This is a genomic window from Streptomyces sp. NPDC004284 (assembly GCF_042874035.1).
Taxonomy (GTDB): Bacteria; Actinomycetota; Actinomycetes; order Streptomycetales; family Streptomycetaceae; genus Streptomyces.
The window spans coordinates 156,325-387,010 of record NZ_JBIAMJ010000002.1 but is presented as its reverse complement, the minus strand read 5'-3'; the positions used below and the strand labels follow the sequence as shown (position 1 = coordinate 387,010).

The 230,686-nt window shown below is 72.9% G+C and carries 186 protein-coding genes, 3 tRNA genes, 3 pseudogenes and 1 riboswitch (2 of these 193 running past the window's edge); of the genes and pseudogenes, 90 read left to right on the top strand and 102 right to left on the bottom strand.

Annotated elements, in window-relative coordinates:
* The 3 genes in view from ACFYUS_RS06820 to meaB are tightly spaced (each overlapping or abutting the next) and all read left to right on the top strand, a layout consistent with a single transcriptional unit that may run on beyond the window.
* A protein-coding gene (locus ACFYUS_RS06820; RefSeq protein ID WP_388846669.1) for a methylmalonyl-CoA mutase family protein crosses the window boundary here: on the top strand, positions 1-1,063 show its 3' portion. The gene continues 749 nt to the left of window position 1, outside the view; only the last 1,063 of its 1,812 coding nucleotides appear in the window; its start codon lies beyond the left edge, outside the window; the stop codon is at positions 1,061-1,063.
* On the top strand, positions 1,063-3,237 hold the full coding sequence (scpA, locus tag ACFYUS_RS06815) for a methylmalonyl-CoA mutase (protein WP_388846667.1): 2,175 nt from the start codon (positions 1,063-1,065) through the stop codon (positions 3,235-3,237). The genes ACFYUS_RS06820 and scpA overlap by 1 nt, the downstream gene beginning before the upstream one ends.
* Entirely contained in the window at positions 3,234-4,217 is a 984-nt protein-coding gene (meaB, locus tag ACFYUS_RS06810) for a methylmalonyl Co-A mutase-associated GTPase MeaB (protein WP_388846665.1), read from the top strand. Before scpA ends, meaB begins: the two co-directional genes overlap by 4 nt.
* Positions 4,218-4,268: 51 nt before the next feature.
* Here meaB and ACFYUS_RS06805 read toward each other — a convergent pair whose 3' ends face one another.
* Entirely contained in the window at positions 4,269-4,709 is a 441-nt protein-coding gene (locus tag ACFYUS_RS06805) for a MarR family winged helix-turn-helix transcriptional regulator (protein WP_388846663.1), read from the bottom strand.
* 156 nt (positions 4,710-4,865) lie between these two features.
* On the opposite strand from ACFYUS_RS06805, the gene ACFYUS_RS06800 reads away from it, so the two are divergent.
* Positions 4,866-6,359 (top strand): MFS transporter, encoded by a 1,494-nt coding sequence (locus ACFYUS_RS06800; protein WP_388847738.1) that lies wholly within the window; start codon positions 4,866-4,868, stop codon positions 6,357-6,359.
* A gap of 57 nt (positions 6,360-6,416) precedes the next feature.
* Here ACFYUS_RS06800 and ACFYUS_RS06795 read toward each other — a convergent pair whose 3' ends face one another.
* The 5 genes from ACFYUS_RS06795 to ACFYUS_RS06775 form a co-directional block, all read right to left on the bottom strand.
* Positions 6,417-7,301, bottom strand: a complete 885-nt coding sequence (locus ACFYUS_RS06795; RefSeq protein WP_388846661.1) for a geranyl diphosphate 2-C-methyltransferase — start codon at positions 7,299-7,301, stop codon at positions 6,417-6,419.
* A gap of 15 nt (positions 7,302-7,316) precedes the next feature.
* Positions 7,317-8,855: a family 2 encapsulin nanocompartment cargo protein terpene cyclase gene (locus tag ACFYUS_RS06790; RefSeq protein ID WP_388846659.1), complete on the bottom strand. Its 1,539-nt coding sequence runs from the start codon at positions 8,853-8,855 to the stop codon at positions 7,317-7,319.
* A 95-nt stretch (positions 8,856-8,950) separates the two neighbouring features.
* On the bottom strand, positions 8,951-10,363 hold the full coding sequence (locus ACFYUS_RS06785; protein WP_388846657.1) for a family 2B encapsulin nanocompartment shell protein: 1,413 nt from the start codon (positions 10,361-10,363) through the stop codon (positions 8,951-8,953).
* A 376-nt stretch (positions 10,364-10,739) separates the two neighbouring features.
* On the bottom strand, positions 10,740-11,084 hold the full coding sequence (locus tag ACFYUS_RS06780; RefSeq protein WP_388846655.1) for a GNAT family N-acetyltransferase: 345 nt from the start codon (positions 11,082-11,084) through the stop codon (positions 10,740-10,742).
* A gap of 56 nt (positions 11,085-11,140) precedes the next feature.
* Positions 11,141-12,082: a pirin family protein gene (locus ACFYUS_RS06775; protein WP_388846653.1), complete on the bottom strand. Its 942-nt coding sequence runs from the start codon at positions 12,080-12,082 to the stop codon at positions 11,141-11,143.
* Positions 12,083-12,199: 117 nt separating this feature from the next.
* Here ACFYUS_RS06775 and ACFYUS_RS06770 point away from each other — a divergent pair, with 117 nt between their 5' ends.
* On the top strand, positions 12,200-12,679 hold the full coding sequence (locus ACFYUS_RS06770; RefSeq protein ID WP_388846651.1) for a carboxymuconolactone decarboxylase family protein: 480 nt from the start codon (positions 12,200-12,202) through the stop codon (positions 12,677-12,679).
* Positions 12,680-12,741: 62 nt separating this feature from the next.
* Here ACFYUS_RS06770 and ACFYUS_RS06765 read toward each other — a convergent pair whose 3' ends face one another.
* The 4 genes from ACFYUS_RS06765 to ACFYUS_RS06750 form a co-directional block, all read right to left on the bottom strand.
* Positions 12,742-13,047 carry a hypothetical protein gene (locus tag ACFYUS_RS06765; protein ID WP_388846649.1) on the bottom strand — a complete coding sequence of 102 codons (306 nt, stop codon included), beginning with the start codon at positions 13,045-13,047 and terminating at the stop codon, positions 12,742-12,744.
* Positions 13,048-13,223: 176 nt separating this feature from the next.
* Positions 13,224-15,401: a hypothetical protein gene (locus tag ACFYUS_RS06760; protein WP_388846647.1), complete on the bottom strand. Its 2,178-nt coding sequence runs from the start codon at positions 15,399-15,401 to the stop codon at positions 13,224-13,226.
* A gap of 70 nt (positions 15,402-15,471) precedes the next feature.
* Positions 15,472-16,266 (bottom strand): polysaccharide deacetylase family protein, encoded by a 795-nt coding sequence (locus tag ACFYUS_RS06755; protein WP_388846645.1) that lies wholly within the window; start codon positions 16,264-16,266, stop codon positions 15,472-15,474.
* Positions 16,267-16,399: 133 nt separating this feature from the next.
* Positions 16,400-16,990: a DJ-1/PfpI/YhbO family deglycase/protease gene (locus tag ACFYUS_RS06750; RefSeq protein ID WP_388846643.1), complete on the bottom strand. Its 591-nt coding sequence runs from the start codon at positions 16,988-16,990 to the stop codon at positions 16,400-16,402.
* A 200-nt stretch (positions 16,991-17,190) separates the two neighbouring features.
* Between ACFYUS_RS06750 and katG the strand changes: the two genes are divergently transcribed.
* The 5 genes from katG (at position 17,191) to ACFYUS_RS06725 (ending at position 22,582) form a co-directional block, all read left to right on the top strand.
* A complete protein-coding gene (gene katG / locus ACFYUS_RS06745) occupies positions 17,191-19,395 on the top strand; it encodes a catalase/peroxidase HPI (protein WP_388846641.1) in 2,205 nt (734 codons plus the stop codon).
* Positions 19,396-19,519: 124 nt separating this feature from the next.
* Positions 19,520-20,338 carry an SDR family NAD(P)-dependent oxidoreductase gene (locus ACFYUS_RS06740; RefSeq protein WP_388846638.1) on the top strand — a complete coding sequence of 273 codons (819 nt, stop codon included), beginning with the start codon at positions 19,520-19,522 and terminating at the stop codon, positions 20,336-20,338.
* Between the two features lie 104 nt (positions 20,339-20,442).
* On the top strand, positions 20,443-20,952 hold the full coding sequence (locus ACFYUS_RS06735) for an EF-hand domain-containing protein (protein WP_388846636.1): 510 nt from the start codon (positions 20,443-20,445) through the stop codon (positions 20,950-20,952).
* Between the two features lie 99 nt (positions 20,953-21,051).
* Positions 21,052-21,867: an alpha/beta fold hydrolase gene (locus ACFYUS_RS06730; RefSeq protein WP_388846634.1), complete on the top strand. Its 816-nt coding sequence runs from the start codon at positions 21,052-21,054 to the stop codon at positions 21,865-21,867.
* Between the two features lie 19 nt (positions 21,868-21,886).
* Positions 21,887-22,582 (top strand): alpha/beta hydrolase, encoded by a 696-nt coding sequence (locus ACFYUS_RS06725; RefSeq protein ID WP_388846632.1) that lies wholly within the window; start codon positions 21,887-21,889, stop codon positions 22,580-22,582.
* A gap of 43 nt (positions 22,583-22,625) precedes the next feature.
* Here the strand turns inward: ACFYUS_RS06725 and ACFYUS_RS06720 are convergent, their stop codons facing one another.
* Together ACFYUS_RS06720 and ACFYUS_RS06715 are read right to left on the bottom strand one after the other, a co-directional pair.
* Positions 22,626-23,126 (bottom strand): DUF3291 domain-containing protein, encoded by a 501-nt coding sequence (locus tag ACFYUS_RS06720; RefSeq protein ID WP_388846630.1) that lies wholly within the window; start codon positions 23,124-23,126, stop codon positions 22,626-22,628.
* 32 nt (positions 23,127-23,158) lie between these two features.
* Positions 23,159-23,812, bottom strand: a complete 654-nt coding sequence (locus ACFYUS_RS06715; protein ID WP_388846628.1) for a helix-turn-helix transcriptional regulator — start codon at positions 23,810-23,812, stop codon at positions 23,159-23,161.
* A gap of 82 nt (positions 23,813-23,894) precedes the next feature.
* Between ACFYUS_RS06715 and ACFYUS_RS06710 the strand changes: the two genes are divergently transcribed.
* The 9 genes from ACFYUS_RS06710 (at position 23,895) to ACFYUS_RS06670 (ending at position 38,652) form a co-directional block, all read left to right on the top strand.
* Positions 23,895-24,542, top strand: coding sequence for a TetR/AcrR family transcriptional regulator (locus ACFYUS_RS06710; protein WP_388846626.1), 648 nt, complete (start codon positions 23,895-23,897; stop codon positions 24,540-24,542).
* 89 nt (positions 24,543-24,631) lie between these two features.
* A complete protein-coding gene (locus ACFYUS_RS06705; protein WP_388846624.1) occupies positions 24,632-26,005 on the top strand; it encodes a GH1 family beta-glucosidase in 1,374 nt (457 codons plus the stop codon).
* A gap of 14 nt (positions 26,006-26,019) precedes the next feature.
* Positions 26,020-27,285: an MFS transporter gene (locus ACFYUS_RS06700; protein WP_388846622.1), complete on the top strand. Its 1,266-nt coding sequence runs from the start codon at positions 26,020-26,022 to the stop codon at positions 27,283-27,285.
* A 71-nt stretch (positions 27,286-27,356) separates the two neighbouring features.
* A complete protein-coding gene (locus ACFYUS_RS06695) occupies positions 27,357-28,220 on the top strand; it encodes a helix-turn-helix domain-containing protein (RefSeq protein WP_388846620.1) in 864 nt (287 codons plus the stop codon).
* Positions 28,221-28,534: 314 nt separating this feature from the next.
* Positions 28,535-29,134 (top strand): EF-hand domain-containing protein, encoded by a 600-nt coding sequence (locus tag ACFYUS_RS06690; RefSeq protein ID WP_388846618.1) that lies wholly within the window; start codon positions 28,535-28,537, stop codon positions 29,132-29,134.
* Between the two features lie 174 nt (positions 29,135-29,308).
* Complete coding sequence (locus ACFYUS_RS06685; protein WP_388846616.1) at positions 29,309-34,486, top strand: type I polyketide synthase; 5,178 nt, start codon at positions 29,309-29,311, stop codon at positions 34,484-34,486.
* A 15-nt stretch (positions 34,487-34,501) separates the two neighbouring features.
* Entirely contained in the window at positions 34,502-35,914 is a 1,413-nt protein-coding gene (locus tag ACFYUS_RS06680; RefSeq protein WP_388846614.1) for a hypothetical protein, read from the top strand.
* Positions 35,915-35,941: 27 nt separating this feature from the next.
* The gene (locus ACFYUS_RS06675; RefSeq protein ID WP_388846612.1) at positions 35,942-37,423 is read left to right on the top strand and encodes an acyl-CoA reductase; all 1,482 of its coding nucleotides are present in this window, start codon (positions 35,942-35,944) and stop codon (positions 37,421-37,423) included.
* Entirely contained in the window at positions 37,420-38,652 is a 1,233-nt protein-coding gene (locus ACFYUS_RS06670) for a cytochrome P450 (RefSeq protein ID WP_388846610.1), read from the top strand. The genes ACFYUS_RS06675 and ACFYUS_RS06670 overlap by 4 nt, the downstream gene beginning before the upstream one ends.
* Positions 38,653-38,666: 14 nt before the next feature.
* On the opposite strand, the gene ACFYUS_RS06665 is transcribed toward ACFYUS_RS06670, so the two are convergent.
* The 3 genes from ACFYUS_RS06665 to ACFYUS_RS06655 form a co-directional block, all read right to left on the bottom strand.
* Complete coding sequence (locus ACFYUS_RS06665; protein ID WP_388846608.1) at positions 38,667-38,906, bottom strand: ABC transporter permease; 240 nt, start codon at positions 38,904-38,906, stop codon at positions 38,667-38,669.
* Between the two features lie 35 nt (positions 38,907-38,941).
* Positions 38,942-41,371 (bottom strand): WD40/YVTN/BNR-like repeat-containing protein, encoded by a 2,430-nt coding sequence (locus ACFYUS_RS06660; RefSeq protein WP_388846606.1) that lies wholly within the window; start codon positions 41,369-41,371, stop codon positions 38,942-38,944.
* 92 nt (positions 41,372-41,463) lie between these two features.
* Positions 41,464-42,156, bottom strand: a complete 693-nt coding sequence (locus ACFYUS_RS06655) for a PQQ-binding-like beta-propeller repeat protein (RefSeq protein WP_388846604.1) — start codon at positions 42,154-42,156, stop codon at positions 41,464-41,466.
* 580 nt (positions 42,157-42,736) lie between these two features.
* On the opposite strand from ACFYUS_RS06655, the gene ACFYUS_RS06650 reads away from it, so the two are divergent.
* From ACFYUS_RS06650 to ACFYUS_RS06595, 12 genes are all read left to right on the top strand, one after another.
* Positions 42,737-44,041, top strand: coding sequence for a hypothetical protein (locus tag ACFYUS_RS06650; protein WP_388846602.1), 1,305 nt, complete (start codon positions 42,737-42,739; stop codon positions 44,039-44,041).
* 193 nt (positions 44,042-44,234) lie between these two features.
* Positions 44,235-47,228, top strand: coding sequence for an AAA family ATPase (locus tag ACFYUS_RS06645; RefSeq protein WP_388846600.1), 2,994 nt, complete (start codon positions 44,235-44,237; stop codon positions 47,226-47,228).
* Between the two features lie 371 nt (positions 47,229-47,599).
* Entirely contained in the window at positions 47,600-50,437 is a 2,838-nt protein-coding gene (gene lanL / locus ACFYUS_RS06640; protein ID WP_388846598.1) for a class IV lanthionine synthetase LanL, read from the top strand.
* Positions 50,434-52,260, top strand: coding sequence for an alpha/beta fold hydrolase (locus ACFYUS_RS06635; protein ID WP_388846596.1), 1,827 nt, complete (start codon positions 50,434-50,436; stop codon positions 52,258-52,260). Before lanL ends, ACFYUS_RS06635 begins: the two co-directional genes overlap by 4 nt.
* A 15-nt stretch (positions 52,261-52,275) precedes the next feature.
* A complete protein-coding gene (locus ACFYUS_RS06630; protein ID WP_388846594.1) occupies positions 52,276-52,389 on the top strand; it encodes an ALQxL family class IV lanthipeptide in 114 nt (37 codons plus the stop codon).
* A gap of 75 nt (positions 52,390-52,464) precedes the next feature.
* Positions 52,465-52,578, top strand: coding sequence for an ALQxL family class IV lanthipeptide (locus ACFYUS_RS06625; protein ID WP_388846592.1), 114 nt, complete (start codon positions 52,465-52,467; stop codon positions 52,576-52,578).
* A gap of 70 nt (positions 52,579-52,648) precedes the next feature.
* The gene (locus tag ACFYUS_RS06620; protein ID WP_388847736.1) at positions 52,649-52,765 is read left to right on the top strand and encodes an ALQxL family class IV lanthipeptide; all 117 of its coding nucleotides are present in this window, start codon (positions 52,649-52,651) and stop codon (positions 52,763-52,765) included.
* Between the two features lie 86 nt (positions 52,766-52,851).
* Positions 52,852-52,965, top strand: a complete 114-nt coding sequence (locus ACFYUS_RS06615) for an ALQxL family class IV lanthipeptide (RefSeq protein ID WP_376582957.1) — start codon at positions 52,852-52,854, stop codon at positions 52,963-52,965.
* 67 nt (positions 52,966-53,032) lie between these two features.
* Complete coding sequence (locus ACFYUS_RS06610; protein WP_388846589.1) at positions 53,033-53,149, top strand: ALQxL family class IV lanthipeptide; 117 nt, start codon at positions 53,033-53,035, stop codon at positions 53,147-53,149.
* Between the two features lie 143 nt (positions 53,150-53,292).
* Positions 53,293-53,409: an ALQxL family class IV lanthipeptide gene (locus tag ACFYUS_RS06605; RefSeq protein ID WP_388846587.1), complete on the top strand. Its 117-nt coding sequence runs from the start codon at positions 53,293-53,295 to the stop codon at positions 53,407-53,409.
* The gene (locus ACFYUS_RS06600) at positions 53,402-55,198 is read left to right on the top strand and encodes an ABC transporter ATP-binding protein (RefSeq protein WP_388846584.1); all 1,797 of its coding nucleotides are present in this window, start codon (positions 53,402-53,404) and stop codon (positions 55,196-55,198) included. Before ACFYUS_RS06605 ends, ACFYUS_RS06600 begins: the two co-directional genes overlap by 8 nt.
* Positions 55,177-57,054: an ATP-binding cassette domain-containing protein gene (locus tag ACFYUS_RS06595; RefSeq protein ID WP_388846582.1), complete on the top strand. Its 1,878-nt coding sequence runs from the start codon at positions 55,177-55,179 to the stop codon at positions 57,052-57,054. The genes ACFYUS_RS06600 and ACFYUS_RS06595 overlap by 22 nt, the downstream gene beginning before the upstream one ends.
* A 528-nt stretch (positions 57,055-57,582) precedes the next feature.
* Here ACFYUS_RS06595 and ACFYUS_RS06590 read toward each other — a convergent pair.
* The gene (locus ACFYUS_RS06590; RefSeq protein WP_388846580.1) at positions 57,583-58,677 is read right to left on the bottom strand and encodes a zinc-binding dehydrogenase; all 1,095 of its coding nucleotides are present in this window, start codon (positions 58,675-58,677) and stop codon (positions 57,583-57,585) included.
* 189 nt (positions 58,678-58,866) lie between these two features.
* Positions 58,867-59,814: an Lrp/AsnC family transcriptional regulator gene (locus ACFYUS_RS06585; protein WP_388846578.1), complete on the bottom strand. Its 948-nt coding sequence runs from the start codon at positions 59,812-59,814 to the stop codon at positions 58,867-58,869.
* Between the two features lie 171 nt (positions 59,815-59,985).
* Between ACFYUS_RS06585 and ACFYUS_RS06580 the strand changes: the two genes are divergently transcribed.
* The 3 genes from ACFYUS_RS06580 to ACFYUS_RS06570 all read left to right on the top strand — a co-directional run bounded on the left by ACFYUS_RS06580 (position 59,986) and on the right by ACFYUS_RS06570 (position 64,964).
* Complete coding sequence (locus ACFYUS_RS06580) at positions 59,986-61,548, top strand: purine-cytosine permease family protein (protein WP_388846576.1); 1,563 nt, start codon at positions 59,986-59,988, stop codon at positions 61,546-61,548.
* Positions 61,549-61,583: 35 nt separating this feature from the next.
* A complete protein-coding gene (locus tag ACFYUS_RS06575) occupies positions 61,584-63,260 on the top strand; it encodes an amidohydrolase (RefSeq protein ID WP_388846574.1) in 1,677 nt (558 codons plus the stop codon).
* A gap of 369 nt (positions 63,261-63,629) precedes the next feature.
* Positions 63,630-64,964 carry an NAD-dependent succinate-semialdehyde dehydrogenase gene (locus ACFYUS_RS06570; RefSeq protein ID WP_388846572.1) on the top strand — a complete coding sequence of 445 codons (1,335 nt, stop codon included), beginning with the start codon at positions 63,630-63,632 and terminating at the stop codon, positions 64,962-64,964.
* A gap of 941 nt (positions 64,965-65,905) precedes the next feature.
* On the opposite strand, the gene ACFYUS_RS06565 is transcribed toward ACFYUS_RS06570, so the two are convergent.
* From ACFYUS_RS06565 to ACFYUS_RS06550, 4 genes are all read right to left on the bottom strand, one after another.
* A complete protein-coding gene (locus ACFYUS_RS06565) occupies positions 65,906-66,817 on the bottom strand; it encodes a carbohydrate ABC transporter permease (protein WP_388846570.1) in 912 nt (303 codons plus the stop codon).
* Positions 66,814-67,731: a carbohydrate ABC transporter permease gene (locus ACFYUS_RS06560; RefSeq protein ID WP_388846568.1), complete on the bottom strand. Its 918-nt coding sequence runs from the start codon at positions 67,729-67,731 to the stop codon at positions 66,814-66,816. The genes ACFYUS_RS06565 and ACFYUS_RS06560 overlap by 4 nt, the downstream gene beginning before the upstream one ends.
* A gap of 35 nt (positions 67,732-67,766) precedes the next feature.
* Entirely contained in the window at positions 67,767-69,029 is a 1,263-nt protein-coding gene (locus tag ACFYUS_RS06555) for an extracellular solute-binding protein (protein WP_388846566.1), read from the bottom strand.
* A 324-nt stretch (positions 69,030-69,353) separates the two neighbouring features.
* The gene (locus ACFYUS_RS06550) at positions 69,354-70,154 is read right to left on the bottom strand and encodes a DeoR/GlpR family DNA-binding transcription regulator (protein WP_388846564.1); all 801 of its coding nucleotides are present in this window, start codon (positions 70,152-70,154) and stop codon (positions 69,354-69,356) included.
* Positions 70,155-70,520: 366 nt separating this feature from the next.
* Here ACFYUS_RS06550 and ACFYUS_RS06545 point away from each other — a divergent pair, with 366 nt between their 5' ends.
* The 4 genes from ACFYUS_RS06545 (at position 70,521) to ACFYUS_RS06530 (ending at position 74,366) form a co-directional block, all read left to right on the top strand.
* Positions 70,521-71,456: an ROK family protein gene (locus ACFYUS_RS06545; protein ID WP_388846562.1), complete on the top strand. Its 936-nt coding sequence runs from the start codon at positions 70,521-70,523 to the stop codon at positions 71,454-71,456.
* Positions 71,453-72,385 (top strand): 1-phosphofructokinase family hexose kinase, encoded by a 933-nt coding sequence (locus ACFYUS_RS06540; RefSeq protein WP_388846560.1) that lies wholly within the window; start codon positions 71,453-71,455, stop codon positions 72,383-72,385. The genes ACFYUS_RS06545 and ACFYUS_RS06540 overlap by 4 nt, the downstream gene beginning before the upstream one ends.
* A 75-nt stretch (positions 72,386-72,460) precedes the next feature.
* Positions 72,461-73,411 (top strand): SIS domain-containing protein, encoded by a 951-nt coding sequence (locus ACFYUS_RS06535; protein WP_388846558.1) that lies wholly within the window; start codon positions 72,461-72,463, stop codon positions 73,409-73,411.
* Positions 73,412-73,529: 118 nt separating this feature from the next.
* Positions 73,530-74,366 carry a ketose-bisphosphate aldolase gene (locus ACFYUS_RS06530; RefSeq protein WP_388846556.1) on the top strand — a complete coding sequence of 279 codons (837 nt, stop codon included), beginning with the start codon at positions 73,530-73,532 and terminating at the stop codon, positions 74,364-74,366.
* A 167-nt stretch (positions 74,367-74,533) separates the two neighbouring features.
* Here the strand turns inward: ACFYUS_RS06530 and ACFYUS_RS06525 are convergent, their stop codons facing one another.
* The 4 genes from ACFYUS_RS06525 to ACFYUS_RS06510 all read right to left on the bottom strand — a co-directional run bounded on the left by ACFYUS_RS06525 (position 74,534) and on the right by ACFYUS_RS06510 (position 80,852).
* Positions 74,534-75,544: an NEW3 domain-containing protein gene (locus ACFYUS_RS06525; protein WP_388846554.1), complete on the bottom strand. Its 1,011-nt coding sequence runs from the start codon at positions 75,542-75,544 to the stop codon at positions 74,534-74,536.
* Positions 75,545-75,579: 35 nt separating this feature from the next.
* Complete coding sequence (locus ACFYUS_RS06520; protein WP_388846552.1) at positions 75,580-77,016, bottom strand: Gfo/Idh/MocA family oxidoreductase; 1,437 nt, start codon at positions 77,014-77,016, stop codon at positions 75,580-75,582.
* A gap of 1,012 nt (positions 77,017-78,028) precedes the next feature.
* Positions 78,029-78,102 (bottom strand) — tRNA-Pro (locus tag ACFYUS_RS06515).
* A gap of 53 nt (positions 78,103-78,155) precedes the next feature.
* Positions 78,156-80,852: an ATP-binding protein gene (locus tag ACFYUS_RS06510; protein ID WP_388847734.1), complete on the bottom strand. Its 2,697-nt coding sequence runs from the start codon at positions 80,850-80,852 to the stop codon at positions 78,156-78,158.
* 197 nt (positions 80,853-81,049) lie between these two features.
* On the opposite strand from ACFYUS_RS06510, the gene ACFYUS_RS06505 reads away from it, so the two are divergent.
* On the top strand, positions 81,050-81,574 hold the full coding sequence (locus tag ACFYUS_RS06505; protein WP_388846550.1) for a DUF309 domain-containing protein: 525 nt from the start codon (positions 81,050-81,052) through the stop codon (positions 81,572-81,574).
* Here ACFYUS_RS06505 and ACFYUS_RS06500 read toward each other — a convergent pair.
* Together ACFYUS_RS06500 and ACFYUS_RS06495 are read right to left on the bottom strand one after the other, a co-directional pair.
* Positions 81,563-81,928, bottom strand: a complete 366-nt coding sequence (locus tag ACFYUS_RS06500; protein WP_388846548.1) for a DUF488 domain-containing protein — start codon at positions 81,926-81,928, stop codon at positions 81,563-81,565. The genes ACFYUS_RS06505 and ACFYUS_RS06500 overlap by 12 nt on opposite strands.
* A 29-nt stretch (positions 81,929-81,957) precedes the next feature.
* Entirely contained in the window at positions 81,958-82,560 is a 603-nt protein-coding gene (locus ACFYUS_RS06495) for a TetR/AcrR family transcriptional regulator (RefSeq protein WP_388846546.1), read from the bottom strand.
* A gap of 151 nt (positions 82,561-82,711) precedes the next feature.
* On the opposite strand from ACFYUS_RS06495, the gene ACFYUS_RS06490 reads away from it, so the two are divergent.
* The 5 genes from ACFYUS_RS06490 (at position 82,712) to ACFYUS_RS06470 (ending at position 91,375) form a co-directional block, all read left to right on the top strand.
* Positions 82,712-83,632, top strand: coding sequence for a phosphatase PAP2 family protein (locus ACFYUS_RS06490; protein WP_388846543.1), 921 nt, complete (start codon positions 82,712-82,714; stop codon positions 83,630-83,632).
* Positions 83,629-84,843 carry a DMT family transporter gene (locus tag ACFYUS_RS06485; RefSeq protein WP_388846541.1) on the top strand — a complete coding sequence of 405 codons (1,215 nt, stop codon included), beginning with the start codon at positions 83,629-83,631 and terminating at the stop codon, positions 84,841-84,843. The genes ACFYUS_RS06490 and ACFYUS_RS06485 overlap by 4 nt, the downstream gene beginning before the upstream one ends.
* A 137-nt stretch (positions 84,844-84,980) precedes the next feature.
* On the top strand, positions 84,981-85,847 hold the full coding sequence (locus ACFYUS_RS06480) for a GNAT family N-acetyltransferase (RefSeq protein ID WP_388846539.1): 867 nt from the start codon (positions 84,981-84,983) through the stop codon (positions 85,845-85,847).
* 613 nt (positions 85,848-86,460) lie between these two features.
* Positions 86,461-88,158, top strand: a complete 1,698-nt coding sequence (locus tag ACFYUS_RS06475) for a S8 family serine peptidase (protein WP_388847732.1) — start codon at positions 86,461-86,463, stop codon at positions 88,156-88,158.
* Between the two features lie 226 nt (positions 88,159-88,384).
* Positions 88,385-91,375 (top strand): AAA family ATPase, encoded by a 2,991-nt coding sequence (locus ACFYUS_RS06470; protein WP_388846537.1) that lies wholly within the window; start codon positions 88,385-88,387, stop codon positions 91,373-91,375.
* 324 nt (positions 91,376-91,699) lie between these two features.
* Here ACFYUS_RS06470 and rox read toward each other — a convergent pair whose 3' ends face one another.
* Both rox and ACFYUS_RS06460 read right to left on the bottom strand, forming a co-directional pair.
* A complete protein-coding gene (gene rox, locus ACFYUS_RS06465) occupies positions 91,700-93,130 on the bottom strand; it encodes a rifampin monooxygenase (RefSeq protein ID WP_388846535.1) in 1,431 nt (476 codons plus the stop codon).
* 157 nt (positions 93,131-93,287) lie between these two features.
* The gene (locus tag ACFYUS_RS06460) at positions 93,288-94,097 is read right to left on the bottom strand and encodes a caspase domain-containing protein (RefSeq protein ID WP_388846533.1); all 810 of its coding nucleotides are present in this window, start codon (positions 94,095-94,097) and stop codon (positions 93,288-93,290) included.
* Between the two features lie 100 nt (positions 94,098-94,197).
* On the opposite strand from ACFYUS_RS06460, the gene ACFYUS_RS06455 reads away from it, so the two are divergent.
* The 3 genes from ACFYUS_RS06455 to ACFYUS_RS06445 all read left to right on the top strand — a co-directional run bounded on the left by ACFYUS_RS06455 (position 94,198) and on the right by ACFYUS_RS06445 (position 101,618).
* Positions 94,198-95,073: a DNA/RNA non-specific endonuclease gene (locus ACFYUS_RS06455; RefSeq protein WP_388846531.1), complete on the top strand. Its 876-nt coding sequence runs from the start codon at positions 94,198-94,200 to the stop codon at positions 95,071-95,073.
* Between the two features lie 152 nt (positions 95,074-95,225).
* Positions 95,226-100,538 (top strand): trypsin-like peptidase domain-containing protein, encoded by a 5,313-nt coding sequence (locus ACFYUS_RS06450; protein WP_388846529.1) that lies wholly within the window; start codon positions 95,226-95,228, stop codon positions 100,536-100,538.
* A gap of 6 nt (positions 100,539-100,544) precedes the next feature.
* A complete protein-coding gene (locus ACFYUS_RS06445) occupies positions 100,545-101,618 on the top strand; it encodes a trypsin-like serine peptidase (protein ID WP_388846527.1) in 1,074 nt (357 codons plus the stop codon).
* 4 nt (positions 101,619-101,622) lie between these two features.
* Here the strand turns inward: ACFYUS_RS06445 and ACFYUS_RS06440 are convergent, their stop codons facing one another.
* Positions 101,623-102,276, bottom strand: a complete 654-nt coding sequence (locus ACFYUS_RS06440) for a 1,4-alpha-glucan branching protein (protein WP_388846525.1) — start codon at positions 102,274-102,276, stop codon at positions 101,623-101,625.
* 148 nt (positions 102,277-102,424) lie between these two features.
* Between ACFYUS_RS06440 and ACFYUS_RS06435 the strand changes: the two genes are divergently transcribed.
* From ACFYUS_RS06435 to ACFYUS_RS06425, 3 genes are all read left to right on the top strand, one after another.
* Complete coding sequence (locus ACFYUS_RS06435) at positions 102,425-103,669, top strand: serine hydrolase domain-containing protein (RefSeq protein WP_388846523.1); 1,245 nt, start codon at positions 102,425-102,427, stop codon at positions 103,667-103,669.
* Between the two features lie 101 nt (positions 103,670-103,770).
* The gene (locus ACFYUS_RS06430) at positions 103,771-104,235 is read left to right on the top strand and encodes a GreA/GreB family elongation factor (protein WP_388846521.1); all 465 of its coding nucleotides are present in this window, start codon (positions 103,771-103,773) and stop codon (positions 104,233-104,235) included.
* A 4-nt stretch (positions 104,236-104,239) separates the two neighbouring features.
* Positions 104,240-105,061 carry a hypothetical protein gene (locus ACFYUS_RS06425; RefSeq protein ID WP_388846519.1) on the top strand — a complete coding sequence of 274 codons (822 nt, stop codon included), beginning with the start codon at positions 104,240-104,242 and terminating at the stop codon, positions 105,059-105,061.
* 12 nt (positions 105,062-105,073) lie between these two features.
* On the opposite strand, the gene ACFYUS_RS06420 is transcribed toward ACFYUS_RS06425, so the two are convergent.
* From ACFYUS_RS06420 to ACFYUS_RS06410, 3 genes are read right to left on the bottom strand one after another with little or no spacing between them, the layout of a single operon-like run.
* On the bottom strand, positions 105,074-105,712 hold the full coding sequence (locus ACFYUS_RS06420; protein WP_388846517.1) for a DUF1345 domain-containing protein: 639 nt from the start codon (positions 105,710-105,712) through the stop codon (positions 105,074-105,076).
* Positions 105,713-105,715: 3 nt separating this feature from the next.
* A complete protein-coding gene (locus ACFYUS_RS06415) occupies positions 105,716-106,531 on the bottom strand; it encodes a family 1 encapsulin nanocompartment shell protein (protein WP_388846515.1) in 816 nt (271 codons plus the stop codon).
* Positions 106,528-107,517 carry a Dyp-type peroxidase gene (locus tag ACFYUS_RS06410; protein WP_388846513.1) on the bottom strand — a complete coding sequence of 330 codons (990 nt, stop codon included), beginning with the start codon at positions 107,515-107,517 and terminating at the stop codon, positions 106,528-106,530. Before ACFYUS_RS06410 ends, ACFYUS_RS06415 begins: the two co-directional genes overlap by 4 nt.
* 196 nt (positions 107,518-107,713) lie before the next feature.
* Here ACFYUS_RS06410 and ACFYUS_RS06405 point away from each other — a divergent pair, with 196 nt between their 5' ends.
* Positions 107,714-110,038: an FdhF/YdeP family oxidoreductase gene (locus ACFYUS_RS06405; RefSeq protein WP_388846511.1), complete on the top strand. Its 2,325-nt coding sequence runs from the start codon at positions 107,714-107,716 to the stop codon at positions 110,036-110,038.
* Between the two features lie 7 nt (positions 110,039-110,045).
* On the opposite strand, the gene ACFYUS_RS06400 is transcribed toward ACFYUS_RS06405, so the two are convergent.
* Positions 110,046-111,707, bottom strand: a complete 1,662-nt coding sequence (locus ACFYUS_RS06400; protein WP_388847730.1) for an FUSC family protein — start codon at positions 111,705-111,707, stop codon at positions 110,046-110,048.
* Between the two features lie 426 nt (positions 111,708-112,133).
* Complete coding sequence (locus tag ACFYUS_RS06395; RefSeq protein ID WP_388847728.1) at positions 112,134-113,330, bottom strand: molybdopterin molybdotransferase MoeA; 1,197 nt, start codon at positions 113,328-113,330, stop codon at positions 112,134-112,136.
* Between the two features lie 280 nt (positions 113,331-113,610).
* Between ACFYUS_RS06395 and ACFYUS_RS06390 the strand changes: the two genes are divergently transcribed.
* From ACFYUS_RS06390 to ACFYUS_RS06380, 3 genes are read left to right on the top strand one after another with little or no spacing between them, the layout of a single operon-like run.
* Complete coding sequence (locus ACFYUS_RS06390) at positions 113,611-115,905, top strand: FdhF/YdeP family oxidoreductase (protein ID WP_388846509.1); 2,295 nt, start codon at positions 113,611-113,613, stop codon at positions 115,903-115,905.
* Complete coding sequence (fdhD, locus tag ACFYUS_RS06385; protein ID WP_388846507.1) at positions 115,905-116,759, top strand: formate dehydrogenase accessory sulfurtransferase FdhD; 855 nt, start codon at positions 115,905-115,907, stop codon at positions 116,757-116,759. Before ACFYUS_RS06390 ends, fdhD begins: the two co-directional genes overlap by 1 nt.
* Positions 116,760-116,807: 48 nt before the next feature.
* The gene (locus ACFYUS_RS06380; RefSeq protein WP_388846504.1) at positions 116,808-117,737 is read left to right on the top strand and encodes a LysR family transcriptional regulator; all 930 of its coding nucleotides are present in this window, start codon (positions 116,808-116,810) and stop codon (positions 117,735-117,737) included.
* A gap of 27 nt (positions 117,738-117,764) precedes the next feature.
* Here ACFYUS_RS06380 and ACFYUS_RS06375 read toward each other — a convergent pair whose 3' ends face one another.
* Positions 117,765-120,266: an ATP-dependent Clp protease ATP-binding subunit gene (locus ACFYUS_RS06375; RefSeq protein WP_388846502.1), complete on the bottom strand. Its 2,502-nt coding sequence runs from the start codon at positions 120,264-120,266 to the stop codon at positions 117,765-117,767.
* 188 nt (positions 120,267-120,454) lie between these two features.
* Here ACFYUS_RS06375 and ACFYUS_RS06370 point away from each other — a divergent pair, with 188 nt between their 5' ends.
* Positions 120,455-121,747 carry a YhgE/Pip domain-containing protein gene (locus ACFYUS_RS06370; RefSeq protein WP_388846500.1) on the top strand — a complete coding sequence of 431 codons (1,293 nt, stop codon included), beginning with the start codon at positions 120,455-120,457 and terminating at the stop codon, positions 121,745-121,747.
* Between the two features lie 4 nt (positions 121,748-121,751).
* Here the strand turns inward: ACFYUS_RS06370 and ACFYUS_RS06365 are convergent, their stop codons facing one another.
* The 8 genes from ACFYUS_RS06365 to ACFYUS_RS06330 all read right to left on the bottom strand — a co-directional run bounded on the left by ACFYUS_RS06365 (position 121,752) and on the right by ACFYUS_RS06330 (position 130,534).
* Positions 121,752-122,255, bottom strand: a complete 504-nt coding sequence (locus ACFYUS_RS06365; RefSeq protein ID WP_388846498.1) for a hypothetical protein — start codon at positions 122,253-122,255, stop codon at positions 121,752-121,754.
* A 64-nt stretch (positions 122,256-122,319) separates the two neighbouring features.
* The gene (locus ACFYUS_RS06360; protein ID WP_388846496.1) at positions 122,320-123,276 is read right to left on the bottom strand and encodes a hypothetical protein; all 957 of its coding nucleotides are present in this window, start codon (positions 123,274-123,276) and stop codon (positions 122,320-122,322) included.
* 363 nt (positions 123,277-123,639) lie between these two features.
* Positions 123,640-125,763 (bottom strand): DNA helicase RecQ, encoded by a 2,124-nt coding sequence (gene recQ / locus ACFYUS_RS06355; RefSeq protein ID WP_388846494.1) that lies wholly within the window; start codon positions 125,761-125,763, stop codon positions 123,640-123,642.
* A 78-nt stretch (positions 125,764-125,841) separates the two neighbouring features.
* Positions 125,842-127,656, bottom strand: coding sequence for an ABC transporter ATP-binding protein (locus tag ACFYUS_RS06350; RefSeq protein ID WP_388846492.1), 1,815 nt, complete (start codon positions 127,654-127,656; stop codon positions 125,842-125,844).
* A gap of 163 nt (positions 127,657-127,819) precedes the next feature.
* Positions 127,820-127,904 (bottom strand) — tRNA-Leu (locus ACFYUS_RS06345).
* 116 nt (positions 127,905-128,020) lie between these two features.
* Positions 128,021-129,184 (bottom strand): oxygenase MpaB family protein, encoded by a 1,164-nt coding sequence (locus ACFYUS_RS06340; RefSeq protein WP_388846490.1) that lies wholly within the window; start codon positions 129,182-129,184, stop codon positions 128,021-128,023.
* Positions 129,185-129,210: 26 nt separating this feature from the next.
* Positions 129,211-130,266, bottom strand: coding sequence for a polyprenyl synthetase family protein (locus ACFYUS_RS06335; RefSeq protein WP_388846488.1), 1,056 nt, complete (start codon positions 130,264-130,266; stop codon positions 129,211-129,213).
* Positions 130,256-130,534: a polyprenyl synthetase gene (locus ACFYUS_RS06330; protein WP_388846486.1), complete on the bottom strand. Its 279-nt coding sequence runs from the start codon at positions 130,532-130,534 to the stop codon at positions 130,256-130,258. Before ACFYUS_RS06330 ends, ACFYUS_RS06335 begins: the two co-directional genes overlap by 11 nt.
* 235 nt (positions 130,535-130,769) lie before the next feature.
* Between ACFYUS_RS06330 and ACFYUS_RS06325 the strand changes: the two genes are divergently transcribed.
* Both ACFYUS_RS06325 and ACFYUS_RS06320 read left to right on the top strand, forming a co-directional pair.
* Positions 130,770-131,615 carry a serine protease gene (locus ACFYUS_RS06325; RefSeq protein ID WP_388846484.1) on the top strand — a complete coding sequence of 282 codons (846 nt, stop codon included), beginning with the start codon at positions 130,770-130,772 and terminating at the stop codon, positions 131,613-131,615.
* A 128-nt stretch (positions 131,616-131,743) separates the two neighbouring features.
* Positions 131,744-132,037: an SCO0607 family lipoprotein gene (locus ACFYUS_RS06320; protein WP_388846482.1), complete on the top strand. Its 294-nt coding sequence runs from the start codon at positions 131,744-131,746 to the stop codon at positions 132,035-132,037.
* 7 nt (positions 132,038-132,044) lie between these two features.
* Here ACFYUS_RS06320 and ACFYUS_RS06315 read toward each other — a convergent pair whose 3' ends face one another.
* Positions 132,045-133,769 carry an acyl-CoA dehydrogenase family protein gene (locus tag ACFYUS_RS06315; RefSeq protein ID WP_388846480.1) on the bottom strand — a complete coding sequence of 575 codons (1,725 nt, stop codon included), beginning with the start codon at positions 133,767-133,769 and terminating at the stop codon, positions 132,045-132,047.
* Between the two features lie 42 nt (positions 133,770-133,811).
* The gene (locus ACFYUS_RS06310) at positions 133,812-134,369 is read right to left on the bottom strand and encodes a PadR family transcriptional regulator (protein ID WP_388846478.1); all 558 of its coding nucleotides are present in this window, start codon (positions 134,367-134,369) and stop codon (positions 133,812-133,814) included.
* Between the two features lie 132 nt (positions 134,370-134,501).
* On the opposite strand from ACFYUS_RS06310, the gene ACFYUS_RS06305 reads away from it, so the two are divergent.
* The 7 genes and pseudogenes from ACFYUS_RS06305 to ACFYUS_RS06275 all read left to right on the top strand — a co-directional run.
* Positions 134,502-136,742, top strand: a complete 2,241-nt coding sequence (locus tag ACFYUS_RS06305; protein WP_388846476.1) for a macro domain-containing protein — start codon at positions 134,502-134,504, stop codon at positions 136,740-136,742.
* A gap of 120 nt (positions 136,743-136,862) precedes the next feature.
* Positions 136,863-138,290: an amidase gene (locus ACFYUS_RS06300; protein WP_388846474.1), complete on the top strand. Its 1,428-nt coding sequence runs from the start codon at positions 136,863-136,865 to the stop codon at positions 138,288-138,290.
* A gap of 254 nt (positions 138,291-138,544) precedes the next feature.
* Positions 138,545-139,585 carry an NlpC/P60 family protein gene (locus ACFYUS_RS06295; protein ID WP_388846472.1) on the top strand — a complete coding sequence of 347 codons (1,041 nt, stop codon included), beginning with the start codon at positions 138,545-138,547 and terminating at the stop codon, positions 139,583-139,585.
* 133 nt (positions 139,586-139,718) lie between these two features.
* Positions 139,719-140,087 (top strand): BlaI/MecI/CopY family transcriptional regulator, encoded by a 369-nt coding sequence (locus ACFYUS_RS06290; protein WP_388846470.1) that lies wholly within the window; start codon positions 139,719-139,721, stop codon positions 140,085-140,087.
* On the top strand, positions 140,084-141,001 hold the full coding sequence (locus ACFYUS_RS06285; protein WP_388846468.1) for a M56 family metallopeptidase: 918 nt from the start codon (positions 140,084-140,086) through the stop codon (positions 140,999-141,001). Before ACFYUS_RS06290 ends, ACFYUS_RS06285 begins: the two co-directional genes overlap by 4 nt.
* A gap of 112 nt (positions 141,002-141,113) precedes the next feature.
* Positions 141,114-141,449, top strand: coding sequence for a hypothetical protein (locus ACFYUS_RS06280; protein WP_388847790.1), 336 nt, complete (start codon positions 141,114-141,116; stop codon positions 141,447-141,449).
* Positions 141,380-141,571: pseudogene (locus ACFYUS_RS06275) on the top strand (hypothetical protein); the annotation flags it as partial. The gene ACFYUS_RS06280 and the pseudogene ACFYUS_RS06275, both read left to right, overlap by 70 nt.
* Positions 141,572-141,634: 63 nt before the next feature.
* Here the strand turns inward: ACFYUS_RS06275 and ACFYUS_RS06270 are convergent.
* From ACFYUS_RS06270 to ACFYUS_RS06260, 3 genes are all read right to left on the bottom strand, one after another.
* Complete coding sequence (locus tag ACFYUS_RS06270; protein WP_388846466.1) at positions 141,635-143,245, bottom strand: multicopper oxidase family protein; 1,611 nt, start codon at positions 143,243-143,245, stop codon at positions 141,635-141,637.
* A 76-nt stretch (positions 143,246-143,321) separates the two neighbouring features.
* On the bottom strand, positions 143,322-143,738 hold the full coding sequence (locus ACFYUS_RS06265; RefSeq protein WP_388846464.1) for a hypothetical protein: 417 nt from the start codon (positions 143,736-143,738) through the stop codon (positions 143,322-143,324).
* Positions 143,739-143,863: 125 nt separating this feature from the next.
* The gene (locus ACFYUS_RS06260) at positions 143,864-146,416 is read right to left on the bottom strand and encodes a discoidin domain-containing protein (protein WP_388846462.1); all 2,553 of its coding nucleotides are present in this window, start codon (positions 146,414-146,416) and stop codon (positions 143,864-143,866) included.
* Positions 146,417-146,904: 488 nt separating this feature from the next.
* On the opposite strand from ACFYUS_RS06260, the gene ACFYUS_RS06255 reads away from it, so the two are divergent.
* Positions 146,905-147,642 (top strand): ABC transporter ATP-binding protein, encoded by a 738-nt coding sequence (locus tag ACFYUS_RS06255; protein ID WP_388846460.1) that lies wholly within the window; start codon positions 146,905-146,907, stop codon positions 147,640-147,642.
* A 2-nt stretch (positions 147,643-147,644) separates the two neighbouring features.
* A complete protein-coding gene (locus tag ACFYUS_RS06250; protein ID WP_388846458.1) occupies positions 147,645-150,581 on the top strand; it encodes an ABC transporter permease in 2,937 nt (978 codons plus the stop codon).
* 76 nt (positions 150,582-150,657) lie between these two features.
* Here ACFYUS_RS06250 and ACFYUS_RS06245 read toward each other — a convergent pair.
* Positions 150,658-150,731: transfer RNA gene (locus ACFYUS_RS06245), tRNA-Pro, on the bottom strand.
* Positions 150,732-151,314: 583 nt separating this feature from the next.
* Here ACFYUS_RS06245 and ACFYUS_RS06240 point away from each other — a divergent pair.
* Positions 151,315-152,523 (top strand): acyl-CoA dehydrogenase family protein, encoded by a 1,209-nt coding sequence (locus ACFYUS_RS06240; RefSeq protein WP_388846456.1) that lies wholly within the window; start codon positions 151,315-151,317, stop codon positions 152,521-152,523.
* A 79-nt stretch (positions 152,524-152,602) separates the two neighbouring features.
* Here ACFYUS_RS06240 and ACFYUS_RS06235 read toward each other — a convergent pair whose 3' ends face one another.
* From ACFYUS_RS06235 to ACFYUS_RS06205, 7 genes and pseudogenes are all read right to left on the bottom strand, one after another.
* On the bottom strand, positions 152,603-153,172 hold the full coding sequence (locus tag ACFYUS_RS06235) for a GAF domain-containing protein (protein WP_388846455.1): 570 nt from the start codon (positions 153,170-153,172) through the stop codon (positions 152,603-152,605).
* Complete coding sequence (locus ACFYUS_RS06230) at positions 153,169-153,792, bottom strand: ATP/GTP-binding protein (RefSeq protein WP_388846454.1); 624 nt, start codon at positions 153,790-153,792, stop codon at positions 153,169-153,171. The genes ACFYUS_RS06235 and ACFYUS_RS06230 overlap by 4 nt, the downstream gene beginning before the upstream one ends.
* Entirely contained in the window at positions 153,770-154,141 is a 372-nt protein-coding gene (locus ACFYUS_RS06225; protein ID WP_388846453.1) for a DUF742 domain-containing protein, read from the bottom strand. The genes ACFYUS_RS06230 and ACFYUS_RS06225 overlap by 23 nt, the downstream gene beginning before the upstream one ends.
* Positions 154,142-154,143: 2 nt before the next feature.
* Positions 154,144-154,578 carry a roadblock/LC7 domain-containing protein gene (locus ACFYUS_RS06220; RefSeq protein WP_388846452.1) on the bottom strand — a complete coding sequence of 145 codons (435 nt, stop codon included), beginning with the start codon at positions 154,576-154,578 and terminating at the stop codon, positions 154,144-154,146.
* 6 nt (positions 154,579-154,584) lie between these two features.
* Positions 154,585-156,552 (bottom strand): ATP-binding protein, encoded by a 1,968-nt coding sequence (locus tag ACFYUS_RS06215; RefSeq protein ID WP_388846450.1) that lies wholly within the window; start codon positions 156,550-156,552, stop codon positions 154,585-154,587.
* 590 nt (positions 156,553-157,142) lie between these two features.
* Positions 157,143-157,295: pseudogene (locus tag ACFYUS_RS06210) on the bottom strand (dihydroneopterin aldolase); the annotation flags it as partial.
* A 538-nt stretch (positions 157,296-157,833) separates the two neighbouring features.
* Positions 157,834-158,661: a glycoside hydrolase domain-containing protein gene (locus ACFYUS_RS06205; protein ID WP_388846448.1), complete on the bottom strand. Its 828-nt coding sequence runs from the start codon at positions 158,659-158,661 to the stop codon at positions 157,834-157,836.
* Between the two features lie 259 nt (positions 158,662-158,920).
* On the opposite strand from ACFYUS_RS06205, the gene ACFYUS_RS06200 reads away from it, so the two are divergent.
* The gene (locus ACFYUS_RS06200; RefSeq protein WP_388846446.1) at positions 158,921-161,575 is read left to right on the top strand and encodes a BTAD domain-containing putative transcriptional regulator; all 2,655 of its coding nucleotides are present in this window, start codon (positions 158,921-158,923) and stop codon (positions 161,573-161,575) included.
* 112 nt (positions 161,576-161,687) lie between these two features.
* Here ACFYUS_RS06200 and ACFYUS_RS06195 read toward each other — a convergent pair.
* Positions 161,688-161,879: pseudogene (locus ACFYUS_RS06195) on the bottom strand (MBL fold metallo-hydrolase); the annotation flags it as partial.
* A 599-nt stretch (positions 161,880-162,478) separates the two neighbouring features.
* Here ACFYUS_RS06195 and ACFYUS_RS06190 point away from each other — a divergent pair.
* Both ACFYUS_RS06190 and ACFYUS_RS06185 read left to right on the top strand, forming a co-directional pair.
* The gene (locus ACFYUS_RS06190; RefSeq protein ID WP_388846444.1) at positions 162,479-162,928 is read left to right on the top strand and encodes a hypothetical protein; all 450 of its coding nucleotides are present in this window, start codon (positions 162,479-162,481) and stop codon (positions 162,926-162,928) included.
* 33 nt (positions 162,929-162,961) lie between these two features.
* Positions 162,962-166,582 (top strand): tetratricopeptide repeat protein, encoded by a 3,621-nt coding sequence (locus tag ACFYUS_RS06185; protein ID WP_388846442.1) that lies wholly within the window; start codon positions 162,962-162,964, stop codon positions 166,580-166,582.
* Positions 166,583-166,610: 28 nt separating this feature from the next.
* Here ACFYUS_RS06185 and ACFYUS_RS06180 read toward each other — a convergent pair whose 3' ends face one another.
* Positions 166,611-167,249, bottom strand: a complete 639-nt coding sequence (locus tag ACFYUS_RS06180) for a hypothetical protein (RefSeq protein WP_388846440.1) — start codon at positions 167,247-167,249, stop codon at positions 166,611-166,613.
* 414 nt (positions 167,250-167,663) lie between these two features.
* Entirely contained in the window at positions 167,664-168,113 is a 450-nt protein-coding gene (locus ACFYUS_RS06175) for an Lrp/AsnC family transcriptional regulator (protein WP_388846438.1), read from the bottom strand.
* A 93-nt stretch (positions 168,114-168,206) separates the two neighbouring features.
* Between ACFYUS_RS06175 and ACFYUS_RS06170 the strand changes: the two genes are divergently transcribed.
* The 3 genes from ACFYUS_RS06170 to ACFYUS_RS06160 all read left to right on the top strand — a co-directional run bounded on the left by ACFYUS_RS06170 (position 168,207) and on the right by ACFYUS_RS06160 (position 169,835).
* Positions 168,207-169,019: an LLM class flavin-dependent oxidoreductase gene (locus ACFYUS_RS06170; RefSeq protein WP_388846436.1), complete on the top strand. Its 813-nt coding sequence runs from the start codon at positions 168,207-168,209 to the stop codon at positions 169,017-169,019.
* Positions 169,016-169,456 (top strand): nucleoside deaminase, encoded by a 441-nt coding sequence (locus ACFYUS_RS06165; RefSeq protein ID WP_388846434.1) that lies wholly within the window; start codon positions 169,016-169,018, stop codon positions 169,454-169,456. The genes ACFYUS_RS06170 and ACFYUS_RS06165 overlap by 4 nt, the downstream gene beginning before the upstream one ends.
* Positions 169,457-169,595: 139 nt before the next feature.
* Complete coding sequence (locus ACFYUS_RS06160; protein ID WP_388846432.1) at positions 169,596-169,835, top strand: alcohol dehydrogenase catalytic domain-containing protein; 240 nt, start codon at positions 169,596-169,598, stop codon at positions 169,833-169,835.
* Positions 169,836-170,195: 360 nt separating this feature from the next.
* Here ACFYUS_RS06160 and ACFYUS_RS06155 read toward each other — a convergent pair whose 3' ends face one another.
* Positions 170,196-171,395 (bottom strand): MBL fold metallo-hydrolase, encoded by a 1,200-nt coding sequence (locus tag ACFYUS_RS06155; protein ID WP_388846430.1) that lies wholly within the window; start codon positions 171,393-171,395, stop codon positions 170,196-170,198.
* 132 nt (positions 171,396-171,527) lie between these two features.
* Between ACFYUS_RS06155 and ACFYUS_RS06150 the strand changes: the two genes are divergently transcribed.
* Together ACFYUS_RS06150 and ACFYUS_RS06145 are read left to right on the top strand one after the other, a co-directional pair.
* On the top strand, positions 171,528-172,706 hold the full coding sequence (locus ACFYUS_RS06150; protein ID WP_388846428.1) for a Glu/Leu/Phe/Val dehydrogenase dimerization domain-containing protein: 1,179 nt from the start codon (positions 171,528-171,530) through the stop codon (positions 172,704-172,706).
* Positions 172,707-172,770: 64 nt separating this feature from the next.
* On the top strand, positions 172,771-173,487 hold the full coding sequence (locus ACFYUS_RS06145; protein WP_388846426.1) for a TetR/AcrR family transcriptional regulator: 717 nt from the start codon (positions 172,771-172,773) through the stop codon (positions 173,485-173,487).
* Positions 173,488-173,522: 35 nt separating this feature from the next.
* Here ACFYUS_RS06145 and ACFYUS_RS06140 read toward each other — a convergent pair whose 3' ends face one another.
* The 3 genes from ACFYUS_RS06140 to ACFYUS_RS06130 all read right to left on the bottom strand — a co-directional run bounded on the left by ACFYUS_RS06140 (position 173,523) and on the right by ACFYUS_RS06130 (position 176,327).
* Entirely contained in the window at positions 173,523-174,296 is a 774-nt protein-coding gene (locus tag ACFYUS_RS06140; RefSeq protein WP_388846424.1) for an SIMPL domain-containing protein, read from the bottom strand.
* A gap of 151 nt (positions 174,297-174,447) precedes the next feature.
* Entirely contained in the window at positions 174,448-175,242 is a 795-nt protein-coding gene (locus tag ACFYUS_RS06135; protein WP_388846422.1) for an SGNH/GDSL hydrolase family protein, read from the bottom strand.
* Positions 175,243-175,394: 152 nt separating this feature from the next.
* Positions 175,395-176,327 (bottom strand): peptidoglycan DD-metalloendopeptidase family protein, encoded by a 933-nt coding sequence (locus ACFYUS_RS06130; RefSeq protein WP_388846420.1) that lies wholly within the window; start codon positions 176,325-176,327, stop codon positions 175,395-175,397.
* A gap of 4 nt (positions 176,328-176,331) precedes the next feature.
* A riboswitch (cyclic di-AMP (ydaO/yuaA leader) is annotated at positions 176,332-176,519 on the bottom strand.
* Between the two features lie 340 nt (positions 176,520-176,859).
* Here ACFYUS_RS06130 and ACFYUS_RS06125 point away from each other — a divergent pair.
* The gene (locus tag ACFYUS_RS06125; protein WP_388846417.1) at positions 176,860-177,681 is read left to right on the top strand and encodes a tyrosine-protein phosphatase; all 822 of its coding nucleotides are present in this window, start codon (positions 176,860-176,862) and stop codon (positions 177,679-177,681) included.
* 6 nt (positions 177,682-177,687) lie between these two features.
* Here ACFYUS_RS06125 and ACFYUS_RS06120 read toward each other — a convergent pair whose 3' ends face one another.
* The 18 genes from ACFYUS_RS06120 to ACFYUS_RS06035 form a co-directional block, all read right to left on the bottom strand.
* On the bottom strand, positions 177,688-177,843 hold the full coding sequence (locus ACFYUS_RS06120) for a DUF6126 family protein (RefSeq protein WP_388846414.1): 156 nt from the start codon (positions 177,841-177,843) through the stop codon (positions 177,688-177,690).
* A 33-nt stretch (positions 177,844-177,876) separates the two neighbouring features.
* Positions 177,877-178,506, bottom strand: coding sequence for a helix-turn-helix domain-containing protein (locus ACFYUS_RS06115; RefSeq protein ID WP_388846412.1), 630 nt, complete (start codon positions 178,504-178,506; stop codon positions 177,877-177,879).
* Between the two features lie 86 nt (positions 178,507-178,592).
* Positions 178,593-179,978 (bottom strand): aspartate aminotransferase family protein, encoded by a 1,386-nt coding sequence (locus tag ACFYUS_RS06110; RefSeq protein ID WP_388846410.1) that lies wholly within the window; start codon positions 179,976-179,978, stop codon positions 178,593-178,595.
* Positions 179,975-181,000, bottom strand: a complete 1,026-nt coding sequence (gene hpnH, locus ACFYUS_RS06105) for an adenosyl-hopene transferase HpnH (protein WP_388846408.1) — start codon at positions 180,998-181,000, stop codon at positions 179,975-179,977. Before hpnH ends, ACFYUS_RS06110 begins: the two co-directional genes overlap by 4 nt.
* 7 nt (positions 181,001-181,007) lie before the next feature.
* Positions 181,008-181,679, bottom strand: coding sequence for a 1-hydroxy-2-methyl-2-butenyl 4-diphosphate reductase (locus tag ACFYUS_RS06100; RefSeq protein ID WP_388846406.1), 672 nt, complete (start codon positions 181,677-181,679; stop codon positions 181,008-181,010).
* Positions 181,679-183,667, bottom strand: coding sequence for a squalene--hopene cyclase (gene shc, locus ACFYUS_RS06095; protein ID WP_388846404.1), 1,989 nt, complete (start codon positions 183,665-183,667; stop codon positions 181,679-181,681). The genes ACFYUS_RS06100 and shc overlap by 1 nt, the downstream gene beginning before the upstream one ends.
* A 107-nt stretch (positions 183,668-183,774) precedes the next feature.
* Positions 183,775-184,875 (bottom strand): polyprenyl synthetase family protein, encoded by a 1,101-nt coding sequence (locus ACFYUS_RS06090; RefSeq protein WP_388846402.1) that lies wholly within the window; start codon positions 184,873-184,875, stop codon positions 183,775-183,777.
* A complete protein-coding gene (gene hpnE, locus ACFYUS_RS06085; protein WP_388847726.1) occupies positions 184,872-186,269 on the bottom strand; it encodes a hydroxysqualene dehydroxylase HpnE in 1,398 nt (465 codons plus the stop codon). Before hpnE ends, ACFYUS_RS06090 begins: the two co-directional genes overlap by 4 nt.
* Positions 186,270-186,531: 262 nt before the next feature.
* Positions 186,532-187,482: a presqualene diphosphate synthase HpnD gene (gene hpnD, locus ACFYUS_RS06080; protein ID WP_388846400.1), complete on the bottom strand. Its 951-nt coding sequence runs from the start codon at positions 187,480-187,482 to the stop codon at positions 186,532-186,534.
* On the bottom strand, positions 187,479-188,390 hold the full coding sequence (hpnC, locus tag ACFYUS_RS06075) for a squalene synthase HpnC (protein ID WP_388846398.1): 912 nt from the start codon (positions 188,388-188,390) through the stop codon (positions 187,479-187,481). The genes hpnD and hpnC overlap by 4 nt, the downstream gene beginning before the upstream one ends.
* A gap of 303 nt (positions 188,391-188,693) precedes the next feature.
* Positions 188,694-189,341: a TetR/AcrR family transcriptional regulator gene (locus ACFYUS_RS06070; protein WP_388846396.1), complete on the bottom strand. Its 648-nt coding sequence runs from the start codon at positions 189,339-189,341 to the stop codon at positions 188,694-188,696.
* A 120-nt stretch (positions 189,342-189,461) separates the two neighbouring features.
* The gene (locus ACFYUS_RS06065; RefSeq protein WP_388846394.1) at positions 189,462-190,247 is read right to left on the bottom strand and encodes an ABC transporter ATP-binding protein; all 786 of its coding nucleotides are present in this window, start codon (positions 190,245-190,247) and stop codon (positions 189,462-189,464) included.
* Entirely contained in the window at positions 190,240-191,172 is a 933-nt protein-coding gene (locus ACFYUS_RS06060) for an ABC transporter permease (RefSeq protein ID WP_388846392.1), read from the bottom strand. The genes ACFYUS_RS06065 and ACFYUS_RS06060 overlap by 8 nt, the downstream gene beginning before the upstream one ends.
* A gap of 49 nt (positions 191,173-191,221) precedes the next feature.
* Positions 191,222-192,067, bottom strand: a complete 846-nt coding sequence (locus ACFYUS_RS06055) for a glycosyltransferase family 2 protein (protein ID WP_388847724.1) — start codon at positions 192,065-192,067, stop codon at positions 191,222-191,224.
* A 47-nt stretch (positions 192,068-192,114) separates the two neighbouring features.
* Positions 192,115-192,894: a CDP-alcohol phosphatidyltransferase family protein gene (locus tag ACFYUS_RS06050; protein ID WP_388846390.1), complete on the bottom strand. Its 780-nt coding sequence runs from the start codon at positions 192,892-192,894 to the stop codon at positions 192,115-192,117.
* A 10-nt stretch (positions 192,895-192,904) separates the two neighbouring features.
* Positions 192,905-193,966 carry an iron-containing alcohol dehydrogenase family protein gene (locus ACFYUS_RS06045; protein ID WP_388846388.1) on the bottom strand — a complete coding sequence of 354 codons (1,062 nt, stop codon included), beginning with the start codon at positions 193,964-193,966 and terminating at the stop codon, positions 192,905-192,907.
* Positions 193,954-194,691 (bottom strand): sugar phosphate nucleotidyltransferase, encoded by a 738-nt coding sequence (locus ACFYUS_RS06040; RefSeq protein WP_388846386.1) that lies wholly within the window; start codon positions 194,689-194,691, stop codon positions 193,954-193,956. Before ACFYUS_RS06040 ends, ACFYUS_RS06045 begins: the two co-directional genes overlap by 13 nt.
* Positions 194,688-196,502, bottom strand: coding sequence for a DUF5941 domain-containing protein (locus tag ACFYUS_RS06035; protein WP_388847722.1), 1,815 nt, complete (start codon positions 196,500-196,502; stop codon positions 194,688-194,690). Before ACFYUS_RS06035 ends, ACFYUS_RS06040 begins: the two co-directional genes overlap by 4 nt.
* 388 nt (positions 196,503-196,890) lie before the next feature.
* On the opposite strand from ACFYUS_RS06035, the gene ACFYUS_RS06030 reads away from it, so the two are divergent.
* The 3 genes from ACFYUS_RS06030 to idi all read left to right on the top strand — a co-directional run bounded on the left by ACFYUS_RS06030 (position 196,891) and on the right by idi (position 200,048).
* The gene (locus tag ACFYUS_RS06030) at positions 196,891-197,832 is read left to right on the top strand and encodes a cation diffusion facilitator family transporter (RefSeq protein WP_388846384.1); all 942 of its coding nucleotides are present in this window, start codon (positions 196,891-196,893) and stop codon (positions 197,830-197,832) included.
* Positions 197,833-198,030: 198 nt separating this feature from the next.
* Positions 198,031-199,275, top strand: coding sequence for a GNAT family N-acetyltransferase (locus tag ACFYUS_RS06025; protein WP_388846382.1), 1,245 nt, complete (start codon positions 198,031-198,033; stop codon positions 199,273-199,275).
* 152 nt (positions 199,276-199,427) lie between these two features.
* Positions 199,428-200,048, top strand: coding sequence for an isopentenyl-diphosphate Delta-isomerase (gene idi / locus ACFYUS_RS06020; protein ID WP_388846380.1), 621 nt, complete (start codon positions 199,428-199,430; stop codon positions 200,046-200,048).
* Positions 200,049-200,145: 97 nt separating this feature from the next.
* Here the strand turns inward: idi and ACFYUS_RS06015 are convergent, their stop codons facing one another.
* Complete coding sequence (locus ACFYUS_RS06015) at positions 200,146-200,598, bottom strand: ATP-binding protein (RefSeq protein WP_388847720.1); 453 nt, start codon at positions 200,596-200,598, stop codon at positions 200,146-200,148.
* A gap of 201 nt (positions 200,599-200,799) precedes the next feature.
* Here ACFYUS_RS06015 and ACFYUS_RS06010 point away from each other — a divergent pair, with 201 nt between their 5' ends.
* On the top strand, positions 200,800-201,543 hold the full coding sequence (locus tag ACFYUS_RS06010; protein WP_388846378.1) for an enoyl-CoA hydratase/isomerase family protein: 744 nt from the start codon (positions 200,800-200,802) through the stop codon (positions 201,541-201,543).
* Between the two features lie 3 nt (positions 201,544-201,546).
* Here the strand turns inward: ACFYUS_RS06010 and ACFYUS_RS06005 are convergent, their stop codons facing one another.
* Both ACFYUS_RS06005 and ACFYUS_RS06000 read right to left on the bottom strand, forming a co-directional pair.
* Complete coding sequence (locus ACFYUS_RS06005; RefSeq protein ID WP_388846376.1) at positions 201,547-202,185, bottom strand: DJ-1/PfpI family protein; 639 nt, start codon at positions 202,183-202,185, stop codon at positions 201,547-201,549.
* 11 nt (positions 202,186-202,196) lie between these two features.
* Positions 202,197-203,171, bottom strand: coding sequence for a GlxA family transcriptional regulator (locus tag ACFYUS_RS06000; protein ID WP_388846374.1), 975 nt, complete (start codon positions 203,169-203,171; stop codon positions 202,197-202,199).
* A 129-nt stretch (positions 203,172-203,300) separates the two neighbouring features.
* Here ACFYUS_RS06000 and ACFYUS_RS05995 point away from each other — a divergent pair, with 129 nt between their 5' ends.
* The 3 genes from ACFYUS_RS05995 (at position 203,301) to ACFYUS_RS05985 (ending at position 207,376) form a co-directional block, all read left to right on the top strand.
* Positions 203,301-204,167 carry a hypothetical protein gene (locus ACFYUS_RS05995; protein WP_388846372.1) on the top strand — a complete coding sequence of 289 codons (867 nt, stop codon included), beginning with the start codon at positions 203,301-203,303 and terminating at the stop codon, positions 204,165-204,167.
* 109 nt (positions 204,168-204,276) lie between these two features.
* Positions 204,277-206,715: a Tex family protein gene (locus ACFYUS_RS05990; protein ID WP_388846371.1), complete on the top strand. Its 2,439-nt coding sequence runs from the start codon at positions 204,277-204,279 to the stop codon at positions 206,713-206,715.
* Between the two features lie 211 nt (positions 206,716-206,926).
* Complete coding sequence (locus ACFYUS_RS05985; protein ID WP_388846369.1) at positions 206,927-207,376, top strand: DUF2690 domain-containing protein; 450 nt, start codon at positions 206,927-206,929, stop codon at positions 207,374-207,376.
* 74 nt (positions 207,377-207,450) lie between these two features.
* Here ACFYUS_RS05985 and ACFYUS_RS05980 read toward each other — a convergent pair whose 3' ends face one another.
* From ACFYUS_RS05980 to ACFYUS_RS05965, 4 genes are read right to left on the bottom strand one after another with little or no spacing between them, the layout of a single operon-like run.
* Positions 207,451-207,852: a hypothetical protein gene (locus tag ACFYUS_RS05980; RefSeq protein WP_388846367.1), complete on the bottom strand. Its 402-nt coding sequence runs from the start codon at positions 207,850-207,852 to the stop codon at positions 207,451-207,453.
* Positions 207,849-208,583 carry a 2-phosphosulfolactate phosphatase gene (locus tag ACFYUS_RS05975; protein WP_388846365.1) on the bottom strand — a complete coding sequence of 245 codons (735 nt, stop codon included), beginning with the start codon at positions 208,581-208,583 and terminating at the stop codon, positions 207,849-207,851. The genes ACFYUS_RS05980 and ACFYUS_RS05975 overlap by 4 nt, the downstream gene beginning before the upstream one ends.
* 28 nt (positions 208,584-208,611) lie before the next feature.
* Positions 208,612-210,249: an ABC-F family ATP-binding cassette domain-containing protein gene (locus ACFYUS_RS05970; protein WP_388846363.1), complete on the bottom strand. Its 1,638-nt coding sequence runs from the start codon at positions 210,247-210,249 to the stop codon at positions 208,612-208,614.
* 13 nt (positions 210,250-210,262) lie between these two features.
* Positions 210,263-210,712: a hypothetical protein gene (locus ACFYUS_RS05965; RefSeq protein ID WP_388846361.1), complete on the bottom strand. Its 450-nt coding sequence runs from the start codon at positions 210,710-210,712 to the stop codon at positions 210,263-210,265.
* A gap of 90 nt (positions 210,713-210,802) precedes the next feature.
* Between ACFYUS_RS05965 and ACFYUS_RS05960 the strand changes: the two genes are divergently transcribed.
* The gene (locus ACFYUS_RS05960; protein WP_388846359.1) at positions 210,803-211,759 is read left to right on the top strand and encodes an FAD-dependent oxidoreductase; all 957 of its coding nucleotides are present in this window, start codon (positions 210,803-210,805) and stop codon (positions 211,757-211,759) included.
* A gap of 94 nt (positions 211,760-211,853) precedes the next feature.
* On the opposite strand, the gene ACFYUS_RS05955 is transcribed toward ACFYUS_RS05960, so the two are convergent.
* From ACFYUS_RS05955 to ACFYUS_RS05945, 3 genes are all read right to left on the bottom strand, one after another.
* Entirely contained in the window at positions 211,854-212,156 is a 303-nt protein-coding gene (locus tag ACFYUS_RS05955) for a hypothetical protein (protein ID WP_388846357.1), read from the bottom strand.
* Positions 212,157-212,274: 118 nt separating this feature from the next.
* Positions 212,275-213,582, bottom strand: coding sequence for a M14 family metallocarboxypeptidase (locus ACFYUS_RS05950; RefSeq protein ID WP_388846355.1), 1,308 nt, complete (start codon positions 213,580-213,582; stop codon positions 212,275-212,277).
* Positions 213,579-215,603, bottom strand: coding sequence for a Xaa-Pro dipeptidyl-peptidase (locus ACFYUS_RS05945; protein WP_388846353.1), 2,025 nt, complete (start codon positions 215,601-215,603; stop codon positions 213,579-213,581). Before ACFYUS_RS05945 ends, ACFYUS_RS05950 begins: the two co-directional genes overlap by 4 nt.
* 214 nt (positions 215,604-215,817) lie before the next feature.
* On the opposite strand from ACFYUS_RS05945, the gene ACFYUS_RS05940 reads away from it, so the two are divergent.
* On the top strand, positions 215,818-217,368 hold the full coding sequence (locus tag ACFYUS_RS05940) for a M1 family metallopeptidase (protein WP_388846351.1): 1,551 nt from the start codon (positions 215,818-215,820) through the stop codon (positions 217,366-217,368).
* A gap of 47 nt (positions 217,369-217,415) precedes the next feature.
* On the opposite strand, the gene ACFYUS_RS05935 is transcribed toward ACFYUS_RS05940, so the two are convergent.
* Together ACFYUS_RS05935 and ACFYUS_RS05930 are read right to left on the bottom strand one after the other, a co-directional pair.
* Positions 217,416-218,324 carry an oxygenase MpaB family protein gene (locus ACFYUS_RS05935; RefSeq protein WP_388846349.1) on the bottom strand — a complete coding sequence of 303 codons (909 nt, stop codon included), beginning with the start codon at positions 218,322-218,324 and terminating at the stop codon, positions 217,416-217,418.
* Between the two features lie 103 nt (positions 218,325-218,427).
* Positions 218,428-218,913: a hypothetical protein gene (locus ACFYUS_RS05930; RefSeq protein ID WP_388846347.1), complete on the bottom strand. Its 486-nt coding sequence runs from the start codon at positions 218,911-218,913 to the stop codon at positions 218,428-218,430.
* A gap of 158 nt (positions 218,914-219,071) precedes the next feature.
* On the opposite strand from ACFYUS_RS05930, the gene sph reads away from it, so the two are divergent.
* A complete protein-coding gene (gene sph, locus ACFYUS_RS05925) occupies positions 219,072-220,064 on the top strand; it encodes a sphingomyelin phosphodiesterase (protein ID WP_388846345.1) in 993 nt (330 codons plus the stop codon).
* Here sph and ACFYUS_RS05920 read toward each other — a convergent pair.
* Both ACFYUS_RS05920 and ACFYUS_RS05915 read right to left on the bottom strand, forming a co-directional pair.
* Positions 220,061-220,537, bottom strand: a complete 477-nt coding sequence (locus ACFYUS_RS05920) for a hypothetical protein (protein WP_388846343.1) — start codon at positions 220,535-220,537, stop codon at positions 220,061-220,063. The genes sph and ACFYUS_RS05920 overlap by 4 nt on opposite strands.
* Positions 220,538-220,626: 89 nt before the next feature.
* Entirely contained in the window at positions 220,627-221,109 is a 483-nt protein-coding gene (locus tag ACFYUS_RS05915) for a macro domain-containing protein (protein WP_388846341.1), read from the bottom strand.
* A gap of 95 nt (positions 221,110-221,204) precedes the next feature.
* Here ACFYUS_RS05915 and ACFYUS_RS05910 point away from each other — a divergent pair, with 95 nt between their 5' ends.
* From ACFYUS_RS05910 to ACFYUS_RS05900, 3 genes are read left to right on the top strand one after another with little or no spacing between them, the layout of a single operon-like run.
* Positions 221,205-221,414 carry a helix-turn-helix domain-containing protein gene (locus tag ACFYUS_RS05910; RefSeq protein ID WP_116165222.1) on the top strand — a complete coding sequence of 70 codons (210 nt, stop codon included), beginning with the start codon at positions 221,205-221,207 and terminating at the stop codon, positions 221,412-221,414.
* Positions 221,414-221,968, top strand: coding sequence for a Clp protease N-terminal domain-containing protein (locus ACFYUS_RS05905; protein ID WP_388846338.1), 555 nt, complete (start codon positions 221,414-221,416; stop codon positions 221,966-221,968). Before ACFYUS_RS05910 ends, ACFYUS_RS05905 begins: the two co-directional genes overlap by 1 nt.
* A 55-nt stretch (positions 221,969-222,023) precedes the next feature.
* Complete coding sequence (locus tag ACFYUS_RS05900; RefSeq protein WP_388846336.1) at positions 222,024-222,758, top strand: MerR family transcriptional regulator; 735 nt, start codon at positions 222,024-222,026, stop codon at positions 222,756-222,758.
* Here ACFYUS_RS05900 and ACFYUS_RS05895 read toward each other — a convergent pair.
* From ACFYUS_RS05895 to ACFYUS_RS05880, 4 genes are read right to left on the bottom strand one after another with little or no spacing between them, the layout of a single operon-like run.
* Entirely contained in the window at positions 222,745-224,919 is a 2,175-nt protein-coding gene (locus tag ACFYUS_RS05895; protein ID WP_388846334.1) for a 3-hydroxyacyl-CoA dehydrogenase NAD-binding domain-containing protein, read from the bottom strand. The two genes, ACFYUS_RS05900 and ACFYUS_RS05895, sit on opposite strands and share 14 nt — an antisense overlap.
* Before the next feature lie 39 nt (positions 224,920-224,958).
* Complete coding sequence (locus ACFYUS_RS05890) at positions 224,959-226,173, bottom strand: acetyl-CoA C-acetyltransferase (protein ID WP_388846332.1); 1,215 nt, start codon at positions 226,171-226,173, stop codon at positions 224,959-224,961.
* Positions 226,174-226,219: 46 nt separating this feature from the next.
* Positions 226,220-227,371, bottom strand: coding sequence for an acyl-CoA dehydrogenase family protein (locus ACFYUS_RS05885; RefSeq protein ID WP_388846330.1), 1,152 nt, complete (start codon positions 227,369-227,371; stop codon positions 226,220-226,222).
* Positions 227,368-228,513 carry a CaiB/BaiF CoA transferase family protein gene (locus ACFYUS_RS05880; protein ID WP_388846328.1) on the bottom strand — a complete coding sequence of 382 codons (1,146 nt, stop codon included), beginning with the start codon at positions 228,511-228,513 and terminating at the stop codon, positions 227,368-227,370. The genes ACFYUS_RS05885 and ACFYUS_RS05880 overlap by 4 nt, the downstream gene beginning before the upstream one ends.
* Before the next feature lie 203 nt (positions 228,514-228,716).
* Here ACFYUS_RS05880 and ACFYUS_RS05875 point away from each other — a divergent pair, with 203 nt between their 5' ends.
* On the top strand, positions 228,717-229,922 hold the full coding sequence (locus ACFYUS_RS05875; RefSeq protein ID WP_388846326.1) for a saccharopine dehydrogenase family protein: 1,206 nt from the start codon (positions 228,717-228,719) through the stop codon (positions 229,920-229,922).
* On the opposite strand, the gene ACFYUS_RS05870 is transcribed toward ACFYUS_RS05875, so the two are convergent.
* Together ACFYUS_RS05870 and ACFYUS_RS05865 are read right to left on the bottom strand one after the other, a co-directional pair.
* Positions 229,919-230,281, bottom strand: a complete 363-nt coding sequence (locus ACFYUS_RS05870) for a DUF6191 domain-containing protein (RefSeq protein ID WP_388846324.1) — start codon at positions 230,279-230,281, stop codon at positions 229,919-229,921. The two genes, ACFYUS_RS05875 and ACFYUS_RS05870, sit on opposite strands and share 4 nt — an antisense overlap.
* A gap of 53 nt (positions 230,282-230,334) precedes the next feature.
* On the bottom strand, positions 230,335-230,686 hold the 3' portion of the coding sequence (locus tag ACFYUS_RS05865) for a VOC family protein (RefSeq protein ID WP_388846322.1). The gene runs 20 nt beyond the window's last position; 352 of the gene's 372 nt are visible here — the last part of the coding sequence; its start codon lies beyond the right edge, outside the window; the stop codon is at positions 230,335-230,337.

The window sequence follows — 230,686 nt, the reverse complement described above, 5'->3', positions numbered from 1 at the left end:
GGCCGGACTGAGCGTCACCGAGGCCTGCGGACAGCTGGAGTTCCGCTACGCGGCCACCGCCGACCAGTTCCTGACGATCGCCAAGCTCCGCGCCGCGCGCCGCCTCTGGGCCCGCGTCGCCGAGGCCTGCGGCGCCCCGGAGGCGGGCGCGCAGCGCCAGCACGCGGTCACCTCGCCCGTGATGATGACGCGCCGCGACCCCTGGGTGAACATGCTGCGCACCACCATCGCGACGCTCGCCGCCGGCGTGGGCGGCGCGGACGGCGTCACCGTGCTCCCCTTCGACGACGCGCTCGGCCTGCCGGACGCCTTCGCCCGCCGGATCGCCCGCAACACCTCCACCGTCCTCATCGAGGAGTCCCACCTGTCCCGGGTCATCGACCCGGCGGGCGGCTCCTGGTACGTGGAGCGGCTCACCGACGAACTCGCCCACGCCGCCTGGGAGTTCTTCCAGACGATCGAGCGCGCCGGCGGCCAGGAGGCCGCGCTGCGCTCCGGTCTGGTCGGCGAGCGGCTCGCCGAGACCTGGGCCGCGCGCAGCAAGAAGCTCGCCACCCGCCGCGAACCGATCACCGGCGTCAGCGAGTTCCCGCACCTCGCGGAGAAGCCCGTCGACCGCGCCCCCGCGCCCGAGCCGCTCTCCGGGGGTCTCCCCCGCGTCCGGCGCGACGAGGCGTACGAGGCGCTGCGCGCCCGCTCCGACGCCCACCTCGCGGCGACCGGCGCCCGGCCCCGCGTCTACCTGGCCGCGCTCGGCCCGGCGGCCGCGCACTCGGCCCGCCTCACCTTCGCCGCCAACCTCTTCCAGGCGGGCGGCATCGAGGCCGTCACCGAGGGCACGTTCGAGGGGAGCGGCGCCCGCGAGGCCTGCCTCTGCTCCAGCGACGCGCTGTACGAGGAGCAGGCCGAGGTCACCGCCGGGGAGCTGCGCGCGGCCGGGGCCGAGCACGTCCTCCTGGCCGGGCGCCCCGCGTCGTACGCCGGTGTCGACTCGTACGTCTTCGCCGGCTGCGATGCCGTCGCCCTGCTCTCCACGACCCTCGACCGCATGGGAGTGTCCTGATGTCCATCCCCGATTTCTCCGGGATCGAGCTCGGGGCACAGGCCGCTTCCGGCGGCCCCGACGAGTGGCGCTCGGCCGTCAAGAAGGCGGCGGGCGGTGACGACCTGCTGTGGGAGACCCCGGAGGGCATCACCGTCAAGCCGCTGTACACCGGGCAGGACCTGGAGGGCCTGGACTTCCTGGACACCCGCCCGGGCATGGCCCCGTACCTGCGCGGCCCGTACCCGACGATGTACGTCAACCAGCCCTGGACGATCCGTCAGTACGCCGGTTTCTCCACGGCCGAGGAGTCGAACGCCTTCTACCGGCGCAACCTCGCCGCCGGCCAGAAGGGCCTGTCGGTCGCCTTCGACCTGCCGACCCACCGCGGCTACGACAGCGACCACCCGCGCGTCACCGGTGACGTCGGCATGGCCGGTGTCGCCATCGACTCCATCTACGACATGCGGCAGCTGTTCGACGGCATCCCGCTGGACAAGATGACGGTGTCGATGACGATGAACGGCGCCGTGCTGCCGGTCCTCGCGCTGTACATCGTGGCCGCCGAGGAGCAGGGCGTACCGCCCGAGAAGCTGGCCGGGACCATCCAGAACGACATCCTCAAGGAGTTCATGGTCCGCAACACGTACATCTATCCGCCCGGTCCGTCGATGCGGATCATCTCCGACATCTTCGCGTACACCTCGCAGCGGATGCCGCGCTACAACTCCATCTCCATCTCCGGGTACCACATCCAGGAGGCGGGCGCGACGGCCGACCTGGAGCTGGCGTACACGCTCGCGGACGGTGTGGAGTACATCCGCGCCGGGCGCGAAGCGGGCCTGGACGTCGACGCGTTCGCGCCGCGGCTGTCGTTCTTCTGGGCGATCGGCATGAACTTCTTCATGGAGGTCGCCAAGCTGCGCGCCGCCCGGCTGCTCTGGGCGAAGCTGGTGAAGCAGTTCGACCCGCAGAACGCCAAGTCCCTGTCGCTCCGGACCCATTCGCAGACCTCCGGCTGGTCGCTGACCGCACAGGACGTCTTCAACAACGTCACGCGGACCTGCGTGGAGGCGATGGCGGCGACCCAGGGCCACACCCAGTCGCTGCACACCAACGCCCTCGACGAGGCCCTCGCGCTGCCGACCGACTTCTCGGCGCGCATCGCCCGCAACACGCAGCTGCTCCTCCAGCAGGAGTCGGGCACCTGCCGGACGATCGACCCGTGGGGCGGCAGCGCGTACGTCGAGAAGCTGACGTACGACCTGGCCCGCCGCGCCTGGCAGCACATCCAGGAGGTCGAGCAGGCCGGCGGCATGGCCAAGGCCATCGACGCGGGCATCCCCAAGCTGCGCGTGGAGGAGGCCGCGGCCCGCACCCAGGCCCGGATCGACTCCGGACGGCAGCCCGTCATCGGCGTCAACAAGTACCGGGTGGCGTCCGACGAGCAGATCGAGGTCCTCAAGGTCGACAACTCCTCGGTCCGCGCCCAGCAGATCGAGAAGCTGCGGCGGCTGCGCGAGGAGCGCGACGAGACCGCCTGCCGGGACGCCCTCGACGCGCTCACCCGCGCCGCCGGCGGCGACGGCAACCTCCTGGAGCTCGCCGTGCGCGCCGCCCGCGCGAAGGCGACCGTCGGCGAGATCTCGGCGGCTCTGGAGAAGGTGTACGGCCGTCACTCGGCGCAGATCCGTACCATCTCCGGTGTGTACCGCACCGAGACAGGCGAGTCCCCCTCCGTGGAGCGCACCCGGGCCCTGGTCGACGCCTTCGGCGAGGCCGAGGGGCGCCGGCCGCGCATCCTGGTCGCCAAGATGGGCCAGGACGGCCACGACCGCGGCCAGAAGGTGATCGCCACGGCCTTCGCCGACCTGGGCTTCGACGTGGACGTCGGCCCGCTGTTCCAGACCCCGGCCGAGGTGGCGCGTCAGGCCGTCGAGGCGGACGTGCACATCGTCGGGGTCTCGTCGCTGGCCGCGGGGCACCTCACCCTCGTGCCGGCGCTGCGGGAGGAGCTGGCGGCGGAGGGCCGCGAGGACATCATGATCGTGGTCGGCGGCGTCATCCCCCCGCAGGACGTGCCGACGCTCCTGGAGATGGGCGCGGCGGCCGTGTTCCCGCCGGGGACGGTGATCCCGGACGCGGCCCACGACCTGGTGACCCGGCTCGGGGCCGACCTCGGGCACGACCTGTGATCGGTCTCGACACGTACGTGAAGGGCGTGCTCGACGGGAAGCGGGCGGTGATCGCGCGTGCGATCACCCTCGTCGAGTCGACGCGCCCCCAGCACCGGGCGCTGGCGCAGGAGCTCCTCACCGAGCTCCTGCCGCACAGCGGGAAGGCCGTGCGGATCGGGATCAGCGGGGTGCCCGGGGTCGGCAAGTCGACCTTCATCGACGCGTTCGGGACGATGCTGACCGGGCTGGGCCACCGGGTGGCGGTGCTCGCCGTCGACCCGTCGTCGACCCGTACGGGCGGCTCGATCCTCGGCGACAAGACCCGGATGGAGCGGCTCGCCGTCGACCCGGCGGCCTTCGTCCGCCCCTCCCCCAGCGCGGGCACGCTCGGCGGGGTCGCGAAGGCGACCCGCGAGTCGATGGTCGTGATGGAGGCCGCGGGCTACGACGTGGTGCTCGTGGAGACGGTGGGCGTCGGCCAGTCCGAGACCGCCGTGGCGAACATGGTCGACTCGTTCCTGCTGCTCACCCTGGCCCGTACGGGCGATCAGCTCCAGGGCATCAAGAAGGGCGTCCTGGAGCTGGCCGACGTGGTCGCCGTCAACAAGGCGGACGGCCCGCACGAGCGCGACGCCCGTGCCGCCGCGCGGGAGCTGGCGGGCGCGCTGCGCCTGATGCACGGCACCGGCGCTGTCTGGACGCCGCCGGTGCTCAGCTGCAGCGCGCGGGAGTCGGCGGGGCTCGACGAGGTCTGGGACCGGCTGAAGCGGCACCGCGCGCTGCTCGACTCGACCGGCCGCCTGACGGCCAAGCGCCAGGACCAGCAGGTCGACTGGACCTGGTCGATGGTCCGCGACGAGCTGCTGCGACGGCTGAGCGCCGACCCGGCGGTCCAGGACCTGACGCCCGCCCTGGAGCGGCGGGTCAGGGACGGCCAGCTGACGGCGACGCTGGCCGCCGAGGAGATCCTGAAGGCCTTCGGGGAACGCCGGGACTGAGGGACGCCGACACCGGGGGACATGGACGCCGGGCCCGGGGACCCCCTGGGCTCAGGCGTCCTTCTCCATGCCCGGGCGCAGCCGCGCGAGCAGGGCGTACAGGGTGGCGCTGTCCTCCGCGCCGAGCGTGTCGAGGGCGCCGTGGGTCGCCTGCATCTCCTCGCGGACCCGCCGGATGACGTCCCGGCCCTCGTCGGTCGCCACGACGTTCTTGACGCGCCGGTCGGAGGCGCTGGGCTCGCGGCGCACGAGGCCGCGCCCTTCCAGGCGGTCCACGATCCCGGTGACGTTCGACGCGTCGCAGACCAGCAGGGTGGCGAGGGCGCGCATCGGCAGCGGCCCGTTGAGCTGGGCGAGGACCTTGGCCTGCGTGGACGTCAGCCCGTGGTGGGCGGCGGCCGCGGCGAAATCGCGCCACTGGGCCGTGCCGATGGCGGCGAGGAGCTCAAGCAGCTGGAGCTTGGTGGGCGTCTCGGGGGTCGTCGCGCTCATGGTTCGAGCGTACTCAAGATCCTTGACATTATCAATTGTTTACTTAACGACCTCAAGCATTTACTTGACCACCTCAAGCATCGGGACCTACCTTCGTCGTATTACTTGATGACATCAAACATCCGCGACATGAAGCACCGAGAAGGCCTCCCCTACATGAGTCACGAGACCACCCCGCCCGCCGCCGATCCCCGGCGCGAGACGCGCATCGTCTTCGCGCTGAGCCTCGCCGCCATGGTCGTGTCGATGATGCAGACCCTGCCGGTCCCGATCCTCGGCCTCATCCGCGCCGACCTGGGCACCTCGGCCGCGAACGTCAGCTGGGTCACCACCGCCACCCTGCTCTCCGCCGCCGTCTTCACCCCGCTGCTCGGCCGCTTCGGCGACCAGCACGGCAAGAAGCCCACCCTGGTCGCCGTCCTCGGCGTCATGGTCGCCGGCTCCGTCGTCGCGGCCCTGGCGACCTCGCTCCCCCTGCTGATCCTCGGCCGCGTCCTCCAGGGCGCCGCCACCGCGATCTTCCCGCTCGCCCTGTCGGTGCTGCGCGAGGAGGTCCGCCCGCAGAAGCTGCCCGGCGCGATGTCCCTCGTCAGCGGCACCCTCGCCTTCGGCAGCGGCCTCGCGCTCGTCGCCACCGGCCTGCTCACCTCCGGCTCCGACGCCGACTACCGCAGCGCCTTCTGGATGGCCACCGGCTTCGCCGCGATAGCCCTGCTCGCCGTCGTGTTCCTGGTCCCCGCGACCCGCCACAAGACCGGCGGCCGCACCGACTTCCTCGGCGCGCTCACCCTCGGCGCCACCCTGCTGCTGCTCCTGCTGCCCATCTCGCAGGGCCACGAGTGGGGCTGGACCTCCGGCCGCACCCTGGGCAGCTTCGCCGCCGCGGCCGTCATGACCGTCGTCTGGGTGTTCACCGAGCTCAAGGTCCGCGAGCCCCTCGTCGACATGCGGATGTTCGTGCACCGGCCGGTGCTCATGGCCAATCTGGCCGGCGTCCTCGTCGGCTTCGGCATGTTCGCGAACTTCCTGGGCGTCTCGTACCTCGTCCAGATGCCCGAGGCCCTCACCGGCTACGGCTTCGGCGCGTCCATCCTCCGCGCCTCCGTCGAGTTCCTGCTGCCGGGCGCGATCGTCTCCCTGCTCGCCTCGCCGATCGGCGGCCGCCTCGTCCGCCACCGCGGCCCGCGCACCGCGCTGGCCCTGGCCGCCGCGCTCGGCGCCGTGGGCTTCGGCTGGCTCGCCCTCGACCACGGCCACACCGCGTCGGTGATCGGCGCCGGCGTGATCGTCGGCGCGGCCGTCAGCTTCGGTTACGCGGCCATGCCCGCCGTCATCATGGCGAGCGTCCCGCACCACCAGAGCGGCATCGCCAACGGCATCAACTCCATCTCCCGCTCCACCGGCAGCGCGATCGGCAGCGCCGTGGTCACCACGATCCTGGCCTCGAAGACGATCGAGCACCTGCCCGCCGGCGTCCCCGCCCTGCCCGCCGAGTCCGGCTTCACCCTCACCTTCTGGATCGGCGCCGCCGCCTTCGCCCTCGTCGCGGTCATCGCCCGCTTCGGTCTGCGGACCGGCCGGGCGCCCCGCGCCGAGCGGGTGGGCGCGCCGGCCGCCGCGACCTCCGAGAAGGAGACGGCCGCGGCATGACGCGAGGGGCGGGCCCGTCCTCCGGCGGGCCCGCCCCTCGATCGTCGCGCCGGTGCGTCAGACGCGGTCGGCCGCGATCAGGACGTACTGGAAGGAGCCGTCCTTGTACGACTCGATGAACGCCTCCTCGATGCCGGTGACCAGCGAGGACGTGGCCCGCAGCTCCCAGTAGGGCAGGGTGTCCGGCGTCAGGTCGATGACGGCCTGCGGGACGAGGCGGTTGTCGGCCATCGCCTTCAGGTACTCACGGCGCGAGTGGATGTTGCACTCGAAGTGCGCGTTGATCTGGGAGACCCACTTCGAGGGCTGGCCGTACTTCGGGTTCCAGCAGCCGGTGATGGTCACGTAGCGGCCGCCGACCTTCAGGAACCGGGAGTGCTCGGCGAACAGGTCGTCCAGGTCGACGTACATGCTCGACTCGTTGTTCCACGAGGCGGCGATGCTGCCCTTCTCGAAGGGGGTGTCGAGCATGTTGCAGACCTGCGCGCGGACGTGGCTGTCGATCTCCAGCTCCTTCGCGCGCTTGTTGCCGAACTCGGCCTGCGTGGAGGAGAGGGTGACGCCCTCGACCTTGCAGCCGAAGCGCTGGTGGGCCATGACGCTCGAACCGCCGCGGCCGCAGCCGGCGTCGACCAGGGTGTCCTCGGGGGTGATGGCGCCGAGGTGGTCGAGGAGGACCACGGCCTGCGCCGACTCCAGCCGGTGCAGCTCGCCGATCAGCTTCTTCTCGTACTCGCTGTCCTCGACGTCCCCGAGGGCGGCGTGGTCCACGGCACCGATGCCGTAGTGGTGGTGGTACAGCCCGTCGACGTCACCCAGGCGCAGGTTCACGGGCCTGGCCTCGGCGTTCCAGTAACGGGCGATGTCTCCCTGGTACGGCGTCGCCGGGCCGGGGACGAACGCGGAGGTGCCGTTGACGGTGGGGAGCTCGGTGTTGGTCACAGATGGAATCCGTTCTTACCAGAAATCGGGCAGGCTGTAGCGGTACGTATTGGTCTGGTGCCAGTAGTGGTTGCCGTCGACCCACACGGCCACTCCCTTCAGGAAGCGGAGCACGCTCGGGACGGGGCAGGTGGCGGCCAGTTCGGCGGACGCGGCCTCGAAGTCGCGCATGATCTCGTTGTGGACCTCGATCGCCTTGAGGTACGCGTCCTTCTCGGAGAGGTTCTCGCGGTCGGCGATCACCACGGGAAGGTTCAAGTGCCGCCCGGGGCTGGCGAGTTCCTTCGTGTACGAGTACAGGTCGTTCACGATGGTGCTGGCGTTGCCGGCCAGCGCCAGGACCCGCTGCATCGCCGGCCGGGCGTGCAGGTCGGCGGGGAGTTCGTAGCCGCCGACGGTGTCGGTGATGGTGGGGCAGGGGCGGAAGTTGTTGAACTGGCGCATCGTCAGGTACTCCCACACCTCCGGCACGTGGTCCGTCTCCGCCCACGCGGCCTCGGCGAGGTAGCCCAGGTGCAGCCGGGCCATGTCGTGCCGGAACCGGTCGGCCTGGGAGGGGGTCGCCTGCCGGACGAAGTACTCCATGGCCGAGCGGTACGCGCGGCGCGGCGCGTCCGCGTGGAGCGACTCCGCCCACTGCGGCTGGTACTCCGCCGTCGAGTGCAGCGCGTCCAGGGCGGTGTGCGCGAGGAGGAGGCGTCCGCCCAGCCCCTTGGGCGAGCCGCCGTGGTCCTCGCAGTAGATGTCGTCGACCGCGTTCTCGGCGACCATCAGCCGCGTGGCGACCATGAGGTGGTCGACGCTCGGCGCGTCCGGGTGGCAGGCCACCATGTAGCGCCCCACGGAGAAGCCGTCGAACTGGCCCTCCCAGTCCTCGGGGTAGAGCTGGATCTCGTCCACCGCCCAGGACTTGATGCGGAGGCTGACCTCCTCCACCCGCACCGGGTCGGGCTCCTGCACCGGGTGCCAGTACAGGCCCGGGATGATCAGCGCGTCCGCCGGCGCCCGTACGGGCTCCGCCAGGGCCTCCACGCCCGGGACCAGCGACAGCCCCGCCGTACCGAGCCCCCGGGGACCGCCCGGAACCCACCCCGGCCCCGGCTCGGGTCGCGACCGCGGGGCCGCGGCACCGGGGTCGACCGCGGAGGTCCCGGCGGAGAGCGCGTCGGGAGCCGCTCCGGAGCCCCCGGCGGGAGCCCCGAGGGAGATCCCGGCGAGGGACCCCGCGGGGACCCTGGCGGGAGCCCCGGTGGAGGCCCCGGCGGCGACTCCCGCAGGAGCCTCGGCGGAGATCCCGACAGAGGCCTCGGCAGGGGTCGTCCCGGTGGGGATCCCGGCAGGAGCCTCGGTGGAGGCCCCCGCCGGGGCTCCGGGCGTGGTGTCCGGGCGGGCTTCGGCCGCGACGGCCTGGGCTTCCGTCCGGGCCTGGGCTTCGGCAGGACCGTGGGGTACGGCGAAGCCGTGGGCCGCCATGTCGGCGAGGACGCGGGCGGTGAACGAGGCCGCCGCGCCGGGCAGGCTGGACTGCAGAGGGGAAAGCCCGGGATCGGGCATCCGTGACTCCTTGGAGAGGTGGGGGGCCGTCCCGGATTCCGGGCATGCCGGCCCGGCCCGGAAGGGTCCGGGTGGAGGTGGCCTGCGGGGAGGGGCTAGTCGCGCCTGCGCGCGATCTGCACGTTCTCCAGTACGCCGAGCGCGTTCGGGACCAGGACGGCGGCGGAGTAGTACGTCGTCACGAGGTACGACATGATCGCCTGCTCGCTGATGCCCATGAACCGCACGGACAGGCCCGGCTCGTACTCCTCGGGCAGACCGGTCTGGCGCAGACCGATGACGCCCTGGTTGTCCTCGCCGAGACGCATCGCGAGGATGGAGCTGGTGTTCTCCTTGCTGATGGGGATCTTGTTGCAGGGCAGGATCGGGACCCCGCGCCAGGCCGGCACCCGGTGCCCGTCGAGCTCGACGGTGTCGGGGTAGAGCCCGGCACGGTTCCACTCGCGCCCGATCGCCGCGATCGTCTTGGGGTGGGCGAGGAAGAGCTTGGTGCTGCGGCGGCGGCAGAGCAGCTCGTCGAGGTCGTCCGGGGTGGGCGGGCCGGAGTGCGGCTGGATCCGCTGCTTGAAGTCGGCGTTGGGCAGCAGCCCGAACTCCGGGTTGTTGATCAGCTCGTACTCCTGGCGCTCGCGCAGCGCCTCGATGGTGAGCCTGAGCTGCTCCTCCGTCTGGTTCATCGGCCCGTTGTAGAGGTCGGCGACCCGGGTGTGGACCTTGAGGACGGTCTGGGCGACGGAGAGTTCGTACTCGCGCGGCTTGAGCTCGTAGTCGACGAAGGCGCCGGGGATGTCGGCCTCGCCCTTGTGGCCGGCCGACATCGCGATCTCGGCCTCGCCGTACTTGTTCTGCCGCTGGTCGGGCAGCGAGCTGAAGTTCTGGATGTGGGCCTGGAGGCTCGGCGCCGAGGCGAGGATGCCGGCGAAGTCGACGCGGGAGAGGGTGAGCAGGGTGCCGGAGGTCTCGGCGGTCGCGGTGTAGTCCCAGCCGGCGTCGCCGTCGAGGAGGGCGTTCTCGCCGAAGCGGTCGCCGTCCGCGAGCACGGAGACGGCCACTTCGTCGCCGTACTTGCCGACGGAGGTCTGGCTGACGCGGCCGTGGGCGATCATGTGGATCTGCTCGGCGGGCGTCCCGCGCTGGACGAGCACCTCACCGGCGCTGAAGTCGCGCTGGACGCAGCGGTCGGCGAGCGCGTTCAGCACGTCGATGTCCTCGAAGCCGCGCAGCAGGGCGAGTTCGCCGAGCTCGCGGGGGATCACCCGGACGCGGGCGCCGTCCTGGACGAACTCGATGCGCCCGTCGCCGACCGTGTAGCTCAGCCGGCGGTTCACCCGGTAGGCGCCGCCCTTGGTCTCCACCCAGGGGAGCATCCGCAGCAGCCAGCGGGAGCTGATCTCCTGCATCTGCGGGGCGGACTTGGTGGTGGTGGCGAGGTTGCGGGCGGCCGCGGTGCTCAGACTGGACTGCCGGGGCGGCTCCGTCTGTACGTCCGGGCGGTCGTCAACGGTCATCGAGCGAGCTCTCTTTCGCACGGGCGGCGATCGGCGCACGAGTGCGCCGAGAACCGGTGAAAGAAGATGAAAGGGGGGCGAGGATCTGGGAATCCGTCCAGATCTCGGGGAGGACAGTAACGGCCGCCGCGCCCGCCTCGCTCAAAGAGACCGAGAGCATTACCTCCTTGCAGTGATCTTGCTCGAAATCATGTTTAACTCGCTGACCAGCGTGATTCAGGCCAACCGATCGAGAGTCGGCCAACGACGCGCCCGGAGTCGCCGTTCTCGGTCGCCCGTTCGGCCCCCCGGTGCAGGGGGCCGACGGGCCCGATCACGCGCGACTGATCCATACGGAGGAAACGTTCGCCTCCGCGTGCGTCGCGTTGACGAACGGTCAGCGCTTCAGCTGTCCGTCCAGCCATTCGAGGACCTCGGGGGTCACCGGGTCGGTGATGTCGGCGAACTCCTCGTGCTTCTTCAGGAACTTCGCGACGTAGGGGCAGACGGGGACGATCCGCATCCCGGAGGCGCGGACGTCGGTGAGGGCCTGCTCGACGAGGATCCCGGCGAGGCCCTGGCCCGCGTAGGCCTCGTCGACCTCGGTGTGGAAGAAGACGCGCCGGTCGTCACGGTCGCGGTAGGCCGTCAGGCCGGCGCGCTCGTCGCCGACGAGGATCTCGTACCGGTGCCGGGGGTCCACGCGCCGGACGACGGGGGCGGTGGCGGTCTGCTCGGTCATGGGGAATGCCTTTCGCGTGGCTGGGTGAGGGTCGTGGACGGGGAAGCGGTCGCGCGTCAGCCGCGTGCGGGGGCCACGCGGGGCGCGGGGTTCCTGCGGGGCGCGATCCGGGCGTTGGGCAGGGCGGGGGCGGGGAGGCGGTCGCCGGGGTAGCCGTCGACCGTGCCGAAGCGGTCGGAGGCCTTCTCCCACTCCTCGCGGGCCTCGACGATGTCCTCGTGGCTGCGGCCGATGAAGTTCCACCACATGACGATCTCCTCCTCGAACGGCGTTCCGCCGAGGAGGACCGCGCGGGCGGGGACGTCCGACTCGTTGGTCAGGGTCAGGCCGTCGGCCCCGACGCCGGCGTATCCGAGTTCGGCCGGGCGCAGCAGGGTGCCGGCCAGGCGGACGTCCCCGCTGTCGACGAGCAGGCCGTGCTCGAAGGCGGGGTCGGTACGGAGGGTGACGGTCGCGCCCGGGTCGATCAGGAGTTCGGCGCCGAGGAGCGGGGTGAAGGTGCGTACGGGGGAGGACGAGCCGGCGAGCGACCCGAGGAAGACCCGGATGTCCGCCCCGTCGACGCGGACGGTCCCGGGGGCGTAGTGCTGGAAGTCCCGGGCGGTGTTCCGGTGCTCCTCGGGGAGGGCCACCCACAGCTGTACGCCGTGCAGGGTGGTGGTGCGGGCGGTGGAGACCTCGGTGTGGCTGATGCCGTGGCCGCCGGTCATGAGGTTCAGCTCTCCGGGCCGTACGTACGCGTGGCTGCCCAGGCTGTCGCGGTGCTCGATCTCGCCGCTGAACAGCCAGCTCACGGTCTGGAGCCCGATGTGCGGGTGGGGTGCGACGTCCATGCCGCCGGTCGCGGCGACGTCGTCGGGGCCGTAGTGGTCGGCGAAGCACCAGGCGCCGATCAGCGTCCGGGCCCGCTGTGGGAGCGTACGCCGTACGGTCATGGCCCGTGGCCCGCCCAGGGGGACGTCCCGTGCCGTCAGGACCTCGATCTCCGTGGTGCTCATCGCCGACCCCTCCATGGAAGTAGTTCCATTTTCAACAATCATGGACGATGATAGCCCCTGCGACGGTGATACGCACGGTCGCGGACGGGGCCGTCGGGTCCCGGGAAGGAGCACACGGTGAGTGACACGGCAGGAGCCCCGGCGGACGGGCGAGTCTACGTCGACAAGCAGAGCCCCAAGGCGTACCACGCGCTGGTCCAGACGGCCGACGCCGTGCGCACGACGGCCGCCGACGCGGGACTCGACCGCATCCTGGTGGAGCTCGTCAACCTCCGCGTGTCCCAGATCAACGGCTGCGCGTACTGCCTCGACGTCCACACCCGGGCCGCCCTGCGCGCCGGCGAGACGACCCGCCGCCTGGGCGTGCTCGCCGCCTGGCGCGACACCGCGCTCTTCACGGCGCGGGAGCGCGCGGCCCTGGCCCTCGCGGAGGCCGTCACCGCCCCCGCCGACGCCCTCGCGCAGGAGCGCGCCTACGAGGCCGCGCGCGGCTCCCTGACCGACGACGAGATCTCGGCGGTCATCTGGGTGGCGATCACCATCAACGCCTTCAACCGGGTCTCGATCCTGAGCAAGCACCCCGTACGGGAGGCCTGACACGGCGAGGCCCGGTGCCTCCGGGGCACCGGGCCTTCGCGTCGGGTGGTGTGTCGGGTCGGTCAGGTGGAGATCGCGGGGAGCAGGCCGGTGGCCGGCGCGGCCAGGTCGGTCAGCTGGTGCAGCTGCCCCAGCTCGTTCAGCCGGTCGAGGCCGTTCAGCTGTCCGGCGATGCCGGGGAACTGCCCGCGGGACTCCTCGGGGATGCCGGTCGTGGCGAGGGCGTCGAGCTCGCTGATCGGGTTGATCTTGGGACCGAGCGGGCCGGAGGCTTCGGCCGCGCTCGCGGTGGTCGCCGCGGACGCGCCGAGGCACGAGAAGGCGGCGGCGACGGCGAGGATCGAGGAGATGCGTCGTGTTGAGGTCACACCCTCACAACGGGCCGGCCTGCCGGGGGACACGGTCGGCCCCCGCTCTCACGGTTCTCACCGCCCGAACGGGGGTCCCGCCGTCGAGAAGAAGGGGCGAGGAGAGCGAAGAGGCTATTTCAAGGGGTTTTGAGAAGGAAGCCTCCTCATGGCCTCGCCCGGGACGACCGTAGCAGTCAGGCGGGGATCAGGTCGCGCAGATTTTCGGGGGTGAACACGCGCGAGCCCGGCGGCAGGCCCTCGGGCCGCTCCAGACCGACGTACGTGACGGGCCCGTCCGGCGGCGTCGAGCCGTCCCACCGGGTCGTGACGGTGGCGTCGGTGCCCATCAGCCCGACGAGGTGGCGGACCGTCAGCGGGGTGCGGGCGAGCAGGCCCCGGAGCAGGACCGCGACCGACGCCCGGTTCTCCTCGACCCGGTTCGCGGACGGGTTGCCCCGCAGGTACAGGTGCAGCCACCGCGCGCGCCAGCCGCCGTCCTCGCCGCGCTCGAAAGCGAGCGGCAGCGCGACCCGGCCGGGCCCGCGCAGATCGGACTTCATCCGGACCGTACGCGGCTCGAACGGACGGCCCCGCTGCTCGGTCTCGCGCAGCATGAAGCCGAAGAACGACTCCTCGACCTCCTCGAAGTCCTCGCCGGAGTAGAGGTTCACCTGCGGGACGACGTAGCTGCCGCGGACCGCGCCGAGCCGCAGGTCGATGAACTCCGAGGCGCCGTCGGGCGCGTCGGTGATGTCGCCGGAGTGCCGGCCCTCGACGTCGGTGAGCGCCGTGTACGAGAGCCAGGTGACGGTCGCGTAGTCGGCGTCCAGGACCAGGGCCGACAGGTCGTAGTCGGTGGAGCGCGCGGTCTGCTTCCAGTACGTGAAGAAGCGCAGCAGCTCGCCCTCGACGGGCGAGACGGAGCCGCGCGGCAGGACGCCGAGGCCCGCCGCGGTCGCCCGGCCGCTGAGCGGGAGCGCCACGTCCAGGACGGCGGGATCGACGAGGAGGCGTCCCGGGGCGGGGAGCCGGCGCCGCGTCTCGGCGTCGAGGACGGCGCAGAGGCGCTCGCGCACGGCGGGCGGCAGCGGCGGGCGGGTGTCGGCGGTGACCCAGGCGGCCCCGAGCCGGTTGACGAAGATCCGCCGGTCCCCCGCCGTCCCCGCACGGTTCTGGACGTGCTCGCGGAGGGAGAGGACGACGCGGCCGGAGACCTTCGGGACGGCGCGCTCGAACGCGGCGAGGACGGCGTCGAGTTCCTTCGGCCCGTCCGCCGCGCGCAGGAGCCGGTCCAGGGCGCGCAGCAGCCTGCCGGGGGCGGACGTCAGGAGTTCGGCCGCCCCGACGACGTCGCCGAGACCGAGGAGTTCCTCGACGCGGCTGTCGAAGGAGGGTGCCTTCCGCTCGCCCCGGGCGACGGCGAACACCTCGGCGGCACCCGGCCACCGCGGGTACTCGTGCGGGTGCAGCCGCTCCCCGAGGCGCTTCCACGCCTCGCGGTGCCCGGCGACGTCGCCGAGCTTCGCGGGGGCTTCGGCGACGACGGCGTCGAGGCCGCCGAGCAGGGCGCGGCGGACGGGCCGGGACAGCGCGCGGAACCGGGTCGGCTCGCGCAGGGCGACGTCGCCGTCGGAGAGGGCGCAGGCCAGGCGCAGGACGTCGGTGACCGTGTCCAGGAGGAGGGGCGCGCCGGCCTCGAGCCGGGCCCGGTTGACGACGGCGCGGCTCTCCCGGATCGGGATCGCCTCGGGCTGCGGTCCGTCGGCCCGGTGGGCGGCGAGGAGGGCGAGGTCGCGCAGGTGCTCGTCGCCGAGCGGGGTGGTGCTTGCTGCCAGGGACAGGTAGAGGGCGGTGGCCTCGTCGTCGAGGGTGCCGCCGGGGTGCAGGACCGTCACGCGGTCGCCCGCCGCGGCGATGAGTTCGTCGTGCGCGGCGAGCATCCGCTCGTACGTGTGGCGGTGGGTGCCGTACGAGGGGAGGGTGAGGAGGTCGAGCACGCCGGCCCGCAGCTGCTCCAGGATCCCGGGGCGCGCGGTGTCGTCGTCGAGGGCCTCGGCGACGCAGCGCCGCCAGAAGTCGAAGGTGTCGGGCACGTTGGCCGGGAAGTCGATGAAGTACACGTTGTGCCGGACGTGGTCGCCGGCCATCTCGCGGACGGTGTCGAAGGTGCGGGCGGCGACGGCGACGACCGTCTCGCGCGGCAGCCGGGACAGTTCTTCGAGCAGTCCGGCCGACAGCTTGAACCCGACCGCCATCAGGGCGGTGTCGAACTGCCGGGCCGCGACGTCGCCGTCTCCGCCTCCGGCGGGTGCCGCGGGGAGGGGGAGGCGGCGGGTGTGCCGGACGACCAGACGTTCGAGGGTGTGGACCATTCGGGCATGCTGCCAGCCCCGCACGGCCCGGTGCATGCGGATTTCGGGCCGTGGGGGGAGCGGAGGGGGCTCAGGGCGTGGTGCGGACCGGGAAGCTGAAGGTGTGTCCGTTCTGCTTGAGCCAGGGCAGCACCTGCCGGAGGGCCGCGACGGTCTGGCCGCGGTCGCCGCCGCCGTCGTGGAAGAGGATCGTGGGCCCGTTGGACAGCTCGGTCTTGACGGTGTTGACGATCGAGGCCGTGCCCGGCTGCTCGAAGTCCTTCGTGTCCACGTTCCAGCCGAGCGGCCGCATCCCCGCGGCGGCGGCCATCTTGCGGCTGTCCGGGGTGAACGCGCCGCCGGGCGCGCGGTAGTAGTCGATCCGGGCTCCCCCGGCCGCGTCCTCGATCATCTTCTTCGCGTCGAAGATCTCGCTCTTCTGGTACGCGACGGGCTTCTTGTCCATCGTCGTGTCGTGGGACATGGTGTGGTCGCAGAGCCGGTGGCCCTCCGCGACGACCCTCTTGACGAGGTCGGGGTGCTGCTGGGCCATCGGGCCGACCATGCAGAACACGGCCTTGACGCCGTTCTGCTTGAGGATGTCGAGCATCTGGGGCGTCCAGCGCGGGTCGGGCCCGTCGTCGATGGTGATGTTCACGGCCGTGCCCCCGGCCTCGGCGGCGTGCGCGATGCTCACGGGCACCTGCTGCGGCCGCACCTGGGCCGGCGTCCTGGGCGCCCCGGCCGGTGTCTGCGAGGCCGGTGTCCGCCCCATCCCCGCGGCGGCCTCGTTGTCCATCAGCGCCGCGGCGCCCCACACCGCCAGGCTCAGCCCGAGCGCCGACGCCACCACGGCTATGTGCGTGGTGTACTTGCCCTGCCCCATGAAATCCCCACTCCCCCGGTTCGTCCGTCTCCCTGCTGAGAGGACGGTACGAGGAGCCGCGCGGTTTCACCGAATCCCGACCATCTGCCGGGACGGGCGGGCGCCGGGGCGGGGCGGGCGCGCTGACCGCCGTTCAGTTTCCGGGTGGCTCCGCGTCACCGCCGGCGTCGAGGAGGCGGACGAGCGCGGCGGCGAAGGCGTCGACGTCGCGCGGCCGGCGGGAGGTGACGAGGGGATGGGCTCCGGAGGTGTCGACGACGACCTCCCGGTCCCGCCAGGTGCCGCCCGCGTTCTCCAGATCGGGGCGGATCGAGGGGTACGAGGTCAGCTCGCGGTCCCTGGCCAGTCCGCTGTCGACGAGGAGCCACGGTCCGTGGCAGATGGCGGCCACCGGTCTGCCGGCGGCGGCGAAGGCGGAGACGAGGCGTCGCGCGTCGGCGTCGGTCCGCAGCCGGTCGGCGTTCACGGTGCCGCCCGGCACGAGGACGGCGTCGTACCCGGCGGCCGTCGCCTTCGCGAGCGTCGTGTCCGGCTGGACGAGGGCGCCGGGCCGGCGGTCGGAGACGAGGGTCAGGACCGCCTCGTCCTTCTGCGCGGCGATGGTGACCCGGGCGCCGTTCTCCCGCAGGACGGCCACCGGCTTTCGCAGCTCGCGCTCTTCCGTCCCGTAGTTCGTCGTGAGGACGAGGACGCTCTTTCCGGCGAGCCTTCGGCGGGGCGACATGGCGCGCCTCCTCTCCCGCGTCGCGGTGGACGTACGGAGCGCGCTTCCGGATCCACTTCGGAGTCTACTCGCGGGGTCGCGCGGCCTGCGGTCGGAAAGTCCCTCCTTCCGATCATTTCCGTCGGTTGGCGGGGCTCTGCGTGTTCTGACGGATCCGCGGTCCGCCGTAGGCGAGCATGACGGACGCCGAAACCGTCACGATGAGCGGAAGAAGGACCCACGTGCCCGGCAGCGACAGCGAGAACCCGGCGATCGCCTCCCCCACCCCCACCGAGACCCGGCCCAAGACCAACACGGACTGGTGGCCGAACCAGCTGGACCTCCAGGTCCTGCACCAGCACTCGCCCCTGTCCGATCCGATGGGCGAGGAGTACGACTACGCGAAGGAGTTCGCCGGCCTCGACGTCGAGGCGCTGAAGCGGGACGTCTTCGCGGTGATGACGGACTCCCAGGAGTGGTGGCCCGCCGACTACGGCCACTACGGGCCCCTGTTCATCCGGATGAGCTGGCACGCGGCGGGCACGTACCGCATCGCCGACGGCCGGGGCGGCGGCGGGCGCGGCGCCCAGCGCTTCGCGCCGCTCAACAGCTGGCCGGACAACGCGAGCCTCGACAAGGCGCGCCGGCTCCTGTGGCCGGTCAAGCAGAAGTACGGGCGGAGGATCTCCTGGGCCGATCTGCTGGTCTTCGCCGGGAACTGCGCCATGGAGTCCATGGGGTTCAAGACCTTCGGCTTCGGCTTCGGCCGCCCGGACGTCTGGGAGCCCGAGGAGATCTACTGGGGCCCCGAGGACACCTGGCTCGGCGACGAGCGCTACAGCGGCGACAGGCAGCTCACCGGCCCCTTCGGCGCCGTGCAGATGGGCCTGATCTACGTCAACCCGGAGGGCCCCAACGGCAATCCGGATCCGGTCGCCGCCGCCCGGGACATCCGGGAGACGTTCGGGCGCATGGCGATGAACGACGAGGAGACGGTCGCGCTCATCATCGGCGGCCACACGTTCGGCAAGTGCCACGGCGCGGTCGACCCGCAGTACATCGGCCCGGAGCCCGAGGCCGCCCCCATGGAGCAGCAGGCCCTCGGCTGGCGGAACTCGTACGGCAGCGGCAAGGGCGTCGACACGCTCACCAGCGGGCTCGAAGGGGCCTGGACCAACGAGCCGACCAAGTGGGACAACGGCTACCTGGACAACCTGTTCCGGTACGAGTGGGAGCTGACGACCAGCCCCGCCGGCGCCCACCAGTGGACCCCGAAGGACCCGTCGGCGAAGGACACGGTGCCCGACGCGCACGATCCTTCGAAGCGGCACGCCCCGATGATGCTGACGACGGACCTCTCGCTGCGGCTCGACCCGGTCTACGCGCCGATCGCGAAGCGCTTCCACGAGAACCCGGACCAGCTCGCGGACGCCTTCGCCAGGGCCTGGTACAAGCTGCTCCACCGCGACATGGGCCCCCTCTCCCGCTACCTCGGACCGTGGATCCCCGAGCCGCAGCTCTGGCAGGACCCCGTCCCCGCGGTCGACCACCCGCTGGTCGGCGAGGCGGACGTCGCCGTCCTCAAGGCCAGGATCCTCGACTCGGGGCTCTCCCCCTCCCAGCTGGTCACCACCGCCTGGGCGTCGGCCGCGAGCTTCCGCGGCACCGACAAGCGCGGCGGCGCGAACGGGGCGCGGATCCGGCTCGCCCCGCAGAAGGACTGGGAGGTCAACGACCTGCCGGAGGTGACCCGGACGATCGAGGTCCTCGACGGGATCCGCGCGGACTTCGAGGGCTCCGGCGGGGCGAGGATCTCGCTCGCCGACCTGATCGTCCTCGGCGGGTGCGCGGCGGTCGAGCGGGCCGCGAAGAACGCCGGGTACGACATCACCGTCCCGTTCGCGCCGGGGCGCACGGACGCCTCGCAGGAGCAGACCGACGTGGAGTCGTTCGCGGTGCTCGAACCGCGGGCGGACGGCTTCCGCAACTACCTCCGGGCCGGGGAGAAGCTGTCGCCGGAGACCCTTCTCCTCGACCGCGCCAACCTGCTGACGCTGACCGCGCCCGAGATGACGGTCCTCGTCGGCGGCATGCGGGTCCTCGGCACCGGGTTCGGCGGATCGCCGCACGGCGCCTTCACCGACCGGCCGGAGTCGCTGACCAACGACTTCTTCGTCCAGCTCCTCGACATGGGCACGGAGTGGAAGGCGTCGACGGACGACGAGAACGTCTTCGAGGGCCGCGACCGCGCCACGGGCGAGGTGCGGTGGACCGCCACCCCCGTCGACCTCGTCTTCGGTTCGCACTCGCAGCTGCGGGCCCTCGCGGAGGTGTACGCGTCCGCGGACGCGGGTGAGAAGTTCGCCCGCGACTTCGTGGCCGCGTGGGACAAGGTGATGAACCTCGACCGGTTCGACCTGCGCTGAGCACGGGCCGCGTACGGCGAGGGGCCGGCCGGCCCCTCGCCGACGTGCCGTCAGCCTGGTGGTGTCGACACCAGGTGTGACACACACTGCCGTCGGGCCGCCGATCGGTGCCAGCGTGGTCGCCATGACCCAGCGCACCACTCTGATCACCGGCGTCACCCAGGGCATGGGGCACGCGCTCGCACTCGACCTGGCGCCCCTCGGCGACACCCTCCTCCTGCACGGCCGGAACGCCGAACGTCTTGAGGCCGTGGCCGCCGAGGCCCGGGCCGCCGGTCCCGGCACCACGGTCCGTACGTATCTCGCCGACCTCTCCGACCTGGACCAGGTACGGGCGATGGCCGCCCGGATCCGGGCGGCGGAGCCGCACCTCGACGGCCTGATCCACAACGCGGTGGCCGGGGGCGGCGCGCGGCCGCTCGTCCGGGAGCTGAGCGGCCAGGGCCATGAACTCCGCTTCGCGGTCAATCACCTGGCCCCGTACGCGCTCACCCGCGCCCTGCTGCCGCTGCTCACCGCCTCCGCTCCGGCGCGGGTCGTCAACGTCGCCTCGATCGGGCAGGAGGCGATCGACTTCGACGACGTGATGCTGGAGCGGGACTACGAGGGACTGCGCGCCTACTGCCGGAGCAAGCTGGCCATGATCATGGCGACCTTCGAGCTGGCCGGCGAGCTGGCGGGCACCGGCGTGACGGTGAACGCCCTGCACCCGGCCCATCTGATGGACACGGAGGGCGTCCGCGCGTACGGGCTCGCTCCCGTCACCACCACGGAGGAGGGGGTCCGGCCGACCGCACGGCTCCTCCTGGACCCGGAGCTCGCCACCGTCACGGGCCGGTACTTCGACCGGTTCACCGAGACACGGGCCCACGAGCAGGCGTACGACACGGGGGCGCGCGAGCGCCTGATGAAGCTGACGCGCGATCTGGTGGGAGCGGCCTGATCGACCACTCGTCCGGGGGCCGGCTGGCGGGTCGTCCGCGCGCGAAGGGTTCTGCCGCCGATCATGGGCAGCGGTACGTCCCCATGAGCGAAGGAAGATCCGTCATGCCGATCCCTCAGGCCCTCGTGACCCCGAAGGCCCGCATCTACGCGATGCTGGACACCGACGGGGACGGAGTCGCCTCGAAGCACGACTACTTCGTCCGCATCGAACGGGCCCAGCGGGCGACCGGGCGCGGCGACGACGACCCCCTGGTCGTCGCCGCACGCACCACGGGCGAACGCGCCTGGGCGGCGATGGACGCCAACGGCGACGGCGTGATGACGTACGAGGAGTACATCGCCTGGGTGGACGCGGAGAAGTTCGACAACATCTGCCAGTACGCCCTGGGCGCCCTGTTCGACCTCGCCGACGCCGACCAGGACGGCGCCCTGGACCGCACGCAGTTCACGCTGCTGCGCCAGGCGCTGGGCAACCGGGCCGACAACGCCGACGCGGCCTTCGACGCGCTGGACGGCGACGGGGACGGCCGCGTCGGCCGCGCCGAGTACCTGGCGTCGATCCGCGCGTACGTCACGGGTGAGGAGTCCCCCATGGGAGCCGCCCTGTACTGACCGGGTGCCACCCGTCACCCCCTTGGACCGCGCACCGCGCCGCGCCGGACGCGGGGCAGCAGACTCACTCCCGGTGACGCCCCCACGCAAGGAGCCTGCATGTCCCCGCTCGCCTCGTCCCGGCGCGCCGCCGGCGCGCTCGCCCTCCTCATCGCCGCGGCGGCCGTGACCGCCCCCTCCGCGGCCGCCGCCGGGAGCAGCCACGGCGCCAGGCCGACCGTCGTCCTGGTGCACGGCGCCTTCGCGGACGCCTCCGGCTGGAACGCGGTCGCCGAGCACCTCCGGCACCAGGGCTACGAGGTCGTCGCGCCCGCCAACCCGCTGCGCGGCCTGAGCAACGACTCCACCTACACCGCGAGCGTCCTCAAGAGCATCGAGGGCCCGGTCGTCCTGGTCGGCCACTCCTACGGCGGCGCCGTCATCAGCAGCGCCGCGGCGGGCAACCCGAACGTCAAGGCGCTCGTCTACGTCGCCGCGTTCATGCCCGACAAGGGCGAGTCACCCGCCGAGCTCTCCGTCAAGTTCCCGGGCAGCGAGCTCGGAACGGCCGTGCGCCCCGTCCCGTACACCGACAGCGCGGGCAGCGGCACCGATCTGTACATCCAGAACGACAGGTTCCACAGCGTCTTCGCCGCTGATCTGCCCGAGCGGCAGACCCGGCTCATGGCGGTCGAGCAGCGCCCGATCACGGCCGCCGGCTTCGCCGAGAAGGCCCAGGCGGCCGCGTGGAAGACGATCCCGTCCTGGTTCCTCGTCGCCCGGCAGGACAAGGCGATCGCCCCGGACCTGGAGCGTTTCGAGGCCCGGCGGGCGGGCTCCCGCACCGTGGAGATCGACTCCTCCCACGTCGCCATGATGTCCCACCCCGAGACCGTCGTCGGCCTCATCGACGAGGCCGCCGAAGCCACCTGCTGACGCCGGAGGAAGAAACGCCATGAGTGACAAGCCCACCATCGTCCTCGTCCACGGCTTCTGGGGCGGAGCCGCCCACTGGGCCAAGGTCATCGTCGAACTGAACAAGCGCGGTTACGACAGGATCCGCGCCGTCGAGAACCCGCTCACCTCGCTCGCCGACGACGCCGAACGCACCCGCAAGATGGTCAGGCAGGTCGACGGCCCGGTCGTCCTCGTCGGCCACTCGTACGGCGGCGCCGTCATCACCGAGGCGGGCGACCTGCCGAACGTCACCGCCCTCGTGTACATCGCCGCCTTCGCGCCCGACGCCGGCGAGAGCCCGGGCGGAATCACCCAGGAGATGCCGCCGGCAGGAGTCGCCGGCATCGTCCCGGACTCCGACGGATACCTGTGGATCAAGCAGGACGAGTTCCACCAGACCTTCTGTCAGGACCTCACCCCCGACGAGGCCCTGGTCATGGCCGTCACCCAGAAGGCGCCGGTCGGTTCCACCTTCGGCGACACCATCACCGCGCCCGCCTGGCGCAGCAAGCCGAGCTGGTACCAGGTCTCCACCCAGGACCACGCGATCCACCCCGACAACGAGCGCCGGATGGCCGCGCGCATCAACCCGCGCAAGACCGTCGAACTCGACGCGAGTCACGCCTCCCTGGCGTCCCAGCCCCAGGCCGTCGTCGACCTGATCGAGGACGCCGTGAACGGGACCGCCGGCTGACCCGGTCCCCGCGCGTACGCGGCCGGCGCCGGGGACCGCTTCCTCAGACCGCCGCCGAGTCCCCGTCCGGCGCGTGCTCGGCGGCCTCGGCGGCGGTGTACGCGGAGGTGAAGGTGAACGCCCGGGGGGACGGCCCGTGTTCCCGCAGGTCCGCGAGCCGCTCCAGGGCCTCGGCGACGGTGGGGACGTGGCCGGCGGGGACCCACCAGAGCACCATGTGCGCCTCGGCGTGCCGGTGGAACCACTCACGTCGTCTCCGCATCACCTCCAGGTGCCCGCTGCGGTACGCGTAGTCCCACAGGGCCTCCTGGTTCTCCCAGACCGACAGGTTGACGATGACGTCCTCGCCCAGCGGGCGCATGCCGGTGGCGTCGGCCTCCCCGTCCTCCACGAGCCGCCAGACGAAGCCGGGGGCGGCGTCGGCCGCGGCGTTGACCGGGTCGAGCATCTCGACGAAGTACGCCGCGCGCGGGTCGTCGAGGGGGAAGCGGAGCCTGGCGACGTTGAGCTGGGCGAGGTGGAGGGCGTGCGGGGATGCGGTCATGGCCTCATCCCAGCACGGGCCGCTTTTCTATGTCAATCATCGTTGTTTTTAGAAGCTTCGACCACCACGCAGCACTCCCCCGGGCGGGCGTCCATGCGCGCGCGTACGGGACCCTCCACGCCGAGCAGCCCTTCGAGGAGTGCGAGGTTCATGCCGCAGACGAGCGGCGGGAAGCTCTCGGCGACGGCGTGGAAGGGGCAGTTGCGCATCCGGACGGCCCCGTCCGCCGCGTACGGCTCGTAGCCGCGGGCCGCCAGCGTCTCCATGGCCTCCTCGAGGCCGCCGCAGGGTCCCGCCGAGCCGCGCAGGGCCTCGCCCCGGCGGCGCGCCGCCGCGCAGAGCCCGGCGTCGAGCCCGGCCTGCTCGGCGGCCTCGGCGAGGAGCTCGGCGGCGGTGCGGTAGTCACGGGCGGGCAGCGACACCGAGCGCTCGCCACGCGCCCGCGTGTAGACCTTGGCGGGGCGCCCGGCCCCCGGCCCCGAGCGGCCGGACAGACGGCGGCTGCCGCTCTCCAGGAGCCCCGCCCCGGTCAGCCTGTCCAGATGGTGCGCGGCGAGCGTGCGCGCCACCCCGGCCGCCTCGGCGGCCTCGTTGCGGCCGACCTCCCGGCCCTGCGCCACGACGTACTCGTACAGGCGGCGCCGTACAGGATCCTGCAGCACCGCGATCGCTTCGATGTCCTCCACGGGCCCATTCTAGGAACAATGCGGATTGGCGATAGAAGGTACGCTTCCCCGCACTGGACCGCCGGACGACCGGGAGCATGTGATGACGGAAGCGACGGAGCCGGAGCCGCGGCTGCGCAGACAGCCCCGGCAGGCGCGCAGCCGGGCCCGGGTCGAGGCCATCCTCGGGGCGGCCGACCGGCTCCTGTCCCAGGAGGGGTACGAGGCGCTGACGATGCGGCGGATCGCCGAGGAGGCGGGCGTCCCGGTGGGCAGCATCTACCAGTTCCATCCCGACAAGGGCGCCGTCGTGGACGCGCTCGGCCGGCGCTATCTGGAGGGCTTCAAGACCGCCATCGACGGGCTCGTCGAGCGGGCCGTCGCGGGTGAGCTGACCGACCTGGTGGGCACGGTGGTCGAGGTCTACAGCGAGCTGTTCCGGTCCCAGCCGGGCGGCATGGCGCTGTGGGCCGGGCGGCACCTCAGTCCCGAGCTCGCCCGGGCCGACGAGGCGAGCAACGCGCTGGTCTCCGAGGGTCTGCTGCGCATCGTGGAGCACCTGACCGGCGGGCCCGGCGGCGAGCGGGCGCGGCGGGCGACGCGGATGGTGGTGTGGGCCGCCAACGCCGTGCTGCACGAGGCGTTCAAGGGCGGCGGCGAGCCGGACCTGGAGACCGTGGAGGAGCTCAGGCGGATGCTGGACCGCTACTGGGAGGACCTGAGGGACCGGCTGACGGCCGCGCACGGGTGAATCCGGCCCCGCTCCAGCCATAGAACATGAACGCGCGTTCATGTTACGGTGCGGCCCACCTCGGACGGCGAGCGCAGCAGCGAAGGCAGGTGCCCGTGACAACCAGCCCCACCGACCCCACCCGACTCCCCCGACTTCCGGGCGACTTCGTCTGGGGCGCGTCGACCGCCGCGTACCAGATCGAGGGCGCGGCCGACGAGGACGGCAAGGGCGCCTCGATCTGGGACACCTTCGTACGGCGCCCCGGGGCCGTCCGCGACGGCCACACCGGCGACGTCGCCTGCGACCACTACCACCGGCTCGACGAGGACGTCGCGCTGATGCGCCGGCTCGGGCTCGACGCGTACCGCTTCTCGGTGTCCTGGCCGCGCGTCCTGCCGGCCGGCACGGGCAAGGTGGAGCCGCGCGGCCTCGACTTCTACGACCGGCTGGTCGACGCGCTGCTCGACGCCGGGATCGAGCCCACCCCCACCCTCTTCCACTGGGACCTGCCGCAGGCCCTGGAGGACGAGGGCGGCTGGCTGAACCGCGACACCGCGCACCGGTTCGCGGAGTACGCGGCGGTGACGGCCGACCGGCTCGGCGACCGGGTCAAGCGGTGGATCACCCTGAACGAGCCCTTCATCCACATGTCCTTCGGCTACGGCTTCGGCGTCCACGCCCCGGGCCGCGCCCTGCTGCTGGACGCGCTGCCCGTCGCGCACCACCAGCTGCTCGGCCACGGTCTCGCGACCGCGGCGCTGCGGGCCGCCGTTCCCGACGGCCAGGTGCTGATCGCCAACAACTGCACGCCCGTGCGCCTGCGCCCGGACACCCGGCGGGACGTGGACGCGGCGGCGGCCTCGGCGTACGACACCCTGCACAATCTGATGTTCAACGACCCGGTCCTCCTGGGGAGTTACCCCGACCTCTCGGCGTACGGCATGACCGATCCGAGCTGGGGAGGGGTGGTGCGCGACGGAGACCTCGCCACCATCGCCGCGCCGCTGGACGGCCTCGGCATCAACTACTACAACCCGACCTGGGTGACCGCCCCGGCCGATCCCGCCGCGGGCCTGCCCTTCGATCTGACTGAGCCTCAGGAGACGTACGAGCGGACCTCGTTCGGCTGGCCGGTCGTCCCCGACGGGCTCACGGAGCTGCTCACCGGCCTCAAGGACCGCTACGGCGACGCCCTTCCGCCGGTATGGATCACCGAGAGCGGCTGCTCGCAGCCGGCCGGGCAGCACGACCAGGCGCGCATCGACTACCTCGCCGGACACATCGCCGCGGTCGCGGACGCCCTGGCCCGAGGGGTGGACGTGCGCGGCTACTTCACCTGGTCGCTGCTCGACAACTTCGAGTGGGCCGAGGGCTACCACCAGCGCTTCGGCCTGATCGAGGTCGACTTCGCCACCGGGCTGCGCACGCCCCGGGCGAGCTTCGACTGGTACCGCGGCCTCATCGCCTCCCACCGGCCCTGAGCGGCGGAGTCATCATGACCCACGCCCCGGAAGCGGCCGCCGAGGACGACCCCGCCGTCTTCGCCGAGCCCACCGTCCCGGTCACGGCCGGCTGGACGGCGGGCCTCTCGCTGGCCACCCTCGCCGTCTTCATGGCGTTCATGACGCCCATCCAGATCCTGCTGCCGCTCCAGCTGGAGCACATCGACCCGCAGGACAAGAACACCGCCCTGTCGCTCGTCACCGGCCTCGGCGCGCTCGTCGCGGTGCTCGCCAACCCGCTCGCCGGCGCGTGGTCGGACCGGACGACGAGCCGGTTCGGCCGCCGCCGTCCCTGGATCCTCGGCGGGGCGCTCGCCGGGGCGGCGGGCCTCGCGGCCACCGCCACCCAGCACACCGTGGCGGGGGTCGCCGTCGGCTGGTGCCTCGCGCAGGCGGGCCTCAACGCGATGCTGGCCGGGGTCACCACCCCGATCGCCGACCGCGTGCCGCTCGGCCAGCGCGCGGTGGTCTCCGGCTGGACCGGCCTCATGCAGTCCATCGGCCTGGTCCTCGGCGCGCTGATCACCACGCTGATGGTGACCGGCGTCGGGTCCGGCTACGTCACGCTCGCCGTGCTCACCGTCGTCCTCGCCCTCCCCTTCGCCCTGCGCCAGACCGAACCGGCCCTGCCCCGGGAGCTGCGCCCCGCCTTCGACGCCCGCGCCTTCGCCCGCTCGTTCTGGGTGAGCCCCCGGCTCCACCCCGACTTCGCCTGGGCCTGGCTCACCCGGTTCCTGATCAACCTCGGCAACGCCCTCGGCACCCTCTACCTGTTCTACTTCCTCGCCGACGCCGTCCACTACGGCGACCCCGGCACCGGCGTACTGATCCTCACGGTCGTCTACACCCTCTGCGCCGCGCTCACGGCCATCCCCGTGGGGGTGCTGTCCGACCGCGCCGGACGCCGCAAGGGCTTCGTCGTCCTCTGCTCGCTGGTCATGGCCGCCGCCGCGCTGCTGCTCGCCCTCATCCACACCTGGCCGTCCGCCCTCGCCGCCGCGGCCGTCCTCGGCGCGGGGTACGGCATCTACCTCGCCGTCGACCAGGCCCTCGTCACCCAGGTCCTGCCCGAGGCCGCCGACCGCGCCAAGGACCTGGGCGTCATCAACATCGCCAACTCCGGCCCCCAGGTCCTCGCCCCCGCGCTCGCCTCACCGGTCATCGCCCACCTCGGCGGCTACACCGGCCTGTACGCGACCGCGGCCCTGGTCATCCTCGCCGGCGGCCTCCTCGTCGGCCGCATCCGCGGCGTGGCCTGACGCCGCCGTCGCGGGTACACGCCGACGGACCGGACGAACGCTCCCTCCTGACCGGCTCGTAGCATGGCGGGATGGAGACCTTCGCGCGCGGAGCGGCCCTGTGGGAGGTCGAGTGCCCGCGGCTGCCCGGCCGGGTGGCGGGTGTCACCATGGCCGGGTTCCGCATCCGTGACCTGGAGGCGCTGCGGATCGTCCCGCACCCGGCCGTGACGCTGCTCGTGGAGTTCGGCGCCGGTCCGCCCGTCGTCGAGGGCGGCGCGGGGCGGCGGCACCGGGGAAGTCTCGCCGCCGGGCCCGGGCTCGGTTCCGGCGGCGCGGTCCGGGCACGCGGGGAGAACGTCGAGTGCGTGCAGGTGCGCCTGTCCCCGGTGATCGCGCGCGCGATCCTGGGCGCCTCCCCGGCCGAGCTCGACGGCGCCGTCGTACCGCTGGACGAACTGTGGGGCCGGGAGGCGGCGCGGATCCGCGAGCGCCTCGCCGAAGCGCCGTCGTGGCAGGACCGCTTCGCCCTGACGGACGCGCTGCTCGCCCGCCGGTACGAGGCGGGGCCGCCGGTGGACCCCGAGGTGGCCTGGGCCTGGCACCGGATCACCGCCGGCCGCGGCCCGGTCCGGGTCGACGGGCTCGCGGACGAGGTCGGATGGAGCCGCAAGCGGCTGTGGTCCCGGTTCCGCTCGCAGCTCGGCGTGCCGCCCAAGCGCGCCGTGAAGCTGGTCCGCTTCGACCACGCCGCGCACCGCCTGGTGGCGGGGGAGCGCGCGGCCCGCGTCGCGGCCGAGTCCGGCTATGCCGACCAGTCCCATCTGCACCGGGACGTCATGGAGTTCACCGGGGCGACCCCGGCGACCGTGGCCGGGGAACCGTTCCTCGCCGTCGACGGCCTCGCGTGGCCCGCCCGTGGAACAGCCGCCACGCCTCAGCCCCATTATTTTTAATACTTACATACGTGAATACAAAAATTTCGTAGCGAAAAGACTGGAAAACATCGACGTCGGCAGGTTTCCCGACCGGTTCCGCTTTCTCCTTGATCACTCACGATCTCCTGGATATGCACAGCGACCGGTCGACACCTCTCTTCGCCCACTGCGAAAGCCGGTGCCACCGGCCAGAGATGTATTGAAGCCAAACCACGGAGCACGCCCCTTTAATTGCCTTCTTCCCCTCCTGTGTCGCCTATTTTCTTAAGGGCGCATCCGGGTCCGCTTTCCGACCCGGAATACCCTTCGCCTCGACACAGGAAGGTCCATAGATGAGTCCGCACGAGGTTGACCAGCTCCTCGACCGCAAGCTCGACGTGTGCTTCGGACACGGCGACCAGAACGGCGACGGCGTCCTCGAAAGCGCCGACGCCCTGGCCCTGGCGGCCCGGATCGTGGCGTACATCGGCGAGCCGTTCGGCTCCGACAAGGCGCAGGACCTCTTCAAGGCGTTCGGGCTGTTCTGGCAGCACGTCAGCGCGGCCACCGACCTGAACAAGGACGGCCAGGTCACTCCCGAGGAATGGCGGACGGGACTGCGCCGCGCGTTCGCGGAGGACGAGGCCGGCTTCACCGCGGGCTTCCGGCCGCTGGCCGAGGCGCTGTGGGCGATCTGCGACCAGGACAACGACGGCAGCGTGGACGCCCCGGAGTTCGCCAACTTCCAGAAGGCGTTCGGAACCTCCGAGGAGAACAGCCGCATCGCCTTCCAGAAGCTCGACCGCGACGGTGACGGGAGCCTGTCCGTCGACGAGCTGCTGATCGCCTGGAAGGAGTACTACACCAGCCCGGACCCGGACGCCCCGGGCAACTGGCTGTTCGGCGACATCTGGCAGCACGAGATCTGGGACGGCACGCGCGTCAAGCTCTGACGCCCCCCGTCCAGCCACTGGCCGGTCGCACCACCGTCGGTGCGACCGGCCAGTCCGCCGCGTGCCCTGAGCCGCGCCCAAGGGGTCCCGAAGCAGGCCCGCCCATGCGACCCGAGGAGGAATCGCACCGAAATGCCCAGTATCCCGGCAAGCCCCGAACGTGAACCCATCGCGGTGATCGGCATCGCTTGCCGCCTTCCGGGCGGCATCGACTCTCCGGAGGAGTTGTGGGGGCGGCTCTCGGACGGTGAACCCGTCGTGGGGGACCTGCCCGCCGACCGGTGGGCCGAGGCGGTCGCACGGGGCGGAGCCGCCGCCCGGCGTGTCCTGGCCGGCACGCCCTCCCGCGGCGCGTACCGGGACGACATCGCCGGCTTCGACGCCGGCTTCTTCGGCATCCCCGCCGACGAGGCCGCGATGATGGACCCGCAGCACCGCATGGCGCTCGAGGTGGCCTGGGAGGCGCTGGAGCACGCGGGCGTCCCGGCCCGCGGCCTGGCCGGGTCGGACACCGGCGTCTACGTGGGCATCGGGGCCGACGACTACGGCCGCCGGGTCCTCGAGGACCTGCCCGGCATCCAGGCCTGGAGCGGGATCGGCGCCTCGCCGTGCGGCGCGGCCAACCGCATCTCGCACGCACTGGACCTGCGCGGCCCCAGTGCCGTCATCGACACCGCCTGCTCCTCCTCCCTCGTGGCCGTGCACACCGCCTGCCAGGCGCTGCGCGCCCGCGAGTGCCGGATCGCGCTGGCCGGGGGCGTGATGCTGATGGCCGGCCCCGGCCTCGCCGTCGCCCTGGCCCGGGCCGGGGCGACCTCCCCCGACGGTCGCAGCAAGCCCTTCGACGCGGCGGCGGACGGGTACGGGCGCGGTGAGGGCTGCGTCGTCGCCGTGCTCAAGACGCTCTCCGACGCCCGTCGCGACGGCGACCGCGTGCTCGCCGTGATCCGCGGCAGCGCCGTCGGCCAGGACGGCCGCACTCCCGGCATCATGGCTCCGAGCGCCCCCGCGCAGGAGGCGGTGCTGCGGGCCGCGTGCCGCGCGGCCGGGATCGCGCCCGGCGACCTCGACTACGTCGAGGCGCACGGCACCGGTACCCGCGCGGGTGACCCGGTGGAGGCCGCAGCACTGGCCGCGGCCTACGGCGTGGAGCGTGAGGCCGACGATCCGCTGCTCATCGGGTCGGTGAAGGGACTCATCGGCCACCTGGAAGCGGCCTCCGGCGCCGCCGGCCTGCTCAGCTGCGTCCTGGCCCTGGGCCATGGGCGGCTGCCCGCGACGCCCGGCGTCGCCGGCCCGAACCCGGCGGTGCCGTGGGCCGCCTCGGGGCTGCGCCTGGTCACCGAGGAACGCCCCTGGCCGACCCGCGGCCCCCGGCGACTGGCCGGCGTGTCCAGTTACGGCTACGGCGGCACGCTCGCCCACCTGATCCTGGAGCAGCCTCCCGCCCCTTCCGGTCGGGCGCCCGACCGGCCCGCCCGCGGCCTGTTCCCGCTCTCCGGCGCGTCGGCGGGCCACCTGCGCGCCAACGCCGAACGGCTGGCCGGGCACACGGCCGCCCACCCGGAACTCGCCCTGGCGGATGTCGGCCGCACACTCGCCGTGCACCGCTCGCCCCTCGCGCACCGGGCCGCCCTGACCGCCGACACCGCCGAAGAGCTGTCCGCCGCCCTGCGGGACCTGGCCCGGCAGGAGGAGCAGGAGTTGCCCGCGGCCCAGCCGCTCGGGGACGCGGTCTGGGTCTTCTCCGGGCACGGCGCGCAATGGCCCGGCATGGGACGGACCCTGCTCGCGGAAGAGCCCGCCTTCGCCTCCGCGCTGGACCGGATCGACGGCGTCTTCCGTACCGAGGCCGGGTTCTCGGCGCGCGAGGCCCTCGACGCTGCCGACCTCGGCGACACGGGGCGCGTCCAGGCCCTCACCGTCGCGGTGCAGCTCGGTCTCGCGGCCGTGTGGCGCTCCTACGGGTTCCGGCCGGCGGCGGTGATCGGCCACTCCGTCGGCGAGATCGCCGCCGCGGCCGTGGCGGGGGTGCTCGACGAGGCGGACGCCGCCCGACTGGCCTGCAGGCGCGCCACCCTGGTGCGGCGTGCCGCCGGAGACGGCGCCATGGCCCTCGTACCCCTGTCCTTCCAGGACGCCGAGCGGCGCCTCGCGTCCGAGGGGGTGACGGACGTGTGGGCGGCGATCGACTCCTCGCCCACCAGTTGCGTGCTGTCGGGCCGGGCCGACGCGCTGGCCCGGCTGACCGCCGCCTGGGCCGGGCAGGGGATATCCACCCGACCGGTGGCCAGCGACACGGCCTTCCACACCCCCCTGCTCGACCCGCTGACCACGCCGCTCGAAGCCGCCTGCGCGGACCTGACCATCCGTCCGCCACGGCTGCCGCTGTACACCACCGCGCTCGCGCGGCCGCGCGACGACGCCCCCCGCGACGGCGCCTACTGGGCCGCCAACCTGCGGGCCCCCGTACGGCTGCGGGCCGCGGTGGAAGCGGCGTGGCAGGACGGTCACCACGCCTTCGTCGAGGTGTCCACCCACCCGGTGGTCGCGCACTCGGTCGCCGAGACCCTGTCGGGCGCGCACACCCCCGGCCGCCCGAGCCCGGTCGTCGCACACACCCTGCGCCGCGACAGCCGCGAGCGGGCCACGCTCCTCGCCAACGCGGCGGCGCTGTACGGCGCGGGCGTCGAGCTCGACTGGACGGCGCACCACGGGGAAGGCGGCCTCACGGACCTGCCTGCCACCGCCTGGCGGCAGACGCGGCACTGGGCGGCGCCCTCGGAGACGGGCGGCTCGTCCGGCGGCGGCCACGACCCGGCCGGTCACACCCTGCTCGGCGAGCACACCGCCGGGCCCGGCCCCGATCCGCTGCACCTGTGGCGGACCCGTCTGGACACCGCGGGCCGCCCCTATCCCGGCGACCATCCCGTGGCGGGGACCGAGGTGGTGCCGGCCGCCGTACTGGTGCACACCCTCGCGCACGCCACCGCACTGGTCGGCGGAGGCCCGGACCTGGGCTGCCTGACCCGGGTGCGTCTCGCCGTCCCGGTCGCCGTGGGAGGTCCCCGTGACGTCCAGGTGACGCTGCGGTCCGACGCCCTGCGACTGTCCTCGCGCCTCGCCACGCGGAAGAACGGTGCCGAGACCGGCGCCTGGCTCACCCACACCACCGCCCGCACCGCCCCGTGCGCCCATGACGCGCTGCCGCCGCTCACCGGCCCCGGCCCCGAGGCGGTCGTGGAGGATCCGTCGCTGGTGACCGCCCGGCTCGCGGACCTGGGCGTGCCGTCGATGGGATTCGTCTGGACGGTCAAGGAACTGGTGCGCACGGAGGAATCGGCGTACGCCGTGGTCATCGCGCCGACCGGACGTCCCCGCACCTGGGCCGCGCTGCTGGACGCGGCCTTCTCCACCGCCTCGGTGTGTCTGCCGGGTCCGCCCCGTCTGCGGATGCCGGCCGCGCTGGCGACGGTCTGCCTGGCGGACTGCGGCGAGGCGCCCGAGGAAGCCGTGCTGGTGATCCGGCTGCGGTCCGACGCGGACGACACCGTGGACCTCGACCTCGTGGGCCCCGACGGGCGGACCCGCGTCCGCATGCGCGGGCTGCGCTACGCCTCCCCGGCACCCGACCCCGCCACGACCGGCGGCACCGTGTTCGTCACCGCCCGCCGCCCCCTGCCGCCCCAGCCGGACGCCCGGCCGCCGCGGCGCGTCGTGGTGGTCGGGTCCGAGCCCGGCTTCGCGCGGGCCCTGGGCGCCGAGCACCTGCGCGGTCCCGACGGACTGCGCACCGGACCCGGCGACGTGGTCCTGGTCGCCCCGCCGCACGGCGACGGCGGCCTCGGCCCCGACCGGGCCGCCCTCGATCACGTACGGCTCCTGGCGCGCACCGCCGGGGCGCTCGCCGGGAACGGCGCCCCGGCGGCCCTGTGGGTGGTCACCCGGGGGGCGGGGACGGCCGACGACGTGCGCGCGGTGGCACAGGGAGCCCTGTGGGGCCTGGGCCGCGCCCTGGCCGGCGAACTCCCCCACCTGTACCGCGGGGTGATCGACCTGCCCGCCCGCCCCGGCCCGGACGACCTGGCGGCACTCACCGGGCTCCTGGGCCGGACCGGCACCGAGGACGTCGTCTCCGTCGAGTCGGGCACCGCCTGGGCCGGCCGCCTGGTCCCGGCCCCACCCGTCCAGGACGGCGGGCCGCGGTGCCGCCCGGACGGCACCTACCTCGTCACCGGCGGGCTCGGCGCGCTGGGCCTGCGCACCGCCGCCTGGCTCGCCGGGCGCGGCGCGCGCCGATTGGTCCTCCTCGGCCGTACGGGACTGCCTCCGCGCCGGGACTGGGACGATCTGCCGCCGGGAGCGGATGCCGAACGCGTCGCCGCCGTAAGGTCGTTGGAGCGCACGGGCGCCACGGTACGGGTGGTGGCCGCCGACGTGTGCGACGAGGAGGCCCTGCGCCGGGCGCTGGACCCCGACGCGCTCGGACTGCCACCCGTCCGCGGGGTCGTGCACGCTGCGGGCGTCACCGCCGGCGGCTTCCTGCCGGACGCCGACGCGCCCGTGTGGGAGCACGTGCTGCGTGCCAAGACGAGCGGCGCACTCGCTCTGCACCGCCTCTTCCCGCCGGGCTGCGTCGACTTCTTCGTCCTGTACTCGTCCGCCGGCCAACTGCTGCACCTGCCGGGCCAGGGCCCGTACGCCGCGGCCAACGCCTTCCTCGACGGGCTCGCCAGGCACCGCCGGGCCGGCGGGCACCACGACACGCTGTCGCTGGCGTGGACGAGTTGGCGCGGGCTCGGCATGGCCGCCGACGCCGACACCGTGACCGCCGAGCTGAGGGCCCGGGGCACGGACGCCCTGGACGCCGAGGAGGCCCTGGAGGCGTGGGGCGGCGCCGACGCCGGCCGGCACGGCGAGCTGGCCGTGTTCCGCCTGGCCGATCCGGGCCTCGGTGGGGACGCGATCCCGCTGGTGGCGCCCCCGCTGCTGCGCGAGCTGCGGGCACGGACCGAACAGGCGGCGGGCCCTGCCCGTGAAGCCGCCCCCGGCCCGGTGTGGCGGAAGCTGCCCGCTCAGCGCCGGTACGACGTCCTGCTCCAGGAGGTCCGGAGTGCGGCCGCCCGCGTCCTGGGCGGCGAGCCCGCCGGGGTCGCCGCCCACCACGCCCTGTCCGATCTGGGTCTGGACTCCCTGCGCACCGTCGCCTTCCGCACCGACCTCGAACGCCGTCTGGCGGTCCCGTTGCCGCCCACGCTGCTGTGGAACCGTCCCGCCGCCGCCGACATCGCGACGTACCTGACGGAGCTGGCGGAGCAGACGGAGCCGGCCGCCACGACCCCGCTCGCGTAAAGGAGTGATCCACCGATGACCACCACCCCCGTACACCCACGCGCCCTTCACCACCCCGACGACGTGCGGCGGTTCGCCGACGATCCGCTGCGCTGGTTCGGCGGCGACCGCGAGTCCATGCACCGGCTGCCGGCGCCCGACCTGGCCGCGCTCCAACTCGCGGCGCTGCGCCTGCGCTTCACCGAACTCGTGGACCGGCTGCCGGTGGTCGGCGCGCTCGCCCGCGAGCAGAACCTGGACGGCATCGGCGCGCTCGACGACGCGGCCCCGCTCCTCCTGCCCCACACCGTCTACAAGTCCTACCCTCCGTCGCTGCTGTCCCAGGGCCGGTTCGACCAGCTCACCCGCTGGGTCTCCCGGCTCACCACCGTCGACCTCGGCGGCCTCGACACCGCCGGCTGCGACAGCGTCGACGCCTGGCTGGCCCTGATCGACGACCGCACCCGACTGCGCCTGGCCCATTCCTCGGGCACCTCGGGCACCATGTCCTTCGTGCCGCACACGGCGGAGCAGTACAGCCTGCTGTACGAGATCGTGCGGCACGACACCGTGCCGGCGGGCACCCCCGCGGACGAGCCGGTGCACGTCGTGTGGCCGTCCTACCGCAGCGGGCGCAGCGGCATCGCCCGGCACGCCACCGCGATGTTCGAGCAGCTCTCCCGCCACAGCCCCGACCACTTCCACACCCTCGACCCCGGCCACCTCAGCGCCGACCTGATGCTGCTCGCCGCACGGGTCAAGGCGGCCGGCGGTCGCCCGGGGCAGGTGGAGATCCCCGCGGCCCTGCGGGAACAGCGCGACCGCTACCTGGCCGCCCGCCGCTCGGCGCCCGAGGCCATGCGCCGCTTCACCGCCGACCTCGCCGAACGGCTGCGGGGCGAACGCGTCGTCTCGCTCAGCCTGTGGGAGACCTACCACCAGTGGGCCCGCGCGGGCCTGGACCAGGGGCTCGACGGCGTCTTCACCCCCGACTCCGTCCTCATGCCCGGTGGGGGCACCAAGGGTTCGGTGCTGCCGGACGACTGGGCGGCCCAGGTGGCCCGGTTCGCCGGTGTGCCGTCCGTACGGCTGGTCTACGCCATGGTGGAACTGATCATGCTGAGCCTGGTCTGTCCGGCGGGCGCCTATCACGTCGAACCCTGGATCGTTCCCTACGTGCTGGACCCGGAGACCGGCCGGCCGCTCCCGCGGCAGGGCACCGTGCGCGGCAGGGCTGCCTTCTTCGACCTCACGGCGGACGTCTACTGGGGCGGTTTCGTCACCGGCGACCGGGTCGCGGTGTCCTACGACGCCTGTTCCTGCGGGCGCACCACACCGCGGGTGGAGCCCGGCATCTCCCGGTTCGAGGACGACGACAAGATCACGTGCGCGGCCACTCCGGAGGCTCTGGACGACGCGCTGGAGTACCTCGCCGACGCCGCCCTGTGACCCTGTCGACCCCTGAGGAATCACCCCATGACCGCGCCCACACTTCCGCCCGACACCGCCGCGGGGTCGCTGACCGTACCGGCGTACGTGCGGGGAACCACCGTCACCGACCGGCTCGTCCCCTTCGGAGGCCGCCCCGGTCGCCCCGCTTTCCACGCCCCCGACCCGGCCGCCCTCCTGCCCCGTCTGCCCTTGCGCGACCCGGGCGGCCTGCGGGAACTGCACGCCCTGAGCACCGCCGGGATCATCGACCTGCTCGCCGCGCTCGGCCCGCGCCTGACCCTGGAGGCCAATCCCCTGCTGCGCGAGGCGCTGCGCACCGCGGCCGCCTGGTCCGACATGACCGAACCGGTCCTGCGCGCCGCCTACGAGGGCCTGCCGGAGCTGTTCACCCGTCAGGCGCTGCACGACGTGGCGGAGCACACCATCGGCACGCGGTTCCTCGACGGCTGGGTCCCCGTGCCCGGCCGCGGCGGACGCGGTGCCGCGGTCCGCGCCGTCGGGGCACGGACGGTGCACGTGATCGCGGGCAACCACCCGATGATCGCCGCGCTCACCGTCATCCGGAACGCGCTCACCCGTTCCGACGCCATCGTCAAGACACCGTCCAACGACCCGCTCACTGCGGTCGCCATCGCCCGCACACTGGCCGACGCGGCACCCGACCACCCCCTGACCCGGCACCTCGCGGTGGCCTATTGGAAGGGCGGTGACGAAACGGTCGAGAAGCCCCTCTACCAGCCCCGCAACCTGGACAAGATCATCGCCTGGGGCGGCATGGCCGCGATGCGGCACATCACCCGCTACATCCGTCCCGGCCTCGAGATCGTCGCCCTCGACCCCAAGGCCAGCGGCACGGTGATCGGCCCGGAGGGCTTCACCGACGCCGCGGCCATGGCCCGCAGTGCCAGGCTGGCCGCCGCCGACGTCGGCGAGCTGAACCAACTGGCCTGCTTCAACGCCCGCGTCGTGCACGTGGTGACGGGAACGGACGCGGCAGGACTCGCGCGGGCCGAGGAATGGGCGGAACTGCTGCACGCCGAGATCCAGGCGCTGCCGGCCCACCGCAGCACTACGGCCCGGCACTTCGACCCGGCCCTGCGCGAGCATCTGCGGGCCCTGCGGGCCACCGGCGGCGACTGGTACCGGGTGATCGGCGGCAGGGCCGACGAAGGCGCCGTGGTCCTCTCCCGTACTCCGGACCCCGTCTCCTTCCACACCGCGCTGTCCGGGCGGGTCGCCAACGTGATCCCGGTGGACGACGCCGAGCAGGCGCTCTCCACGATGGACGCCTCCACGCAGACCCTCGGGGTCTACCCGGACGCCCTCAAGGAGCGGTTGCGCGATCTGGCGCCCTTCCACGGCGTCCAGCGCCTGGTGCCGCTCGGCCGGGCGACCGACTACCGCCCTGACCTTCCGCAGGACGCGACCGAGCCGCTGCGGCGCATGGTCCGCTGGATCACCGACGAGAGCCATGACCCCACCGCGGCGTCCGGAGGGCGACGATGACACAGACGGCACCGACCACCCATGACGCCTCCTCCTCCCTGCCCGGCCCCCGCTGCCCCCATCTGGCCCGCCTCACGGCCGACTTCGACGCCCACGACCCGCATCTGACCCCCGACCTCGCCGTGGAGGTGCACCGGGCGATCCGCACCGCCACACCGGTCGCCCGCTCCCGCGCCCATGGCGGCACCTGGATCGTCTCCCGTTACCAGGACGTACGGGCCGCGCTGGCCGACCACGAGACCTTCAGCTCCGCCTCGGGCGTCTTCTTCCCCCGCGCCGCGGGCACGCCCCGGTTCGCCCCGCTGGAGTACGACCCGCCGGAGCAGAACCGATTCCGTACCGCGATGAAGCCGCCGTTCCAGCTGTCCCGCGTCCGCGAGCTGCACGGTGCGCTGGCGGAGCTGATCCGGGCCCACGTCACCCCGATCGCCGAACGCGGCCACGGAGACCTGGTCGCCGAGCTGGCCGTGCCGCTGCCGCTGGCCGTGGTGGGGCTCGCCGTCGGCTTCACCGAGCACGCCCAGCACAGCATCCGGGAGCTGACGAGCAACACCTGGGCCCGTATGCCCAAGGACGACGGGCCCCGAGGTTTCTGGCCGGCGTTCGCCGCGCTGTTCGACAGCGAGATCCGCCGGGCCCGGGAACAGCCGGGCGACGACTACCTCAGCACCCTCGTGCGCCTGCCGTTCGACGGGCGGCCCGCCACGCGCGAGGAACTGCACGTGATGCTCGTCGCGTACGCCATCGCCGGTCACGAGACCTCGATGAACACCCTGGCCCACCTGCTGTGGCAGCTCGGGCGGCAGCCCGAACTCCAGTCGGCGCTCCGGCGGGACCCCGGCCTGGTCCCGGCCGCCGTGGAGGAGGCGCTACGGCTGTGGACGCCCGTCGACCACGGCACCCGCTTCACCACCCGCCCGGTCGTCCTGAGCGGCACCGAGATCCCGGCCGGCGCCAGGGTGGTGCTGCTGACCGGCGCGGCCAACCGCGACCCGGAGGTCTTCCCCGACCCCGACGCCTTCCGCCTGGACCGCGGCACCAACCGGCACCTCACCTTCGGCCACGGCATCCACTTCTGTCTGGGCGCCCACCTGGCCCGGGCCGAATTCGCCCAGGTGCTGCACGAACTCCTCCGGCACCCGGTGTTCACCCTCGCCGAGGCCCCGACCCGCTACTTCGAGAACGGCCGGCACATCTGCCTCGACCGGCTGCCCGTGCGCTTCGCCTGACCGTGCGGCCCGCCTCAGCTCTCCAGGGCGCGGGCCCGGCGGTACTCGGCACGGGCGAGGAGGGAGAACGCGACCGTGGCGCAGAGCGCGAGGCCGACGATCACCCACTCCAGGGCTCCGCTGTGCTGGTCGGGGTCGACCTCGAAGACCTTCTCGATCCAGTCGGGCCAGATCAGGGTCAGGAGGAACAGCAGTCCGCTGAGGGAGGCCGCGATCGCCTCCATCCAGCCCCGCAGGCGTACGTTGCGCATCATCGTGCTCACCTTCACCGTCGGAGACCTTCGGACCTTCAGACCGTGGACAGGTCGATCCGGAACATGCCGCGCCCGTGGGTCGCGCAGACCAGGGTCTCGTCCATCCAGAACAGGTCGTCGACCGAGCAGTTGGTCGGGCCCTCGTTCGTCGGCGACCAGGTCGTCCCGGCGTCCTCGCTCGCGAACAGGCCGACCTCGGTGCCGCAGTACAGGAACGCGTGGCGCCGCGGATGCACGGCGAGCGCCCGTACGGGAGCGGCGGGGAGGGTGGGCGAGAGGTCGGTCCACCGCGCGCCGCCGTCCGTCGTCACCCACAGGTTGCCGGGCTCGAACCCGCCGAAGGCGACGTACGCGGTCTTCGCGTCCGCCGGATGGGCGGTGATGCTCGTGCAGTACCGCTGGGGCCGCAGCGGATTCGGGCCGATCACTCCGACCCGGTCCCAGTTCGGTGTCGCCGCCGTGCCGTCGGCGGTGTGGAAGAGCATGCCGTTGCGGTGGCCCACCCAGACCACGTCGGAGTCGGCCGGAGCCACGGCGAGCGCGCTGATCAGGGATCCCGCGCTGGGTTTGATCGACTGCCAACTAGGTCCAGAGGTTGGCGTGTTCGGCGCCTTCGCGTCGTTCGTCCGCCACAGCGAGAGCCCTCCGGCGAGGAGCCGTTGCGGGGCGTTCGGGTCCATGACGAACGGTGCGATGAAGAGCGCCTGCTGGTTCTTGGCGTCGGGGATCCGGAACGGCAGCGGCTTCCAGTCCCAGCCGGGGATCGCCGGGTTCCAGAACTGGCCGCTGATGTAGCGGTCCGGATCTTCGGTGACGCCGCCGTCGTCGTTGCGGTGGATGTTCAGGAAGACGTACTCGCCGTAGAGGACGGCGGGGTCGGTCGGGTCGCAGGCGCACCAGCCGCCGTCACCGCCCTGGAACTTCTTCCATCCCTCGGTGCCGGTCTCGGGGTCGAACACGAGCGTGCCGTTGTCCTGCGCACCGCCGATGATCTTTCCGCTGACGGTGCTGCCGGCGCCGCCGAAGAACTGCGTGACGCCGTAGTTGTTGTCCAGCTCGGTCCAGCCTTCGACGTACGGCGCCTTCGGCTCCGTCCCCACCACCGCGAGGTCCGCCGCCTTGTACACCCCGCCGTCGTTGCCGAAGAACACCGTCCTGTTGTGCACCCCGTCGTAGGAGGGGTGCGAGACGATGGCGTGGTGGTCGGGGTGCGCCGAGGCATCGTCCCACCAGGTGCTGATCTCGGCCAGGTGGTCGCCGCCGTCCGTACTGCGCCACAGGTCGACGCCGCCGGTGACGATCAGGTCCGCGTCCGTCGGGTCCCCGGCCCAGATCGCGTTGCCGTACCAGCCCTGGTCGCCCAGGTAGTCGGCCACCTGGCCGTCCGGGTCCTGGGTCTTCCTGATCCGGTACGTCCTGCCGCCGTCGGTGGACCGCCAGATGCGGCCGGTCTGCGCCTGCACCGAGGCGTACACGACCGTCGGGTCCTTCACCGCGTAGGCGAGTTCGACCCGGCCCGACCACGGGCCGTGCGCCGCGGCCTGCCAGGTGACGCCGCCGTCGGCGCTCACCCAGGCCTCGCCCGCGTTGAGCGCGCCGGCGACCGCCCGGCCGTCGTCGCCCGGGTCGAACACGACCTGGCCGAGCGGGACGTCCAGGACCTGCGTCCACATCGCCCGCGCCGGATCGGAGCTGCGGAACAGTCCGGTGTCGGTGGCCGCGAGGACCACGGCACCCGAGCCGGAGACCGCGATCCGGGTCACGGCGCGGAAGTCCGCGGTCTGCGTCGCCGGAAGGGGCGCCCAGGTGGTGGCGTCGGTGGTGCGGAAGATGCCGTTGCCGCGGAGGGCGTCGACGTTCGAGAAGCCCTCGCCGGTGCCCACGTAGATCGTCGACGGGTCCGAGGGATCCATCGCCAGGCATCCGCACGCGAGGTTGCCGAGGAAGTCGTCCACGGGCGCCCACTTCGCGCCGCCGTTGCGGGTGATCCACACGCCCCCGCCGGCGCTCGCGGCCCACATCTTGTTCGGATGGCCCGGGTCGACCACGATGCCCCGGGTACGGCCGCCGATGTTTCCGGGGCCGAGCCACTCCCACCGGGTGAGCGCCATCCCCGCCGTCGGCGCCGGCCGGTCCGCCCGCGCGCCGGGGTGGTGCCCGGTCGGCACGCCGGCCGTCTGCGGGGCCGGGGAGGTGCTCCGCACCAGGGAGCGCATCCGGGCGCGCGCCGTCCCCTGGGCGTGCGGCGGCACCGTACCGTCGTCGCCGCGCTCCTGTTCGTACCGGAACAGCACCCGCGCGTTGGGCAGGTCGGGGTAGTCGAGGCGGCGCAGTGCCCGGCGCACCGCCGGGACGGAAAGCCCGTCCAGTGTCTCGTTCGTGGCTCCCCGGCTCCGGCGGAGCAGGCGCACCTGCTCGACGCTGATGTCCTTGGCCTGGGCGAGCTGTTCGTCCGAGAGGGTCATGATGCACCTCTGAGATGCGGGGGAATCCTGTTCGTTCGCAGGGTTACGGGCGGAGGGTGAGGGTGACGAGCGGAGGCGTTGCCGGCGGAGGGTCACGGGCGGAGCCTGCGGGGACGGCGCTCGGCCGTCTCGTCGAGCACCGCCTCCCAGACCGTCGAGGCGGTACGCGTGTCCACCGCCCGCAGGACGACGGCGCCCTCGTCGCCGGAGCCGGGGCGCACGGTGAGCTCCAGCCGGAGGTCACCGACCTGCCCGTGGTCCAGTACGTCGGCGGCGAGGGGCGGGTGCGGCGGCGGCGCGACCTCCGCCTCCGTCTCCGCCTCCGCTCCTGTCGCCGTTCCGGGCAGCGGCTCCACCGACGGAGTCGCCACACCGACCCGCAGGGCGCCGTGCGCCTCGCGGTGCTGACTCCCCGCCACATCGGGGCCCGGTGGGGCGCCGCCCCGGTACAGGGCCCGGGCGGTCCACCGGATCACGAGCGGATCCTGCTCCTCCGCGGTGCTCACGGTGAACTCGGGCGAGTCCTGCAGTGTCGGATGAGCCCACTCCGGCAGTGCGAGAGCGGGCGACGTCCAGAGTTCCGTTCCCTCGTCCGCGTCGAGCAGTTCGACCTCGAGCGCGGGGGAGGCACCGACGTGGAGCGCCACCACGTTCCCGGCCACGATCGCGCAGGGGCGGAGTGCGCGGCCACGACGCCACAACACCGCGCCGGTCTCCAGGTCCAGCGCGATGAGTGTGCCCTGGCGGTCGTGGACGACGGCCCGTCCGGCGGACCCGTCGGCCACCCCGCGTGGAATCCTGGGCATCCGGCCCCCGATCACCGAACTCTGGTGTGGTGGGACAGTTGCTGCGGACACGCCCCAGTCGCGATGCGGAGCTCATTCACCATTCTCTCCGGCCTCCGGGGAGGCGGCAACCGGGGGGATCCCCTGGGGTGTCGGCCCCGTACGCCCTCGTACGTCCCCGTACATCTCCGCCTGAAGATCTCGCGATCCGCCTGATGTCGGGGACTTCTCCTTGTCGCAATGCCCCCGCTGGGCCGTCGCGGCACTCGTGCCGGGACCGACCGGGGGGAACGGTGAACGAGCGGGTGATCGGCCTTCTGCCGAGCCGGATGACCGGGCAGACGTCGGTACGGACACAGGTCCGGACGTCGGGCTGGACGTCGGGCTGGACAGGGGTCTGGACGTCGATGCCCTGCTCACGTCGATGCCGCCCCTGGGGGAACGCGAGAAAACCAGGCACGCCCTGCTGTCGCCCGGGGCAGCCCGCCTTCGCGTACGTCAGGGAGCGCGTGGCCGCGGAGGACGTCGCGGCCCTGCGGGTCCTGGACACCCCCTGCACCGGCTGCTGAAACCTCGTGCGGTGGCGGTCCAGTCCCTGCGGGCGCCCGCGGCCATGGTCCTCGCACCGGTCGGCGACGCCGAGCGAAGCGCCGACGAGCCGGCCGTCGGGCTGCTGTGGCTGCGGGGGCTGCTGGGGCTGCTGGGGCTGCTGGGGCTGCTGGGGCTGCTGGGCAGCAACGCCCACCCGGGCCACGAACAGGCCGATCCGCAAGCCCTCCTGACGGAGACCGCCTCCGGTCACGCCACCCGCCTGCGCCGCCTGATGGACCTCGTCCCGCCGGACGGACGGGACCTGGCGCTGCCCGCCCCGACCTGGCTCCTCGCCCTGGACGGCGTGCTGCCGGAGCCCCGGCCGGGCGCCAGGGCGACCGTCCTGTTCGACGACGGGCGGGGCGGCGTGCGGGGCGGCGTCGCCATCCTGCCGAACGGCCCGTCCGCGCTCCTCCCCGACCCCCGCGCCATGCCGGGCTTCCGGGGCGACGCGCGGTTCCGGGAATCGCTGCGCGACGCGTGGAACAGTGGTGGCGGGCGGCCCGCCACCACCGCGCTCTGGTCGCTGACCGACACGGACGGCGTGGTGTCCGTGGTGAAGGACGACTCGCTCGGCTGCGCCTTCGCCGTCCTGCTGGACGAGGCGGAACGGGCCGTGCGCCGCTTACGTCCGTCCGCGCTGCGCGGGATGAACCCGCGGACCGCGCTCGTCGGCGGCCTCGACGCGGCCCGGCCCTCCGCGCTGGTGTCGGTGGGCGGGTACGGGGTCAAACCGAGGGCCGTCGAGGAGGGCGCCAACGTCGTCCTGCCCGCCGCCGACCGGGACGGGCCCGGCGCGCGCTGCCGGGGTGCAACGTCATGTCCCCGGCGCGGACCCGTCTCCTCCTGCCTGCGCGACGGCCGGTGGACCCACCTCGGCAGCGGGATGCTCGGCATCGCGCTCGGCGCCGACGGCAGGGCCGTCACGGACGGCACGCTCCAGGGCTTCCTCGCGGTGCTCCTGCCGTCCGGCTCCTCCGAGGTCGACCTCGACGCCCCCCCGTACCGCTGTGCTCCTGAACCGCGTCCCGGCGGCCGAACCGGAGGCCTCCCTCTCCGCCGACGAGCACGTCCCGCTGTCCCGCTGGCAAAGGAAACGTCAAGGCCGAGGTCCCAGCCGTCGCGCCTACCGCAGGGCCCAGGCGAACCTGAGGGCGGGAACACGGTCGTACGCGGTCGGCGGCGAGGCCTGAGACCCCGGCGCCTGGTGCCGGACCACCGCGCCGCCTTCACGAGCGGCCGGGCCGCGCCCGTGGCCGCCTCGGCCCCTTCCGTGCGGCGCCGTACCGGATGATCGACCCTTTTCGCAGCTGTCTTCTCGACGAAGCCCAGGGAAACCGCAGTTGATCGCCCTCTCGACAGGAAGGTCGGCGGAAGCGATGATCACCCTCAGTTCGGGGGATCTTACGGGCGTGACGTGAAGGTCTGGTGGCGATCGTCCTGGACGGGCGGTCGGCACCGTGCCCGCGGCATCAGGGGAGATGTTGATGTTTCGAACGGTGACGGATGCGGGGACGACGGCGGACGCTGCTGGCGCGCCGTCGGTGCCGCTGGTCGGGCGGAACAGCGAACTCGGCCAGCTCGTACGGCTGTTGACCGACAGTCGTAGAACGAGCAGGGTCGCGGTGGTCGAGGGGACGGCCGGTATCGGCAAGACCCGGCTGCTCGCGGCCGTGGGCGAGCAGGCCGCTTCGGCGGGGCGCGAGGTGCTGCGGGCGGCGGCCACGCCGGCCGACACCGACGTGCCCTACGGGCTGCTGATGCACGCCCTGTACCACACCTCCGCGTTGGACCTGCTGGAGGAGTTCGGCGAGCAGCCGGCCACCGGTGCGTCGCAGCGCCACCGCAGGCACCGCAGGCTGCGGGACGCCCTGTTGGAGAACGCCGACCCCACGCCGGTGGTCCTGGTCCTGGACGACCTCCAGTGGGCCGACGAGGAGTCCCTGCGATTACTCGAGCACCTGCTGCGCGGACCGTCCGACCAGCGCCTCGGCTTCGTGCTCGCCCACCGTTCCGGGGGCTGTCCGCCGTGGCTGGCGCGGACCCTCGGGGACGCCGCCGCGCTACGGATCGCGCTCGGCCCGCTCGCCCCGGCCGATGCCGCCCTGCTGGTGCCCGGGGCCCCGCCCGCCCGGGAGCGCCAACTCGTCGCGGTGGGCCGCGGCAACCCCCGCCAGCTGCGCGCCCTGCACTCCCTGACGGCCGGGCTCACGGCCGACCTGGCCGACGAGCTGGCGGCCGAACTGGCCGCGGGCGAGCCCCGATCGGTGGGCCTCCTCGACGGCTGGCACCCGGACCCCGACCTGCTCGGCGAGTTCGACAGCCTCTCGGCCGACGCCCGGGCGGTGCTGCAGGCCACCGCTGTCGCCGGAGCGGAGTTCGACCCGGCGCTCGTCTCGGAGGTGGCCGTCCTGCCGGAGCGCCGGGTCGGCATCGCCCTGGACGAACTGGCCGACCACGGCTGCGTGGTCGGCAGCGCCGGGTGGTACCGGTTCGGCAGACCGCTCCTCGGATCGGTCGCCTACCGCACCGCGGCCCCGGCCTGGCGGGTCGAGGCGCACCGACGGGCCGCCGCCCACCTCGACCGGCGCGGCGCGGCCCCCGGCGCCTGGGCCTCGCACGTCGAGCACCTGGCCCACACGGCGTCCGGGGACGAGCTGGCCCGGCTGATCGACATCGCCCGGGCGGAGCTGAACGAGGCGCCCGAGACCAGCATCCGGCGGCTGCGCATCGTCCTGCGCGTGCTCGGCGACCGAGGCGACGGTGATCAACTGCGGCGGGCCGCCCTGCTCTTGGGACGAGCGCTCACGGTCACCGGCCGGCTCGACGAAGCCGCCGAGGTCTTACGCCCGCTGCTCACCGCTTCGGCGGGGGGCTCGACGGCCGCGGCGGATCTCCTCGCCCTGGGCGAGGGGCTGCGCGGCCGGGGCGAACGCGCCTACCGGCTGCTGCGCGAGGCCGGCGTCGCCGAGGACGCACCGGCCGACTCCGGGCCGGTCCCGCACCGGCGATCCGGTACGGCGGGCCCCGCGGTCCTCGCGCGGGAGGCGGCGGCCGGGCGGGCGGGCGCGCCGCTGGACACCGAGATCAGCCTGGCCAGAAGGGAGATGATGCTCGGCGGATGGGAGCGATGTCTGGGCCGACTCGACACCCTCGACATCCCGGCGGACCGCCCCGAGCTCGCCGCGGCGGCCGACGCCCTCCGAAGCCTCTGCCTGATCATCCGGGGCGACGTCACGGGCGCCGTCGACGCGCTCGACTCTGCGGAGCGCCTGGCCGACTCCCTCACGGGCAGCGAACGGCTGCGGCTCCTCGGCGGACTGCCCGACCTGTGCTGGGCGGAGATCCTGCTGGAGCGGCCGAACCGCTGCGCGCGCCGGGTCGAGGAGGCCATCGCGCTCGCCGAGACCCACCGGCACCGCTACATGCTCCCGGAACTTCACTCCGTCCGCGCGGCCCTGCTGGCCCAGTCCGGTCCCATGGAGGAGGCGCTGGCCGCCGCGGACGCGGCACTCGAACTGGGCAAGGCGCTCGGCACCACGGAGATGCTGCCGCCGGCGGCGGCCCTGCGGCTGCGGGCCGTCATGTGGGGATCCGGCCCCGAGGCCGCCGCGCCGGCCCTGGCGCTGCTCGAGGGCTACCCGGAGCCGGAGACCTGGATGTGGGCGGGCTTCGTCCGGCACGTCCGGATCGAGGCCGCGCTGGCCCTGGGCACGCTGATTCCGCCGGCGGAGGCGGTCCGGCTCCTCGGCTCCCCGAACGGCGAGCGCACCGACCCGATGTCCGTGAACGGTCACGCCCTCGCGGCTGAGTTCTGGGCCCGTGAGGGGGACGTCGAGGCGGTCGCCGGGCACGTCGCGCAGGCGACCCGCATCCCGGTCCCCGGTCTCGCGATCACCGCCGCCGTGGCGCAGCTCGCCGAGGCCCGGCTGGCGGCCGTCCGCGCCGAGCACGAATGGGCGGTGGAGCTCGCGAGCCGCGCCGGCGACCGGCTGGCGGCGGCCGGGATGCCGGTCAAGGCCGGCCAGGCGTACCTCGTGGCGGCCCGTTCCGCGGGCGCCTTCGGGCATGCGGAGGGGTTCGCCCGGGCGGTCGACGCCGCGGAGGAGCAGTTCGAGCGGGCCGGCGCGCACGGCCTGCGCGCGACGGCGGCGCAGCTGCGCGACTCGCACGCGCTCACGCCCTCCCCGTCCGGTGGCCGCCCGCAGGAGCACGGGCGGGACCGGGCGGGGCGTGCCGAGGAGGAACGGCCGGAGGATCGCGGGCCGTCCGTCCCGCGGGCCGGCGGACCGGCGGACTCCGTCCTGTCCGCCCGGGAACGCGAGATCGCCGGCCTGGTCCTCGAAGGGCTCACCAACCAGAACATCGCCGCCCGGCTGTTCGTCAGCGTCCGCACCGTGGAAACGCATCTGACGCGCGTCTACAACAAGTTGGGCATCGCCCGGCGCGGGGCTCTCGCCCGGGCCCTGGACTCCGTCTGACCCCGAAGCGGTCCTGACAGCGGCTCCGGAGGCTGCCGGGAACGACGTCGAGAACCCCACCGAACGGCCCACGACGGCCCCGGAGCATTCCCGCAGCACCTCGGGAACGCTCCGGGGCCGACGCGTTCCCCGGACTCCCGTACGTACGTGTCGTGGTTTCCCGCAGCCCCGCCGCGATCCGCCCGATACGGGTCCGGCCTGCGGGAATCCACGATCTGCGGTGCGCACCCGCCGCATTAGCGTCCTTCCTGTGACCGGCGGACGCCTGGGAACACGGTCCCCCACACGCTGACGTGCCGGGGCGGGGCATGCCTCGCCGGCCGGCGGGCGCGGTGGCGCGGCCGGGACGGCACACGGACGGGAGGCAGCAGGTGCAGCAGGTCGGAGGGTCGAGCGAGCAGAACGCCACGGCCGGCTCGGCGGACGGCTTCCGTCTGCAGGGCCTGGCGCGGACGGTCCTCGCCGAGCACGGCGCGCACGACTGGACCGTCACCGAGGACGACGTCTGGTGCCGGGTGATGCCGCCCGTGCGGGAGGAGCGGATCCAGGGCTGGAAGCTCCACCTGTCCGCGACCCGCCTGTCGGCGCCCGAGGTGGTGCACCGCGCGGCGACGGTCCTGGTCGCGGCCGGCTGCGGCTTCAAGTTCGCCAAGAGCATCGCGATGGTCGAGGAGATGACCTCGGACCGCTACGACCGCGCCCAGTGCGGCAAGATCGTCACCTGCTACCCGGCGGACGACGAGCAGCTGCGTACGCTGGCCGCCGCCCTGGACGAGGCCACCGCCGGACTGCCCGGCCCGGCCATCCTGTCCGACCGTCGCCTGCGCCCGGGCAGCCTGGTGCACTACCGCTACGGCGTGTACGGCGGGGTGCCGGTGCTGACCAACGACGGCAGCCATCAGCTGCGGGTCCAGGCGCCGGACGGCACCACCATGGAGGACCTCCGCAAGCCGTGGTTCTGCCCGCCGGCCTGGGCCGTGTCGCCCTTCCCGGCGGAGCCGGGAGCGTCCGCGGCTCCGGCACCGGCCGCGCCCAGGAAGCCCGGGCCGGTCCTGCTCGCCGACCGGTACGAGATCCGCGAGGCGATCCGGCACTCGGCCCGGGGCGGCGTCTACCGGGCGCTCGACCACCGGACCGGCGCGGAGGTGGTCGTGAAGCAGGCCCGGGCGCACGTCGGCACCCGGGTGACGGGCGAGGACGCCCGGGACTGCCTGCGTCGCGAGTCCGCCGCGCTGACGGAGCTCGACGGGATCGCCGCCGGGCACGTGGAGCTGTTCGACCTCGACGGTCACACCTTCCTCGTCCAGGAGTCCCTGCCCGGGAGCACCCTCACCCAGTGGGTGCAGAACGAGCTGGACCGCACCGACCGCCTGGCGGGCCTGGAACCGGCCCGGGTGGTGGACACGGCCCGTCGGCTCGCCGCGCTGCTGGCGCAGGTGCAGGCCCGGGGGATGGTCTACCGGGACTTCACCCCGAACAACATCATGGTGGGCCCGGACGGCGGGCTGCGGTTGATCGACCCGGAACTGGCGGTCCGCCCCGGGCAGTGGACGACCCGCGGATTCACCGAGGGGTTCGCCGGTCCCGAGCTGACCCGCGGGCCGCGGTTCGGTCCGGCGCCCGGCCCGGAGTCGGATCTGTACGCCCTCGGCTCGGTCCTCCTCTACCTGGTCGTGGGCACCGCGCCCGCGTTCCCGGAGGACCGCCCGGAGCCGTCCTCCCGGGAGCCGAAGCTCGCCGGCCTGCTCGCCATGAGCGCGGTCCGCAACCGGGCCGCCCGGCTGATGGCACCGGCCGTGCTCGGACTGACCTGCGACGCGCCGGAAGCGCGCTGGACCCTCGCCCGGCTGGGCGGGTTCCTGGACGGGCTCGACGTCGACGGCCCCGCGAACGACCAGCCCGCGGGCGGCGGTTCGGGCGACGGCTCTCCGGACGGGCCGCTGCCCGCCGACCGGCTCGCCCCCCGGCTGCAGCAGCTCCTGATCGACGACGGGCTGGCCCATCTGCTGGCCACCCTCCCGGATCCGGGCGGCAACGCCCGGCGCCTGTGGTCCAGTACGGGATTCGGCAGCACCAGCGACGCCTGCAACGTGCAGCACGGCGCCGCCGGCGTGCTCGGCCTGCTGACCCTCGCCGACGCCCACGCCGGCCCCGCCGGCAGCCGCGACGAGTTGCGCGCCGCCCTCGCCGGGGTGGCCGGCTGGCTCGACCGCCGCCGCGCCGACGTACCCGAACCGCTGCCCGGGCTGTACTTCGGCCGTGCCGGCACCGCCTGGGCGCTGCACGACGCCGCGCGCCGCCTCGACGACCCCGAACTCGCCGAGCACGCGGCCGAGCTGGCCCTCGCCCTGCCCGTCCGCTGGCCCAACCCGGACGTCTGCCACGGCACCGCCGGCAGCGCGCTCACCCAGCTCCACCTGTGGTACGCCACCGGGCGCGAGGAGTTCCGCCGGCGGGCGGCCGAGTCCGCCGACGACCTGCTGGCCGCGGCCGAGTACGACGGCGGCCGGGTGTACTGGCCGGTCCCCAAGGACTTCGACTCGCTCCTCGCGGGCATCCGGCACCTCGGCTTCGCCCACGGTGTCGCCGGTGTCGGTTACACCCTGCTGGCCGCCGCCCGGGCCACCGGCGAGCGGAAGTACCTCGATGCCGCCGTCGCCGCAGGCGACACCCTTGTCGCCGAAGCCGAACGGGGTCCGTGGGGGGCCCGCTGGCGCACCGACCGCGACGACGCGCCCGGCAGCGGGATGCTGTACCACTGGTGCAGCGGGGCGTCCGGCGTCGGTACGTTCCTGGTCCGGCTCTGGCAGGACACCCGGGACCCCGCCCACCTGCTCGCCGCCGAGGAGGCCGCGGTCGCGGTCCGCGGCGTGCGGTGGAACTCGCCCACCGCGGCCTGCCACGGCCTGGCCGGCAACGGCGACTTCCTGCTCGACCTCGCCGACGCCGTCGGCGGACCGTACCGGGACTGGGCGCAGGAGCTGGCGGCGTCGCTGTACGCCCGGCGCACCGTCCGGGACGGCCGCCTCCTCATCGCCGACGAGAGCGGGCTGGACGTCACCGCCGACTGGAACGTCGGTCTGAGCGGTGTCCTCGGCTTCCTGCTCCGGCTGCGGCACGGCGGCCCACGGCCGTGGATGGCCGACGGCCCGGCGGACCCGGCGTCCGCGCAGGGCGAGACGGCCGGCTGTACGGAGGTGCGGCCGTGAGCGTCCACACCTCCGTCCTGCCGCCGGACGACCGTCGAGCCGCGCCGACCGGCGCCGAGGTGACGGCCCGCACCAGCTTCAAGTTCTCCGCCGACGGCCTGCGGGCCGCCTGCGTGGCGACCGACACCGACGGGCACCACCTCGCCGAGGTCTGGCGCCTGGGCCCCTCCGGTCCCCGTCTCGAACTGCGGACCGGCCTGGGCACCGACCCCACCTGGACCCAGCTCCTCCCCCTCGACGGCACCAGCGCCCTGATCTCCTGGTACGGGCAGGGCGGCGCGCAGTCGCTCGCCCGGCTGACCGCCGACGGGCACCGGGAGACCGTCTCCGTGCCCGGCGGGCGGCCGCTGCGGCTGCTCCCGGCACCCGAGGGATCGGAACTCCTGGCGCTCGGGGTGAGCGGCGGCGCGGCACCCGACACGCTCGTCATGGCGGTGCGCGAGGACCGGCCCCGGTTCGAGGAGCTGGCCCGGGTCCCGGGCGCGCTGCTCGGCGGGATCGTGCTCGGCCACCGGGTGGTGTTCACCCGCCTGCTCGACGAGGTCTCGCATCCGGTCGTGCTGGACCTGCGGGACGGCACGCTCCGTGACCTGACCCCGCGGAGCGGTCCGGCCCACGTGCTGGCCGCGGCCGCCGGACAGGTGCTGCTCGCCCGGCTCGCTCCCGAGGGCAACCAGCTCGCCCTGGCGGACCTGGACGGTGACGCGCCCCTGCGCGCGGTCCACGGCGACACCGGCCTCGCCGGCGCCGTCCACCCGCTCGCGCTGGACCCGGACGGCGACCGGCTGGCCCTGCTCACCACCTCCGGGGCCCGGTCGCACCTCACCCTCCTGGACCCGGTCTCCGGCGCCGCCCGGCACATCGACATGCCGCCGGGGAACCTGCTGCCGACCGCGGCGTGGACCGGGCACGGGCTGTGGCTGCCGCATTCCGACCCGGGCCGCCCGCGCACCCTCGGCTGGATGCCGCCCGCCGGCACCGCCCTCGAACTCCCCGAACCGGCCCGGCCCGGCCACCGGCCGGCCCGCCTGGAGACCTTCCCCGGCGCGGACGGTCCCGTGGAGGCCGTGGTGTACGGGCCCGACTGGCGCACCGCCCGGCAGGTCGTACTCGCCCTGCACGGCGGCCCCAACAGCCGCTGGACCCTCGGCTTCGATCCGTTCCTGCAGGCGCTGGCGGCGGCCGGCCCGGCCGTCGTCGCGCTCAACCAGCGCGGCAGCACCGGCTACGGCGCCGCCCACACGCTGGCCATCAAGGGAGCCTGGGGCGGCCCGGACCTGGCCGATGTCACCGCCGTCGGACGCTTCCTGATCCGCGAGCGCGGCACGGGACGCGAACGGCCGGCCCTGTACGGGATCAGCTACGGCGCCTTCCTGGCCCTGATCGCGGCGGCGGCCGAGCCCGACGGCTGGGCGGCCTGTGCGGCCGTGGCTCCGTTCCTGTCCGGTCCGCGGCTGCACGCCGACGGCGGGGCGCAGGTCCGCAGCATGGTCGAGCGTCTCGACGGGCTGACCGCCGTGCGCGACCGGCTCGGGCCGCGTGACGTGGAGCGCCTGGCCCCCGCCCTGGAAGCGCCGTTGCTCCTCGTCCACGGCGCCCGGGACGACTCGACGCCGGTCGCCCACTCGAGGGCGCTGGCCGCCCGGCTCGCGGCCCTGGGCCGCCGCCCCGGCACCGACTTCCACTACCTGGAGCTTCCCGACCGCGGTCACTCCGCGCTCGGGACGGGAACCGCCGATCCGGTCGTCGCATCGGTGGTGCGGTTCCTCACCGGACAGGGCCATCCCGGCCCGCCCGGATCCGTACCGACGACATCCGCCTGAAAGGAGGTGACCCCCATGGATCTCGACCTCGACGCCCTGCAGCAGCTTCCCTCCGAGGAGGAGCAGGCCGGCCCCTGCGGCTGGACCTGCGCCGTCACGTGCCCGTACACCTCGGCCGACGCGTCCTGACGACCGTCGCCCGGCGCGCGGCGGTCCTCCGCCGGAGGACCGCCGCCCCTGACCCGCGCGAAGGAGGTGACCCCCATGGAGCTCGACCTCGACGCCCTGCAGCAGCTTCCCTCCGAGGAGGAGCAGGCCGGCATCTGCAGCTGGACCTGCAGCGTGACGTGCCCGTACACCTCGCCCAACGCGGCGTGACGACCGTTCCCCGACCCGCGGCACGCCTCCGCCGGAACACCGCCGCACCCTTCCCCGAAAGGTGATCACCATGCAGCTCGACCTCGACGCCCTGCAGCAGCTTCCCGCCGAAGAGGAGCAGGCCAGCATGTGCCAGTTCTCCTGTTCGGCCAGCTGCCCCGTCACCTGCCTCGCCACCGGCAACTAGCAGGACTCCGGCGGTTGTCGCGCCCGTACGCCCCGATGGTCCGCGGGCCCGCCGACCGCCGCCGTCCCCCTGGGAGGAGCAGCGTCATGGAGCTCGACCTCGACGCCCTGCAGCAGCTGCCCGCGGAGGAGGAGCAGGCCACCGTCTGTGGCTACACCTGCCCCGGCACCTGCGACAGCACCTGCCTCGTCACCGGCTAGGTCCGGTACGGAAAACCCCGGACAGCCATCCCGCTGACCGTCACCACCCACCGAGAGGAACACCGTCATGAATCTCGACCTCGACGCCCTGCAGCAGCTGCCCGCCGAAGAGGAGCAGGCCACCATCTGCGGCTACACCTGCAAGGTCACCTGCGACAGCACCTGCGTCGTCAGCGGCCAGTAGGTCCGGTGCGAAGGCCGGCCGGGGTGGACCCGTCCACCCCGGCCCGCGGGCCCGGCCGGCCTTCCCCCTCGCAACCCGCCACCGGGCCGCCCCGCACATCGGGGCGGCCCGGTGGGCGTCAAACCCCCGAGAGGACAACCGCCATGGAGATCGACCTCGACGCCCTGCAGCTCCTGCCGGCACCGGAGACACAAGCCGCGCAGTGCTGCTGCACCTGCTGCGTCACGTGTCCGGCGACCTGCGAAGCCAGTGGTGCCTGAGCACCGCCCCGGCGCCGCGGCCGCCGGGCGGGTGACGGCACCCGCCCGGCGGCCCGTCCTCGCCGCCCTGGCCCCCGTACGACCGCACCTGATCGGTCTGGCCGTCCTCATGGCGGTGCGGATCTCGGTCGGCGTCGCCGTGCCGGCGCTCCTCGCCGCCGCGGTCGGCGCCGTGCTCGACGGCACCGACGTCCGCGGCCCGGCCGCCCTCCTGGCGGCCGCGCTGGTCGTCGGCGGGCTCTGCGAGGCGGCCGCGGGACCGCTGGCCTCCTCGGCGAACGCCACCGGAACCCACCGGCTGCGCATGCTGACGGTCCGCCATCTCCTGGCGCTGGGCCCCCGGTCCCCGCACGCCGTCGGCGAGGTGGTCACCCAGGTCGTGCAGTCGGCGCCGATGGCCGCGGGCCTGCCCGCCCGGGCGGCCGAGAGCGCGATCTCGCTCCTGGGTTCGACGGCCGCCCTGGCCGCCCTCTGGTGGACGAACTGGCAGGCCGGACTGACCTTCACCCTGGCCATGCCGCTGACGGTGCTGGTCGCCCGGCGCTTCATGAGCGAGGCGGGCCGGGCCCAGGAGAACTACCTCACGGCCCAGTCCCGGATCGCGGACGGCCTGGTGGCCGCCCTCGCCGGCGTCCGCACCATCCGGGCCGCGGGCACCCTCGCCACGGAGACCGGACGCGTCCTCGAACCGCTGCCCGAACTGTCCGCCGCCGGGCGCGCGATGTGGCGCACCCAGCGCGACGTCGTGTGGCGCCTGGGGCTGCTGCTGCCCCTCACCGACGTGCTGGTCCTGGCGGTGGCGGGCCTGGCCGTCGCACGCGACGACCTCGGCCCCGCGGGTCTGCTGGCCGTCTCCGGATACCTCGCCCTGGCCTCCGGCATCGTCGACCAGATCGACGCCCTGCTCGGCATCGCCCAGGCCCGGGCCGGCGCCCGCCGGCTCTCCGAGATGTTCCGGCACGAACCGCCCGTCGGGGGGACGGGGAGCGCCATGCCCGTGGACGGCGCCGCGCGGCTGCGCGGCATCACCGTCCGCCACGCCGGTGAAACCGTGCTCGACCGGCTCGACCTGGACCTGCCCGCCGGCGCCGCCGTCGCCCTGGTCGGACGTACCGGCGCCGGCAAGAGCGTGCTCGCCGGCCTGCTCGGACGGCTCACCGACCCCGACGAGGGCGAGGTCGCCATCGGCGGGGTCCCGGTGCGCGACCTGCCCCTGGACCGGCTGCGCGGCCTCGTGGTGCACGCCTTCGAACGGCCCGAGCTGTACGGGCGGACGGTCCACGAGGCCATCGCCTTCGGCCGCCCCGGGGTCAGCCGCGAGGACGTGGTCCGGGCCGCCCGCGCCGCGCAGGCCGACCGGTTCGTCCGAAGGCTCCCGGCCGGATACGACACCCCGCTGGACGAGACCCCGATGTCCGGCGGCGAACGCCAACGCCTCGGACTCGCCCGGGCGTTGCTGCGTCCGGCGCTGGTGCACGTCCTGGACGACGCGACCTCGGGCCTGGACACCGCGACCGAGGCCGAGGTCAGCCGCTCCGTCACCGACCTGCTGGCCGGCCGCACCAGGCTCGTGGTGGCCCACCGTGCCGCCACCGCCGCCCGCTGCGACCTCGTCGCCTGGCTGGACGGCGGCCGGATCCGCGCCTTCGGCCCGCACGACCTGCTCTGGGCGGACCCCGACTACCGGGCGGTCTTCGGCCCGGCGGGTGCCACCGGGTCCCTCGCGGGCCCGGATCCCTCGAAGAAGGAGACGAAGGAGGAGGAGCGGTGCCGCGTCGAACACCGATGAGGATCGGCTTCGGGCTCAGCGCCCCCGCGGCGCGGCTGCTCGCCGACGGGCTGCGCGGCAGCGGGGGGCCGCTGCGGCGGATCGCCGGCTGGTCGGTCCTGGAGGCCGCCCCCGCCCTGGCCTCCGGCTGGGTGACCGCGGCCGCCCTCGACCACGGGTTCCTGGCCGGCCGGCCGGGAGTCGGCCTGGCCTGGATCGCCCTGCTGGCCGGGCTGTTCTTCGCCCGGGCCGCCGCCGAGCGCGCCCTGTTCACCCCCCTGGCCGAGGTGGTCGAGGACCTTCGGGACACCTTGGTGCGCCGGGTGGTGGGCGGCGTGCTGGAGCGGGCCACCGCCGACGGGCGCGGCGGCGGATCCGCGGCCGTCGCCCAGCTCAACGGCCAGGTGGACACCGTCCGCAACCTGACCGGGACGCTGCTGCGCACCGCCCGGCCGTTGAGCATGTCGCTGCTGGCCGCCGTCATCGGGCTGGCCGCGCTCGACCCGGTGCTCGCCGGGCTGGTGCTGGCGCCGCTGGTTCCGGCGCTGGCCGTGTTCTTCTGGTCGATGCGCCGGCTGACGGCGCGCCGCCGACTGCTCGTCCTCGCCGAGGAGGAGGTCGCGGGGCGGGCCGGGGCGGCGCTGGGCGCGTCCCGCGACATCACGGCACTGGCGGCCGAGCCGCACGCCGCCTCGATCGTGGAGCAGGAGGTGGCCGGGGCGGCCAAGGCGCAGGTCGCCGTCGGACTGGCAGCCGCCATGCGCGTCCCGGTGGTCCTGCTCGGCGGCCAACTCCCGCTGATACTCCTGCTGCTGGCCGGACCGGGGCTGGTGGCGCACGGCTCGGTCAGCGCCGGTGCCGTGGTCGGCGCCGCCACCTACGTGGCGGCCCATCTCCTGCCGGCCCTGCAGATGCTGGCCGGCGCGGTGTCCGGATACTGGAGTCAGCTGGGCGTGGTGCTCCACCGCCTGGCCGAGGCCGCCACGATGCCGGAACCCCCTTCTCGGCACCCCCGGTCCGACCCGTCGCCCGAGCCGCCTCGACCGTCGGAGCCGACCCGGGTGCCCGGGCCCTCGGCACCCGCACCGGCGCCCCGCGGGCCCGGGGAGGCCCCGGACATCTCGGTGCGGGATCTCGACTTCGCGTACGGTCCGCATGCCGAGCCCGTGCTGCGCCGGCTCAGCCTGGACGTCCCCTTCGGCGACCGCCTCGCCGTCGTCGGCCCGAGCGGCATCGGCAAGTCCACCCTCGCGGCACTGCTCGCCGGGATCATCCCCCCGACCGCCGGCACGGTCAGCCTCGACGGCCGCCCGGTGACGGACCTCGACGAGGCACTGCGCTGCCGGCTGTTCGCCCTCGTCCCGCAGGAGGCGTACGTCTTCCCGGGCACGGTCGCCGCCAACCTGGCCTACCTGGCCCCCGATGCCGAACCGGCCCGACTGGAGCGCTCCGCCGCGGCGGTCGGACTCACCGAGGTGATCGACCGGCTCGGCGGACTCGATGCCCGACTGCGCTCCCCGTCCACCGAACTCTCCAGCGGCGAGCGGCAGTTGTTCGCCCTGGCCCGGGTCCACGCGTCCACCGCCCCCGTGGTGCTCCTCGACGAGGCGACCTGCCATCTGGACCCGGTCGCCGAGCAACGCGCGGAAGCCGCCCTCGCCGAGCGCCCCGGCACCCTCATCGTCATCGCCCACCGCCTCGTCTCCGCCACCCGGGCCCGCCGCGTCCTCCTCCTCGACGGCGACCGGACCGCCCTGGGCACCCACGCCGAACTCCTCGTACGCAGCCCGCACTACGCGGAACTCGTCGGCCACTGGACAGGCACGACGCAAGCCGGCCTCAACACCCGCGAGCAGGAGGTGGCAGGGCACGGGTGAACCGCTCCGGCACCGCTGTCACCTCCGGACCCGCTCAAGGGGGCCGGTCCCGGCCGCCCCGAAAAACGGATCGAGGGGCCGTTTCAGATCTCTCTGAAACGGCCCCTCGATCTACGACTCTTTCGAGTCGGGGACAGGATTCGAACCTGCGACCCCTTGACCCCCAGGAGTAGGGGTCAAGTCCGAGGGCTGCGTGGAAGTACCGCAGCTCCTCAGAGTGACCTTGTCAGCGACACACTCGTCGCGTACGCCACAGCGGGCCGCCCGCTCCTCGGATGGGGGACACTCGACGCAGTCGTCCACCAGGACGCCTCCTGCGCGAGCGGTGCACCACCGCCGAGGGCGATCGGATCGTCGCCTTCCGGACGCACCACGACCTGCTCGTCGCCCACGGCAATCACAGACTCCGCCACCGCGGCACCATCAAGGACGACGCCTGGTGTCACGCCCGGGGCCGGGGCCGCCCGGCCCATCGGCGGACAGCCCCTCGACAAGATCTTCATCGGCCCCAGGCGTTGCCGGAGAGGCTCAGAGCATGACGACGTTGCGCGCGCCCTCCCCGCCGCGCATCCGCTCGAAGGCGGCGTTGACCTCGTCGAGCTTGATCCGCTCGCTGACCAGTCGGTCCAACGGCAGCCGGCCGTCCAGGTACAGCGCCGCGTACCGGGGGAAGTCGCGGGCCGGGACACAGCCGCCGTAGTTGGAGGCGATCAAGGTCTTGCCGCCGTAGCACAGGTCCAGGACGTCGAAGCCGACCTGGGTGCCCTCGGGGGGCATGCCGACGAAGACGCCGGTCCCGGCCGGGGCGAGGTAGGAGGGAACCTGCGCGATCGTGCGGGGATTGCCGATGGCCTCGAAACAGTAGTCGGCGCCGCCGCCGGTCAGTTCGATGACGCGCTCGATGGAGTCGGCACCGGCCAGGACGGTGTGCGTCGCGCCGAGCGCACGCGCCAGGGCGACCTTCTCCTCGGAGACGTCGACAGCGATGATCTTCTCCGCGCCGGCCAGGCGGAGCCCCATCACGACCGAGAGTCCGACGCCGCCGCAGCCGATCACCACGGCCGATTCGCCCACGGCGACCCGTGCGTTGTTCAGGACGGCGCCCACGCCGGTGCTGACCGAGCAGCCGATGAGGGCTCCGACCTCGAAAGGCAGCTCCTCAGGCACCTTGATCGCCGCCGAGGCCGGCACGACCGCGTATTCGCTGAGCGATCCGACCGCGATGTAGGCGAACAGCTCCGTGCCGTCCTGGTGCAGCCGGGTGGTGCCGTCCGGCATCAGGCAGTCGTTGGAGCGCAGGTGACGACACGCCCACGGCCGGCCGGACAGACAGTCGGAGCAGCGTTCACAGCCTTGGTTCCACACCAGGACGACGTGATCGCCGGGGGCCAGATGGGTGACGCCCGGGCCGACCGCTTCGACGACTCCGGCACCCTCGTGACCCATCACCGTGGGTGACGGGACGCTCCACTCGCCGTCCAGGACGTGGCGGTCCGAGCCGCAGATGCCGGATGCGCGCACCCGGACCCGGACCTCCCCGGCGCGCGGGTCGCCGACCTCGATGGTCTCGATGTTGACCGTGGCGCCTCCGCGATGCACCGCGGCGCTGGCACGCAGCGACATGGATCCTCCAGCTGGTTCGGGGTGTCGGAGCGGGAAGTCTAACTACGGGATACAAATCCGACGATCGAATGATGGGCGCCTGATGAATTCAGGATGCTCTTTCGTTCATGACACACCCGACGGGTGTCCGAAAGATCTCCACAGCGCGCCTCCTGCTGCTGATTCGTTCGCGGTTCGTTCCGAAAGAAATCATTGCGCGACGGGCCATTCGTATCGTTCCTTGCGGACGTCGAGGTGGATCCAGGACTCGATCGAGCGGACCCCGGTGGTGCACCGCAGTTCGTCGAAGCGCGCCTGCAGCAGACGCGTCGAGTCGCTGTGGATGGTGCCGACCACGTCGAACCGGCCGAGCGTGGCCACCGCGAAATGAGTGCCGGGCAGCTGGGCGAGTCGGTCGACCATCTCCTCCGGGTCGGCATCACCGAGTCGCAGTCCGACGCCGGCCACGCGGCCGGAACCGTCGGCGGTTCCGGTGATCGCCTCGATACGGATGGCCCCACAGTCGAGCAGCGCCCGTACGCGGGCGCGGACAGCGCCGGCGGACCGCCCCACCTCCTCGGCGAGCTCCCGGTACGAGCGACGGCCGCTGCGGCGCAACAGTTCGATGAGGGTCAGATCGAGCGCGTCGATGGCGGGAGGCGGCCCTTCCAGACGCGGGCGTCGGTAACCGCGCGAGGCGCCGAGGTACAGGAGCGCCTCCACGGCGCGCACCCCCGGCTTCGCGCGGATGCGGCGAACGGTCTCGGCGAGGTGCTCCGGCGAGGGCACCCGGACCTCGACGACGGCGTCGAAGCGGCCGGAGACCGCTGACGCCAGTACCACCTCGGGAGCCGGGCGCAGCGTGTCGAGGAACGGAACCACCGCCACGTCGAGGGCGAGGGAGAGGTGGGCGATGGTGCGCACGCCGAGGATCGCGGGGTCGACGGAGGTGACGATCTGCAGGTCGCCGGAGTCGAGCAGTGTGCGCACCCGGTCGGCGACGCGCGCCCTCGGCACCCCGATGCGTTCTGCGAGACTGGTGTACCCGGCCCTGCCGTCCTCGCGGAGCAGGCCGAAGAGGCGAGTGTCCAGCTCGGCGTCCGACAGCATCGATGCGCCCTTCCGTAGCGGGTCCAGCGGATTTTTCGTTTCAGTCATCGTACGAAAAGTGTGCCAGAACCCTCCCTGACTGCCGAGCCGTTTCACTTCTGCGGCTTGACCATACAAAAGATCTGCACCGGGGATCGATGGCAAATATTTCGGCGTTGTCACGTGCTGTGGCCGGGACTACCGTGAGCGAACTTCACCAGACCAGAAAGGTGTGATGCCATGCTGCAAGAGCACGACGAGCGGACGGCCGGGGTCGTCTCTCCCGAGCCCGTCACCCCCATCACGCTGTCCGTCGAGTCGCGCGGTATCGACACCGTTCCGGACGACGAGCGCTGGTCGAAGCCGAAGGACATCTTCTGGGTCGTCTTCGGAGGCGCGAACAGCATCAGCACCGCCCTGCTCGGCGCGTTTCCCATCATGTTCGGCCTGAGCTTCACGGACGGGCTCCTGGCCGTGTGCATCGGGGTGGTGCTCGGCTCCCTCGTACTCGCGCCGATGGCGCTGTTCGGCCGCCAGACCGGTACGAACAACGCCGTCGCGTCGTCGGCGCACTTCGGTGTCCACGGCCGGATCATCGGATCGTTCCTGGCGCTGCTGACCGCCTTCACCTTCCTGGCGCTGAGCGTCTGGACCGCGGGCGACGCCCTGGCCGGCACCATCTCACGGCTGACCGGCGAGGAGCCGCCGACCTGGCTGACCGTGGTCGCCTATGCGGTACTGACGCTGATGATGGTCGCGATCTGCGTCTTCGGGTACCGCCTGCTGGTGATGCTGAACCGGATCGTCCCCCCGGTCGTCGGGGTGCTGTTCGTCCTGGGTGTCCTGGCCTACGCCCCCCAGTTCGACGGCGGCGTCGCGGGCTCCTTCGGAGCGGGTGCGGATCGCTGGTCGGATCCGTTGTTCCTGAGCGCCTTCATCGGTTCGGCGCTGATCGCGATGTCCTGCCCGATCTCCTTCGGCGCGTTCCTCGGCGACTACTCCCGCTACGTCGCGCAGGGCGTGCCCTCGCGCAGGCTGATGGGCGCCGCGTTCGGCGCGGGCGTGGCTCCCCTCGTGACCTTCGGGTTCGGCCTGTTCACGGCGAGCGTGATCGCCACGCATCAGCCGGACACGATCGCCTCGGGCGATTACGTGGGCGGTCTGATCTCCCTGGCCCCGACCTGGTTCTTCCTGCCGCTGGGAATGATCGCCATCGCGGGTGGCCTGTCCACCGGCACCAGCCTGCTGTACGGCACCGGTCTGGACTTCTCCAGCATCGTCCCCCGGCTCAGCCGGGTCGCGTCGACCCTGGTGATCGCCGCCCTGGCCGCCGTGCTGATCTTCGTGGGCAAGTTCGGCTTCGCCATCGTCGGCACCGTCTCCACCCTCTCCACCCTGGTCGTCATCTGCACCGTGCCCTGGATGGTCATCATGATCGTCGGCTATGTCACACGGGGCGGCTGGTACTCGGTCGACGACCTGCACGTCTTCAACCGTCGGCAGCGGGGCGGCCGCTACTGGTACCAGCACGGCTGGAACCTGCCGACGACGGTCGCCTACCTGATCTGCGCGGTGCTGTCGCTGCTGTTCGTCAGCCTGCCCGGCCAGTTCGTCGGACCGTTCGCCTCCCTCGTCGGCGGCACCGACATCAGCATCGCGGTGGCACTCGGCTCGTCGTTCCTGCTCTCGGTGATCGTCGCGCGGTTCGTCCCGGAGCCGTCCTACGTCGTCGACGGCAGCCAGCCCGGCTGGGCTCCGATCCGCCAGGCCCGGCCGGTCCCCGTCACCTCTTCGCGCGCCTGACAGCGCCCTCCACACGTACACCCTGGACTGAATCCATGCGCAAGCTGAACACGTTCCACCCCGATGTCCGCTCGTTCGAGCCCGTCATCGTCACCGCCGACCGCATCCACACCATGGAGGCCGGACATCCCGTCGTCGAGGCGCTCGCGGTCGTCGGGCCCGACATCGTCGCGGTCGGCACCGTCGAGGAGTGCCGGGCCCGGCTCGCCGAGCTGGGCTTCGGCGGCGAGGCGCGCCGGCAGGAGCTGTCCGGCGTCGTCGTCCCCGGGCTCATCGACGCCCATGCCCATCCGCTGATGCACGGCCAGCTGATGAGCTGGGTCGACTGCGGCCCGGACAAGGCCGCCGACATACCCGAGATGGTGGCGCTGCTCCGTGAAGCGGCGGCCCGCACGCCGCGCGGCCTGCCGGTACGCGGCTTCGGCTACGAGCACCGCAATCTGCGCGAGCGTCGGCACCCCACCCGTTTCGAGCTGGACCAGGTCGCCACCGACCGTGAGGTGTACGTGATGAACGCCTCCGGTCACGGCGGAGTGGTGAACAGCTTCACCTTCGCCGCCCACGGCGCGACCCGGGACACCCCGAACCCCGAGGGCGGGGAGTTCTTCCGGGACGCGGACGGCGAGCTGACCGGGGAGCTCTCGGACGCCGCGTGCAACGTGCTCACCGGAGTGGGCGGGGTGAAGGTCGGCCATCACGGACCGAACTTCCACCTCGCGGACGCGCCCGCCGAGCACATGCGGCAGCTGATCGCCGCACAGGACGACTTCCTTCGCGGAGGCGTCACCGCGATCGGTGACGCCCAGGTGTCGAGCCGTGAGTTCGACAACTACCTGAGGGTGGCCGAGGCCGGGACGCTCAAGCTGCGGGTCAACATGTACCTGCTCTCCCACCTGCTCGGGAGCACTCTGGACCTCGGCCTGCACGGGGCGTTCGGCAACGACCGGCTCGCGGTGACCGGCATCAAGCTGTACGCGGACGGGACCCTGGGCGGCTGGACCGCGTACTTCCCGGAAGGCTACCTCGACGACCCGTGCCGCAAGGGGCAGCTCTACCACTCGCCGGAGGAGTACCGCGAACTGCTGCGCTCGGCGCACGCCGCCGGCCTGCAGACCGCGACCCACGCGCAGTCCCCGACCGCGATCGGCATGGTGCTCGACGCGATCGAGGCCGCACTGGCCGAACGTCCCGACTCCGACGCCCGCCACCGGATCGAGCACTGCGGACTCCCCGACGGCAAGCAGATCGCCCGGATGGCCGAGCTCGGCGTCCTCCCGGTCAACCAGCCGCAGCACCACTACAACTGGGGCGAGGGCGTCACGGCGGCGATCGGCACACCGGGCGAACGGTTCAACCCTCTCGGGGAGTTCGTCGCTGCCGGGGTCCCGGTCACCATCAGCTCCGACGCCCCCGTGGCCGAGCCGCGCCCGCTGGAGGCGATCCAGGCGGCCGTCACCCGCGTCACCCGTCGCGGGGTACGGCTCGGCCCGGACGAGCTGCTGATCGACGTCCACACCGCACTGCGCGCCCACACCCTCAACGCGGCACGGGCGATCGGCCGCGAGGACGACCTCGGTTCCCTGCGAGCCGGCAAGCGTGCCGACTTCGCACTGCTCGCGGCCGACCCGTACACGACGCCGCCGGAGGAGATCGCCGCGATCGAGGTCCGCGAGACCTGGATCGGCGGGCAGCGCGAGTACCGGGCCGGCTGAGTCCGGCACGTCCTCTCGAACAAGGCGTGTGCGGCCGCCGGCGCGACGGGCGGGTTCAACCTCTTCGAACCCTCCGGCCAGGGCACACGCATCATCGGACGCACCTACGAATCCGGCGTCGGCGCGATCGGCACCCCCAGACCGCACCCGCCTCCACCCGGCCGGACGGCTGCTGCTGCTGCTGCTGGACGAGCTGATCGGCGCCGTCCTCCCCTCCGGGAGGCAGCCGTCGCCTTCGAGGACCTCACACCGGACGTCGGGATCCGCACCCCTCTGCAGCCGTCGGGCTCCCGACGCCGGCCCCTCGGCACACGTATGCGAGGAACCCGCCTCCGGCCGCCGCACTCCCCCACACCTCCTGGAGACTTGATGTACGCCGTCACCGACCCGTCCACCGGCACGACCACACAGACCTTTCCGACCGCGACCGATACCGAGGTCACGGCGGCCGTCGACGCCGCCCACGCGGCCACCGCCTGGGGACGGAACAGCTCCGTGGCCGAACGTGCCACGCTCCTGCGTCGGCTCGGGGATCTGCACGCCGAGCACCGTGCCGAACTGGCCCACAGCATCGTGCGGGAGATGGGCAAGCCGCTCGACGAAGCGGAGGGCGAGATCGACTTCTGCGTCGACATCTACCATTACTACGCCGACCGCGCCGAGGAGTTCCTCGCCGACGAGGAACTCGACGTCACCTCCGGCCCCGGCCGCGCCGTCATCCGGCGCAGCCCGGTCGGTGCCCTGCTCGGCATCATGCCGTGGAACTACCCCGCCTACCAGGTCGCGAGGTTCGCCGCCCCGAACCTCGCCCTGGGCAACACCATCGTCCTCAAGCACGCCCCGCAGTGCCCGGCCACCGCGGCGCTGCTGGAGAAGCTCTGCACCGAGGCCGGCTTCCCCGCCGGGGCGTACGTCAACGTCTACGCCACCAACGAGCAGATCGCCCAGGTGATCGCCGACCCACGCGTCCAGGGCGTCTCCCTGACCGGCTCGGAACGGGCCGGCGCCGCCGTGGCCGAGATCGCCGGACGGCACCTGAAGAAGGTCGTCCTCGAACTGGGGGGCTCCGACCCGTTCATCGTGCTCTCCACCGACGACCTCGATGCCGTGGTGGAGGCCGCGGTTTCGGCCCGCCTCGAGAACACCGGCCAAGCCTGCAACGCCGCCAAGCGGTTCATCGTCGTGTCCGACCTCCATGACCCGTTCGTCGAGAAGTTCACCGCCCGGCTCCTCGCCCGTCAGTCCGGCGCACCGCTGTCGTCCGTCGCCGCGGCCGAAGCCCTCGGACGCCAGGTGGACGCCGCCGTCGCCGCAGGCGCGAAGCTGCACACAGAGGGCGAGCGGAACGGCGCCCACTTCCCGGCCGGGGTCCTCACCGGGCTCACCACCGACCACGCCGCGGCACGCCAGGAACTCTTCGGTCCGGTCGCCATGATCTTCCCGGCGATCGACGAGGACGACGCGCTGCGCATCGCCAACGACACCCCCTACGGCCTCGGCTCCTATCTCTTCACCACGGATCCCGCACAGGCCGCGCGCGTCGCCGACCGCATCGAAGCCGGAATGGTCTTCGTCAACGGCGTCGGCGCCGAGGCGGCCGAGCTGCCCTTCGGGGGCGTCAAGCGCTCCGGATTCGGCCGGGAACTGGGCCGACCGGGCATCGAGGAGTTCGTCAACAAGAAGCTCATCCGCACCATCGCCTAGGTCCCGACGGGGGCAGCGCGGCGCCATGCCCAAGAGGTCGGCGTCACCACACGCGGTGTCCTTTCGTTGCTGCGGCGGACGCGCGCAACCGGCGCGCGTCCGGCGTGGGCCGCTACGGCCCCACGTTGATCCGGCGGATCAACGTGGGGCCGTTCCGTCATGAAGCCCCGGACACTGTCCGGTCTTCGGCCACGACACTGACGCCCTGGACTCGGCCGCGGCCCGTGCCCCGCAGTTCGAGCACCACCGCCGGTGACGCCCGCCGCGTCATGGCAAGAAGGACGGCGCCACGCAGGAGCAGGTGCTGCTCGCCCACCGGCCGCGGACCGAGGCTCCGCGGATCCTCATCCCGGCTGCGACGCGGACGTGGACGCACGGGTGCGCTCCTTCCGGGCGGCCCTGCGGCTCGGAGTGGAGCCGCACTTCACCGGTCCCCGTGGCGGCCACATCTCCACAGCCCCCTCCGCGGCGCGCCCCCTGGGACGAGATCGCCGCGAGGCTCGGCTACGGGCACCGTCGACGCCACGGCCTACGGCACACCGGGCCGTCCTGGTTCGCCGACGCGCTCTCCGCCCGACCGACCGCGCTGTGTGCCCCGCGGTCCTTGGCGGTCCTGATCGCGGTCACCACCTGACGCAGTCAAGCGGGTTGGTCCCCGGGCAGTCCCCGAAAACGAGTCAGGGGCCGTTTCAGATCTCTCTGAAACGGCCCGTCGTACACCGCCGCGCAAACCGTGTGATCCCCAAGCGGTCCCCACCCAAGGTCACAGATCTGCTGCCAGACGCTCCGTGAGACGTGTCGACGTCATGACCGGAGCGCCCCGACTCGACGACTCCGAGCGCTGCGCAGAAGTACCGCTCCCCCTCAGAGTGATCTTGTCAGCGACGTACTCGTCGCGTGACACGGTCGTCGGGCGCACGACAGGGAGCGGTCGGCACGGGTCACTTGACGGAGCCGGCGGTGAGGCCGGAGACGACCTTGCGCTCGATGAGCGCGAAAAGGATCACGACGGGCACGATGGCGATGACCGAGCCGGCGAAGAGGAAGTTCCACTGCACGGTGTAGTTGCCGATGAAGCTGTTGATGCCGACCGTGAGGGGCTGGCTCTCGGGAACGGTGGAGAGGGTCAGACCCATGACGAACTCGTTCCACGCGGCGATGAAGGTGAAGATCATCGCGGTGACGACGCCGGGCATCGCCAGCGGCAGGGTGATCCGCAGGAGCGCGCCCGCCCGGCCCAGGCCGTCGATCATCGCCGCTTCTTCGAGCGCCTCGGGGATGGACGAGAAGTAGGCGGTGAGGATCCAGATCGCGAAGGCCAGGTTGAAGGCCGCGTTGCAGAGGATCAGGGTCCAGACGGAGTTGAGCATGCCGAGCTGGTAGAACTCGCGGTAGAGGCCGACCAGCAGCGACGTCGGCTGGAACATCTGGGTGATGAGGACCAGCAGCAGGAAGAGCTTGCGGCCGCGGAACTTCATGCGCGCGGTGTAGTACGCGGCGGGGATGGCGACCAGCAGGACGAGCAGCGTGGATCCGGCGGAGACGAGCAGGGTGACCTGGAGGTTGTCCCCGAGGTGGGACTCCCGCCACACGTCGATGAAGTTCGCCCACTCGAACGTGCTCGGGAGGTAAGTGGCGTCGCGGAGTTCGTGGGCCGGCCGGAGCGCGGTGACGACCATCTCCAGGTACGGCAGCAGGAATACCGCGGCCAGAGGCCAGGCGACGGCCGCGATCAGCAGGGCACGGGGGGTGACGGACCGCGGGCGCCGCTTCCGCGGAGGCGCGGGCGCGGCCTCCGGGGCGGCACCGACGGGGGCCGCGGGGCGGGCGGGAGCGAGGGTGCGCTGGGTCATCGGTTCTCCTCCTGGTTCCAGCGGCTGGCCTTGAGGAAGAGGACGACCATGACCACGACGAGGACGAAGTTGACGACGGACATCGCCGCGGACTCTCCGATGTCGGCGTTCTTGAGCTGGTACATGAAGACCGTGGTGGTGGCGGTGTCACTGTCCGGGCCGCCGTGCGTCATGGACCAGATGATCGGAAACGAGTTGAAGACGTTGATCAGGTTGATCACCATGCCGACGAGCAGCGCAGGGCGCAGCAACGGCAGGGTGATCCGCAGGTACGTCTGCCAGTTGTTCGTGCCGTCCACCTTGGCGGCTTCGTAGACCTCGGTGGGGATGGTCTGGAGGCCGGCGAGCAGGGTGTACGTGGTGAACGGCAGCGAGACGAAGACGGCCACGAACATCATCCACGGCCAGGCGGTGGACGGGTCGCCCAGCCAGTCTCGGGGGCTGTCGATGAGGCCGAGGTCGGTCATCGCGGTGTTGAGGACGCCTGCCGTCTGGTTGAGCATCCACTTGAAGCCGATCGCGGTCATCACGAGCGAGGCGGCCCAGGGTGCGATCAGTGCCCAGCGGGTGACGCGGCGGCCGGGGAACCGCTGGTTGAACAGCTGGGCCAGCGCCAGGGAGATCACCATCGTCACGGTGACCACGACCAGGGTCCAGACCACGGTGGAGACCATGACCGAGGGCAGCGACGGCTCCGCGAACAGCTGCTCGTACTTGTCGAACCCGGCCGAGCCGCGGACGAAACCGCTGCTGCTGATCTTCAGGAACGACGTCCGGACCATCTCGTAGACGGGCCAGAGCACGACCAGGACGATGAGCAGGACCGCGGGGCCGATCCAGGGCAGCGGGCCGAGGCGGGCGAGGCCGCCCCGGCCCTTGCGGCTGGGGCGGGCGGCGGAAGAGGTGGTGGACACGAAGGTGCCTTCCGTGACGGTGCGGAGCGCGGGGCCTACTGGTCGGCGACCGCTGCCTCGGCCTTCTTCTGGAGCTCCCCCAACACCTTCGCGGGGTCGTTCACGGCGGTGCCGCCGCTCTTCTTGATCTCGGCGGAGACGGCGTCCCAGGTGGTGTCGCCCAGCGGGTAGAAGACGGCCTTCGGCAGCAGGGAGAAGAAGGGCTCCAGGTCCTTGTGCTTGCCGTTGGCCGTCATCTCCTTGAGGGTGTCCTCGGTGACCGGCATGAGGTTGTACGTCTCGTCGAACTTCAGCGTGTTCTCCTTGGAGTACGCGAAGTCGAGGAACTTCTTGACCTCTTCCTTGTGGCCGCCGTCCTTGAACGCCATCATCCAGTCGGCGACGCCGAGCGTGGACGTCAGGGCTCCGTCCTTGCCGGGGATGGGCGCGACGCCGTAGTCGACCTTGCCGTCCTTGGACATCTGGATCAGTGAGGGGTGGCCGTTGAGCATGGCGGTCTTGCCGGCAGCGAAGTCGGCGAACGCGGTCTTGCGGTCGGTGGTGGCGGGGTTGGCGTAGGTCAGACCCGGCTCGACGAGGTTCGACTTCAGCCAGGAGAACGCCTCGACGTTGGCCTTGCCGTCGAGCGTGTAGGCGCCCTTCCTGTCCGTGTAGCCGCCGCCGTTGCCGAGCTCCCAGATCAGCGACTCGCCCTGGGCCTCCTCGGGGCCGAGAGGCAGCGCGTACGGCGTGACGCCGGGGACCTTCGCCTTGATCTTCTCCGCGGCGGCCTTGAGGTCGTCCCAGCTCTTCGGGGCCTCGGTGATGCCGGCCTTGGCGAAGGTCTCCTTGTTGTAGAAGAAAGCGCGGGCCGAGGACACGAAGGGTATGCCGTACTGCGTACCGTCGACCTCGCCCGCCTTGGAGAAGCTGTCGATGAGGTTCGCCCGCGTCCTCTCCGAGAGGACTTCGTCCGCCTTGTACAGCAGGTCGTCGGCGACCTTGTCGGCGTATCCACCGGTCTGGAGGACGTCCGGCACGTTGCCGCTCTGGATCATCGTCTTGACCTGGGCGTCGATGTCGTTCCAGTTGATGACCTGGACGTCGACCTTGATCTTCGGGTTGGCGGCGGTGAAGCGCTTCGCCACGTCGTTCCAGTAGGACGTCGAGCTGTTCGACGCCTTGTCCCCGTAGTCCGCGGCGACGAGCTTCAGCGTCACCTCTCCGTTCGCCGAATCGCTGCCGCCCTCGCCGCCACCGCAGGCCGTGAGGGTGAGCACACCGATGGTGCAGGCCGCCACGAACATCCGCTTGTTCATCGTCAGTAACCGCCTTCGTATCTGCCGATCGTCAGGACGATGCGGCCGGTGGGGTGCAGGAACCGCAGCAGCCTCGGAGCTTGCATGAACCTGGATTATCTTCCAGGTTTTCGCTCATTAACGAGCATCTGCCGTGGCCAAAGTAAACACGATGGCGGCCTTCGGTACCAGGGGCTGTGATGCGAACGATGCACAATCAGGCTGGAGTCGGGCGTTTCACGACTCCGGTGCGGGCATCACGTCCGCGGAAAAGGCACCGCCCCCGTACGCCGTCGGGCGTGCGGGGGCGGTGAAGCATGCGGGGCGCCCGTCGGGGCACCCCGCTCAGACGGTGATCACTTCGATGCCGGCCTCAGTGAGCTTGGCGGCCATGTCCGGGGCGATGCCCGCGTCCGTGACGATGGAGTCGATGCGGTCGAGGCCGCAGATCCTCGCGAAGGCGCGCTTGCCCATCTTGGAGGAGTCCGTCGCCAGGATCACCTTGCGGGCGCGCTCCGCGAAGAGCCGGCTGATGCCGGCCTCGTCCTCCTGGTGCGTCATGACCCCCAGCTGCGGATCCACCCCGTCGACACCGAGCACGGCGATGTCGAGCACCACTTCGCTGAGCACTCCTGCCGTCAACGGCCCCACCAGCTCGTAGGTCTGCGGCCTCGCCACGCCCCCGGTGACCACGATCTTGAACTGCGGGCGGACCGCAAGCTCGCCGGCGATGTTCAGGGCGTTGGTCACGACCGTGTACAGGGGGCCGGAATGGCCCTCTCCCGACACACCCGCACCCCCACGCGTCCGCAGGGCCAGCGCGCGCGCCACCTCTGTGGTCGTCGTGCCGCCGTTGAGGCCTACGACGTCCCCCATGCTCAGCAAGTCCGCCACGGCCGCGGCGATCCGCCGCTTCTCGGAGGCCCTGCGGGACGACTTGTACCGCAGGGGGAGCTCGTACGACACGCCGTGCGCGATCGCCCCGCCCCGCGTGCGGACGAGGAGCCGCTGCTCGGCGAGCTCGTCGAGGTCCCGGCGGATGGTGGCGGGTGAGACGTCCACGGCGACCGCGACCTGCTCCACGTCCAGCTTGCCCTCGACTGCCAGCAATTCGAGCAACGTGCTCCACCGCGCCTGCTTGGACATTGCCGCAACCCTTCTGTGCCCCTGAGACGTTCGAACCGCACGCTCGGGTTCTCGGCCGCCTGTGTGCCTGGAGGCGCTTGGAGGCGCCCGAACAGGGACCGCTGGACCGAAGGGAGCCTGCGCGAAGTTGATCGTAGCGCGACAACATCGAGCATCACCCCGGACGGCGTTTCCCGCACGCGAGACGGCCCCGCGCCTGTCCGCCGCCCCATGAACGACCCTTCCAGACCTGTCCAACGATCATCGATCCTGAAAGAATACGCGCGCTTCATGCTTGCAGTGCGCATAATCACTCACCCTGGATGGTCGTCAGTTATGGACGTCAGCACCTCAAGCGCCTCGCCCGCGAGCGGTCTCCCGCCGTGTGTGCTCGCTCTCGACGTCGGCGGGACCGGCATGAAGGGGGCGGCACTGGACCGTGCCATGCGTCCGGTCGTGTCGCTGCGCCGCCCGACGCCGCGCGGCGACGGACCGACCGCCGTGGTCGATGCCATCGCCGAGACCCTGCTCGCGCTGGAACGGCTGGCCGCGGAACGGGGGCTACGGGTCGCACACACGGGTGTCGTCGTGCCCGGCATCGTGGACGAAGGTCTGCGTCGGGCCGTGTGGTCGGCCAACATCGGCTGGCGCGACCTCCCGCTCGCCGCCCTCCTCGAATCGCGGACGGGGCTTCCCGTGGCACTCGGGCACGACGTACGGGCGGGCGGCGCGGCCGAGTGCGCCCTCGGCGCGGCGCGGGGCGCGCGGAACGTGCTCTTCGTCGCGGTGGGGACGGGCATCGCCGCCGCGCTGGTCACCGACGGCAGGCCGGTACGTTCGGACGGATTCGCCGGGGAACTCGGCCACGTGAGGGTGCGCGGGGGCACGGCATGCGCCTGCGGGGGGCACGGCTGCCTGGAGACCTTGGCGTCGGCACGCGCCGTCGCGAACGCCTACACCGCGCATACCGGCCGGCGGGCCGCCGGCGCCGCGGACGTGGCCGCACGCGTGCGGGAGGGCGACCCCGTCGCCCGGGCCGTCTGGGACGACGCCGCGGACGGCCTGGCGGAGGCGCTGGCCATGGCCACCAGCCTGGTCGCCCCCGAACTCGTCGTCCTCGGGGGAGGTCTGGCCGAAGCCGACCGACTCCTGCTCGATCCCGTACGGGACAGGCTGGCGGCGCGGCTCACCTTCCAGCGCGCCCCGGCTCTCGTCCGGGCCGGCCTCGGGGACCGAGCGGGTTGCCTGGGCGCCGGCCTGACCGCCTGGCAGGCGGTCGACCACCACTCCCCCACCCCCTTCACAGGAGCAACCACACCATGATCGTCACCGTCACGCTCAACGCGGCCCTCGACATCACCTGGGAGGTCGCCGAGCTGCGACCCGGGGCCTCGCACCGTGTCCTCGCGGCGCACGAGCGCGCCGGCGGCAAGGGCATCAACGTGGCACGGGTACTCGCGTTCCTGGGACACGCGCCGGTCGCCACCGGACTGGTGGGAGGACCGACGGGCCGAGCGGTGCGCGAGGATCTGCGTGCCGCCGGAATCCGTGACTCCTTCGTCGCCGTGGCGGGCGACTCCCGGCGTACGGTCGCGGTCACCTCGCGCGAGGACGGCGACGCCACCGTATTCAACGGCCTGGGCCCCGAAGTGACCGCCACGGAATGGGCGGCGTTCGTCGCGCACTACACCGCCCTGGTCCAAGGCGCGAGCGTTGTCGTCCTGAGCGGCAGCACTCCCCCGGGGCTGCCCGGGGACGCCTACGCCCGCCTGATCCGGATCGCGGCCGCCGAGGGGGCGTCGACCGTGCTGGACACGTCGGGCCCGGGCCTCCTCTCCGCCCTGGAGGCCGGCCCGGACGTGATCAAGCCCAACGCGGCCGAGATCGCGGAGGTGACCGGCTGCGAAGACCCGGCGAAGGCGGCCTCGGAGCTCCGCGCCCTGGGCGCCCGGACCGTCGTGGCGTCAGCGGGCCCCGACGGCCTGTACGCCATCACGCCGGAGGGGGCGTGGCGGGCCGCTCCGCCGGAAACGCTCTTCGGCAACCCGACGGGCGCGGGAGACGCCTGCGTCGCCGCGATCGCCTCGGGTCTGGCCGACCGCTCGGCCTGGCCGGTCATCCTGTCCGAGGCGGTGGCCCTGTCGGCCGCCGCCGTGCCGTGTGCGGTCGCCGGCGAGATCGATTCCCCGGTCTACTCCCGGTTCCGGCGCGAGATCTCCGTTCAGATGCTTGAAACTGCGCAGAAAAGCTGACTTTCAAGCATGTGTTGACACGTAAACCGCTCGCAACAGAGCATGGTCATCGACCCTACGAACCCAAGGAACCGCGTGACCACCTTCGAGAGTTCCCGCACCTCCGTCGAGATCACCTCCCAGCCGGACACCTGGCGCCGTGCCGCCGAGTCGGTCGCCCACTTCTCGGATGCCCTGCCGCGTCGGGGTGAGCGCGTCGCGGTCGTCGGCTGCGGCACGTCCTGGTTCATGGCCCTCGCCTACGCGGAGCTGCGCGAGGCGGGCGGGCACGGCGAGACCGACGCCTTCGCCGCCTCCGAGTTCCCGCACGGCCGGAGCTACGACCGCGTCCTCGCCATCACACGCTCCGGCACCACCACCGAGGTCCTGGACCTGCTGACCCGGGTCAAGGGCACCGTGGCCACCGGCGCCATCACCGCCGACCCCGCGACCCCCGTCATGGCGGCCGCCGACGCCGTCGCGGTCCTCGACTTCGCAGACGAACAGTCCGTCGTGCAGACCAGGTTCGCCACCACGGTCCTCGCCCTCCTGCGGGCGCACCTCGAAGCCGAGAGCGCCCTGCCGGCCGGTGTTCGCCCGCTGACCCAGGCCGTCCAGGACGCCGAGCGCGCCATCACCGAACCCCTCCCGCCCGCCGTCCGCGACGCCGAGCAGTTCACCTTCCTCGGTTCCGGCTGGACCTACGGCCTCGCCCTCGAAGCCGGACTCAAGATGCGCGAGGCCGCCGGGGCCTGGACGGAGGCGTACCCGGCCATGGAATACCGCCACGGCCCGATCAGCATCACCGGCCCGGGCCGTGTGGCCTGGCTCTTCGGTGACGCGCCGCGTGGACTCGCCGACGACATCGCCCGCGTCGGCGGCGTGTACTCCGCCGCGTCCGGCGACGCGGGCGACGCCCTCGACCCGCTCGCCGACCTCATCCGCGCGCAGCGTCTCGCCGTCCACCTCGCCGAGGCCCGCGGTTACGACCCGGACCGTCCCCGCAACCTCACCCGCTCCGTGATCCTCGAAGGCTCAGAAGCCTGAAGTCCGCCGGCGTCGCCCCGGCCGGCCGGTGATGTGGACGACACCGTCCACATCACCGGCCGTTCCCCATCGCCCCTCCCCTTCCCGCACCTTCGTCACCGCTTCATGGAGAACCCCCATGCCTCTGATCCCCACCGACGACATCGTCGGGCCGGCGCGCGCGGCCAACACCGGTGTCGGCGCTTTCAACGTCGTACAGATCGAGCACGCCGAGGCGATCGTCACCGGGGCCGAGCGCGCCGAGCTGCCCGTCATACTGCAGATCAGCGAGAACACGGTCCGCTACCACGGCTCCCTCGCCCCCATCGCCCTCGCGACGCTCGCGATCGCTCGCGCCGCCGCCGTACCGGTCGCCGTCCACCTCGACCACGCCGAGTCGGCTCCGCTCGTTGTCGAGGCCGTCGAACTCGGCTTCACCTCAGTCATGTTCGACGCGTCCAGACTTCCGTACGCTGCGAACGTCTCCGCCACCCGTCTGATCACCGACCACTGCCACCGGGCCGACGTCTGGGTCGAGGCGGAGCTCGGCGAGGTCGGCGGCAAGGACGGCGCCCACGCCCCCGGCGTCCGTACGGACCCCGACGAGGCCCTCGCCTTCGCGGAGGCGACGGCCGTCGACGCGCTCGCCGTCGCCGTCGGCAGCTCGCACGCCATGCTCACCCGGAACGCCGTGCTCGACCTGGACCTCATCGCTCGGCTGAAGGAGTCCCTGGACATCCCGCTCGTCCTGCACGGCTCTTCCGGCGTCGACGACGCGGACCTCGCGAAGGCCGTCGCCGCCGGAATGACCAAGGTGAACATCTCCACCCATCTCAACAAGCTCTTCACCCGCACGGTCCGCGAACGGCTGGAGGCGACCCCTTCCGTCGCCGACCCGCGGAAGTACCTGGGCCCGGCGCGCGATGCGGTGGCGGCCGAAGTGGCGCGACTGCTGGGTGTCCTCGCCGGCTTCTGACCGCCCCGCTTCGTCGCCGTTTCCCACGCGGAACGCTCGGCCGGGGAGCCCCGGCCGAGCGCCTGCGGAGACTGCTCGCGTTCTGATCGACCGAACCCTCGTTGCAACGACCCCTCGAACGCGTCATCGTCACCCGGGGCCGTGCCCGGTCGTGGTCCTGGCCTGGGTCAGGGCGCGAGGGCCATGTCGAAGATGTGCACGGCGCCGTTGCTGGGCAGGACCACGAACGCGACCTGCTTGGCGGGGTCCAGCGGGACGGCGTGGGCGAACACGCGGTACGCGATACCCGCGTTGCCGTATCCGTCGGGGCGGTTGCGGCCGTCGGACGAGGCGACCAGGGTCGCGCCGTGGTCGTTCGCGGGGGCGAAGGACCAGTTGGGGAAGCCGAACGTGCCCGACGTGGTGGTGCCGTCCTTGTAATGGACGGTTGCGCTGCCGGTCGCGCCGCTGCCCACGCCGGATCCGAGGAAGACGAGCTTGCCGCCCGAGCCGGACAGCGCAATGGCCTGTCCGGCACCGGAGACGTTGTTCTTGGTGCCGGGCGCGACGTCCGGCCAGGTCAGGTGGGCGCCGAGAGCGTTCACGCTGCCGCCCCGGGTGAGGCCGACGGCGGCCAGCTTCTGTGCCGAGAAGCTGTTGCCCTCGCCGTCGTAGTTGCCGGCGGCGGTGGCGTCCTCATCGGTGATGGCGACGTTGTTGTACGCGGCCGCCAGGTTCGCCAGCGGGGTGCCGCTGAGTTCGGATCGCGTGGCCGTGGCAGAGCCGAGAGCGTCCCCGCCACGGTAGGTCGCGGTCGCGCTGAAGGTCCACTCCTTGAATCCCGGGCGGCGCTCCGGCACCTGGATGTGGAAGACGGCCTGTGCCGTGGCTCCGGCGGCGAAGCTCCCGTCGACCTCTTGGACGGAGGGCTGTACGGCCCAGCCCACCGGTCCGGCGAAGGAGATCTTCAGTGACCGCATGCGGTCGGGGCCGGCGTTCTTGACCGTGACCTTCACGGTGGAGATCGCGGGCCCGTCGAGGTCGACCGGGGAAATGCCCACTTCCGTCTTGACGTCGGCGCTCGGGGCGGAGGCCGCGGCGGGTGCCGCCGAGGCCTGCGTGGGGGCGAAGAACAGGCCGACGGCCGCCGCGAGGGCGACGGCTCTGAGGGGGCTCGTCCAGCCGCGTGGCTTTCTCATGTCTTCTCCTGTGGAAGCGAATTCGGGGGAGGGGGTCAGACGACGGGCGGCATGTCGGAGGTGCGGGAGTCGAGGCCGGTCCGGAGGTTGACCCAGTCGCCGCGGGTGAAGTCCGGTATGGCCACGGGCTTTCCGCCGGCGGCCAGGGAGGTGACGCTGAGCGGAACGGGGGCGCACCAGGCGGCCGAGTCGTAGACGTCGATGTCGGGCACCAGGCCCGCCCGCATCAGCTGGACCGTCCGCCACTGCAGCACGTAGTCCATGCCGCCGTGCCCGCCGTTGTTGACCGCGTCGTCGCCGATCTTCTTCCACAGCCAGTGGTCGAACTCCTTGCGGTACGCGCCGAAGTCGACCCAGTTGTCACCGCTGTGGTCCGGCTCCACGTATATGCGTCCGCCGTCGGGCGAGGAGACGCCCGCGTAGTCCTCGAAGAGGCCCCGGCTGCCGACGAGGCTGTTGATGCGGCTGTAGGGGCGGGGCGAGCTGACGTTGTGCTCGGCTCTGATGACGCGGCCCCGTGCCGTGTCGATGAGACAGGTGACGAGGTCGCCGTTGATGTAGGTCTCGTTCCACGACGGGTGCGAGCGGTCGACGAAGCGGGCCCGGTAGTCGGCGAGCCCCTTGGGCTCGGTCGCGGTGGCGCGCAGGGTGGTCATCCGGTCCCCGCGGTTGATGTCCATGGCGGCGGCGATGGGCGCGAGGCCGTGCATGGGGTAGAAGCTGGCGGTGCTGCGGGTGTGCCACAGCCGGCGCCAGGAGTCCGTGTAGTACGTGTCCGAGAACAGCAGTGCGCGCAGGTCGTGCAGATAGCCGCCGTGTCCGTTCGTGATGTCGCCGAACAGACCCTCGTGCCCCATCTTGAGCATGGCCAGCTCGTTGCGGCCGTAGCTGCAGTTCTCCGCGAGCATGAGGTGCCTGCGGGTGCGCTCGGAGGTGTCGACGAGGTCCCACAGTTCGTCGAGCTCGGTGGCGATGGGCAGTTCGACGATGACGTGCTTGCCGGCCATCAGCGCGGCCTTGCCCTGTTCGTAGTGGAACTCCCACGGGGTGGCGATGTAGACGAGGTCGATGTCGTCACGCCTCAGCATCTCCGCGTAGGAGTCGGCGGACCCGCCGTACTCGGCGGGCCGGGGCTTGCCCGCGGCGACGAGCCGGTCGGCGGTCCGCTTGGCCCGGTCGGCACGGATGTCGCAGACCGCGGTGACGGTGCAGCCCGGCACGACGGACCAGCCTGTGGTCATGCCGGAGCCACGGTTGCCCAGCCCGATCACACCGACGCGCACCGTCTGGTGGGCGTCGTAGGCGACGTTGATCATGGTCTTCTGCCCAGATCGACGGCGAGGCGTGACGGCCGGCAGAGCCGAATCCGCGGACGCGGCCGGCGCCGTCGAACCGAGGCCCGCCAGGACCGCTCCGGTGGCGACCGCTCCCCCCATCAGTGAACGGCGGGACAGGGAAGGGAACTTGGGCATGGCGCTCCTTGATGCGAAGACAGGCCGGTGTGCGGCATGACTCTGTCGGGGAGCCAGATGCGATGTCAATACTTGCTCAAGAAAACCAGATTCCAAGTATTCTCAAGCAAACATCCTGCGCGTAGCGTGCATCTTCGGAGAGCGGTCAGGGGTCTGCCACTGATGCGGTGAGCACAGGGCGCATGCACTCGATGCCCCGAAGGCTGGATCGAGAGCGTGGGCATTCCCGGCCGCCCAGAGCTGGAGGTGACAGCACCACTGCCGCACGGCGACGGCGAAGCCGAGGAAGCCGCTGTGGTCGGAGAGCGGCTACCGCGTCGACCGATGTGGCCCGGTGCTCACGGGTTTCCTCAACAGCCTCCGCTGACTACGGACATCCGACCCGAGTGCTCCGCGCGTACAACGTCGCGCTGGTGGTACGTGGAGCAGCAACGGTGTACGACGTCGTACCGCACCCCGGACGGCCAACCGGGAGAACCACGGCTGGCTGCCGTCTGCGGCCAGGATCGTCGCCCGTGGTGGGGTCACCGCCGGGTCTTGAGGGCCGCGTGTTGAAGTTCCGTACCGAGCTGCCTTGGAGAGACCCGCCCGAGCTGTTCGGTCCGTGGCCTGCCGTCCACGGACGGTTCCTGGTCCGCGTCATGGAGCAGGCTCTTCGACACGGCGTCATCAAGGTCAACCCGGCGCGCGTCACGGGCCGGCGGAGGCTCTGCCGAGGCTGGTTGCGAGGTGGTCCGCTTCGCCGCGTGTACGGCCGCGCGCATCGGCGGGGTCTCCGGCTGCCGGGTCGGGGACCTCGGACACCGCCCAACGGATCTGGACCGTCCGGCGCCGGTCCGCCCCGCCATCGGGGAGATCCGCCCCTTCGTCGTCCGGCGCGCCCTGCGGGGCCCCTCGTGGTCGCCCGTTGAAGTGGTCGAGGCGAGTTGGTGTCCCCAACCGGTTCCCAGAAACGAGTCAGGGGCTGTTTCAGATTGCTCTGAAACAGCCCCTGACCCACGACTCTTTCGAGTCGGGACGACAGGATTTGAACCTGCGACCCCTTGACCCCCAGTCAAGTGCGCTACCAAGCTGCGCCACGTCCCGGTGCTCGTCTCCGCGGTGTTTCTCCCGCGTCGCCGTGCAGGGAAAACATTACCTCACTCCGGAGGGTGGGATGACGCACGGGCGGTCACCGCGTCCGAGGTGAGGAGGTCGGCGCCGCAGGTGGCGGCCAGGGCGGTGGCTTCGGCGAGGGCCTCGGGGGAGCCGGTGGCGTGGGCGAGGTCGAGGCGGGCGAGGGCTTCTTCGTAGCGGGAGGGTGAGGCCGCGAGGTGCTCGACGGCCTGTTCGAGGAGTCGGCGGGACTCGGGCGGTTCGGTGAAGAGGGCGAGGCAGCGGAGGGCTTCGCCGAGGGCCGTGTGGGTGCCGAGGCGTTCCGCGTGGGTGTGGGCCTCGCGGGCGATGCGGGCGGCGCGGTCCGGGTCGGTGGGTGCGAGGGCGCGGGCGAGGTCGAGCGGCCAGGGGGCCCAGACGATGTGGTGGCGGCCGCGGACGGTGAGGGCCTCGGCGGCGCCCTCCAGGGTGGCCACGGCCTCCTCGACGCGGCCTTCGGCGAGCAGCAGCCGGCCGAGGGCGCTGGGGCCGTCGGGGAGCACGATCGCGCCGGGCCAGGGCGGGCCGAAGGAGTACCGGTCGGCGACGGCGCGCGCCTCGGCGGTACGGCCCCGGGCGACGAGGGTGTCGACGAGGAGGCAGGCGGTGTCCCAGTGGACGGGCAGGCCGTTGCCGACCTGGTCGGCGAGGCGGAGCCCCTTCTCCAGGTGGTGCTGGGCGCGGGACAGGTTGCCGCGGCGCCGGTGGACCAGGCCCAGGAGGGTGTGGCCGAAGGCGAGGTGGGCGCCGCTCCAGCCGGAGATCTCGAAGGCGCGGACCGCCTCGGTGAAGAGGGCCTCGGCCCGGTCGGGACGGTCGGGACGGTCGGAGAAGGCGTACGCGATGCCGGTGAAGGCGGGGATCTCGAAGCCCCAGACGGGGTCGGTCCAGCCGAGGCCCCGGGCGGGCAGGCCGTCGACGAGGGAGAGGTCGCAGAGGCGTACGACCTCGGCGGCGGGTTCGCCGCGCATGGTCGCGTCGAAGCTGCGGACGGTGATGAGGGCCCGCTCGGAGTTGTCGGCTCCGGTGAGGCCGGCGGTGAGCTCGGCGAGGCGGCGGGAGCGGTCCGGGCCGTCCGCCTCGGAGGCCTGGAACCCCTCGTAGATGAAGTGGGCGGCCTGGAGCCTTCGTCGGCCGGTGCCGGGCGGGGTCCGGGCGTACTCGACGGCGGCGGCCCGCGCGGCCTCCTGGAGCTGGTTGTTGTGGGCGAGGGCCTGGACGAGCCGGTAGGTCGCGTCGATGCGCAGTTCGTCGTCGAGGCCGGGGAGGTCGAGTGCGGAGCGCAGGTGCCGGACGGTGGCGGCGGGCGCGGTGAGCAGGGAGGCGCAGCCGAGTTCGTACAGGACCCTGGCGTACGTGTCGGGGCCGGGCGGTTCGGCGAGGGCCCGCTCCAGGCAGCGGCGGGCCGCGTCGGGGGCTCCGACGGCGAGGTGTTCGACGGCGGCGGCCCGCAGACCGCGCACGACGTCCTGGTCGTCGTCGGGGTGCACTTCGAGGAGGTGGCGGGAGACGGCGGCCGGTCCGTGGCCCGCCTGGGTGAGCGCCCAGGCGGCGCGTCCGTGCATGGCGGTCCGCAGGCCCGAGGGCACGGAGCCGTACACGGCGGTGGCGATGAGCGGGTGGGTGAACTCCAGCGGCGGGACGGGCACGAGGGCGAGTCCGCCCCGGCCGGTGCCGGGCGGGGACGTCACGATCCTGGCGGCCCGGAGGCTTTCGGTGTCCTCGGCGACCTGCTGGGGGCGCATGCCGGTGACGGCGGCGAGGAGTTCGGGGGTGCTGTCGGCGCCGAGGACCGCCGTCGCCCAGGCGACGCGGGTCGGGCCGCTGCCGAGCTCCTCCAGGCGGGCGACGATTCCGCCGCCCCGGGCGGCGGCGCCGAGGTCGCGGAGGAGGCCCGCGGAGCCGGCGACGGGTTCGAGCATCCGGTCGCGGGCCTTGGCGAGCAACTCGACGGTGTCGTAAGGGTTTCCGGAGGTCACCGTCCACAGCTCGTGGCAGAACGGCTCGTCCGCGTGCCTGCCGAGCACGTCCCGGGCGAGTTCGGCGGTGGCCGTGGAGGTGAGGGCGTTCAGGGCGAGGGTGAGGACGGCGCGGTCGGCGAGCGCGGCGAGCGTCGCGGGCCCGCCGGGGCCCTGCGGTTCCCGTACGAACGGGCGGTGGGCGAGGACGAGGAGGACCGGCAGCCGGTGGCCGCGCCGGGTCCGGGCGAAGGTGTCGAGCCAGGCCAGGGATTCGGCGTCGGCCCAGTGGACGTCGTCCACGAGGAGCACCAGGGGCTGGTCCCGCAGCCGCTCCGCGAGACGGTCCAGGAGTCGGGCGAGGCCCAGCAGGACGCCCTGGGGGTCGGCGGGCGTGTCCGAGGACGGCGAGGCGAGGCCGAGCGCCGGGGCGAGGAGGTCGTAGTGGTCGCCGAAGAGGTGCCGCACCTCGTCGGCGGCGAAGCCGTCCAGGGCGGGCTGGAGCAGCTGGCGGGTGAGGTGGAAGGGGACGGAGGTCAGGGTCTCGCCGCCCCGTGCGGTGAGGACGGTGCACCGGTCCCGGGCGGTGCGGTGTATCTCGGCGAGGAGTGCGGTCTTTCCTATGCCCGGCTCGCCCCGGTAGACGAGTATGCCGCCGCGCGCGGGGCCGCCGGCCGCGGCTCCTGCGACGAGTTCGTCGACGGCGTGGGCGGCCGCGGCGAGCTCCGAGCCGCGCTCGAGCAGACCGCTCCGCCCGGCGCCGAGGAAGCCCGGCACGAACGGTGTTGCGGGCGACGACTGTTCGGGATCCGTCGGCACCGGTCACTCACTCCCCACACGTACTGTTGGCATCACGCTTCCGGCACCACCCGCACGGACCGGAACAGCCCCGGACGGACGAGCCTAGCGGTCGTGATCGCCCAGGGGGCGACAATGGACGGGTGAACCGGACAACGGGTGACGACGAGGGCGCGCGGGGCGGCGAGCACGGCAGGGACCGCGACGCGGCGGGGCGTGCCCGCAGCGCCCGGCCGCGCGACGGGCTCGGCCGTCCGCTGCCGTACGGGGCGGAGGGGGTGCCCCGGCAGCCCGAGGGGGTCGTGCGCGGCCCCGAGGAGACCGTGCGCGAGGCGCAGCGGCTGCTCGACGCCGGGATGCCCTTCCACGCGCACGAGGTCTTCGAGGACGCCTGGAAGTCCGGCCCGGAGGCGGAGCGGGACCTGTGGCAGGGGCTCGCCCAGCTGGCCGTCGGCCTGACGCACGCGGCCCGCGGCAATACGGCGGGCGGGGCCCGGCTGCTGCGCCGGGGTGCCGGCCGTCTGGCGGGCGCCCGGCCCGTCCCCGGGGCGTACGGGATCGATGTCGGCGGACTGGTGGCGTGGGCACGGGAGTTGGCCGACCGCACGGAGGGCGGGGGCCCTGGTGCGGTGGACGCCGTCGCGGAGGCGCCCCGGCTACGCGCCTAGGGCGCGCCGCAGGACGGACGTGTGGCTGACGGAGGGGTCCTTCGCGGCCGTGAGGAGGGTGACGGTCCCCCGGGCGGCGAGGTCCCGGAGCCGGTCGAGTGCCGCGGCGGCCTCCGGGGCGTCGAGTTCGGCCTCGTAGCGGCGGCAGAACTCCTCGTACGCGCCGTCGGGGCCGTGGTACCAGCGGCGGAGTTCGGTGGACGGGGTGAGGGCCTTGGGCCACTCGTCGACGCGGGCGTCCGTCTTCTTGAGGCCGCGCGGCCAGAGCCGGTCGACGAGGACGCGGACCCCGTCGTCGGGTGACGGGTCCTCGTAGACGCGGCGGACGCGGACGGCGGGGGTGCTTGCGGCCATGGCTCCAGGGTGCCGGACGGGGCCGGGGCTCACCGCTCGACGCGCAGTGCCGGCAGGAGCACGGCGTCGACGAAGGTGCGCATCGTCGAGACGTCCGCGAACCGCTCCTCGAAGATCCGCTCGATGCGGAGCATGCCCATGAAGCACGGGGCGACGAATCCGATCGCCGGGTTGTCGGCGTCGACCTCGCCGCGCTCGACCGCGCGGGCCACGACGGCGTCGATGGCCGCGACCTCGGGGGCGATGACGGTCTCGCGGAGGGCGGCGCGCAGGTCGGGGTGCTGCACATAGGCCTGGGTGACGGCCTCCATGAGCTCGGCGTCCCGGTCGCGGCGGGAGGCGGCGACGCGGGCGGCCTCGCGCAGGTCGCCGGCGAGGGTGCCGGTGTCGATGCCGGTGAAGACGGTGCAGCGGCGCTGGGCGAGGGCCGCGGTGACGAGCCGGGGCTTGGTGCCCCACTGCCGGTAGAGGGTGGCCTTGCCGCACTTGGTGCGGGCGGCGACGCCCTCCATGGTCACCGCGTCGTAGCCGCCCTCGCGGAGGAGGCAGAGCACCGCGTCGTAGAGCTCCGTCTCGCGCTCCGGCGTGATCTTGCTGCGACGGGCTGCGGCGGTCGCGGCCTGTGTGGACATCGATCCCTCCCGAAACACGTCCGTCCCTGCTCATACGAGGGTAGGGGGTGCACAATCGAGACGCAAACGTATCGAGACGCTTGCGTCTCGATGAAATCGGATCTAGGCTCGCTCCGTTTGCTGCCGATATGACGGATTAGAGGGCCGCGCGATGGCTGTCGGGATACGCGGGATACGCGCACCACGTCCTGCGGGACAGGGGGCGAGCCGTACCCCCGAACCCGCCGGGCGGACCGGGCAGAACGGGACCGGGGACGCGGAGACCGCGCCCGGACCAGAATCCGGTGCCGCACTCGGGTCCGACTCGACTCCGACGGCCCCGTCCGCCCGGCCGCCGCTCCTGCGGGAGCTCCTGCTCGTCACCTCGCTCTTCCTCGTCTACAAATTCGGCCGGCTCTTCGCCAACGGCCACGAGGCCCGCGCCTTCCGGAACGCCGACCGCGTCTGGGACGCCGAGCGCGCGCTCCACCTGCCGGACGAGGGAACGGTCCAGCAGCTGCTCCTGCACGGCGAATCGCTGGTCCGGGCGGCCAACACGTACTACGCGGCCGTGCACTTCCCGGCCACCATCGCCTTCCTCGTCTGGCTGTACTGGCGCCGCCCCGCGCACTACCTGTGGTCGCGCCGGGTCCTCGCCCTCGTCACCGGCGCCGCGCTCGCCCTGCACCTGCTGGTGCCGCTCGCCCCGCCCCGGATGCTCGCCGCCTCCGGACTGGTCGACACGGCCCGCGTCTACGGCCCCTCCGTCTACGGGGCGGTGCCGGAGACCGACTCGATGGCGAACCAGTTCGCGGCCATGCCCTCGCTGCACTTCGGCTGGGCCCTGATGGTCGCGATCGGCCTGATCGCCGCCACCCGGTCCCGCTGGCGGGTGCTCTGGCTGCTGCACCCGCTGCTCACCCTGCTCGTCATCGTCGGCACCGCCAACCACTACTGGTTCGACGCGCTCGCCGCCGCCGTCCTCCTCGGCCTCGCGCTGCTCGCCGTCCGCGCCCCCGGCCACCGGACGGTGCCCCCACCCGTACCCCGCCCGCTCGGTGCGGCACCCCTCCCCGTCGGAGCCCTGCGATGAACCCCGCCGCCGGCACCGCGCTCGCGGTCCTCCTCTCCCTCGTCTCCGCCGCCGGGTACGCGCTCGCCGCCGTGGCCCAGTCCCGGCTCGCCGCCGCCTCCCCCGTCGCCCCCGACGGGCGCGGCGCGCTGCGCGCCCTGCTCGCCCGCGGGCAGTGGTGGTGGGCGGTCGGCCTCAACGCCGCCGGAGCCCTCGCCCACGTGGCCGCCCTGCACTACGGGCCGCTGACGCTCGTGCAGCCGCTCGGCGCGCTGACGCTCGTGGCGGCGCTGCCGATCGGCGCGTACTGCGCACGGCGCCGGGTGACCCGTACCGAATGGCGCGGGGCCCTGTGGACCCTGGGCGGGCTCGTCGGGCTGGTCGCCGTGACCGGGCCCACGGCCCCCGGCGAGGCGCTCAGCCTGCGCGAGTCCCTGATCGTCGCCGCGGCGACCGCGCTCCTCATCGCCGCACTGGCCTCCGGGCGGCTCCACGGGCGCGAACAGCGCGGGACCGGCGCCCCGGCCGCGCGCGGACTCGGACACGCCACGGCCTCCGGGATCGCCTCGGGCGTCGGCTCGGCGCTCACCCAGACACTGACCGCCGCGCTCGCGCTCGACCTGCCCGGCAGCGAGCCGACCTGGTGGCAGACCGCGCTGCTGGCCGTCCTGATATCCGCCTTCGCCAGCGGCGGCCTGCTCCTGTCCCAGGCCGCCTACCGGGGCGGACTCGCCGCCCCGCTGGCCGTCGTCAACCTCTCCAACCCGGCCGCCGCCGCGGTCATCGGCGTGGCCCTGCTCGGCGAGACCTTCCGCGCCGGCGCCTGGGGCTGGCTCGTCGCGGCCGGCGCGTCGCTGGTCGCGGCGCGGGGGGTGGTCCTGCTGACGAAGGGGGGCGCGGAGGTGCCGGTGACGGCGGAAGCGCCGGCGGCAGCGCAGGGGCCGACGGTGACGGAAGCGCCGACGGTGGCGGCGGAAGTGCCGATGGCGGCACAGGCGCTGGCAGCAGCGCAGACGCCGATGGCGGCGCAGACACCAGTGGCGGCTTCGGCTGCTACGGCCTCGGCCACCACTTCGGCTCCGGCTTCAGCCCCGGTCCCGGTCCCGACCCCGGTGGCCGTTCCAGCCCCCGCCCCCCTCCCCGCCCGGGAAGCACGGCAGATACCGACCCCCCGCCGCCCCGACCGCACCGCGCCGGACACCGAGCCGGCGCCCGCGCCGGTCGCGGGCTGAGGGAGCGGAGGGGCCGGTCGGCCGGAAACGATCGGCGGAGAAGTGACAGGAGCCGGCCCGGCGTTATGCTCGGCGCGATTTGCCCGGGTTCCTGCCGCTCGGGCGTCCGCCCGCCACCCGGCCGTCGAAGGATCCCCATGACCTCCGTCTCCTCCGGTTCGCTGTCCGTCTCCTCCGCCACGCCGCAGGAGTGGGCGCTCGTGCGGTCCTGGGCCGCCGAGGAGGGGTGGAATCCCGGGCTCTCCGACGCTCCGGCGTTCTTCGCGCAGGACCCCGCGGGCTTCTTCCTCGGCCGGGTCGACGGGGAGCCGGTCTCGGCCATCTCCGTCGTGAACTACGACGATTCCTACGCCTTTCTCGGCTTCTACCTCGTCCGCCCCGAACTCCGCGGCCTCGGGTACGGCCTCGCCACCTGGCGGGCCGCGCTCGCCCACGCGGGCGGCCGGGCCGTCGGGCTCGACGGGGTGCCGGCGCAGCAGGACAACTACCGGCGCTCCGGCTTCGCGACCGCGTACCGCACCGCCCGGTACGTGGGCGAGGTCCCGGCCCCCGACCGCCCCGCGGCCGGTCTGGTGGCCGCCGAGCGGGTCGGCGCGGCCGCCCTCGCCGCGTACGACGGGGTCTGCCACCACGCCGACCGGCCCCGGTTCCTGGACACCTGGCTGACCACGCCCGGCCATCGGGCGCTCGCCCGCGTCGTCGACGGCCGCATGACCGGGTACGGGGTGGTTCGTCCCGCGCAGGACGAGGCCCGCGTGGGGCCGCTGTTCGCCGACACCCCGGCGGACGCGGCGGCCCTGCTCGACGGGCTCGCCGCCGAGGCGCGGGAGTTCGGCGCGGCCCGCGTCGCGGTCGACATGCCGGAGGCCAATCCGGCGGCCGCCCGTCTGGCCGAGGAGCGCGGTCTGGAGCCGACGTTCGAGACGGCCCGGATGTACACGGGCCCGGTCCGCCCGGTGGCCCGGGAGCGCGTGTTCGGCGTCACCACCCTCGAACTCGGCTGAGGCCGTACCGCGCTCGGACTCGACTGAGGCCGTACCGCGCTCGGACTCGACTGAGGCCGTACCGCGCTCGGACTCGACTGACGCCGCACCACCCTTGAACTCGGCCGACGCCGCACCACCCTCGAACCCGCCCGAGGCCGTACCGCCTCCCCTCGCCTCTCGACCGAGGCCGCACGCCCCTCCCCTCACCGCACCCCCACCACCCCATGAGGGGTGACAAGGGTTTTCCCCGTATCGGGTTCACCCCCCCGTTCCCTACTGTCCTCCGCACCGGCAGATATCATCCCCCGAGCGCACCGTGACAGGTGCATGCGGAGGGTGCTGTCCGCCGGGGACGGCCTTGACCCGGGCCGTCGCGCCGGTGGCGGCGCACGGGCCCCCCAGCCCAGGGAACCACGGAGGCGACCCCACTTCGACTCGTGTGTCCCGCGCCGCCGCCACTGCTCCGCAGTTACGTCGTACTCGAAAGGGCCACACCTTGAACGGTTCCAGGCGGAGAGTCATATCCGTGGTCGCGGGCGCCGCGATCCTCGGTGCCGCTGCCATGACTTCCGGGGCGTTCGCCGCAACCCCGGTCGCTGCCACCCCGAAGCCGGTCCCGGCTTCGCAGGCGATGCGGGCGCTTCCCCACGCCCCCGTCGAGAAGGTGATCGTCACCTACAAGAGCCGGACCCCCGAGGCCGGTTCCAACACCGCCGCGAAGAGCGACACGGCCGAGAAGGCCGCGAAGACGGGCGAGAAGCTCTCCTTCGAGCGCCGCCTCGCCGGCGGTGCCGCCCTCGTCAACCTGGGCGGCAAGGCGACCAAGAAGGACGTGACGGAGGTCATGGACGCGTTCCGCGCCGACCCGTCCGTCGCCTCGGTCGAGCCCGACATCCGCGCCTACGCGATGGCGGTCACCCCGGACGACACCGACTACGCCAAGCAGTGGGACCTCTTCGAGCCCACTGGCGGCATGAACGTTCCTGCGGCCTGGGACAAGGCGACCGGCTCCGGCGTCACCGTCGCCGTGATCGACACCGGCTACGCCGCCCACTCGGACCTGGCGGCCAACGTCATCGCCGGCTACGACTTCATCTCGACCGCCTCCGACGCCCGCGACGGCAACGGCCGCGACGCGGACGCGAAGGACGAGGGCGACTGGAACGCCACCGCCGGCGAGTGCGGCACCGGCTCCACCGCCTCGAACTCCTCCTGGCACGGCACCCACGTGGCCGGCACCATCGCCGCGGTGACCAACAACACCAAGGGCATCGCGGGCATCGCGTACAACGCGAAGATCGAGCCCGTGCGCGTGCTCGGCAAGTGCGGCGGCTCGTCCTCCGACATCGCCGACGCGATCACCTGGGCCTCCGGCGGCACCGTGCCGGGCGTCCCGGCCAACCCGAACCCGGCCAAGGTCATCAACATGAGCCTGGGCGGCGCGAGCTCCACCTGCCCGAGCGTCTACCAGACCGCGATCAACGGCGCCGTCTCGCGCGGCACCACCGTCGTCGTCGCCGCGGGCAACAGCAACGCCAACGCCTCCGGCTTCACCCCCGCGAACTGCACCGGCGTCATCACCGTGGCGTCGACCAACCGCGCCGGCAGCCGGTCGTACTACTCCAACTACGGCACCATCGTGGACGTGGCCGCCCCCGGTGGCGAGACCCGCAACGCCACCGACGCGCCCGGCACCGTCACCACCCCCGAGAACGCGATCTACTCCACGCTGAACTCGGGCCTGACGACCCAGTCGACCGAGACGTACAAGCCCTACCAGGGCACCTCGATGGCGGCGCCGCACATCGCCGGCCTGGCCGCCCTCCTGAAGTCGGCCAAGAGCACGCTCACCCCGGCCGAGATCGAGTCCACGATCAAGGCCAACGCCCGCCCGCTGCCCGGCACCTGCACCGGCGGCTGCGGCACCGGCATCGCCGACGCGGCGAAGTCCGTGGACGCGGTCCTGAACACCACCCCGCCGAGCGGCACCGTCTTCACCAACGGGACGGACGTGCAGATCCCGGACAACACCACCGTGACGTCCTCGATCAACGTCACCGGCCTCACGGGCAACGCCCCCGCCACCCTCAAGGTCGGCGTGGACATCAAGCACACCTGGCGCGGCGACCTGGTCGTCGACCTGGTCGCCCCCGACGGCACGGTCCGCAACCTGAAGGCCTCCTCCTCCTCGGACAGCGCCGACAACGTGAACACCACGTACACGGTCGACGCGTCGAACGAGGTCGCCAACGGCACCTGGAAGCTCCGGGTCCAGGATGTGGCCACGGGTGACACCGGCTACATCGACTCGTGGAGCCTCACCTTCTAAAGCATCACCGCACCACCTCTGAACCACCCCCCACATCAGCATCTTTGCTGGTCAGCGACGCGCCCGTGGTCTACACCACTGGCGCGTCCTGGCGTTGGGGGAGCGTGCGCGCGCCGGGCCCCCTGTCCGCATGCCGGACAGGGGGCCTGGACTGTGCCCGTGGGCTCCGTATCCTCTGCGCACGGGGTTCATGGGCCGGGCCCCGAGGGGCCGGAGGTGGTGGACAGTGACGACAGCTCCGCAGAACCCTGCCCCGGTGGGCCGGGAGGAGCTCCTCGCCCGACTCGAACGGGCCCTGCACACGCGGGGCCGCGCCCTGCTCACCGGACCCGCCGGCGTCGGCAAGACCGAGGTCGCCCTCGCCGAGGCGGCCCGCGCGGAGGCGCGCGGCGAGACCGTGCTGTGGCTCGTGCCCCTGCCGTCCGACCGCGAGATACCCGGGGCGGCCGCCGCCGCGCTCGTGGCCTCGGTGGCGGCGACCGTGACCTGGCCGGGCCTCGGGACCAGCCGCCCCGAGCCGCCCGGCGCGCCCGTCCCCACCGTCCCCGCACCCGAACCGTACGGCGCCGACTCGACCGTGGACGTGCTCAGCCCCGCCGCGCTCGCCTCCGGGATCCTCACCTCCGGCGTGCTCACCTCCGGGATCTTCTCGTCCGGCGTCTTCGACCAGCTGCCCGGCCCCCAGCGCACCGCCGTCGCCATGCTCTGCCGGGAGGCGCCGATCGACGCGGGCGGCTGGGACCCGATCGCGCTGCGCCTCGGCATCGCCCGGATCCTGCGCGCCCTGACCTGCCGCGGCCCCGTCCTGCTCGTCGTCGACGGGGTGCAGCACGTCGACGCGGACAGCGTGGACCTGCTCCGGTTCGCCCTCCATCTGGCCCCGCCCGCGCTGCGGGTGGTGGCGGTGGAGACCCCCGAGCCGTACGCCGAGGCCCACGCGCCGTACCGCGAGAGCCACCGCCACGAGGACCCGCAAGCCGCGCACCTGTGGGTGCCCTCGGAGGCGGACGTGCTGCGCGTCCCGCCGCTGCACGCCGACGAGATCGCCGAACTCCTCATCCACCACCGGCTGCCCTCCCGGATGGCCGGCCGCATCCACCGCGCGAGCGGCGGCAATCCGCGGCTCGCGCTCGCCGTGGGCCGCTCGCTCGCCGACGCGCGCACCCCGGTCCACCACGCGGAGGCGCTGACGCTCTCGGGCCGCGCCCGCGACCTCGCCCGCCAGCTCCTGGGCGCCGCGCCCCCCGCGGTACGCGAGACGCTGCTGCTCGCGGCGCTGGCGCTGCGCCCCTCGGCGACGCTGGTGCGCCGCGCGGGGCGGCCCACCGCGGAGGCGGACCTCGCCGCGGCCGAGCGGGCCGACCTGGTGTCGCTCTCCGAGGACGGCTCGGTGACCTTCACCGCCGGGCTGCTGCCCTCCACCCTGGTGCACGACGCCTGTTGGGCCGAGCGGAGCGCCGGGCACGCGGCGCTCGCGGAGGTCGTGGACGACCCGGTCGAGGCGGTACGGCACCGGGCGCTCGCCACCGAGCGGCCCGACGAGGAGCTCGCCGCCGAGGTCGCGGCCGCCGCCGACCTGGCCCGGCGGCGCGGGAACAGCGCGCTCGCCGCCGAACTGGCCCTGCTCGCCGCCGAGTCGACGCCCGGCAGGCACGGGACGCGGCGGATCACTCGGCTCGTGGACGCCGCCGAGGAGGCCGCCCGCGCCGCCCGCGCCGACCTCGCGATGCGGGCCGCCACCGATCTGCTCGCCCGGGACGCGGGGCCGTCCGACCGGGTCAGGGCGCGGCTCGCCGTGCTCGACACCGCGGGTCAGGGGCTCACCGGGCTCGACGAGATGTACGCCCACGCCATGGAGGACTCCGAGGGCGACACCGCCCTGCGGGCCGCCGTGCAGCTGCGGCTCGCCGTCAAGTACGTGCTCGCGGACGGCGATCCGGAGCGCTCGCGGACGGCGGCGGTCGAATCGGCCGCGCTGGCCGCCTCGATGGGCGATCCCCGGCTCGCGGTGCAGGCCCTGACCGTGCAGGCGCGGATGGAGCGGGCCCTCGGCGCCCCGGACGCCGAGGCCGTGCTCGCGCAGGCCCGCGCCCTGGAGCTGGCCGAGCGGCCCCTCGGGATCCGCAACGCCGCCCAGATCCTGACGATCCGTCACGCCCTCTTCGACGACCGGCTGAACGACGCCCGGGACGAGCTGAACGCGCTGCTTCCGCTGGTCCAGCGGCGCGGCTCTGTGGAGGACACGATCGAGCTGTTCTCCACGCTCGCCGCGATCGAGTCCCGCAGGGGCGCCTGCGCGGCCGCCCTCGCGCACGCGGGGCAGTCCCTCGCGCTCACCCTGGAGGCGGGCCTCTCCCCCGGCCCCGCCTGGTACACCCTGGCGCTCGCCGAGACGGCCGGCGGCAGCTTCGCGCGGGCCGCGAGCTACGCCCGCCGCAGTGTGCAGGCCTCGGAGGAGGAGGGCGACCGCGTCTTCCTCTCCCGCAGCCGGTACGCGCTCGGCCGCGTCCAGCTGATCACCGGCGACGTCGCCACGGCCCTGGAGACGCTGCGGCGGGTGCAGGCCGACGAGCGCGCCCAGTCGACGGTGGACCCCTCGATGCTGCGCTGGCACGAGGAGCTGGCCGAGGCGCTGCTCGGCCAGGACGCGGGCGACGAGGCGCTGGCGCTCCTCGCCGAGGTGCGGCCGGTGGCGGAACGGCTGGGCCGGTCCACGGTGTTGCTCGGCTGCGACCGGGCGTACGCCCTGTGCCTGGCGGCGGAGGGCCGGACCGACGAGGCGGCCGATCTGCTGACCCGCACGGCCGAGAGCTTCGGCCGGGCCGGGTTGCCCCTGGAGCGGGGGCGGGCGCTGATCGCCCTGGCCCGGGTCGAGCGGCGGCGCCGGCGCAGGTCGGCGGCGCAGGGCGCCCTGCACGAGGCGGCCTCGGTCTTCGAGCGGGCCGGTGCGGCGCCGTGGCTGGCGCTGGCGAGCGAGACCCCGGCGGGCGAGGCCGCCGGCCCCGGCGCGGGCGGCGAGGAGTCGGTCCCCGCGCTCTCCTCCCTCACCGAGGCGGAACTGCGCCTGGCCCGGCTCGTGGGCCAGGGCGCGAGCAACCAGGAGGCCGCGGCGAAGCTCTACCTGAGCGTCAAGACGGTCGAGGCCCGTCTGACCCGCATCTACCAGAAGCTCGACGTCCGCTCCCGCGCCCAACTGGCCACGGCCCTGCGCCCCTAGCCTCACGGCGTACGACGCACCCGCCGTCCGGCGGCCCGGCACCCGCACGACCGGCCCCTCGACCGGGGTCCGACCACCCCACCCCCACCCGAGACCCGGCCCACGGCAGGCCCGCGCCGAGGCGCCGGACCACCCCGCGCCCACGGGCGGCCCGCCCCGGAAAGCCCGTGGGCGGCGCCGGAGTGCCCGTGGGCGGCGTACGGAAGACCGGGCCCACGGACCGGCGCCCGCCCGTGGCCCCCCAAGGCGGAGCACAGCGGATCGGCTCCCGCCTGACGGGTGGTCCGGTCGACCGGACCACCCGTCAGGGGACCGCCGCCCCGATCAGGCCGTCGGCGCGCCGAACCACTCGCCCAGGGCGCCGCGCAGCTCCTCCTGGGCGTCGCCGACCCAGACGACGTGGCCGTCGGGGCGCACCAGCACGGCGGGCGCGTCCGGTTCCTCGCCGGTGTCGTCGACGACGTGGTCGACGCGGTCCGCCCAGCCCTCCGTCGACAGCCGGCCGGTCCGGTCGAGCAGGAGGCCGCGGCCGCCGTGCGTCAGCTCGTAGAGGCGCCCCTGCTTCAGGGGCAGGTCCCGCAGGCGCCGGCCGAGGAGGTCGTGGCCCTCGCCGAGGTCGTAGCGGACGTCGACGGCGGTGATCATGCCGGTGACGTACCGGTTGACCTCCTCGAAGTCCATCAGCTTCGAGAACAGCTCGCGCAGCGCGGTCGCCCCCGGGTCGCTGCCGAGCAGCGTCATCTGGGCGCGGGTGTTCCGCACGACGCGGGCGCCGACCGGGTGCCGTTCGGCCTCGTACGTGTCGAGCAGCCCCTCCGGCGCCCAGCCGGCGACCGCGGCGGCCAGCTTCCAGCCGAGGTTGAACGCGTCCTGGATGCCGAGGTTGAGGCCCTGGCCGCCGGTCGGCGGGTGGATGTGCGCGGCGTCGCCGGCCAGGAACACCCGGCCGACCCGGTAGCGCTCGGCCTGCCGGGTGGCGTCGCCGAAGCGGGACAGCCAGCGCGGCGAGTGGACCCCGAAGTCGGTGCCGGCGAAGGCCTTCAGCTGGGTCTTGAAGTCGTCGAGGGTCGGCGGGGTCGCGCGGTCCTCGGCCACGCCGTCGGCGGGCACGATGACGCGGCACGCGCCGTCCCCGAGGGGCTTGAGGCCGAACCGCAGGTGGGTCTTCTGGACCTCCGCGGTGACGGCGGCGATCGTCTCCGGGTCCGCGGTCACCTCCATGTCGCCGAGGAGCGTCTCGACGGTGGCGGGCTCGCCGGGGAAGGCGACGCCCAGCAGCTTGCGCACGGTGCTGCGGCCGCCGTCGCAGGCGGCGAGGTAGCGCGAGCGCAGCTCGGTGCCGTCGGCGAGCTCGACGGTCACCCCGTCCTCGTCCTGACCGATCCCGACCACCTCGCTGCCGCGCCGGATCTCCGTGCCGAGTTCGAGCGCGCGCTCGTTCAGCAGCCGCTCGGTGACCGGCTGTGGTGTCGCGAGGCCGTACGGGTGGGCCGTGTCGAGCCGCTCCGGCCATGCCTTCATCACGCCGCCGAAGAGGCCGCCGACCGAGAACTTCTCGCTGACCGCGGTGAACCGCTCCAGGAGACCCCGCTGGTCCATCATCTCGACGCTGCGCGCGTGCAGGCCCTGTCCGCGGGACTCGCGGGTCGGCTCGGCCAGCTTCTCCAGGACGACCACCCGCACGTCGTGCAGGCGCAGTTCGCTCGCGAGCATCAGACCGGTCGGTCCGCCGCCGACCACGATCACGTCAATCATCAGTACGCCCCGTTTCCGCAGTTCCTTGCTTCGAACGGAGATTCTGCGACAGGAAGGGGGCCTTGCCGCAAGGCCCCCTGTGCGCTATACCTTGAGAGTGGCAAGGAGTGGTCGTCCCTCCTTGCCTTCGTCGTTCTCCGGCCGCCTCCCGGATCGCTCAGACGGTGAACGGCCGCTGGTTCAGGAAGTCCGGGGACGGGTTGCCGGTCAGGTAGAGGTTCGGGCTCTGGGTCGGGGGCAGCAGGCTCTGGATGCCCCGGTGGAAGCTGCGGTAGCCGCCCTGGAAGGCACCCCCGTCCCACACCCGGAGCAGGGCCCCGGTGAAGGCGCCGTTGACGTCGCCGTCGGCGGCGACCTGGTTGTCCTGGCAGGCCGAGACGAGGAGCGCGTCGTGGCCCCTCCCCCCGGCGGGGGCGTCCTTGGCCAGGGTGCGCTGGAGGTCTTCGAGGTAGGACCGGTCGCGCTCGTACAGCCGGCGCTGCCAGGGCTCCGGCATGTAGCGGCCCGTGCTCTCCTCCGCCGCGCCGCCGGGGAGTTCGATGCTGCTGCCGCTGTGGCAGCAGTCGAGGAGGGCGACGATCCGTACGTCGCCGGCGAAGGCCCGGAAGACCTGCTGGACCTCGTCGTCGAGGAACTGGCGGTCGTAGAACACGAGGGTCTCGTCGAGCGCGTCGGGCTCGTCGTCGGAGCCGGTGACGTCGGGGACCTGGCCGCCGTGGCCCGAGTAGGTGAAGAGCAGGATGTCGCCGGGGACGAGGCGGGCGGCGGCCTCGTGGAGCACGGAGGTGATGTTGGAGACCGTGCCGTCGGCGGTGAACAGGGTGGTGGCCTCGAAGCCGGCGGTCCGGGCGATCCGGGCCATGTCGCGGGCGTCGTTCTCGCAGGCGTTCAGGGTGCCTTCCCAGCCCTCGTACCGGGCCGGGTCGACGCCGTTCAGTCCGACGTGCAGGGAGAGTCCGGTGGCCATGGGGGGCCTCCTCGTGGGAGCGGAGGGATACCGGGGGCCTGTTCGAGTGACCTGTGGTCCGGCGCCGAGCACGACCCTCTCGGTGCGGTACTTACATCGTATGAACCCATCCGACGTGCCGCTTCCTCCCGAGGGGCCGGCCGCCTTCGCCGACCGCACCGGATACGACGAGGCCTTCCTGGGCCCCGTCGTCCCGCTGGCGCTCCCGGTCCGGGACACGATCGAGACGGTGATCCTGCCGTACACCCACTTCACCGTGGTCTTCCGCCCCGACCGGCGGCTCGCCGCCTCGACCGCGGTCTGCATCGAAGGGCGGGAGCTCCTCCTCGACACGCCCCGGGAGGACGCCTGGGCGTTCGACCCCCGGCTGCCGGAGGAGCAGCAGGCCGGTGACGAGATCTACCGGAACAACAGCCTCGACCGGGGCCACCTGGTCCGCCGCCTCGATCCCGTCTGGGGGGCGTCGGCCCTGGCGACCCAGGCCAACGCGGACACCTTCCACTTCACCAACGCGGCCCCCCAGGTGGACGTCTTCAACCAGGGCAAGGAGCTCTGGCAGGGCCTGGAGAACTACCTGCTCGACAACGCCGCCCACTACGAGCGGAAGCTGACGGTCCTCACCGGCCCGGTGCTCCAGGACTCCGACCCGCCGTACCGGGGGCTGCAGGTGCCGCTGCGGTTCTGGAAGGTGGCGGCGTTCGTCCAGGACGGGGCGCTCGCCGCCGCCGCGTACGTCCTCGACCAGAGCCCCGACCTCAGCCGGGACGCCGACCGGGCGCTGGCGGGGGCGACGGCCGGCGCGCCGCCGCCGCTGGGCCCGTACCGCACGTACCAGGTGCCCGTCTCGGACGTCGCGGAGATCACCGAGCTGGAGTTCGGGCCGCTGCCGGACGTGGACGTGATGCCGCCGACCCGCGCCCCGGAGGAGCGCTGGCGGCGCCTGGAGTCGTACGCGGACATGGTGCTGCACCCCTGAGGCCGGATTGCGGCCGTTCCCGCCCGGTGGAACGATGAGAGGGATCAGCCGGTCCGTCTGGCCTCGACCGGTCACGGCCGGTCACGGCTGATCTCGTCGGGTCCGGCGCCGGAGCGACCGGCGCTGCGCGAAAAGCGCCGGGCAGGTGCGGTATGCCGCTCACCGAGACCGAGTGGGGGCTCGTCACCGGCTGGGTGCGGGCCCATCTCCTCGACACCCCCGAACCACGGGGACGGCTGCTGCGCGCGGGCCTGCCGGCCGACTTCGTCGAGGACCTGCCGCTCACCCCGGACGCCGGGCGGAACGCCCTCCTCGTGGTCGCCGCGGCCCGCCGGGACATCGCCCACCAGCGCCGGCTGCTCTCCGTGCTCGCCGGCCTCGACGCGCTGGCCTCGATCGACGATCCGCACGCCTTCGAGCAGGGCGCCGAGGCCCGGAACCTGCTGACCCGGCTACGGGAGGACGAGCGGCTGCGGCGCTCCCCGCGGGACCCGTTCCTCAGCGTGCTCCTGAAGCACGGCACGGAGGTGTTCCTGGACCGGAGCGAACTGCGCGAGAAGCTCCGGGGCTTCCTGGCCGACCCGGAACAGACCGTGTTCGTCGTCGACGGGCCCCCGGACAGCGGCCGCTCCTACACCTACGAGCTGATCCGCCATCTCGGCCAGCACTGCGACTTCCGTCCGGTCCGGGTCACGCTCTCCCGCACGTCCACGGCGGCGCGCCTGATGGAGCGGCTCTCGGCCTTCGTGGCCGGGCCCGAGGGCGACCGGATCCCGTTGGATCCCACGCGGTTGAACGATCCACTGCCCTCCTTCGAGGACGCGGCGCACCGGATCGTCGTCCGGGCGACCGCCGCCGAGGAACGCTTCTGGCTGGTCCTCGACGACTGCGACCGGCTCGACCCGCACTCGGACGTGTGGGACTGCATCGGCGTCCTCGCCCGCGCCATCTACGAGCACACCCCGGTGCGGGCCGACACCGTGCCCCGCCTGGTGCTGCTCGGCTACGCGACGACGATGCGCCAACTCCCGTACGAGATCCGCAAGAACGAGTGCCGCGACACGACGCGCCTCGCCGACGAGGGTGATCTCCGGGCCTTCTTCAGGGAGTTCTTCACCGACGGCGCCCCCGCCGGCCAGGAGGGGACGGTGCCCGAGCTCACCGAGACGGCCGTGGCCGAGGTGCTCCGGGCCGTCGAGTCGCCTCCCCGGGGGGACGACAGCTACATGCGCCGGCTGTGCACGGCCGTGGAGGACGTCGTACGGCTCCACCGGGCGCTCCCGCCGACGGCGCCCCCGCCGGGCGAGGCCGGTCACGTGCTGCGCGACGCCCTGCGCACCAGCCTCGCCGCCCCCGCCGCCGCGCTCCCCGATCTGCGCAGGTCCTACCGCGAGGCCGCCTGCCTGCTCCAGGAGTTCGACCCCGCGCGGCTCCGGCTCCCCGGCGAGGAGCAGACCACCGGGCGGGCCGTCCTGGAGCTCGTCGACGACTGCACCGCCCTGCCGGCCCCCGGGGCCACCGTGTGGACGCTCAAGCCGGAGATCCGCGACGCCGCCCTCGCCGGCCTCGCGGGCCCCGAGGCCGCCCTCCTCGCCCTCCGGACCAACATCGCCCTGCGCCCCGAGGGGCCCGGCCCGGAACGCACGGCACTCGCCCTCCTGACGGGCGCGGCGGGACCGCCCGGCGCCGGGTCCATGGGCGCCCCGGGCGCGGGCCGGGACGAGGTCGAGGTGCTCTCCGACGTGCTGCAGGCCACGCTCTGGCTGAGCCGGGTCCCGGGGGTGACGAGGCTGCCCGCCGTGGACGACGTGCAGCAGCGCCTGGAGCAGGCGCGGCTGCTCCAGCCGATGCGGCGGCTCGTCCGGGGGACCTTCCACGGCCGCACCGCCGAACTCGACACCCTGCACGCCTATCTCGCGCTGCCCGAGGAGCCGGCGGAGCCGCCCGTCCTGCTGCACGGCGTCGGCGGCATCGGCAAGAGCACCCTGCTCGCCAAGTTCCTCGTCGACGCGCTCGCCGCCGCCGGACCCGCCGGATTCCCCTTCGCCTACATCGACTTCGCGCGGCCGACGCTCTCCATCCACGAACCGGCCACGGTGATCGCGGAGATGGCCCGGCAGCTCGGCGTCCACCATCCGGCCCACCGCGCCGCCTTCGAGGAGCTCGCGGACGAGTGCGAGCGGACGGCGGCGCTCCAGCGCGGCGAGCGCAACGAGCTCGACGAGCTGGCCGAGCTGGCCGGCACCCGGGCGACGCTCGGCCGCGACTACTCGTCGGACTTCCACGCCCGGGCCAGCGCCCGCGAGCAGGAGCTCGCCCACCGGGCCGCGTCCCTGGTCGCCGAGGCCGTCCGGCCGGCGCCGGGCGAGCCGCCCCCGCCGCTGCTCGTGGTCGTCGACTCCTTCGAGGAGGCCCAGTACCGGGGCTCCCCCGTCATCGCCCGCATGTGGGCCGTGTGGACGGCCCTGCGGGCTGCCTACTCGCGGCTGCGGTTCGTCGTCTCCGGGCGGGCCCCGATCGACCATCCGGCCCGGGTGCTGACCCCGCGCACGATGGAGCTCACCGAGCTGGACCACGAGGCCTCCGTGGACCTGCTGATGTCCTCCGGGGTGGCGGACGAGCCGCTCGCCCGGGACCTCGCGGACCGGATCGGCGGCCATCCGCTGAGCCTCAAGCTCGCGGCCCGGACGGCGGTCGCCCTGGGCGCCGACTCCCCCTCGCTCGGCGAGCTGCTGCGCGGACTGCCCTCCCGGCGCCGCTACTTCGACCGCCAGGTCGACCAGATGCTCATCCAGGGCACGCTGTACGACCGACTGCTCAAGCACATCGCGGAGGACGACGTCCGGGCCCTCGTGCAGGCGGGTCTCGCCCTGCGCTTCATCACCCCCGACCTGATCCGGGAGGTCCTGGCCGGGCCGGCGGGGCTGCGCGTCGACAGCGCCGGGGAGGCCCGCCGGCTCTACGGGCTGCTCACCTCCCGGGTCGACCTGATGGAGTCGGCGGGGCCGGAGGCCATCCGGCACCGGGCCGATCTGCGGGCCATCATGCTGCGCCTCTCGGACAGCGCCCGGACCGATCTGATGCGTGCCGTGGACCGCAGGGCCGTCGCGTACTACGCGGCCCGCGAGGGGACCCGGGAGCGCGCCGAGGAGATCTACCACCGGCTCCGGCTCGGCGAGAACCCCCGTACCGTGGAGGCCCGTTGGGAGCCGGGGCTCGCGCCCTACCTGGGCGGGTCGACGTACCGGGAGATGGCACCCCGCTCGGCCGCGTTCCTCCTCGGCCGGATCGGCGGCCACGTGCCCGACCAGATCATGACGGAGGCCGACCAGGAGGACTGGGAGCGGATCGCCGCGCGCGAGGTGGAGGACCTGCTCACCCAGGGGTACGTGGAGGCCGCGGGGCAGCGGCTCGCCGAGCGGCGGCCGTGGACCCCGTGCAGCAGGCTGCACGCGCTGCTCGCGGAGACCCTGGCCCGCTCGGGGCGGACGGCGGAGGCGCGCGAGGGCGCCGAGCGGGCCGTGGACCAGGCCGAGGAGGCGGGCTGCGCGGAGACCCAGCTCGAACTGCTCCAGTTGTCGGCGCGGCTCGCCCAGGACACGGGCGACTTCGCGGAGGCGGACCGGGACCTCCAGGAGGCGGAGGAGATCGCGGCGGGCCTCGGGCTGCGCTTCGAGTCGCTGGGGGTGCTGGTGGCCCGCTCGCGCCTGGCGGCGCTGGCGGACGGCGACTCCGCCCCGGCGGAGGAGCGGCTCGCCCGGACGCTGCGCGGGATGCCGGACGCGGATCTGGCCCGGCAGCCCTCCCTGGCCCGTACGGCGGCGGCCACGGCCTGCCGGGCGGACCCGAGGCTCCTGGAGCACACGCTGCGGCTCGTGGGGCTTCCGGCGGACGAGGAGGCGGTGGTCACGGAGCTGGCCCGCTGGATCGACACCACGCTCGCCGACGAGCCGGACCTCCGTGTGCCGCTGACCCGCATCCTGGAGTCCGCCGCCGGGGGCGAGGCGCCTCCCGGTTCCCGCCGGCCGGACCTGGAGCGGATCGAGCGGGACCTGCGGGAGGCACGGCGGCGCGGCACCCTGGACAGTGTCGCCCGTCAGGTGCTCACGCTCCGGGACGGCAGTGGGGACCTCCTGCTCGGGGTGGCCTCCGCGATGGACGCGGGCCCGGCCCCGCGCGGGACCGGAGCGGCCGGGACCGAAGCGGCCGGGGGCGCGGAGCCGGGGCCCGGTCCGCGCTCCCGGCAGGGAGGGACCGGCCTGTGGACCCGTCCGCCGCCGAACGCCGCCGGGGCGGCGCTGCGCAAGGTGCCGTTCCTGCCGCAGGCGGAGCTGGTCCGGGTCCGCAACGCCGCCATGGAGGCGGGGCTCGCCGACCGGGACCTGCGCCCGGCCCTGCTCAAGGGCATCCCCGGCTACTTCACGGCCACCCTCCGGCCGCTCGACGACCCCCGGGAGCAGGCGCACGCCGACCTCAACGCGATGAACCAGGTCGAGCGCCTCCTCGACGGTCTGGTGCCGCTGGAGATCTGGCTGCACAACGCGATCGAGCACACCCACGAGCAGGGCCCGCGCGCCGTCCTCCAGGGCGCCCTGGACACCGTGGCCCGCGCGATCACCGGCGAGGCGGAGCTGCCGGCGGAGATGCTGCCCGGGGAGACGAAGGAGGAGATCATCCTCCAGGACGACACCGTGCCGTACGAGTTCCTGCACGGCGGCATCCGGGCGGGCGCCTCGGTCGCGCTGCTGCGGATCCCGCCGTACGAGTCGGGCGCGCCGCTGCTGCCCTCGTACCCGCACGGCGGCACGGGCTGGATGATCGCCCCGGGGCTGCTGATCACCAACCACCACGTGGTGATGGCCCGTTCGTGGGAGGAGGGCGTCCGGCCGTACGTGAGCGACGAGGACCTGCGGCTCCAGGCGCTCATGTCGCGCTCCCGCTTCGACTTCGTCGAGAACGCGGCGGCCGCGCCGGAGGCGACGGCCGGCGAACTCGCCGCCTGGGACGCGGAGCTCGACTACGCGATCGTGCGGCTCGCCGCCGACCAGGAGGAACGGCCCACCCTCCGGGTCGCCACGCGGCCGCTGATCGTCCGCGAGCGGCAGCGCGTACCGGTCAACATCATCCAGCACCCGGGCGGACTGCCGAAGCGGGTCGCGCTGCGCAACAACCTGGTCTACCGGGCGAACGAGCACGACATCCTGTACTTCACCGACACCCGCGGCGGCTCCTCCGGTTCGCCGGTCTGCCTCGACGACTGGACGGTCGTGGGGCTGCACCGGGGGACGCGGAAGGTGGACGAGGTCGAGTTCCAGGGCGCCCGGACGCGGTTCGTGAACGTGGGCACCCAGATGAGCGGCATCCTGGCCCACCTCAGGGAGTTCCGGAGGGAGTTGTACGAGGAGATCATGGCGGCCCAGTCCGGGCGGCCGGCCCGGGGGGACCCGAACGCGAAGCCGAGGTGAGCGACCATGCCGAACGGACCACGGAGCGTGTCGCCGGTGGCGACCGGCGCGGAGCGGATCTTCGGCGATCTGCGGGAGGTGGCCGCACGGGTGCGCGCGGAGCTGGAGGCGGAGATCGCCGAGTCCGCGCTCGAACTGCCCGCCGAGGTGGCGCCGGCGGTCGAGATCTCCCGCTTCGCCCGCGAGGAGCGGGCCCGCGTGCTGGAGGCCGGGGTCAGCGGTCTGGAGAAGCTGGCCGGGCACCGCGAGGACGAGCTCGACGGGGACGAGACCTTCGGGGTGGAGGCGATCGTCCTCCTGGAGGGCCGGCCGGCGATCCTGGTCCAGCGGCAGGACTTCGCCCCGCAGCGCGACGAGTGGGCGGTCCTGGAGCCGCAGCGGCCCGCGATCCGGGAGTCGCTCCTGCGGGTCGGCCGGGTCGAGGTCACCGGGCACCCCAGCCTGGACTGGATCGGCACGGCCTTCCTGGTCGGCCCGCGCACGGTGATGACGAACCGTCACGTGGCGGCGGAGTTCAGCCGCTTCGAGGGCGAGCGCTGGACCCTGGAGTTCGGCATGTCGGCGCGGGTCGACCCGGCGGAGGAGCTGCCCGTCGCGGGCGGGCCGCCCGGGCCCTCGGTGCCGTACGAGATCACCGACGTCATCGGCGTCCACCCCGACGTCGACATGGCGCTGCTGCGGGTCGAGCCCGTGTCGGAGGACGGCCTGCCGACGCCGCTCGCGGTCGCGGCGGACGCGCCGGCGGACCTGCCGGGCCGCCCGGTGTACGTGATCGGCTACCCGGCCTGGGACGGCCGGCGCAACGAACCCGAGTCGATGCGCCGGATCTTCATGGACGTCTACAACGTGAAGCGGCTCCAGCCGGGCGCGGCCACCGGGTTCACCCCCGGCGGCCTGGTGATGAAGCACGACTGCTCGACCCTCGGCGGCAACAGCGGCTCCCCGGTGTTCGACCTCGCCGACCACCGGGTCCTCGGGCTGCACTACGGCGGCCGCTACCGCACGGGGAACTTCGCCGTCCCGCTCTGGGAGCTGGAGGGCGACCCGCTGCTCGCCAAGGCGGAGGTCAACTGGGTCTGAGGCGCTACCGGTCGGCGAGGGCGACGGCGTACGCGCCGCGGGCGGTGGTCCCGTCGGCGAGGCGCCACTCGGCCGTGACCCGGCCGCGGCCCGGTCCGCCGTCCGCGCCGGGGCGCAGGACGCGCCGGATCCGGAGCGTCAGCGGCGCGGCCGCGCCCGCCTCCCGTACGACCACGTCGGTGTGGTCGGGGCCTTCCTCGACCCGTACGAGCTCCGCGTCCGTGCCGGCGGGGGTGAGGGAGGCGGCGACGGTGGGGTCGGTCGTGTCGTCGACGTTCTGGTGCTGGGCCTCGGCGCGGCCGGCGAGCAGCGCGTACAACTGGGCGACGAGCACCGGGTCGTGGGTGCCGTCGTAGATCCAGCGGGTGCCGAGGACACCGTGCTCGGAGGTGCCGATGAGGGCGTGCTCGGCGCCGTCCAGGGGCGTGCCGCGGTAGGTCATCGGGACCAGGTAGGCGGCCGCGTCCGGACCGGTGCCGTCGGTGACCGCCATGAACTCGACGCCCACCTCGCCCGCCGGGTCGTCGAGCCGGAAACCGCCCGCCTTGACCGGGCTCGGCGCGTCGGCCCCGCCGGTGTACCAGGTGCGGCTGGGCAGCCACGAGGCGAGCAGCTCCAGCTTGGTGGGCTGCATCGTGGTGTGGTGGATGACGGCCATCGTGCGTATCTCCCTCTCTGACCCGGGCCGAGAGACCCGGGGTCGGAGATCCGCAACCTAACAGACGGGCCGGGTCGCGCTGCGAGGGCGTCCACGCCGCCCTAGCCTGGAGAAGGAGTGTTCGTCCCCGGCCGGCAGGAGGCCCGCCGTGAGGTACTCGCACACACGGATCCGGCGCGTCTGCGTGACGTTCGCGGCCCTGGGAATCCTCGTCGCTCCCGTCGGCGCGGGCGCGGCCTCCGCCGTCGAACCTCCCGGTCCCGCCGCCCTCGTGGCGGCGGCCCCCTCCCCGTCGGCGGACGCGGGCTTCCCGGAGCTCACCCCGGCCGTCACCGCCCGCCTGGACCGGGCGGTCCAGGACGTGATGAAGGAGACGGGCGTCCCGGGCGTCATGGTGGGTCTCTCGGCGCCCGGCAAGGGCACGTACATCCGCTCCTTCGGCGTCGCCGACAAGGCGACGGGGCAACCCATGGACCCCGGGCTCTACATGCGGATCGGCAGCGAGACCAAGACGTTCACGGTGACCGCCCTGCTCGAACTGGTCGACCAGGGCAAGGTGGGCCTGGACGACCCGATCTCGAAGTACGTCGACGGCGTGCCGAACGGCGACAAGATCACCCTGCGCAACCTGGCGTCCATGCGCAGCGGCCTCTTCAACTACTCGGCGGACGAGGGCTTCTACAAGGCGCTCACGTCCGATCCGTACCGGCCCTTCACCCCGCAGGAGTTGCTCGCGTACTCCTTCAAGCACCCGATCCAGTTCCAGCCGGGCGCCGAGTTCGACTACTGCAACACGAACCTGATCCTGCTCGGGCTCGTCGTGGAGAAGGTCAGCGGGACGCCGCTCGACGAGTTCGTCCAGAAGAACGTGATCGAGCCGGCGGGGCTGCGCCACACGGTGTTCCCGACGGACGCCGCGTTCCCGAGCCCGCACGCCCACGGCTACACCGAGCAGACCGCCTCGGGGAAGCTGGAGGACTCCACCGACTGGAACCCCTCCTGGGGCTGGGCGGCCGGAGCGATGATCTCCGACCTCCAGGACCTGCGCACCTGGGCCCGGGTGGTCGCGACCGGAACGCTCCTGACGCCGAAGACGCAGGCCGAGCGGCTGCGCACGTACCCCTCGGGCGTCCCCGGCGCGGGCTACGGCCTGGGCATCTTCGACATCCAGGGCTGGATCGGCCACAACGGCTCCCTGCCGGGCTACGAGTCGCTCACGATCTACCTGCCGGAGGCGAAGGCCACGCTGGTGGTCCTCCTCAACACGGACGTGCTGCACGACAACAACGAGCCCAGCACGCTCTTCGGGAAGGCCATCACCAGCATCGTGACGCCGGGCCACGTCTTCGACATCCCGGTGGTGGAGCCCAAGCCGAGTCCGAGCGGGAGCTGACGCGCGCCCGCCGCCCCTCCGGCCACCTGACTGATAATCTCCATTTTGTCCTGAATGATCCCCCGGCACTCGTGCGTGCCGCCGCAGAATCGGGAGCAGTGATGACCGGTGGACCCGAGCCCCTCAACGCCGTCGCCCGGGAGGCGCTGGAGCGCGAGCTCGCCGATCTGCGCACCGAACGCGAGGCCGTCGCCGCCACGCTGCGGGGCGGTGCCGACGACGAGGTCGGCGACCGGGCCGACCAGGCGGACGAACTGCAGCGGGCCGACGAGCTGGACCGGCTCGGCACCCGCATCACCGAGATCGAGGGGCGGCTCCGGGAGGGGGCCGTCGCGGGGGCGCCGTCCACCGACGCGGTCGGCGTGGGCAGCAGTGTGACCGTGCGGTTCGCGGACGGCACCGAGTCGACCGTCCGGATCGGCGAGCTCGCGAACGCCCTGGACGCGGCCCTGGTGACCGCCGACAGCCCGCTCGGCAAGGCCCTGCTCGGCCACCGCGCCGGGGACTCCGTCACGTACGACACGCCCGGGGGACGGACGACGGCGGTCGTGGTCTCGCTCGGCTGAGGGCATGCCGGACACCGCCTCGCCCGGGCCGAGCCACCAGGAGATCCGCGAGACCGATCGCAAGGGCGGTCCCGGGCACACCGTCCTGATGGCGCTCGCCTTCACGGTGCCGGTCACGAAACTGGCCTACACGGTCGGCGGCGGCGACGCCGTGCGGGACGTGCTGGTCGGCATGGAGCCGGCGAACTGGCCGGACATCCTGATCGGCATGGTGATCACGGACCCGCTCCTCGGGTCGGTGCTCGGCGTCGTCGTCTCCCGCGTGATCTTCGCCCTGTTCGCCGCGCGCGGGGCGGTCCCCCTCGGGAGCGGCCTGGCGGGGGCGCTCCGGCGGGCGGCGCTCACGGTGGCCAACCCGGTCGCCGTCGGAGTCGTCGACGCCTGTTTCTTCGGGCCGTGGTGGGGCCTCGCCACCGGGCTCGCCGCCTTCGCGCTGCGGCAGGGCGTGGTCGTGGAGTACCGCACGGGCCGGCGCCGGCCGCACCACCGGCCCGGGCAGGAGCGGGCACACGGCGAGCCCGGCTACCGGCCGCCCTCCTGGCTGCGCCGGGCCGCCGGCGTCGAGCAGTGGGTGGCGCTGACCCTGACGGTGCTCGTGCTGCCGCTCCTGGCGTTCGTGTCGGCGCTCGACGGGCAGGCGTGGACGTCGATCGTGGAGTGCCGGGTCACGGACGGCACCCGGACCGGGAGCGACCGGCTGATCGAGCTGAGCCGCAAGGGCGACGGCGTGGTCGGCTGGAACCTGGACTCGGAGCAGATCTCCAACGGCGTCGGGTGCACGAGCGAGGAGAGCCGCTACGTGCGCGAACCGTGGTGGCGCCGCTGACGCCCGCCCGGATCAGCGGCCCGTGACGATCCCGGAGACCAGGTTGATGGTGGTGGCCAGGATGCTCGCCCCGAAGACGTACGACAGCAGGCAGTGCCGCAGGACGACCGAGCGGACCGTGGGGCTGGAGACGCTGGTGTCGGAGACCTGGTAGGTCATGCCGAGGTTGAAGCTGAAGTAGAGGAAGTCGCTGTACTTCGGCGGGGTCCGGGAGTTGAAGTCGATGCCGCCGCCGGGTTTCAGGGCGTAGTAGAGGTACGCGTACCGGGTGGCGTACATGAGGTGGAGCGCCGCCCAGGCCATGAAGACGCCGCAGAGCGCCGCCGCGGCCGCCGCGTGGCTCAGGTCGGTCTTGCCCACCAGGAGCAGGACGACGATGCCGACGAGCCCGCACAGGGAGGTCGCGACGACGACGAGTTCCTCGACGACGGGCCGGAACTCCTCGCGCCGGACGTTCCGGTGGGTCGTGGCGGCGTCCATGGGCCACAGGACGAGCCAGCCGGTGACGACGAAGAGGGTCTCGGCCGCGGCGATGCCCGCGAGGACGCCCAGGGGCTTCCGGGTCAGGGCGGCGACGGCCGCGCCGGTCGCCGCGCCGGCGAGCGCCGACGCGGCGAGCCGGGGCACGGCGCCGGACAGCCGCGGGTCCACGGCTCAGGGCTCCAGCACGACGACGGCCTCGTCCGTGTAGGCCAGGAAGGTGAGGGTCTCCTGGAGGTACAGCTCGACGCTGCCCGCGTCGTGCGAGGTGTAGCCGATGGCCACGTCCTGGCCGATGCGCAGTGCGAAGTCACCGCCCCGGGTGGAGAGGACGAAGCCGCCGTCGAGGGCGGGCGCCCAGATCGGGGAGCCGTCGAGCATCCGGGCGAGGTGGGCCGCGATCGGATAGCCGTGGTCGGAGGTCTCGCTGACGGCCCGGTACTGGTCGGCGCCGAGCAGCAGCGCGTACGGACCGTCGACGCCGGCGAGCCGCAGGGAGGTCAGGGCCCTGCCGACCGCGTCGGGGTAGTCGCGGGGCTCGGCGGGCAGCGTCAGCACCGGGTTCGAGGTGCGGGCGCGCAGCCCTTCGACGCCGGCCGCCCCGTACCCCTCGAAGACCATGCGGTCCTCGATGAGCGCCAGGGTGCGCGCCGCGTCCTTGACGGGCTGCCAGTCGGAGTCCTTCGCGCCGCGCTCGACGTCGTCGACGGCGGCCCGGTCGACGGTGAACGGCACCCTGAGTTCGACGAGGGGCCGTGCCTCGCGCAGCCGTGCCGTCACGCCGGGCACGGGCGCGGCCAGGTCGGAGAGGTGGCCGGTGCCGACGGCGGAGAGCTCGGGTCCCGCCGGGTCGGGGACGTCGACGACGCGGCGGCCCGCGACGTTGCGGCGGAAGGTGCGGCGGGCCTCCTCCTCGATCTCGGCCCACGCGGCCGCGGTGATCGGGGCGAGTTCGCGGTGGAGGTTGCTGCGGGAGTCGGGGGACGTCATGGGGCGGGGGCTCCTTTCAGGCTGCCGATGCCCAGGGACTCCCCGGGGGCTGCGGCGGCCGAGGGGGCGGGGAGGTCGTCGAGGAGGCCGGCGCTCGGCACGAAGAAGAGGCAGCCGGTCACGGCCCGGGAGAAGTCGAGGATGCGGTCGGTGGCGCCGGGGGGATTCCCGAGGAACATGTTGCGGAGCATCCGCTCGGTCACGGCGGGCGTCCGCGCGTAGCCGATGAAGTAGGTGCCGAACTCTCCGGTGCCGATCCGCCCGAAGGGCATGTTCGCGCGGAAGATCTGCTGCTGGACGCCGTCGTCGTCGGTGATCGTGTTCAGCGCGACGTGCGAGTCGGTGGGCTTGACGTCGTCGGACAGTTCGACGTTGGACCCTTTGCGGCGCCCGATGACGTGCTCCTGCTGCTCGACGGTGAGCGCGTCCCAGGCCGCCATGTCGTGCACGTACTTCTGTACGAACACATAGCTGCCGCCCCGGAAGTGCGGGTCCTCGTCACCGATGTGGACCGCCTCGGCCGCCGTCACGCCCTCGGGGTTCTCGCTGCCGTCGACGAATCCGAGCAGGTCGCGGTCGTCGAAGTACGCGAAGCCGTGCACCTCGTCGACGACGGTCACCGCGCCGCCCAGGGCGGCCACGATGTGCCGGGCCAGTTCGAAGCAGAGGTCCAGGCGCCGGGCCCGCAGATGGAAGAGCAGGTCGCCGGGGGTGGCGGGGGCGCGGTGGCGGGGGCCGCTCAGGGGCGGGAAGGGGTGCAGCTCGCGGGGGCGGGGACCGCCGACGAGCCGGTCCCAGCCCTCGGAGCCGATGCCGACGACGCAGCCGAGGGCGGAGTCGGGGTGGCGGAACGCCACCGAGCGGGTCAGCCCCGTCAGGTCCCCGAGCGCCTCCCGCACCGCGCTCTCGCCGCCCGGGTTGACGGTGACGACCAGGAAGACGGCCGCCCGCGCGGGCGGGGCGACGACGGGCTGGGGTACGACCATGGCACTCCCCCGAGACATGACCGGAAGTCGGGCGAAAGGGACAGCGTCAGCGTAGGTGCGCATGATCCGGTACGCAGCCCGGCGCGGGCCCCTCCACCGCGGAGTGGCAGGTGCCGGACGGCGGGCTTAGCCTGCCCGGAGGGGGTCTTCCGTCCCAGCATGCCCATGCGTCCGCAGGGCGAGAGGGTGAAGCTCCTTGAGCACCGACCAGGACGAGAACACCGCCGCCCAGGACGGGCGCGAACCCCGGGTGGGCCCGGCCCCCGAGGGCGAACCGGAATTCCGTCCGTACCACCACCCGGCCGCGGGCTGGGGCGCCGCGAAGAGCGTGACGAACTTCCTCGTGCGCGAGGGCGCGCTGGTCGACGGCCCGCGCGCGATCATGCGGATGAACCACGAGAACACCGGCTTCGACTGCCCCGGCTGCGCCTGGCCCGACGACACCAAGGGCCTCCACCTGGACATCTGCGAGAACGGCATCAAGCACGTCACCTGGGAGATGACCCGCAAGCGGGTCGGGCGCGAGTTCTTCGCCGCCCACTCGGTGACCGAGCTCGCCGGATGGAGCGACTACGACCTGGAGAACGAGGGCCGCCTCACCGAGCCGGTGGTCTACGACCCGGAGTCGGACCACTACGTGCCGATCAGCTGGAAGGACGCCTTCGCGCTCGTCGGCCGCACCCTGCGCGGCCTGGAGGACCCGAACCAGGCCACGTACTACACCTCGGGAAGGCTCGGCAACGAGGCCACCTTCCTCTACCAGCTGATGGCCCGCGAACTGGGCACCAACAACCTGCCCGACTGCTCCAACATGTGCCACGAGGCCAGCGGCCGCGCCCTCCAGGCCTCCCTGGGCACCGGCAAGGGCACGGTCGACCTCCAGGACTGGGAGACCGCCGACGCGCTGTTCATCTTCGGCGTCAACGCCGCCTCGAACGCGCCCCGGATGCTCACCGCCCTCGCCGAGGCCCACCGCCGCGGCGCGCAGATCGTGCACGTCAACCCGCTCGTCGAGGCCGCCGCGACCCGCACCATCGTCCCGCACGACTTCACGGACATGGCCCTGTTCAAGACGACGAAGACCAGCACCCTGAACCTCCAGCCGCGCATCGGCGGCGACATGGCGCTCGTACGCGGCATGGCGAAGGCCGTCCTGGAGTCCTCGTCGACCGACCCGAAGGCCCTGGACCGGGAGTTCATCGAGCGCCACACCTCGGGCTTCGAGGAGTACCGCGCGCTGTGCGAGGCCACCCCGTGGGAGGAACTGGAACGGCAGTCCGGACTGAGCCGCGCCGACATCCTCAAGGCCGCGCGCGCGTACGGGGAGGCCGACCGCTCCATCGTCAGCTGGTGCCTCGGCGTCACCCAGCACGAACACGGCGTCGACACCGTCCGGGAGATCGTCAACCTGCTGCTGCTCCGCGGCAACCTCGGCCGGGAGGGCGCAGGCCCCTCCCCCGTGCGCGGCCACAGCAACGTCCAGGGCAACCGCACCTGCGGCATCGACCACCGCCCCGGCCCGGAGTTCCTGGACCGGCTCGCCGAGGTCTGCGCGATCGAACCTCCGCGCGCGCACGGCATGGACACCGTCGCGAGCATCAAGGCCATGCACGAAGGCCGGATCAAGGTCTTCGTCGGCATGGGCGGCAACTTCGCGCTCGCCGCCCCCGACACCCCGTACACCTACGAGGCGCTGCGCAGCTGCGAGCTCACCGTCCAGGTCAGCACCAAGCTGAACCGCAGCCACATCGTCCACGGCCGGCAGGCCCTCATCCTCCCCTGCCTCGGCCGGACCGAGAAGGACCACCAGCGCAAGGGCGTCCAGAGCACCTCCGTCGAGGACTCGATGAGCATGGTGCACCTGTCCGTCGGCATGAAGAAGCCCGCCTCCCCGCACCTGCTCTCCGAGCCGGCCATCGTCGCCGGCATGGCGCGCGCCGCACTGCCCGACAGCGCCACGCCCTGGGAGTGGTACGTCGAGGACTACGACCGCATCCGGGACACCATGGCCCGCGCGCTCGACGGCTTCGAGGACTTCAACCGGCGCGTACGGCTGCCGCTCGGCTTCCGCATCAAGCAGCCCGCCCGCGAGCTCGTCTTCCTGACCCCGTCCGGGCGCGCCGAGTTCTCCGCCGCCGAACTGCCCGACGTGGTGCCCGCCCCCGGCACGCTGGCGCTCGGCACCATGCGCTCCCACGACCAGTGGAACACCACCATCTACTCGGACGACGACCGCTACCGGGGCGTCAGGAACCTCCGCACGCTGGTCTTCATGAACCGGGCCGACATGCGCGAGCGCGGGATCGCCGACATGGGCGCCGTCGACATCACGAGCACCGCGAAGGACGGCAGCCGGCGGCACCTGAAGGGCTACCTCGCGATCCCGTACGACATCCCGCGCGGCTGCGCCGCCGGCTACATGCCGGAGATGAACGTGCTGTGCGCCCTGGGCGACTACAGCACCCAGAGCGACCAGCCGATCATGAAGCACGTCAAGGTGACGATCGAGACCGCGTCCTGAGGGGACGTCAGGCCTTTCTGGCGAGCCGGTCCAGGAGGAGGTAGGCGCGCCGTTCGGCGGCGACGAGCTCGGTGGGGTCGATCTCGGCCGGCCAGAGCTCCCCCGCCGCGGCGTCGTCGGCCTCCCGCAGTTCCACCGCGGCCGCCGCCAGGCGCGTCTGGACGAGCGGGAACGACCGCACGGCCCCCTCCTCCAGGGCGCGTTCGGCCCGCTCGGAGGCCGCCGTGCAGGCGCTGAGCGCGCGCTCCGCCCGTACCGCCGCCCGGTCGTGGACCACCATCAGCGCGCAGCCGAGCCCGATGCCGACCCCGAGCGCGCTGCTCAGCGCCCGGTCCTGCACGAGGGACCCGGCCGGCGCGGGCGCGGCCAGGTCGGTCAGGAGCAGGGCCAGCGGGGTGAGGAAGACGACGCCGAGACCGTAGTTGCGGGCGACGACGTACTCCAGGAGGAACTCGAACAGGACGATCACGAGGACGAGCGTCACCGGCCCGGGGCCCAGGCCGAGGACGCCGAGGGCGAGCAGGAGGCCCGCGATCGTGCCCAGGGTGCGCTGGACGGCCCGCTGGGCCGCCGTCCGCACGTTGACCGAATGGAGGACGGCGGCGGCGGAGATCGCCGCCCAGTAGCCGTGCCCGAGGCCCAGGAGCAGGGCCGCGCCGCCCGCGAGGCCGGTGCCGAGGACCATCCGCAGGGCGGGCACGAGGAGGACCGCGGCCCGGCCGTGGGCCGGTCCCGTCACCAGTGCGGCGGCCCGGAGTTCGGCGGCGCGCAGGGTGGTGGGATCAGCCGTGACCGGCCCGGGGCCGGACGTCCCGGTGCCGGCGGGGCGGGTCCCGGTGGGGCCGCCGGGGCGGGCGAGCATGCCGGACTGGGCGATCAGGACCGGGAGCGCCAGTTCGGGCAGGAGGCGCGGGGCCCGCAGACGGCGGCTGACGAGCAGGCGGACCTGGCGGCGCAGCGTACGGGCCAGGCCGGTGGGGTCGTTCGGCGGACGGCGGGCGGACCCGACGAGCAGCGCCCAGGAGAGGTCGGCGAGGCGGACGCAGGTGTCGCCCCGGCCGCCCCACTCGGTGCCGGACGGGGGCAGGACGCCGAGCGTGCGGTACGCCTGGAGGACCGCGGCGGTCGCCCGGTGCCGTACGAGCCGGCCGGGGCCCGGCGTGCCGCTCGCGTCCCACAGGTCGGCGAGTTCGCGCAGGGCGGCGGCGACGGCGAGCCGCTGCGGACGGTCCGGGTGCACGAGCCGGCCCGCCACGGCGAGGACCCAGGCGACGGCCGCACCACAGGCGGCCAGGCCCGCCTGGGGCAGGACGTCGGCGGGGGCCGAGGCGCCGTTGGCCGCCACCGCGAAGGAGGACAGCAGCAGCACCGCGCCGAGCCCCCTCAGCCGTTCCGCGTCGCAGGAGAACTTCGCGAGACCGGCCACCAGCGCCGTGGCCACGACGGCCACGACGGCGCCCGCTCCCCCGTCCCGGGGATGCGCCCAGGCGGCGAGCGCCGCGCCGCCGGCCACGCACGCGGTCATCGCCACGGCGACGACCGCGAGCACACGGGCGCGGCGCGCGTAGGGCAGATTGCGGCCGAAGGTCGTGGTGAAGGAGCCCAGCATCGTGTAGACGGCCTGGTCGGCGCGCCCGGCGAGCGCCAGCGGCAACGCGGGCAGCGCCATCGCGAGCGCGGCGCGCAACGCGAAGGACAGGGCCCCGTCCACGCTCTGGAGGGCGAGCGCTCCCCTCGGGGACAGCGCCCGCCCCAGGCGTGCGGCCGCACGCCGCGGGCCGGTCAGCACGCGCCCGCGGTACGGGGCCGGACCGGGTCGGCGGATTCGGGGTGCGTCGTCATGGTGCGGGTCCTGAGGGGGGTGGGGGTGAAGGTTCGGGATCCACGGGGCGAGGAGGCGGAGTCCCGGGTTCCAGGGGGTGAGGGGGGGGAGACCCGGGGTCCACGGAGTGGGGGGCGGAGGCCCGGGATCCACGGGGCGGGGACGGAGGTTCGAAACCCACGGAGTGAGGGACGGAGGCCCGGGATCCACGGGGCGGGACGGAGGTTCGAGACCGACGGGGTGGGGCCAGAGGCTAGGGATTCCGGGTGCGGGTCAGCCGTCCGGGGACGGGGACAGGGACAGCAGCTCCACGGCCGCCCCGGCGGCCAGGCCGCCGGGCGGGACCGCGGCGAGGCCGTCGGCGCAGGCGAGGCCGCGCAGCATCGCCGGCCCGTCGAACGGCAGCGGCTCCGCTCCCCGGTCCGTGCGCCGTACGGGGAGCAGCCGGGTGTCCCGGGGGTGACCGGGCAGCGCGGCGGCGCAGACGGTACGGGGCGGCTCGGCGTCCGCGTGCCCGCCGAGGCGTCGCAGCAGGGGTACGGCGAGGGTGACCGCGCCGGCGACGGCGGCCAGCGGGTTGCCGGGCAGGCCCGCCAGGAGGCGGGGCCGGCCGTCGGCGGCCGGCGGCAGCGCGGCGAGGAGCATCGGGTGGCCGGGCCGTACGGCGACGGAGTCGACGAGGAGCCGGGCGCCCGTCTCGGCGAGGGCCGTGTGGAGGAAGTCCACCGGTCCGGCGGCGGTGGAGCCGGTGGTGAGCACGAGGTCGGCGGTGGAGTCCCGTACGGCCGCGCGCAGCGGTGCCGGGGCGTCCGGGATCCGGCGGCGGGCGACGACCTCCGCCCCGCAGCCGCGCAGCCACGGCGTCAGCAGGGGGCCGAGGGCGTCGCGGACCCGGCCGTGGCGGGGGACGCCGGACTCCAGCAGCTCGTCGCCGAGCACGAGGAGTTCCACGCGGGGCCGGCGGTGCACGGCGAGCCGGTCGTACCCGGCCGCGGCGGCGAGCCCGAGCACACGGGCGGTCACGGTCGTACCGGCGGGCAGCAGGACGTCGCCCGCCCGGCACTCCTGCCCCCTCGGCCGGATGTCCCGGCCGGGAGCGAGCTCCCCCTCGGAGAGGTCCAGCAGCGGGCCGGTGCTCTCCCCGTGCTCCCGCCGGAGCACCGCGCTCGCCCCCGCCGGGACGGGGGCGCCGGTGGCGATGCGCACGGCGGTGCCGGGGCCCAGCGGTTCGGGCTCCTCCCCCGCCAGGACGCCGCCCTCGCGCAGCCGCCACGGTCCTGGGCCCGCGACGGCCCAGCCGTCCATCGCGGAGGTGTCGAACGCCGGCAGGTCGGTGAGCGCCCGCAGGGGCGCGGCGAGGGCGTGCCCGAGGGCCTCGTCGAGGTCCCGGCCGACGACCGGCAGCGGCGGCCCGGCGCTGTCGCGGGCGAGGCTCCGTGCGTGCTCCCACGCCGTGGAGATGGCCGTCAGCACGATTCCGCCCACTTCCTCGAAACTCGACGAAAACAGGAATTCATGACCCGATCACCCTCGGCGAATTCCCTCCGCAAGTCAAAGAGGTATTACCGATGGCGCGATAGGAATCGCTTGTCGGGCGCAGAAGGCAACGCGGGAGGCCGTGCGGAAGGCAAGCCGATAGGTCGCGCCTATCAGGTCATCGAAAACATCTCTTTGACTTTGCTCCGAAGGAGGCCGAATCTGCTCTGCGGCGAGAATCCGATATTCGCGAGGAAATGAGGCGGACCCGAGCATGAGCGCCATCGAGGACCCGGTCGACGACCTGAAGGTCACCCCGCCGAAGACCTGGGCGACGGGGCTTCCCGCCGTGGCGCACGCGCTGGAGTACTCCCTGGGCCAGACGTCCCCGCGGCGCACCGCGCTGACGCTGCTGAACATCAACCAGCCCAAGGGCATCGACTGCCCGGGCTGCGCGTGGCCGGAGCCCGCGCCGGGCGAGCGGCACAGGAACGAGTACTGCGAGAACGGTGCCAAGCACATCAACGACGAGGCCACCTCGCGGCGCGTCACCCGGGACTTCTTCCGCGAGCACTCGGTCGCGGAGCTCGACGGCATGTCCGACTACTGGCTCAACCAGCAGGGCCGGCTCACCGAGCCGATGGTGAAGCGGCCGGGTGCGACGCATTACGAGCCGATCGGCTGGGACGAGGCGCTCGGGCTGCTCGCCGGCGAGCTGAAGGCGCTCGACTCCCCCGACGAGGCCCTCTTCTACGTCTCCGGCCGGCTGAACAACGAGGCCGCGTTCCTCCTCCAGCTCTTCGCGCGCGCGTACGGCACGAACAATCTGCCGGACTGCTCCAACCTGTGCCACGAGTCCAGCGGTTCCGCGCTGTCCCAGACGCTGGGCATCGGCAAGGGCAGCGTCTCCCTGGACGACATCCACCACTCCGACCTGGTCTTCGTGGTGGGGCAGAACCCGGGCACCAACCACCCCCGGATGCTGTCGGCCCTGGAGGAGACCAAGCGCAACGGCGGACAGGTCGTGGCCGTCAACACACTGCCCGAGGCCGGGCTCATGCGCTTCAAGCACCCGCAGAAGGCGCGCGGGATCATCGGCCGCGGCACGCCGATCGCCGACCAGTTCCTGCACATCCGCGCCGGCGGCGACCTCGCCCTCTTCCAGGCCCTGAACCGGCTCCTGGTGGAGGCCGAGGACGCCGCGCCGGGCACCGTCCTCGACCGCGGCTTCATCGAGCGGAACACGACCGGCTTCACCGAGTTCGCCGAGCACGCGCGGAAGGTCTCCTGGGAAAACGTCCTGACGGCGACGGGGCTGTCCCGCGAGGAGATCCAGGAGGTCTTCGAACGGGTCCTGCGCAGCGAGCGGATCATCGTGTGCTGGGCGATGGGCCTCACCCAGCACAAGCACGGGGTCCCCACCATCCGGGAGGTCGTCAACTTCCTCCTCGCGCGCGGCAACATCGGCAGGCCCGGCGCGGGCGTGTGCCCGGTGCGCGGCCACAGCAACGTGCAGGGCGACCGCACGATGGGCGTGTGGGAGCGGATGCCGCAGAGGTTCCTCGACGCCCTGGGGAAGGAGTTCGGCTTCACCCCGCCGACCCGCCACGGCCTGGACGCGGTGAACGGCATCCGCGCCATGCGCGAGGGGCGCGCGAAGGTCTTCCTGGGCGTCGCCGGGAACTTCGTGCGGGCCACCCCCGACAGCGCGGTCACCGAGGAGGCCGTGCGGGGCTGCCGGCTCACCGCGCACGTCTCCACCAAGCTCAACCGCTCCCACACGGTCTGCGGCGAGACCGCCCTCATCCTGCCCACGCTGGGCCGCAGCGACCGGGACGTGCAGGACGGCGTCGAGCAGTTCGTGACCGTCGAGGACTCCATGAGCGACGTCCACGCCTCCCGGGGCAAGCTGCCGCCCGCCTCCCCCGACCTGCTCAGCGAGGTCGCGATCGTCGCGCGGCTCGCCCGTGCGACCCTCGGTGACGAGCCCTCCGTCCCCTGGGAGGAGTTCGAACGGGACTACGGCACCGTCCGGGACCGGATCTCCCGGGTCGTGCCCGGCTTCGAGGACTTCAACGCGCGCGTGGCCCGGCCGGGCGGCTTCCACCTGCCCAATCCGGTGAACGCGGGGGTCTTCCCCACCCCGAGCGGCAAGGCCGTCTTCACGTGCAACGCGTTCACGATGCCGCACGTCCCCGAGGGGCACCTGCTGCTCCAGACGCTGCGCTCGCACGACCAGTGGAACACCGTCTGGTACGCGCCGAACGACCGCTACCGCGGCATCCACGACGCCCGCCGGGTCGTCCTCGTCAACCCTGCCGACCTCGACGCCCTCGGCCTCGCCGACCGTCAGCTCGTGGACCTGGTGAGCGTCTGGCACGACGGGCGGGAGCGGCGCGCGGAGGGCTTCCGGGTGGTCGCGTACCCCGCGAGCCGGGGTTCGGCGGCGTCCTACTACCCGGAGACGAACGTCCTGGTGCCGTTGGACAGCGTCGCCGACATCAGCAACTGCCCGACGTCCAAGGGCGTCGTGGTCCGCCTCGAACCGGCCGACGGACGGAGCGCCTGATGGGACGCGTGACCCGGCGGCGGCGCGTCCTGCGCGTGCGGGAGGGCGGCTCCGCGTACCGCCCCGACACCCTCGCGGCCGAGGAGCCGATGGAGATCCGGGTCGGCGGCCGCCCGCTGACCGTGACGATGCGCACCCCGGGCGACGACTTCGACCTGGCGGCCGGTTTCCTGGTGAGCGAGGGCGTGGTGCACGCGGCCGGGGACGTGGCCGGGATCCGGTACTGCGCGGGCGCCACCTCCGACGGCGGCAACACGTACAACGTGGTCGACGTCGTCCTCGCGCCCGGTGTGGCCGCCCCCGACGCGTCCCTGGAGCGGAACTTCTACACGACCTCCTCGTGCGGTCTGTGCGGCAAGGCGAGCCTGGACGCGGTGCGGACCACGGCCGCCTGGTCGGTCGCCGAGGACCCGCTGCGCGTGGGGACCGGGGTGCTGACGGCGCTCCCCGACCGGCTGCGGGCGGCGCAGAAGGTCTTCGACAGCACCGGCGGGCTGCACGCGGCCGGTCTCTTCTCGGCCGGGGGCGAGCTGGTGTGCCTGCGGGAGGACGTCGGCCGGCACAACGCCGTGGACAAGGTCGTCGGGCACGCCCTGCGGGAGGGGCTGCTTCCGCTGCGCGGGACGGTGCTGATGGTGAGCGGCCGGGCCTCCTTCGAGCTGGTGCAGAAGGCGGTGATGGCCGGGATCCCGATGCTCGCGGCCGTGTCGGCGCCCTCCTCCCTCGCCGTGGACCTCGCGGCGGAGAGCGGTCTCACGCTGGTCGGTTTCCTGCGCGGGACGTCGATGAACGTCTACTGCGGCGACGACCGGCTGGAGGCCGGGCCCGTCGCGGCGGCCGTTCCCGCCGGCTGACGGCGGTGCCGATTGGCGTTCGGGCGGGTGGTCGGGTAGACCCGTGGGGTGCTGTTCCGCCAACTCGAGTACCTGGTGGCCCTCTCGCGGGAGCGTCACTTCGCCCGCGCCGCCCAGGCCTGCCACGTCTCCCAGCCCGCCCTCTCGGAGGCGGTCCGGAAGCTGGAGGACGAACTCGGCGTCCCGCTGGTGCTGCGCGGCCGCCGGTACGAGGGCCTCACGCCCGAGGGCGAGCGGATCGTGGTGTGGGCGCAGCGGCTCCTGGCCGACCGTGACGCCCTCAAGAGCGAGGTCGGTGCGCTGCGCACGGGGCTGAGCGGCCGGATGCGGATCGGTTCGGTGCCGACGGCGTCCGGCGCGGTCGCCCTGCTCACGGCGCCGTTCTGCCTGGCGCACCCGCTGGTGACCGTGGAGGTGGCGACGGACCTGCGGGCGGAGGAGGTGCTGCGGCAGCTGCGGAACTTCGAGATCGACGCCGGAGTGACGTATCTGCACCAGGGGCTGCCGGAGAACTTCCAGGCCGTTCCGCTGTACGAGGAGCGGTACGTGCTCCTCACGGGTGCCGCCGACGCCCCGGCGCACCGGACGACGGCGACCTGGGCGGAGGCCTCGCGGCTGCCGCTCTGTCTGCTGACCGGGACCATGCAGGGGCGGCAGGTCCTGGACGGGCTGTTCGCCGAGGCGGGGGTGCGGCCCTCGCCCCGGGTGGAGACGGACTCGGTGGCGGCGCTCTTCGCCCATGTCAGGACCGGCCGCTGGGCCGGCATCGTGCCGCACGCCTGGCTGCACGTCTTCGGGGTGCCGCACGGCATGCGGGCGGTGCCGATGGCCGAGCCGGCGCGGTCGGTGCCGGTCGGCCTGGTGACGGTGGTCCGGGAGCCGGAGTCCGTGATGGCGCGCGCCCTTCGGGAGGTCGCGGGCCGCACCGACGTCGCCGCCGCCCTGGACCGGCTCCCGGGAGACTCCGTACCGCAGTGAGCTCCCGGGAGGTCGTACGGGCGGCTCTCAGGCCGGCGCGTCCTCGTGCTTGCGGACCGTGCAGTGCAGCGAGTCGTCCACGACGTCCGCGACGATCGTGTCGCCGGGGTCGGCCTCGCCGCCGAGCAGCAGGGAGGCGACGCGGTTGTCAAGCTCGGTCTGGATCGTGCGGCGCAGCGGCCGGGCGCCGAACGCCGGCTGGTAGCCGTGGGCGACGAGGAGCTTCTTCGCCGCCTCGGTGACCTCCAGGGTCAGGCCCTGCGCGTGGACGCGGTGCTTGCTGCGGTCGAGGAGGTGGTCGACGATCTCCGACAGGTTCTCCTCGGTGAGGCTGTGGAAGACGATGATGTCGTCGATGCGGTTGAGGAACTCGGGCAGGAAGCGGCCCCGCAGGTCCTCCATCAGCTCGTCCTTGAGCTCGGCCGCGTCGCCCTCGTGGGCGAGGATGCGGTGGGCGCCGATGTTGGACGTCATGATGACGACGCAGTGGCGGAAGTCGACCGTGCGGCCCTGTCCGTCGGTGAGGCGGCCGTCGTCGAGGATCTGGAGCAGCGTGTTGAAGACGTCGGGGTGCCCCTTCTCGATCTCGTCGAAGAGGACGACGCTGTAGGGCTGGCGGCGGACCTTCTCGGTGAGCTGGCCGGCCTCCTCGTAGCCGACGTATCCGGGAGGCGCGCCGACGAGCCGGGCGACGGTGTGCTTCTCCTGGAACTCGCTCATGTCGAAGCGGATCATGCGGTCCTCGGCGCCGAAGAGCTGCTCGGCGAGGGTCTTGGCGAGTTCGGTCTTGCCGACGCCCGTGGGCCCGAGGAAGAGGAAGGAGCCGACGGGGCGGTTCGGGTCGCCCATGCCGGCCCGGTTGCGGCGCACGGCCTCGGAGACCGCGGTGACGGCCTCCTCCTGGCCGACGATCCGGGCGTGCATCTCCTCCTCCAGCCTGAGGAGCTTCTCCTTCTCGCTGGCGGTGAGCTGGGAGACGGGGATGCCGGTGCGGCGGGAGACGATGTCGGCGATGTCGGCGGCCGTGACCGAGACGACGCCCTCGCGGCGCTCCTCGATCCCGGCGAGTTCGCCCTCGATCCCGGCCATCTGCTCCTTGAGCTCCTTGGCCTTCTCGAAGTCCTCGCGGGCGACGGCCTGGTCCTTCTCGCGCCCCAGCTTCGCGAGCCTGTCCTCGCGGCTGACGACCTCGGTGGAGCGGCTGCCGCTGCGGAGCCGGACGCGCGCTCCGGCCTGGTCCATGAGGTCGATGGCCTTGTCGGGCAGGAAGCGGTCGCTGATGTAGCGGTCGGAGAGCTCGGCGGCCGCGGCGAGGGCGCCGTCGGCGAAGCGGACCTGGTGGTGGGCCTCGTACGCGTCGCGCAGTCCTTCGAGGATCTGCACGGTCTCCTCGACGGTCGGCTCCGGGATGAGGACGGGCTGGAAGCGGCGTTCGAGGGCGGCGTCCTTCTCGATGTGCTTGCGGTACTCGTCGATGGTGGTGGCGCCCACCACGTGCAGTTCGCCGCGGGCGAGGGCGGGCTTGAGCATGTTGCCCGCGTCCATCGAGCCCTCGCCGGTGGCGCCCGCGCCGACGACGGTGTGCAGCTCGTCGATGAAGAGGATGATGTCGCCGCCGGCCTCCTGGACGTCCTCGATGACCTTCTTGAGGCGTTCCTCGAACTGTCCCCGGTACTGCGCGCCGGCCACCATGCCGGACAGGTCCAGGGAGACGACCCGCTTGCCCTTGAGGGTGTCGGGGACCTCGTCCGCGACGATGCGCTGGGCGAGGCCCTCGACGATGGCGGTCTTGCCGACGCCGGGCTCGCCGATGAGCACGGGGTTGTTCTTGGAGCGCCGGGAGAGGATCTCGATGGTCTGCTCGATCTCGTCGGCCCGGCCCACGACCGGGTCGAGCCTGCCCGCCCTCGCCTCTTCCGTGAGGTCGCGGCCGTACTCGTCGAGGGTCGTGGCCGGCTGCTGCGCGGCGGCGGGGGCGCCGCGCGGCTCCGGACGGGCCGCCTGGTCGGTGAGGCCGCGCAGCTTCTTCATGTCCATGTCCTCGGCCCGCAGGAAGCGGGAGGCGCCGGAGTCGGCGTCGCCGAGGAGGGCGCTGAGGATGTGCTCGGGGCCGATGTACGAGACCCCGGCCGCCTGCGAGTAGGCGTGGGCGGTCGCGAGGGTCCGCTTGGCCGCCGGGGTCAGTCCGGGTTCGGCGGACGGCTCGGCGGACTCGCGGGGAAGGACCCCGGCGAGCCGCTCGGCGAGCTTGTCGGGGCTCACCCCGCCCCGGGAGAGGAGCCGACGGGTCGGCTCGACCTGGGTCGCCGCCCACAGGAGGTGCTCCGTGTCGAGGTCGGAGCTGCCGTCCTCGTCGGCCTTGCGGGCGGCCGTGTTCAGCAGTTCGTGGGCGGACTCGGTCAGCAGCCGTCCGATCGGCACGCGCTGCACCGCCGGGGGCGACGAGGCCGGCGACATGCCGAAGAACCGGTTGAACAGGTCGCTGAACGGATCCGACGATCCGAAGGATGAACCGAACGCCATCGACATGGCAGCTCCTGAAAGCACGAGAGGGGGTCCTCCCCACTCAAACCCGGCGCCCACCGCTCCGCAATCGGAGCGGGACCGGCGGGGCGCGGCCGTCCGGGCCGCCGGAGCCGCCGGCCGCGCCCGACACACCCACCCCCACGGACGCCCGAAATGCCCGGATCGTGGCTCCGGCCGTCGACGATGGCCCCATGACCTCCGTCCCCCCGAACGCCCAGGCCCCCGGCACCGGCACCGCCCCCCAGGTCCGCGCCTCCGCGCTCCTCCGGCACCCCAGGCTGTGGCTCGTGCCGACGCTGCTGTGCGCCCTGGTGTCGCTGCTGCTGTCGCTCCTCTACATGGGCGGCATCCTCAGCCCGAACGACCACCTGGACCAGCTGCCCATCGCCCTGGTCGACGAGGACGAGGGCCACCCGCTGCCGGGACAGCGGGAGAACCTCGGGAAGCAGATCACCGACGCGGTCGTCTCGGTGGGCTCCACGAAGACCTCCGTCGACTGGCGCCTCCTCGACGCCGCGGCCGCGCAGGACGCCCTGGCCTCCGGCAAGGTCTTCGGCGCCCTGGTCGTCCCGAAGGAGTTCACCGCGTCCGTCGCCGCGCTGACCACGAACCGGGCGACCGTCCGCCCGACGCTCACCGTGCTCACCAACCCCGGCCTCGGCAGCCTGGGCTCGTCCCTGGCGGCCCAGATCAACCAGGCCGCGGCGCACCAGGCCTCGCTGACCATCGGCAGACAGCTCTCGGCCACCGCCGCCGTACCGACCACGCGGCTGCTCCTGACCGACCCCGTCGCGGTCACCACCCGCGTCGGCCATCCGATCGGCCGGCACAGCGGCCTGGGCCTGACCGCCTTCTACTACACGCTGCTGCTCGTCCTGGGCGGCTTCATCGGCGGGAACCTCGTCAACAGCGGCGTCGACACCGCGCTCGGCTACGCCGACAGCGAGCTCGGGCCCTGGCACACCCGCCACCCGACCGTCCCGATCAGCCGCACCCAGACGCTCGTCCTGAAGATGCTGATGACCGCCGGCATCGCCCTCCTGACGACCACGCTCGTCATGGTCGCCACGATCGGGATCCTCGGCATGGACGCCGACCACCTGCCGATGCTGTGGCTCTTCTCCTACTGCGCGACGGTCGCCGTCGGCCTGGGCGTCCAGGCCATCAACGCCGCCTTCGGGGGCATCGGCCAGCTCGTGTCCATGTTCGTCTTCATCGCGCTGGCCCTCCCCTCCTCCGGGGCGACCGTCCCGCTGCAGGCGACCCCCGCGTTCTACCGCTTCCTGGGCATCTTCGAGCCGATGCACCAGCTCAGCGCGGGCGTCCGGTCCATCCTGTACTTCGACGCCCAGGCCGACGCGGGTCTCGCCCGCGGCTGGATCATGATCGCGGTCGGTACGGCAGCGGCCCTGGCGTTCGGCTTCGCCATGACCCACTACTACGACCGCAGGGGGCTGCGGCGCCTCACGCCGCAGCCCGAGTGAGCGACTACCAGGAGCTGCTGAACTGGATGGAGCGGTTGTCGTTCCGGGTGTTCACCAGGGTGGAGACGCCGGACCGGCGCTGGACGAAGTCGTAGGCGCCCTTGTAGCCGGCGCTGTAGTACACGGAGGCGCTGTAGCCGTCGTACCAGTTGTAGGCGGAGGCGGCGTTGTTGCCGGCGACCTGGCCGCTGCCCGAGCCGGTGTTGGGGCAGAAGCGGAGCGGCGTGGCCGGCGAGTAGGGCATCTTGAGGGCCAGCATGTCGTAGATGTTGTGGCCGATGTTGACCCAGGCGCCCGAGTAGTTGGGGCTGTAGTAGAGGCGGAAGCGAAACTCCTCCGACGAGCCGGCGCAGTCCTCCATCGACATGATGGTGTCCTCGTCGCTGGAGATCCAGGCGGTGGGGTCGCCCTCGGCGTGGGCCATGCCCGTGCCGGAGAGGGCGGAGGCGCCCATGACGGCGGCGACGAGGGCGGTACGGAGGCGGCGGCGCCGCGAGGTGGTCTGCACAGGAGTCTCCAGAGTGATCGTCGGAACGGAAATCGGCAAAGGAAGCAAGGAGAAGGAACGTGGGTCAGGGGCGGGCGAGGACGTCCGCCGCCTTGCGCAGACTGGCGTCGAGGGCGCGGCGGTCCGCCGTGAGCGCCGTGGCGTTGCGCGCGATCGACGCGCGCTGGATCCGGGTCTCCGCCGCGTGCCAGACCTCCGCGACCCGGTGGGTGGCGCGGCAGTCGATGTCGGCGAGCGCCGTGTCGATCTCGACGCGCGACGCCCCCTCGGGCTGGGGCCGGAACCGGGGGTCGTCGTTGGCGGCCATGGGAGCCGGGTACGTGAAGCCCTTGGCCTTCATGCAGGCGGACCAGCGCGCGAACACCGCCTTCACCAGCGGGTCTTCCATGGACCGGGGGTACGACTCGTTCGTCAGGCGCTGCACCAGCGGGGACACGCCCTGGGCCGAAGTGCCCAGGGTCCGGCGGGCCTCGCCGAAGCAGCCGCCCTCGGGGATCTTCCGCCCCGCGTAATAGCCGCGCCGGGCCTCCGGGCCGACCTTCTCCAAGAGTTCGACGGGCACGTCGGTGCCGCCCAGGACGAGCTGGGCGTCGTCGGAGAGCCTCGGCTGCGCGTCGACGGCGCTCAACGCCTTCTCGTAGCGCGCCTGTTGCGCCGGGTCCACCTGGTAGCCGAACTTCGCGGACATCCCGGCGTCATGGATCCCGTACCGCCAGTCGAGCAGGTTCTTCGGGCCGATCGCGGGAAGCTCCGGGGCGGGCTTCCAGTCGATCCCGAAGCCCTTGAGGCACCGGTCGACCAGCTTCCGCTCCGCGCGGCCGAGGGTCCCGGTCTGCTCGGCGGTGGGCCGGTACGCCTGCATGGGCAGGGTCCAGCGCGACGCGTCGGCGGAGGAACGCGCGGAGACGGCGGTGGCGGGTGCCGGCGCCGCGGGCTCACCGGTGGAACACCCGGTCAGGGCGAGGGCGGTCACGGCGAGGACCGCACCCGTCCACGGGATTCTGCGCCGGCTGCTCGTCATCGGTGGAACGTTCCTCACATGAGTGGTCGCGGGGGTCCGGCGGCACCGCCCTGACGCGGCGGCCGGAAGACCGGAAAGTTAACAGCGCGCACCGGTCGCGCACCGCCCCCTCGGCCGCGTCCCACGGTGTCCCAGAGCCGTCTCCGGCAAGATCACGAAGAGCAGGATACCCGCCCGCCGCCGCAGGTCAGAGCCCCGTCCGCAGCACCGCTCCCGGCCCGTGCCCCGGGCCGTCGACGAGGCGTCCCCCGGCCGTCCCGGACCGCGTCCCGTCTCGGGGAGACAGCCGGGAAAGGACGGAAACGCCCGGAGGCCGTATCGGACATCTCCGATACGGCCTCCGGACGACCGGGGTGCCCCGGACTACTCGAACTCGTCCCACGGAGGCTCGGTCTCGTCCATGTCGAACGGCGGCTCCTCGTCGTAGAACAGCGAGGCGTCCGGCTCCGGCCCCCGCCCCGACGGCGCGGAAGCGCGCACGACGGCAGGAGCGGGCGCGGGTGCGGCGGCCGGAGCGGGCGCGGGTGCGGCGGCCGGAGCGGGCTCGGGTGCGGCGGCCGGAGCGGGCTCGGCAAGGGCGGATCCCGTGTCCGTCCCGTCGGCCCCCGCCTGGGACAGGGCGTCGAGGACGCCCTCGGCGTACTTGGTGAGCTTGGCCTCGCCGACGCCGCCGATGGTGCCGAGTTCCGCGACGGTGGCGGGCAGGCGGGTCGCGATCTCGCGGAGCGTCGCGTCGTGGAAGACGACGTACGCCGGCACGCCCTGCTCGCGCGCCGTCGCGGCCCGCCAGGCACGGAGGGCCTCGAAGACCGGCAGGGCGGCCGCGGGCAGATCGACCGGCACGCGCGCGCCCTTGCCGGAGCGGGCCCCGGACTCCTTGCGGGCGGGGGCGGGGGCCTTCTCCTTGCGCATCGGGACCTGGCGGCGCCCGCCGAGCACCTCGCCGCTGTCCTCCGTGAGCACCAGCGTCCCGTAGTCGCCCTCCACCGCGAGCAGCCGCTGCGCGAGGAGCTGGCGGACGACCCCGCGCCACTCGGCGGTGCCCAGGTCGGATCCGACGCCGAACACCGACAGCTGGTCGTGGTCGAACTGGATGACCTTGGCGGTCCGCTTGCCCTGGAGGATGTCGATGATCTGGCCGGCGCCGAACTTCTGGCGCCGTTCCTTGGCCAGCCGCCACACCGTGGACAGCAGCTTCTGCGCGGCGACGGTCCCGTCCCAGGACTCGCCCGGCGTCAGGCAGGTGTCGCAGTTGCCGCACGGCTTGCCGGACTGCCCGAAGTACTCCAGGAGCCGGACGCGGCGGCAGTCGACCGTCTCGCACAGGGCGAGCATGGCGTCCAGGTGCATGGCCAGGGAGCGGCGGTGCGTCTCGTCGCCCTCGGAGCCGTCGATCATCTTGCGCTGCTGGACGACGTCCTGGAGGCCGTACGCCAGCCAGGCCGTGGCCGGCTCGCCGTCGCGTCCGGCGCGGCCGGTCTCCTGGTAGTAGCCCTCGACCGACTTGGGCAGGTCGAGGTGGGCCACGAAGCGCACGTCGGGCTTGTCGATGCCCATGCCGAAGGCGATGGTCGCCACCACGACGACCCCGTCCTCCCGCAGGAACCGGGCCTGGTTCGCCGCGCGCGTCCGGGCGTCCATGCCGGCGTGGTACGGGACGGCGTCGATGCCCTGCTCGACGAGGGCGGCCGCAGTCTTCTCCACCGAGGCGCGCGAGAGGCAGTAGACGACGCCCGCGTCCCCGTCGTGCTCGGTCCTGATCAGCTCCAGGAGCTGCTTGAGCGGGTTGTTCTTCGGGACGATGCGGTACTGGATGTTCGGCCGGTCGAAGCCGGCGACGAAGTGCCGGGCGTCCTCCAGGCCGAGCCGTCTCGCGATCTCGGCGTGGGTGGCCTCGGTGGCCGTCGCCGTCAGCGCGATCCGCGGCACCTTCGGCCACCGCTCGTGCAGCATCGACAGGGCGAGGTAGTCGGGCCGGAAGTCGTGGCCCCACTGGGCGACGCAGTGCGCCTCGTCGATCGCGAAGAGCGACACCGTGCCCCGGTCGAGCATCCGCTGCGTGCCCTCGGTGCGGAGCCGCTCGGGGGCCAGGTAGAGCAGGTCCAGCTCGTCGGCGAGGAACGCCTGCTCGACGGCCTGCCGCTCGTACGGGTCCTGTGTCGAGTTCAGGAAGCCGGCCCGCACCCCGAGCGCCCTGAGCGCGTCCACCTGGTCCTGCATCAGGGCGATGAGGGGCGAGATCACGACGCCCGTGCCCGCTCTGACCAGGGCCGGGATCTGGTAGCAGAGCGATTTGCCGCCGCCGGTCGGCATCAGGACGAGCGCGTCACCGCCGCCGACGACCTGCTCGATGATCTCCTGCTGCTCCCCGCGGAAGGAGCTGTAGCCGAAGACACGGTGCAGCACCCGAACGGCATCGGAGATCTCGGCGGAGGCGTCGGGAGCGGCAGGGGTGTCAAGAGCGGCGGAGGCGTCGGGAAGGACCATTTCTGAAGCCTATCCGTCCGCACCGACACCCCGGCCCCGCCCGGAGCAACCTGTGGAAAACCTCGCGACGGGCCGGTGTCAGTGCACGCCGGCCCCCGTGGGGGTGTCGTCGAGGAAGCCGCCCGACTGGTGCTGCCACAGCTTCGCGTAGGCGCCCTCGACGGTGAGGAGCTCCTGGTGGGTGCCCTGCTCGACGATCCGTCCGCGGTCGAGGACGACGAGCCGGTCCATGGTGGCCACCGTGGACAACCGGTGGGCCACCACCAGCGCCGTCCGCCCCTCCATGAGCCGCCACAGGGCGTCCTGCACGAGGATCTCGCTCTCGGAGTCCAGGGCGCTGGTCGCCTCGTCGAGCAGCAGGATCGGGGCGTCGCGCAGGATCGCGCGGGCGAGGGCGACCCGCTGGCGCTGGCCGCCGGACAGCTTCACGCCGCGCTCGCCGACCATGGTGTCGAAGCCGCCGGGGAGCGCGTCCGCGAACTCCGTGACGTGCGCCGCCTCGGCCGCGCGCCGGACCTCGGCGTCGGTGGCGTCCGGCCGGGCGAAGGCGATGTTCTCCCGCAGGGTGCGGTGGAACATCGCGGGGTCCTGGGGCACGTACGCGACCAGGCTGCGCAGTTCGGTCTGCTTGAGCCGGCTGATGTCCTGGCCGCCGATCGTGATCCGGCCGCCGTCGACGTCCGTCATCCGGAGGAGCAGCCGGGTGAGGGTGGTCTTGCCCCCGCCGGACCGGCCGACGAAGCCGATCTTCGCGCCGCTGGGCACGTCCAGGTCGAGGTCCTCGAAGAGCGGCTTCGCGCCCGCGTGGGCGAAGGTCACGTTCTCGAAGCGCACCCCCGCGCCCTCGGGCCGGAGGGGTTCCGGGGTCTCCGGGTCGAGGACGGTCGGCTGTTCGAGGAGGAGGGCGGTGAACTGCGCGGCCTCCGTCATCGAGCTCTCCAGGCGCCGGTAGATCTGGTTGAACTCGAACATGATCCGGGTCGCGCCGGCGTAGTACGTGAAGGCCACGATGACGGCCTCCACGCCGTGCTCTCCGGCGCCGAGGGCGACGGCGAGCACGAGTCCGAGCACGTTCGTCAGGACGGACATCGGCGCGACGATCGTGTCGATGCGCAGGTTGCCGTAGTCCCAGGAGCGCAGGGTGAGCCGCCGCGACTCGGCGACGCGCGAGCGGTGTTCGGCGGCCTCGCGTTCCTCGGCGCCGAACGCGCGGACGGTGTCCATGTTCGTGAGGCTGTCGGCGACATGTCCCGACACCCGGGCGATCGCCTGTTCGCGCTCGGCGACGAGCACCTGCCGCCGCCGGATCAGCGGGGTCACGCACACGCCCGTGAACACGATGAGGACCAGGAGACCGACCACGAGCAGCGGGTCGTACTGCCACAGCACCACCGAGGCGAACACGAGCGGCACGCAGCTGCCCATGACGGAGAAGGTCAGCGTGTCGATGAACTCCTCGAAGCGGGAGGCGAAGCTCACGACGCGCTTGGTCAGCGATCCGGCGAAGTTGTCGTGGAAGAACGCGGCGTCCTTGGCGAAGAGTTCGTCCATGCCGATGACGTACAGGTGCTCGATCCCGCGCGAGTCGACCCGGTTCAGGCAGTGGTAGCAGAGGCGCCACATGGCCTCGCCCGCCAGCAGGACGCCCGCGAAGCCCAGCACATATGGAAGGAGGGGGCCGACGCCGCCGGTGTCGCCGTCGGCGATCCGTCCGACGAGTTTGGCGACGACCAGTGGGGCGACGTAGGTGATGCCGATGTTTCCGAGTGCCGCCAGGAGCAGTGTCGGCACGGTCAGCCATCGGAGGCGGACCATTTCCCGACCGTAGAAGCGAAGCGCGAGGAGTACCGAACCCTTGCTCGGCGAACCTTCGCGCGATTCTGGTGATCCCATACCCAACCCTGTGTTGTCGTACCGAAGGTGAGCAAAAGGAGTCTCCCGCGCCGACGCTCTCGCGGTCCAAGCATTTTCCGCCGACCGTCCGCCAGGTGACGGCGCACGAAAAACACCACGTGGTGGCCGGGAGAATCCCGACCACCACGTGGTGTATGTCCTGTGTCCGAGGGGGGACTTGAACCCCCACGCCCGATAAAGGGCACTAGCACCTCAAGCTAGCGCGTCTGCCATTCCGCCACCCGGACCGGTAGCTACCGCGTTTCGCATTTCTGCTGCCCGCGGCGACAGAGAACAATCTACCAGGCCTTCGGGGTGCTCTTCACCCACGTTTCCGGTGGTCAGTGGGGGTGGGCGGTGGGCGTCACGGGGAGACCGTGGCGGCGGGCGGGGTCCAGCGACGGGCGCGGGGCGGGGCGGAGGGGATTCCGTAGTCCTTCTTGAGGTGCTCGGGGATGGCGTAGTGCATGACGCGGCCGCGGGTGAGGGAGGACAGTTCGAGGACCGTGGTGAGGTGGCCGAGGCGGTCCAGGGCCCAGGCGCCCAGCGGGGAGCGGTCCTCGATGGTCTCCAGGACGCCGAGGAGGTGGGGGACGGACTTCACGACGGTGTCCCAGGGGGTGCGGGGGACGTCGAGCCAGTCCCCGCAGGTGTCGCCGACGAGGTAGCGGATGAGCGCGGAGACGATCGGGTCGAAGAAGGTGCCGGGGACGACCTCCTCGTAGAGGTCGATCAGCTGCCGGGTCAGATGGGCGCCCTCCGGGGACGGTCCCATGTGGCGGATCATGTACAGGTCGAGGAAGCGGCGGGCCTCCTCGAGGGTCTCGGGGACGGCGTCCTGGTCGACGCCGAGCATCGCGCCGACCACGCGCCAGGCGTAGTAGTAGGCGTCGGCGCCCTCGGGGGACATGTGGATGCCGAGGCGGTGCAGGCTGTCGAGGACGAGCATCGAGAAGAACATCTGCCCGCCGATCATGTCCTCCTGGCAGATCGGCACCCCCAGCGCCTCGACGTCCCAGCGGTTCTCGCGCCTCAGGTGGTGACGGATGGAGGCGTGGAGGAGGCGGACCTTCTGCGCGGCGGGGATGAAGCGGCTGCCGGCCTCGAAGGCGTCGGGCTGCATCAGGTGGACCGTGAACTGGCCGGTCTCCGCCATCCGCTTGGAGGGGTACTTCAGGCCGTGCGTCGCCGACAGCAGCTTCGCCACGTGCGGGACGAGGTAGCAGGCGGGCATGGAGGCGAAGGACAGGGCGGTGGAGATGTGCACGTTGTTGTCGATGAAGAACAGCCGGGCCTTCTCCATCTCCGCCCAGTCGACCCAGGCCGGCGGGGCGCTCGTGGCGTGCAGGTACTCCCGGGCGACCTCGGGCAGCCCGTCCGGGAGCGGGGAGCCCGCGGTGGAGACGTACCGCATGAGGGTGTTGAACGTGCCCACCTCCCCGCGTGCGAAGAGGGTGGCGACCGTGGCGTCGGCGAGTTCGTCGCCGGTCCGCCGCAGGGCGTCCATCGACGTCTCGGTAAGGGTCATGGGAGGGCTCCTCGTTCTCTCGATGCTCAGGAACGGCGGACCGTCGCCGAGTGCGCCAGGGCCGTGAGCGCGGCGGCGGGGGCCGCCGGCAGGTTCAGCTCGCCGAGGGCGCGCAGGGCCTCCTCGACCCGCTCGGCGATCATGGCTTCGACGCGGTCGGGCGCCTTCAGCCGCAGCATCACCTCGCGTACGGCCTCCAGGGCGTCCCCGCCGGACCCGCGGCGGCCGAGCAGCGCGCGCAGCCGCTCGCGGTCCTCGTCTCCGGCGAGCCGCCAGGTCTCGGCGAGCAGCGCCGTGGGCCGGTGCCCGTGCACGTCGTCGGCGCCGGCCTTTCCGGTGGTCCCCGGGTCTCCGAACAGGCCGAGCAGGTCGTCCCTCAGCTGGAACGCCTCGCCCAGCGGCAGTCCGTACGCGGAGTAGCCCTCGCGCAGCCGTCCGCCCGCCCCGGCCAGGGCGCCGCCGATCAGCAGGGGCTGCTCGACGGTGTACTTGGCGGTCTTGTAGCGGATCACCTTCAGCGAGGCGGTCGTGTCCGGGGCGGCTCCGGTGTGCAGGATCTCCAGGCACTCCCCCGCGACGAGGTCCCGGGCGAGCGCCGCCCAGAGCGGACGGGCCCGGCCGAGGTAGGCGGCGGGCAGGCCGCTGGTGACGAAGAGCTGCCCGGCGAGCGACATGAGCAGGTCGCCGACCAGCATGGCGAGCGATCTGGCCCCGGCGGCGGCCCGGGGGTGGTGTTCCAGCGCGCCGCGCAGGGCCATGTGCGCGGTGGGGCGGCCGTGCCGCAGCGGGCTGTCGTCGATCAGGTCGTCGTGCACGACGGCGGCCGCGTGCACCAGCTCCATGGAGGCGGCCGCCCGGACCAGCGCGCCGCTGTCGGGCTGTCCCACCGCGCGCCAGCCCCAGTAGCAGAACGCCGCCCGCAGCCGTTTGCCGTCCGCGACCGCCGCCTCCAGCTGCTCGGCCACCGGGCCCAGGGCCGGGTCGACCGCGGCGAGTCCGTCGGCCTCGTCGGCGACGTGACGCCGCAGCACCTCGTCGACGCGCGCCTTGAACGCGGTCGGCTCCCAGCGCTCAGCCGTCATCGCCGGCCCGTCGCGCCAGCACGTGCCGGGCGAGCACTTCCAGGTGGGCGGGGGGCGGGGACATGTACCGGTCGAGTACGAGCCGGCCGCGCGCCTCCAGGTCCCGCTCGGCCTCCGCCGCCACCTCGGCGGCGTCCGAGCGCCTCAACAGCCCTCGTACGAGCCCGAGGCCCGAGCCCAGTGTGCTCACCGCGAGGTCCGCGAGACCCGCCGCCAACAACACCGCCCGCTCGTCCAGGCCCTCACGGGATCCGGTCTCTCGCGTCACACCCACTCCTCAGCCCACGACGTCACTCCCCCAGCCTCGGGCCTGACGTGCGGCGACCTCGGTGGAACTCACGAACGAGTGATCATTTCGCCGGTTCACTTGACACCTCTCCCTTCACCTCAACACCGCACGCCCCCTTGCCACTTGGGCAACTCCTTTCAAAGAATGCACATGACAACCGAAGGATTCTCGGTTGCCCGGTCAATCCACGGTCATTCCAGAGGGGAACCCCCACATGAAGAAGCCTCTCGCCGGCGCCCTGCTCGCCCTGCTCCTGACCGGAGCGGCGGCGGTTCCGGCCGCGGCCTCCGCACCCCGGGAGACGGTCGCACAGGCACCGGCCGTCAGCGCCGTCGGCTTCGCGGGAACGGTCGCGCTCAGCAACTGTTCCGGCTCCGTCGTCCGCATGCCCAGCTCCCTGCCGAGCGACCCCGCGCTCGTCCTCTCCAACGGGCACTGCCTGGAGACCGGCTTCCCGGCAGCCGGCGAGGTCGTCGTGAACAAGCGCTCCAGCCGCTCGTTCACGCTGCTCAACTCGGCCGGCACCGGTGTCGGCACCCTGCGCGCCAGCAAGATCGCGTACGGCACGATGACCGACACGGACATCTCGATCTACCAGCTGACCAAGACGTACGCGCAGATACAGAGCACGTACGGCATCAGCGCCCTGACCCTCAACGACACCCACCCGGTGCAGGGTTCGGCGATCAGCGTGGTCTCGGGGTACTGGAAGCGGATCTACAACTGCAACGTCGACGGCTTCGTGTACCGCATGAAGGAGGGCGACTGGACCTGGAAGGACTCGGTCCGCTACACCTCGGCGTGCAACACGATCGGCGGCACCTCCGGCTCGCCCGTCATCGACACGGCCACCGGAAAGGTCGTCGCCGTCAACAACACGGGCAACGAGAACGGTGAGAGCTGCACCGTGAACAACCCGTGCGAGATCGACGAGAACGGCACCGTGACCGTCCGCCAGGGCATCAACTACGCCCAGGAGACGTACACGATCGTCCCCTGCGTCGGCCCCGGCAACGTGATCGACCTGAACCGCGCCGGCTGCGCCCTGCCCAAGCCGTGACGCCCCCGCCGTCTCCGCGGGTCGCCCGCGGAGACGGCACGGGACTCACCACCGGGTGAGTACGCGTACTCATCACGAGGTTCCCTCTCTCGCCGAGACTGTGTGCACCAGCGAGAGAGGGAATGAAAGTGACCGTCCAGCAGACCCGCCGCATCCTCCCCGTCCTTGCCGTCGCGGGCCTGACCGCGACCCTGCTCCTGACGGGCTGCTCCCTCCAGGAGCGCGTGTGCGGCTCCGGCCGCTACCCGGTCAAGGCCGTCGGCAACCCCGACGGCGGGGACTGCGTGGCCGACGGCCAGGAGCCGCCGGAGGGCTGGGTCCGCTACCCGGCCGGCCAGGTGCCCGAGTACGTGGGCGACGAATGGGACCGCTACTGGGCCACGGTCACCGTGGACAAGGACGGCCGGATGGTCTCGAACTGACGAATCCTCAGGGATTCATCTCGTACGCCCCCGACAGCGCCTCGACGCGCTGCCAGACGCGCTCCGACCTCGCCTCGTCGACGACGGGGCGGCGGACGGCGCCGAGGGCCCAGAGCTGCTGCTGCTCGGTCGCGGAGTCCTTGCCGTGCAGCTCGACCGCGTGCGCGGAGAAGTCGCGGACGAGGACGGCGAACAGCTCGTCGAGCACGTCCTCGTCGAGGCCGGTCAGCGCGGCCTGCTCCAGGACCAGCTGCCCGTGGACGACCAGCGCGAAGAGCTGGCCGACGGCGAGCAGCAGGTCGAGGTCGCGGCTCTGCTCCTCGTCGGGGGCGGCCTTGAGGACGAACTCGCAGAGTGCGTCGGCCTGTTCGCGGAAACGGGCGACGTTGGCCACGTGGGCGTACGTGCCGTAGGCCGGGCGCCAGTCGTGGAAGCGGACCGAGCCGAGACCGCGGGCCGGGCCCTGACGGAAGAGGAACGTGTCGTCGGCCGCGTCCAGACGGGTCGGGACGGGCTCGTACGCGACCGGGTCGAGGAGGTGGTTGCGCATGAACTTCAGGATCAGCGCCAGGTTGACGTGGACCGTGCCCTCCAGCTTCGGCAGGCCGCGGATCTCCACGGCGGCCTCGGCGAAGTAGTTGTCCTTCTCGAAGCCCTTGGCGGCGATGACGTCCCACATGAGGTCGATGACCTTCTCGCCCTCCGTGGTCACCTTCATCTTCGTCATCGGGTTGAAGAGGAGGTAGCGGCGGTCGTCGGGTCCCGCGGTGCGGAAGTAGTCGACGGCGCGGTCGCTGAACAGCTTCATGCCGACGAGCCGGACGTACGCGTCGGTCAACTCGCGCCGCACGTGCGGGAAGACGGTGACCGGCCGGCCGTACAGGATGCGGTTCTGGGCATGGGTGACGGCCTCGTACATCGCGTGCTCGCAGATGCCGATCGAGGCGGTGCACAGGTTGAACTTGCCGACGTTGACGGTGTTGAGGGCGGCGTCGAAGGCGGCCCGTCCGGTGTGCAGGACGTCCTCGGCGGCGACCGGGTAATCCTCCAGGCGGAACTCGCTGACGTACTTCGAGGAGTCGACGACGTTCTTGACGAGGTGGTACGCCGGGTGGCGGCTGTCGGCGGCGAAGAAGACGTAGCCGTCGGGGCCTTCGACGTCGGTGCGGCGGCCGAAGACGGAGACGAGCCCGGCGGCGTTGCCGTTGCCGATGTAGTACTTGGAGCCGCTGGCGCGGAAGCCGCCCTCGCCGTCGGGCGTGAGCAGCATGTCGGTGGAGTAGATGTCGGCGCCGTGCGACTTCTCGGAGAGACCGAAGGCGAACACCTCGCCCTGGGAGAGGAGTTCGGCGGCGCGGGCGCGGGCGGCGGCGTTGTCGCTCTGCCAGACCGGGCCGAGGCCGAGGATGGTGACCTGCCAGGCGTACCAGTAGTCGAGGCCGTAGAAGCCGAGGATCTCGTTGAGGGCGGCGATGCGGGCGGTGTCCCAGCGCTTGTCGCCCTCGTCCTCGCCTGCGGCGGAGGACGGGGTCAGGAAGGTGGCGAAGAGCCCCTCCTCCGCGGCGAAGGCGAGGAAGTCGCCGAGCCAGGCCCGGGTCCGGTAGTCCTCGATGATCCGGCGCTTGCCGCGCGCCTCGAACCAGTCGACGGTGGCGCGCAGCAGCCGGCGGGTCTCCGGGTCGAAGTGGGCGGGGTCGTAGGTGTGCGGGTTGAACAGCAGCGGGTCGGCCATGACGTCCGCCTTTCGGGGATCGAGGGGTTGATGCGGCCCGGTTCAGCGCGCGGCTTCGAACCGGGCGAGTGTGGCGAGGACGTCGTCGAGCCAGGCGAGCATCATCCGTTCGTACGCGATGCCGCCGCGCAGCACGGCGTGCTGGAGCTCCCGCTCGGCGTCGAGCGGACCGTCGGTGCCGACGTCGGGGAAGTCCCGGGCCTCGCCCGCGAGGTAGTGCTCCAGCCGGTCGGTGTGCGCCCGCCGGTGCCGCTCGACCTCGCCGATCAGCGCGGCCGGGTCGTCGAAGGCGGCTCCGCGGATCTTCACCGCGAGGTCGTGCCGCACGCTCTCGGGCTCGATCGGTTCGTGCAGCCACGCGGAGAGGGCGTCCCGGCCGGGCCCGGCGACGGAGTACTCCTTCTTGTCCGGGCGTCCCTGCTGCGGCACGTCCCTGACGACCACCCAGCCGTCGCTCTCCATGCGCTTGAGCACGCGGTAGATCTGCTGGTGGGTGGCGGTCCAGAAGTATCCGATGGACCGCTCGAAGCGCCGGGCCAGCTCGTAGCCGGATCCGGGCTTCTCGAGCAGGGACACGAGGATCGCGTGGTCGAGCGCCATGCGCCCGATCCTGCTATGCAACGAGTTGCATAGCAAGGTGGAGCGGCCCGGTGAGACGCGGCTCACGGGCGTTGTCAGTGGGGGGCGATAGCTTCGAGAACGTTCGGAAGAGTGCACGAAGAGGGGGAAGTCGTGGGTGTCGAGCGTGCGTTGAAGGTCGTCCTCGTCGACGTCAACGAAGAGGTGGTGGCGGCCTGGCGGTCCGCGTTCGCGGACACGCCCGGGGTCGAGATCCGGAAGGGTTCCGTCCTCGACGTGGACGTCGACGCGTGGGTGTCCCCCACCAATGCGCGGGGCCGGATGGACGGAGGGGTCGACGCCGTCGTCAAGCGGCACCTCGGAGCCGGTGTCCAGGTGCGGGTGCAGCGGGCGATCCGCGAGGGGTTCGGCGGGAGCCTGCCGGTGGGCAGCGCGGTGTGCGTGCCGTCCGGGGCGGCCGTGCCGCGGTATCTGATCTCGACGCCGACGATGCGGCAGTCCTCGCAGAACGTCAGCGACACGATGAACGTGGCGCTGGCGTGCGCGGCGGCGTTCCAGGCGGTGCACCTGCAGAACCTGGCGAAGCCCGGCAGCATCCGGTCCGTGGCGCTCGTCGGGATGGGCGCGCGGACGGGTCAGGTGCCGGCGCAGGTGTGCGCCAATCTGATGTGGACGGGCTACACCCTGTTCCACGACCACGGGTTCGCGGACTACGACGCCTTGCGGGCGACGGTACTGGGGCAGCTGGACGACATCGAGGGCGCGGGGCCGGCGCAGCGGGTGCGGATCAAGGTGCCGGAGCAGCCGTCCGCCGCCCCGGCCGCGGACCCGTTGGGGCTGGCCGAGCTGTTCAAGGGGGGCGGCGAGCCGTGGCTGCCGCTGCTCGCCCCGGTGATCGAGGCGCAGCCGGGGGCCGGCGCCTTCATCGGCCCGAAGCGGAGCCCGGAGGTGGTGCCGGTGCGCGAGCTGACGTTCCAGGCGCTGAAGCCGCACCCGCCGCACAAGTGGAAGGTGGTCGCCTTCGGGCAGAACCCGTATCCGCGGGCGGAGAGCGCGACCGGCATCGCGATGTTCGACAACACCTTCCACGACTGGAAGGACAGCCAGTTCGGCCGGGTGGTCAGCATCCGCTGCCTCATCAAGGCGGCCGCGATGTGGAAGTACGGCATCGTCAAGAAGACGCCGATCGCCGATGTCCGGGCCTTGCTGAAGAAGGAGGACACGGTCCAGCCGCCGGAGTGGTTCCAGGCGATGCTCACCCAGGGCGTGCTCCTGCTGAACGCCTCACTGACGGCGAGCGCGGACGGGGCGGTGCCGACCGAGCAGCACACGTCCTTCTGGCGGCCGGTGGTCGAGCAGATCGTCGAGGAGATCCTCCGGGCGAAGCAGGACGCCGGGGAGGAGGACCGCGGGGTGGTGTTCGCCTGGTGGGGCGCGCACGCCCGGAGCCTGAAGAGGGTCGTCCAGCGCCTGGAGAAGAAGTACCCGGGGGTCGAGGTCCGGCATCTGGACCACGCGAATCCGGCGGCGCAGGGGGACGTCTTCTGCGAGGGGGACCACTTCGCCCAGGTGAACGACGCCCTGGCGGCGGTGGGGGCCGAGCCGGTCGACTGGCTGCCGAGCAAGGGGTGGGACCAGCACGCGGGCGACGCGGCGGGCTCCGCGCGCATGGGCGCGTTCATCGCGTCGACGATGGAGCTGCACCAGCTGTATCTGGAGCGGCTCACGAGCGTCAAGGACGAGGGGCTCGTCCTGCCGCCGATCACCGGGGTGTTCGGCACGCCGCTGCTGGACTTCCGGAAGGCCGTCGAGCCGGTGACGCGGGTGCTGGCGAATCTGGACCGCTACATCGAGCGGTCGAGCCGGTTCGCGGAGGCCAAGGCGGCGGAGGTGGACGGCGCGGGCGGGCTGTCGGCCGACGCGATCTCCGCGCTGTACCTGTACACGTGCGAGTCGGCCTTCTACCGCGAGATCAACGCCGTGCTGCGGTCCCCGGACCGGGAGCGGGTCGAGCCGTACCTGCCGTATCTGCGCCTCCTGTTCTCCGCCGTGGCCGGCCTGCCGGCGCAGACGCGGCCGCTGTGGCGCGGTGTGGCGCTGGACCTGCGGTCCCAGTACCCGCTGGGGCGCACGGTGACCTGGTGGGGCGTCTCCTCGTGCACGTCCGAGCCGGGTGTGGCCCGGTCCTTCCTCGGCAGCCGGGGCCGGCGGACCCTGTTCGAGGTGACGCCGGCGCGGGCGGTGGGCATCCGGCGGTTCTCCGCGTTCACGGGCGAGGAGGAGTACATCCTCACCCCGGGCACCCAGTTGAAGGTGACGGACGTGACGACCGAGCGCGGCGGTCTGTGCACCGTGCGCCTGACCGAACTGGAGGGCCAGGGCCTGGTGTCCTAGGCGCCGGGGGCTTACGTCAACATCGTTGACGCCTAGGGCGGGCGGCGGTTCGATGCTGCCACCGAGTCGGCCGTCCGCCCGTCCCCCGACTCCTCCGTCACTTCAGGAAGAGAACCGCCCATGACCGACCTCACCGACCTCGCCTACCTGCCGGCCACCGAAGCCCTGAGCCGCTTCCGGGACCGCTCGCTGTCCCCGGTGGAGCTGATGACCGCCGTCATCGCGCGCGCCGAGGCCGTCGAGCCCAAGGTCAACGCCCTCGCCGAGCGGACCTTCGAGGAGGCGCTCGCCACCGCGCGCGAGGCCGAGGCGCGGTACGGGGGCAAGGGGGAGGCCCCCCGCGCGCTGGAGGGGCTGCCGGTCGCGACCAAGGAGGAGCAGCCGCTCGCGGGCCGCCGCAGCACGGACGGTTCGCTGGCCTTCCGCGACGAGATCTCCGACGAGACGCATCCGGTCGTCCAGCGGGTCCAGGCGGCGGGCGGCATCGTGCACGCCCGCACCACCACCCCGGAGTTCAGCTGCGCGGCCTTCACGCAGTCGCGGCTGTGGGGGGTGACGCGCAACCCGTGGAACCTGGAGTTCAGCCCGGGCGGTTCGTCGGGCGGCGCCGGCGCCGCGCTCGCGGCCGGGGAGACGACGCTCGCGACCGGCTCCGACATCGGCGGCTCCATCCGCATCCCCGCCTCGTTCACCGGCACGGTCGGATACAAGCCGCCGTACGGCCGTGTGCCGGCGATGGCGCCGTTCAACCTCGACACGTACTGCCACGACGGCCCGATGGCGCGGACCGTCGGCGACACCCTCCTCCTGCAGAACGTCATCGCGGGGCCCCACGCGCTCGACGCGGTCTCCCTGCGCCCCAAGCTCACGCTGCCCGAGCGGTTCGAGGGCGTCGAGGGCGTGCGGGTGGCGCTGTCGGTCACCCTCGGGGACTGGCCGGTCGATCCCGAGGTCGAGGCCAACACCCGCGCGGTCGCGGAAGCCCTGCGCGCCGCCGGAGCCGTCGTCGAGGAGGTGGAGGTCCCGATCACGCGGGCGGACGTGATGGAGGCGGCGATGATCCACTTCGGTTCCGTCTTCGGCCCGTACGTCGCCTCGGTCGCCGCGGAGCACGGCGACCTGCTCAACGCGTACGCGCTCGACTTCGCCGAGCGGACCGCCGAGGCCGTCCGTGAGCCCGGCAGCTTCATGCACGGTCTGGAGCTGGAGGCCGCGATACAGACGACGCTCGGCCTCCTGCTCGACCGCTACGACGTCCTGCTCTGCCCGACCACCGCCATCCCGGCGCTGCGGGCGGACGACGACTACCTCTCGACGAAGGTCGTGATCAACGGCGTCGAGCTGGACACCTACCTGGAGGCCGCGATGACCACCGTGTTCAACATCGCCAGTCGCTGCCCGGTCCTGAGCGTGCCCTCCGGACTCGCCTCGACCGGCGTGCCGACGGGAGTCCAGATCGTCGGACGCACGTACGACGACGCCGGCGTGTTCCGCGTCGCCTCGGCGATCGAGGCCGTACGCCCGTGGAACAGCCGCCCGGCCCTCTGACGCCCTCCGGGCAAAAGCCGGCGCACCGACCGGCAACCGCACACGAGAGGCGGCGGGCCCCACGGCGAAAGCCCGGGGCCCGCCGCTTCGGTCGCTCCGCCGCGCAGCGGCCCTTATGCATCCTAGACATCTAAGCTGCTTAGAATCTACGAAGCCTCTGCGCAGCCGGTCGCCCATCCGGGGCGGCGGCGGAGGCATCGCCGTGTCCGCCGTGCGCGCAGCCCGTCGGCGGCCCAGGAAGAAGGAGCTCCGCAGTGGCCTCCCACCGCCGCCCGAAGCAGTCCGGTCCGCGCTCCACCGGTGTCATCACCGCCACCGCCGCGGCGGCCGTGGCGCTCTCCACCCAGGCGGCCTCGGCCGACCCCCTGCCCGACCCGAACAAGAAGGGCGTCAAGGCACAGGTCGACCGCTTCTACGAGCAGGCGACCCAGGCCACGGAGAAGTACAACGGGGCCAAGGAGAAGGCCGACGCGCTCAAGAAGCAGGTGGAGGCCCTCCAGGACACGGCGGCCCGCAGGCAGGGCGAACTGAACGAACTCCGCGACAGGATCGGCACGGTGGCCGCAGGCCAGTACCGCTCGGGCGGCCTCGACCCGGCCCTCCGGCTCTTCCTCTCCGAGGCCCCCGACGCGTACCTGGAGACGGCGTCCGCCCTGGACCGGGCCGGCGACCGGCAGGCGGCCGTGCTGCAGCGGTTCCTCTCGCAGCAGCAGGCGCTGCGGCAGCAGCGCGTGGAGGCCTCCGAGAAGCTGCGCGACCTCGGCTCCGTACAGAAGGAACTGGGCACGCGGAAGACGGAGATCCAGGGCAAGCTGCGCGAGGCCCGGCGGCTCCTCGACACCCTCTCGGCGAAGGAGCGGGCCCGGATCGCGGAGGCGGAGGACCGGGCCGACCGGGCCGGCGCGCGGGCCGACCTCGGCAACGAGGCCAGCGCCTCCGAGCGCGCCGCCGCCGCCTTCGCCGCCGCCAGGAGCCGGGTCGGCCTGCCGTACGTCTGGGGCGCGAGCGGCCCGGCCTCGTTCGACTGCTCGGGCCTCACCTCCTGGGCCTTCCGTCAGGCCGGCGTGACGATACCGCGCACGTCCCAGGCGCAGGCCGGCGTCGGGACGCGCATCGACTCGCTCGGTGCCCTGAAGCCCGGAGACCTGATCATCATGCGCAGCGACCTCAGCCACGTCGGCTTCTACGCGGGGAACGGACAGATCCTCCACGCGCCCAAACCCGGTGCCCAGGTGCGGTACGAGTCGATCGCCCGCAGCGGCATGCCCTTCATGTGGGGCGTGCGCATCGGCTGACGCACACACCGGAGGGCGATCCACCGGGTCCCGCCCGGTCCGGAGGCGGTTGGCGCCCGGCGCGAGCACGGAACCCCACGCGAACGCCCGTCTACTATGAAACCGAGTGCGGATCGGCGGAGAGGAGCGGGCCATGCGCCGGCTTGGGGAACTGGAAGCGGAGATCATGGACCGCTTCTGGAGATGGGACCGCCCCGCGACCGTGCGCGAGGTCGTCGACGACATCAACCTCCACCGGGACGTCGCCTACACGACCGTGACCACGGTCACCACCATCCTCTTCCACAAGGGCCACCTGACGCGGACCCGCGAGGGCAGGATCTGGAAGTACCGGCCCACCGCCAGCCGCGAGGCGTACTCGGCCGCCCTGATGGAGGACGGCCTGGAGGCCAGCGAGGACCGTGCGGGCGCCCTGGTCCACTTCGTGGAGAACCTCGACCCCGACGAGATCGCGGCGCTCCGCAAGGCCCTCCGCACCGTCGGACGGCGGGCGAAGGAGTGAACGCGGCACCCGCGCTCCTCGGGTACGCGGCCGTCGTCGGCATCGTCGCCCCGCGGGTCATGGTCCGCAGCGCGTGGCCGCACCGGGCGCCCGCGCTGGGAGCCGCGGTCTGGCTCGCGCTGACGGTGTCGTTCACGTTCGCCGCAGCGCTGGCCGCCTCCCGACCGGCCACGCCCACCGAGCATCTGCACGCCGGGCTCGTGGGGCTCCTGCACGCCTGCGATCTCGGTACGGGTGAGGAGGCGCGGGCCGTTCCCGACCCCGGCACCGCCCACCGGCTCGCCACGGCCCTGCCGCTCGCGGTGCTCGCCGCCTTCCTCGGCGCCTTCGCCCTCCGCCTCCTCCGCGCCTGCCTGCTCCGGGCCCGTCACCGCGACCGGCTGGACAAGGTGGGCGTGCGCTGTGACCGCCTGCGGGCGACGGTCCTGCCGCACGGCGCTCCCGCGGCGTACTGCCTGCCCGGCTTCCGCTCCCGTGTCGTCGTCAGCGACGGGGCCGTGCGACTGCTCACCGACGAGCAGCTCGACGCCGTCCTGGCGCACGAGCGGGCCCACATCGCCGGGCGCCACCACCTGCTCATCGCGGCCACGAGCGCGTTCGCCGACGTCTTCCCCTGGGTGCCGCTCGCGCGCCGCGCACGCGAGCAGATGGCGATCCTCGTGGAGATGAGCGCGGACGACCGCGCCCTGCGGCGCCATTCCCACGAGGTCCTCGCGACCGCGATGTACGAGATCGCCGCCGGGCGCGCCCCGAAGGGCGCGCTCGGCGCGGCCGGTTCGGCGGCCGTCCTCCGCGTGAAGCGCATCCTCGGCCCGCGCAGGGCCCCGCATCCCGCGCTCCGGGGCTCCGTGGCCTCCCTCGCGGTGGCCGTTCCCCTTCTCCCGCTGCTCGTCGCCTGCCCGCCCGGCGTCTGACCGGCAGGTCCCGTCCACCGAACTTCCGTCCGGCTTCCGCGAGTCGGGCGGGAACCGCACCGCACTCGCCTTCGCCTTCTAAGCAACTTAGATAGTTAGCGGAAAGGCCGCCATGAAGAACACGAGGTTCCGCGACCGGCGCCGCACCGCACCGATGCTCGCCCTGACCTCCGCCACCGCGCTCCTCGTCGCCGGATGCGGCACCACGGGAGACACCGGCTCCGCCGCCGACTCCGGCAGGACGGCGCGGAAGAGCACCGGCAGCGGCGGACCGCCCTCGACAGCCATCGAGACCGGCACCTCGGGGAGGATCACGGTCAAGGCCGCCGGCGGGGCGCTGACCTCCGTGGACGTGAGCGCACCCGGGCCCGGCAAGCCGGACTCCTCTCGGCCTTCGCCGTCGGCTGCCCCGTCTGCAACGAGCTCGTCGTGCTCGCCATCGGCGTGAGCGGCGCCCTGTCCGTCTGGGCCCCGCTCCAACCCGTCCTGGCGCTCGCCTCGGTGGGCCTCCTCCTGTACGCGCCGGTCCGCCGGCTCCGTACGGCCGAGACCTGCCCCGTCCCCTCGTGACGCCCGGCACTCCTGCGGGGGCGCCCCGCAGGAGTGCGCGGCCCTGGATCTGCCGCCGTCGCCCTACTTCAGGTAGCCGAGGACCGTCATCATCCCGGATTCCGCGTGGTAGACGTTGTGGCAGTGGACCATCCACAGCCCGGGGTTGTCGGCGTCGAAGTCGACATCGAGCCTCTTGCCCGGCAGCACGATCGAGGTGTCCTTCCGTGCGCCGCCGCCGGCGAGCGCGTAGGTGTGGCCGTGCAGGTGCATGGGGTGCCACATCGTCGTGTCGTTCACGAACGACAGGCGCACGCGCTCTCCCGAGCGCACGGGGTGGCGCCGCGCCGGGTCGTACTTCTTGCCGTTGATCGCCCAGTCGTACGCCGTCATCGAACCGGTGAGCTTGCACTCGATCGTCCGGTCGGGGCGCGCGGAATCGAGCCGTACGGACTCGGCCGCCTTCAGCCGGCCGCCGTGGACGACCTTGCCGTCGAGCTCCTTCGGGCGTACGGACGCGGTGGGCGCGGATCCACCGCCGGTGCGCAGGACCGCGAGGGCGGTGCGGTTCTTGCCTTCGGCGAGCGCGGTGAACGGGAACGCTCCGTTCCCGACCGTGACGAGGGCGTCGAGGCGTTCGCCCATGCCGAGCAGCAGCGCGTCGGCCTGCGTGTGCTCGACGGGGAAGCCGTCCGTGTGCGTGACGGTCAGCCTGTGGCCGCCGAGGGCGACGCGGAAGGCGGTGTCGCCGCCGGCGTTGATGATCCGGAGCCGGATGCGGTCGCCGGGCTTGGCCGCGAAAGTCTGCGGCGCCTCCGGCGTACGGCCGTTGACGAGGTAGTGCGGGTAGCCGACGTCTCCGGCGTCGCCGCCCAGCAGGTCGCTCGTGGCGCCCATGAGCATCCGGGAGGGGCCGGCGGGCTTCGGGGACGGGGACTTCCCGGTCGTCATCGACATGTTCGACATGTCGTGGCCCTCCATGCCGCCCGAACCGGAGTCGCCGTGGTCCATGCCGCCCATGCCGCCCATGCCCTTGCTCAGCTCGGCGAGCACGGCATCGGGGGTGGAGCCGTCGACGCCGTCGACCCAGTCGTCGAGGACGATCACCCACTCCTTGTCGTACGCCAGGGGCTCCTTGGGGTCCTCGACGATGAGCGGGGCGTACAGGCCTCGGTCCTGCTGGACGCCGGAGTGGGGGTGGAGCCAGTAGGTGCCGGGGTGGGAGACCGCGAAGCGGTAGTCGAAGGAGCCTCCCGGCCTGATGTCGCGCTGGGTGAGGCCGGGGACGCCGTCCATGTCGTTGCGCAGGGCGAGGCCGTGCCAGTGGATGCTGGTGGGCTCGGGGAGGTTGTTGGCCAGGGTGAGGGCCAGGGTGTCGCCCGCGGTGACCCTGATCTCCTTGCCGGGGAGGTCGTCTCCGTACGCCCAGGAGCGGACGGTCCGTCCGCCGCCGAGGTCGAGCGGGGTCTCGACGGCGGTCAGCCTGAACCGCCGTTCCGGGCCGGGTCCGCGGAGGGCCTCGGCCGCGCCGACCTGCTTGCTGTCCGGGGTGAGGTAGTCGGCGCTCGGCGGCATGCCTCCCCCGCCGGAGGAGTGGTCCATGCCGCTCATGGAACCGGAGCAGGCGGTCAGCAGACCGGTGCCGGCGGCTGCGAGGCCGGCGCCGAGGACGGTACGACGAGTGGGTCGGAACATGACGGTGAAACCTCTTGAGGTGGTTGCTGCGTGAACGGGGCGGCTTTCCGCTCGGTGCGTGGAGCGGCCGGTCCGCCTATATGCGCAACGACGAGAGGCGGGTCAGGAGGGACTTGGGCGACTCGGGCGGCGGGATCGCGTAGAGGGCGTGGGCGAGCCGCGTCGGCGACGGCGCGGGGGTGCGGCGGCGTCGGTGCACGAGCGCGCCACGGACCGCCAGCAGGACGCCGATCCCCGCGCCGAGCACGGCCAGGCACACGGCCGCGACACCGGCCCCGTGCGCGGGGGCCGGGGCTGTCGCGTGGTGCGCATCGGTGACCGCGTGCTCCGTCGCGGCGGCCGCGTGCCCGCCGGAAAGCCGTGCGACGTCCGCGTGCTCGCCGGGGTGGCCGAGGACGTGCATGAGCACGATGCCGACGAGCAGCGCGGCGGCGAGCAGCGACCTGCCCCACCACGTCGCCGCCCTCGGGCGCCTCTTCACCTCGGGTTCCACCCGTCCATCATACGGGGAGGGGGTATGTGGAGGATCAAGGGGAACCGTGGCGGTGACGGCCGTGGGAGACGGCGTCCGCCCCCGGCGGGTGCTCCCGGCCGGGGGCGGACGCCGTCGTCGTGCCGTCAGAAGACGGTGACGAACCGGGCGGTGCTCGGCACCCCCTGGGCGTCCAGGGCGAAGAGCATGTAGGTGCCCGGCAGGACCACGCCCTTGTCGGCCGGGATGGACACCGTGTACGTGCCGGTCCCCGTGGCCGTGGAGGTCAGCGGGACCCGCCGCTGGTCGTTGTCCGTGGAGTGGGTCGCGGCCGCGGCCCGCATCAGGACGAAGGAGGCCACCGGCCCCTCGGTGGTGACGGTGAGCGAGGTGCCGGCGGCGGCCCGGGGCGGTACGCCGCCGGTGATGACGGGACGCGGCTTGGGCGAGCCGTCCTCGTTGAGGAGGTACGGCGGTGTGAACACGGCTCCGTCGGCGTGGTTGGTGGCGCAGTCGCCGCACAGGCCGCCGCCGCCGGAGAAGATCCGCCCGTCGGGCAGCAGGTTCGCCACGCTGTGGTAGTTGCGCGGGATGGCCATGGTGGCGAGCGGGGTGAAGCGTCCGGTCGCCGGGTCCCACAGCTCGGGGGTCAGCACGGACGTGGCGTCGCTGAACGGCACGGGGTACGACTGCCCGCCGAACACGGCGACCTTGCCGTCGGGCAGGACGACGCTGTTGCCGAAGGCGCGGGCGTACTTCATGTCGCCCGTGCGGGTGGCCCGGACCCGGCCGCCGTCGACGCTCACGGTGTACGCGCGCCGGGTGGCGGGGGTGTTCTCGTACGCGGGCGAGCCGCCCAGGGTGAGCAGCTTGCCGATGTCGTACGGGACGGCGTTGCCGGTCATGGCGTCCTGGCTGTCGGCCCGGGTGCCGGCGGAGGTGATGCTCCCGCCCCCGTTGGTCGTGATCCAGTTCATCTGCTTGCTCGGGCCCACCTGGAGCACCTTGCCGCCCGAGGTGGCGTACAGCCACATGTGGTTGTCGGCGCGGTAGGCGCCGCGGGGATCGGCCGTCATCGCCGGGGCGGCGGGGACGCCGGGGAGCTTGCGCCAGGTGCGGGTGTCCGGGGACCAGACCTCGCCGGCCCTGTCGCCCGTGGCTCCGCTCCAGGATCCGCCGAGGACGAAGGCCTCGCCGGTGGAGAGCAGGGTCATGGCCTGGTAGCCGCGGGCGATGTTCATGCTGGTGGTCGCGGACCAGGCGTCGGTGGCCGGGTCGTAGATGCTCGCCTTCTCCGCGTTGCTGCCGCCGGTGACCAGGACCCGGCCGTCCGCGAGCATCGCTATGCCCGGGCAGAACATGTCGTGACCGGTGTTGTCGACGCGGCGCTGGGTGACCTCGCCCGTCTTGAGGTCGAGGATCGCGGTCTGGGTGTAGCCGTTGCTGCCGCCGAAGCGGTCGACCGCGTACGCCGACCAGGCCAGGAGCTTGTCGCCCGGCAGGACGGCGGTGGCCACCGGGACCAGGGGGAAGCCGGTGATCCGGCTCCAGGAGCCGTGGGCGGCCGGGTTGGCCGGTCCGCTCAGGCGTATCTCGGCGGCGGAGGTCCAGGGCCCGCGGTTGCCGGCCTCGCTCGTCACGGTCAGGCGTATGTAGCGGGTGTACGCGGTGCGGGTGAAGGTGGCGGTCTTGACGGTGTCGTCGTCGCGCCAGGTGCCCGCGGCGACCGGTGCGCCGAAGGTGGTGCCGTTGGCGCTGGTGGTGACGGTGTACGCGCCCGCGCGCCCGTTGGGGCCGCCCTTGCGGGGCTGGTAGACCAGGGCGGAGACGGACGTCGTGCGGTGCGTGTCGATGGTGATGCTGTGCGGCAGCGGCGCCGGGGTCCCGGACCACCTGCTGTGCCAGAAGGTGGCGGCGTCGCCGTCGAGGACGTTGGCCGCGCGGCCGTTCTCCTTGGTGGTCTCCTCGTCGCTGGCCGTGGCCGTCCATCCGGTCCGGGGCAGGTCGACGGTGGCCGCCGGGGTTCCGGGGTCGCCGAGGAGGTCGAGCTCCGCGGCGGAGCTCCACGGGCCGCGGTTGCCGGCCTCCGTGACGGCGGTGAGCCGGACGAACCGGGCGCCCTGCGGGGCGAATCCGAGGGTCTTGGCACCGGCGTCGTCCGCGAGGGTGCCGGTGGCGACCGGACTCCCCCAGCTCCGGCCGTCCGTGCTCACGCTGATGCTGTACTCACCGACGCGCCCGTTGGCCCCGTTGGCGCGGGGCTGGTAGACGAGCGCCGAGACCACGGCCGTGCGGTGCATGTCGACGGTGACGCTGTGCGACAGCGGGGCGGGGGCGCCCGTCCACCTGCTGTGCCAGAGGGTGGCCGTGTCGCCGTCGAGGACGTTGGCCGCGCGGCCGTTCTCGCCCGTGGTCTCCTCGTCGCTGGCCGTGGCCGTCCATCCGGTCCGGTCGAGCACGGGAGCCGTCGGCTCCATGGCGTTCGCCGGGGCCACGCCGTGGTGCGGCGACTGCATCGCCGTCTTCTGGGCCAAGGCCCCCTGCGCGTGCCGGGGTGTCGCGCCGCGGCCCCCCGGCCCCGTGCTCGCCACTCCGAGCCAGGGGGTGAGCCCGACGAACAGCGAGCCGAGAGCCAGGGCGATGAGCAGGGGGGAGCGACGGAACGCTCCGGCAAGGGCGCGGAAGCGTCTGGGCTGCAATCGGACCTCCTGGGCGAACGTGAACCGCTGCGAACCCCTCGAACATAGGTCACCTCAGGTCAACTCGGCTGCAAAACAGAGGAGTTGACGCGAAACCACGCCGGCCGCACACGGAAGGCACGGGCCCGCCCCACGGCACCCGCCTCCGCGATGCGATCAGGCCCCCCTGACCCCCAGGAGTGAGGGCCAAGAGCATCCTCCGGACATGGCGGACGTGGACCGTGTCCCGCAACGCGCCGGCTTCGTGCGGGCCCCGCCGACGGGACGGTGGTGCCGGCCGCCGCAGCCGCCGGCACCGCGACGGGCTCGGGAACCCCGGCCCGCACCATCGTCCGGCGACGTGCCCGGGCCACCGCGGATCCCTGGCCACGGTGACGGAGCCGGCACGGACCGCCTCACGGCGGATCCGGCGATTGGGCCCTTCGGCCCCTTTTACGGGCCTGGGTGGCCGTAGCCTCCGGTCCGTCCCGGAGGGTGGTATGGAAGGCATGAACAGCGACCGGGTACTCCTCGTCGCCGCCGGGGTACGCAAGGTCTACCGGACGGGCTCCGTCGAGGTCACCGCCCTGCGCGACCTGGATCTCCTCGTGCGGCACGGAGAAATGGTGGGAGTGATGGGACCGTCCGGTTCCGGAAAGACCACCCTGTTGAACTGCCTGTCGGGGCTGGACGACATCGACGGCGGCCGGGTGGAGGTCGACGGCCACGATCTGTTCGCGATGTCGGACGCGGCGCGCACGGAGCACCGGGCCCACACGATGGGCTTCGTCTTCCAGGCGTTCAATCTCATACCGGTCTTCTCCGCGGTGGAGAACGTCGAACTGCCCCTGCTGCTCGTGGGCACCCGGCCGCGTGAAGCGCGACGCAGGGCACTGGCCATGCTCGACAGGGTCGGCCTCGGCCACCGCGTCGAGCACCGGCCGAGCGAGATGTCCGGGGGCGAACAACAGCGGGTGACCATCGCCCGCGCCCTGGCCGGAAGCCCGGCCATCGTCTGGGCGGACGAACCGACGGGCAACCTCGACAGCGCGATGGCCGACCAGGTCATGGATCTGCTGTGCGAGCTCAACCGGGACGAGGGACAGACGATCGTCCTGGTCACCCATGACAGTGCCATCGGCGCGCGTGTCCCCCGGCTGATCCGGATGCGCGACGGCCGGCTGGTCGACGACGTCCGCCAGGCCGTCCCCGCCCCGGCCGCGATCCGCGACGCACCTCTGGGCTGACCATGTACCCGAACCTCCTCGTCCCGCTGCTCGCCGCCCTCGCGCTCGCGCTCGTGGCCCTGGTGCTCGTCGCCGTCCGGCAGCCGGTGTCACGGCGGCTGGCCTTCCGGCAGGTGGCCCGCCGCCGTACCGAGGCGGCGCTGGTGATCGGCGGATCGATGCTCGGCACGGCCATCGTCATCGGGGCCCTGGTCGTCGGCGACACCCTGAACTTCTCCGTACGGCAGGAGGCGTACCGGACCCTGGGACCGGTGGACGAGCGCGTCGTCGCGCCTCCCGGACCGACCGGGGCCCCCGTCGCCGAACGGCTGGCCGCCCTGACCGGCAATCCCGACGTCGACGGAGTGCTCGACGCCCGGAGCACCCAGGCGTCGGCCGTCAGCACCGCCGATGGCCGCACGGCCGCCGAACCGCGGGTCCTGGCCTGGCAGATGGACTTCGCCGAGGCAGCGCGCTTCGGCGCACCGGGGGGCGACTCCGGTCTCGGAGGCCCGAACCCGAAGCCCGGCCAGGTGGTGGTCAATGAGCCACTGGCCCGGTCCCTGAGCGTCGGGGCCGGTGATCCGGTCACGCTGTATCTGTTCGGAGCACCCCGGACGTACCGGGTCGAGCGCGTGGTGCCGGAGCAGGGGCTTGCCGGTGTGGGTCTGGGCGGCAGGCTGAACCGCGACGCGTTCCTGGCACCCGGGGCTCTGGACTCCGCCGCACGGGCCGCCGGCGTGGAGCCGCGCTCGGTCACCTTCGTGTCCAATCGCGGCGGCGTCGAAGGCGGAGACGCCCTCACCGACCGGGTGACCGCGGACATCCGCGAGACCCTGGGCCCGCTCGCCGGCCAGACGTCGATCGACACGCCGAAGCACACGGTCCTGCGGGACGCGGAACGGGCCGGTGACGCGCTCGGAGCCCTGTTCCTCATGATCGGCAGCTTCAGCATCATCGCGGGCGCACTGCTGCTGGTGAACATCTTCGTCATGCTCGGCGAGGAGCGGAAGTCCCAGATGGGCATGGTGCGGGCCGTGGGGATGAAGCGCTCGCGCCTCGTCGGGTCCTTCACCCTCGAAGGGGCCACCTACGCGTTGCTGTCGGCGCTGCCCGGCGTGGCCATCGGGGTCGCCGTCGGCTGGGGCGTCGCCGTGGTGGCCGCGCAGATATTCCAGGGCTGGTCGGTCGGCGGAAGCAGCATCAGGATCGCGTTCTCCGTCACCTCCACCAGCGTCCTCAACGGGTTGGCCATGGGCCTGCTCATCGCCTTCGCCGCGATCCTCGCCACCAGCGTGCGCATCAGCCGGTTCAACATCATCGCGGCCGTTCGCGACCTCCCGACGACGCCCGGGCAGGGGCCGCGCCGCCGTCTGCTCGCGGTCTCCACCGCTCTCGCCGTCCTCTGCGCGTTCGTGTCCGTACCGGCCATGGCGCGCAGCCAGCCCGACGCGACGTACCTCATGCCGGCGCTCGCCCTCGCCTTCGCCGCTCCGGCTCTGCTGCGCGTCCTCCCCCGGCACACCGTCACCACCCTGGTCGCGGGGACCGTCCTCGCCTGGACGCTCCTGGCCCCCGTCGTCCGCCCGCGGATCTTCGACACGCCTTCGATGTCCGTGTACGTCATCCAGGGCGCCCTGGCCGCCTTCTCGGCGGTGGTCCTGGTCAGCGACAACCAGACGACGCTGCTCCGCCCCCTGCGACGGCTCCTCCAACGCCCGACAGAGGGCGGGCTGGCGGCGCGGCTCGCGGTCGCGTATCCCTTGGCCAAGCGGTTCAGGACCGGCGCGACGCTGGTGATGTACACGCTGATCGTGTTCGTCCTCGTACTCCTGACGGAGATCTCGGGCATTCTCCGCGCCGGGGTCGACGGGGTCGTCGCGGATGCCACCGCCGGCTACTCCCTGCGGCTGGACTACAACCCGCAGGTCGCGGGCGACCGGCTCGCCGGCGAGCTGCGGGCCGGCCCCTCGGCCGCCGCGATCTCCGCCGTGACACCGCTGCTCAACGCCACGGGCAGGGCCACCGACCCAGGACACCGCAGCGCCCAGCCCCTCGACATCGCCGCCGTCGGAGTGCCCGACGGCGCGATCACCGGCATCACGTTCCGCGAGCGGCTGCCCGGCCTGAACGACGACGCCGCGGTGTGGCGGGCTCTCGCCACCGACCCCCGCTACGTGGTCCTCGACGGCTTCTTCGGCAGCACCGGCGGCCCGGCCGGCGACTACTACGACCCGGGGGACACGCTCACCGTGACGGATCCCCACACGGGCCGCAGCGAACAGAAGGTCATCGCCGGCGTGCTCAGCAACGGGTTGGTCTTCTACCCGGGCACCGGCGCCAGCTCGACCACGTACCCCGTCATATCGAGCGAGCAGTCGACGCGCGAGCTCTTCGGCGTCCAGGCACAGAACGCCTCCGCGCTGGTGAGGACCAGCCCCGGAACCTCCCCCGACGCCCTGGCGACCCGGCTGCAGGGCGAGCAGCTCTCGTCCAGCCTGGTCGCCACGCCCATCGAGTCGGACATCCGCCGTCAGTTCGACTCCAGCACCGCCTTCTTCCACCTCATGCAGGGCTTCCTCGCTCTGGGCCTCGGCGTGGGCATCATCGGCCTCGGCGTCGTCATGGTCCGGGCCGTACGCGAACGCCGCCGCACCATCGGCATCCTGAGGGCACTCGGCTTCCGGGCGCGGACGGTCCAGCGGTCGTTCCTCTGGGAGAGCAGCTTCATCGCCCTGGAGGGAATCGTGCTCGGCTCGCTCCTCGGTGTGCTCACCACGTGGCTGATGTACCGCAACAGCGCCGCGTTCGAGGGCCTCGAAGGAGGATTCCCCATCGAGTGGACCAGCATCTGCGGTCTGGCCGTAGCCACCTTCGCCGCGTCGCTCCTGGCCACCATCGGGCCGGCACGACGCGCGGCCGCCGTCCGTCCGGCGCTCGCGGTCCGCGTCACCGAATGACGAGCGGCCTCCGAACGCACGAAAGGCCGCCCTCTCACGAATGAGAGAACGACCTCCGACTTGCGTTTCCGCACAGTCGGGACGACAGGATTTGAACCTGCGACCCCTTGACCCCCAGTCAAGTGCGCTACCAAGCTGCGCCACGTCCCGGTGCCCGTCTGACCTGGGGTTTCCCCCGGCCGAACGCGCATGAGAACCATACCGCACTTTCCCCGGTGGTCACGCACGCGTTTCCTGGCGCTCGCGCGCCGGGAGCGCGCCGGGAGCGTGCCACTCACTCTCCGTGACGCACCCTTGCGCCCGGGGGTGCGCCCGCGCGCCCGCGACGGTGGGGGCGGGAGGGGGGTCCGGCGGGCCGGAGGGCGGTGTCACCTGGGCGGGAAGGGGAGCGGAGGGGTTCGGGAATGCCGTTCTTCTGGGGATGTAGGGGCTCGTGTGGCGATACGGAGGGGCTCATCGCCATATGCCCGTGACTTTGTTGCCGGTGGCATGTGGCAGAAAGATGACCATGGGGAAGGGACTCGGAATCAGCCCGACTAGGCCAAGAGCACACGAAACACAGTCAGACCCAATCGTCAACCGCTCCTGTTTCGGACAAACTCCGTGGCGATATTGATCCGTTCCGCAAAGATCAACACCATGAAGAGGTCGGCCTGTTCGGGACGGGACCACTGCCGATGCACCACCTGTTCGGACAACTGCCGAACAGGCGTTTCGCAGGGGAGGACTCGTAATGAACAACTACTTCAACAGCCGACTGCATCATGAGCTCAGGCAGACGGTGCGTGACTTCGCGGAGCGTGAGGTCCGGCCTCGGATAGCCGAGATGGAAGAGTCGCGGACGGTCCACCACGAGCTGTCCCGCAAGATCGCCGAGCAGGGCTGGCTGGGCGCGACAATCAGCCAGGAGTACGGCGGCATGGGCGCCGGCCACCTGGCCAAGACGATCATCATCGAGGAGCTCTCCCGAGTCAGCGGCGCCATGGGCGCCATGGTCCAGGCCTCCCAGCTGGGCACGGCCAAGATCGTCCACTTCGGCAGCGACGAGCAGCGCAAGACCTGGCTTCCGGAGATCGCCGCCGGCGCCTGCCTGCCGACCATCGCGGTCACCGAGTACGAGTCCGGCGGGCACGTCCTCGGCATGGAGGCGAGCGCGGTCCGTGACGGCGACGACTACATCCTCAACGGCCAGAAGGTCTACGTGGGCAACAGCCACGTCGGCGATCTGCACGGTGTCGTGGTCAGGACCGGTCCGGGATCGAAGGGACTCACCGCCTTCCTGGTCGAATCCGATCGCCCGGGGTTCAGGACCGGTCCTCAGCAGCCGGCCATGGGCCTCCACGGCTTCAGCTTCGGCGAGCTGATCTTCGAGAACTGCCGGGTGCCGGCCGCCAACCGGCTCGGCGACGAGGGCGACGGACTCGCCGTCGCGTACTCCTCCAGCGTGCTGTACGGCCGGGCCAACCTCACCGCCGTCTCCCTCGGCATCCACCAGGCGATCCTGGAGGAGACCACGCGCTTCGCCTCCGAGCGCATCCGCTACGGCAAGCCGCTCCACGACCTGCCCACGGTCAAGCTGAAGCTGGGGCAGATGCAGTCCCGGCTGATGACCGCCCGGCTGGCCGCGTACCACGCCGTGCACCTGCTCGACCAGGGCCTCTCCTGCGACACCGAGCTCATGAACGCCAAGCTCGTCAACGTCGAGTCGGCGATCGACTCCGGTCGCAACGCCATGGAGATCCACGCGGCCGCCGGTCTCTACACGGACCGGAACATCGAGCGCTACCTGCGCGACGCGCACCACATCTTCGCCCCGGCCGGCACCTCCGACATCCAGCTCCTGCGGCTGGCCGAGGTCGCCCTCGGCCAGGACAAGGGCAGCTGGTCGGAGCGGCTGTCCGAGCTGGTCCGCACGCCGGAGCGGGAGCCGATGCACGTCTGATCCCCACCCCCACGGGCCGGGAGCCCCGGTACGGCCGCTGCCGTACCGGGGCTCCCGGGCGTTCACGGGGATCCGGCGGTCAGAACATGCCGTCCTCGCGGCGGTGGATCTGCTCCATGAGCTCCGCCGCCATCGTCTTGATGGTCTCCAGACCGGCCCGCCCCCAGGGGCGTACGTCCGTGTCCACCACGCAGATGGTGCCGAGCGCGACCCCGGTACGGTCGATCAGCGGAGCGCCCATGTAGGAGCGGATGCCGATCTCGTCCACGACCGGGTTCCCCGCGAACCGCGGGTAGTCGCAGACGTCCTCCAGGACCAGTGCCTTGCGGCGCACCACCACGTGCGGGCAGTAGCCGTGGTCACGGGCCATGAAGCGGCCGACGCCACCGCCCGCGGCGGCCGCGCCCAGGTCGCTGCCGGAGTGGGTGCCCTCGGGGGTGTGCAGCCCCGCGAAGAACTGCCGGTTCTCGTCGATGAAGTTCACCATCGAGAACGGGGCGCCGGTCACCTCGGCGAGCCGGTGGGCGAAGTCGTCGAACGCCGGGTCCGGCCGCTCCCCGAGACCGAGTTCGCGCAGCCGCTGCACGCGGGCGGGCGCCTCCTTGTCGATGGGGGTCAGCAGGAGGTGACCGGTCGGGTCGTAGGTCATGGCGTGGCTCCGTAGCTCGGCACGGTGTCCGGGATGGTGGTGAGCAGATGCTGGACGAGGGTCAGCAGGGTGCGGATGCCGGAGCTGGAGATCCGGGCGTCGCAGAGGACGACCGGCACCTCCGGCTTGAGGTCGAGGGCGGCCCGTACCTCCTCCGGGTCGTAGCGGTAGGCGCCGTCGAACTCGTTGACCGCCACGACGAACTGGATGCCGCGCCGTTCGAAGAAGTCCACGGCGGAGAAGCACTCCTGGAGCCTGCGGGTGTCGGCGAGGACGATCGCTCCGAGCGCGCCCTCGGAGAGCTCGTCCCACATGAACCAGAAACGCTCCTGGCCGGGGGTGCCGAAGAGGTACAGGACGTGGCGGTTGTCGAGCGTGATGCGGCCGAAGTCCATGGCGACGGTGGTCGTCGTCTTCGACTCCACGCCCTCCAGGCTGTCGGTGGCCGCGCTGACCGAGGTGAGGAGCTCTTCGGTGCTCAGCGGTTCGATCTCGCTGACCGCGCCCACGAGGGTCGTCTTGCCCACGCCGAATCCGCCCGCCACCAGGATCTTGAGTGCGGTGGGGAAGGGGTCGCCGGCGAAACCGTCGTGGCGCTCAGAGCCGTTGTCGTAGGCCATCGAGCACTGCCTCCAGCAAGGAACGGTCGGTTGGATTGGCGTGGAAGCGGGGCGCCCGGGCGGTCAGCGCCCCGCAGTCCACGAGGTCGGAGAGCAGGACCTTGGTGACGACGGCCGGAAGCCTTAAGTGCGCCGCGATCTCGGCCACCGAGGTGGGCCCGTCGCACAGCCCGAGGGCCAGGCTGTGCTCGGGACCCATGTGCGCCTGCGGTGCCGATCCGGTCGCCATCACCAGGGACAGCAGGTCCAGCGCGGTGCTGGGCCTGGTCCGGCCGCCGCTCACGGTGTACGGGCGGATCAGCCGCCCGGCCGCGTCGTCGAGCCAGGGTCCTTCCTGAGGAGACGTCACGTCTACTGCCCGAGGCCGCCCACCGCGCCGGCGGCCTGCCGGGCGGGGGTGACCAGGTAGGGCCGGACGCTCTTGACGAGCATCGCCATCTCGTAGCCGAGGACGGCGGCGTCCGCCTCGCGCCCGGCGAGGACGGCCAGGCAGGTGCCGGAGCCGGCGGTGGAGACGAACAGGAGGGTGGAGTCGAGCTCCACGACCACCTGGCGGACCTCGCCGCCGTCGCCGAACCGGGCGCCCGCGCTGCGGCCGAGCGAGTAGAGCCCGGAGGCGAGGGCCGCCATGTGGTCGGCGGCGTCGGGGTCGAGGCCGTGCACGGATTTCACGAGACCGTCGGAGGAGAGCAGGACGGCGCTGCGGGTGTACGGGACCCGCTGCACGAGGCCGCTGAGCAGCCAGTCGAGGTCCGAGGAATGGCCGGTCGGCACATTGCTCGCCATGGTGATCTACTCCTTGTGCGCGTCGCCGGGACGCAGCGATTCATGGGGGGCGGGCTGGGATTCGGCGAGGCCGATACCGCGCTGGAACGCGGCCATCAGACCCGGGTCGTGCAGGGCGTGCTCCTCGGCCTTGCGGGTCACGGGCTCGTCCCGCAGCTGCGGGACGATGTGCTCCTGTGCGCGCCTCTTGGGGAGCAGGGGCCGGCCGGGCGCCTCGGCACGGGGGGCCGGGGGGAGCGGCGAGAGCAGGTGCTCCGGCGGACCGGTGTGCTCGGCGCCGGCCGGCTGCGCCGGTATCGCGGGGGCGTGACCGGGGTCCCCGTACCCGCTCGGCCGCGTGTCCGTACGGGGGTACGCGTACGGGCCGGGGGCCTCCTCGTGACGGGCGGCGGCCCGCTCCGGGGAGGGCGAGGGTACGGAGGGGCGGACGGGGGCGGTGCCGCTGGTGGGGGGCGCCCCGATCGGTCCGGCGGCCGCGGGTGTCTGCGGGTGGGCCGGGGCGTGGGCGTGGGCCGGTGCCGGGGTCTGGACCGGCGCCTGGGCCGGAGCCGACATCGGTGCCGGGGCCTGGATCGGTGCCTGGGCCTGGATCGGTGCCTGGGCCGGAGCCGGCATCGGGGCCGGGGCGGCGGGCCGGTCCTGCGGCTGCATCTGCACCTGACCGGGCGGGATCGCCGCGGAACCGGCGGTCGCGGCGGTCCGGCGCTCGTGCTGGGCGAGGCCCTCGGGGTCGGCGCCGAGGAGGCCCTGCGGGAGCACGAGGACGGCCTGGACGCCGCCGTAGATGTTCGACTGGAGGCGTACGGCGATGCCGTGACGGCGGGCGAGCGCGGAGACGACGAAGAGTCCGATGCGGCCGTCCTGGAGCAGATGCGCGACGTTGACCTGGTCGGGGTCGGCGAGCAGCGCGTTCATCTTGTTCTGCTCGGTGACGGGCATGCCCAGGCCCCGGTCCTCGACCTCGATCGCGAGACCCGCCGTGACGTACTGGGCGCGCAGCAGCACCGTGGTGTTGGGCGCGGAGAACAGCGTCGCGTTCTCGACGAGTTCGGCGAGGAGGTGGATGACGTCGGCCACGGCGTGGCCCCGGAGCGTGCCGTCGATCGGGGGGACGAGCTTGACGCGCGGGTACTGCTCGACCTCGGCGATGGAGGAGCGCAGCACCTCGGTCATGGTGACCGGATTCGACCACTGGCGGCGGGAGATGGCGCCGCCGAGCACGGCGAGGTTCTCGGCGTGGCGGCGGATGCGGGTGGCCAGGTGGTCGATGTGGAACAGGCCCTTGAGCAGCTCCGGGTCCTCGACCTCGTTCTCCAGTTCGTCGAGGAGCTGGATCTCGCGGTGGACCAGGGACTGCAGGCGCCGGGCGAGGTTGACGAAGACCTCGACCTTCTGTTCGTTGCCGACGCTGCTGGAGAGCCGGGAGGCCTGTACGACGGCCGCCACGGCGGCCTCGTGGGACCGGTTCAACTCCTGGGAGAGCAGGTCGAACTCGTCGCCCGGGACGGGGGCGGCCGGCTGCGCGGGGCGGGGCGGGAGGTCCTCTCCCTTGCGCAACTGTTCGATGACCGTCTGGAGTTCGCCCTGCCCGCGGACGCTGGTGCGGCGCAGGGAGTTGCAGCGGTCGAGAACGGCCTTGGCGGCCCGGTCCGCGCCGAGCGCGGCGGCCGTCACGGAGGCGACGGTGAGGGCGGCGGCGCCGGTGAGCGCGGCCCAGAGGGCGGGGGTGGGGCTGGCTCCCGTGGAGCGGATGGTGAAGAGGACGGCCGCCGCCCCGCCGAGGGCCACCGCGACGGCGGGGAGCACGGAGGTGCGCAGGAGTTGGGGGCGTATGCGGGCTTCCGTGGGAAGCGGCGCCGGGGTCTGCGCCGGGGGGTTGCCGTGGGTGCCGGTGGCGGAGCGGGCGCCTGGCCGGCCGTGCCGCCCGCCCTCGCGTCGATCGGGCCGCGAGGCGGGTGCGCGAAGTTGAGACATGAGTGTCCTTGGTACGTGCCCAGGAATCGGCGTACTGCGGGGGTGCGTTCTGCGGGGGTCTACAGGGGGGGTGTTCTACAGACGTGCGATGAGCCTACCGATGATCATCAGCCACACACTGTAGTCGTCAACCGTTCAGGTGCGGTGCGCAGTTGACAAACTTACCCGTAGAGCGGGCCGGTCTGGTATCGCCCCTCCCACGACCGGCCGAGAACGATCGGCCGAAAGTCGACGCCATGGCGCGAAGGGGTTCCCACGAAGCGGGAACGGAAGGGGGCGGAGACGTCCCCACGCCTCCGCCCCCTGCGGAAATCCTCCCCGACCGGAATCCCCCGGAGGAGGGGCGGCCCGTCGCCGCCCCGCACCTCCGGGAGGTGCGCACGACCTCCGGCACCCCCGTCCCGTACCCGTTCCGCTCCCCTTCCGGACTCCCGGGCGGGGCTCCGCCCCGCGGATCCGCCCCGTCTCCCCCGCCCGGATCCGGGCGTACGTCGGCCTCGCCCGCAAGCGTCCGGTAACGGTCGGTAAGAGCGGAAGCTCTCCGGCCGTCCACCGGAAAGCGGGCGGGAAGGGTTCACGTCATCGCGGCGTCACGGGCGCCGGACGGTCACCACCACGTCACCGAAGGGCACCGCGAGGGGAGCCTCCGGTCCGTGCACGGTCACCTTCGCGGACCTCACCGGCGCGTGCGCCGGGCAGACGTCCGCGATCCGCTGGGCGAGGGTCTCGATCAGGTCGACCGGTGGCGCTCCCCGAGCCAGTACGCGACGAGCCGGCCGCCCGCCTCCTCGTCGGCCGTGACCACCATCAGGAGTCGCGGCGCAGCGGCACGCGGCGCGCCGCGAGGCACTGCGTCACCGGGAGGCTCGCGGCGATCCGGCTCTTCCTGTCGACCGAGCCGCGGCCCCGGGCGGCGCCGTCCACCACGTCGGCGTGCCCCCAGGAACATCAGCGGCGGCTCCGCTCCCGAACCGGGCAGCCGTGCCACGAGGCCGGCCCGGCCGGGCGCCGACTCCAGGACCGTGTGCCCGATGCCGCAGGCGTCGAGCTCCCGGGAGACGTGGCGGCCGCCGGGGATACCGCGGCCGGCGTCTGGCGCGGTCGGTCCGCGGGCTCGGTGGGCTCGACGGGGGCGCGGGCATCGCCCGCTCCCTGCTGCCGGACACCGAGCGCCTCGGTGCCGCCGCGCTGGAGGAGTCGCCGCGCCGCGTGGAAGCGACCCTGGTCGCCGAGGGCACGGTCCGACGGAGCCTCCCTCCCCCGCCGCGCGGTGGGGGAGGTTCAGCCGATGATGGCGACGGGGCCGTCCCAGGCGTCCTGGTCGACGGTGAGGGTGTAACCGCCGCGGGTCTCCTTGCTGTTGACCAGGTACTGGTGGCCGCGGCTGTGGTCGGTGTACTGGGTGGCGCCCCACGGCCAGTCGGCGGTGGTGGTGTTCTGCTTGTCCCACAGCGCGTACCAGAGGTTGCCCGGCAGGTCGGTGCGGTCGGTCGCGGTGGCGACGGCCTTGGCGCTGGAGCTGGTGAAGCCGTAGAAGCCGCCGCGGTAGGTCTTGGCGCGCAGCGTCTTGGTGAAGGAGCGCACGTACGTCAGCACGGCGTCGTTGCAGGACTTGTTCGTGATGTCGTACGGCTCCATGTCGAGGAAGATCGGGCTGCCGGCCTTCATGCCGAGCGCCGACGCCTTGGCCACCGCGTCCGTGGCGTCGGTGACGCCGAGGGACGCCGCGGTGGAGGCCGTGAGCTTCTCGGGGTTGGCGCTGGTCTGGCAGGGCGGCTGGGCGCCGACGTAGAGCGGGATGAGCTTCCAGCCCGTGGCGCTGACCGACTTCACCCAGGACGCGGTGAGGTTCGGCTGGGAGCAGCCGCGGTTCTTGCCTCCGACGTACACCGCGGCGGCGCCGTAGAAGCCGGTGTTCCACGCCTTCATGGCGGCGAGGGAAGGGGCCGCGCAGGTGTCGAACGCCCGGCCGGTGAAGGTCTTCTGGGCGGGCCAGGTCGTGGCCGCCATCGAGGTCTGCGCCGCGACGACGGCACCCACGACGGCGACGGCGGCCCCCGTCGTCACCGCGATGTAGCGACGCTTCTTGGAAAGCCGATGGCCGGCCATACCCACCTCATTCAGGGAAAACGCGGCACACGGCCGCGGCCGGCGGAGCGGCGCAGTGCGTTGTGCGCTCCGCCCGTGCGGAGCAGATCGCACTGTAACGGAGGGCGATCTGCGCCGGACGGCCCGGGGGGCGTGGTCCCGGCCCCGTGAGGTGTTCCGCCGCTCGGTCGTTGATCGGTTGTTGATCGGCCGTCGATCGGGAGCTGGCCTACTGCTGGTCGGCGGCCCGTTCGCGACCCCGGGCCGGGGGAGGGTGGTCATGCGGAGGTCGACGGGGGCGGAGGGAGCGGCGGGGCACCTGGCCGTGCGGCTGCTGGGGCCGGTCGGGGCCCGGTTGGACGGGGAGCGGATCGAGCTCGGACCACCGCTGCAGCAGGCGGTGTTCGCGATGCTGGTGCTGCGGCGCGGCCATGTCGTCGGGGTCGGGCAGTTGGTGGACGGGGTGTGGGGGCCGGCGGCCGCGCCGCGCAGCGCGTCCACGGCCGTGCGCACGTACGTCTCGCGGCTGCGCGCGGCCCTGGAGCCGGACCGGCCGGCACGGGCCCGGAGCCGGCTGATCGTCACCGCGGAGGACGGCTACCTCTTCCCGGCGCCGGCGGTCGACGTGGACGCCGAGGTGTTCGCCCGGGAGGCCGCGGACCGGAGCGGTTCGGCCGAGGCCGCGTACGAGCGGCTGACGCGTGCGGTCGGACGCTGGCGGGGCGTCCCCCTGGCCGGGGTGCCGGGGCCCTGGGCGGAGCGCCGCCGCGAACAGCTGACGGAGTCCCTGGCCGTGGCACGCGAGGAGCTGTGCGCCGCCGCCCTCGCACTGGGGCGGTACGGGGAGGTGGTGGCCGAACTGCGCGCGATGGTCGGGGAGTTCCCGCTCCGGGAGCGCCCGCACGGGCTGCTGATGGTGGCGCTGCAGCGCACCGGTCGCCAGGCGGACGCGGTCCGGGTGTACGACGAGGCGTGCGAGGTGCTGGCCCGGGAGCTGGGGGTGCGGCCCTCGGCCGAGCTGAGGGAACTGCACCGTGACCTCCGTACGGGCCGCACGGCTCCTTCCCCCGCACGGCCCGGAACCCCTGCGGCCGCGGGCGGCGGGCGGAGCGGCACGGGGAGGACCGCCGCACCGCTCCCCTCCGGCATCGGGTACTTCACCGGGCGCGGCCGGCTCGTCGGAGAGATGAGGGATCACCTGCTCCGGGCCCGCCCGGGGCACAGCCGGGCGATGGCGGTCGCGACCGTCACCGGCATCGGCGGCGTCGGCAAGACCGCGCTCGCCGTCCATGTGGCGCACGGTCTGCGCGCGGCCTTCCCCGACGGGCAGTTGTACGTCGGTCTGGGGGCCGGTGCAGTTCCGGCCGACCCGGCCGGTGTGCTCGCCGATCTCCTCTGCGTGCTCGGAACCCCGCCCGACCGGCTGCCGCTGGACCTGGAGGAGCGGGCCGCGCTGCTCCGCACCCTGCTCGCCGACCGGCGCGTGCTGCTGGTCCTGGACGACGCCCGGGACGCCGCGCAGATCCGCCCGCTCCTGCCCGGGACCGCGGGCTCCGCCGTGCTCGTCACCACCCGGGCTCCGCATCTCGTGGTCCCCGGCGCCCGTTCCTTCGCCGTGGACGTCTTCACCGAGGCCGAGGCGGTGACGTTGCTCGGTGCGCTCGCGGGCCCGGCGCGCGTGGCCGCGGAGCCCGAGGCCGCCTCGGCCCTGGCCGGGTCCTGCGGCCGTCTGCCGCTCGCCGTACGCATCGTCGGGGCCCGCCTCGCCGCGCTGCCCCGGCACAGCCTGAGCGCCTTCGGGGCGCGGCTGACCGACACCGCCACGCTGCTCGGCGAGCTGAGCCACGGCGACCACACGGTGGAGGCCGCCTTCCACCTCGGCTACCGGGCCCTGACGTCCACGCAGGCCAGGGCCTTCCGGCTGCTGTCCCTCCTCGACGCCCCCGACCTTCCGCTGCCCGTCGCCGCCGCCCTGCTCGGCATGGAGGAGAGCGCGGCCGAAGACCTCGCGGAGGCCCTGGTCGACGCCGGAATGCTGGAGTCCCCCGCTCCGGGCCGCTACCGCCTGCACGATCTGCTCCGGCTCTACGGGCGGCGCCGCGCCGAGTCCACCGAGCGCGCCGAGGACCGGGCGGCGGCGCTGCGCCGGGTCCTGGCCCTCCTGTACGACAGCGCGGTACGGGTGGCCCGGACGGCTCTGCCCGACGACGTCCCCTCGCCGGCGTGGCTCCACGCGGCGGGCCGCTCGGGCATCGCCTTCGAGGACACCGAACAGGCCCGGGCCTGGTTCCGCGCGGAGCACGCGGTGCTGACCTCCGCCGTGGAGCAGTCGCTGGCATCGGTCCCCGACGCCCTGAGGGCGGCGGTGGAACTCCTGACGCTGATCGCGGTCTGCAGCCTCTTCCCGAGCCGTGGCCACTACGAGGACGCCCGCCGGCTCGCCGGGCAGGCCGCCCGGCGGGCGAAGGAGGCCGGCGAACCCGCGTACTGGGCCCGGGCGCTGCACACGCGGGCCTGGCTCTCGTGTCTGGTGGGCGAGTACGCGGCGGCGGAGGCGGACCTGCGTACGGCGCTCGGCTGGGCGGAGACGACCGGCGACGGCCGGCGCCTTCACATGTCGGGAGTGCTCCTCGCGCTCGTCCTGCGCGCCACCGGACGCGTCGGGGAGTCGGAGGCCGCGATGTCCAGGGCCGAGCGGTTCGCGGGCGATCCCGACGACCCGGCCAGTCCCGCCGGCTACGCCCGCTTCGTGGCCCGGCTGCACGTCGCCGTGGGCGCGGACCAGCCGCCCTCCGGTCTGCCCCTGATGACACCGCTGATGCGCCGCGTGGACACCCACGGGACATCGCTGGTCAGGGCCCAGGGAGTGGTCCGCCTGGGCGCCGCGCTGAACGGCCTGCCCCGGCCGGACGACCGGCAGGGGACGGGGGCGTGACGGCTTCCGAAGGGGTGGGTTCGGCCGGTGGTGCCCACCGAACGAGTCCGGCGGGGTGGTGCCCGCCGAACTCCCCTCAGCATCCCCTCATTTCATCCGTCCCGGATCAGTGTCACCGCTCGCCCTCGAGGTCGAGATCGCCGCTGCGCGTCTCCTCGGTCGTGATCCCGGCCCCCGGGGGGCGCCACGGCCGCGCGACCGGCCGGGACACCGACCGCCACCAGGACTCCCCCGGCAGCTCCCCCGCGGGCTCGAACGGCTCGCCGGGGCGGGGGAACGCCACCGCCTGGCCCGTCTCCTCGGCCGGGGTCATCTGGATGCCGGTCGATATGACGCCCCATCAGGCTTCGAGCCTTCGGCCGCACCGTGGCGTCCCGGCCTCTTAGAGGTCGTCTCCGTCCGATCTTCAGGAGTGGCTGTCGAACTGGGGTGGTTGACCGTGCGCCCGGACGTGTTCGCCCCGCGCCTGGACGTCGAGTTCGACGTGAGGAGGAGCAGCCAGTCGCGGCGCGAGAGGCCCGCATCCGGGACTGCGCGGGCCGGCGCCTGGTACGTCGGTGAAGTGCCCCGGGCGATTCAGCTCAGGACGATCGGCCACTCGGCCCCTCTGCCTCCTACACCCCTTGCATGGGGCATTGCAACGAACACGTCACGAGACCTTCAACCGGGTGGGCGTGCTTTGCAGGTTCGGCCATGGTGATCTGACATGGTTCGGCAAGATTTCGCTGCCGAGGGAGCAGCTGCTAGGGGATACGGACGGACCGTTCGGGCACTGAACGGTGCCTGATGGTGACCAGGAACGCAAAGCGGGACACGGTGACGCTGCCGGTGCGGCGGGAACTGTTCCGGCCCGCCCTTTCTGCGTCCGCCGGCACCGGGGCTTGAGGGTTGGGGAGGACGTTGGTGACACAGCAGGAGATTGCAGAGTTGGCCATGGCCGGTGCGACAACGCTCGTGGCCGCGATGGCCACGGACGCCTGGACCACTGTCCGCGGCAGATTCTCGGCATTCATCCACCGCCGCAGCCCTGACCTGCATGCCGATCTTGAGGCGCGGCTGGACGACGGTGCGGCTCTGGTTGCCCGGAGCCCGGATGCCGAGTCTGCCCGCGGGATGCTGGTCGGGCTGTGGCAGGGGGAGCTGGAAAGGTTCCTGGCCGCACACCCCGACGCGGCTGAGGACCTGGAGGTGCAGACCGCCGGGATGCGGGCAGCACTGCCGGCGGTGCAGCAGCAGTGGGTACAGCACAACATCGCCCGTGACCGCGGCGTGGTCAACGCCGTGCAAGACGGCACACAGCACAACCACTACATGGACTCCCCCGGTACCCAGCCTCCCGCGTCCGGCGCGTAAGAAGAAGGGGAGGGGGGAGAGGAAGGCTGAAGCGTGGACGCGCCGGTAGGCCCCCAGGAGGGCGTGGGGTACATACAGATCATCACGGCCACCGCCGGTGGCCGTGTCAATGCCGTGCAGCACGGGGACCAGTACAACTACATCTACCGCGGTACCCCGCCGTACCGGGTGGAGCCCTTCCCCCTCACCGCGCCGGCCGCAGCGCCCGCCGCGCTGGCCCGGGTGCCCAGCCGACTCCTGACAGCCCGCCACCAGATCGTTCCCTTCATCCCCAGGCCGGAGCTGGCACTGCTGGAGGCGTGGCGCGACGGCGAGCCGCCGGGCCTGTCGGTGCGTCTGGTGCACGCCGAGGGCGGGACGGGCAAGACCCGGCTGGCCGCCGAGTTCGCCGCACGCTCGGCCGGGGCCGGGTGGGCCGTCGCGCTCGCGCGGCACCGCAGTGAGGCCGCCTCGGCCGGGGACGGTGACCAGACCCTGACCGTGCGGGCCCCGGGCCTGGTCCTGATCGTGGACTACGCCGAACGCTGGCCCCTGGAAGACTTGATCACGCTGGTGCGCCAGCACCGTGACGCCGCCCGCGACAAGCTGCGCGTCCTGCTGCTGGCCCGCCCCACCGGTACCTGGTGGCAGGGCCTGGCACACCAGTTCACGAAACTCGACATCCTCGACGTCGACGCCCTCCGCCTCGAAGGACTCCCGGACACCCCGGGGGTACGCGCCGAGATGTACGTCGCGGCCCGCGACCGGTTCGCCGAGATCTTCGCCCACACCCACTCAGCCGGAATCGGCGTACCCGACCATCTCGATGACCCGGTATTCGCCCTGACTCTGACAGTCCACATGCGTGCCCTGGTCGACGTAGACGCCGCCAGCCGCGGGAAGACGCCCCCGACCAGCAGCGGACAGGCGAGCCTTTCCTCCTATCTGCTGGACCGTGAACACGACCACTGGCGCTCCTTCCACGACCAGGGGCGCGGTCCGCTGCGCGCCACCGAGCGGACCATGGGCCGGGCCGTGTACGTGGCCACCCTCACAGGCGCCCTGCCCCCCGCCGATGCCTCAGCGGCCCTGACCCGCGCCGGCGCCGCCGATACCCCAGCCGCCGGCGGGCAACTGGCCGAGGACCACACCCGCTGCTACCCGCCCACCGAGCCCGGCCTGGTGCTGGACCCGCTCTCCCCCGACCGCCTCGGCGAGGACTACCTCGCACTGACCCTGCCCGGCCACGAGGACGAGTTCGACTACCACGCCACCGACCCCTGGACCCTCACCACACCGGCCGCGCTGCTCGCCCCCGACCACCGGAACAGCGGACCTTCCCCCTACACCCGCCAGGCCCTGTCGGTCATGATCGAGGCAGCCCACCGCTGGCCCCACCTGACCACTCAGCACCTAAACCCGCTTCTGCGCCATCACCCCGAACTCGTCCTGGCCGCCGGCAGCGCCGCCCTGACACGCCTGGCCGACCTCACCACCCTGGACATCGGCGTCCTGGAAATCATCGAACCCCACTTCCCCGAAATCCGGCACACCGACCTCGACATCGGTGTCGCCGCCCTCGCCGCGCGCCTGGCGCACCACCGCCTGGCCGCCACTCGCGACCCCGCCACCCGCGCCGGCATCCACGTGACCCTCTCGTTACGCCAGCACCTCGCCGGCCTTCACAACGAGGCCCTCACCAACGCCCAGCAAGCCGTGCAAGCCTCGCGTGACATCACCCCCGCTCACCCCGGACACGAGCCCGTCCTCGCCACCTCGCTGTCCAGCCTCGGCAGCCTCCTGGCGGAGGTGGGGCGCATGGGCGAGGCGCTGCCTCCCACCGAGGAGGCGGTGGGGATCCGGCGCCGACTGGCCGCCGCCAATCCCGCCGTCCATGAGCCCTACCTCGCCGTCTCGCTGTCTGAGCTCGGCAACAGGCTGGCGGAGGTGGGGCGTCGGGGCGAGGCCCTGGCCGCGGAGCAGGAGGCCGTGGGGATCCGGCGCCGGCTGGCCGCCGACAACCCCGCCGTCTACGAACCCCACCTCGCCATCTCGCTGGGCAACCTCGGCAACTGGCTGGCGGAGGTGGGACGTGTGGGCGAAGCCCTTCCCCCCACCGAGCAGGCGGTGGAGATCTACCGTCGGCAGGCCGTCGACAACCCCGCCGCCCACGAACCCCCGCTCGCCCACTTGCTGTCCGCCCTAGGCAATAGGCTGGCGGAGGTGGGGCGTGCGGGCGAGGCCCTGGCCGCCGAGCAGGAGGCGGTGGAGATCCGGCGCCGTCTGGCCGCCGCCAATCCCTCCGCCCACGAACCCCTGCTCGCCCACTCGCTGTCCGCCCTGGGCAACAGGCTGGCGGAGGTGGGGCGTCGGGGCGAGGCCCTGACCGCCGCCGAGCAGGCGGTGGAGATCCACCGTCGACTGGCTGCCGACAATCCCGCCGTCCACGAACCCCGCCTCGCCGCCTCGCTGGGCAACCTCGGCAACTCGCTGGCGGAGGTGGGGCGTGCGGGCGAGGCCCTGACCGCCACCGAGCAGGCATTCGCGATCTATCATCGGCTGGCTGCCGACAACCCCGCCGTCCACGAACCCCACGTCGCCCACTCGCTGTCCCACCTCGGCAGCCTGCTGGCGGAGGTGGGGCGCGTAGGCGAAGCCCTGGCGGCCGAGCAGGCGGCGGTGGAGATCCGGCGCCGGCTGGCCGCCGACAACCCCGCCGTCCACGAACCCGACCTCGCCACCTCGCTGTCCCACCTCGGCAGCCTGCTGGCGGAGGTGGGGCGTGCGGGCGAAGCCCTGACCCCCACCGAGCAGGCATTCGCGATCCGCCGTCGGCTGGCCGCCGACAACCCCGCCGTCCACGAGCGCCACCTCGCCCACTCGCTGTCCGACCTGAGCAGCCTGCTGGCGGAGGTGGGGCGTGTAGGCGAAGCCCTGGCGGCCGAGGAGGCGGCGGTGGAGATCCGGCGCCGGCTGGCCGCCGACAACCCCGCCGTCCACGAACCCGACCTCGCCACCTCGCTGTCCAACCTCGGTGTCCGGCTGGCGGAGGTGGGGCGTCGGGGCGAAGCCCTGCCCCTCACCGAGCAGGCGGTGGAGATCCACCGTCGGCTGGCTGCCGGCAACCCCATCGTTCACGAGCCCCGCCTCGCCACCTCGCTGTCCAACCTCCGAGCCTTCCTAGCGGGAATAGGGCATGTGGACGAGGCCCTGACCGCCGAGCAGGAGGCGGTGGAGATCCGGCGCCGGCTGGCCGCCGACAACCCCGCCGTCCACGAACCCGACCTCGCCTTCTCGCTGTCCAAGCTCGGCGGCGTGCTGGTGGAGGTGGGGCGTGGGAGTGAGGCCCTGGCCCCCTTGGAGCAGGCGGTGGAAATCTACCGCCGGCTGGCTGCCGGCGATCCCGTCGCCCAGGAACCCCTCGCTGAGTCGCTGTCCTTCTGGGCATGGGTACGTTACGCGGCACAAGAGGACCTGTCTGGGGCACTGCGGGCGGCAGGGGAAGCGGTGGAGATCTACCGCAGGCTTGTGGCAGCTGTACCCGAGCGGTTCCTTTCACCGCTCTGTGGAGTGCTGGACCTGCAGGCAGACCTGCTTGCCGGCCTCGGACGCCTGGGGGAGGCGCAAGCAATCCGGGCCTGGCTCGCGGCGAACGCTCCGGACCGCAATGCGTAGTTGAACCGTTCCGGCTTCGATGGAGACTCTAGTTGCCAGCCGGTTCCTCACAGGCTGCCACCGGTTTCACCTCGGGGTCACGCGTCATGCCTCCGATGCCGTACCGGTCAGCTTCCGGCACAGTCGACTCGTCGGCGGGCTTCCACGGTTCGAGATCCCCTGAATCGCGCTGCCAGGTGACGCCCTCGCGGTCGGCGAAGGTCAGGTACGGCACCTGGATGATGTCCGGCGCCGGCTGCTTCTTCCAGCCGTCGTCTGGACGGAGTCGTGCGCTGTGACTTGGCGGAAATCCCTCCGGGCCGCCGCCCTTGGGAATGCGGTACATCCAGTTGTCAGGGTCGAACACCGAATCCGTGCAAGGGGGCAGGCTCGGCAGGTCCACGCTGTATTGCACGGCAAGCTTCGTATGGTTCCAGTCACCGATCCTCGCCGTGAAGTAGAGCTCGATGTGCGAAACCGGATCAGGTGACCGGTTCATGAGGTGCAGCCGGATGCCGCCGTCCTTCCCGTAGTCGACCCAAGTGGACACTCGCGAAGCCTGTGCGCGGGACTTCTTGTCGGCGTCCTCGCGGGACTGCGTCAACTGATCGCGCGACACCATGGCGCCGTAGTACGTGGCGACTCCCGTAAACAGCAAGGTCCCGATGCCGGCACCGACACCCACCACGGTCGCAAGTCGCGCCCAGTCGGTTCGGTGCCACCAAGACCGCCCCTCATGGGGCCCACCAGCCCGTCCCCGCATCCGTACGGAGTTCGGTGCGGGCCGCCGCCTCGCAAGACGCTGCCGTCGCTGCCGCTGACTGTTCGTGTCCCTCACGACTCTCCCTTCGACCGACTACAGGGACGTACGAAGAGCCGCTATCGATCCCGTCAGGCGTCGCTTCGTGTCGGTTACCGAACGGAAGCCGGGAAGGGACTTGCCGAGTCTTGCCGTCCTTTGCCTTCAGGAACACCTGGGTCGGCTTGAACGGGTCGACGGCCGCCAGGCGGGGGGAGCGTCTGGAAGTTCGCGCAGGCCCGGTGTGACCCGTCTGGCGTGAGACGCGCACTGCTGCACCACGGACGGACGGCGGGCCGGTGGTCAGTCAGGGGCGACGGGGCCGCGGTAGGGGAGGGTCTGGCTGTAGACAACGCTCGTGGTGGTGGTGCCGAAACCGGCAAGTTCGTCCATGAGGGTCTCCAGGTGTCCCATGGAGGTCGCGGCCAGCTTCAGGGTGTAGCAGTCGTCGCCGGTGGTGCGCAGGCACTCCAGGATCTCGCGGCGTTCGGCGAGGAGGCGGCGCAGTGGTTCGTGGTGGTTGCCCGGGTATTTGAGGCGGACGACGGCAAGGAGGGGGTAGCCGACCTTGGCCAGGTCGATCTCGGCTCGGTAGCCGGTGATGACGCCCAGGGCCTCCAGGCTGCGGACACGTTCGGTGGTGGCCGACGGGCTGAGGTTCACGCGCCGGCCCAACTCGCTGAGGGAGATGCGGGCCTCCCGTTGCAGCTGTTCGATGATCGCCCAGTCGACGTCGTCAAGATTCCCGGCCATGCGGCGAAACTACCAGCAAAATCACGGCAGAACAGCCCCTACACAGGGAGTCATCGGTTCCGTCGCCCGTGATCACCGGGATAGCCTCGGACCATGCAACTCGGCGTCAATGTACCGAATTTCGGCCCCGGGACCGATCCCGGTGTCCTGCGCGAAGGGGCGCGGATGGCGGAGGACCTCGGTCTCGGCGTCCTCATGGTGTCGGACCACGTTGCCGTCACCCCGGACGTGGCGGAGCGGTATCCGGAGCCGTTCTACGAGCCGTTCACCACGCTGTCCTGGCTGGCCGGTCTCACTACCACCGTGCGGCTGGGCACGACCGTACTCGTCCTGCCGTACCGACATCCCCTGTTGGTGGCCCGGATGGCCGCCAACCTCCACCAGCTGAGCGGCGGTCGCTTCGTCCTCGGGGTGGGCGTCGGCTGGGCCCGGCAGGAATTCGAGGCGCTGGGCGTGCCGTTCACCGCCCGTGGCCGACTGACGGACGAGTGCCTCGGCGTCCTCCGGCAGGCCAGGGACGCGGGGCGCCCGGAGGGTGACGTGCCGCTCTGGATCGGAGGCCACAGCGAGGCGGCCCTGCGGCGCGCGGTGAGGTCCGGCGACGCCTGGCACCCACTGCGGCTCTCCCTCCCCCACATGCGCGCGATCCTGCGACGGCACGCGCTGCCGGGGTTCGCGCCCCGCATCGCCCTGCGCGTCACCAGCGCACCGGTCGATGCCCCCGACCGGCCCGCCGGCGTCGGCACCGTCGCACAGATCCTCGACGATCTCGACCAGCTGCGCCTGCTGGGAGCGGACACCGTCGTACTCGACCCCTACCACGGAGATCCGGAAGAGACCCGTCGGCCCTACGCGGCATGGCAGGCGCTCACCACCGTGGCCACCCGTTGGAGCACCCGATCATGATCACCTCGGCCGACGAGGCCCTGCTGCGGCGCGCCATCGGCATCGCCGCCCACGCGGTCACCCTTGGCGACGCGCCGTACGGTTCCCTCCTGGCCGGACCGGACGGCACCGTGCTCGCGGAGGCCCACAACACGGTCCGGCGGGACGACGACATCACCGCCCACCCGGAGCTGAAGCTCGCCCGCTGGGCGGCCCGCGAACTCGCCCCGGACGCCGCCGCCCGCACCACGCTGTACACGAGCTGCCAGCCCTGCGGCATGTGCGAGGGCGGCATCGCCCGTTCCGGCATCGGGCGGGTCGTCTACGCGCTGTCCACCGAACAGCTCGTCGCGCTCAACCCACCGTCAGGCGCCTGGCCCACGGTGCCGCAGGACGGCCCCGCCCTTGCCGACGAGGCCCGCGTCCCCGTCGACACCTACTACCGGCCGAGCCGCTGACACCGCCCGGCGACCGCCCGGCACCCACGGAGACGGACATGACGACAGCGACGATGCGCGCCGTCCGGCTGCACGCCTTCGGCGGGCCGAGCAACTCGTCCGCGAGGAAGCGGCCCGGCGGGAGCCGGGCCTGGGCGAGGTGCTCGTACGGGTCCACACGGCGGGCCTCAACCCTCCGGACCGGTACGCCCGGCGCGGCTTCGACGACGTCCCGGCCACCCTCCGGCCGAATCGGACGCCGCCGCTCATCCTCGGCAGCGACGTCTCCGGCGTGATCGCGGCCCTCGGTCCCGGTGTCACCGAGTGGCAGCCGGGCGACGAGGTCTTCGGCCTGGTCGCCCCTCCGAGCCCCCTCTCGGAACGCGGATGCGTGCCATGACCGCCTCCGCAGGAAGTGCCTCCCCGCCCGGCCTGCGGTGACGGCGGCACCGCCACCACCTCTCGGTCGTGGACGGGGTCTGACTCACACCGGCACAACCACCCGGGTGAGCCGGACCCCGCAGGCGACCGCGCTGCCAGCCCCTACCCAGAGCCGCGGTTCAGCGCTCCACGATGCGCGGCGTTCGGACCACGCCCCGCGCCGGTCCCTTCGACGTCGGCAACGGCCTGAACCGTTCAGCGACAGCTGAACGCTCGCCGCGGGGCGCCCCGTCCAGGGCCCGCAGCACACGACCACGTCCTTCGGCCGGCAGACGCTCCAGCATCCGCACGGCCTCGGCGAGATCCTCCCCGATCGTTGTCACCTGTCGCCCGCGAGGTCGAGGTCGTCACTCCGTGCCTCGGACACGGTCTCCGCCCGCCGGGGGCGGCGCCACGGGTGCGGGATCGGCCGGGACACCGACCGCCACCAGGACTCCCCCGGCAGCTTCCCCGCGGGCTCGAACGGCTCGCCGGGGCGGGGGAACGCCACCGCCTGGCCCGCCTCCTCGGCCGCGTCCCGAGTCCACTCCCCCGGCTCCGCCCACGGGTGCGGGGCGAGGTTGAAGGTGCCCCAGTGGATCGGCAGCAGCACTCCGGCGGGCTTGCCGCCCTGGAGGTCCAGATGGGCCCGCATCCCCTCGGCCGGGGTCATGTGGATGTCGGTCCAGAACTCCGAGTAGGCGCCGATCTGGATCATCGTGGCGTCGAAGGGGCCGTGGGCGGCGCCGATGTCCGCGAAGCCGGAGAAGTAACCGGTGTCGCCGCTGTGGAAGACGCGGTGGGCGGGCCCCCGCACCACCCAGGACGCCCAGAGGGTGTGCTGCGTGTTGCGCAGGCCGCGGCCGCAGAAGTGCCGGGCCGGGGTGGCCGTGAGCCGCAGGTCGCCGACCTCGGTGGACTCGTTCCAGTCCAGCTCGCGCAGGCGGGAGGCGGGCACGCCCCAGTGCTCCAGGTGCGCGCCGACGCCGAGCGGCACCGCGAAGAGCGTGTCGGTGCCGGCCAGTGCCTTGATCGTCGGCAGGTCGAGGTGGTCGTAGTGGTCGTGCGAGATCACGACCACGTCGACCGGGCCGAGCTCGGCGAGCGGTACGGGCACGGGGTGGAGCCGCTTGGGGCCCGCGAAGGGGAAGGGGGAGCAGCGGTCGCCCCAGACCGGGTCGAAGAGGACCCGGTGGCCGTCGATCTCCGCGAGGATGCCGGAGTGGCCCATCCAGGTCAGGCGCAGGCCGGTGGCCGGAGGTTTGGCCAGGTCGGCGAGGGTGGTGGGATGGACGGGGATCGCGCCGGTGGGGGCTCGGCGCGCGCGTCCTTCCTTCTCGAAGTAGACCTTGGCGAACTCGACGCCGGACCCGGAGGGGCGGCGGCTGGCCGGTTCGGGGTTCTGGAAGATCCCGTCCGCGAAGTTCGGCGAGCGGCGGATCCGGGCGAGGCGCTCGCCCGTGGGTTCCGCGCCGAAGGACTCGGGGCGCAGTGCGCGCAGCCGGGCCCGCGGCGAACGGTCGGAGCCGGTACCGGTCACAGGACCTCCTGATCTCTCGGGGTCGTTCCATTATGGGCGGCCCGCGCCGGGGACGGCCGCGCGGTCGGCCATACTGAATCGTCGTTCAGTACGGCCCGCCCGGCCGGCCCGTTCCCTCCGAGGAGATCCGCGATGAGTCCCACTCCCCTGCTGTCCGTCGACTGGACCGATCACGTGACCGGGCGGCGGGGCCATCTGGTGGTCGACCGGCTGGTGCGCGGCGTGGCCAGCGGCGGTCTGCGGATGCGGGAGGGGTGCACGGCGGAGGAGGTCGCCGGGCTCGCCCGGGGCATGACCATGAAGGAGGCCCTGCACTACGACCCGTCCGCCCGGTACGTGCCGCTGGGCGGCGCCAAGGGCGGCATCGACTGCGACCCCCGCTCCCCCGAGGCGTACGGCGTCCTCGTGCGCTATCTGCGGGCGATGCGGCCGTACGTCGAGCGGTTCTGGACCACCGGGGAGGACCTCGGGCTCACCCAGGACCTGGTGGACCGGGCGGTGGCCGAGGCCGGGCTCGTCTCCTCCGTACAGGCCGTGTACCCGCTCCTGGAGGACGAGGCGGAGGCCCGGAAGCGGCTCGCCGACGCGTTCGCGATCGAGGTGGACGGCATCGGGCTCGACGAGCTCGTCGGCGGCCTCGGTGTCGCCGAATCGGTGCTCGTCGCCCTCGACCGGGCCGGGCGGGAGTACGCGGGCACCCGGGTGTCCGTGCAGGGCCTCGGCACGATGGGCGGGGCGACCGCCCGCTTCCTCGCCCGGGCCGGGCTGCGGGTCGTGGCCGTCGCCGACGTCCGGGGCACGATCGTGAACCCCGACGGCCTCGACGTCGAGGCGCTGCTCGCCGCCCGGGACGCGCACGGGACCGTCGACCGCTCCGCGCTGCGGCCCGGCGACCGCGAGGAGCCCGGGGACGCCTGGCTCTCGGCCGACGCCGAGGTCCTCGTCCCGGCGGCCGTCTCGTACGCGATCGGCACCGCGGAGCAGGACCGGATCACCGCCCGCTGGATCGCCGAGGCCGCCAACATGCCGGTCCTGCCGGAGGCCGAGGAGGCGCTCGCCGCGCGCGGGGTGACCGTCCTTCCGGACGTGGTCGTGAACTCGTGCACGAACGCCTGGTGGTGGTGGACGCTCTTCGGTGACATCGAGGCCGACGCGGAGCAGGCCTTCGCGCGGGTACGGCGGGCGATGCGGACGCTCGTCGGCGGGATGCTCGACCGGGCGGAGGCGGACGGCGTCAGCCCGCGCGCCGCGGCGCACGCGCTGGTGGACGAGCGGCTGCCGGTGATCGCCGAACGCTACGGCTGGTACTGAACCGGCCACCCGCCGGAGCCGTTGGCGATCATGACCTTGTCACGTGCTGTGTAGGCTGCACGGCGTGGCGAGAGTGCGGTTGAGCGTGGCCGAGCGACGGGACGAACTCCTGAGGGCCGCCGTCGAGCAGATCGAGGCCCGTGGCGTCGCCGCCGTCCGGATCGCCGACGTGGCCGCCGCGCTCGACGTGAGCAACGCACTCGTGCTCTACCACTTCTCGTCCAAGGAGCAGCTGGTCGCCGCGGCCTTCGCCCACGCGGCCGAGGGCGACCTCGCCCAGCTGCGCCGGCTGCTCGGACGGCGCTCCACCGCCGTCCGACGGCTGCGGGCCGCCGTGCGCTGGTACGCCCCGACCGGGCAGGCCAAGGGCTGGCGGCTGTGGATCGAGGGCTGGGCGGCCTCACTGCGCGACCCCGAGCTGCGCCGGGTCGCCGCCTCCCTCGACCGGGAGTGGAAGGCGGCGCTGACCCGGGTCATCGAGGAGGGCGTCGCCGCCGGGGAGTTCCGCTGCCCGGATCCGGCCGGGGCCGCCTGGCGGCTCACCGCCCTCCTCGACGGCCTCGCCGTCCAGACGACGGCCTACGCAGGCCCCCTCGCCCGCACCACGATGCTCCGGTGGGCGGACGCCGCCCTCGCCCGGGAACTCGACCTGCCGACGCCGGACCCGGCCGCGCCGAAGGAGCCGGGGAGCCCGGAAAGCCCTGACAGCCCGGACGGGCCTGACGGGCCGGACGGGCCGGACGGGCCGGACGGGCCGGACGGGCCGGACGGGCCGCCGTAGCCGACCAGGGCAGGGCCGGTGCACCCGCCCGCCCGTCAGATCAGCTCGTACACCGCCGAGACCGTGACCTGCTCCTCGATCTCGCCGGGCGCCAGCGGTACGCCCGGTTCGTCCGCGGAGACGGGGGTCGTGCCGAGGCCGGGGCGGACGGACTCGCCCTCGCTCAGCGAGACCAGCCGGCCGAGCCGGTGGCCGCTGAGCCGGGCGTGCTGCGAGGCCTTGTCGTACGCGTCCCGGTAGGCGGCCTCGCGGGCCTTCGCCCGCAGCGCCGACGGGTCGGCGACGTCGAAGACGACCCCGTTGATCCGGCCCGTGCTCCCGGTGGCGTCGTTGACGGCCCCGATGACCTGGCCGGTCCTGTCGATGTCGCGGACCTTCACGGAGAACGACTGCCCCGCCTGATAGCCCGTCACCTTGCTCTCCCCGTCCTTGGTCTGGGTGTAGACCGGGGACAGCGAGAGGCTGTCGGTGCGGATGTCCCGGTCGGCGATCCCCTGTCTGTGGAGCACGCCGAGCAGTGCCTCGGCCCCGGTGCTCTGCGCCGCCATCGCCTCCTTCGCCGTCGGGCGGGTGGCCTCGACCCCGGCGGACAGGATCGCCAGGTCGGGCGCGGCGGCCGCCCGGCCGTTGCCCGTGACGGTGACCGTGGCCGTGGCCGGTTCGGCGTCCCGGGCGGAGGTGCGGAGGGCCGCCCGCTCGGGCGCGGCGGCCAGGGCGGGGGCCGCGGGGCCGGCGAGGAGGCCGCCGAGCACGGCGGTGGCGGCGAGCAGACGGGCGGTGCGGGCGGCGCTGGGCCGGCGGATCGTCACGGGCGGTCCCTTCGGGGGGTGGGTGCCGGGGCTCCGGCGGGCACATCCCAGCACCCGGCGCCGCCGCCTCCCGCGCGCCACTCCTGACCGCCGGCCCCCTTCACCTCTCCGCACCAACCGGGACCGCCCGCCCTCGCCGGTCCGCCCGGTGCTACAGGGGCATGAGGTCGGGGCGCTTCGCCTCGACGTGGTCGCCCGAGCTCTCGCCGCGCAGCCGGCGCCCGATCCAGGGCACCAGGTACTCCCTGGCCCAGTGGATGTCGTCGCGGCGGACCTCCAGCGTGCCGCGCGGCGGTTCCGGCGGCCAGGGCTGGTCCGGGTCGGCGGGCACCTCCATGCCGAGGACCTGGGCGGCGCGCAGGGCGACGCGGGTGTGGCCCTCGGGCGAGAGGTGCAGCCGGTCGTCGTCCCAGGCGCGCCGGTCCTGCACGGACTTCAGCGACCACAGGTCGAGGACCGGGCAGCCGTAGCGGTCCGCGATGGCCCGGACGTGCCCGTTGTACGTGGCGATCTTGCCGCGCAGGTGCTTGAGGAGGATCACGTCGCGGGTGTCGAAGCCGGTGGTCACCATGACGGTGCCGACGGCGGAGGTCAGTTCGGCGACGGCGCGCTCGAAGCGCTCGGCCACGTCGTCCGGGTCCGTGCCGGGGCGGATGATGTCGTTGCCGCCCGCGCAGAAGGTCACCAGGTCGGGGGCGAGTTCCTTCGCCCGGGGGACCTGTTCCGCCACGATCTGGTCGAGGAGGCGCCCCCGTACGGCGAGATTGGCGTACCGGAAGGCGTCGTGCTCCGGCAGCTGGTCGGCGAGCAGGACCGCGAAGCGGTCCGCCCAGCCGACGTACGTCCCGTCGGGCCCGGGGTCTCCGACGCCCTCGGTGAAGCTGTCACCGATCGCCGCGTACGACCCGAATGCGCTCTTGTCTGTTGATCTCGAATCGTCTGCCACGGGAGCACATCCTTCCCTTTCGGATGTGACCTACGCGACCGTAAGGAGGGGTTGACGCAGGGTGACATATGCCACCGATAAAGATTCCACCAAGCCGGAATACGCCGGAGGCCCGGCACGTGCGTGCCGGGCCCCCTGGAGCTGACGTCGCGTCAGATGCTCACGCCGTGCGACCGCAGGGCGGCCAGCGGGTCGATGTCGGAGCCGTACTCCGGCCCGGTGCGCATCTCGAAGTGCAGGTGCGGGCCGGTGACGTTGCCGGTCGCGCCGGAGAGGCCGATCTGCTGGCCGCCGGTGACGGTCTGGCCGGCGGAGACGGAGATCGAGGACAGGTGGGCGTACTGCGAGAAGGTGCCGTCGGCGTGCTGGATGACGACCTGGTTGCCGTACGCGCCGCCGTCGCCGGCGGAGTAGACGGTGCCGGGGCCGACCGCGTGGACGGTGGTGCCGGTGGAGGCGATGAAGTCGACACCGGTGTGGTAGCCGGAGGACCACATGGAACCGGCCTGGTGGTACGGGGTCGACATGGCGGCGCCGGCGATCGGGGCGACCCAGCCGGAGGAGGAGGTCGTCCCGGCCGAGGAGGAGGTCGCCGAAGAGGAGGAGGCGGTGGTCGCGGCGGCGGCCGGGGCCGAGGTGCGCTCGCTGCCGCGCGAGGCACGCTGGGCGTCGCCGTTCTCGCCGGAGCTCCAGGTGCTCCGGTGCGCGGCCTCGGCGGTGCTCTTCGCGCCGAGGGTGAGCTTCATGCCGGGCAGGATCAGCGAGGGGTCCTCGCCGATGACCTGGCGGTTGTCCTCGTACAGCTTCTTCCAGCCGCCGGCGAGGTGGCGCTCGGAGGCGATCTTCGACAGGTAGTCGCCCCGGACGACGGAGTACGTCTTCGGAGCGGCCTTCACCGGGGCGGCGGGCGCGGCCTTCACCGGGGCGACGACGGGAGCGGCGGCCGGGGCGGCCTGCTCGGCGGCGTGGGCGCCGGTGGCTCCGAGGAGCGGGAGGGCGACGACGGCGCCGCCGGTGCCGGCGGCGGCGAGGCCGCGGGTCAGGCGACTGGACTTGGTACGGCGGTGCTTACCCTTCGCGGGCATGGCGAATTCCTCTCCGGCGCCTGCGAGGTGAGCTGTCGGGTTCGGACTGGAGATGTCCGGCCGCGTTCTCGCGCGACTTCACCCCGAGCCGTCCTTCATCGAGGGATCGGCGTACTACCTGGGTCCCCCGCTCCTGCCTTCTACGGGTGAGTGTGGATTCCGGTCGGTGGCAGGATTCGGCGGTCCGTCCGGATTGAGCGCGACGCTAGACGAGAGAAGTCGGGGCGAACAAGCCGCAGTTTTCAAGCGCTTCGGGATCCGGTGAAATCCGGCCGGAATTCCGGTCACCCTCCGTGGATGACGAATCCTCGATCTCCTTTTCCCGGGGGGTATTTGGAAAAGACGATCAGGCACGGTCCGTCACGGTTATGACGCTGCTCACGCGCCGATCCCCATCCCCCCTGCAACCGGGGCGGGTTATGCCGAACCAGTCAATACGGACAGATCACCCATTCCTGTCCCGGGGGGTGCGGGTCCGGGGCCCCGGCCGAGATGATTGCCCCAGGAACCGATCTACAGAACAGGAGCAGCCGTGACGCAGCAGCTGCCGCAGGTCCCGCCCGCCGAAGCCGCCGAGCCCGAGCTGACGGAGGTCCGCAACTTCCGGGACGTGGGCGGCCTGCCGACGACGGACGGGCGCGCCGTCCGCCCCGGCCGCCTCTTCCGCAGCGGCCACCTCGCCCACGCGACGGAGGACGACGCCGCCTTCCTGGCCTCGCTGGGGCTGCACACCGTCTTCGACTTCCGCAACGAGTCGGACCGGAGGCTCGAGGGTCCGGACGTCGAGCTGCCCGGCGTGCGGAACGTGAACATACCGCTCAACGACCCGGCCGACGGCAAGGAGTTCTGGAAGCTGGTGCGCGACGGCGAGACCGCGCAGCTGCGGGAGGTCCTCGGCGACGGCAAGGCGGCCGCCAGGATGTCCGACTCGTACCGGAAGATGGTGGTCGAGCGGACCGAGGAGCACGGCCGGATCCTCCACGCCATGGCGGAGGAGAGCCTCCCGGCCCTCATGCACTGCGCCGCGGGCAAGGACCGGGCCGGGCTCGCCATCGCGATCACCCTGCTCGCGCTCGGCGTCGAGCGGGAGGCGATCGAGGCCGACTACGTGAAGTCGAACGACCCGCACCGCCGCTACAAGGTGCGCCGCAGCTCCACCGCCGCGGACGCGATGTCGCCCGAGGTGATGGAGCTGCTGAGCCCGCTCTTCGACGCGCGGGTGGAGTATCTGCGGGCCGCCTTCGAGACGATCGAGGCGACCTGGGGCACGGTCGACGCCTATCTGTCCGAGGGCCTGAAGCTGGCCCCCGAGACCCGTGAGCGGCTGCGGGAGCGCCTGGTCACGGAGGCGTAGCCGCCCCTACTGGTTCTGCCCGCCCAGCATGAAGAGCAGGTAGAGGAAGCCGGCGAAGAGGTGGCCGGCGATCAGATAGGCGAAGAGGCGGAGCACCAGGCCCTTGGGGAACTTGCCTTCACCGCGTTCCTCACCGGTCACCGATACGGACTTCTCGGACATGGTCGGTCCTTTCCTGGGAAGGGTCACACGAGGTCAACGCCGGTGCGGGGTCCCGTCGCCGAGGCACAGCTCGGCGGCGGGGCTCTGCATCAGGGTGTGGACGAAGAGCAGCTCGGCCCCGCCGGGGGTGGCGGCGCCGATCCGATGCGGGGTCAGCGAGTCGAAGTGCGCGCTGTCCCCGGGGTCGAGGACGTGGACGGCCTCGCCGAGGGCGAGCCGCACCCGCCCCTCCAGGACGTGGATCCACTCCTCGCCGGGGTGGACGCGCACGATGTCGGCCCGGGTGGCGTACGGCACGTGGACCCGCAGGCACTGGAGGGCGCGTCCGGCGCCGCCCGCCTGGCGGTAGATCCAGCCGTCGGCCTCGACGGGTTCGGAGCGGCCGGCCCGGACGACGGGGTCGCGCTCGGGGGGCGTCTCCCCCAGGAGCTCGGAGACCGTCGTACCGTAGATGCGGGACAGGGCGAGCAGCATCGGCAGCGAGGGCTGCCGGTTCCCGGTCTCCAGGCGCGAGAGGTGGGCCGGCGAGAGGCCGGCCCGCTGGGCGGCGGCCTCCAGGGTGAGTCCCCGGCGGCGGCGCAGGGCCCGCAGCTGGGGGGCGACGTCCGGCAGGGCGTCGGGGGTGACGGGGTCCGGGGAGGTGTCCCCGGGGACGTGGTCCATGCGTCCATTCCGCCAGGATCATGCCTCTGAGGCAAGTTTCTTGCCTCAGAGGCAAAACCTGGGGGAAGCCCCTCGTCGAGATCCGGTCAGCGCTGTGCGACCGCCTGCTTGACCAGCGTCTTCCCGAAGTCCCACATCAGCCCGCCGCCGCCGTGGGCGTCGTCCATGACCGCCGTGAAGGCGGTGACGAACCGGTCCACGTCCGCCTCGTCGATGATCAGCGGCGGGATCAGCTTGATCACCTCCAGGCGGTCCCCGGAGACCTGGGTGAGGATCCGGTGCCGCTGGAGCAGCGGGACGACGACCATCTGGGCGAAGAGGCCCTTGCGGGCCGCCTGGAGCATCGTCCAGCGCCCGCGCAGCCCGAGCGAGGAGGGCCGCCCGAACTCGATCCCGATCATCAGGCCGCGCCCGCGGATCTCGTGAAGGAGTTCGTACCGGGGCACGAGCTCCTTCAGCCGGCCGGAGAGCAGGTCGCCGATCCGGCGGGCGTGGGCGACCGTGCCCTCGTCCTCCATGACCGAGAGGACGGCGAGCCCGGCGGCCATGGCCTGCGCGTTCGATCCGAAGCTCGCCGAGTGGACCAGGACCCGGTCCATCGACGAGTAGACCTTCTTGAAGATCCAGTCCTTGCCGAGGGTGGCGCCGACCGGCACGTAGCCGCCGGAGAGCGCCTTGGCGACGCAGACCAGGTCCGGCTCGACGCCCTCCTCGTGCTGGTAGGCGTAGAAGTCGCCGGTCCTGCCGAGGCCCGTCTGCACCTCGTCGGCGACGAGCAGCGCGCCGTGCCGGTGCAGGAGGTCCTGGGCGGCCCGGAGGAAGCCCGGGGGCGCCTCGTGGACGCCCTTGCCCTGGATGGGCTCGACGACGAAGGCGGCCACGTCGCCCTTGCGCAGCTCCCGCTCCAGGGCGCCGAGGTCGCCCAGGGCGATCGCGGTGTCCGGCAGGAGCGGGTCGAAGCCCTCCCGGAAGCCCTGCTCGCCGTTGACGGAGAGGGAGCCGGTGGTGAGCCCGTGGAAGGCGTGGTGGCAGTAGAGGATCCTCGGCCGCCCGGTGGCGTACCGGGCGAACTTGAGGGCGGTCTCCACGGCCTCGGTGCCGCTGTTGCCGAAGAAGACCCGGTCGAGGTGCGGGCTGTGGGCGAGCAGCTTCTCGGCGAGGAGTCCCGGCAGCGGCTGGCAGTCGAAGCGGGTGAGGTCGGCGAGCTGGGCGTCCAGGACGTCGTGGAGGGCCTTGCGGACGACGGGGTGGTGCCGTCCGAGGCCCATCACGCCGAAGCCGGCGAGCATGTCGAGGTGGTCGGCGCCGTCGGCGTCCCAGAAGTGGGCGCCCTCGGCCCGCTCGTAGACCTTGTCGAAGCCGATGGTGTGCAGCATGCGCGGCAGCTGGTGGTTGAGGTACTTGGCGTGCAGCTCGTACCGCTCCGCGCCGCGCTCGGAGAGCAGCGCCCGCAGGTCGAACCCGCCGGTCATGACGTGGCGTTCCCGGAGACCGTCTCCCTGATCGCGCGCAGGGACTCCTTGAGGGACCCCATGGTGGCGAGGACGGCGGTGGGCTCGTAGCCGCAGTGCGCCATGCAGTTGGCGCAGCGCGGGTCCCTGCCGCGGCCGTACTTGTCCCAGTCGGTGTCCTCGACGAGTTCGCGGTACGTGGGGACGTATCCGTCGCTCATCAGATAGCAGGGGCGCTGCCAGCCGAAGAGGGAGTAGTTGGGAATGGCCCAGGCGGTGCAGGGGAAGTCCGCCTTTCCTTCCAGGAAGTCCAGGAAGAGCGGCGAGTGGTTGAGGCGCCAGCGGCGCCGGTTCCCTCCGGCGAAGGCCTTCTTGAAGAGTTCGCGGGTCTGCTCGACGCCGAGGAAGTGCTCCTGGTCGGGTGCCTTCTCATAGGCATAGGCGGGCGAGATCATCATTTCGTCGACCTGGAGGTCGTCGTTGAGGAAATTGAGCACCTCGATGACGGTCTGCGGGGTGTCGGTGTTGAAGAAGGTCGAATTGGTGGTGACCCGGAAGCCGCGCCGCTTGGCCTCCTTGATGGCCGCCACCGCCTCGTCGAACACTCCCTCCTTGGCGACGGACTCGTCGTGCCGCTCGCGCAGGCCGTCGATGTGGACGGCGAAGGCGAAGTACGGGGAGGGGGTGAACTTCTCCAGCTTCTTGCGCAGCAGCATGGCGTTGGTGCAGAGGAAGACGTACTTCCTCCGGGCCACCAACTGGCGCACGATCTCGTCGATCTGAGGGTGCATCAGGGGTTCGCCGCCCGCGATGGACACCATCGGGGCGCCGGACTCCAGGACCGCGCCGACCGCCTGGGCGACCGGCATGCGCTGCTTGAGGACGCCCGCGGGGTGCTGGATCTTTCCGCAGCCCTCGCACTTGAGGTTGCAGGCGTAGAGCGGCTCCAGCTCGACGATCAGCGGGAACTTGTCCCGCTTGCGGAGCTTCTGTTCGAAGAGGTAGGTCCCGACCCGGACGGACTGACGGAGCGGCATGGCCATAACTCGTTCACCTCCTGGGGAGCAGCAAAGAACGGTGCCATTCGAAGAATGCGGGAAGGACGGCACGAAGAACACGGAAGGCTGATATTCCCCCGCGTACCGTGCCGATCCGAACCAGTTCATGTTCCGGAGCGTCCACGACCACCCGGACGGCCGCAACCGGGCGGGCGTCCGGCCCCTCCCCGAACGCTCCGGCGGCCCGGGCGGTACGGAGGGTCGCGGCGGACTCCATGTCGACGGCGATCGCGCCGCCGGCCCGGAGCGCGGCCCTCTCGGGGCCCCGCACCACATGGTCGGATCCGATCAGCGGCCCGGTGTGGACGGCACGCCCCGGTACCGCCTTGACCAGGGCCTTCACCAGGAGCTCGGTCCCGGCGCAGAGGGTCGTGCCGTCGGGGGCGCGGGTCTCGTCGGCGACGATCAGGTCCCCCGGGTGCATGCCCGGGGCGAGGCCCGCGCAGAAGCCGGAGGCGATCACCGCGGCGTCGCGCCACTGCTCCTCGGCGAGCATCCGGGACACGGCCCGATGCGCCCGTTCGGGCCCCATGCCGGTGCGCAGCACGGTGACGGGGCCCGGTGCGCCGCCCCGGTCCCCGCTGCGCAGGGCGAACTGCTCGATGCCGAGCGCGCAGGCGATCAGCAGCGGCGGTCCGGCGCCCGGGCCGGGCTCGCGGCCCATCAGCCCTCCTTGCGCGGCGCGGGCTCCCCGTACACGTAACGCCCGAGCGCCGTGAGCGGGAACACCTGCCGGTAGAGGTGGTAGTTGATGGAGAAGTCCCAGGGGAAGCCGGTGCCGGTGAAGTGCGGCTCGTCCCAGGAGCCGTCCTCCCGCTGGGTCTCGGCCAGCCAGGCGACGCCCCACCGGACGGGCTCGGAGTCGCGCTCGCCGGCGGCGAGGAGGGCGATCAGCGCCCAGGCGGTCTGGGAGGCGGTGGAGGGGCCGTGCCCGATCCACCGCTCCTCGTGGTACGAGCGGAGGTCCTCGCCCCAGCCGCCGTCCTCGTTCTGCACGGAGCCGAGCCAGTCGACGGCCCGGCGGATCGCCGGGTGCGACGCGGGCAGTCCGGCGGCGGCGAGGGCGGGGAGCACCGAGCCGGTGCCGTACACGTGGTTGACGCCCCAGCGGCCGAACCAGGCGCCGTGCGGCTCCTGTTCGGCGAGCAGCCACTCGATGCCCCGGCGGGCGCGCGGGTCCTGGACCATGCCCTCGTACGCGAGCATCTCCACCACGTGGGCGGTGACGTCGGCGGAGGGCGGGTCGATCACCTCGCCGAAGTCGCAGAACGGCAGCTTGTTGGGGAGGACGCTGGTGTTGTCGGCGTCGAAGGCGCCCCAGGCGCCGTTCTTCGACTGCATGCCGAGGGTCCAGCGGGCTCCCCGGGCGATGGCGGCCTCCACCCGGGCGGGGTCGGGGTGCTTCACCCGGCGCAGGGCGAGCAGGACTTCGGCGGTGTCGTCGATGTCGGGGTAGTTGTCGTTGTGGAACTCGAACGCCCAGCCGCCCGGCGGGAGTCCGGGCCGGCGCATCGCCCAGTCCCCGGTCCGGGTGATCTCCTCGTCGAGCATCCAGTCCACGGCCTTCACCAGCGCCGGATGGTCGGGGGCGAGCCCCGCGTCGGCGAGGGCGATGGTGGCGAGGCAGGTGTCCCAGACGGGCGACTGGCAGGCCTCGATCATCCGTGAGCCGTCCTCGCGCCACACGGCGAACCGGTCGAGCGATTCCAGTCCGGCCCGCATGACCGGGTGCCGGAGGTCGTAGCCGAGGAGGTGGAGGGCGATGACCGAGTAGACGGCGGGGGGCTGGATGCCGCCCCAGCAGCCGTCGTTCTCCTGGCGTTCGACGATCCACCGGGCGGCGACGTTCATGGCGGTGCCGCGCAGCGCGCGGGGGGCGAAGCGGTGGTAGACGTGCAGCGCCTTGTCGAGCCGCTGGAAGATGCCGTCCCAGCCGGTGGCCGGGGCGAGCGGCCGGGGCGGGTTCGGCCGCGCCGGGTCGGTGTGCAGCTCGTCGAGGGGGAAGGGCGCGGGCCGGACCGGGCGCTTCGCGGAGACGACGGTGAGCGGCACGATCGTCTGCCGGGCCCAGCAGCCGAAGTCGTAGATGTTGAGGGGGAACCACTTCGGCAGGAAGAGCAGTTCCGGCGGCAGTTCGGGCAGGTCCTCCCAGCGCCACCAGCCGAAGAGGGCGAGCCAGATCCGGGTGAAGACCCTGGCCGCGGCGATCCCTCCGTGGGCGCGGACCCAGGCGGAGGCGCGGGCCATGTGCGGGGCCTCGGGCGGGTCCCCGGCGAGCCGCAGGGCCACATAGGCCTCGACGGTGGCGGAGAGTTCGCCGGGTCCGCCGTGGAAGGTGGCCCAGGCGCCGTCCTCGCGCTGCTCGCGGCGGATGTGGAGCGCGGCGGCGCGGGTGGTGCCGGCGTCGAGGATGCCCAGGAACTGGCGGAGGAGGAGGTCCTCGGCGTCCATGGTGACGTTGGTCTCCAGGTCGCCCTTCCACCAGCCGGCCGGGTCCTGGCGGGCGAGGAGGTGCTCGGCGGCCCGTTCGGCGGCCCGCGCGGCGGTCTCGTCGAGGTCGTCCGGTGCCGAGGCGTCGGTGTCGTGCGTCGTGCTGGCCGCGGCTGCCCGGGGGTCCACGGCCCCGGCGCTTCCGTCGGTCGTCGCTGTCATGGCTTCCCCTTTGCGCAGTCGGTTCCTTCTGCTTCTACGGGTCTGCCGTCGGCCGGCGCCGGAGGGCACCGGCCGGCGACTGCGCACTCATATCAGAGTGATGGTGATCATCTCTTCCGTACGACGACGAAGTCGGCCAGCGCGGTGAACTGCTCCCGCACCCGCGCCGGCATGTCCACCTCGTGCAGCGCGGCGATCGCGACCGCGTGCTGGCGGCGGGCCTCCTGGGAGGTCCACTCGCGGCCTCCGGCCTCCTCGATGAGGGAGGCCCGGTAGGCGAAGTCCTCCTCCGTGAAGGAGGCGAACTCGCTGGACTTGGCGTCCTCGGCGAGCAGCCGCCCGAGCCGCTCGGAGGCCGGCCCGCCCGCGGCGAGGGCGGCGACGACCGGGAGGGACTTCTTGCGCTGGCGCAGGTCGCTCCAGGTCTGCTTGCCGGTGGCGTCCGGGTCGCCCCAGATGCCGAGCAGGTCGTCCACGGCCTGGAAGGCGAGGCCGAGGTGGTAGCCGTACTCCTCCAGCTTGTCGGCGGTCCGGTCGTCGCAGCCCGCGAGGACGGCGCCGATGGAGGCGGCGCAGGCGAGCAGGGCGCCGGTCTTGTTGCCCTCCATCTCCAGGCACTCCTCGACGGTGACCCGCTCGCGGTGCTCGTAGGAGATGTCCTGCGCCTGCCCGTCGATGAGCTTGCGGTTGGCGGTGGTCAGACGGCGGGTGGCGCGGCCGGCCTCGGCGGTGCCGAGTTCGAGCAGCAGCTCGTTGGCGAGGGCGGAGAGCGCGTCGCCGACGAGGATCGCCTGCGCGGGCCCGTGCACCTTCCACACCGTGTCGCGGTGGCGGCGCTGCTCGTCGCCGTCCATCAGGTCGTCGTGGAGCAGCGAGAAGTTGTGGACGAGCTCCACGGCGACGGCGCCGGGGATCCCGACCTCGGGCGCGGCGCCCGCGGCCTCGGCCGACATCAGGGCGAGCGCCGGGCGGACGGCCTTGCCGCTGTCGGCGTCCGTCGGGTTGCCGTGGGCGTCGATCCAGCCGAAGTGGTAGGCGGCCACGGTGTCCATGGGTGGCGCGAGGCGGTCGACGGCCGCCCGCAGTACGGGGGTGGACAGGGTCCGCCCCCGCTCCAGCAGTGCGGACACGTCCGCGGTGTCGACGGCCGGATTCTCCGGCTGCACTGTCGGCACGGTCTCTCCTCTTGTTCCGGTACTCACACTCATACCGCCTCCTGCAGCGGATGGTCATGGCGGCGGCCGAGGGCGGAGAGCGCGGCGCCCGCGGCGCTGAATCCGCTGCGGACGGCACCCTCCATGGTCGCGGGCCAGCCGGTGGCGGTCCAGGCCCCGGCCAGATACAGCCCCGGGGCCCTGGTGCGGGCGCCGGGCCTGAGCCGGCCGACGCCCGGGGTGGGGGCGAACGTGGCCGTCCGCTCCCTGGTGACGAAGAAGTCGCGGATCCCGGCGCCGCGGGCGGCGGGCAGCAGCCGCTCCAGCTCGGGGAGGTACTTGGCGCGCAGGGCGGCGACGGGTTCGTCGATCTCGTCCTGGGCGGCGGACTGCGAGATGGCGAGGTACTGGCCCCCGCCGGTGAGCCCGGAGGAGTCGGTCCGGTCGAAGACCCACTGCACCGGGGAGCCGAGCGCGGTGAAGAAGGGCCGCTTCAGCACCTTGCGGTCGTAGACGACGTGCAGGTTGAGGATGGGGGCGGTGGCGATGTCGAGGAGCCGGTCGGGGTCGTCGAGGGCGCCTTCGGGGAGCAGGCCGTGGGTCTCGTGCTGCGGGACGGCGAGGACGACCGCGTCGGCCTCGATCCGCTCGCCCGGTACGTCGACGGCCCAACGCCCGTCGTCGGTACGGGAGATCCGCTCGGCCTTGGTGCGCAGCGCGGTGCGGACGCCGAGGGCGTCGAGCTCCTTCGCGGCCCGGGTGTCGTGGAGTTCGCCGAGCGGGACGTGGGCCCAGCCGATGTCGGCGGCGCCGGGCTCGGAGAGGAGTCCGGTCTTGAAGACCATCGCGGCGAGCCCCATGGAGGCCTGCGGGGCGGGGGCGTTGAGGGTGGGGATGCCGACGAGGTCCCAGAGGGCCTCGACGGTCCGCGGGGACTGTCCGTGCCGGCCGAGCCAGGTGGCGAAGTCGATGCCGTCGAGCGCCGGGTCGGCGGGGTCGAGCTTCTTCAGGGCGAGCGCGGCCCGTCCGACGGAGGCCCGCTCGGCGAGGGAGAGGTGCGGGTACGCGGCGAGGCTGCGCGCGAGGTGCAGCGGTACGGGCAGGGCGTCGCGGCGGATCCGGCCGAGCCGGGGGCCGCGGGGGTGCGCGACGTCGAGGACGGGGACGTCGAGGCGGTCCTGGAGGGGGGCGAGCCGGGCGCCGTCGACCCGGTCGAGGAACCAGCGGTACGCGGTGCAGCAGCGCAGGTAGACGTGCTGGCCGTTGTCGACGGTCAGGTCGCCCCGGCGGAAGGAGAAGGCGAGCCCGCCGAGCCGGGGCCGGCCTTCGAGCAGGGTGACGTGGACGCCGCTCTCCGCGAGCTGGAGCGCGGCGGTGATCCCGGCGAGCCCGCCGCCGACGACGACGGCGCGGGGCCGCGGGCCCCCACCGGTGCCGGGGCTGCCGATGCCGGCGGCCGTACCGGCGCCCGTGCTCGTACTCGGACCGGTGCCGGAGCCCGTACCGGTACGGGAGACCGGTCCGGATCCGGCGGACGCGCCCGTGCCGGAGAGCGGCCCCGCGTCGGCGCCCGGCGCGGGGCTCCGCTCGGTTCCTTCGTGGTTCACGCGGCCTCCGTCCGGGGCGTCGGGGTCGGGTTCGGGGGTACCTCGGGCAGGGACGCCGGGAGGGCGTCCGGGGTTGCCCGGAGGGCGGGAGCGCAGGGGCGCATCAGGCGCGCCTCCTGACGGTGCGGCGGGCGATGTGGCGGGTGTCGAGGCCGGAGAGGCCGCGCACCGCGACGTACGCCTTCTCGCGGCCCGGCAGCGAGACCCGGCCGCGCAGGACGGCCTCGGGGTCGCGCTCGATCCGGTCGAGGAGGCGCCGGTAGATGCCGGCCATGGCGGCGACGCAGGCGCCGCTGCGCCGGTCGAGCATGGGCAGGAGCCGGTAGCCCTCGGCGAACAGGGCGCGGGCGCGCCGCACTTCGAAGTGGACGAGCCCGGCGAAGTCGGCTCCGGGGGCGGGGGTGTCGCTGCCGAAGCCGTCCGAGCAGCCGAACTTGGCGAGGTCGTCGGCGGGCAGGTAGGTGCGCCCGTTCCCGGCGTCCTCGCGTACGTCCCTGAGGATGTTGGTGAGTTGGAGCGCGAGGCCCAGGGTGTCGGCGTACTCGGGGGCACGGTCGGCGCCCTGGGCGCCGGGCTGGGTGCCGAAGACGCCGAGGGAGAGCCGGCCGATCGCGCCGGCGACGCAGCGGCAGTAGACCTTGAGGTCGTCCCAGGTCTCGTAGGTCGCGCCGCGCACGTCCATGAGGACGCCGTCGATGAGCTCGTCGAGGCCGTCGAGCGGGATCGGGAAGCGGCGCGCCGAGTCGGCGAGGGCGACGGCGACGGGGTCGGTGTCGTCCTCCTCGACCAGGCCCTTGCGGATGCGGTCGAGGACGTCACGGGTGGCTTCGAGCCGCTCCCGCTTCTCCTCGGGCGCGAGCGTGCCGTCGCCGATGTCGTCGACGCGCCGCGAGAAGGCGTACAGCGCGGACATCGCCTGTCGCTTCTCGGCCGGCAGCAGCCGGATCCCGTAGGCGAAGTTGCGGGCCTGCTGTCCGGTGACCGCCTCGCAGTAGCTGTAGGCGGCCTGGACCGGTGCGGACGGCTGGTGCTGTGCCTCCACGGTCGCGCTCACCCCTCTTTCCGCGCCCGGAGCAGTACCGCTCCCGCCTGGCGCATCAGGCTCGGCTTGGTGGACTTCGGTGGGCCGGCCAGTACGTCGAATCCGGCGTCCCGGACGGCGTCGAGCGCCGCGAGGCCCCCGGCGGTGAATCCGGCGAGGAGGAGGCGGAGGCGTCCGTGGACGCTGCCGACGAGCGGGGCGCCCGCGTGCAGGAGGGCGCGGGCCCGCTCGGCCTCGAAGGCGATCAGGGCCCGTACGGAGGCGCCGGCGGTGGGCGCGGCGAGGTCGTCCTCGGTGACGCGGAAGCGCTTCAGGTCCTCGGCCGGCAGGTAGATCCGGTCGCGGGCGAGGTCCTCGGCGACGTCCTGGAGGTGCTCGACGATCTGCAGTGCGGTGCAGATCTCGTCGGAGCGCCGGATCCGCTCGGGGGTGTCGGTGCCGGTGATCGCGAGGACGAGCCGGCCGACGGGGTTGGCGGAGAGCTCGCAGTACGCGAGGAGGTCGTCGTAGGTCTCGTAGCGGCGGACCAGCTGGTCCTGCCGGTTGGCGGCGATCAGGCCGAGGAAGGGCCCGGGGGTGAGCCCGCACCGGCGGACGGTCGGCTGGAGGGCGCGCAGCAGGGGGTGGTGCGGGGTGGAGTCGAAGACGCGGTGGAGGTCGGTCTCGAAGGCGTCGAGGAGGGCGAGCCGGTCCTCCGCGGCTTCGGGGCCGACGCCGAGGTGGCGGGCGTCGGCGCCGCCGGGGGCGAGGTCGCCGTCGCCGATGTCGTCGACGAGCCGGGCGTAGCCGTAGACGGCCATGAGGTCGTCGCGCCAGGCGCGGGGCAGGAAGAAGGGCGCCACGGGGAAGTTCTCGTCCGCGGCCTTGCCGAGTGTGGCGCGCGAGGAGGCGTCGGTGCGCGCCTGCCGGGTCTCCGTCACTGGGCGCTTCCCGACGGAGGGACGGCGACACCCTCGTGGAGCTGGAGATTCTGCGTCATGGCCGTCACGACTCCCGTTCTACACTGCCGATCCAATCCATCCTATTTCGGACACGCCGCCGACCCCTGCCCGTGGGGCCGCCACCCGCGGGGCCCGATGGCCGCGGGGTATCGCCCTACTTGCCGCGAAACAGACCGGTCCAGCTTACGTTGTACGACGACCTTCGCCATTCCGGGGTGGCGGCCATCGCGACCCCCGCCCGTACGAGCCGTCAACTAGCCCGCACATCAAGGGAGTTCGCGATCAGACGGCGCCCGCTCCGGAGACCACCATGGCGAGGGTCGCCTCGACGGCGACGCTCCTGCCCTGCGGGGAGAGACGGCGCAGCGGTCCGTCGACCAGGAGGAGTGACAGTCCGTGCACGGCCGACCACGCGGCGGCGCCGGTGGCGGGGCGGGCACCGGGCCGCGCGGCGCCAAGCCGGCCGAGCACGTCGAGCGCCTCCCCGAGCAGGGTGAACGCGCGGATCTCGGGCTCGCCGGGCGGCGGCTCGGGGGCGCTCTCGCCGGCCGGGTGGGGGCGGGGCACGCAGAACGCGGCCCGGTAGAGGCCGGGCTGCTCCACGGCGAAGCCGACGTACCCCCGGCAGAGGGCGGCGACCCGGCGCTCGGCCGCGAGGACGGGGTCGTCGGCGCCGGGCTCGCGGGCGGCGGCGCGCTCCATGGCGGCGGCCAGCTCCCGCCGGGCGTGGGCCCGGACGGTGCGCAGGAGTTCGCCGCGGCCGTCGAAGTGCCGGTAGGCGGCGGTGGGCGAGACGCCGACCCGGCGGGCGGCCTCGCGCAGGACGACCCGCTCGGGGCCGCCTTCGGTGGCGAGGTCGACGGCCGCGCAGACCAGCGCGTTGCGCAGATCGCCGTGGTGGTACGTCTTTCCCGCCGAGGTCGCAGCCATGGGCTCATCCTGCCCGAAGTTAACCGCATGAACATTCCAGGTGGGGGCGCGACGCGCGGAAAACGGAGGAGCCCCTACCGGATGAATCCGGCAGGGGCTCCGCTCAGGGCCGTACAGGGCTCAGCGCGCGGTCTCGCGCTCGTACGCCTTGAGGACCTCGTCCGTGGGGCCGTCCATCAGGAGCTGCCCCTTCTCCAGCCAGAGCACCCGGTCGCAGGTGTCCCGGATGGACTTGTTGCTGTGGCTCACCAGGAAGACCGTGCCGGCCTCCTTGCGGAGCTCGCGGATGCGCGCCTCGGAGCGGATCTGGAACTTGCGGTCACCGGTCGCCAGCGCCTCGTCGATGAGGAGGACGTCGTGGTTCTTGGCGGCCGCGATGGCGAAGCGGAGCCGGGCGCCCATGCCGGAGGAGTACGTCCGCATCGGCAGGCTGATGAAGTCGCCCTTCTCGTTGATGCCGGAGAAGTCGACGATGTCCTCGTAGCGGGAGCGCACCTCCTCGCGGCTCATGCCCATGGCGAGGCCGCCGAGGATCACGTTGCGCTCGCCGGTGAGGTCGTTCATGAGGGCCGCGTTGACGCCCAGGAGCGAGGGCTGCCCGTCGGTGTAGACCTTGCCGCTCTCGGTGGGGAGCAGTCCGGCGATGGCGCGGAGGAGCGTGGACTTGCCGGAGCCGTTGGTGCCGATGAGGCCGATGGCCTCGCCCCTGTACGCGGTGAAGGTGACCCCGCGGACGGCGTGCACCTTGCGGACGCCGCGGGAGACCTCGGCCTTGCCGCGGCCGACGATCCGGCTGAGCGCGGCGGTGGCGCTGCCCCTGCCTCCGCCACCGGCGTTGACCCGGTAGACGATGTGGACGTCGTCGCAGATGACAGTGGGGATGTCGCCCTGGTTCGTGTCAGCCACGGCCGTACCTCTCCTCAGCCTTCCAGAAGTAGACGAATCCGCCGATGCCGAAGACCAGGGCCCAGGCGAGGGCGGTCATCCAGACGTGGTCCGGCAGGTTCTGCGCGCTGTAGCCGTGGATCAGGGCGTAGCGCATCAGGTCCATGTACACGGCCGCGGGGTTGTACATGAGGACGTCGGCGATCCAGGCCGGCTTGTCGGCGAGCATGGTCTGGATCGAGAACATCACGCCGGACGCGTACATCCAGGTCCGCATGATGAACGGCATCAGCTGGGCGAGGTCGGGCGTCTTGGCGCCCATCCTGGCCACGATCATGGCGAGGCCCGTGTTGAACACGAACTGCAGGAACAGCGCCGGGATCACGAGCAGCCAGCGGAGCGAGGGGTAGCTGCCGAAGAAGACCGCGACCAGCACGAGCACGATCATCGAGTACAGGAGCTGCTGGAGCTGCTGGAGCGAGAAGGAGATCGGGAGGGTGGCGCGGGGGAAGTGCAGGGCCCGGACGAGCCCGAGGTTGCCCGAGATCGCCCGGACACCCGCCATGACCGAGCTCTGGGTGAAGGTGAACACGAAGATGCCGGTGACGAGGAAGGGGATGTAGACGTCCTTGCTCATCCCGCGCCCCGCCCCCAGGATCAGCCCGAAGATCAGGTAGTAGACCAGGGCGTTCAGCAGCGGGGTCGCCACCTGCCACACCTGGCCCAGCTTCGCCTGGCTGTACTGCGCGGTCAGCTTCGCGGAGGAGAAGGCCAGGATGAAGTGGCGGCGGCTCCACAGCTCGCGGACGTACTCGCCGAGGCCGGGCCGGGCGCCGCTGACGGCGAGGCCGTACTTCGCGGCGAGGGCGGCCGGCTGCAGGCCCTCGCCGACGGAGGACGGGGGCGCGCTCGTCGCGACCGCCCCGCCCTGGTGTGTGTCACTCACAGTCGAAACTTTCGTGTTCAAGATGTGCGGCACGTGGAGTACCACGATGTCAGACGACCGGGGGACGACCCAGCCGGGTCAGCCGCCACACCGTACGCCACCTCATGGGGCGGCGCGGTCCGCAGGGGGTCGTCCAGCCCGTGCGGAAGCCGCCGAGCCACGCCTTCAGCGTGGAGGGCGAGGGCCGCCGGGCCAGGGTGAGCAGGAACCAGACGCCGAGGTAGACCGGCACCAGCGGCGCGGGCAGGTTGCGACGTGCCAGCCACACTCGGTTGCGGGCCACGTTGAAGTGGTACGAGGCGTGCCGGGACGGGGCTGTGGTGGGGTGCAGCAGCACCATGTCGGAACGGTAGTCGATCATCCAGGCGGCGTCGAGCGCGCGCCAGGCGAGGTCGGTCTCCTCGTGCGCGTAGAAGAACTCGTCCGGCAGGAGGCCGACTTCGGCGAAGACCTTGGTGCGGACGGCGTTGGCGCCGCCGAGGAAGGTGGTCACCCGCGAGGAGCGCATCGGGTCGGCCGAGCGGAGCCGCGGCACGTGCCGGCGCTGGGTGATCCCGGTCTCCGGATCGGCGATCCGGAAGCTGATGATGCCGAGGCGCGGGTCGGCGGTGAAGGCCTGCCGGACCAGCTCGGCGGTGTCCGTGTGGGCGAGCAGCCCGTCGTCGTCGAGGAAGAGCAGGACGTCGACGTCGGTGCCGCCGGGACCGAAGGCCTCGATGCCGACGTTCCGTCCGCCGGGGATGCCGAGGTTCTCGGGCAGGTCGACGGTCCGTACCCAGTCGGGCACCCCGGCGACCGGGGTGCCCTGACCGACGACGACGACCTCGATCGGGTCGCCCTCCTGCTTCGCGACCGAGTCGATCAGCGCGCGCAGGTCGTCGGGGCGGTTGCCCATCGTGATGATGACGGCACCCACCCTGAGCGGCGTGCTCACGGCCGGCCTCACTTCAGCCTGCTGGAGACCATGATCGACACCAGGTGCAGCACGGTCTGGAGCAGCGCGATGCCGGCGAGGACGGCGACACCGAGCCGGGAGAAGAAGAGGTCCCCCCGGACCTGGTCCGCGATCGCCAGGACCACGATGAGCAGCGAGGCCTCGATGCCGAGGACGAGCCGGTGGAACTTGAGCGCGGCGGCGGCCCGGCGGGCCAGCGCCATGCCGGAGGAGCGCGGCTCGGACGCCGCCTCCTTGACCGGCGGCAGACCGCCCTGGTGACGGGCGACACCGACGAGGTCGGTCTCGGCCTTGATCAGGATGGCGCCGAGCGCGGCGAGCGTGCCCAGGAAGGCCCAGAGCCAGTCGATCCGGCCCGTGCCCCACAGGTCGGCGGCGCGCAGGCCGAAGCCGACGAGCACCGCCGCGTCGCACAGATAGGCGCCGACCCGGTCCAGGTAGACCCCGGCCAGCGAGAACTGCTTCTTCCAGCGGGCCACCTCGCCGTCGACGCAGTCGAGCAGCAGGTAGAGCTGGACCATGAGCGCGCCGAGCAGCGCCCCCGGGATCCCGGGCACCAGCAGGGCCGGTGCGGCGAGGACGCCCGCGAGCGTCATGACGTACGTGAGCTGGTTCGGCGTCACCTTGGTGCCGACGAGCTGCCGGGTGATCCTGAGCGAGATCTCCCGCATGTACAGGCGGCCGCCCCAGTGCTCACCGCTGCGCCGGTCCTTCACACCCGGGGGGTGGACGACCGGCCGGAGCTCGGCCACCGAGGGCTTCCGCATCGGACGGAGTTCAGCTACCGATGGATTTGGCATAGTCGGCGTACGCGTCCCTGATCTGGTCGTCGGACAGGTCGAGGTGTTCGAGGATGGTGAAGCGGCCCGGCCGGGTCTGCGGGGCGAAGGACACCGCCTGGACGAACTCGTCCACGGTGAAGCCCATCTCCTCCGGCAGGACGGGCAGCCCGTGCCGGCGCAGGGTCTCGACCATCACGCCGGAGGCGTCCCGCGCACCGCGCAGGTGCATCGCGAAGGCCGCGCCCAGACCGCACTGCTCGCCGTGGCTGGCCGCGCGTGCCGGGAACAGCAGGTCGAAGGCGTGGCTGATCTCGTGACAGGCGCCCGAGGAGGGCCGTGTGTCACCGCTGATCGACATGGCGATGCCGGACATCACCAGGCCCTCGGAGAGCGTGACGAGGAAGTCGTCGTCGCCCACGCCGCCGGGGTGGCGGAGCACGGCCTCACCGGCGCTGCGGGCCATGGCGGCGGCCAGGCCGTCGACCGGCTCGCCGTTCTCGCGGTGCGAGAGCTCCCAGTCCTCGATGGCGGAGAGGTTGGAGATCGCGTCGCCGATGCCGGAGCGGACGTAGCGGACCGGCGCGTCCCTGATCACGTCGAGGTCGATGACCAGCGCGATCGGGGTGGGCACCCCGTAGGAGCCGCGCCCGTTGTCGTTGTCCAGGGTGGACACCGGCGAGCAGATCCCGTCGTGCGACAGGTTGGTGGCGATGGCCACCAGCGGCAGCCCGACCCGGGCCGCCGCGTACTTCGTGACGTCGATGATCTTGCCGCCGCCGAGGGCCACCACGGCGTCGTACCGCTTGCCCCGTATGGCGTCGGCGAGCCTCACCGCCTCGTCGATGGTGCCGCCCGAGACCGGGTACCAGTCGGCGCCGGGCAGCTCGGGGGCGAAGTGGTCACGCAGCTTGAGGCCCGAGCCGCCGCTGATGGCGACGGCGATCTTGCCGTTGCTGGAGATCCGCTGGTCCGCGAGGAGCGCGGACAGATCGTCCAGCGCTCCCCGGCGGATGTCGACGACGACCGGCGAGGGGATCAGCCGGGTCAGTACTGGCACGCGATCTCACGGCCCTTCGCGAGGTCGTCGTGGTTGTCGATCTCGACCCACTTGACGTCGCCGATGGGGGCCACGTCGACGGTGAAGCCGCGGTTGACGAGCTCCTGGTAGCCGTCCTCGTAGTAGAGGTCGGGGTCGCGCTCGAAGGTCGCCCTGAGGGCGTCGGCGAGCTCCTCCGCGGCCTCGGCCTCGATGAGCGTGACGCCGATGTACTCGCCGGTGGCGGTGGCCGGGTCCATGAGCTTGGTGATGCGCTGGACGCCCTTCTCCGGGTCGACGATGACCTTCATCTCCTCGTCGGCGAGGTTCTTCACCGCGTCGAGGGCGAGGATGATCTTCTGGCCCTTGCCGCGGGCGGCGAGCAGGGTCTTCTCGACGGAGACCGGGTGGACGGTGTCGCCGTTGGCGAGGATCACACCGCGCCCCAGGACCTCACGGGCGCACCACAGGGAGTAGGCGTTGTTCCACTCCTCGGCCTTGTCGTTGTCGACGAGGGTGATCTGGAGGCCGTACTCGGCCTCCAGGGCCTCCTTGCGGTCGTAGACGGCCTCCTTGCGGTAGCCGACGACGATCGCGACCTCGGTGAGGCCGATCTCGGCGAAGTTCTTCAGCGTGAGGTCGAGGATGGTGGTGTCACCGTCGACAGGCACGAGGGCCTTCGGAAGGGTGTCGGTGTAGGGACGCAGACGCCGTCCGGCACCGGCTGCCAGTACGAGGCCGATCATGCGGTTTCTCCTTCGTCGTGGACGGCGGGTGCTCCGGAGGAGACCCAGAAGCGGATGGACTCCACGAGCACCACCAGCGCGACGGCGACCGCGAGAGCGGTCAGTGCCAGGGTGAAGTCGTCGCCGCGGTCCGCGAGGAGGGCGGCGAGGACGGTCACCAGGAGCGTGCGCCCCTCGTGTCCGCCGGTGACGCGCACCAGCCAGGCGGGCGGTGCGCCGGTGCCGCCGCGGATGCGGTACACCGTGTCGTAGTGATGGTAGGCGACGGCCGCGACCAGCCCGAATGCGGCGGGGAGGGCGTGCGGGGAGTCGGAGCGGGCCGCGAGCACGAGGACGGTGGTGTACTCGGCGGCGCGGAAGAGCGGGGGGACGAGCCAGTCGAGGGCGCCCTTGAGGGGGCGGGCGACGGCGGCGCCGGCGAACATCACGTACAGGGCCGCGGCGACGACGGTCCCGGCGGCCCCGAACGGGCGGCCGAGGACCGCGGGGACCAGCACGCCCGCGGCGATCAGCGCGGAAACGAAGCCGGGGAGCAGCTGGAGTCCGGCACGGCCGAAGATCCGGCCCGTGATCCCGGCGAGCGGGCCGGAGTCCGCGAGGTCGGCCAGCGCCTGGGCCGCCCGGTCCGTCCGCTTGGCCTTGCGGGTCAGGGAGCGCAGGACGCGCCCCGCCGTGGTGTAGCAGGCGCCGAAGGCACAGCCGATGATCAGGGCCCAGAAGACGATCCGGGGGCTGGTGGTGGCGGTGAGGACGGCGATCATCGCCCAGCGCTCGCCGATCGGCAGGATGATCATGCGGCGGGCCCAGACCGTCCAGCCGACGCTGTCCAGCCTGCTGGAGAGCGCGGCGGTCGGGCTGGTGTTGGCCGTGGCGTCGTGGTTGGCCTCGTTGAACGAGAAGTCCACGACGTGCCGGCAGGTCATGAGGATCATGGCGCCGAGCGCGAGGGCCCAGACGTCGTCGCCGTTGCGGGCGGCGCCGAGGGCGAGGCCCGCGTAGAAGGCGTACTCCTTGGCCCGGTCGAAGGTGGCGTCGAGCCAGGCGCCCATCGTCGAGTACTTGAGCGCGTAGCGGGCGAGCTGCCCGTCGGTGCAGTCGAGGACGAAGGAGACCAGGAGGAGGACGCCGGCGGCGATGTACCCGCCGCGCTCGCCGGTCGCCGCGCAGCCGGCCGCGATCAGCGCGGTGAGCAGCGAGGCGGTGGTGACCTGGTTGGGGGTGAGTCCCCGGCGCGCGCACCAGCGGGCGATGTACCGCGAGTACGGGCTGATGAAGAAGGTGGTGAAGAAGCCGTCGTGCGCCTTGACGGCCGAGCGGAGGCGTACGGCCTCGTCGTCGACGGCCTCGACGGCGGCGCGGGCCGCGTGGCGGGCCTCGGCGTCGGTGGGCACGGTGGCGACGAGGGTGCCGAGCTGGGGCCGGTGGACGGCGACGCCGTCGGCGTCGAGGGCCTCGGCGAGCGCGTCGGTGAGCCCGTCGGTGAGCGTGTCGGTGCCTGCGGCCCCGGGGGTCGCGGAGACCGCGTCCAGGGCGCGGGCGAGCGCGGGGCGGGCCTCGCGCTGCGCGGTGAGCGCGCCGGGCGCGGCGGCCGCGGGGAAGCGGGGGTCGGTCAGGGCGAGACGCAGCGCGTGCGGGTGGCCGACGAATCGGGGGTCGACGAGCGCGACGCGCTCGCCCGCCGGGACGGCGGCGAGGAGGGTTCCGACCTCCTCGGCGCCGGAGGCGATCCGGACGTCGAAGCCGAGCGACCGCAGATCACCGTCGAGCGAGGATCCGGGTGCCGGCGGGCCGGTGAGGATGGCGGTCGACAGACGAACTCACTCCTTGGAGCTGACGGAGGGGCCGGCGGGGCCATGGCGGCCCCGGGCGCGGCGGTGCGGCCCGGCACCGGGCGGCGACACGTCGGCTGAGGCTATCGGATGAACGGAACGCGAGTTCACCAAGGCTTCGCCCGCAGGCCTCCCCCGGGACCGTGCGTGTCCGTCCGGGTGCGACGCGTCCCGCGGAGATCATCATGGGCGATCGGCGGTCCGCCCCACAAACCCCCGTCCGGGAGGCCGTCGACACCCTTCCCCCACTTCGACGTCGTCGCAGGTCAGAGCATATGACAACGGTGTTCAGTACCGTGTTGCACATACCCCCCACCCGTAGTTCACTTGCGAATCGGGCACACAGACGACACGACCGGGAGGCCTTGTCATGGGGGCTGGACACGACCACGGGCACAGCCACGGCGGGCCGCCGCCGACGGGCACCGCGGCGGCGGCGTACAAGAACCGGCTGCGGATCGCGCTCGGCATCACGCTCTCCGTGATGGTGATCGAGATCGTCGGCGGTGTGGCCGCCGACTCGCTCGCGCTGATCGCGGACGCGGCGCACATGGCGACCGACGCCGTCGGCCTGGCGATGGCGCTCCTCGCGATCCACTTCGCGAACCGGCCGCCCTCGGGGAACCGCACGTTCGGGTACGCCCGGGCCGAGATCCTCGCGGCGCTCGCCAACTGTCTGCTGCTGCTCGTCGTCGGCGGTTACGTGCTGTACGAGGCGGTCCAGCGGTTCATCGAGCCGGCGGAGACCAAGGGCGGTCTGGCGATCGCGTTCGCGGTGATCGGCCTGGTGGCCAACGTGATCTCGCTCTCGCTGCTCATGCGGGGCCAGAAGGAGAGCCTCAATGTGCGCGGGGCGTACCTGGAGGTGCTCGCGGACGCGCTGGGTTCGGTCACCGTGATCGTCGCGTCCGGGATCATCCTGGCGACGGGCTGGCAGTACGCCGACCCGATCGCCTCGATCGTGATCGGCCTGATGATCGTGCCGCGTACGGTCAAGCTGCTGCGCGAGACCCTGGACGTGCTCCTGGAGGCGGCCCCCAAGGGCGTCGACATGGCGGAGGTGCGGGCGCACATCCTGGCCCTGCCGGGCGTCGAGGGCGTGCACGACCTGCACGCCTGGACGATCACCTCGGGCATGCCGGTGCTCTCCGCGCACGTGGTCGTCGACCAGGACGCGCTGGACTCGGTCGGGCACGAGAAGATGCTGCACGCCCTCCAGGGCTGCCTGGGCTCGCACTTCGACGTGGAGCACTGCACCTTCCAGCTGGAGCCCGTCGGGCACGCGGAGCACGAGGCGAAGCTCTGCCTCTGACGACCACCGGCTGTTACCCTCGTCGTACGAACGCGTGTGGAGAGGAGCTGAGGTTGATGACCGTCGCCATGGAGGCTGCCCCGTGCGGCAGCACCCGGTCGTCCCTCAGCCTCCGGGTCTCCGGCTGACCTGATCCCGGTCCTCCCACCGGTACGTCACGTCGTCGGCCGGGGCCCTTTCATCCCAAGGGTTTCCACGTTGTCCGACAACGCTCTGCACGACTCCTTCTTCGCCCTGCACCACGGCCTTCCGCGCCAGGGTCCGGGCTCCGACACCACCACCCGGCGGCTCCTCGCGCTCGCGGGGAGGCTTCCGGAGCGTCCGCGCGTGCTCGACCTGGGCTGCGGCCCCGGCCGCTCCGCGCTGCTCCTGGCCACCGAGGCGAACGCCGAGGTGACCGCCGTCGACACCCACGAACCGTTCCTCGCGGAGCTGCGGGAGACCGCCGCCGCCCGCGGGCTCGACGGCTCGATCCGCACCCTGAACGCCGACATGGGCGCGCCGCCCTTCCCCGACGGCTCCTTCGACCTGGTCTGGGCCGAGAGCTCGGTCTTCGTCCTCGGCTTCGACCGGGCCCTCGCCGAGTGGCGCAGGCTCCTCGCGCCCGGGGGCACCCTCGTGCTCACCGAGTGCGTCTGGACCACCGAGGAGCCGGGCCCGACGGCCCGCGCCTTCTGGGAGGACCAGTACACCCTGCGCACCGTCGCCGGGAACGCGGCGGCGGCGGTCGGGGCCGGCTACCACGTCCTGGGGACCGTCCCGCAGCCCGAGGGCGACTGGGACGAGTACTACGTCCCGCTCGCCGCGCACGCCGACGCGGCCGACACCACCGTCCCCGGCATGGCCGAGGCGGTGGCCGGGGCCCGCGCCGAGATCGCACTGCGGCGCGGGCACGGCTCCGAGTACGGGTACGCGGGCTTCGTCCTGCGGCCCGCCGATCCGCGCTGGCGCACCCGCCCGGAGACCGGCGCGGACGCCGGGGCGGTGCACCGGCTGGTGGCCGCGGCCTTCGGGTCGCGGGCCGAGGCCGATCTCGTCGAGGCCCTCCGGTCCGACGACGCCTGGCTGCCGGGCCTGTCGTACGTGGCCGAGGCCCCGGACGGCACGGTCGCGGCGCACGCCCTGATCACCCGCTGCCTGGTGGGCGGCGCCCCCGCGGCCGCGCTCGCCCCGGTCTCGGTGGCTCCCGCGCACCAGCGGACGGGGGCCGGGCAGGCCGTCGTCCGGGCGGTGCTCGACGCGGCCAGGCTCCGCGGCGAGCCGCTCGTCCTCGTCCTGGGCCATCCGGAGTACTACCCGCGGTTCGGGTTCGTACGGGCGTCCGAGTATGGAATCCGGCCAGGTTTCGAGGTCCCCGACGAGGCCATGATGGCGCTCGTCCTGGACGGTTCCGCTCCCGTCCCCGAGGGCACGCTCGTCTATCCGGCACCTTTCGGGGTGTAGTGCCCCTTTGGATCCCTCCCGCTCCCGCCGCCCCTGCCGTACTCCGGGGCGGTGGGAGCGGCCACGTCCGGCCGCCGAAGTACGGACAAGCCGGTTTTGTACGGCAGACTGTGGTGGCCCCACCGGGCCGAGGACCGATGCGAAGGATGGGTATGCCGATCACACCAGCCACCGCGGCTCAGATCTCGCCGGAGATCGCGTCGAACGGTGTCCAGCCGTCCGGAGTCCCGGCGCCGATCATGCTCGAACTGGTCGACGAGGAGGGGAGGACCATCGGCACCGCGGAGAAGCTCGCCGCGCACCAGGCGCCGGGGCAGCTCCACCGCGCCTTCTCCGTCTTCCTCTTCGACGAGTCGGGCCGACTGCTGCTCCAGCGGCGGGCGCTCGGCAAGTACCACTCTCCCGGCGTCTGGTCGAACACCTGCTGCGGCCACCCCTACCCGGGCGAGGCGCCGTTCGCCGCGGCGGCCCGGCGCACCTTCGAGGAGCTGGGCGTCTCGCCGACGCTGCTCGCGGAGGCCGGCACCGTCCGCTACAACCACCCGGACCCGGCCTCGGGCCTGGTGGAACAGGAGTTCAACCACCTCTTCGTCGGCCTGGTGCAGGCCGATCCGCGGCCGGACCCGGAGGAGATCGAGTCCACGGAGTTCGTGACCGCCGACGAGCTGGTCGAGCGGCACGAGGCCGCGCCCTTCTCCGCCTGGTTCATGACGGTCCTGGACGCGGCGCGTCCGGCGATCAGGGAGCTGACGGGCCCGTCCGGGGGCTGGTGACCTCCGGCGCCACGGGCGCGCCCCGGTCCCGGTGCCATCGGGGCCGGGGCCGTCCGCCCCTTCGCGCCGGACCGGACGGAAGGGCCGGGCGGGAGGGTCAGGCGGACCTCAGGGGCAGCGCCGCCCAGATGATCTTCCCGCCGCTCGCGGTGTGCTCGACGTCGCAGGTGCCGCCGGCCTCCTGGGCGATCTCGCGGACCAGGAGCAGTCCCCGGCCGCCGGTCTGCCCCCAGTCCGCCTCCAGGGCCTTGGGGCGGTACGGGTGGTTGTCCTCGACGGACACCCTGATCCACTCGGGGCCGATCGCGACCTCCACCGCTATCTCCGGGGAGAGCAGTGCCGCGTGCCGGACGGCGTTGGTCACCAGCTCGGAGACGATCAGCAGCAGGCCGTCCATGATCTCCTCATGGACGGGTACGCCCTGGCGGACCAGCAGGTCGCGTACGGCGTGCCGGGCCTGCGGGACGGAGACGTCGACCGCGGCAGCGGTGAAGCGCCAGACTCCTTCGTAGGACGGTTGCCGGGCGGGAACGCCTCCGTGGGTCTCCACGGTCCCGTTCCCACCCTCGTGCTCGATTCTCGCCACGGATCGAGTCTTGGCAATGCGCGCGGGCAGACCGGCCTACTGACCAGAAGTCGACACTTATCGGCCACCTTCTGATCGGCTGAGTATGCCAACGTCAGTTGTTCGACTGATCGTGCGCGCTTTCTGCGACTTCCGGAAGCGGGCCCGGCGGATAGCATCCGGCTCATGGAGCCGCAGCTGAAGGACAGCGTCACGGACGGGATCGCCACCGTCGTCATCGCCAACCCCACCAAGCGCAACGCCATGAGTGCCGGGATGTGGCGCGCCCTGCCCGGCATCCTGGAGCGGCTCGCCGCCGACCCCGCCGTCCGGGTCCTGGTCCTCACCGGCGAGGGCGACACCTTCTGCGCCGGGGCGGACATCTCGACGCTGCGGGAGCCCGGCGACGAGCAGCAGACCCTCGCGGTACGGGCCGAGGAGGCCCTCGCGGCCTTCCCCAAGCCGACCCTCGCCGCCGTGCGGGGCTTCTGCGTCGGCGGCGGCAGCCAGCTCGCCGCCGCCTGCGACCTGCGCTTCGCCGAGGAGGGCGCCCGCTTCGGGATCACGCCTTCGAAGCTCGGCATCGTCTACGCGTCCTCCTCGACCCGCCGGCTCACCGCCCTCGTCGGGCCCTCGACCGCCAAGTACCTGCTGTTCTCGGGCGAGTTGGTGGACGCCGAGCGGGCGCTGCGGACCGGGTTCGTGGACGAGCTGCACCCGGCGGGCGCGCTCGACAAGCGGGTCGCCGAGTTCGCCCGGCTGCTCGCCTCCCGCTCGCTGCTCACCCAGGCGGCGGCCAAGGAGTTCGCCGACGGGCGACTGGACCGGGACGCCCACTGGGCGGAGCAGGCGCGCGGCAGCGGCGACACCGCCGAGGGGGTCGCCGCCTTCCTGGAGCGCCGCGCGCCCCGCTTCACGTACGGGCTCTGAGTCTCAGCCCTCCCGCACCGGCGGCTTCTCGCCGCGCCACTGCGCGACGATCGCGGCCGGGGCCTTCTCCGGCGAGCCCGCGTCGTACGGCGGCTGGGGGTCGTACTCGGTGAGGAGCTGGATCGTCTGGGCGGTCTCGTCGCCGGCGATCCGGCCGAGCAGGTGCAGCGCCATGTCGATGCCGGAGGAGACGCCGGCGGCCGTGACGTACTTGCCGTCGAAGACGACCCGCTCGCCGGTGGGCTCGACGCCCAGCGCCCGCAGTTCCTCGTGGGCGAGCCAGTGGGTGGTCGCCCGGCGACCCTTCAGCAGGCCCGCCGCGGCGAGGACCAGGGAGCCGGTGCAGACGGAGGTGGTCCAGGTGCTGGTGGCGTCGGCGGTGCGGAGCCAGTCGAGGATCTCCGGGTCCTCCGTGGCGACCCGCGCGTCGGGGCCGCCGGGGACCAGGACGATGTCCGGGCTCGGGACCTCGGCGAGGCTCCGGTCGGCGACGAGCGCGAGGCTGCCCTGGTCGTTGCGGACGGGGCCGCGCTCCTTGGCCACGAAGACGGTCTCGGCTCCGGGGAGGCGGGCGAGCAGCTCGTACGCGCCGACGGCGTCGAGGGTGGTGAAGCGGTCGTAGAGCAGGACGGCGATCTGCATGCTGGTTCCTCTCAGGTGGTGGGTGGGACGCGGAAGCGGCGGCGGTACTCCGCCGGGGCGGTGCCCAGGGCTTTCAGGAAGGCGCGGCGCATCGTCTCGGGCGTGCCGTACCCCGAGGCGCGGGCGATCTCCTCGACGGCGCCCGAGGTCTCCTCCAGGAGGCGGCGGGCGTGTTCGAGGCGGACCCGGTCGACGTAGCGGCCGGGCGGGGTGCCGGTCTCCGCGTGGAAGGCGCGGGCGAAGTGGCGGGGCGAGAGCCGGGCGCGGGCGGCGAGCGCGTCGACGGAGAGGTCCCCGTCGGGGTGCTCGCTGATCCATTGCTGGAGGTCCCGCAGCGGCTCCCTGCGGGCGGTCTGGGCGGACAGCTGGACGCTGAACTGGGCCTGGTTGCCGGGGCGGCGCAGGAAGACGACCAGGTGGCGGGCGACGGTGAGGGCGACGTCCCGGCCGAGGTCCTCCTCGACGAGGGCGAGGGCCAGGTCGATGCCGGCGGTGACCCCGGCGGAGGTGGAGAGCCGCCCGTCCCGTACGAAGATGGGGTCCGGCTCGACGTCGACCCGGGGGTAGCGGCGCGCGAGGTGCTCGCAGGCGATCCAGTGGGTGGTGGCCCGGTGTCCGTCGAGGAGCCCGGCCTCGGCGAGGAGCAGGGCCCCGGTGCAGACGGAGACCAGCCGCTCGGCCCGCGGGGCGTGGACGCGCAGCCAGTCGATCAGGGCCGGGTCGGGGGCGCGGGTGCCTTCGCCGCCGGGGACGAGGAGGGTCTGCGGGGGCCCGTCGGCGACCGCCGCGTCCAGGGAGGTGTCCGGGAGCAGGCGCAGTCCGCTGCGCGTACGGATCGGTCCGCCGTCCAGGGACGCGGTGCGGATCGGGTACGCGGACGGGTCCCCGGCGGCCCGGGCGGCGCCGGCGAACACCTCGACGGGGCCGGTGACGTCGAGGCTCTGGACGTCGTCGAAGAGGACGACGAGGACGGGTCGCTGCGTCATGCCCCCATCCTTCGCCGGGTCCGGACGCGTCCGCAACGACGAGGAACCCACCTTTCCTGCCATTCTGGCGTCCGCCCCGTGCGGCCCGGCCGTTCCCGTCGTACCGACCAGTCGGTAACGTTCGGGTCCATGACGACTGTCCTTCCCCCGCGCGCGGGACGCCACTGCCACAACGCCCTCAACCCGCTGCACTCCACGCTGCACTTCTCGCCCGACCTGGACCGCGAGTTCGCCGCCCTCGGCTTCACCGACCCGAGCGCGATGCGGCTCGCCGCGCGCAGCTCCGCCCTCGGCGCGGTGGGCGCGGGCACGGTCGCCGCGACCTTCTACAACTACAGCCACGAGCTGCTCGCCCGGCACTTCCCGGCCGTCTGGGAGACCGCCTCCCCCGCCGAGGTCCTGGACGCGCGGCTGCGGACCGCCGACGCGACCCTGCGCCGGCTGCTCGGCGACGAGGCCGTCGCCTCCCCGGAGATGGCCGAGGCGGCGGAGCTCGCCCTGCGCGCCACCGAGGCCTGCACCCGGCACGCCCGGCCGCTCTACTCGGCCAACGCCGACCTGCCGGTGCCCGAGCAGCCCCACCTCGCCTACTGGTACGCCGCCACGCTGCTGCGCGAGCACCGGGGCGACGGCCACCTCGCGGCGCTGCTCTCCGCCGGACTCGACCCCGTCGAGGCCCTCGTCTCGCACACCGCCACCGGCAAGGGCATGTCCCCGCGCTGGGTCCTCGGTTCGCGCGGCTGGCGGCGCGCCGACTGGGACGCGGCGACGGAGCGGCTGCGCGAGCGCGGGCTCCTCGACGCGGACGGCGAGCTGACGGAGTCGGGCACGGCCCTGCGCGCCGAACTGGAGGAGCACACCGACCGGCTGGACTCCGCGCCGTACGAGCACCTCGGCACGGCCGGGGTCGAGCGCCTCACCGAGCTGGGGCGCGGCTTCCTCTTCGCGGCGGCCGGTGCGGGCGCCTTCCCGGCGGACCTGATCGGCAAGGGCTGATCCGGCGCGCCGGGGACGCGCGCGGGACGGGTCGGTTGCCGCGTACGGGTGACCGACCCGGCAGAATGCACTCGCAAGCTTGAGGCACGAGAAGGCGAGTCGGGACACCGTGACGACGTCCATCGAAGCAAGGATCGCCGAGGAACTCGGCGTACGCGAGCGACAGGTGAGGGCAGCCGTCGAGCTCCTCGACGGCGGTTCGACCGTGCCGTTCATCGCGCGCTACCGCAAGGAAGCGACCGAGATGCTCGACGACGCGCAGCTGCGCACCCTGGAGGAGCGGCTGCGCTATCTGCGCGAGCTGGAGGACCGCCGGTCGGCGATCCTCGACTCGGTGCGCGAGCAGGGCAAGCTGACGGCGGAGCTGGAGGCGAGCATCCGGGCCGCCGACACCAAGGCGCGCCTGGAGGACATCTACCTGCCCTTCAAGCCGAAGCGCCGGACGAAGGCCCAGATCGCCCGCGAGGCCGGTCTGGAGCCGCTGGCGGAGGGGCTGCTCGCCGACCCGACGGTCGAGCCGGCGGCCGCCGCCGCGGCCTTCGTGGACGGGGACAAGGGCGTCGCGGACGCCGCCGCGGCCCTGGAGGGCGCGCGGGCGATCCTCACCGAGAAGTTCTCCGAGGACGCCGACCTCATCGGCGAGCTGCGCGAGCGCATGTGGGGCCGGGGACGGCTCGTGGCGAAGGTCCGCGAGGGCCAGGAGGAGGCGGGAGCGAAGTTCGCCGACTACTTCGACTTCGCCGAGCCCTTCACGGCGCTGCCCTCGCACCGGGTGCTCGCCATGCTGCGCGGCGAGAAGGAGGACGCCCTCAGCCTGGAGCTCGAACCGGAGGAGCCCACGGAGGGCCCTTCCTCGTACGAGGGGATCGTCGCGAACCGCTTCGGCGTCGCCGACCGGGGCCGCCCCGGGGACAAGTGGCTCCGGGACACGGTCCGCTGGGCCTGGCGGACCCGCATCCAGGTGCACCTGGGGATCGATCTGCGGCTGCGGCTGCGGACGGCCGCCGAGGACGAGGCGGTCCGGGTCTTCGCGGCGAACCTGCGGGACCTGCTGCTCGCCGCGCCGGCCGGCACCCGGGCGACGCTCGGGCTCGACCCCGGTTTCCGTACGGGCGTGAAGGTCGCCGTCGTCGACGCCACCGGCAAGGTCGTCGCCACCGACACGATCTACCCGCACGTCCCCGCCAACAAGTGGGACCAGGCGCTGGACAGGCTCGCGCGGCTCGCGAAGGAGCACGCGGTCGAGCTGGTCGCGATCGGCAACGGCACGGCCTCCCGCGAGACCGACAAGCTGGCGGGCGAACTGCTCGCCAAGCACCCCGAGTTGAAGCTGACGAAGGTGATGGTCTCGGAGGCGGGCGCCTCGGTCTACTCGGCCTCCGCCTTCGCCTCGCAGGAACTCCCCGGTCTCGACGTGTCGTTGCGCGGCGCCGTCTCCATCGCCCGCCGGCTCCAGGACCCGCTCGCCGAGCTGGTGAAGATCGACCCGAAGTCCATCGGCGTCGGCCAGTACCAGCACGACCTGGCGGAGGTGAAGCTCTCGCGCTCGCTCGACGCGGTGGTCGAGGACTGCGTGAACGGTGTCGGCGTGGACGTCAACACCGCCTCCGCGCCGCTGCTTTCGCGGGTCTCGGGCATCAGCGCGGGCCTCGCCGAGAACATCGTCGCGCACCGGGACGCCAACGGCCCCTTCCGCTCCCGCAAGGCGCTCAAGGACGTGTCCAGGCTCGGCCCGAAGGCGTACGAGCAGTGCGCGGGCTTCCTGCGCATCCGGGGCGGCGACGACCCGCTCGACGCCTCCTCGGTGCACCCGGAGGCGTACCCGGTGGTCCGCCGGATGGTGAAGGCGACGGGCGGCGAGGTCGCGGCGCTGATCGGCGACACCGGCACGCTGCGCTCGCTGCGCGCGGACGACTTCGTCGACGAGACCTTCGGTCTCCCGACGGTGACGGACATCCTGCGCGAGCTGGAGAAGCCGGGCCGCGACCCGCGTCCGGCGTTCCGGACGGCCACCTTCAAGGAGGGCGTCGAGAAGATCGGCGACCTGGCGTCCGGGATGGTCCTGGAGGGCGTCGTCACGAACGTGGCCGCGTTCGGCGCGTTCGTGGACATCGGTGTGCACCAGGACGGTCTGGTGCACGTGTCGGCGATGTCGAAGACCTTCGTCAAGGACCCGCGCGACGTCGTGAAGCCCGGCGACGTGGTCAAGGTGAAGGTCCTGGACGTGGACGTCCCGCGCAAGCGCATCTCGCTGACGCTGCGGCTCGACGACGAGCCGGGCGCCGACGGCCAGGGCGGCGCGCCCCGGCGCGAGCGGGGGGACCGGGGCGAGCGTTCCGGCCGGCCGCCGCAGCAGCGCCAGGGCGGTGACCGCCGGGCCGAGGGCGGGAACCGGAACGACCGCGGGAACCGGGGCGGCAACCGGAACGACCGCGGCGACCGGGGTGGCCGGGACCGTTCGGCGGCGCCCGCGCCCGCGAACAGCGCGATGGCGGACGCCCTCCGCAAGGCCGGCCTGCTCGGCGAGGGCGGCGGCAAGCGCCGATAGAACCCGCGGGTCGGAGGCGGTTTCCGACCGGACTGCCGGAGTCGTCCCCGTACACACCGATCGGAGTGTGCGGGGACGACGCGCGTTCACCGGAAGTTGAAGTAGGTCGTCCGTTTTTTCCGTTGACGCGCACAGGCCAAGAGACCAAGATCATTTCCGGCCTCCGCGGAAGGCCGTCAGACGTCCCTTCTCCCGGAGGTAGCACCCTCAGATGAAGCGCATGATCGCGAAGGTGGCGGGTGTCTCCGCCGCCGCGATGACCATGGCCCTGGTCCCGCTCGCGGGCACCTCGTACGCCGCCGGCTGCTCCGGCTCCGGCTGCGACAACCTCGGCCCCGTCTCGCAGGCCTGCGACAAGGACGCCGTCACCAAGGTGTCCGTCTCCGACGGCATCAGCAAGGCCGAGCTGCGCTGGTCGCCCACGTGTCAGGCCGGCTGGGTCCGCGTCAACGACCCGTACGGCCCCGACAACTGGTGGGACCACTACGGCTACATCGAGAAGTGGCTGGGCGCCGGCACCGACTTCCAGCGCAGCCTCTCCGTGAAGATCCCCGACCCGGGTTCCGACTGGTCCAACATGCTCGGCGGCAGCAGCTACTACTACCGCGTGTGCCTCAAGGACAGCGGCACGGGCAAGATCAACTGCAGCAACTTCTGGTAGACCGCAGACCCCCGCGTCCGCATGAACGAGGCCACAGCCCGGTGGGGGCTGTGGCCTCTTCGCGTGCTCCCCGGTTACGGCAGGAAGCGCAGCGCCCAGTCGGCGCGGTTGGCGACGGCGAGGTCGTCGTCCTCCGTCATCGGCTGGAGGAGGCGGCGGGCCGTCTTCGGGTCCGCCTGGACCAGCTCGACGATCTCGGTGGCCAGGCCGTCCTGGTCGTCCCCGAGGTCGACGGCGGAGGCACGGATCAGCGCCGGGAGGACGTCCGGGCCGCCGAGGGCGGCGAGGACGCCCCCGAGGAGCTCCCGGGCGTAGAAGTTCCGCTCGGTGATGACGCGGTCCAGCTCCGCCTGGAGGCGCGGCAGGAGAGCGGCGTCGCCCGAGGCGGCGATCTCGTCGGCGAGGTCGATCGTCTCGTCCACGTCGGCGTCCAGATCGTCCAGCATCTCGGTCAGCCGGGTCAGTAGGTCGGTCATGGTGCCTCCTGGAATGCGCCGTCCACCAGGACCGGAACGGCCGTCGAGCGGTCGAGCTCGGCGGCCACGGCCACGTCCTGCGGAAAGCCGTACTCGTACAGTTCACGGCCCGAGTCGCAGCCGTGCAAGGCGGCGACCGGGTCCTCGGTCGCGTCCCACAGCGTGGCCGCCGCGGTCGCCTCCGGGGTCAGGGGGTGCGTGCCCCGCAGGGCGGAGAGCACGGCTCCCGCGCCCAGCAGGTCTTCGAGCGCCGGGCGCAGCGAGCCGTCGGGCCACCGCTCGCCGGAGGCGATGACGGCGAGCGGGCGGTCCGCCGTCCCGTATCCCCCGTCGACGAGCCGGCGGGCCACGGCCGAGTGGTTGCGCAGGGAGGCCGCGACGACCGTCACGCCGCGCGCGGCGGCCTCCGCGGCGATGGTGGAGCCGTTCGGGGACGGCAGGACCAGCCGGTCGGGCATCGGCACGGGCGCCGTGCGCAGGGCGGCCGGGGAGAGCGACCACGGGTGCGCCTCGGTGGCCTCGCGGCGGCCGACGGCGAGCACGGCGTCCTTCTCCCGCGCGTACGCGGCGGCCGTGGCGTCCTTCCAGCGGTACGGGAGGACGGCGGCGCCGCCCTCGACGGCGACGCCGACGGCCGTGGTGAAGGACAGCACGTCGACGACGACCACGCAGGCGGCCGCCGGGGCGAGGACCCGCGCCCCGACGGGCCCCCAGCCGAAGGACACGGTCATCGCGGGCCCTGTCCGTACGGGACCGGCATCAGAGTTCGGTCACCTTGCCGTCGGCGACCTCGATGCGGCGGGTGGTGCGGACCGCGTCGAGCATGCGCCGGTCGTGGGTGACGAGCAGCAGCGTGCCGGTGTACGAGTCGAGGGCGGACTCCAGCTGCTCGATGGCCGGCAGGTCCAGGTGGTTGGTCGGCTCGTCGAGGACGAGCAGGTTCACGCCCCGGCCCTGGAGCAGGGCGAGCGCGGCGCGCGTCCGCTCGCCCGGGGAGAGCGTGGTGGCGGGCCGCAGCACGTGGACGGCCTTCAGGCCGAACTTGGCGAGCAGCGTGCGGACCTCGGCGGGCTCGGTGTCGGGCACGGCCGCGCAGAAGGCCTCCAGGAGCGTCTCCGTGCCGTGGAAGAGCTTGCGGGCCTGGTCGACCTCGCCGACGACGACGCCCGAGCCGAGGACCGCGTCGCCGGAGTCCAGGGGGAGGCGGCCGAGGAGGGCGGCGAGCAGGGTCGACTTCCCGGCGCCGTTGGCCCCGGTGACGGCGACCCGGTCGGCCCAGTCGATCTGGAGGGTGACGGGGCCGAAGGCGAAGTCGCCCCGGCGCACCTCGGCCTCGCGCAGGGTCGCGACGACGGAGCCGGAGCGGGGCGCGGCGGCGATCTCCATGCGCAGCTCCCACTCCTTGCGGGGCTCCTCGACGACGTCGAGGCGCTCGATCATGCGCTGGGTCTGCCGGGCCTTCGCGGCCTGCTTCTCGCTGGACTCGCCGCGCAGCTTCCGGCCGATCTTGTCGTTGTCGGAGGCCTTGCGGCGGGCGTTGCGGACGCCCTTGTCCATCCAGTTGCGCTGCATGAGGGCGCGCCCTTCGAGGGCGGCCTTCTTGTCCGCGTACTCCTCGTACTCCTCGCGCGCGTGGCGGCGGGCGGTGTCCCGCTCCTCCAGGTAGGCCTCGTAGCCGCCGCCGTACAGGGTGATCTGCTGCTGGGCGAGGTCGAGTTCGAGGACCTTGGTGACGGTGCGGGTGAGGAACTCGCGGTCGTGGCTGACGACGACCGTCCCGGCGCGCAGCCCCTTCACGAAGGCCTCCAGGCGCTCCAGGCCTTCGAGGTCGAGGTCGTTGGTGGGCTCGTCGAGCAGGAAGACGTCGTAGCGGGAGAGGAGCAGCGAGGCGAGGCCGGCGCGGGCGGCCTGGCCGCCGGAGAGCGCGGTCATCGGCTGGTCGAGGCCGACGGTGAGGCCGAGGGAGTCGGCGACCTCCTCGGCGCGCTCGTCGAGGTCGGCGCCGCCGAGGTTCAGCCAGCGGTCCAGGGTGGTCGCGTACGCGTCGTCGGCGCCGGGCGTGCCGTCGACGAGGCCCTGGGTGGCCTCGTCCATGGCGGCCTGGGCGGCGGCGACGCCGGTGCGGCGGGCGAGGAACTCCCGCACGGTCTCCCCCGCGCGCCGCTCGGGCTCCTGCGGGAGGTGGCCGACGGCGGCGGTGGGCGGGGAGAGCCGCAGCTCGCCCTCCTCCGGGGTGTCGAGCCCGGCGAGCAGCCGCAGCAGGGTCGACTTGCCGGCGCCGTTGACGCCGACGAGGCCGATGACGTCGCCGGGGGCGACGACGAGGTCGAGCCCGGCGAAGAGGGTGCGTTCGCCGTGGCCGGCGGCGAGGTCCTTGGCGACGAGGGTTGCAGTCATCAGGGAACGAATCCTAGGCGACGGAGCGACACGCCGAGGATTCGAGGAGCCGGAGCAGGACGGAACGGTAGGTCGCGCCGGGGAAGCGGTACGGGCCGACGCCGGGGTAGCCCTCGCGCACGGGGTCGGCGGCGGTGCCGGTCTGCCAGGCGAAGTCCCGCCAGACGACGTCCCCGCCCTCGCGGGCGACGACGGCGGTGACCGCGCCGCAGCCGGGGTCCTCGCAGTCGGGGCAGGAGTGGATCACCTGGCGCGTGCCGTCGGCCAGGAGGAGGCGGTGGGCGTGCTCGGGGCGGACCGTGGGCGGGACGTCCGCCGCGAGGGGCGAGACGGTGTCGAAGCCGTCGGTCTCGTCGAGCCGGTCCAGCAGCGGCCTGCCGTCGACGAGGAAGTCGTGGTGGGGGTGGCCGCCGCCCGACGGGTCGGCGGGGACGAGGGCGAGGGAGGTGTACGGGACCGGCATGACTCCAGTGTTTCCCCCTTCCGTAGCCGCACCGTCCTGGAAATGTCCCGGTCCCGGAACGGTCCGGGCCGTTACCGGTACGGTCCGGACATGAGGAGCGACGTGATCGTGGTGGGCGGAGGGATCGTCGGTCTCGCGACGGCGACGGTGCTGGCGGAGCGCGGGCTGCGGGTACGGGTCTGGTCCCGCGACGACCTGCTGGGAACGACCTCGGCGGTGGCGGGCGCCCTGTGGTGGCCGTACCGGATCGAACCGGCGGCCGAGGCCGGGGCGTGGGCGCTCGCCTCCCTGCGGATGTACGAGCGGCTGGCCCTCGATCCGGAGCGGACCGGGGTCCAGTGGGTGGCCGGGGTCCACGCGGACACCGTTCTCGACGGGCTCGGCCCGTGGGCCCAGGAGGTCGAGGGGCTGCGGCAGTTGGCGCCGGAGGAGGTGCCGGGGCCGTACCGGACGGGGCTCGCGGCGCGGCTGCCGCTGATCGACATGCCGGTCCTTCTGACCTTTCTGCGGGGCTGGTTCGAGGCCATGGGCGGGGTCTACGAGCGGCGCGAGGTGCGCGGCTTCGAGGAGGCGGCGGCCCTCGCCCCGGTGGTGGTCGACTGCACGGGCCTCGCGGCGCGGGAGCTCGTACCGGATCCCGGACTGCGTCCGGTGCGGGGCCAGTTGGTCCTGGTGGAGAACCCGGGGATCGAGGAGTGGTTCACGGCTGCGGACGAGTCCGCGGGCGCGACCACGTACTTCTTCCCGCACTCCGATCGGCTGGTGCTCGGCGGGACGGCGGAGGAGGACGACGAGCGGCTCGCCCCGGATCCGGCGACGGCCGCGGCGATCGTGGCGCGGTGCGCGCGGGTGCGGCCGGAGATCGCCGGGGCCCGCGTCCTCGGGCACCGGGTGGGACTCCGGCCCGCGCGAACGGGCGGGGTACGGATCGAGGCGGTGCCGCTCCCGGGCGGCGGGCGCCTCGTCCACCACTACGGGCACGGCGGCGCGGGGGTGACGGTGGCCTGGGGCTGCGCCGAGGCGGCGGCGGACCTGGCGGTCCGCTGAGGGGCGGAACGACGGCGGGACGGTTGCCGTCCTTCCGGAGTTCCGGAGTTCCGGAGTTCCGGAGTTCCGGATGGCAACCGCCCCGCGTGAGGTGCTACTTCCAGAGCGGCGGCCTGCTGTTGTTGTCCGCGTCCACGCACTGCTGGGCCTTGCGCTCCAGGGCGTCGGCGCGGGCGGCGGCCTTGCGGGCCTCCGCCTTGGCGCCGAGGTGCCTGAGCTGGGCGGCGCGGTCGCGCTCCTTGCGGGCGTCCGCCCGCAGCTTGGTGACGTTGCAGGTGACGGTCTTGGCGGCGGCCGGTTCAGCGGTCGCCGTCTGTCCGAGGAGCACGCCCCCGGCGAGCAGCGTCGTGGCGAGCAGGGCTGTCAGTGCACGGCGTGCGGGCGTGGTGTGGCGCATGGTGGTTCTCCAACTCCAGGGCTGTGAAGGCCCGTTCGAGGTACGGTCGATACCGACCGGTAACTTTACCTCGGCAAACATCGCGATCACACCACGCCGGGCCGGGGACACCCTCTCCTCAACACTTCTCCACAGGACTCCCGCTGACGAGGTGATAGGTCGCCCGCTCGTCCAGGAGCAGCGGGACGAGCGCGCGCTGCGACTGGCGCAGCGGCACGAACGCCCCGGTGCCCTCCGTCCGTACGGTCACGCCGTGCAGGGCGAGTTCGTCGCCCGCCTCGGCGTACTGCGCGGCGTTCAGGCGGTAGCCGCAGGGCGGGTCGGTGAGGATCTCCGCCGGTTCGGCGGGGTCGTTGTCGGCGCCGCCGAGGTAGACCGGGCCCCGGTCGGCGAGGCCGGTGCGCCGGGCGAGGGAGGTGGCCGCCGTGAGCGGCCCGCGCCGCTCGTCGAGATAGGCGAAGGCCCCTTCCAGAGCGGCGTGCTGGGTGGCGACGCGGCGCCGGTGGTTGAGGGCCGGGTCGTCCTTCTCGGCCTGGTCGAGGGCGTCGACCCGGGTCTCGACGAGCAGCCCGGCGGAGTGCTTGATGCCGGCCGTGTTGCGCAGGATCCGCTCCTGGCCGTCGCCGGCGACCTGCTTGACCGGCTCCCCCGTGAGCGGGTCGGTCCAGATGCCGTAGATGCCGCTGCTGTACCCGGCCAGCCCGGCGGCGGGCCGGACGTAGGACTCCGAGAGCGTCCGGGACTCGTCGTGGACGCGCGGGTCCGCGTCGAGGCTGCGGGGCCAGAGGGCGAGCAGGTCCTTGTCGTAGTAGCGGGGGGTGGCGCCGTACTCGTGGAGGTCGTAGACGAGCGCGGGCCGCCGGTCGCGCAGGACGGCGGCGATGGCGCGCGCCTCGGCGGTGCGCAGGGCGAGGTGGTCGCGGTTGACGTCGATGCCGTCGCCGTTGCCGCGGGTGTCGGCCGCCCGGCCGTCGGGGTTCGCGGTGGGGACGACGAGGAGGGTCGTGCGGGCGAGGAAGCGCAGGGTCTCCTCGTCCTGGGCGTACGCGAGGTCGCGCACCGTGCTCAGGCAGGTCTCCCGGCCCGCCGGCTCGTCGCCGTGCTGGCTGCAGACGAGCAGCACGGTGGTGGCACCCGTACCGAGGGTGGCGAGCCGCAGCGGGCGGCCCTGCCCGGTGGTGCCGATCTCACGCAGGGCCACCCGGCCGCTCCCCCGGTCGACGGCCGCGAGGAACTCCCCCTCCTCGGCCTCGCTCGTCCACCGGGCGCCCCGGCTCTCCTCGAAGCCGGTGCGCGGGAGGGCCTGCGCGGGCGCGCTGTCCGCCGCCTTGGCGGGGACGCTGACGAGCGGCAGGGCGAGGGCGGCGGCGCCCGCCGCGAGGGCGAGCGCCTTCCGGGAACTCCGGTGCCTGGTGAGGGGGTTCATCGTGCCGTCCCCGGGCCCGGCAGGCGCGGCCCGGTGGCGGCGGCCGGCGGGACGGGGGCGGTCAGGGACGGGACGCGGCTGGGCGACGGCAGGGCCGGGGCCGGGCCGCTCGTCGCCCGCTCGAACGCCCCGGCGCCGCCGACCAGGGGCAGCTTCGCCCAGGTGCGGGCGAGGTCGAGGGTGAGGGTCGGGGTCGTCGACGGAGGATCGATGAGGTCCTTGTCGGTGCCCGCGACGATCAGGGCGAGCCGGTGGCCGGCCGGGACGACGTGGTCGGTCGGGGCGAGGTCCAGGGTGAGGGTGTACGCCCTGCCGGGGGTCAGCGGGCGCTCCTTCCGCGGGTCGGCCCAGGTGCCGAGATCGGCCCAGCCCCGGCTGACGACCGTGTACGCGACGTCCGCCGTCCGGGCCGCCGTCTCCTTGAAGCAGGCGCTGTCGCCCGGGGTGCTCCCGCCCCAGCAGCTGCGGTCGGTGAGGGTGGTGATGCCTTCGCCGGCGGCGCCGTAGTCCCGGATCGTGGCGGGCCCGAGGTCGACGAGGACTGCGGAGAGGTGGGCGGTGGAGGTGGTGGGGGTCGCGGTGACCGTCACCTTCGAGGAGCCGGCGATCCGCAGGTCCCGGGAGAGCGGGCGGGTGGTGAACCCGGCCTTCTCGGGGGTCGCGGTGTCGATCCGGGCGGCCCAGTCCAGCTCGCCCAGGCCCCGGTCGTCGGTGAAGGACGCCGTGGAGCCGGGGGCGGCGGGGGCGCGGCCGAGGACGCCGGGGCCGGAGACGGCACCGGGGGCGGGGCGCAGGGTGGTGGTCGTGGTGGTGCGCGGCGGCCACTGCCGGTCGGTGGTCCAGACGTCGGGGGCGCGCTCGACGTCGGCGACGGGCTCACGGTCGATGCCGTTGTCGTAGCCCAGGAGGTAGTGGTCGAACCAGCGGTGCAGGGTGCGGACCCAGTCGGCGCGCCGGAAGTCGAAGGGGTCGACGTGACCCGTCTGGGAGAGCCAGATCTTCCGCTCGACGCCGTGGGCGGCGAGCGCGTCCCACCACTGGCCGAACTGCTTGGCGCGCACGTTCAGGTCCTGCTGTCCGTGGACGACGAACACGCTGGCCTTCACCTCGCCGGCGTCCTTCACGTAGTCGCGCTCGTCCCAGGCGGGGGTCAGGTCTCCGCTGTAGGGGGTGCCCGCGGTGACGCGGTCCTGGACGGCGCCGCAGCGGCCCTGGGCCTCGGGGCTGTTCACGTAGTCGGAGAGCCAGCTCGGGTTGGCGTCGTAGAGCGGGGCGCCCTGCGAGTGGAAGTAGTCGTACCAGGAGGAGATGGCGCCGATCGGAACGATCGTTTTCAGCCCTTCGACGCCGGTGGCGGCCACGCCGTTGGCGATGGTGCCGTCCCAGCTCTTGCCGATCATGCCGACGTTCCCGGTGCTCCAGGTCGTGGCGCGGGCCGGGGTGCCGCCGGTGCGGGAGGTGTAGCCGCGGGCGCGGCCGTTCAGCCAGTCGACGACGGCCTTCGCGGACTGGACGTCGGAGCGGCCGCCGACGTCGTCGCAGCCGTCGGAGCGGTTGGTCCCGGCGAGGTCGACGGCGACGAAGGCGTAGCCGCGCGGGACGAAGTAGTTGTCGTAGAAGAGCGGGAACTGGACGGGGTTCCCGTCGGCGTCGTAGGTCTTCCTCTGGCTCTCGTTGCCGCGCCCGCAGCAGGCGTAGTACGGGCTGGCGTCCATGATGACCGGGATCCTCCGGCCGGCCGCCGCGGGCTCGCGGGGGCGCACGATGTCGACGGCGACCCGGTCGGCGCGCCCGTCGCCGTCGCCGTCGAGGCCGGTGTCCACCCAGACGGACTCACGGACGGCGTCGGCGTACGAGTGGACCGGGCGGGACTCGCGCACGAAGGGCGCGGCGGGCGCGGCCGGTCCCGGCTGGGCGCCGGCGGGGGTGACCAGGGTCGCGAACAGGGCGGCCGTGGCCGCGGACACGAGGGTTCCGTAGATCGGTCGGGCTCCGCGGGTTCTCCGCTTTCGCATCGGCATGCGCCGGAACGTACCCCGGTCAAGTCCCGCGCAAAAGAGTGCCGGAGGCATTCGGGTGGGATGCGGGTGACGGGCGGTACATGTCGGCCGAATGGCGATCGTGTGACAGGGGGTCCTCTGGACGTGACGGTACGTCGGGGGGCTGAATAGGGTCCGAGTTAAGGACCGACGACCACCCGTGCGTCTTACGTTTCTTATGACTTGGGGAGCACCTGTGCACCGCAGACTCATCGTTCCGAGCGCCCTCGCGGCCTCCCTGCTGCTGGCGATCCCGGCATCGGCCGCCTCCTTCACCCCGGGCGCCCCGGGCATCGGCGACTCCTACTACCCCGCCAGCGGCAACGGCGGCTACGACGTCTCGCACTACGACCTGCGTCTGAAGTACCAGCCCGCGACGGACCTCCTGGAGGGCACGGCGACGATCCTCGCCACCACCACGCAGGACCTGTCCCGCTTCAACCTGGACCTCGGTCTGAAGGTCAGTGAGATCCGGGTGAACGGCCGCCTGGCGAAGTTCGCCACCTCGGGCGACCACGAGCTGGAGGTCACGCCGGCGAGCCCGCTGGCGAAGAACACGCCGGTCACGGTGGTCGTCCGCTACGCGGGCAAGCCCTCCGAGTTCAAGATCGACGGCTGGTCGGCCTGGGCCCGCACCCCGGACGGCGGTGTCGCCGCGCAGGAGCCGGACTCGGCCGTCTGGTGGTTCCCGTCCAACGACCACCCGCTGGACAAGGCCACCTTCGACGTGTCGGTCCTGGTCCCGGACGGCACCCAGGCCATCAGCAACGGCGTGCTGCAGTCGCAGTCCTCGCGGCTCGGCTGGACCCGCTACAACTGGCGCTCCAACAAGCCGCAGGCGACGTACCTGGCGACGCTCGCCGTCGGCAAGTTCGACATCACGACGGACAAGACCGCGAACGGGCTGCCCGTCCTCAACGCGTACAGCAAGGACCTCGGCGACAACGCGGGCGCGGCGCGCGCCTCGATCGAGCGCACGACCGAGGTGGCGGAGTGGCTGGAGTCGGTCTTCGGGCCGTACCCCTTCAACGCCCTCGGCGGCTACGTACCGAACGTGACCAGCGGTTTCGCCCTGGAGACGCAGACCCGTCCGTTCTACAGCCCGCGGCAGTTCGCCAACGGCGCGAACGTGTCGGTGGTCGTCCACGAGCTGGCGCACCAGTGGTACGGCGACAGCGTGTCCGTCAAGGACTGGAAGGACATCTGGGTCAACGAGGGCTTCGCCCGGTACAGCCAGTGGCTGTGGTCGGAGAAGGAGGGCGAGGGCACGGCCCAGGAGCTGGCGGACTACGTGTACGCCTCGCGGCCGGCCGACGACCCGTTCTGGACGGTGAAGCCGGGTGACCCGGGCGCCGACAACCAGTTCCACGGCGCCGTCTACGACCGGGGCGCGGTGGCGCTCCAGGCGCTGCGCAACGAGGTCGGCGACGAGGTCTTCTTCGCGATCCTGAAGGGCTGGCCGCAGGAGAACGCCTACGGCAACGCGCACGTGTCGGACTTCGTGAAGTACGCGGAGCGGGTCTCCGGCAAGCCGCTGGCCGGGCTCTTCGACACCTGGCTGTACCAGCCGTCCAAGCCGGCCGCCTCCTCGGCCACCGCGGCCGGCCTGTCCGCCCCCGCCGCGGCACCGTCCGGCCGCACCACCGGGAAGCCGGCGAAGCCCGTGCAGCCGAAGTCGTGGAAGAAGATCGCGGAGACGAACACGATCCACGAGAACGAGGCCCCCGGGGGCCACGCCGGGCACTGACCCGGGCACTCCTGGTCCCGGGCGCCCCTGACCCGCGAGGCCGTTCGTCAGCGCTGGGCGCGGCGGGCGGCCTCGCGGGCTTTCCCGCGGGCTTCCTCTCGGGCCTTGCGGGCCAGGGGGAGGTAGCGCAGGCGCTCGGGGAGGACCGGGACGACGGTACGGACGATCCGGGCGAAGCGGCGCAGGGTGCGCTCCTGGGTGTCCGTCCAGTCCAGGCCGATGGCCTCCCGGGCGTCCGGCGGCATCAGGCCGACGGTGAGGAAGGCGCGCAGCCGCAGGAACGGGCGGCGCAGGAGCGGCCAGAGGAGGCGGAGGACGAGCCGGAGCGGGAGCGGGCCCCGGTCGGGGGCGGGCACCGGGAGGTCGGTGTCGAGCAGCTCCCGTACGACGGTGGTGGCCTCGATCTCCTCGGCGAGGACCTTCCGGTAGTACGGCCAGAACGCCTCGATCGTCTGCGGCATGTCCCGGTCGTGGATGCCGAGGATCCGGCCGACCTGGAGCCACTCGGCGTACAGCTGCCGTTCCTGCGCCTCGGTGAGGGGGCGGGCGAGGAGGCCGAGCCCATGGCGGTAGACGGGGAAGCCGGTCGCGTGCACCCAGGAGTAGTAGGCCGGGGTGAGGGCGTGGTAGCGGCGGCCGTGGGCGTCGGTGCCCTGGATCGTTTTGTGCAGTTCCCGGAGCCGGCGGCCTTCCCGCGCGGCCTCCTCGCCGCCGTAGATCCACAGCTGGAGCGAACGCAGGGAGCGCTCGCCGCGGCCCCAGGGGTCGGTGCGGAAGACCGAGTGGTCGTCGACGCCGGCGCCGATCGCGGGGTGGGCGACCTGGAGGGTGAGGGCGGCGGGCAGCATGAGGAGGGCCCGGACGTCCCCCGCGACGCTCCACAGCACTCCGCCGACGGGCGGGGGCACGGGGTCGTGACCGGCCGGGGCCCGGTCGAGCGGCTTCACGCGGTCCATGGCCTTCTCCTCATGTGTCCAGGCTGCCACTCGTGCTCATGACGAAGGGGCCGTCGCCCGGGCGCTGCGGCCCGGGCGACGGCCCCTTCCGTGGAGTACGGGGTCAGGCGCGGTCGGCGCCGACCGGCTCGCCGACGATACGGGCGGCGAGGGCGTGGGCCCAGGCGTCGACGTCGGCGGTGAGCTCGCGCTCGGCGGCGGCGCGCTCCTCGGCGATCTTGGCGTGACCGGCGACGAGGATCGCGTCGCGCTCGGCCTGGCCCTCGGCGCGGGCGGCGGCGATGGCGGCCGAGCCCTCCTCGGTGGCGGCGGAGCGGATGCGGGCGGCCTCGTGGCGGGCCTCGGCGAGCTCGGCCTCGTACTGCTCGCGGATGGCGGTGGCCTCGGAGCGCAGGTCGTCGGCGCGCTCGGTGCCGCCCTCGATGGCGTCGTCGCGCTCGTCGAGGGTGCGCTTGATCTTCGGGAGGATGCCCTTCGCCAGGATGAGGAAGGTGAGCCCGAACAGCACCGCGCCGAGGATGAGCTCGGCCCAGACGGGGTTGAGGGGACCGAGGTCCATCTTGAAGACAGTGGAGTTCGCGAGGGTCATGCGCGCATTCTACCTGCTCCAAAACATGACAATTCAGACACCGGCGCGAGAGTTGGCGTGATCTTGCGAGCTCGGCCAGATTCCCGGCATCCAAAGGCTACCGGAAGGTAACCCTGGCTGATTGTATGTGCGGCGCCAGCCCAACCCCCCACGTAATCATGGGAGTTCACGTGTCGTTCGCCGCGCTCCGCCGCGCCCCCGGCGCCGTCCTTTCGCTCGCGCTCGCCGCCGCCACCCTGGCGACGGCCGCCCCGGCCGCGTCCGCCACGACCACCGAGGCCCCGCGGCTGAAGGTGCTCACGTACAACACGTTCCTGATGTCGAAGACCCTCTACCCGAACTGGGGCCAGGACCACCGGGCCAAGGCGATCCCCGCCGCCCCCTTCTTCCAGGGGCAGGACGTCGTGGTGCTCCAGGAGACCTTCGACAACTCCGCCTCGGACGCCCTCAAGGCGAACGCCTCCGCCCAGTACCCGTACCAGACCCCCGTCGTCGGCCGCAGCAAGACCGGCTGGGACGCCACCGGCGGGTCCTACTCCTCGACCACGCCCGAGGACGGCGGGGTGACGGTCCTCAGCAAGTGGCCGGTCGTCCGCAAGGAGCAGTACGTCTACAAGGACGCCTGCGGCGCCGACTGGTACGCGAACAAGGGCTTCGCCTACGTCGTCCTGAACGTGAACGGCGCCCTCGTCCACGTCGTCGGCACCCACGCCCAGTCCACCGACCCGGGCTGCTCGGCGGGCGAGGCGGCGCAGATGCGCAGCCGCCAGTTCAAGGCGATCGACGCCTTCCTCGACGCCAAGAACATCCCGGCGAACGAGCAGGTCATCGTCGCCGGCGACATGAACGTCGACTCGCACAGCCCCGAGTACGCCACGATGCTCGCCGACGCGGACCTGGCGGCGGCCGACGCCCGCACCGGCCACCCGTACTCCTTCGACACCCAGCTGAACTCGATCGCGAACTACCGCTACCCGACCGACCCGCGCGAGGACCTCGACTACGTCCTCTACCGCTCCGGGAACGCCCGGCCCGCCGGCTGGACCAACAACGTGGTCCTGGAGCAGAGCGCGCCGTGGACGGTCTCCAGCTGGGGCACGTCGTACACCTACACCAACCTCTCCGACCACTACCCCGTGACCGCGTACTAGTAGGGGTAGCTCCCGAAGAGGCCGTAGAGCCAGACACCGAGCACTCCGGCGACACAGAGCAGGACGAACCAGGAACCGGGACCGGTGTGCCGCTCCCTGCGGGGCGGGCGGGCGGGGCGGGCGGCGCGAGCCGTCCGCCCCGCCCTCTTCCCGCCCGTCCCCGTCTCCCGCACCGGCTCGGCGGCCGCCGCGACCTCGGCGAGCAGCCGGCGGCAGACGGCCGCGAGCTCCGTCGTCCCGGCCGTCAGGTCGACGACCACCTCCGTCCGGGCCGGGGCGGTCGTCCCCCCGTCCAGGAGCCGCCCCGCCCGCAGCAGGGCCCTGTCCTTGCCCCCGGTCGGGGCGAGGCTGATCCAGCGGCGCACATGGTCGCCCCGGATCACCACACCACCGCCCCGCTCCCGGTAGACGGTGTGCTCCCGCCACAGGACTCCGGCCAACTCGTCGGCCGTCTCCCTGAGTTGCGCGTACATCTGACTCCCCTGTTCCCGTTCCCCCGATGCGAACAGCCGCCGACTCTAGCCCGCGCGGCCGCACGCTCCCGCCACGCCCCCCACGTCCCTCAGTCGCCGAAGTCGTACACGGTGACCGGTATCCCCCGCTCCACGAGCCGCCGGAGCACCAGGGGCTCGACCTTCGCCCAGGAGCCGCCGGCGAGCCCGCAGCCGATGCGCGGCATGTGCACGGACGCGCCGAGCTCGACCGCCTTGTCCGCGAGCCGCACGAGGGCGGCGTCGATCGCCTCGTACCGCACGGGCACGCCGGTGCTCCGCCCCGTCCGCATCCCCCGCTGCCCCACCAGATTGGCCACCCAGACGTACGGCTCGACCTGGACGAACTGCGCCGCGCCCAGGCCGAAGTCGTTCTTCGCCCGCTCGCGGTGCCAGCGCCGGAAGGCCGCCTCCGGCTCCGGCCAGCGACGCGAGACCGCCAGGACGAAGCCCTTGCCCCAGCCCCCGAGGTCGTTGCACACGTGCGCCACGATCTTGACGCCCTTGGCCTGGGGTGCGGTGGCATCCCCGCGTACGTACGTGATCACGGTCATGGGATCACCGTAGGAGACGGCACTGACAGCGCGGGCGACACGGAGGCCGTCAACCAAGGTTGACAGCCTCCGTACTGTCAACCTACATTGACAGCATGACCGATGCGACCGATCTCGCCGCACGGGCCGGCGACCGCGACCCCCGGGTCGGACTGCGGGCCGTCTCCGCACTGCGGCGACTGCTGGAACAGCTGGAGGCCGTCCAGGTGCGCAGCGCGCGCAACCACGGATGGTCGTGGCAGGAGATCGCGACCGAGCTGGGTGTCAGCCGGCAGGCCGTCCACAAGAAGTACGGGAGGCAGTGATGTTCGAACGGTTCACGAAGGCCGCACGGGCCACGGTGAAGGGCGCTGCCGCACACGCGGAGCGCGGCGGCGCGGCCGTCGTCACCCCGGAGCACCTCCTCCTGGCCCTGCTCGACCGCGAGGACACCCGCGCGGCGGCCGTCCTCGGGCGGCTGTGCCCGCAGGAGCGCCGTCCGTCGCTGCTCGCCGCGCTCTCCGACGCGCGGCGCCGGGCCGGACTGTCCCGGGCGGACGCGGAGGCCCTGGCCGGCCTCGGCATCGACGTCGGCGCGATCGTCGAGCGCGTCGAGGAGACCCACGGCACAGGCGCGCTGGCGGGCGACCGCAAGGACGCCGGATGGTGGTCGGGCCGCCTCGGCTTCTCCCGCGAGGCGAAGACCGTCCTGGAGAAGTCGCTCCGCGTGGCCGTGGCCCGCAAGGACCGCGAGATCGGGGACGAGCACCTCCTCCTGGCCCTCACCGCCCTCGGCGGCGTCGTCGCCGAGGCGCTGGCCGACCACGGTGTCACCTTCACCTCGGTCGACACGGCCCTGTCCTCCCCCGCGCCCTCCTGATCCGGTCCGGTCAGGGTCTTTTACAGCGATGGTGAGACAGCAATACTGTTGAACCATGGAGCAGGCGAGCGACGCGCAGGGGCCCGTGTACACCGTGGACGAGCTGGCCGCGCGGGCCGGGGTCACGGTGCGGACCGTGAGGTTCTACGGGACCCGGGGGCTGCTGCCGCCGCCGGTCATCGGTGCGCGGCGGGTGGGGCACTACGGGCAGGAGCATCTGTCGCGGCTCGCGCTGATCGAGGAGTTGCAGCGGCAGGGGATGACCCTGGCGGCGATCGAGCGGTACCTGGAGCAGTTGCCCGACGATCTGAGCGCGCAGGACCTCGCGATCCACCGGGCCCTGGTGGCGTCGTGGGCGCCCGAGTCCGCCGAGACGATCACCCGGCGCGAGCTGGAGCGGCGGGCCGGGCGGGGGCTGACCGAGCGGGATGTCGACCGGCTGGCCGCGATGGGGGTGCTGGACCGGACCGAGGAAGTCGACACGTACCGGCTCGATGGCGCCCTGTTGCGGCTCGGGGTCGAGCTGCTCGACGTGCCGATCGAGCACGAGACGATCCTGGCGTCCCGGACGGTGCTCCTGGAGCACGCGCGCGCGGCGGCCCAGGAGCTGTCCCGGCTCTTCCGGGACGAGGTGTGGAGCCCGTACCGGGAGAGCGGGGAGGACCCGGACCACCTGAGCGCGATGAAGTCGCTCTCGGCGCACATGCAGCCGATGGTGGTCCAGGCCCTCCTCACGGCGTTTCAGCGCTCGCTGAGCGAGGAGCTGAGGACGGCTTTCAGGAGTCGGTGAAGGTCTCGCCCCGGTCCGCCTTCTCCACCAGGAGGGCCGGGGGCTCGAACCGCTCGCCGTACGTCGCCGCCAGTTCCCGGGCGCGCGCCACGAAACCGGGCACCCCGCCCTCGTAGCCGTTGACGTACTGGAGGATGCCGCCGGTCCAGGCCGGGAAGCCGATGCCCATGATGGAGCCGATGTTGGCGTCGGCGACCGAGGTCAGGACGCCCTCCTCCAGGAGCCGGACGGTGTCCAGGGCCTCGGAGAACAGCATCCGCTCCTGCATGTCGCGGAACGGGATCTCGTACCCGGGCTTGGCGAAGTGCTCGCGCAGGCCCGGCCAGAGCTTGCCGCGCTTGCCCGACTCGTCGTAGTCGTAGAAGCCGGCGCCGCCGCTGCGGCCGGGGCGGCCGAACTCGTCGACCATGCGGTCGATGACGGCCTCGGCGGGGTGGGTGACCCAGGTGCCGCCCTCCTCCTCGACGGCCTTCTTCGTCTCGTTGCGGATCTTGCGCGGGAGGGTGAGGGTCAGCTCGTCCATGAGGGAGAGGACCTTCGCCGGGTAGCCGGCCTGGGCGGCGGCCTGCTCGATCGAGGCGGGCTCGATGCCCTCGCCGACCATGGCGACGCCCTCGTTGATGAAGTGGCCGATCACCCGGGAGGTGAAGAAGCCGCGCGAGTCGTTGACGACGATCGGCGTCTTGTTGATCTGCCGGACCAGGTCGAAGGCGCGGGCCAGGGCCTCGTCGCCGGTCCGCTCGCCCTTGATGATCTCGACGAGCGGCATCTTGTCGACGGGCGAGAAGAAGTGCAGGCCGATGAAGTCGGCCTGGCGCTCGACGCCCTCGGCGAGGACCGAGATCGGGAGGGTGGAGGTGTTGGAGCAGAGGAGGGCGTCGGGGGCGACGACGTGCTGGATCTCCTGGAAGACCTTGTGCTTGAGGGCGGTGTCCTCGAAGACCGCCTCGATGACCGCGTCGCAGCCGGCCAGGTCCGCCACGTCGCCGGTGGGCGTGATGCGGGCGAGGAGGGCGTCGGCCTTCTCCTGGGTCGTACGGCCCCGGGAGACGGCCTTGGCGCACAGCTTCTCGGAGTACGCCTTGCCCTTCGCGGCGGACTCGGCGGAGACGTCCTTGAGGACGACCTCGATGCCGGCGCGGGCGCAGGAGTACGCGATGCCGGCGCCCATCATGCCGGCGCCGAGGACGGCGACCTTGCGGACCTGCCGCTTCTCCACGTCCTTCGGGCGGCTCGCGCCCGAGTTCACGGCCTGGAGGTCGAAGAAGAACGCCTGGATCATGTTCTTCGCCGTCTGGCCGATGACCAGCTCGGTGAAGTAGCGGGACTCGATGGTGATCGCGGTCTCGAAGTCGACCTGGGAGCCCTCGACGGCGGCGGCCATGATGGCCTTCGGCGCCGGGTAGGGCGCGCCGTTCAGCTGCTTGCGCAGGTTGGCCGGGAAGGCGGGCAGGTTGGCCGCGAACTTCGGGTTCGACGGGGTGCCGCCGGGGATGCGGTGGCCCGGGACGTCCCAGGGCTGGCGGGACTCGGGGTGCGCGTCGATGAAGGCGATGGCCTTGGCCATCATCTCCTCGGCGGTGGCGGCCACCTCGTGGACGAGGCCGCTGTCCAGGGCGCGCTTCGGGGCGTACTGGGTGCCCTGGAGCAGCACCTTGAGGAGGGCGTCGGTGATGCCCATGAGGCGGACGGTGCGGGCGACGCCGCCACCGCCCGGGAGGAGGCCGAGGGTGACCTCGGGGAGGCCGATCTTGGAGCCGGGGGCGTCGAGGGCGACGCGGTGGTGGGAGGCGAGGGCGATCTCGTAGCCGCCGCCGAGCGCGGCGCCGTTGATGGCGGCGACGACGGGCTTGCCGAGGGTCTCGATGCGGCGCAGCGCGTTCTTGATCTCGATGGCGCTGTCGAAGATGTCCTGGGCGTGCTCGGGGCCCGCCTTGATCATGTCCTTGAGGTCGCCGCCCGCGAAGAAGGTCTTCTTCGCGGAGGTGTAGATGATGCCCCGGATGGAGTCCTTCTCGGCCTCCACGCGGTCGGCGATCGCCTTGATCGAGGCCCGGAAGGCCTGGTTCATGGTGTTGGCGGACTGGTTGGGGTCGTCGAGGACGAGGGTGACGATCCCGGTCTCGTCCTGCTCCCAGCGGATGGTGGTGCTCTCGCTCATGACTGCTGCTTCTCCGTGAGTAAGGGGGCGGACGGGACGTCAGACGCGCTCGACGACGGTGGCGATGCCCATGCCGCCGCCCACGCAGAGGGTGGCGAGGCCGTAGCGCTTGTCCTGGCGCTCCAGCTCGTCGACGAGGGTGCCGAGGATCATGCCGCCGGTGGCGCCGAGCGGGTGGCCGAGCGCGATGGCGCCGCCGTTGACGTTGACCTTGTCCAGGGAGAGGCCCATCTCCTTGACGAAGCGCAGGACGACGGCCGCGAAGGCCTCGTTGATCTCGACGAGGTCGATGTCGTCGATGGTCAGGCCGGCCTTGGCGAGGGCCTTGCGGGTGGCCGGGGCGGGGCCGGTGAGCATGATGGTCGGCTCGGAGCCGGAGACGGCGGCCGCGACGATCCGGGCGCGCGGCCTCAGCCCGTACCGCTCGCCGACCTCCTGGGAGCCGATGGCGAGGAGGGAGGCGCCGTCGACGATGCCGGAGGAGTTGCCCGCGTGGTGGACGTGGTCGATCTCCTCGACCCAGTGGTACTTCTGCAGGGCGACCGCGTCGAAGCCGCCGAGCTCGCCGATGTCCTTGAAGGAGGGCTTGAGGCGGGCCAGGGTGTCGGCGGTGGTGCCGGGGCGGATGAACTCGTCGTGGTCGAGGACCGTGAGTCCGGCGCGGTCCCTGACGGGGACGACCGAGCGGGCGAAGCGGCCGTCCTTGACGGCGGCGGCGGCGCGCTCCTGGGAGAGGGCGGCGTACTCGTCGACGTCGCGGCGGGAGAAGCCCTCGATGGTGGCGATGAGGTCGGCGCCGATGCCCTGGGGGACGAAGTTCGTCTCCAGGTTGGTCATCGGGTCGGCGAACCAGGCGCCGCCGTCGGAGGCCATCGGGACGCGGGACATGGACTCGACGCCGCCGGCGAGGACGAGGTCCTCCCAGCCGGAGCGGACCTTCATGGCGGCCATGTTGACCGCTTCGAGGCCGGAGGCGCAGAAGCGGTTCTCCTGGACGCCGGCGACGGTGTCGGGGAGCCCGGCGGCGATGGCGGCGATCCGGGCGATGTCGGAGCCCTGGTCGCCGACCGGGCCGACGACGCCGAGGACGATGTCGTCGATGGCGGCCGGGTCGAGGCCGGGGTTGCGGGACTGGATCTCCCGGATGAGGCCGACGACCAGGTCGATGGGCTTGGTGCCGTGCAGGGAGCCGTTGGCCTTGCCGCGTCCGCGCGGGGTGCGGATCGCGTCGTACACGTACGCTTCGGTGCTCACGGGAAGCCTTTCGCGGTGAGGGTTCTTCGAGGGGTGCGGGGCGGGGTCAGCCGAGGAGGGAGCGGCCGATGATCTCCTTCATGATCTCCGTCGTACCGCCGTAGATCGTCTGGATGCGGCCGTCGGTGAAGGCGCGGGCGACCGGGAATTCGCTCATGTAGCCGTATCCGCCGTGCAGTTGCAGACAGCGGTCGGCGACCCGCTTCTGGAGTTCGGTCGCCCACCACTTGGCCATGGAGGCGTTGACGGGGTCGAGCCCGAGGCCGGCCGGATCGGCGTGCTCGGCGATGCAGCGGTCCACGAAGGCGCGGGTGACGGCGCACTCGGTGGCCATCTCCGCGATCTCGAAGCGCACGTGCTGGAGCTTGGCGAGCGGCCGGCCGAAGGCCTCGCGCTCCTTGACGTACGCGGTGGTGAGCTCCAGGAGGTGCTCGGCCCCGGCGATGCCGGCGACGGCGATGGCGAGGCGCTCCTGGGCGAGGTTGGTCATGAGGTGGACGAAGGCGCCGTTCAGCTCGCCGAGCAGGTTCTCCTTGGGGACGCGGACGTCCTTGAAGAAGAGTTCGGCGGTGTCCTGGGACTTCTGGCCGATCTTGTCGAGGTTGCGGCCGCGCTCGAAGCCCTCCGTGCCGCGCTCGACGACGAGCAGGGAGAGGCCGTGGGCGCCGCCCTCGGGGGTGGTCTTCGCGACGACGATCACCAGGTCGGCGAGGATGCCGTTGGAGATGAAGGTCTTGGAGCCGTTGAGGATCCAGTGGTCGCCGTGGTCCTCGGCGGTGGTGCGGATGCCCTGGAGGTCGGAGCCGGCGCCGGGCTCGGTCATCGCGATGGCGGTGATGATCTCGCCGGAGCAGAAGCCGGGCAGCCAGCGGCGGCGCTGCTCCTCGGTGGCGAGCTTGGTGAGGTAGGGGCCGATGATGTCGTTGTGCAGGCCGATGGCGAGCCCGGGGGCGGCCGCCCTGGTGAACTCCTCGGCGAGCACGGAGGCGTACCGGAAGTCGGGGTTGCCGCCGCCTCCGTACTCCTCCTCGACGGCGAGGCCCAGGAGGCCCTGCCGTCCGGCGGCGAGCCAGGCCTCGCGGGAGACGATGCCGTCCTTCTCCCACTGCGCGTAGTGGGGCAGCACCTCCTTCTCCAGGAAGGTGCGGACGACCGCCCGGAAGGCCTCGTGGTCGGCGGTGTAGAGCTGACGCTTCATGCTTCGGGCTCCTGGGTGGTCAGGGTGGGTACGGCCCAGTCGCGGGCGACCTCGGCGGTGTCGGCACCGGGCAGGGCGGGGCCCGTGCGGAGGGTGCCGGGGGTGACGGAGAAGCGGGGCGCGGGGGCGGGCTGGGCGATCCCGTCCCGCTCGGCGAAGGTGGCGCGGGCGGCCAGGTGGGGGTGCGAGGGCGCCTCGCGCAGGGAGAGCACGGGGGCCACGCAGGCGTCGGAGCCGTCGAAGACGGCGGTCCACTCCTCGCGGGTACGGCTCCGGAAGCGGTCGGCGACGGCCTCGCGCAGCTCGGGCCAGCGGGCGAGGTCGCGGCGGGCGGGGGCGACGTCCTCGACGCCGAGGAGGCGGACGAACTCGGCGTAGAACTGCTCCTCCAGGGCGCCGACCGCCATGTGGCCGCCGTCGGAGGTCTCGTACACGCCGTAGAACGGGCAGCCGCCGTCGAGCAGGTTGACGCCCCGGCGGTCCTGCCAGCCGCCGGCCGCGAGCATGCCGTGGATCATGGTGGTGAGGTGCGCGGTGCCGTCGACGATGGCGGCGTCGACGACCTGGCCCTCGCCGTGCGCGCGGGCGTGCTGGAGGGCGGCGAGGACGCCGATGACGAGGTAGAGGGAGCCGCCCGCGTAGTCGCCGACGAGGTTGGCGGGGATGGTGGGCGGGCCGTCGGGGTCGGGGCCGATCATGCCGAGGGCGCCGGTGATCGCGATGTAGCCGATGTCGTGTCCGGCGGTCGGGGCGAGCGGTCCGTCCTGGCCCCAGCCGGTCATCCGGCCGTAGACGAGGCGCGGATTGCGGGCGAGGCAGGTCTCGGGGCCGACGCCGAGGCGTTCGGCGACGCCGGGCCGGTAGCCCTCGACCAGGATGTCGGCCCGCTCGACGAGGTCGAGCACGGTGGCGGGGCCGTCCTCGGCCTTGAGGTCGACGAGGACGGAGCGCTTGTTGCGGTTGGTGAGGTCACGGGCGGGGTCGATGCCGAGGCCGGCGCCGCCGGGGCGGTCGACGCGGACGACGTCGGCGCCGAGGTCGGCGAGGAGCATGGCGGCGAAGGGGCCGGGGCCGATCCCGGCGAGTTCGACCACGCGCACCCCCGTGAGCGGGCCGTTGCGGGCGGTGTGCGTCGTGCTCATCGAGCCCCCAGGAGTGTGTGACACCAATGATGTAACACCGGAGATGCTAGGAACGTGTTCCACTCGGCACAAGCCCCCGAGCCGAGCAAGCGCTTGGAAATTCCGAGGCGACGGGGTCGGGGCGGAGGCCTGTCCCGGTTCCGCTATCCTCCGCCGACGACAACCGCGCGCGGCGGCGCGGTACGGCCGAGACGAGGGGCTTCATGGAGACAGGGGCGGGCGTGGGGCGCGAGACCGGGGCCAGACCGTACGACGTGGTCCTCTTCGGGGCGACCGGCTTCGTGGGCGAACTCACCGCGGAGTACCTGGCCGAGCACGCCCCGGCGGACTGCCGCTGGGCGATCGCCGGACGCAGCCCCGGCAAGCTGGAGGCACTGCGGGACCGGCTCGCCGCCGGACGCCCGCACCTCGCCGGCCTGCCGCTGGTCGTCGCCGACTCGGCCGACCCCGGCTCGCTGCGCGGACTCGCCGAGTCCGCGCGGGTGGTGGCGACCACCGTCGGCCCGTACGTCTGGTACGGCGAGGGGCTGGTCGAGGCCTGCGCGGAGGCGGGCACGGACTATCTGGACCTGACGGGCGAGGCCGAGTTCGTGGACCTCATGTTCGTACGGCACGACGCGCGGGCCCGGGAGACCGGCGCCCGGATCGTGCACGCCTGCGGCTTCGACTCCGTCCCGCACGACCTGGGCGTGTACTTCACCGTCCGGCAGCTGCCGGAGGACGTGCCCCTGCGGATCGACGGCTTCGTCCGGGCCGGGGCCGCCTTCTCCGGCGGCACCTTCGCCTCGGCGCTGACGGCGTTCGGCCGGGGCCGGGAGATCCTGCGTGCGGCGCGCGAACGGCGCCTGCACGAACCGCGGCTGGTGGCCCGCCGGGCTCGCGCGCCGCTCGGCGGACCGCGGTTCAGCCGGGAGACCGGCACCTGGGCGCTGCCCCTGCCGACGCTCGACCCCCAGGTGGTGGCCCGCTCGGCGGCGGCCCTCGAACGGTACGGACCGGACTTCCGCTACCGCCACTACGCCTCCGTCAAGACCCTCCCGATGGCCCTCGGGGGCGCGGCCGCCGTCGGCGCGGGCGTCACAGCCGCCCAACTCCCGCCGGTCCGCTCCTGGCTGATGGGGCGTTACGCGTCGGGCCGGGGCCCGTCGGCCGAGCGGCGCGCCCGCAGCTGGTTCTCGGTCCGGTTCGTCGGCGAGGGCGGCGGGCGACGGGTCTTCACCGAGGTGTCGGGCGGCGACCCCGGCTACGACGAGACGGCCAGGATGCTCGCCGAGTCGGCGCTCTGCCTCGCCTTCGACCCCCTGCCGAAGACCGCCGGCCAGGTGACGACGGCGGCGGCGATGGGCGACGCGCTGACCGAACGGCTGCGGGCGGCGGGGATCGTCTTCCGGGTGGCGCACCGGAGTTAGGGCCGGTCCGGACCCGATCCGCCGGGCAGGCCCTGACGGGAATCCCGGCGGATCACGGCGGTGCCCGCGTCGAGGTCGACGCCGGTACGGCGCGGGGCGCCGTCCTGGACGTCGTGGCGGATCAGCCGCTCCTCCTCGCGCTGCTCGATCTGGACGCGCTTGTTCGCGTTCAGGAAGGCGAGCAGCTCGTCGGTGGCGGTGGCGCCGGCGCCGGCCGGCACGTCCTTGGCGTGGGCGGCGAGGAGGCGGCGCACCCACTTCGGGCGGCCCGTCCGCAGGACCACGTGCCGGGCCGCGCCGAGCAGGAACGGCAGCAGGACGACCACCGCCATGACCATCAGGCTCACCATCATCACCATGCCCGCCCAACGGCCGGAGGCGCGAGGGCGTTCCCCCGCACGGATCCCGCAGGTCAGGGCCGTACGAGCCGGAAGGGATGGCCGGCCGGGTCCGTGTAGACGCGCCAGGGGGCGTCGCCGTTCTCCCCGTCGAGCGGTACGGCTCCGAGCGCGAGGACGGCCTCGTGGGCGGCGGCCAGGTCGTCGACCCGCACGTCGAGGAGGAACTGCTGCTCGGGCGCGCCCCAGACGGGTGGGCGGTGGTCGGCGACGCCCTGGAAGGCGAGGACGGGCCCGCTGTCGCCGCGCAGGACCGCGGAGCCCTCGCCGACGGCCCACCGGGGATCGGGGCCCGCCACCTCGCCTCCGATCAACTGTCGGTAGAACTCGGCGAGTTCGAGGGCGTCGGGGCAGTCGAGGACGACG

Bases quoted from the DNA above. Each gene is read 5' to 3' on its own strand.
- ACFYUS_RS06725 (WP_388846632.1), top strand. From the start codon at position 21,887: ATGAGTGACAAGCCCACCATCGTCCTCGTCCACGGCTTCTGGGGCGGA.
- hpnH (WP_388846408.1), bottom strand. From the start codon at position 181,000: ATGGCCATGCCGCTCCGTCAGTCCGTCCGGGTCGGGACCTACCTCTTC.
- ACFYUS_RS05935 (WP_388846349.1), bottom strand. From the start codon at position 218,324: ATGGACCGCGTGAAGCCGCTCGACCGGGCCCCGGCCGGTCACGACCCC.
- ACFYUS_RS06460 (WP_388846533.1), bottom strand. From the start codon at position 94,097: ATGGCCACCGGACTCTCCCTGCACGTCGGACTGAACGGCGTCGACCCG.
- ACFYUS_RS05880 (WP_388846328.1), bottom strand. From the start codon at position 228,513: ATGAGCACGACGCACACCGCCCGCAACGGCCCGCTCACGGGGGTGCGC.
- ACFYUS_RS06645 (WP_388846600.1), top strand. From the start codon at position 44,235: ATGTTTCGAACGGTGACGGATGCGGGGACGACGGCGGACGCTGCTGGC.
- ACFYUS_RS06240 (WP_388846456.1), top strand. From the start codon at position 151,315: ATGAACAACTACTTCAACAGCCGACTGCATCATGAGCTCAGGCAGACG.
- ACFYUS_RS05955 (WP_388846357.1), bottom strand. From the start codon at position 212,156: ATGCGCCACACCACGCCCGCACGCCGTGCACTGACAGCCCTGCTCGCC.
- ACFYUS_RS06760 (WP_388846647.1), bottom strand. From the start codon at position 15,401: ATGGTCCACACCCTCGAACGTCTGGTCGTCCGGCACACCCGCCGCCTC.
- ACFYUS_RS05870 (WP_388846324.1), bottom strand. From the start codon at position 230,281: ATGGTGATGATGGTGAGCCTGATGGTCATGGCGGTGGTCGTCCTGCTG.
- ACFYUS_RS06755 (WP_388846645.1), bottom strand. From the start codon at position 16,266: ATGGGGCAGGGCAAGTACACCACGCACATAGCCGTGGTGGCGTCGGCG.
- scpA (WP_388846667.1), top strand. From the start codon at position 1,063: ATGTCCATCCCCGATTTCTCCGGGATCGAGCTCGGGGCACAGGCCGCT.
- ACFYUS_RS06800 (WP_388847738.1), top strand. From the start codon at position 4,866: ATGAGTCACGAGACCACCCCGCCCGCCGCCGATCCCCGGCGCGAGACG.
- ACFYUS_RS06780 (WP_388846655.1), bottom strand. From the start codon at position 11,084: ATGACCGAGCAGACCGCCACCGCCCCCGTCGTCCGGCGCGTGGACCCC.
- ACFYUS_RS06220 (WP_388846452.1), bottom strand. From the start codon at position 154,578: ATGGCGAGCAATGTGCCGACCGGCCATTCCTCGGACCTCGACTGGCTG.
- ACFYUS_RS06270 (WP_388846466.1), bottom strand. From the start codon at position 143,245: ATGTTCCGACCCACTCGTCGTACCGTCCTCGGCGCCGGCCTCGCAGCC.
- ACFYUS_RS06150 (WP_388846428.1), top strand. From the start codon at position 171,528: ATGAGTCCCACTCCCCTGCTGTCCGTCGACTGGACCGATCACGTGACC.
- ACFYUS_RS05895 (WP_388846334.1), bottom strand. From the start codon at position 224,919: ATGAGCGAGAGCACCACCATCCGCTGGGAGCAGGACGAGACCGGGATC.
- ACFYUS_RS06090 (WP_388846402.1), bottom strand. From the start codon at position 184,875: ATGAGTGTGAGTACCGGAACAAGAGGAGAGACCGTGCCGACAGTGCAG.
- ACFYUS_RS06630 (WP_388846594.1), top strand. From the start codon at position 52,276: ATGGATCTCGACCTCGACGCCCTGCAGCAGCTTCCCTCCGAGGAGGAG.
- ACFYUS_RS05995 (WP_388846372.1), top strand. From the start codon at position 203,301: ATGACGACTGTCCTTCCCCCGCGCGCGGGACGCCACTGCCACAACGCC.
- ACFYUS_RS06750 (WP_388846643.1), bottom strand. From the start codon at position 16,990: ATGTCGCCCCGCCGAAGGCTCGCCGGAAAGAGCGTCCTCGTCCTCACG.
- katG (WP_388846641.1), top strand. From the start codon at position 17,191: ATGAGCGGAAGAAGGACCCACGTGCCCGGCAGCGACAGCGAGAACCCG.
- ACFYUS_RS06200 (WP_388846446.1), top strand. From the start codon at position 158,921: ATGCGGAGGTCGACGGGGGCGGAGGGAGCGGCGGGGCACCTGGCCGTG.
- ACFYUS_RS06555 (WP_388846566.1), bottom strand. From the start codon at position 69,029: ATGAACAAGCGGATGTTCGTGGCGGCCTGCACCATCGGTGTGCTCACC.
- ACFYUS_RS06370 (WP_388846500.1), top strand. From the start codon at position 120,455: ATGACCTCCGTCCCCCCGAACGCCCAGGCCCCCGGCACCGGCACCGCC.
- ACFYUS_RS06550 (WP_388846564.1), bottom strand. From the start codon at position 70,154: ATGTCCAAGCAGGCGCGGTGGAGCACGTTGCTCGAATTGCTGGCAGTC.
- ACFYUS_RS05920 (WP_388846343.1), bottom strand. From the start codon at position 220,537: ATGTACGCGCAACTCAGGGAGACGGCCGACGAGTTGGCCGGAGTCCTG.
- ACFYUS_RS05960 (WP_388846359.1), top strand. From the start codon at position 210,803: ATGAGGAGCGACGTGATCGTGGTGGGCGGAGGGATCGTCGGTCTCGCG.
- ACFYUS_RS06235 (WP_388846455.1), bottom strand. From the start codon at position 153,172: ATGACCTACGACCCGACCGGTCACCTCCTGCTGACCCCCATCGACAAG.
- ACFYUS_RS05945 (WP_388846353.1), bottom strand. From the start codon at position 215,603: ATGCCGATGCGAAAGCGGAGAACCCGCGGAGCCCGACCGATCTACGGA.
- ACFYUS_RS06615 (WP_376582957.1), top strand. From the start codon at position 52,852: ATGGAGCTCGACCTCGACGCCCTGCAGCAGCTGCCCGCGGAGGAGGAG.
- ACFYUS_RS06300 (WP_388846474.1), top strand. From the start codon at position 136,863: ATGACCGACCTCACCGACCTCGCCTACCTGCCGGCCACCGAAGCCCTG.
- ACFYUS_RS05900 (WP_388846336.1), top strand. From the start codon at position 222,024: ATGGAGCAGGCGAGCGACGCGCAGGGGCCCGTGTACACCGTGGACGAG.
- ACFYUS_RS06700 (WP_388846622.1), top strand. From the start codon at position 26,020: ATGACCCACGCCCCGGAAGCGGCCGCCGAGGACGACCCCGCCGTCTTC.
- ACFYUS_RS06130 (WP_388846420.1), bottom strand. From the start codon at position 176,327: ATGCCCGCGAAGGGTAAGCACCGCCGTACCAAGTCCAGTCGCCTGACC.
- ACFYUS_RS06540 (WP_388846560.1), top strand. From the start codon at position 71,453: ATGATCGTCACCGTCACGCTCAACGCGGCCCTCGACATCACCTGGGAG.
- ACFYUS_RS06250 (WP_388846458.1), top strand. From the start codon at position 147,645: ATGTACCCGAACCTCCTCGTCCCGCTGCTCGCCGCCCTCGCGCTCGCG.
- ACFYUS_RS05970 (WP_388846363.1), bottom strand. From the start codon at position 210,249: ATGACTGCAACCCTCGTCGCCAAGGACCTCGCCGCCGGCCACGGCGAA.
- ACFYUS_RS06520 (WP_388846552.1), bottom strand. From the start codon at position 77,016: ATGCCCAAGTTCCCTTCCCTGTCCCGCCGTTCACTGATGGGGGGAGCG.
- ACFYUS_RS06050 (WP_388846390.1), bottom strand. From the start codon at position 192,894: ATGCGGAAGCCCTCGGTGGCCGAGCTCCGGCCGGTCGTCCACCCCCCG.
- ACFYUS_RS06040 (WP_388846386.1), bottom strand. From the start codon at position 194,691: ATGATCGGCCTCGTACTGGCAGCCGGTGCCGGACGGCGTCTGCGTCCC.
- ACFYUS_RS06430 (WP_388846521.1), top strand. From the start codon at position 103,771: ATGACCGGTGGACCCGAGCCCCTCAACGCCGTCGCCCGGGAGGCGCTG.
- ACFYUS_RS06445 (WP_388846527.1), top strand. From the start codon at position 100,545: ATGCCGAACGGACCACGGAGCGTGTCGCCGGTGGCGACCGGCGCGGAG.
- ACFYUS_RS06170 (WP_388846436.1), top strand. From the start codon at position 168,207: ATGCAACTCGGCGTCAATGTACCGAATTTCGGCCCCGGGACCGATCCC.
- ACFYUS_RS06325 (WP_388846484.1), top strand. From the start codon at position 130,770: ATGAAGAAGCCTCTCGCCGGCGCCCTGCTCGCCCTGCTCCTGACCGGA.
- ACFYUS_RS06005 (WP_388846376.1), bottom strand. From the start codon at position 202,185: ATGCAGATCGCCGTCCTGCTCTACGACCGCTTCACCACCCTCGACGCC.
- ACFYUS_RS06100 (WP_388846406.1), bottom strand. From the start codon at position 181,679: ATGGGCCGCGAGCCCGGCCCGGGCGCCGGACCGCCGCTGCTGATCGCC.
- ACFYUS_RS06530 (WP_388846556.1), top strand. From the start codon at position 73,530: ATGCCTCTGATCCCCACCGACGACATCGTCGGGCCGGCGCGCGCGGCC.
- ACFYUS_RS06620 (WP_388847736.1), top strand. From the start codon at position 52,649: ATGCAGCTCGACCTCGACGCCCTGCAGCAGCTTCCCGCCGAAGAGGAG.
- ACFYUS_RS06290 (WP_388846470.1), top strand. From the start codon at position 139,719: ATGCGCCGGCTTGGGGAACTGGAAGCGGAGATCATGGACCGCTTCTGG.
- ACFYUS_RS06255 (WP_388846460.1), top strand. From the start codon at position 146,905: ATGAACAGCGACCGGGTACTCCTCGTCGCCGCCGGGGTACGCAAGGTC.
- ACFYUS_RS06375 (WP_388846502.1), bottom strand. From the start codon at position 120,266: ATGTCGATGGCGTTCGGTTCATCCTTCGGATCGTCGGATCCGTTCAGC.
- ACFYUS_RS06315 (WP_388846480.1), bottom strand. From the start codon at position 133,769: ATGGCCGACCCGCTGCTGTTCAACCCGCACACCTACGACCCCGCCCAC.
- ACFYUS_RS06110 (WP_388846410.1), bottom strand. From the start codon at position 179,978: ATGACCGGCGGGTTCGACCTGCGGGCGCTGCTCTCCGAGCGCGGCGCG.
- ACFYUS_RS06565 (WP_388846570.1), bottom strand. From the start codon at position 66,817: ATGACCCAGCGCACCCTCGCTCCCGCCCGCCCCGCGGCCCCCGTCGGT.
- ACFYUS_RS06785 (WP_388846657.1), bottom strand. From the start codon at position 10,363: ATGACCGTTGACGACCGCCCGGACGTACAGACGGAGCCGCCCCGGCAG.
- ACFYUS_RS06000 (WP_388846374.1), bottom strand. From the start codon at position 203,171: ATGACGCAGCGACCCGTCCTCGTCGTCCTCTTCGACGACGTCCAGAGC.
- ACFYUS_RS06495 (WP_388846546.1), bottom strand. From the start codon at position 82,560: ATGTCCACACAGGCCGCGACCGCCGCAGCCCGTCGCAGCAAGATCACG.
- ACFYUS_RS06310 (WP_388846478.1), bottom strand. From the start codon at position 134,369: ATGGCGCTCGACCACGCGATCCTCGTGTCCCTGCTCGAGAAGCCCGGA.
- ACFYUS_RS06675 (WP_388846612.1), top strand. From the start codon at position 35,942: ATGACCGCGCCCACACTTCCGCCCGACACCGCCGCGGGGTCGCTGACC.
- ACFYUS_RS06055 (WP_388847724.1), bottom strand. From the start codon at position 192,067: ATGGGCAACCGCCCCGACGACCTGCGCGCGCTGATCGACTCGGTCGCG.
- ACFYUS_RS06410 (WP_388846513.1), bottom strand. From the start codon at position 107,517: ATGGTCGTACCCCAGCCCGTCGTCGCCCCGCCCGCGCGGGCGGCCGTC.
- ACFYUS_RS06030 (WP_388846384.1), top strand. From the start codon at position 196,891: ATGGGGGCTGGACACGACCACGGGCACAGCCACGGCGGGCCGCCGCCG.
- ACFYUS_RS06695 (WP_388846620.1), top strand. From the start codon at position 27,357: ATGGAGACCTTCGCGCGCGGAGCGGCCCTGTGGGAGGTCGAGTGCCCG.
- ACFYUS_RS06670 (WP_388846610.1), top strand. From the start codon at position 37,420: ATGACACAGACGGCACCGACCACCCATGACGCCTCCTCCTCCCTGCCC.
- ACFYUS_RS06175 (WP_388846438.1), bottom strand. From the start codon at position 168,113: ATGGCCGGGAATCTTGACGACGTCGACTGGGCGATCATCGAACAGCTG.
- ACFYUS_RS05915 (WP_388846341.1), bottom strand. From the start codon at position 221,109: ATGACCGTGATCACGTACGTACGCGGGGATGCCACCGCACCCCAGGCC.
- ACFYUS_RS06680 (WP_388846614.1), top strand. From the start codon at position 34,502: ATGACCACCACCCCCGTACACCCACGCGCCCTTCACCACCCCGACGAC.
- ACFYUS_RS06280 (WP_388847790.1), top strand. From the start codon at position 141,114: ATGAAGAACACGAGGTTCCGCGACCGGCGCCGCACCGCACCGATGCTC.
- ACFYUS_RS06730 (WP_388846634.1), top strand. From the start codon at position 21,052: ATGTCCCCGCTCGCCTCGTCCCGGCGCGCCGCCGGCGCGCTCGCCCTC.
- ACFYUS_RS06710 (WP_388846626.1), top strand. From the start codon at position 23,895: ATGACGGAAGCGACGGAGCCGGAGCCGCGGCTGCGCAGACAGCCCCGG.
- ACFYUS_RS06665 (WP_388846608.1), bottom strand. From the start codon at position 38,906: ATGATGCGCAACGTACGCCTGCGGGGCTGGATGGAGGCGATCGCGGCC.
- ACFYUS_RS06415 (WP_388846515.1), bottom strand. From the start codon at position 106,531: ATGACGTCCCCCGACTCCCGCAGCAACCTCCACCGCGAACTCGCCCCG.
- ACFYUS_RS06720 (WP_388846630.1), bottom strand. From the start codon at position 23,126: ATGACCGCATCCCCGCACGCCCTCCACCTCGCCCAGCTCAACGTCGCC.
- ACFYUS_RS06425 (WP_388846519.1), top strand. From the start codon at position 104,240: ATGCCGGACACCGCCTCGCCCGGGCCGAGCCACCAGGAGATCCGCGAG.
- recQ (WP_388846494.1), bottom strand. From the start codon at position 125,763: ATGGTCCTTCCCGACGCCTCCGCCGCTCTTGACACCCCTGCCGCTCCC.
- ACFYUS_RS06605 (WP_388846587.1), top strand. From the start codon at position 53,293: ATGGAGATCGACCTCGACGCCCTGCAGCTCCTGCCGGCACCGGAGACA.
- ACFYUS_RS05875 (WP_388846326.1), top strand. From the start codon at position 228,717: ATGGAGACAGGGGCGGGCGTGGGGCGCGAGACCGGGGCCAGACCGTAC.
- ACFYUS_RS06340 (WP_388846490.1), bottom strand. From the start codon at position 129,184: ATGACCCTTACCGAGACGTCGATGGACGCCCTGCGGCGGACCGGCGAC.
- idi (WP_388846380.1), top strand. From the start codon at position 199,428: ATGCCGATCACACCAGCCACCGCGGCTCAGATCTCGCCGGAGATCGCG.
- ACFYUS_RS05885 (WP_388846330.1), bottom strand. From the start codon at position 227,371: ATGAAGCGTCAGCTCTACACCGCCGACCACGAGGCCTTCCGGGCGGTC.
- ACFYUS_RS06360 (WP_388846496.1), bottom strand. From the start codon at position 123,276: ATGACGAGCAGCCGGCGCAGAATCCCGTGGACGGGTGCGGTCCTCGCC.
- ACFYUS_RS06690 (WP_388846618.1), top strand. From the start codon at position 28,535: ATGAGTCCGCACGAGGTTGACCAGCTCCTCGACCGCAAGCTCGACGTG.
- ACFYUS_RS05965 (WP_388846361.1), bottom strand. From the start codon at position 210,712: ATGCCGGTCCCGTACACCTCCCTCGCCCTCGTCCCCGCCGACCCGTCG.
- ACFYUS_RS06775 (WP_388846653.1), bottom strand. From the start codon at position 12,082: ATGAGCACCACGGAGATCGAGGTCCTGACGGCACGGGACGTCCCCCTG.
- sph (WP_388846345.1), top strand. From the start codon at position 219,072: ATGGGAGTTCACGTGTCGTTCGCCGCGCTCCGCCGCGCCCCCGGCGCC.
- ACFYUS_RS06660 (WP_388846606.1), bottom strand. From the start codon at position 41,371: ATGACCCTCTCGGACGAACAGCTCGCCCAGGCCAAGGACATCAGCGTC.
- ACFYUS_RS06215 (WP_388846450.1), bottom strand. From the start codon at position 156,552: ATGTCTCAACTTCGCGCACCCGCCTCGCGGCCCGATCGACGCGAGGGC.
- ACFYUS_RS05930 (WP_388846347.1), bottom strand. From the start codon at position 218,913: ATGACCCTCGCGAACTCCACTGTCTTCAAGATGGACCTCGGTCCCCTC.
- ACFYUS_RS06440 (WP_388846525.1), bottom strand. From the start codon at position 102,276: ATGGCCGTCATCCACCACACCACGATGCAGCCCACCAAGCTGGAGCTG.
- ACFYUS_RS05985 (WP_388846369.1), top strand. From the start codon at position 206,927: ATGAAGCGCATGATCGCGAAGGTGGCGGGTGTCTCCGCCGCCGCGATG.
- ACFYUS_RS06475 (WP_388847732.1), top strand. From the start codon at position 86,461: ATGCGGGCGCTTCCCCACGCCCCCGTCGAGAAGGTGATCGTCACCTAC.
- ACFYUS_RS06805 (WP_388846663.1), bottom strand. From the start codon at position 4,709: ATGAGCGCGACGACCCCCGAGACGCCCACCAAGCTCCAGCTGCTTGAG.
- ACFYUS_RS06490 (WP_388846543.1), top strand. From the start codon at position 82,712: ATGGCTGTCGGGATACGCGGGATACGCGCACCACGTCCTGCGGGACAG.
- ACFYUS_RS06740 (WP_388846638.1), top strand. From the start codon at position 19,520: ATGACCCAGCGCACCACTCTGATCACCGGCGTCACCCAGGGCATGGGG.
- ACFYUS_RS06590 (WP_388846580.1), bottom strand. From the start codon at position 58,677: ATGTCGCTGCGTGCCAGCGCCGCGGTGCATCGCGGAGGCGCCACGGTC.
- fdhD (WP_388846507.1), top strand. From the start codon at position 115,905: ATGGGACGCGTGACCCGGCGGCGGCGCGTCCTGCGCGTGCGGGAGGGC.
- ACFYUS_RS06625 (WP_388846592.1), top strand. From the start codon at position 52,465: ATGGAGCTCGACCTCGACGCCCTGCAGCAGCTTCCCTCCGAGGAGGAG.
- ACFYUS_RS06480 (WP_388846539.1), top strand. From the start codon at position 84,981: ATGACCTCCGTCTCCTCCGGTTCGCTGTCCGTCTCCTCCGCCACGCCG.
- ACFYUS_RS06735 (WP_388846636.1), top strand. From the start codon at position 20,443: ATGCCGATCCCTCAGGCCCTCGTGACCCCGAAGGCCCGCATCTACGCG.
- ACFYUS_RS06335 (WP_388846488.1), bottom strand. From the start codon at position 130,266: ATGACGGCTGAGCGCTGGGAGCCGACCGCGTTCAAGGCGCGCGTCGAC.
- ACFYUS_RS06400 (WP_388847730.1), bottom strand. From the start codon at position 111,707: ATGGCGCTGCCCGCGTTGCCGCTGGCGCTCGCCGGGCGCGCCGACCAG.
- ACFYUS_RS06390 (WP_388846509.1), top strand. From the start codon at position 113,611: ATGAGCGCCATCGAGGACCCGGTCGACGACCTGAAGGTCACCCCGCCG.
- ACFYUS_RS06610 (WP_388846589.1), top strand. From the start codon at position 53,033: ATGAATCTCGACCTCGACGCCCTGCAGCAGCTGCCCGCCGAAGAGGAG.
- ACFYUS_RS06585 (WP_388846578.1), bottom strand. From the start codon at position 59,814: ATGACTGAAACGAAAAATCCGCTGGACCCGCTACGGAAGGGCGCATCG.
- ACFYUS_RS06525 (WP_388846554.1), bottom strand. From the start codon at position 75,544: ATGAGAAAGCCACGCGGCTGGACGAGCCCCCTCAGAGCCGTCGCCCTC.
- ACFYUS_RS06575 (WP_388846574.1), top strand. From the start codon at position 61,584: ATGCGCAAGCTGAACACGTTCCACCCCGATGTCCGCTCGTTCGAGCCC.
- ACFYUS_RS06580 (WP_388846576.1), top strand. From the start codon at position 59,986: ATGCTGCAAGAGCACGACGAGCGGACGGCCGGGGTCGTCTCTCCCGAG.
- ACFYUS_RS05910 (WP_116165222.1), top strand. From the start codon at position 221,205: ATGACCGATGCGACCGATCTCGCCGCACGGGCCGGCGACCGCGACCCC.
- ACFYUS_RS06165 (WP_388846434.1), top strand. From the start codon at position 169,016: ATGATCACCTCGGCCGACGAGGCCCTGCTGCGGCGCGCCATCGGCATC.
- ACFYUS_RS06485 (WP_388846541.1), top strand. From the start codon at position 83,629: ATGAACCCCGCCGCCGGCACCGCGCTCGCGGTCCTCCTCTCCCTCGTC.
- ACFYUS_RS05975 (WP_388846365.1), bottom strand. From the start codon at position 208,583: ATGACCGTGTCCTTCGGCTGGGGGCCCGTCGGGGCGCGGGTCCTCGCC.
- ACFYUS_RS06350 (WP_388846492.1), bottom strand. From the start codon at position 127,656: ATGGGATCACCAGAATCGCGCGAAGGTTCGCCGAGCAAGGGTTCGGTA.
- ACFYUS_RS06115 (WP_388846412.1), bottom strand. From the start codon at position 178,506: ATGGACCACGTCCCCGGGGACACCTCCCCGGACCCCGTCACCCCCGAC.
- ACFYUS_RS05905 (WP_388846338.1), top strand. From the start codon at position 221,414: ATGTTCGAACGGTTCACGAAGGCCGCACGGGCCACGGTGAAGGGCGCT.
- ACFYUS_RS06120 (WP_388846414.1), bottom strand. From the start codon at position 177,843: ATGTCCGAGAAGTCCGTATCGGTGACCGGTGAGGAACGCGGTGAAGGC.
- ACFYUS_RS06070 (WP_388846396.1), bottom strand. From the start codon at position 189,341: ATGGCTGCGACCTCGGCGGGAAAGACGTACCACCACGGCGATCTGCGC.
- ACFYUS_RS05950 (WP_388846355.1), bottom strand. From the start codon at position 213,582: ATGAACCCCCTCACCAGGCACCGGAGTTCCCGGAAGGCGCTCGCCCTC.
- ACFYUS_RS06230 (WP_388846454.1), bottom strand. From the start codon at position 153,792: ATGGCCTACGACAACGGCTCTGAGCGCCACGACGGTTTCGCCGGCGAC.
- ACFYUS_RS06790 (WP_388846659.1), bottom strand. From the start codon at position 8,855: ATGCCCGATCCCGGGCTTTCCCCTCTGCAGTCCAGCCTGCCCGGCGCG.
- ACFYUS_RS06455 (WP_388846531.1), top strand. From the start codon at position 94,198: ATGAACCCATCCGACGTGCCGCTTCCTCCCGAGGGGCCGGCCGCCTTC.
- shc (WP_388846404.1), bottom strand. From the start codon at position 183,667: ATGACAGCGACGACCGACGGAAGCGCCGGGGCCGTGGACCCCCGGGCA.
- ACFYUS_RS06500 (WP_388846548.1), bottom strand. From the start codon at position 81,928: ATGGCCGCAAGCACCCCCGCCGTCCGCGTCCGCCGCGTCTACGAGGAC.
- ACFYUS_RS06450 (WP_388846529.1), top strand. From the start codon at position 95,226: ATGCCGCTCACCGAGACCGAGTGGGGGCTCGTCACCGGCTGGGTGCGG.
- rox (WP_388846535.1), bottom strand. From the start codon at position 93,130: ATGATTGACGTGATCGTGGTCGGCGGCGGACCGACCGGTCTGATGCTC.
- ACFYUS_RS06205 (WP_388846448.1), bottom strand. From the start codon at position 158,661: ATGGCCGGCCATCGGCTTTCCAAGAAGCGTCGCTACATCGCGGTGACG.
- ACFYUS_RS06010 (WP_388846378.1), top strand. From the start codon at position 200,800: ATGGAGCCGCAGCTGAAGGACAGCGTCACGGACGGGATCGCCACCGTC.
- ACFYUS_RS05980 (WP_388846367.1), bottom strand. From the start codon at position 207,852: ATGACCGACCTACTGACCCGGCTGACCGAGATGCTGGACGATCTGGAC.
- ACFYUS_RS06570 (WP_388846572.1), top strand. From the start codon at position 63,630: ATGTACGCCGTCACCGACCCGTCCACCGGCACGACCACACAGACCTTT.